Origin of the sequence: Frateuria sp. GZRe14, from assembly GCF_051900395.1 — a bacterium.
Lineage (GTDB): Bacteria > Pseudomonadota > Gammaproteobacteria > Xanthomonadales > Rhodanobacteraceae > Frateuria_A > Frateuria_A edaphi.
Genome location: NZ_JBHZGJ010000001.1, coordinates 1178698 through 1404225, shown reverse-complemented (window position 1 = coordinate 1404225; position 225528 = coordinate 1178698). Strand labels below are relative to the sequence as shown.

General features: G+C 67.2%; 205 protein-coding genes, 2 tRNA genes and 2 pseudogenes (2 of these 209 cut by a window edge). 76 read left to right on the top strand and 133 right to left on the bottom strand.

Annotated features, from left to right (window positions below; translation table 11 throughout):
- The 11 genes and pseudogenes from ACFWZ1_RS06435 to ACFWZ1_RS06385 all read right to left on the bottom strand — a co-directional run.
- Window positions 1-3254 carry the 5' portion of a protein kinase domain-containing protein gene (locus ACFWZ1_RS06435; RefSeq protein WP_439665816.1) on the bottom strand. It extends 451 nt beyond the left edge of the window, so 3254 of the gene's 3705 nt are visible here — the first part of the coding sequence; it begins with the start codon at window positions 3252-3254; its stop codon lies beyond the left edge, outside the window.
- Between the two features lie 60 nt (window positions 3255-3314).
- Window positions 3315-4001 carry a hypothetical protein gene (locus ACFWZ1_RS06430; RefSeq protein ID WP_439665815.1) on the bottom strand — a complete coding sequence of 229 codons (687 nt, stop codon included), beginning with the start codon at window positions 3999-4001 and terminating at the stop codon, window positions 3315-3317.
- Between the two features lie 385 nt (window positions 4002-4386).
- Window positions 4387-6084, bottom strand: a pseudogene (locus tag ACFWZ1_RS06425) (serine/threonine-protein kinase); the annotation flags it as partial.
- Window positions 6085-6094: 10 nt separating this feature from the next.
- Entirely contained in the window at window positions 6095-6820 is a 726-nt protein-coding gene (locus ACFWZ1_RS06420; protein ID WP_231324771.1) for a PP2C family protein-serine/threonine phosphatase, read from the bottom strand.
- A complete protein-coding gene (gene tagF, locus ACFWZ1_RS06415) occupies window positions 6817-8334 on the bottom strand; it encodes a type VI secretion system-associated protein TagF (protein ID WP_439665814.1) in 1518 nt (505 codons plus the stop codon). Before tagF ends, ACFWZ1_RS06420 begins: the two co-directional genes overlap by 4 nt.
- Window positions 8335-8369: 35 nt before the next feature.
- Entirely contained in the window at window positions 8370-11882 is a 3513-nt protein-coding gene (gene tssM, locus ACFWZ1_RS06410; protein ID WP_439665813.1) for a type VI secretion system membrane subunit TssM, read from the bottom strand.
- 4 nt (window positions 11883-11886) lie between these two features.
- Window positions 11887-13194 (bottom strand): type IVB secretion system protein IcmH/DotU, encoded by a 1308-nt coding sequence (icmH, locus tag ACFWZ1_RS06405; protein ID WP_439666878.1) that lies wholly within the window; start codon window positions 13192-13194, stop codon window positions 11887-11889.
- Between the two features lie 28 nt (window positions 13195-13222).
- Entirely contained in the window at window positions 13223-14560 is a 1338-nt protein-coding gene (gene tssK, locus ACFWZ1_RS06400; protein ID WP_439665812.1) for a type VI secretion system baseplate subunit TssK, read from the bottom strand.
- A gap of 203 nt (window positions 14561-14763) precedes the next feature.
- Window positions 14764-16092 (bottom strand): type VI secretion system-associated FHA domain protein TagH, encoded by a 1329-nt coding sequence (gene tagH, locus ACFWZ1_RS06395; RefSeq protein WP_439666877.1) that lies wholly within the window; start codon window positions 16090-16092, stop codon window positions 14764-14766.
- Between the two features lie 17 nt (window positions 16093-16109).
- The gene (locus ACFWZ1_RS06390; protein ID WP_439665811.1) at window positions 16110-16652 is read right to left on the bottom strand and encodes a DUF6931 family protein; all 543 of its coding nucleotides are present in this window, start codon (window positions 16650-16652) and stop codon (window positions 16110-16112) included.
- 13 nt (window positions 16653-16665) lie between these two features.
- Window positions 16666-18690, bottom strand: coding sequence for a type VI secretion system Vgr family protein (locus ACFWZ1_RS06385; protein ID WP_439665810.1), 2025 nt, complete (start codon window positions 18688-18690; stop codon window positions 16666-16668).
- A gap of 489 nt (window positions 18691-19179) precedes the next feature.
- Between ACFWZ1_RS06385 and ACFWZ1_RS06380 the strand changes: the two genes are divergently transcribed.
- From ACFWZ1_RS06380 to ACFWZ1_RS06370, 3 genes are all read left to right on the top strand, one after another.
- Window positions 19180-20211 (top strand): hypothetical protein, encoded by a 1032-nt coding sequence (locus tag ACFWZ1_RS06380; protein ID WP_439665809.1) that lies wholly within the window; start codon window positions 19180-19182, stop codon window positions 20209-20211.
- Between the two features lie 14 nt (window positions 20212-20225).
- A complete protein-coding gene (locus ACFWZ1_RS06375) occupies window positions 20226-21017 on the top strand; it encodes a lysozyme inhibitor LprI family protein (RefSeq protein WP_439665808.1) in 792 nt (263 codons plus the stop codon).
- Window positions 21018-21150: 133 nt separating this feature from the next.
- Window positions 21151-21645 (top strand): hypothetical protein, encoded by a 495-nt coding sequence (locus ACFWZ1_RS06370; RefSeq protein ID WP_439665807.1) that lies wholly within the window; start codon window positions 21151-21153, stop codon window positions 21643-21645.
- A 51-nt stretch (window positions 21646-21696) separates the two neighbouring features.
- On the opposite strand, the gene ACFWZ1_RS06365 is transcribed toward ACFWZ1_RS06370, so the two are convergent.
- From ACFWZ1_RS06365 to ACFWZ1_RS06275, 19 genes are all read right to left on the bottom strand, one after another.
- A complete protein-coding gene (locus ACFWZ1_RS06365) occupies window positions 21697-23064 on the bottom strand; it encodes a tetratricopeptide repeat protein (protein WP_439665806.1) in 1368 nt (455 codons plus the stop codon).
- A 127-nt stretch (window positions 23065-23191) separates the two neighbouring features.
- Window positions 23192-23701 carry a DUF6795 domain-containing protein gene (locus ACFWZ1_RS06360; protein ID WP_439665805.1) on the bottom strand — a complete coding sequence of 170 codons (510 nt, stop codon included), beginning with the start codon at window positions 23699-23701 and terminating at the stop codon, window positions 23192-23194.
- The gene (locus tag ACFWZ1_RS06355) at window positions 23701-23988 is read right to left on the bottom strand and encodes a PAAR domain-containing protein (protein WP_439665804.1); all 288 of its coding nucleotides are present in this window, start codon (window positions 23986-23988) and stop codon (window positions 23701-23703) included. Before ACFWZ1_RS06355 ends, ACFWZ1_RS06360 begins: the two co-directional genes overlap by 1 nt.
- A gap of 301 nt (window positions 23989-24289) precedes the next feature.
- Window positions 24290-25303 (bottom strand): hypothetical protein, encoded by a 1014-nt coding sequence (locus ACFWZ1_RS06350; RefSeq protein ID WP_439665803.1) that lies wholly within the window; start codon window positions 25301-25303, stop codon window positions 24290-24292.
- 339 nt (window positions 25304-25642) lie between these two features.
- Window positions 25643-26185: a hypothetical protein gene (locus tag ACFWZ1_RS06345; RefSeq protein WP_439665802.1), complete on the bottom strand. Its 543-nt coding sequence runs from the start codon at window positions 26183-26185 to the stop codon at window positions 25643-25645.
- 70 nt (window positions 26186-26255) lie between these two features.
- Window positions 26256-26687 (bottom strand): hypothetical protein, encoded by a 432-nt coding sequence (locus ACFWZ1_RS06340; protein WP_439665801.1) that lies wholly within the window; start codon window positions 26685-26687, stop codon window positions 26256-26258.
- Window positions 26688-26747: 60 nt separating this feature from the next.
- A complete protein-coding gene (locus ACFWZ1_RS06335) occupies window positions 26748-27092 on the bottom strand; it encodes a hypothetical protein (RefSeq protein ID WP_439665800.1) in 345 nt (114 codons plus the stop codon).
- Complete coding sequence (locus ACFWZ1_RS06330; RefSeq protein ID WP_439665799.1) at window positions 27089-27505, bottom strand: hypothetical protein; 417 nt, start codon at window positions 27503-27505, stop codon at window positions 27089-27091. The genes ACFWZ1_RS06335 and ACFWZ1_RS06330 overlap by 4 nt, the downstream gene beginning before the upstream one ends.
- Before the next feature lie 150 nt (window positions 27506-27655).
- Window positions 27656-28000, bottom strand: a complete 345-nt coding sequence (locus tag ACFWZ1_RS06325; protein ID WP_439665798.1) for a hypothetical protein — start codon at window positions 27998-28000, stop codon at window positions 27656-27658.
- A 122-nt stretch (window positions 28001-28122) separates the two neighbouring features.
- Window positions 28123-29202 (bottom strand): M35 family metallo-endopeptidase, encoded by a 1080-nt coding sequence (locus tag ACFWZ1_RS06320; protein WP_231324738.1) that lies wholly within the window; start codon window positions 29200-29202, stop codon window positions 28123-28125.
- A 39-nt stretch (window positions 29203-29241) separates the two neighbouring features.
- Window positions 29242-31977, bottom strand: a complete 2736-nt coding sequence (tssH, locus tag ACFWZ1_RS06315; RefSeq protein ID WP_439665797.1) for a type VI secretion system ATPase TssH — start codon at window positions 31975-31977, stop codon at window positions 29242-29244.
- A gap of 69 nt (window positions 31978-32046) precedes the next feature.
- The gene (gene tssG / locus ACFWZ1_RS06310) at window positions 32047-33069 is read right to left on the bottom strand and encodes a type VI secretion system baseplate subunit TssG (protein ID WP_439665796.1); all 1023 of its coding nucleotides are present in this window, start codon (window positions 33067-33069) and stop codon (window positions 32047-32049) included.
- On the bottom strand, window positions 33033-34916 hold the full coding sequence (gene tssF, locus ACFWZ1_RS06305; RefSeq protein ID WP_439665795.1) for a type VI secretion system baseplate subunit TssF: 1884 nt from the start codon (window positions 34914-34916) through the stop codon (window positions 33033-33035). Before tssF ends, tssG begins: the two co-directional genes overlap by 37 nt.
- 4 nt (window positions 34917-34920) lie before the next feature.
- Complete coding sequence (gene tssE, locus ACFWZ1_RS06300) at window positions 34921-35424, bottom strand: type VI secretion system baseplate subunit TssE (RefSeq protein WP_231324730.1); 504 nt, start codon at window positions 35422-35424, stop codon at window positions 34921-34923.
- Window positions 35424-36224, bottom strand: a complete 801-nt coding sequence (locus ACFWZ1_RS06295; RefSeq protein WP_425600825.1) for a type VI secretion system accessory protein TagJ — start codon at window positions 36222-36224, stop codon at window positions 35424-35426. The genes tssE and ACFWZ1_RS06295 overlap by 1 nt, the downstream gene beginning before the upstream one ends.
- A gap of 53 nt (window positions 36225-36277) precedes the next feature.
- A complete protein-coding gene (locus tag ACFWZ1_RS06290; RefSeq protein WP_231324726.1) occupies window positions 36278-36781 on the bottom strand; it encodes an Hcp family type VI secretion system effector in 504 nt (167 codons plus the stop codon).
- A 159-nt stretch (window positions 36782-36940) separates the two neighbouring features.
- Window positions 36941-38434 carry a type VI secretion system contractile sheath large subunit gene (tssC, locus tag ACFWZ1_RS06285; protein ID WP_231324724.1) on the bottom strand — a complete coding sequence of 498 codons (1494 nt, stop codon included), beginning with the start codon at window positions 38432-38434 and terminating at the stop codon, window positions 36941-36943.
- A gap of 4 nt (window positions 38435-38438) precedes the next feature.
- Complete coding sequence (gene tssB / locus ACFWZ1_RS06280) at window positions 38439-38945, bottom strand: type VI secretion system contractile sheath small subunit (RefSeq protein ID WP_231324722.1); 507 nt, start codon at window positions 38943-38945, stop codon at window positions 38439-38441.
- A gap of 384 nt (window positions 38946-39329) precedes the next feature.
- Complete coding sequence (locus ACFWZ1_RS06275) at window positions 39330-39890, bottom strand: ECF-type sigma factor (RefSeq protein ID WP_439665794.1); 561 nt, start codon at window positions 39888-39890, stop codon at window positions 39330-39332.
- Between the two features lie 172 nt (window positions 39891-40062).
- Between ACFWZ1_RS06275 and ACFWZ1_RS06270 the strand changes: the two genes are divergently transcribed.
- The 5 genes from ACFWZ1_RS06270 (at window position 40063) to ACFWZ1_RS06250 (ending at window position 44076) form a co-directional block, all read left to right on the top strand.
- On the top strand, window positions 40063-41097 hold the full coding sequence (locus tag ACFWZ1_RS06270; protein ID WP_231324718.1) for an amidohydrolase family protein: 1035 nt from the start codon (window positions 40063-40065) through the stop codon (window positions 41095-41097).
- Window positions 41094-41606, top strand: a complete 513-nt coding sequence (locus ACFWZ1_RS06265) for a hypothetical protein (RefSeq protein WP_439665793.1) — start codon at window positions 41094-41096, stop codon at window positions 41604-41606. Before ACFWZ1_RS06270 ends, ACFWZ1_RS06265 begins: the two co-directional genes overlap by 4 nt.
- Before the next feature lie 10 nt (window positions 41607-41616).
- A complete protein-coding gene (kynU, locus tag ACFWZ1_RS06260) occupies window positions 41617-42891 on the top strand; it encodes a kynureninase (protein ID WP_439665792.1) in 1275 nt (424 codons plus the stop codon).
- A gap of 1 nt (window position 42892) precedes the next feature.
- Window positions 42893-43510, top strand: a complete 618-nt coding sequence (locus ACFWZ1_RS06255; RefSeq protein WP_439665791.1) for a class I SAM-dependent methyltransferase — start codon at window positions 42893-42895, stop codon at window positions 43508-43510.
- Window positions 43511-43575: 65 nt separating this feature from the next.
- Window positions 43576-44076: a pyridoxamine 5'-phosphate oxidase family protein gene (locus ACFWZ1_RS06250; RefSeq protein ID WP_439665790.1), complete on the top strand. Its 501-nt coding sequence runs from the start codon at window positions 43576-43578 to the stop codon at window positions 44074-44076.
- 12 nt (window positions 44077-44088) lie between these two features.
- On the opposite strand, the gene ACFWZ1_RS06245 is transcribed toward ACFWZ1_RS06250, so the two are convergent.
- The 9 genes from ACFWZ1_RS06245 to ACFWZ1_RS06205 all read right to left on the bottom strand — a co-directional run bounded on the left by ACFWZ1_RS06245 (window position 44089) and on the right by ACFWZ1_RS06205 (window position 56142).
- Window positions 44089-46608 (bottom strand): PAS domain S-box protein, encoded by a 2520-nt coding sequence (locus tag ACFWZ1_RS06245; protein ID WP_439665789.1) that lies wholly within the window; start codon window positions 46606-46608, stop codon window positions 44089-44091.
- Window positions 46609-46762: 154 nt separating this feature from the next.
- Window positions 46763-48058 carry an argininosuccinate lyase gene (argH, locus tag ACFWZ1_RS06240; protein WP_439665788.1) on the bottom strand — a complete coding sequence of 432 codons (1296 nt, stop codon included), beginning with the start codon at window positions 48056-48058 and terminating at the stop codon, window positions 46763-46765.
- Window positions 48055-49407 carry a proline--tRNA ligase gene (proS, locus tag ACFWZ1_RS06235; protein ID WP_439665787.1) on the bottom strand — a complete coding sequence of 451 codons (1353 nt, stop codon included), beginning with the start codon at window positions 49405-49407 and terminating at the stop codon, window positions 48055-48057. The genes argH and proS overlap by 4 nt, the downstream gene beginning before the upstream one ends.
- 49 nt (window positions 49408-49456) lie before the next feature.
- Window positions 49457-50422, bottom strand: a complete 966-nt coding sequence (gene argC / locus ACFWZ1_RS06230; RefSeq protein ID WP_439665786.1) for an N-acetyl-gamma-glutamyl-phosphate reductase — start codon at window positions 50420-50422, stop codon at window positions 49457-49459.
- 11 nt (window positions 50423-50433) lie between these two features.
- Window positions 50434-51726, bottom strand: coding sequence for an acetylglutamate kinase (locus tag ACFWZ1_RS06225; RefSeq protein WP_231325925.1), 1293 nt, complete (start codon window positions 51724-51726; stop codon window positions 50434-50436).
- 37 nt (window positions 51727-51763) lie between these two features.
- On the bottom strand, window positions 51764-52882 hold the full coding sequence (locus ACFWZ1_RS06220; protein WP_439665785.1) for an acetylornithine deacetylase: 1119 nt from the start codon (window positions 52880-52882) through the stop codon (window positions 51764-51766).
- 64 nt (window positions 52883-52946) lie between these two features.
- Complete coding sequence (locus tag ACFWZ1_RS06215; RefSeq protein ID WP_439665784.1) at window positions 52947-54152, bottom strand: argininosuccinate synthase; 1206 nt, start codon at window positions 54150-54152, stop codon at window positions 52947-52949.
- A 25-nt stretch (window positions 54153-54177) separates the two neighbouring features.
- Window positions 54178-55182, bottom strand: coding sequence for an N-acetylornithine carbamoyltransferase (locus ACFWZ1_RS06210; RefSeq protein ID WP_231324699.1), 1005 nt, complete (start codon window positions 55180-55182; stop codon window positions 54178-54180).
- Between the two features lie 423 nt (window positions 55183-55605).
- Window positions 55606-56142 carry a glycine zipper 2TM domain-containing protein gene (locus ACFWZ1_RS06205; RefSeq protein WP_231324697.1) on the bottom strand — a complete coding sequence of 179 codons (537 nt, stop codon included), beginning with the start codon at window positions 56140-56142 and terminating at the stop codon, window positions 55606-55608.
- Window positions 56143-56385: 243 nt separating this feature from the next.
- Between ACFWZ1_RS06205 and cysS the strand changes: the two genes are divergently transcribed.
- Together cysS and ACFWZ1_RS06195 are read left to right on the top strand one after the other, a co-directional pair.
- A complete protein-coding gene (gene cysS / locus ACFWZ1_RS06200) occupies window positions 56386-57753 on the top strand; it encodes a cysteine--tRNA ligase (RefSeq protein WP_439665783.1) in 1368 nt (455 codons plus the stop codon).
- A 128-nt stretch (window positions 57754-57881) separates the two neighbouring features.
- Window positions 57882-58310, top strand: coding sequence for a SufE family protein (locus ACFWZ1_RS06195; RefSeq protein WP_439665782.1), 429 nt, complete (start codon window positions 57882-57884; stop codon window positions 58308-58310).
- A gap of 133 nt (window positions 58311-58443) precedes the next feature.
- Here the strand turns inward: ACFWZ1_RS06195 and dksA are convergent, their stop codons facing one another.
- A complete protein-coding gene (gene dksA, locus ACFWZ1_RS06190) occupies window positions 58444-59682 on the bottom strand; it encodes an RNA polymerase-binding protein DksA (protein ID WP_439665781.1) in 1239 nt (412 codons plus the stop codon).
- A 123-nt stretch (window positions 59683-59805) separates the two neighbouring features.
- Between dksA and yidD the strand changes: the two genes are divergently transcribed.
- The gene (gene yidD, locus ACFWZ1_RS06185) at window positions 59806-60057 is read left to right on the top strand and encodes a membrane protein insertion efficiency factor YidD (RefSeq protein WP_439666876.1); all 252 of its coding nucleotides are present in this window, start codon (window positions 59806-59808) and stop codon (window positions 60055-60057) included.
- A 119-nt stretch (window positions 60058-60176) separates the two neighbouring features.
- Here the strand turns inward: yidD and folE2 are convergent, their stop codons facing one another.
- From folE2 to efp, 7 genes are all read right to left on the bottom strand, one after another.
- Complete coding sequence (folE2, locus tag ACFWZ1_RS06180; protein ID WP_231324689.1) at window positions 60177-61124, bottom strand: GTP cyclohydrolase FolE2; 948 nt, start codon at window positions 61122-61124, stop codon at window positions 60177-60179.
- Between the two features lie 121 nt (window positions 61125-61245).
- On the bottom strand, window positions 61246-62094 hold the full coding sequence (locus ACFWZ1_RS06175; protein WP_439666875.1) for a squalene/phytoene synthase family protein: 849 nt from the start codon (window positions 62092-62094) through the stop codon (window positions 61246-61248).
- Complete coding sequence (gene gph / locus ACFWZ1_RS06170) at window positions 62094-62774, bottom strand: phosphoglycolate phosphatase (protein WP_231324685.1); 681 nt, start codon at window positions 62772-62774, stop codon at window positions 62094-62096. Before gph ends, ACFWZ1_RS06175 begins: the two co-directional genes overlap by 1 nt.
- Window positions 62771-63481 (bottom strand): bifunctional 2-polyprenyl-6-hydroxyphenol methylase/3-demethylubiquinol 3-O-methyltransferase UbiG, encoded by a 711-nt coding sequence (gene ubiG, locus ACFWZ1_RS06165; protein ID WP_439665780.1) that lies wholly within the window; start codon window positions 63479-63481, stop codon window positions 62771-62773. Before ubiG ends, gph begins: the two co-directional genes overlap by 4 nt.
- A 45-nt stretch (window positions 63482-63526) precedes the next feature.
- Window positions 63527-63781: a YciI family protein gene (locus tag ACFWZ1_RS06160; protein ID WP_439665779.1), complete on the bottom strand. Its 255-nt coding sequence runs from the start codon at window positions 63779-63781 to the stop codon at window positions 63527-63529.
- An 8-nt stretch (window positions 63782-63789) separates the two neighbouring features.
- Entirely contained in the window at window positions 63790-65121 is a 1332-nt protein-coding gene (locus ACFWZ1_RS06155; RefSeq protein WP_439665778.1) for a TRZ/ATZ family hydrolase, read from the bottom strand.
- 77 nt (window positions 65122-65198) lie between these two features.
- Entirely contained in the window at window positions 65199-65768 is a 570-nt protein-coding gene (gene efp, locus ACFWZ1_RS06150) for an elongation factor P (protein ID WP_231324677.1), read from the bottom strand.
- Window positions 65769-65855: 87 nt separating this feature from the next.
- On the opposite strand from efp, the gene epmB reads away from it, so the two are divergent.
- A complete protein-coding gene (gene epmB / locus ACFWZ1_RS06145) occupies window positions 65856-66866 on the top strand; it encodes an EF-P beta-lysylation protein EpmB (RefSeq protein WP_439665777.1) in 1011 nt (336 codons plus the stop codon).
- Between the two features lie 176 nt (window positions 66867-67042).
- Window positions 67043-69082 carry an EAL domain-containing response regulator gene (locus ACFWZ1_RS06140; protein WP_231324673.1) on the top strand — a complete coding sequence of 680 codons (2040 nt, stop codon included), beginning with the start codon at window positions 67043-67045 and terminating at the stop codon, window positions 69080-69082.
- 202 nt (window positions 69083-69284) lie between these two features.
- On the opposite strand, the gene rplS is transcribed toward ACFWZ1_RS06140, so the two are convergent.
- The 5 genes from rplS to ffh all read right to left on the bottom strand — a co-directional run bounded on the left by rplS (window position 69285) and on the right by ffh (window position 72817).
- Window positions 69285-69680, bottom strand: a complete 396-nt coding sequence (gene rplS / locus ACFWZ1_RS06135; protein WP_209621135.1) for a 50S ribosomal protein L19 — start codon at window positions 69678-69680, stop codon at window positions 69285-69287.
- A 25-nt stretch (window positions 69681-69705) separates the two neighbouring features.
- On the bottom strand, window positions 69706-70488 hold the full coding sequence (gene trmD / locus ACFWZ1_RS06130; RefSeq protein ID WP_439665776.1) for a tRNA (guanosine(37)-N1)-methyltransferase TrmD: 783 nt from the start codon (window positions 70486-70488) through the stop codon (window positions 69706-69708).
- Window positions 70489-70503: 15 nt separating this feature from the next.
- A complete protein-coding gene (gene rimM / locus ACFWZ1_RS06125; RefSeq protein WP_439665775.1) occupies window positions 70504-71019 on the bottom strand; it encodes a ribosome maturation factor RimM in 516 nt (171 codons plus the stop codon).
- Window positions 71020-71021: 2 nt separating this feature from the next.
- Window positions 71022-71279, bottom strand: coding sequence for a 30S ribosomal protein S16 (gene rpsP / locus ACFWZ1_RS06120; protein ID WP_231324668.1), 258 nt, complete (start codon window positions 71277-71279; stop codon window positions 71022-71024).
- A gap of 155 nt (window positions 71280-71434) precedes the next feature.
- Complete coding sequence (gene ffh / locus ACFWZ1_RS06115; protein ID WP_231324666.1) at window positions 71435-72817, bottom strand: signal recognition particle protein; 1383 nt, start codon at window positions 72815-72817, stop codon at window positions 71435-71437.
- A gap of 189 nt (window positions 72818-73006) precedes the next feature.
- On the opposite strand from ffh, the gene ACFWZ1_RS06110 reads away from it, so the two are divergent.
- The gene (locus ACFWZ1_RS06110) at window positions 73007-73825 is read left to right on the top strand and encodes a cytochrome C assembly family protein (protein WP_439665774.1); all 819 of its coding nucleotides are present in this window, start codon (window positions 73007-73009) and stop codon (window positions 73823-73825) included.
- Window positions 73826-73888: 63 nt separating this feature from the next.
- Here ACFWZ1_RS06110 and radA read toward each other — a convergent pair whose 3' ends face one another.
- The 5 genes from radA to ACFWZ1_RS06085 form a co-directional block, all read right to left on the bottom strand.
- A complete protein-coding gene (gene radA, locus ACFWZ1_RS06105; protein WP_439665773.1) occupies window positions 73889-75280 on the bottom strand; it encodes a DNA repair protein RadA in 1392 nt (463 codons plus the stop codon).
- Between the two features lie 168 nt (window positions 75281-75448).
- Window positions 75449-76537: an alanine racemase gene (gene alr / locus ACFWZ1_RS06100; protein ID WP_439665772.1), complete on the bottom strand. Its 1089-nt coding sequence runs from the start codon at window positions 76535-76537 to the stop codon at window positions 75449-75451.
- Window positions 76538-76655: 118 nt separating this feature from the next.
- A complete protein-coding gene (locus ACFWZ1_RS06095; protein WP_231324659.1) occupies window positions 76656-78050 on the bottom strand; it encodes a replicative DNA helicase in 1395 nt (464 codons plus the stop codon).
- 221 nt (window positions 78051-78271) lie between these two features.
- Window positions 78272-79132: an aldo/keto reductase gene (locus ACFWZ1_RS06090; protein ID WP_439665771.1), complete on the bottom strand. Its 861-nt coding sequence runs from the start codon at window positions 79130-79132 to the stop codon at window positions 78272-78274.
- Window positions 79133-79246: 114 nt separating this feature from the next.
- Window positions 79247-79513: a DksA/TraR family C4-type zinc finger protein gene (locus tag ACFWZ1_RS06085; protein ID WP_439665770.1), complete on the bottom strand. Its 267-nt coding sequence runs from the start codon at window positions 79511-79513 to the stop codon at window positions 79247-79249.
- An 86-nt stretch (window positions 79514-79599) separates the two neighbouring features.
- On the opposite strand from ACFWZ1_RS06085, the gene ACFWZ1_RS06080 reads away from it, so the two are divergent.
- The gene (locus ACFWZ1_RS06080; RefSeq protein WP_439665769.1) at window positions 79600-80067 is read left to right on the top strand and encodes an NUDIX domain-containing protein; all 468 of its coding nucleotides are present in this window, start codon (window positions 79600-79602) and stop codon (window positions 80065-80067) included.
- A gap of 64 nt (window positions 80068-80131) precedes the next feature.
- Window positions 80132-80623, top strand: coding sequence for a Mut7-C RNAse domain-containing protein (locus ACFWZ1_RS06075; RefSeq protein ID WP_439665768.1), 492 nt, complete (start codon window positions 80132-80134; stop codon window positions 80621-80623).
- Window positions 80624-80637: 14 nt separating this feature from the next.
- Here the strand turns inward: ACFWZ1_RS06075 and ACFWZ1_RS06070 are convergent, their stop codons facing one another.
- Window positions 80638-82380 carry a diguanylate cyclase gene (locus tag ACFWZ1_RS06070; RefSeq protein ID WP_439665767.1) on the bottom strand — a complete coding sequence of 581 codons (1743 nt, stop codon included), beginning with the start codon at window positions 82378-82380 and terminating at the stop codon, window positions 80638-80640.
- Between the two features lie 69 nt (window positions 82381-82449).
- Window positions 82450-82704 carry a hypothetical protein gene (locus ACFWZ1_RS06065; RefSeq protein ID WP_231324648.1) on the bottom strand — a complete coding sequence of 85 codons (255 nt, stop codon included), beginning with the start codon at window positions 82702-82704 and terminating at the stop codon, window positions 82450-82452.
- Window positions 82705-83024: 320 nt separating this feature from the next.
- On the opposite strand from ACFWZ1_RS06065, the gene ACFWZ1_RS06060 reads away from it, so the two are divergent.
- On the top strand, window positions 83025-83549 hold the full coding sequence (locus ACFWZ1_RS06060) for a hemerythrin domain-containing protein (protein WP_439665766.1): 525 nt from the start codon (window positions 83025-83027) through the stop codon (window positions 83547-83549).
- Between the two features lie 157 nt (window positions 83550-83706).
- Window positions 83707-83958 carry a hypothetical protein gene (locus ACFWZ1_RS06055; protein ID WP_439665765.1) on the top strand — a complete coding sequence of 84 codons (252 nt, stop codon included), beginning with the start codon at window positions 83707-83709 and terminating at the stop codon, window positions 83956-83958.
- Between the two features lie 73 nt (window positions 83959-84031).
- Here ACFWZ1_RS06055 and ACFWZ1_RS06050 read toward each other — a convergent pair whose 3' ends face one another.
- Window positions 84032-84454, bottom strand: coding sequence for a hypothetical protein (locus ACFWZ1_RS06050; RefSeq protein ID WP_231324642.1), 423 nt, complete (start codon window positions 84452-84454; stop codon window positions 84032-84034).
- A 10-nt stretch (window positions 84455-84464) separates the two neighbouring features.
- Window positions 84465-85661, bottom strand: a complete 1197-nt coding sequence (locus ACFWZ1_RS06045) for a zinc-dependent alcohol dehydrogenase (protein ID WP_439665764.1) — start codon at window positions 85659-85661, stop codon at window positions 84465-84467.
- A gap of 229 nt (window positions 85662-85890) precedes the next feature.
- On the opposite strand from ACFWZ1_RS06045, the gene ACFWZ1_RS06040 reads away from it, so the two are divergent.
- On the top strand, window positions 85891-86070 hold the full coding sequence (locus tag ACFWZ1_RS06040) for a CsbD family protein (RefSeq protein WP_231324637.1): 180 nt from the start codon (window positions 85891-85893) through the stop codon (window positions 86068-86070).
- A gap of 127 nt (window positions 86071-86197) precedes the next feature.
- A complete protein-coding gene (locus tag ACFWZ1_RS06035) occupies window positions 86198-86707 on the top strand; it encodes a hypothetical protein (RefSeq protein ID WP_231324636.1) in 510 nt (169 codons plus the stop codon).
- A 9-nt stretch (window positions 86708-86716) separates the two neighbouring features.
- Here ACFWZ1_RS06035 and rlmH read toward each other — a convergent pair whose 3' ends face one another.
- The 6 genes from rlmH to ACFWZ1_RS06005 form a co-directional block, all read right to left on the bottom strand.
- Window positions 86717-87187: a 23S rRNA (pseudouridine(1915)-N(3))-methyltransferase RlmH gene (gene rlmH / locus ACFWZ1_RS06030; protein WP_231324634.1), complete on the bottom strand. Its 471-nt coding sequence runs from the start codon at window positions 87185-87187 to the stop codon at window positions 86717-86719.
- Window positions 87188-87460: 273 nt separating this feature from the next.
- On the bottom strand, window positions 87461-87805 hold the full coding sequence (gene rsfS, locus ACFWZ1_RS06025; RefSeq protein ID WP_231325915.1) for a ribosome silencing factor: 345 nt from the start codon (window positions 87803-87805) through the stop codon (window positions 87461-87463).
- Window positions 87806-87943: 138 nt separating this feature from the next.
- Window positions 87944-89008 carry an NAD(P)H-dependent flavin oxidoreductase gene (locus tag ACFWZ1_RS06020; RefSeq protein ID WP_439665763.1) on the bottom strand — a complete coding sequence of 355 codons (1065 nt, stop codon included), beginning with the start codon at window positions 89006-89008 and terminating at the stop codon, window positions 87944-87946.
- A gap of 40 nt (window positions 89009-89048) precedes the next feature.
- Complete coding sequence (locus ACFWZ1_RS06015) at window positions 89049-89660, bottom strand: HD domain-containing protein (protein WP_439665762.1); 612 nt, start codon at window positions 89658-89660, stop codon at window positions 89049-89051.
- 42 nt (window positions 89661-89702) lie between these two features.
- Window positions 89703-90371 carry an NrsF family protein gene (locus ACFWZ1_RS06010; RefSeq protein WP_231324629.1) on the bottom strand — a complete coding sequence of 223 codons (669 nt, stop codon included), beginning with the start codon at window positions 90369-90371 and terminating at the stop codon, window positions 89703-89705.
- Window positions 90372-90375: 4 nt separating this feature from the next.
- The gene (locus ACFWZ1_RS06005) at window positions 90376-90900 is read right to left on the bottom strand and encodes an RNA polymerase sigma factor (protein ID WP_439666874.1); all 525 of its coding nucleotides are present in this window, start codon (window positions 90898-90900) and stop codon (window positions 90376-90378) included.
- A 323-nt stretch (window positions 90901-91223) separates the two neighbouring features.
- On the opposite strand from ACFWZ1_RS06005, the gene ACFWZ1_RS06000 reads away from it, so the two are divergent.
- Together ACFWZ1_RS06000 and msrB are read left to right on the top strand one after the other, a co-directional pair.
- Entirely contained in the window at window positions 91224-92942 is a 1719-nt protein-coding gene (locus tag ACFWZ1_RS06000; RefSeq protein WP_439665761.1) for a cytochrome c biogenesis protein DipZ, read from the top strand.
- Window positions 92943-92960: 18 nt separating this feature from the next.
- Window positions 92961-93569 carry a peptide-methionine (R)-S-oxide reductase MsrB gene (msrB, locus tag ACFWZ1_RS05995; protein ID WP_439665760.1) on the top strand — a complete coding sequence of 203 codons (609 nt, stop codon included), beginning with the start codon at window positions 92961-92963 and terminating at the stop codon, window positions 93567-93569.
- A 7-nt stretch (window positions 93570-93576) separates the two neighbouring features.
- Here the strand turns inward: msrB and ACFWZ1_RS05990 are convergent, their stop codons facing one another.
- From ACFWZ1_RS05990 to ACFWZ1_RS05950, 9 genes are all read right to left on the bottom strand, one after another.
- Window positions 93577-94032 carry a GNAT family N-acetyltransferase gene (locus ACFWZ1_RS05990; protein ID WP_231324623.1) on the bottom strand — a complete coding sequence of 152 codons (456 nt, stop codon included), beginning with the start codon at window positions 94030-94032 and terminating at the stop codon, window positions 93577-93579.
- Window positions 94029-94685, bottom strand: coding sequence for a nicotinate-nucleotide adenylyltransferase (gene nadD, locus ACFWZ1_RS05985; RefSeq protein WP_439665759.1), 657 nt, complete (start codon window positions 94683-94685; stop codon window positions 94029-94031). Before nadD ends, ACFWZ1_RS05990 begins: the two co-directional genes overlap by 4 nt.
- A gap of 49 nt (window positions 94686-94734) precedes the next feature.
- The gene (gene holA / locus ACFWZ1_RS05980) at window positions 94735-95745 is read right to left on the bottom strand and encodes a DNA polymerase III subunit delta (RefSeq protein ID WP_439665758.1); all 1011 of its coding nucleotides are present in this window, start codon (window positions 95743-95745) and stop codon (window positions 94735-94737) included.
- A 1-nt stretch (window position 95746) separates the two neighbouring features.
- The gene (locus tag ACFWZ1_RS05975) at window positions 95747-96277 is read right to left on the bottom strand and encodes an LPS-assembly lipoprotein LptE (RefSeq protein ID WP_231324617.1); all 531 of its coding nucleotides are present in this window, start codon (window positions 96275-96277) and stop codon (window positions 95747-95749) included.
- A 4-nt stretch (window positions 96278-96281) separates the two neighbouring features.
- A complete protein-coding gene (leuS, locus tag ACFWZ1_RS05970) occupies window positions 96282-99044 on the bottom strand; it encodes a leucine--tRNA ligase (protein ID WP_439665757.1) in 2763 nt (920 codons plus the stop codon).
- A gap of 181 nt (window positions 99045-99225) precedes the next feature.
- Window positions 99226-99828, bottom strand: a complete 603-nt coding sequence (locus ACFWZ1_RS05965; RefSeq protein WP_439665756.1) for a PqiC family protein — start codon at window positions 99826-99828, stop codon at window positions 99226-99228.
- The gene (locus ACFWZ1_RS05960; protein ID WP_439665755.1) at window positions 99825-101492 is read right to left on the bottom strand and encodes an intermembrane transport protein PqiB; all 1668 of its coding nucleotides are present in this window, start codon (window positions 101490-101492) and stop codon (window positions 99825-99827) included. Before ACFWZ1_RS05960 ends, ACFWZ1_RS05965 begins: the two co-directional genes overlap by 4 nt.
- The gene (locus tag ACFWZ1_RS05955; RefSeq protein WP_231324610.1) at window positions 101485-102105 is read right to left on the bottom strand and encodes a paraquat-inducible protein A; all 621 of its coding nucleotides are present in this window, start codon (window positions 102103-102105) and stop codon (window positions 101485-101487) included. Before ACFWZ1_RS05955 ends, ACFWZ1_RS05960 begins: the two co-directional genes overlap by 8 nt.
- A complete protein-coding gene (locus tag ACFWZ1_RS05950; RefSeq protein WP_439665754.1) occupies window positions 102102-102773 on the bottom strand; it encodes a paraquat-inducible protein A in 672 nt (223 codons plus the stop codon). Before ACFWZ1_RS05950 ends, ACFWZ1_RS05955 begins: the two co-directional genes overlap by 4 nt.
- 266 nt (window positions 102774-103039) lie before the next feature.
- On the opposite strand from ACFWZ1_RS05950, the gene trxA reads away from it, so the two are divergent.
- On the top strand, window positions 103040-103903 hold the full coding sequence (trxA, locus tag ACFWZ1_RS05945; protein ID WP_439665753.1) for a thioredoxin: 864 nt from the start codon (window positions 103040-103042) through the stop codon (window positions 103901-103903).
- Window positions 103904-104079: 176 nt separating this feature from the next.
- A complete protein-coding gene (locus tag ACFWZ1_RS05940; protein ID WP_231324606.1) occupies window positions 104080-104538 on the top strand; it encodes a DUF4442 domain-containing protein in 459 nt (152 codons plus the stop codon).
- A 62-nt stretch (window positions 104539-104600) separates the two neighbouring features.
- On the opposite strand, the gene ACFWZ1_RS05935 is transcribed toward ACFWZ1_RS05940, so the two are convergent.
- A complete protein-coding gene (locus tag ACFWZ1_RS05935) occupies window positions 104601-105263 on the bottom strand; it encodes a hypothetical protein (RefSeq protein ID WP_439665752.1) in 663 nt (220 codons plus the stop codon).
- Window positions 105260-105772: an RNA polymerase sigma factor gene (locus ACFWZ1_RS05930; protein ID WP_231324604.1), complete on the bottom strand. Its 513-nt coding sequence runs from the start codon at window positions 105770-105772 to the stop codon at window positions 105260-105262. The genes ACFWZ1_RS05935 and ACFWZ1_RS05930 overlap by 4 nt, the downstream gene beginning before the upstream one ends.
- A gap of 103 nt (window positions 105773-105875) precedes the next feature.
- On the opposite strand from ACFWZ1_RS05930, the gene ACFWZ1_RS05925 reads away from it, so the two are divergent.
- The 7 genes from ACFWZ1_RS05925 (at window position 105876) to ACFWZ1_RS05895 (ending at window position 117759) form a co-directional block, all read left to right on the top strand.
- On the top strand, window positions 105876-106529 hold the full coding sequence (locus ACFWZ1_RS05925) for a DUF502 domain-containing protein (protein WP_231324603.1): 654 nt from the start codon (window positions 105876-105878) through the stop codon (window positions 106527-106529).
- Between the two features lie 71 nt (window positions 106530-106600).
- Window positions 106601-108376 (top strand): M14 family metallopeptidase, encoded by a 1776-nt coding sequence (locus ACFWZ1_RS05920; protein ID WP_439665751.1) that lies wholly within the window; start codon window positions 106601-106603, stop codon window positions 108374-108376.
- Window positions 108377-108569: 193 nt separating this feature from the next.
- Complete coding sequence (locus ACFWZ1_RS05915; RefSeq protein ID WP_439665750.1) at window positions 108570-110690, top strand: M13 family metallopeptidase; 2121 nt, start codon at window positions 108570-108572, stop codon at window positions 110688-110690.
- A 233-nt stretch (window positions 110691-110923) separates the two neighbouring features.
- Window positions 110924-113242 (top strand): catecholate siderophore receptor Fiu, encoded by a 2319-nt coding sequence (locus tag ACFWZ1_RS05910; protein ID WP_439665749.1) that lies wholly within the window; start codon window positions 110924-110926, stop codon window positions 113240-113242.
- A gap of 16 nt (window positions 113243-113258) precedes the next feature.
- Complete coding sequence (locus ACFWZ1_RS05905) at window positions 113259-113936, top strand: Fe2+-dependent dioxygenase (protein ID WP_231324599.1); 678 nt, start codon at window positions 113259-113261, stop codon at window positions 113934-113936.
- Between the two features lie 157 nt (window positions 113937-114093).
- The gene (gene rapA / locus ACFWZ1_RS05900; protein WP_439665748.1) at window positions 114094-116934 is read left to right on the top strand and encodes an RNA polymerase-associated protein RapA; all 2841 of its coding nucleotides are present in this window, start codon (window positions 114094-114096) and stop codon (window positions 116932-116934) included.
- Between the two features lie 132 nt (window positions 116935-117066).
- Complete coding sequence (locus tag ACFWZ1_RS05895) at window positions 117067-117759, top strand: aspartate/glutamate racemase family protein (RefSeq protein WP_439665747.1); 693 nt, start codon at window positions 117067-117069, stop codon at window positions 117757-117759.
- An 83-nt stretch (window positions 117760-117842) separates the two neighbouring features.
- Here the strand turns inward: ACFWZ1_RS05895 and ACFWZ1_RS05890 are convergent, their stop codons facing one another.
- The 5 genes from ACFWZ1_RS05890 to ACFWZ1_RS05870 form a co-directional block, all read right to left on the bottom strand.
- Window positions 117843-119204 carry an amino acid permease gene (locus ACFWZ1_RS05890; protein ID WP_439665746.1) on the bottom strand — a complete coding sequence of 454 codons (1362 nt, stop codon included), beginning with the start codon at window positions 119202-119204 and terminating at the stop codon, window positions 117843-117845.
- A gap of 25 nt (window positions 119205-119229) precedes the next feature.
- On the bottom strand, window positions 119230-119880 hold the full coding sequence (locus ACFWZ1_RS05885; RefSeq protein ID WP_439665745.1) for a rhomboid family intramembrane serine protease: 651 nt from the start codon (window positions 119878-119880) through the stop codon (window positions 119230-119232).
- Window positions 119881-120146: 266 nt separating this feature from the next.
- Entirely contained in the window at window positions 120147-120773 is a 627-nt protein-coding gene (locus ACFWZ1_RS05880) for a C40 family peptidase (RefSeq protein WP_439665744.1), read from the bottom strand.
- A gap of 194 nt (window positions 120774-120967) precedes the next feature.
- On the bottom strand, window positions 120968-121660 hold the full coding sequence (locus ACFWZ1_RS05875; protein ID WP_439665743.1) for a YggS family pyridoxal phosphate-dependent enzyme: 693 nt from the start codon (window positions 121658-121660) through the stop codon (window positions 120968-120970).
- Window positions 121661-121664: 4 nt separating this feature from the next.
- On the bottom strand, window positions 121665-123098 hold the full coding sequence (locus tag ACFWZ1_RS05870; protein WP_439665742.1) for a M20 family metallopeptidase: 1434 nt from the start codon (window positions 123096-123098) through the stop codon (window positions 121665-121667).
- Window positions 123099-123316: 218 nt separating this feature from the next.
- On the opposite strand from ACFWZ1_RS05870, the gene ACFWZ1_RS05865 reads away from it, so the two are divergent.
- From ACFWZ1_RS05865 to ACFWZ1_RS05855, 3 genes are all read left to right on the top strand, one after another.
- Window positions 123317-123664, top strand: coding sequence for a ComEA family DNA-binding protein (locus ACFWZ1_RS05865; protein WP_439665741.1), 348 nt, complete (start codon window positions 123317-123319; stop codon window positions 123662-123664).
- 252 nt (window positions 123665-123916) lie between these two features.
- Window positions 123917-124369: an SET domain-containing protein-lysine N-methyltransferase gene (locus ACFWZ1_RS05860; RefSeq protein WP_231324587.1), complete on the top strand. Its 453-nt coding sequence runs from the start codon at window positions 123917-123919 to the stop codon at window positions 124367-124369.
- A gap of 20 nt (window positions 124370-124389) precedes the next feature.
- A complete protein-coding gene (locus ACFWZ1_RS05855; protein ID WP_439665740.1) occupies window positions 124390-124929 on the top strand; it encodes a GNAT family N-acetyltransferase in 540 nt (179 codons plus the stop codon).
- A gap of 178 nt (window positions 124930-125107) precedes the next feature.
- Here the strand turns inward: ACFWZ1_RS05855 and motB are convergent, their stop codons facing one another.
- The 7 genes from motB to queA all read right to left on the bottom strand — a co-directional run bounded on the left by motB (window position 125108) and on the right by queA (window position 133084).
- Window positions 125108-126175: a flagellar motor protein MotB gene (gene motB / locus ACFWZ1_RS05850; protein WP_439665739.1), complete on the bottom strand. Its 1068-nt coding sequence runs from the start codon at window positions 126173-126175 to the stop codon at window positions 125108-125110.
- The gene (gene motA, locus ACFWZ1_RS05845; RefSeq protein ID WP_231324581.1) at window positions 126172-127041 is read right to left on the bottom strand and encodes a flagellar motor stator protein MotA; all 870 of its coding nucleotides are present in this window, start codon (window positions 127039-127041) and stop codon (window positions 126172-126174) included. The genes motB and motA overlap by 4 nt, the downstream gene beginning before the upstream one ends.
- Window positions 127042-127293: 252 nt before the next feature.
- A complete protein-coding gene (gene secF, locus ACFWZ1_RS05840; protein ID WP_231324579.1) occupies window positions 127294-128268 on the bottom strand; it encodes a protein translocase subunit SecF in 975 nt (324 codons plus the stop codon).
- 8 nt (window positions 128269-128276) lie between these two features.
- On the bottom strand, window positions 128277-130157 hold the full coding sequence (gene secD, locus ACFWZ1_RS05835; RefSeq protein ID WP_439665738.1) for a protein translocase subunit SecD: 1881 nt from the start codon (window positions 130155-130157) through the stop codon (window positions 128277-128279).
- A gap of 75 nt (window positions 130158-130232) precedes the next feature.
- Window positions 130233-130565 (bottom strand): preprotein translocase subunit YajC, encoded by a 333-nt coding sequence (yajC, locus tag ACFWZ1_RS05830; protein ID WP_231324575.1) that lies wholly within the window; start codon window positions 130563-130565, stop codon window positions 130233-130235.
- Between the two features lie 296 nt (window positions 130566-130861).
- Window positions 130862-132001 carry a tRNA guanosine(34) transglycosylase Tgt gene (gene tgt, locus ACFWZ1_RS05825; RefSeq protein WP_439665737.1) on the bottom strand — a complete coding sequence of 380 codons (1140 nt, stop codon included), beginning with the start codon at window positions 131999-132001 and terminating at the stop codon, window positions 130862-130864.
- A 54-nt stretch (window positions 132002-132055) separates the two neighbouring features.
- The gene (gene queA, locus ACFWZ1_RS05820) at window positions 132056-133084 is read right to left on the bottom strand and encodes a tRNA preQ1(34) S-adenosylmethionine ribosyltransferase-isomerase QueA (protein WP_439665736.1); all 1029 of its coding nucleotides are present in this window, start codon (window positions 133082-133084) and stop codon (window positions 132056-132058) included.
- 209 nt (window positions 133085-133293) lie between these two features.
- Between queA and ACFWZ1_RS05815 the strand changes: the two genes are divergently transcribed.
- Entirely contained in the window at window positions 133294-135282 is a 1989-nt protein-coding gene (locus ACFWZ1_RS05815) for an acetyl-CoA carboxylase biotin carboxylase subunit (RefSeq protein WP_439665735.1), read from the top strand.
- A gap of 88 nt (window positions 135283-135370) precedes the next feature.
- Here ACFWZ1_RS05815 and infC read toward each other — a convergent pair whose 3' ends face one another.
- Complete coding sequence (infC, locus tag ACFWZ1_RS05810; RefSeq protein WP_425600838.1) at window positions 135371-135898, bottom strand: translation initiation factor IF-3; 528 nt, start codon at window positions 135896-135898, stop codon at window positions 135371-135373.
- Between the two features lie 45 nt (window positions 135899-135943).
- The gene (thrS, locus tag ACFWZ1_RS05805; RefSeq protein WP_439665734.1) at window positions 135944-137845 is read right to left on the bottom strand and encodes a threonine--tRNA ligase; all 1902 of its coding nucleotides are present in this window, start codon (window positions 137843-137845) and stop codon (window positions 135944-135946) included.
- A 340-nt stretch (window positions 137846-138185) separates the two neighbouring features.
- Between thrS and ACFWZ1_RS05800 the strand changes: the two genes are divergently transcribed.
- A complete protein-coding gene (locus tag ACFWZ1_RS05800; RefSeq protein WP_231324565.1) occupies window positions 138186-139193 on the top strand; it encodes an NAD-dependent epimerase in 1008 nt (335 codons plus the stop codon).
- Between the two features lie 26 nt (window positions 139194-139219).
- Here ACFWZ1_RS05800 and ACFWZ1_RS05795 read toward each other — a convergent pair whose 3' ends face one another.
- Together ACFWZ1_RS05795 and ACFWZ1_RS05790 are read right to left on the bottom strand one after the other, a co-directional pair.
- On the bottom strand, window positions 139220-139924 hold the full coding sequence (locus tag ACFWZ1_RS05795; protein WP_231324563.1) for a hypothetical protein: 705 nt from the start codon (window positions 139922-139924) through the stop codon (window positions 139220-139222).
- 479 nt (window positions 139925-140403) lie between these two features.
- Window positions 140404-140853 (bottom strand): CopD family protein, encoded by a 450-nt coding sequence (locus ACFWZ1_RS05790; RefSeq protein ID WP_439665733.1) that lies wholly within the window; start codon window positions 140851-140853, stop codon window positions 140404-140406.
- A 199-nt stretch (window positions 140854-141052) separates the two neighbouring features.
- On the opposite strand from ACFWZ1_RS05790, the gene ACFWZ1_RS05785 reads away from it, so the two are divergent.
- Window positions 141053-141430: a YajD family HNH nuclease gene (locus ACFWZ1_RS05785; protein WP_231324558.1), complete on the top strand. Its 378-nt coding sequence runs from the start codon at window positions 141053-141055 to the stop codon at window positions 141428-141430.
- 45 nt (window positions 141431-141475) lie between these two features.
- Here the strand turns inward: ACFWZ1_RS05785 and ACFWZ1_RS05780 are convergent, their stop codons facing one another.
- Complete coding sequence (locus ACFWZ1_RS05780; RefSeq protein ID WP_439665732.1) at window positions 141476-142681, bottom strand: S41 family peptidase; 1206 nt, start codon at window positions 142679-142681, stop codon at window positions 141476-141478.
- Between the two features lie 336 nt (window positions 142682-143017).
- Window positions 143018-143437, bottom strand: a complete 420-nt coding sequence (locus tag ACFWZ1_RS05775) for a hypothetical protein (RefSeq protein ID WP_231324555.1) — start codon at window positions 143435-143437, stop codon at window positions 143018-143020.
- Between the two features lie 205 nt (window positions 143438-143642).
- On the opposite strand from ACFWZ1_RS05775, the gene ACFWZ1_RS05770 reads away from it, so the two are divergent.
- A complete protein-coding gene (locus tag ACFWZ1_RS05770) occupies window positions 143643-143819 on the top strand; it encodes a DUF3606 domain-containing protein (RefSeq protein ID WP_231324553.1) in 177 nt (58 codons plus the stop codon).
- Window positions 143820-143872: 53 nt separating this feature from the next.
- Here ACFWZ1_RS05770 and ACFWZ1_RS05765 read toward each other — a convergent pair whose 3' ends face one another.
- Entirely contained in the window at window positions 143873-144727 is an 855-nt protein-coding gene (locus ACFWZ1_RS05765) for a class I SAM-dependent methyltransferase (protein WP_439665731.1), read from the bottom strand.
- Window positions 144728-145092: 365 nt separating this feature from the next.
- Entirely contained in the window at window positions 145093-146094 is a 1002-nt protein-coding gene (locus ACFWZ1_RS05760) for a zinc-dependent alcohol dehydrogenase family protein (protein ID WP_439665730.1), read from the bottom strand.
- 131 nt (window positions 146095-146225) lie between these two features.
- Between ACFWZ1_RS05760 and ACFWZ1_RS05755 the strand changes: the two genes are divergently transcribed.
- On the top strand, window positions 146226-147077 hold the full coding sequence (locus tag ACFWZ1_RS05755; protein WP_439665729.1) for a LysR family transcriptional regulator: 852 nt from the start codon (window positions 146226-146228) through the stop codon (window positions 147075-147077).
- A 38-nt stretch (window positions 147078-147115) separates the two neighbouring features.
- Here the strand turns inward: ACFWZ1_RS05755 and ACFWZ1_RS05750 are convergent, their stop codons facing one another.
- The 3 genes from ACFWZ1_RS05750 to ACFWZ1_RS05740 all read right to left on the bottom strand — a co-directional run bounded on the left by ACFWZ1_RS05750 (window position 147116) and on the right by ACFWZ1_RS05740 (window position 149105).
- Window positions 147116-147736, bottom strand: a complete 621-nt coding sequence (locus ACFWZ1_RS05750; RefSeq protein WP_439665728.1) for a DUF1579 family protein — start codon at window positions 147734-147736, stop codon at window positions 147116-147118.
- A 69-nt stretch (window positions 147737-147805) separates the two neighbouring features.
- On the bottom strand, window positions 147806-148636 hold the full coding sequence (locus ACFWZ1_RS05745) for a helix-turn-helix domain-containing protein (protein ID WP_439665727.1): 831 nt from the start codon (window positions 148634-148636) through the stop codon (window positions 147806-147808).
- A gap of 139 nt (window positions 148637-148775) precedes the next feature.
- Window positions 148776-149105: a hypothetical protein gene (locus ACFWZ1_RS05740; RefSeq protein ID WP_439665726.1), complete on the bottom strand. Its 330-nt coding sequence runs from the start codon at window positions 149103-149105 to the stop codon at window positions 148776-148778.
- A 134-nt stretch (window positions 149106-149239) separates the two neighbouring features.
- Here ACFWZ1_RS05740 and ACFWZ1_RS05735 point away from each other — a divergent pair, with 134 nt between their 5' ends.
- The gene (locus tag ACFWZ1_RS05735; RefSeq protein WP_439665725.1) at window positions 149240-149779 is read left to right on the top strand and encodes a DUF2058 domain-containing protein; all 540 of its coding nucleotides are present in this window, start codon (window positions 149240-149242) and stop codon (window positions 149777-149779) included.
- A gap of 90 nt (window positions 149780-149869) precedes the next feature.
- On the opposite strand, the gene ACFWZ1_RS05730 is transcribed toward ACFWZ1_RS05735, so the two are convergent.
- Window positions 149870-150460 carry a hypothetical protein gene (locus tag ACFWZ1_RS05730; protein WP_439665724.1) on the bottom strand — a complete coding sequence of 197 codons (591 nt, stop codon included), beginning with the start codon at window positions 150458-150460 and terminating at the stop codon, window positions 149870-149872.
- Window positions 150461-150779: 319 nt separating this feature from the next.
- Between ACFWZ1_RS05730 and ACFWZ1_RS05725 the strand changes: the two genes are divergently transcribed.
- Together ACFWZ1_RS05725 and ACFWZ1_RS05720 are read left to right on the top strand one after the other, a co-directional pair.
- Window positions 150780-152570, top strand: a complete 1791-nt coding sequence (locus ACFWZ1_RS05725; RefSeq protein WP_439665723.1) for a hypothetical protein — start codon at window positions 150780-150782, stop codon at window positions 152568-152570.
- Window positions 152571-152680: 110 nt separating this feature from the next.
- On the top strand, window positions 152681-153835 hold the full coding sequence (locus ACFWZ1_RS05720) for a flavin-containing monooxygenase (protein ID WP_439665722.1): 1155 nt from the start codon (window positions 152681-152683) through the stop codon (window positions 153833-153835).
- Window positions 153836-153915: 80 nt separating this feature from the next.
- Here ACFWZ1_RS05720 and ACFWZ1_RS05715 read toward each other — a convergent pair whose 3' ends face one another.
- The 3 genes and pseudogenes from ACFWZ1_RS05715 to ACFWZ1_RS05705 all read right to left on the bottom strand — a co-directional run bounded on the left by ACFWZ1_RS05715 (window position 153916) and on the right by ACFWZ1_RS05705 (window position 156205).
- Window positions 153916-154689, bottom strand: a complete 774-nt coding sequence (locus tag ACFWZ1_RS05715) for an ABC transporter substrate-binding protein (RefSeq protein ID WP_439666908.1) — start codon at window positions 154687-154689, stop codon at window positions 153916-153918.
- A gap of 116 nt (window positions 154690-154805) precedes the next feature.
- Window positions 154806-155000 (bottom strand): annotated as a pseudogene (locus ACFWZ1_RS05710) (ABC transporter substrate-binding protein); the annotation flags it as partial.
- On the bottom strand, window positions 154997-156205 hold the full coding sequence (locus ACFWZ1_RS05705; protein ID WP_439665721.1) for a serine hydrolase domain-containing protein: 1209 nt from the start codon (window positions 156203-156205) through the stop codon (window positions 154997-154999). The gene ACFWZ1_RS05705 and the pseudogene ACFWZ1_RS05710, both read right to left, overlap by 4 nt.
- 170 nt (window positions 156206-156375) lie before the next feature.
- On the opposite strand from ACFWZ1_RS05705, the gene ACFWZ1_RS05700 reads away from it, so the two are divergent.
- Complete coding sequence (locus ACFWZ1_RS05700; RefSeq protein ID WP_439665720.1) at window positions 156376-157017, top strand: dihydrofolate reductase family protein; 642 nt, start codon at window positions 156376-156378, stop codon at window positions 157015-157017.
- Window positions 157018-157068: 51 nt separating this feature from the next.
- Here the strand turns inward: ACFWZ1_RS05700 and ACFWZ1_RS05695 are convergent, their stop codons facing one another.
- A complete protein-coding gene (locus ACFWZ1_RS05695; RefSeq protein ID WP_439665719.1) occupies window positions 157069-157335 on the bottom strand; it encodes a hypothetical protein in 267 nt (88 codons plus the stop codon).
- A 275-nt stretch (window positions 157336-157610) separates the two neighbouring features.
- Here ACFWZ1_RS05695 and ACFWZ1_RS05690 point away from each other — a divergent pair, with 275 nt between their 5' ends.
- Window positions 157611-158834 carry an HD-GYP domain-containing protein gene (locus ACFWZ1_RS05690; protein ID WP_439665718.1) on the top strand — a complete coding sequence of 408 codons (1224 nt, stop codon included), beginning with the start codon at window positions 157611-157613 and terminating at the stop codon, window positions 158832-158834.
- A gap of 12 nt (window positions 158835-158846) precedes the next feature.
- Window positions 158847-160115, top strand: a complete 1269-nt coding sequence (locus tag ACFWZ1_RS05685) for a putative bifunctional diguanylate cyclase/phosphodiesterase (RefSeq protein ID WP_439665717.1) — start codon at window positions 158847-158849, stop codon at window positions 160113-160115.
- Between the two features lie 66 nt (window positions 160116-160181).
- Here the strand turns inward: ACFWZ1_RS05685 and ACFWZ1_RS05680 are convergent, their stop codons facing one another.
- Window positions 160182-160595: an MAPEG family protein gene (locus ACFWZ1_RS05680; protein WP_439665716.1), complete on the bottom strand. Its 414-nt coding sequence runs from the start codon at window positions 160593-160595 to the stop codon at window positions 160182-160184.
- 155 nt (window positions 160596-160750) lie between these two features.
- Here ACFWZ1_RS05680 and ACFWZ1_RS05675 point away from each other — a divergent pair, with 155 nt between their 5' ends.
- Entirely contained in the window at window positions 160751-162064 is a 1314-nt protein-coding gene (locus ACFWZ1_RS05675) for an MFS transporter (protein WP_439665715.1), read from the top strand.
- 127 nt (window positions 162065-162191) lie between these two features.
- Here the strand turns inward: ACFWZ1_RS05675 and ACFWZ1_RS05670 are convergent, their stop codons facing one another.
- Window positions 162192-162575: a VOC family protein gene (locus tag ACFWZ1_RS05670; RefSeq protein WP_439665714.1), complete on the bottom strand. Its 384-nt coding sequence runs from the start codon at window positions 162573-162575 to the stop codon at window positions 162192-162194.
- Window positions 162576-162769: 194 nt separating this feature from the next.
- The gene (locus ACFWZ1_RS05665; RefSeq protein WP_439665713.1) at window positions 162770-163375 is read right to left on the bottom strand and encodes a hypothetical protein; all 606 of its coding nucleotides are present in this window, start codon (window positions 163373-163375) and stop codon (window positions 162770-162772) included.
- Between the two features lie 286 nt (window positions 163376-163661).
- Here ACFWZ1_RS05665 and ACFWZ1_RS05660 point away from each other — a divergent pair, with 286 nt between their 5' ends.
- From ACFWZ1_RS05660 to ACFWZ1_RS05650, 3 genes are all read left to right on the top strand, one after another.
- Window positions 163662-165023, top strand: coding sequence for an alpha/beta hydrolase family protein (locus ACFWZ1_RS05660; RefSeq protein WP_439665712.1), 1362 nt, complete (start codon window positions 163662-163664; stop codon window positions 165021-165023).
- A 204-nt stretch (window positions 165024-165227) separates the two neighbouring features.
- The gene (locus tag ACFWZ1_RS05655) at window positions 165228-165671 is read left to right on the top strand and encodes a YybH family protein (protein ID WP_439665711.1); all 444 of its coding nucleotides are present in this window, start codon (window positions 165228-165230) and stop codon (window positions 165669-165671) included.
- Window positions 165672-165815: 144 nt separating this feature from the next.
- Window positions 165816-168008, top strand: coding sequence for an EAL domain-containing protein (locus ACFWZ1_RS05650; protein ID WP_439665710.1), 2193 nt, complete (start codon window positions 165816-165818; stop codon window positions 168006-168008).
- Window positions 168009-168395: 387 nt separating this feature from the next.
- On the opposite strand, the gene ACFWZ1_RS05645 is transcribed toward ACFWZ1_RS05650, so the two are convergent.
- Window positions 168396-169130 carry an SDR family NAD(P)-dependent oxidoreductase gene (locus ACFWZ1_RS05645; protein WP_439666873.1) on the bottom strand — a complete coding sequence of 245 codons (735 nt, stop codon included), beginning with the start codon at window positions 169128-169130 and terminating at the stop codon, window positions 168396-168398.
- A 92-nt stretch (window positions 169131-169222) separates the two neighbouring features.
- Window positions 169223-169822: an NADPH-dependent F420 reductase gene (locus ACFWZ1_RS05640; protein ID WP_439665709.1), complete on the bottom strand. Its 600-nt coding sequence runs from the start codon at window positions 169820-169822 to the stop codon at window positions 169223-169225.
- Window positions 169823-169949: 127 nt separating this feature from the next.
- Here ACFWZ1_RS05640 and ACFWZ1_RS05635 point away from each other — a divergent pair, with 127 nt between their 5' ends.
- Window positions 169950-170840 carry a LysR family transcriptional regulator gene (locus ACFWZ1_RS05635; protein ID WP_439665708.1) on the top strand — a complete coding sequence of 297 codons (891 nt, stop codon included), beginning with the start codon at window positions 169950-169952 and terminating at the stop codon, window positions 170838-170840.
- Between the two features lie 145 nt (window positions 170841-170985).
- Here ACFWZ1_RS05635 and ACFWZ1_RS05630 read toward each other — a convergent pair whose 3' ends face one another.
- From ACFWZ1_RS05630 to uvrB, 4 genes are all read right to left on the bottom strand, one after another.
- Window positions 170986-171633 (bottom strand): RloB family protein, encoded by a 648-nt coding sequence (locus ACFWZ1_RS05630; protein ID WP_439665707.1) that lies wholly within the window; start codon window positions 171631-171633, stop codon window positions 170986-170988.
- On the bottom strand, window positions 171593-172996 hold the full coding sequence (locus tag ACFWZ1_RS05625) for an AAA family ATPase (RefSeq protein ID WP_439665706.1): 1404 nt from the start codon (window positions 172994-172996) through the stop codon (window positions 171593-171595). Before ACFWZ1_RS05625 ends, ACFWZ1_RS05630 begins: the two co-directional genes overlap by 41 nt.
- Before the next feature lie 219 nt (window positions 172997-173215).
- Window positions 173216-173290: transfer RNA gene (locus ACFWZ1_RS05620), tRNA-Val, on the bottom strand.
- Window positions 173291-173410: 120 nt separating this feature from the next.
- On the bottom strand, window positions 173411-175441 hold the full coding sequence (gene uvrB / locus ACFWZ1_RS05615; RefSeq protein ID WP_439665705.1) for an excinuclease ABC subunit UvrB: 2031 nt from the start codon (window positions 175439-175441) through the stop codon (window positions 173411-173413).
- Between the two features lie 152 nt (window positions 175442-175593).
- Between uvrB and ACFWZ1_RS05610 the strand changes: the two genes are divergently transcribed.
- From ACFWZ1_RS05610 to ACFWZ1_RS05600, 3 genes are all read left to right on the top strand, one after another.
- On the top strand, window positions 175594-176139 hold the full coding sequence (locus tag ACFWZ1_RS05610) for a GspH/FimT family pseudopilin (RefSeq protein ID WP_439665704.1): 546 nt from the start codon (window positions 175594-175596) through the stop codon (window positions 176137-176139).
- A 129-nt stretch (window positions 176140-176268) separates the two neighbouring features.
- Entirely contained in the window at window positions 176269-176499 is a 231-nt protein-coding gene (locus ACFWZ1_RS05605) for a hypothetical protein (RefSeq protein WP_231324478.1), read from the top strand.
- A 75-nt stretch (window positions 176500-176574) separates the two neighbouring features.
- Window positions 176575-176651, top strand: a tRNA-Asn gene (locus ACFWZ1_RS05600).
- A gap of 237 nt (window positions 176652-176888) precedes the next feature.
- Here the strand turns inward: ACFWZ1_RS05600 and ppnN are convergent.
- The 6 genes from ppnN to grxD form a co-directional block, all read right to left on the bottom strand.
- Window positions 176889-178313: a nucleotide 5'-monophosphate nucleosidase PpnN gene (gene ppnN, locus ACFWZ1_RS05595; protein WP_439665703.1), complete on the bottom strand. Its 1425-nt coding sequence runs from the start codon at window positions 178311-178313 to the stop codon at window positions 176889-176891.
- A gap of 255 nt (window positions 178314-178568) precedes the next feature.
- Window positions 178569-181808, bottom strand: coding sequence for a TonB-dependent receptor (locus tag ACFWZ1_RS05590; RefSeq protein WP_439665702.1), 3240 nt, complete (start codon window positions 181806-181808; stop codon window positions 178569-178571).
- Between the two features lie 232 nt (window positions 181809-182040).
- Window positions 182041-183759: a lysophospholipid acyltransferase family protein gene (locus ACFWZ1_RS05585; RefSeq protein ID WP_439665701.1), complete on the bottom strand. Its 1719-nt coding sequence runs from the start codon at window positions 183757-183759 to the stop codon at window positions 182041-182043.
- A 114-nt stretch (window positions 183760-183873) separates the two neighbouring features.
- Window positions 183874-184470, bottom strand: a complete 597-nt coding sequence (locus ACFWZ1_RS05580) for a YhgN family NAAT transporter (RefSeq protein WP_231325902.1) — start codon at window positions 184468-184470, stop codon at window positions 183874-183876.
- A gap of 125 nt (window positions 184471-184595) precedes the next feature.
- The gene (locus tag ACFWZ1_RS05575) at window positions 184596-185363 is read right to left on the bottom strand and encodes an SDR family NAD(P)-dependent oxidoreductase (protein WP_439665700.1); all 768 of its coding nucleotides are present in this window, start codon (window positions 185361-185363) and stop codon (window positions 184596-184598) included.
- Complete coding sequence (grxD, locus tag ACFWZ1_RS05570; RefSeq protein WP_231324456.1) at window positions 185360-185686, bottom strand: Grx4 family monothiol glutaredoxin; 327 nt, start codon at window positions 185684-185686, stop codon at window positions 185360-185362. Before grxD ends, ACFWZ1_RS05575 begins: the two co-directional genes overlap by 4 nt.
- A 111-nt stretch (window positions 185687-185797) precedes the next feature.
- Here grxD and ACFWZ1_RS05565 point away from each other — a divergent pair, with 111 nt between their 5' ends.
- Entirely contained in the window at window positions 185798-186376 is a 579-nt protein-coding gene (locus ACFWZ1_RS05565) for a superoxide dismutase (RefSeq protein ID WP_231324455.1), read from the top strand.
- A gap of 110 nt (window positions 186377-186486) precedes the next feature.
- On the opposite strand, the gene ACFWZ1_RS05560 is transcribed toward ACFWZ1_RS05565, so the two are convergent.
- Together ACFWZ1_RS05560 and purE are read right to left on the bottom strand one after the other, a co-directional pair.
- A complete protein-coding gene (locus tag ACFWZ1_RS05560; protein ID WP_439665699.1) occupies window positions 186487-187641 on the bottom strand; it encodes a 5-(carboxyamino)imidazole ribonucleotide synthase in 1155 nt (384 codons plus the stop codon).
- Window positions 187638-188141, bottom strand: a complete 504-nt coding sequence (gene purE / locus ACFWZ1_RS05555) for a 5-(carboxyamino)imidazole ribonucleotide mutase (protein WP_439665698.1) — start codon at window positions 188139-188141, stop codon at window positions 187638-187640. The genes ACFWZ1_RS05560 and purE overlap by 4 nt, the downstream gene beginning before the upstream one ends.
- Before the next feature lie 57 nt (window positions 188142-188198).
- Between purE and ACFWZ1_RS05550 the strand changes: the two genes are divergently transcribed.
- The 4 genes from ACFWZ1_RS05550 (at window position 188199) to ACFWZ1_RS05535 (ending at window position 192508) form a co-directional block, all read left to right on the top strand.
- A complete protein-coding gene (locus ACFWZ1_RS05550; protein ID WP_231324449.1) occupies window positions 188199-188471 on the top strand; it encodes a Trm112 family protein in 273 nt (90 codons plus the stop codon).
- A 161-nt stretch (window positions 188472-188632) separates the two neighbouring features.
- The gene (locus ACFWZ1_RS05545) at window positions 188633-190906 is read left to right on the top strand and encodes a DUF1631 domain-containing protein (protein WP_439665697.1); all 2274 of its coding nucleotides are present in this window, start codon (window positions 188633-188635) and stop codon (window positions 190904-190906) included.
- A gap of 196 nt (window positions 190907-191102) precedes the next feature.
- On the top strand, window positions 191103-191963 hold the full coding sequence (gene nadC, locus ACFWZ1_RS05540; protein ID WP_439665696.1) for a carboxylating nicotinate-nucleotide diphosphorylase: 861 nt from the start codon (window positions 191103-191105) through the stop codon (window positions 191961-191963).
- A 146-nt stretch (window positions 191964-192109) separates the two neighbouring features.
- The gene (locus ACFWZ1_RS05535) at window positions 192110-192508 is read left to right on the top strand and encodes a DUF3301 domain-containing protein (protein ID WP_439665695.1); all 399 of its coding nucleotides are present in this window, start codon (window positions 192110-192112) and stop codon (window positions 192506-192508) included.
- A gap of 72 nt (window positions 192509-192580) precedes the next feature.
- Here ACFWZ1_RS05535 and ACFWZ1_RS05530 read toward each other — a convergent pair whose 3' ends face one another.
- From ACFWZ1_RS05530 to petA, 5 genes are all read right to left on the bottom strand, one after another.
- Window positions 192581-192997: a ClpXP protease specificity-enhancing factor gene (locus tag ACFWZ1_RS05530; RefSeq protein ID WP_439666872.1), complete on the bottom strand. Its 417-nt coding sequence runs from the start codon at window positions 192995-192997 to the stop codon at window positions 192581-192583.
- Window positions 192998-193031: 34 nt separating this feature from the next.
- Window positions 193032-193655 (bottom strand): glutathione S-transferase N-terminal domain-containing protein, encoded by a 624-nt coding sequence (locus tag ACFWZ1_RS05525; protein WP_231324441.1) that lies wholly within the window; start codon window positions 193653-193655, stop codon window positions 193032-193034.
- Between the two features lie 75 nt (window positions 193656-193730).
- Window positions 193731-194462: a cytochrome c1 gene (locus ACFWZ1_RS05520; RefSeq protein ID WP_231324439.1), complete on the bottom strand. Its 732-nt coding sequence runs from the start codon at window positions 194460-194462 to the stop codon at window positions 193731-193733.
- A gap of 13 nt (window positions 194463-194475) precedes the next feature.
- Complete coding sequence (locus ACFWZ1_RS05515; protein ID WP_231324437.1) at window positions 194476-195777, bottom strand: cytochrome b; 1302 nt, start codon at window positions 195775-195777, stop codon at window positions 194476-194478.
- Window positions 195777-196373: a ubiquinol-cytochrome c reductase iron-sulfur subunit gene (petA, locus tag ACFWZ1_RS05510; RefSeq protein WP_231324436.1), complete on the bottom strand. Its 597-nt coding sequence runs from the start codon at window positions 196371-196373 to the stop codon at window positions 195777-195779. The genes ACFWZ1_RS05515 and petA overlap by 1 nt, the downstream gene beginning before the upstream one ends.
- A 166-nt stretch (window positions 196374-196539) precedes the next feature.
- Between petA and ACFWZ1_RS05505 the strand changes: the two genes are divergently transcribed.
- Window positions 196540-197748, top strand: coding sequence for a S1C family serine protease (locus ACFWZ1_RS05505; RefSeq protein WP_231324434.1), 1209 nt, complete (start codon window positions 196540-196542; stop codon window positions 197746-197748).
- A gap of 24 nt (window positions 197749-197772) precedes the next feature.
- Here ACFWZ1_RS05505 and ACFWZ1_RS05500 read toward each other — a convergent pair whose 3' ends face one another.
- A complete protein-coding gene (locus tag ACFWZ1_RS05500) occupies window positions 197773-198822 on the bottom strand; it encodes a lytic transglycosylase domain-containing protein (RefSeq protein ID WP_439665694.1) in 1050 nt (349 codons plus the stop codon).
- Window positions 198823-199157: 335 nt separating this feature from the next.
- On the opposite strand from ACFWZ1_RS05500, the gene miaB reads away from it, so the two are divergent.
- From miaB to ACFWZ1_RS05470, 6 genes are all read left to right on the top strand, one after another.
- A complete protein-coding gene (gene miaB / locus ACFWZ1_RS05495) occupies window positions 199158-200504 on the top strand; it encodes a tRNA (N6-isopentenyl adenosine(37)-C2)-methylthiotransferase MiaB (protein ID WP_439665693.1) in 1347 nt (448 codons plus the stop codon).
- A gap of 135 nt (window positions 200505-200639) precedes the next feature.
- Window positions 200640-201647, top strand: coding sequence for a PhoH family protein (locus ACFWZ1_RS05490; protein ID WP_231324428.1), 1008 nt, complete (start codon window positions 200640-200642; stop codon window positions 201645-201647).
- 5 nt (window positions 201648-201652) lie between these two features.
- Window positions 201653-202144, top strand: coding sequence for an rRNA maturation RNase YbeY (gene ybeY, locus ACFWZ1_RS05485; RefSeq protein WP_439666871.1), 492 nt, complete (start codon window positions 201653-201655; stop codon window positions 202142-202144).
- Between the two features lie 264 nt (window positions 202145-202408).
- Window positions 202409-203263, top strand: coding sequence for an HlyC/CorC family transporter (locus ACFWZ1_RS05480; RefSeq protein WP_231324427.1), 855 nt, complete (start codon window positions 202409-202411; stop codon window positions 203261-203263).
- Between the two features lie 151 nt (window positions 203264-203414).
- On the top strand, window positions 203415-204638 hold the full coding sequence (locus tag ACFWZ1_RS05475; protein WP_439666870.1) for a lipoprotein N-acyltransferase Lnb domain-containing protein: 1224 nt from the start codon (window positions 203415-203417) through the stop codon (window positions 204636-204638).
- Window positions 204639-204757: 119 nt separating this feature from the next.
- On the top strand, window positions 204758-205777 hold the full coding sequence (locus ACFWZ1_RS05470) for a magnesium and cobalt transport protein CorA (RefSeq protein WP_231324425.1): 1020 nt from the start codon (window positions 204758-204760) through the stop codon (window positions 205775-205777).
- A 120-nt stretch (window positions 205778-205897) separates the two neighbouring features.
- Here the strand turns inward: ACFWZ1_RS05470 and ACFWZ1_RS05465 are convergent, their stop codons facing one another.
- A complete protein-coding gene (locus ACFWZ1_RS05465) occupies window positions 205898-208006 on the bottom strand; it encodes a prolyl oligopeptidase family serine peptidase (RefSeq protein WP_439665692.1) in 2109 nt (702 codons plus the stop codon).
- A 467-nt stretch (window positions 208007-208473) separates the two neighbouring features.
- Here ACFWZ1_RS05465 and ACFWZ1_RS05460 point away from each other — a divergent pair, with 467 nt between their 5' ends.
- The 10 genes from ACFWZ1_RS05460 to ACFWZ1_RS05415 all read left to right on the top strand — a co-directional run bounded on the left by ACFWZ1_RS05460 (window position 208474) and on the right by ACFWZ1_RS05415 (window position 221897).
- On the top strand, window positions 208474-208941 hold the full coding sequence (locus ACFWZ1_RS05460) for a pilin (protein ID WP_439665691.1): 468 nt from the start codon (window positions 208474-208476) through the stop codon (window positions 208939-208941).
- Window positions 208942-209050: 109 nt separating this feature from the next.
- Entirely contained in the window at window positions 209051-211009 is a 1959-nt protein-coding gene (locus tag ACFWZ1_RS05455) for a hypothetical protein (protein WP_439665690.1), read from the top strand.
- Window positions 211010-211048: 39 nt separating this feature from the next.
- The gene (locus ACFWZ1_RS05450) at window positions 211049-213019 is read left to right on the top strand and encodes a tetratricopeptide repeat protein (RefSeq protein WP_439665689.1); all 1971 of its coding nucleotides are present in this window, start codon (window positions 211049-211051) and stop codon (window positions 213017-213019) included.
- Window positions 213020-213088: 69 nt separating this feature from the next.
- Window positions 213089-214264, top strand: a complete 1176-nt coding sequence (locus ACFWZ1_RS05445; RefSeq protein ID WP_439665688.1) for a DegT/DnrJ/EryC1/StrS family aminotransferase — start codon at window positions 213089-213091, stop codon at window positions 214262-214264.
- 2 nt (window positions 214265-214266) lie between these two features.
- Entirely contained in the window at window positions 214267-215442 is a 1176-nt protein-coding gene (locus tag ACFWZ1_RS05440; RefSeq protein WP_439665687.1) for a hypothetical protein, read from the top strand.
- On the top strand, window positions 215423-216244 hold the full coding sequence (locus ACFWZ1_RS05435; protein ID WP_439665686.1) for a hypothetical protein: 822 nt from the start codon (window positions 215423-215425) through the stop codon (window positions 216242-216244). The genes ACFWZ1_RS05440 and ACFWZ1_RS05435 overlap by 20 nt, the downstream gene beginning before the upstream one ends.
- 351 nt (window positions 216245-216595) lie before the next feature.
- Window positions 216596-218221 carry a lipopolysaccharide biosynthesis protein gene (locus ACFWZ1_RS05430; RefSeq protein ID WP_439665685.1) on the top strand — a complete coding sequence of 542 codons (1626 nt, stop codon included), beginning with the start codon at window positions 216596-216598 and terminating at the stop codon, window positions 218219-218221.
- Window positions 218218-219246 carry a glycosyltransferase family 2 protein gene (locus ACFWZ1_RS05425; RefSeq protein WP_439665684.1) on the top strand — a complete coding sequence of 343 codons (1029 nt, stop codon included), beginning with the start codon at window positions 218218-218220 and terminating at the stop codon, window positions 219244-219246. The genes ACFWZ1_RS05430 and ACFWZ1_RS05425 overlap by 4 nt, the downstream gene beginning before the upstream one ends.
- Window positions 219247-219280: 34 nt before the next feature.
- Window positions 219281-220627, top strand: a complete 1347-nt coding sequence (ispD, locus tag ACFWZ1_RS05420; protein WP_439665683.1) for a 2-C-methyl-D-erythritol 4-phosphate cytidylyltransferase — start codon at window positions 219281-219283, stop codon at window positions 220625-220627.
- A complete protein-coding gene (locus ACFWZ1_RS05415; protein ID WP_439665682.1) occupies window positions 220614-221897 on the top strand; it encodes a CDP-glycerol glycerophosphotransferase family protein in 1284 nt (427 codons plus the stop codon). Before ispD ends, ACFWZ1_RS05415 begins: the two co-directional genes overlap by 14 nt.
- A gap of 17 nt (window positions 221898-221914) precedes the next feature.
- Here the strand turns inward: ACFWZ1_RS05415 and ACFWZ1_RS05410 are convergent, their stop codons facing one another.
- The 3 genes from ACFWZ1_RS05410 to ACFWZ1_RS05400 are packed head-to-tail and all read right to left on the bottom strand — an operon-like array spanning window position 221915 to window position 224960.
- Window positions 221915-222946 (bottom strand): glycosyltransferase family 4 protein, encoded by a 1032-nt coding sequence (locus ACFWZ1_RS05410; protein WP_439665681.1) that lies wholly within the window; start codon window positions 222944-222946, stop codon window positions 221915-221917.
- Window positions 222947-222952: 6 nt separating this feature from the next.
- Window positions 222953-224113 carry a glycosyltransferase family 4 protein gene (locus ACFWZ1_RS05405; RefSeq protein ID WP_439665680.1) on the bottom strand — a complete coding sequence of 387 codons (1161 nt, stop codon included), beginning with the start codon at window positions 224111-224113 and terminating at the stop codon, window positions 222953-222955.
- Window positions 224106-224960, bottom strand: a complete 855-nt coding sequence (locus ACFWZ1_RS05400; RefSeq protein ID WP_439665679.1) for a glycosyltransferase family 2 protein — start codon at window positions 224958-224960, stop codon at window positions 224106-224108. The genes ACFWZ1_RS05405 and ACFWZ1_RS05400 overlap by 8 nt, the downstream gene beginning before the upstream one ends.
- Before the next feature lie 268 nt (window positions 224961-225228).
- Between ACFWZ1_RS05400 and pilB the strand changes: the two genes are divergently transcribed.
- Window positions 225229-225528, top strand: partial view of a type IV-A pilus assembly ATPase PilB gene (pilB, locus tag ACFWZ1_RS05395; protein WP_439665678.1) — the 5' end (the start) only. The gene runs 1425 nt beyond the window's last position; 300 of the gene's 1725 nt are visible here — the first part of the coding sequence; it begins with the start codon at window positions 225229-225231; its stop codon lies beyond the right edge, outside the window.

Genomic DNA, 225528 nt, shown 5'->3' with positions numbered 1-225528 from the left:
GCCGCGCAGTAGCGGTTGTACTCGTTGATGGTGATTTCCGAACGGGTCATGGCCAGCGTCCTGCCGCCGGCGCGCACCACCACCAGCGCGGGGCCACGCTTGCCGTCGATGGTGTCGAAGCAGGCGCGGCCGGCGCCGACCAGGTCGGGAGCGGCGCACGGATCGGATGAGGGTCCGGCGGTGGCGGTCGCCGGGGCCGGACGGATGACCGCGGGACTGCCCTTCCCCGCCGCGGCCATAGGCTGGCCAGCTGCCGGCGCGTGGTCCGTGGCCGGTGTCGTGGTGTTGCCGCTGGCCGGCGTCGGTGCGGCGGTCGGCAAGACTGGGGTGGCGGACGGACCCGTGGCGGGCTTGAGCGAATCCAGCAGGGCCGCCAGCGAACCTTCACCCAACTGGCCGCGCAGCTTCATGTCCGCCTCGAGCGCGGCAAGCGCGTCGGCATCGGCATGCTTCACCTGCGCCAACTGCCTGCGCATGCGATCGAGATCGGTCGAGGCAACGGCCTGGCCACGCGCCTTCACCAGATCGGCCGCCAGACCATAGCGGGCGCTGGCCTTGGCGAGATCGGCGCGCTGGCCGAGCAGGCCGGTGGCGCGCGTAAGCACATCGGCGGCGGCCTGGTAGCGACCCTTGCGGAAGGCCTCGCGGGCCTGGCCGAGGTAGGCGTCGGCCAGCAGCTGCGGGCCTTCGCTGGCGAGGAACGGATGCTGTGGCGCCAGCGTGCGGATGCGCACCAGCGATTCCTGCGCCTTGCCGGTATCGCCCGCCGCGGCGGCCCGCTTGACCGACTCGATGCGTGCGGTGACCTCGGCTGCCGCGCTTTCCTGCGCCAGGCGGTCCTGCTGTTGCTTGTCCAGCGCGGCCAGGCGATCGTGCTCGCTCTTGAGCGCGGTCGACTGCGGCGCCACGGTAAGGCCGAAATCGACCAGCGCCTGGTCCTGCGGCAGGTGCAGTGCATCGGTCTGCTGGTCGGCAACCTGGGCGATGGCGGTGGCCAGCTGGTCGACCAGCGCACGGGTCTGCGGCGAAGCATCGCCCTTGAGCGGCGCCACCGCGGTGGCGACCTGGCGCTGCCAGTCGGCGCTCGCTTCCGGGTGGGCGATCAGCGCGGCCAGGGCGGTGCGCGCCTCGGGCAGGCTGGTCGCCGCGGCGGCCGTCGGGGTGGTCGCCACGGCAGCGCCCGTGCCCATCGCATCGAGCTGGGCCTTCCGGCGCTGCAGGCGGGCCGAGTCGGGGAACAGCGCCAGCGCCTGCTTCAGGTGCGCGGCGGCTTGATCGCCGTGGTGCTGCGCCATCGCATCGCCGATGGCGATGTCGTACTTGAGTTCCAGCTCGGCGTTCTTGAGCAGGCTGCTGGTCGGGTCGATGGCGCGGATCTTCTCCAGCGTCTCGATGGCGTTGTCCGGCTGGCCGGCGAAGATCGCGCCTGCCTCGATGCGCTGGGCGAGCTGGGTGTCGAGGCTGTTGAGCAGCTCGTTCTTCTGCTGGTCCATCGCGCTGCGGCGGATGTCCAGCTCGGGCGAGTACAGCTTGAGCTGGTCGCGCAGTGCGAACAGCTGCTGCGCGTGGGTGTAGTCGTAACGGCCCTGCGCGGGATTCCAGTAGGCATCCAGGCGGGTCAGCAGGAAGCGCTGGATGAGATCGCTCTGGTCGAGCACGAGGCGCTTGCGCTCCTCCTCGCCGAGGGTGTCCAGCGCGGCCACGGCCTGGGCTTCGTCGGCGTAGCGGTGTGCGTCGCCCGGTGCGAAACGGGCGATCACCTGCGCCACCTTGCGCTGGTGCAGGTACTGCGTTCCGCCCCAGCCGCCGGCGACCAGGACCACCAGCGCGCCGGCGCCCCAGGCCAGGTACGGGCCGATGCGCTCGCGCAGGCCGACCTCGCGCAGGCCCTCGACGAAGTCCTGCGCCGTGCGCAGCCGATCCTGCCCGCGGAACGCCACCGCATCGCACAGCGCCTTGTACTGGCGACGGGTCAGCCCCGGCACGAGCGGCGGCTTGCGTCCTTCGCGCATCGCCACCTCGGCGCTCACCTTGTCGAACGGGTGCTTGCCGGTGAGCAGCTCGAACGCCACGCAACCCAGCGCGTACAGGTCGTCGCTCGGCGTCGGCTCGTCGCCCTGGATCATCTCAAGGCTGGCGTAGGCGGGCGTGAGCGCGCCCAGCGTGCCGGCGTCGAACACGGTCTGTTCGCCGACCGCCTCGCCCATATGCTTGCCGGCGCGCGCGATACCGAAGTCGAAGACCTTCGGCACGCCGTCGCGCGTGACCATCACGTTGCCGGGCTTGAAGTCCGAGTGCACCACGCCGGCAGCGTGCGCCCGCTTGAGCGCCCAGGCCATGCCCTCGATCAGCGGGCGGGCCTTGGCCAGCGGCATGCCGTTGTAGGCGCGCTCGCGGATCAGCGCCTTCATGTCCGAACCGTCGACGTATTCCATCGTCATGAAGACGATGGTTCCGTCCTTGTCGAAGTCGTAGACGCGCACGATGTTGTCGTGCGCCAGCGACTGCGAGCGTCGGGATTCGCGCTGCAGCGCGATCAGCGAATCGGGATGGCGGCGGAATTCGTCGTTCAGCACTTTAACCGCGACGTAGGGATCGCGGTCGCGCGCCTCGACCTTGCGCTCGTCGCGGGCGAGGAACACCACGCCCATGCCACCGCGGCCAATCTCGCGCTCGAGCAGGAAGCGGCCCTTGAGCAGCATGCCGACGTGCGCGTGGTCGCCGCCCTCGGCACCGGCCAGGCGCTCCCAGCTGGCGCTGTTGCCCGAGTGCGTGCCGGAATGGGTGCCTGTGGACTGGGTGCCTGTGGACTGCGCGTCGTCGATCGCCTGGCCGCGCGAGGCGGGCATCACCAAGGTCGCTTCGTCGACTGACGGCGGCGGCGCGGGGGGACGCGAGGCTGGCATCACCACGGTCGCGTCGCCGATCGCTTCGGACGCAACGCGGGCGACGGGGGCCGGGACCACCATCGTGGCATCGCCCTCCATGACCGCCCCGGCCGGTGCCACCACCGTGGCATCGTCGGTCACCGGGATGTCCTCGGCCACGACCTGCGCCGCCATCAGCCGGTCCAGCAACACGCGGCCGATCTCCGCATCCAGTTCGCCCTCGTCGTGCAGGCGGCGCACCAGCGCGAGTTCGTCGTGGTGGCGATCCTCCGGCACCGAGCCGCGGCGGCCCAGTGCATCGAGCAGCACGGGGAGCGGCAGGTGGCCGTTGCGGAAGGCGGCGATCAGTTCGGCAAGCGTGTTCATGCAAAGCTCTTCGTCGGTGCGACAGGCGCGCGGTTACGGCGGCGTGCGCGGGTGATCCGGTCAGCTGACCACCAGCATGGGGACTTCGTTGGTGCGCACCTGCTGGCCATCCATGTAGAGCGCCGAACGCATCGTGTAGCGACCGTCCTGGATGCCCTTGGGCAGGTTGAAATCGAAATTGGTCTCGTACTCGCCGGTGCCGTCGATGGCGGTAGCGTCCTTGGTCACGGTGGTCAGCTGGCGGCCGTCGGGCGCGAACAGGGTCAACTGTTCCTTCAGTTGCGGCGCCACGTCATGCGTGCCTCGCACCAGCGTGACGCGCGACTGCATCGCCGCCTTGCTGCCGGAGCGGACCGTCTCGCCAGGCAGCAGCGCGGTCTGGTAGGCGCTGATGGTGTTGCTGGCCGGCAGGGCGCCGCGGTCGTGGCGGTACTGGTCTTCGACCGAACGCGCGTCCCTGACCTTGCGCGCGTGGTAGTTGTAGGCGACGCAGGCGAACGCGCCAATGCCGGCGCCGATCGCGGCGCCGGCCAGGTGGCCCTTGCCCTTGCCGAACATCGAGCCGGCCAGCGCGCCGATGGCACCGCCCACCGCCGGGTTGCATTCGGGCGACGCCGGTTCGCTGGCGTTCGTGCGGGCGGTGTCGGCGGCGGGCATCCCCAGCCCGCCCATCTGCGCGCAACCGCTCACCAGGGCGAGCACGCAAGCTGCACCCAGAAGGCTGATACCGCGGATTCCGTCATGCATGGCGAGTCCCTCCTCAGTTGATCGAGATGCTGTTCATGGCCTTCTGCTGCGCCTGCTGGGCGCGGCGCAACAGGCGTCTGGCGTCCGCATCGCCCGGATTCACCTGCAGCGCGGCCTTGGCGTTGGCGATGGCGGCGGAGTAGTTCTGCTGCGAGAAGTTGCGCTCGCCCTCGCGCAGCAGGCCCGCGGCGACTTCCTGCATGCGCGTGGAAGCGACGGGAGGCTGCGCAGAGACCGGCGGCTTTTCGGTGGGCGTCGTCTTCGCTGGGATCGAGGCCTGCGCGGTCACCGGCGGCCTGGCTTCCGGCTGCGGGACCGGCGACGGCGGCGTGCGCACCTGCGGCGGCGGCGCTGGCGCGGCCTTCACCGCGGCAGGCCGGTCCAGCTCCTGCTTCTCCTTCTCCACGGCGGCGCGCCTGAGATCCAGCCGCGGCAGGAACAGGTGCAGCCGCGCGGGCACTGCGAAAACCCGCTCGGCCGCCGCGTAATCGCGTCGCCCCTGCGCGGGGTTCCAGTAGGCATCGACGCGTCCGAGCAGGAATCGCTGGACCTGGTCGCCCTGGTCGAGCATCAGTCGTTTGCGTCCGTCCTCGCCCAGTTGATCGAGGGCGGCGGTGGCCTCGGCTTCGTCGCTGAAGTGTTGCGGGTCGGCCGGCTGGAATCGCGCCGCAACCTCGGCGACCTGGCGCGCGCGCCACTGGCCGATCGCGACCCAGCCACCGACCGCCAGCAGCAGGACACCGACCGCCGTCCACGCCAGCGGCCGTCCCAGACGCTCGCCCAGGGCGATGTCGCGCAAGCCCTCGACGAGCAGGTCGGCGCTTTTGAGGCGCTTGTCGGCAGTGAAGGCCACGGCATCGCACAACGCCTTGTACTGGCGACGGGTCAGCCCGGGCACGACCGGCGGTTTGCGCCCTTCGCGCATCGCCACCTCGGCGCTCACCTTGTCGAACGGGTGCTTGCCGGTGAGCAGTTCGAAGGCGACGCAACCCAGCGCGTAGATGTCGTCGGTGGGCTGCGGCGGCCGGCCCTGGATCATTTCCAGGCTGGCATAGGCCGGCGTGAGCGCGCCGAGCCGGCCGGCGTCGAACACCGTCTGGTCCTCGGCGACCTCGCCCGGCTGCTTGCCGGCGCGCGCGATGCCGAAGTCGAACACCTTCGGCATGCCCTCGCGCGTGACCATCACGTTGCCCGGCTTGAAGTCCGAGTGCACCACGCCGGCGTCGTGCGCGCGCTTGAGCGCCCGCGCCATGCCCTCGATGAACGGTCTTGCCCTGGCCAGCGGCAAGCCGCGGAAAGCGCTCTCGCGGATCAGCGTCTTGAGGTCCGAGCCATCGACGTACTCCATCGTCATGAAGACGATGGTGCCGTCCTTGTCGAAGTCGTAGACGCGCACGATGTTGTCGTGCGCCAGTTGCTGCGAGCGGCGCGATTCGCGCTGAAGCGCGATCAGCGAATCGGGATGACGGCGGAACTCGTCGTTCAGCACTTTCACCGCGACGTAGGGATCGCGGTCGCGGGCCTCCACCTTGCGCTCGTCGCGCGCCAGGAACACCACCCCCATGCCGCCGCGGCCGATCTCCCGCTCGATCAGGAATCGGCCCTTGAGCAACATGCCGATCGTCGCCTGCTCGCCATCGGCCACACCGGCCAGCTGCTGCCAGCCGGCAGCGTCGACGCTGCCGGTACCGCCGGCAGTGCGCGAGCCGGTAGCACCGGTGCGGGTGGATTCTGGCCGGGTAGCCGGCTTGACCACGGTCGCCTGGTCGGCAGCCGCGCCGGTCGATGTCGGCCGGGTCGACGGCATGACGCAGGTCGCCTCGTCGGCATCGGCCATGGCCAGGACCGACGCGACTTCGTCGCCGGCACGCTGCAACGCCTCCAGGCGCTCGCTCACCCGTTGCACCACGCCCGCATCGAGGCTGCCCTCCTCGCGCATGCGAGCGAGCCAGCGCAGCTCGTCCACGTGCTGGTCCGCGGGAACCGCGCCGCGCTCGGCCAATGCGTCGACCAGCAACACCGGCAACGACAGCTCGCCCGACTGGTAGGCATCGATGAGCGTGCTTAGCGAGGGGGTGGCCATGATCGTCGCGTCAGCCCTGCAACCGCACGACCACGGCCGATACGTTGTCGCGCGCGGCACGGCCCATGGCGAGGGCGAACAACCCCTGCAGCAAATCGCCGGGCGGCTGCGGGCGCGCGCACTGCGCGTCGATCTCCTCGTCGGACATTTCCTTGTTGATGCCATCGGAACACAGCACGAACTGCATGCCCGAGCGGTTGCCGGCCACAACCCAGTCGACGAACAGCCGGTCCTCGGCGCCGATCGCACGGGTCAGCACGCCGGCGCCCGGTTGCGGCCTCGCGGGCACGGGCCCACCGGCGAACTGGGTCACTTCCTCCTTGAGCCCATGCACGTGGTCGCGGGTGATCTGCCGCAGGCGCCCATCCTCGAAACAATAGGCGCGGCTGTCGCCGACCCAGCCGCACAGCATGAAGTCGGGATCGTAGACCAGCACCACCACGGTCGAGCCAATCAGGTCGACGCCACGCGTCGCGGCGACCTGGCGCAGTTCGCTGTTGACCTGCGCCAGCGTGTCTTCGATCGACTCGACGAAGTCGAACACGTCGCCGTTGCGCGGGAGCGCACCGAGTCGCTCGACGATCAACCCGCTGGCGTAGTCGCCGGCCGAATGGCCGCCCAGGCCGTCGGCGACCACCCACAGGCCGACGTCCTCGCGCACCAGGATCGCGTCTTCGTTGTGTTTGCGGACCTTGCCGGTGTCGGTATGCCCCGCGGACAGGTAACGCACGGTCATGGCTGCACCTCGATCACGGCCAGCGGCCAGGGCCGCGAATGAGTCGGGCCCAACGCCTGGGCCAGGCGCGTTTGCGCGTCCTGCGGCGTGGCGGCGGCAAGCGCCTGCGCCAGCGTGGCCTGCGAGAGCTGCGTATGCGCCACGCCGGCCAGCAGCACCAGGCGGTCGCCGGGCATCAGTTCGCAGGCGATCTGCTCGCAGCCAGGCATGCCTTCGGCACCCAGGCCGGGCGCGGTCGGCGCGTCATTGCCGCCGAACAGAAGGTCGTCCAGCTCGCCGCCACCGGGCAGCGATGGCTGCGCCAGCGTGGTGGCGAACAGCGGACGCACGCGGCCACCACGCCAGTGCCATGCTCCCGCGGCACCCACCCGCAGCAGCCCGGCCTGCGGCCCGGCGACACGCGCGGCCACCACCGCGCCGTCTTCGCTGACGCGGCCATGGCGCAGCAGCGGATGCAGCGCCATCAGGCGGGCACGCAACGCATGCGTGCCCGGCGCGGCCTCGTCCGAGGCACTCATTTCGGCGCCGACGCTGGCGACCGCGGATGCGGCGCGACGGCGCGGATCGGCCTGGCCCACATCGGCCGCCACCAGGGTGAGCGCGCAGGCCGGATGGCGCACGACGGCCGCGCCGGGCGCGGTCTGCACCGAGAGTTCGGTGTTGAATGCCGGTGCTGCCACCGGCGTCGCCGTTGCGCCTGCCTGGCGCACGAAACCGGGCACGGTCACGTCGTCATCGGCATCGCGCACCACCGGAGCCGGAGCAGGCGGTTCGGTGATAGCGGAGGCCACCGGCACGGCACGCGGCGCGGGGCCGCCCATGGGGGCCTGCCACGCACCGGCGCGGGCCGCATCGAGGAAGCCTGCGTAGGCGTCGGCCGCCGGCAGGCCCCGGGTGGCCAGGACTCCGGCCGGGACGCGGCCGGCGCCCTCGGTCCACCACAGGCACCAGGGGCCACCGTGGCCCACCAGTCGTCGCCACAGCGCGACCAACGCATCGGTATCGATGGCACGTTCCGGCAACGGCAGGCGCCAGTGCGTCGCGCGGCTGAAGTCGACCCCTTCGGACGGGTCGGCCGGCACGGGCGCGTCGGCCGAGGGGCCGGGCAGCGCCGCCACCAGGGCGTCGAAGCCTTCGGCATCCACCGGCGCGCCGCGCTGGCCCTGCGCATGGACGCGCGCCAGCGCATCGAACCAGCCGGTACCGTCGCGCAGCAGCGGCTCGATCTGCGCGGGCGCGACCGGCGCGGCCAGCACCATCGGAAAGCTGCGGCCGACGCGGTCGTCGGCGGGGCCGAACACGCCGGCCCACGCACCTTCGCCGCATGCCTGCGGCGAAAGCACGTATCGCCAGGTCGGACTGGCGCGATAGGCCGCCGTCCAATCCTGGCCCAGTGCTTCGCGGCTGGCGAAGACGGCCTGTTCGAAGTGGTGATCCCAGCGTTCGACGAATGCCAACGGCAGCCGCCGCTGCACGAAGTCCCCCGCCCCCGGCAACTTGCCGAAGAAACCCACGCTTGCCGTCCCGCCCCCTGTCGGCCCGGACATGGCTAGCCCCCGCACCGGAAGCGTTGCACCTGCGTGTTGAGGAACGGGTTCTTCAGGTTGCTGGCCTGCACCACCAGCTGCACGGCCTGGCCGCCGAAGTCGAAGTGCGCCTGGTAGCGCAGGTCCGACTGACGCGAGAGCTGCGCCGCCTGCAACGCATGGAAGAACGCCCAGTCGCCCTGGTAGTCGTAGCTGCTGAGCAGGTTGCCGGCAGTGTCCCACGCGGAGACCTTGACCTGTCCCGGGGTCGGTCCGGGCCACTTCATCGCCATGCTGGTGGTGCCGCCGGGCTTGTAGTCGAAGGTCTGCCCGTCGATGGCGATGGCGAAGTGGCCGATGCCCGGCGCCAGCACGGGCGCGAGCAGGGTGAAACCGACTTCGGGCGTGGGGCTGCCGTTGCGGAAGTACATCTGCTTGATGCTGTCGGCCAGTTGCATCTGCGCCAGCATCGATGCCGAGCCGCTGACCGCGCCCGGCCCGCTCTTCCACTGCCAGTTGCGGCCACTGGTGTCGACCAGCTTGGCCAGGGTCTGCTTGAAGAAGCCGTCGTAGCGCCCGCCGTAGCCAAACATCTCGCCGAAGTTCTGCACCGGGATGTCGTTGCGGCTGCTCGGGGAGAACGGGTAGCGGCCCTGGGTGAAGGCCGCGCAATCCTGTGCCGCGGCCTGCTGGAACTGCTCGTCGAGCGCGCCCTTGGTACCGCTGGCGACCAGCGCCTGGCTCTTGCCGGTGAGCGAGGCGACCCAGCCCGATACCGGCGGCGGCAGCTGCGCGGCCGCCTGCTGCGCCATCAGCAGCTGCGGGTTGGGCTGACCGGCCGCGTCGCTGAAGTCGGTCATGGTGAGCAGCGTCTTGCTCAGCTGGTCGAGCGCGGCCAGCGTCTGGTCGATCGGCGCGGCGCCGGGCGCGCCCTCGCTCAGCTTGTTGAGCGTGTCGAAGTGCGCGCTGATGGCGCTGCCGGGCGGCGCTTCGTCCGCGCTCCCGGCACCACCGCCGACCTTCGCCAACGCCCGGCCGAGCGCGTTCTGGGTGGCCTTCTTGGCGGCTGCATCCTTGGCTGCATCCAGCGCCTTGTCGCCGGCGTCGGGCGCCGGCGCGCGCAGCATGTCGCTGGTGTTGTCGCGCACCAGCTTGAGCAGCGACTTGAGCGGCGAGCTCGGGCCCGACAGCTTGGCGGCGATGGTGCTGGCATCCTGGATGCTGGCCGCCGGTTGCAGCTGCAGGTCGGCCAGCAGGGCATCCCAGGCCTTGATGTAGTCGGCCTCGTAGAGCGCCAGCACCTGGCGCGAAAGGCGTGCCTGCGCCAGCGCATCGATCGGTTCGGCGCCGAACACCCAGTCATCCGAGGCGAACTGCCTGACCGCCTCCTCCACGCCCTTGTCTGCCTCGATGGCGAACACCGGTTGCGTGTAGAGCGCGGGTAGCGGATCGGACAGCGGCTTGCCGCTCTGGCGGCGGAACACGTTGCCCAGCAGGCCCAATTCCTTGTCCAGTTGCAGCGGCTTGCCGGCGCTTTCGGCCGACAGCTTCATGCTGCCGTAGACCAGCGTCGACAGGTCCGCCGTGCGCAGCGTCGTGCGCGCCTGCTCCACCAGCGCCGCGTCCAGCGGCAGGGCGCGCAACTGGCCGGGTTCCTCGACCAGCGCCTGGAAGTGCTTGGCCAGCGCTTGCTGCAGCACGGGTTCGTCGGGGAACACCTTGCGCCATTCCAGGTTGGCCAGGGCTACCAGTTCGTCGGCATCCAGATGCTTGGGCTCGCCCAGCATCAGGTAGCCCTTGAGGTAGTAGTACAGCGCCTGGGGATCGGACGCGCTGGCGGCCAGGCCGCCGCGGAACTGCGCGCCCACGCCGGGGAGCAACAGTGCATTGAGCTCGCGCAGGTAGGCCGCGTGCAGGTCCTCGCCGACCGCCTTGCCCTGGTACAGGCCCAGCCGCATCGACATCGGCACGCCGCCTTCCGGGGTAGCCGTCTGCTGCACGGCCGACAACGCCTCCAGCCGGTCGAGCACCTTGGCGAAGTATTCCTTCGGCGTGGCGCTGGCCGGCAGGTCCACGCCGGCGGGGTAATCCTTCAACACATCCTCCACCTGCCCCAGATAGGCGCGGTTGCGCGCATAGCTGGTGGCGAAGCCGAAGCACAACAGCACCGTCAGCAGCGCCATGCCGGCGTAGGACGCCAGTTGCACGGCGACCTTGCGCCGCTCGATGGCGGGGTTGGTGCCGGCCAGACCGGATTCGCGGAACAGCACTTCCTTGAGCAGCCGCTCGACGAAGAACGTACGCCGCTGCGCGCCCTGCGGGTTCACCCGTGCGGCGTCCAGCCCGAAAGTGCGCGCGACCGCGCCCATCATGCGGTCGATCGGCGTGCCTTCCTGCGTACCGGAGGTGAGGTAGACGCCACGCAGCAGCGGCGGCGTGCCATAGGCATGGCCGGCGAACACACCCTCGACGAACTGCCGCGCGGTCTCGCCCAGCGCTGCCAGCTGCTGCGGGAACGACAGCACCGCGGCACGGCGACCGCGGTCGCGCTCGGCGTGCAGGCGATCCAGCGTGCGCGTGTTGAGCCGGTCCAGCAGCAGCCGGTATTCGTCGGCGAAGGCCTTGGCGGCACTTCCCTCCATGGTCTTGCCCAAGGGGAAGGACACCCCCCAGACCTGGCTGCGCAGCTCCGGGTTCATGTCGTCGAAGAATTCGCCGAAGCCGGCCACCAGGTCGCACTTGGTCAGCACCAGGTACACCGGCACGCCGATCCTCAGGTGCTCGGAGAGTTCATCCAGGCGGCGGCGGATCGCGCCCGCGTGTTCCTGTCGTCCTGCGTCATCCAGCACCATCAGGTCGGACAGGCTCATCGCCACGATCACGCCGTTGATCGGTCGGCGCTTGCGGTAGCGACGCAGCAGCTTGAGGAATTCGCCCCAGGCGGTGGCGTCGGCCGAGCGGTCCGAATCCTGCGTGGTGTAGCGGCCGGCGGTGTCGAGGAAGACCGCCTCGTCGGTGAACCACCAGTCGCAGTTGCGGGTGCCGCCGACACCGCGCAGCGCTTCCTTGCCGAAGCGTTCGGACAGCGGGAAATTGAGCCCGGAGTTCTGCAGCAACGTGCTCTTGCCCGAGCCCGGCGGGCCGATCACCACATACCAGGGCAGCGCATACAGGTTGCCGCGACGGCGCTTGCGCAGCATTTCCACCGCTTCCTGGAAACGGCCCTGCAGCTGCGCGCCTTCACCCGCGCCGCGGTTGTCGCCGCCACCAGCGGGCGTCGCGCCGCCCTGCCCGGCCAGCTCGCCGGACATCTTGTTGGCCTTGCCGCGCGCGCGCAGCGCCTGCACCTGCAGCCAGGCACCCCAGGCAAGCACGATCACCATGATCAGCAGCAGCCGCGCGACCGGGCTGGCCAGCGGCTGCGAATCGCCGATTCCGAGGTACGGACCGCCCAGCCACACCAGCACCGAGAGCAGCAGCACGCCGATCAGCGTGACGAACCAGGCGGACTTCAAAAGGCTCAGCAACTTCGCCACGGCGTCAGGCCTCCGGGATGAACTTGATTTCGACGCGGCGGTTGCGCGTGCGGTTGTCCGGCAGGTCCGGTGGCAGCGCGATCGGCTGCGAGGCGCCGGCGCCGGTCGATTCGATGCGGCCCGGGTTGTCCAGCCCCTGCGTCAGGATCTGCCTGACCGACTGCGCGCGCGCCGCCGACAACGCGAAGTTGTCCTTGAACTTCAGCGAGTGGATCGGCTGGTCGTCCGTGTGGCCGATGACGATCACCCGGCCGGACACCTGGTTGAGCGCGGCGGTGATCTTGTGCAGCAGCGGCAACTGGCGATCGTTCACGTCGACGCCGCCAGAGGCGAACATCGCATTGCCGGAGAGACGCAGCATCGCCTGCCCGTCCGGCTGTTCGTCGATGCTCAGCAGCCCGGCCTGTTCTTCCGGTGCGAGGAGCTGTTTCAGGCGCTTGCGCTCGGGCGCGGGACGGTGCGCGGTGTCCGGCGGCGTCGCGCCTTCCAACCCGATCCGCGCGAGCTGCGCGTTGACCGGTGACGCGGCATCGTTGAGCCGGGTGTAGAAGAACAGGAAGGCCGCCAGCAGCACACAGGCGGCAGCGGTGGCGATCACCCACAGCGGTACATAGCGCACCAGCGGGTTGCGACGGTCTTCCACGCCGCGCCAGTGCGGCGCCAGCTCCTGCGCGGCCGGCGCCCGCTGTTCCTTGAGGCGCCGGTACAGGTCTTCCTGGATGTCCGCCAGCTTGGCGCGCCCGCCCGCCTCGATCTGGTAGCGCCCGCCGAAGCCCAGCGCCAGGCAGATGTACATCAGCTCGATCAGGTCGATGTGCTTGGAGAAATCCGCGCACAGCCGCTCGAGGATCTGGAAGAACTTGGCGCCGCCGTAGGACTCGCTGTGGAACGCCACCAGCAGGGTCTGCTGCGCCCAGCCGCTGTGCTCGCCCCAGGGCGCGTTGAGCACCGACTCGTCGAGCATGGTGCACAGCACGTAACGCGCCGCCAGCACGGTCTGCTGCGGCAGGTTGGACGCCTGCGCGCGACTTTCGAAACGGCGTACCTGCGTGGTGGCCTGCTCGCGCAGGCGCGCGGCGTCCGGCGCGGTGGCGCTGTGGCGCAACTGCACCGCCAGCAGCAGCAGCGGGCTGGCCGCCTGCACCAGCGGGTTCATGCCACCGCCGAGGAAACCGCTGATGTCCTCCTCGCGCGTCGGCTGGGCCGCAGCAGCGTAGGCGGCCGGCGGTGGCACATGGGCGGCCGGCGGGGGGGCAACGGCCGCGGCCGGGGCCGGTGCGCCGCGCGGGCGCACCACGGTGGCGTCGCGCATGTCCTCGTCGAAGGGACCGCTCATGGCATCAGCTCCGGATGGCCCAAAGTTGCAGGTCGAGCCCGGCGAACTCGCTGCCGAAATGGAACGCGATGCCGCCGGAGGTCTTCAGCTCGCGCCACATCGGCGAGTGCTTGTCGAATTCGAAGTAGAGGTAGCCCGCGTTGTAGGGAATCTGCCGCGGCGCCACCGGCATCGGCTGCACCGCGATGCCGGGCAATTGCAGGTTGACCAGGTCGCGGATCTTCTCGGTCGGGCCGATCTTGGCGTGCGCGGGCAGTTGCCGGCGCAGGTCCTCGGACTTCATGTCGGCCTTGGCCGAAAGCACGAAGGCCGCGGTGTCGATCAGGGTCAGGTCGGGCACCACCGCCACCCACACGCCGTACTTGCGCTGCTGCAGCGGGATCGGCATGGCGGTCTGCTCCATCACCGCGCTGAGTGCGTTGCGCAGCGAGACGATCACCGGTTCGAAGCTTTCGCGCAGCAGCTCGTGGCGGTACGGCGGGAACATCGGCGGACGCTTGCCCGGCGCGGTAAAGGTGGTGAGCTCGCCAGCCATCGCGACCAGCGTGCGGTAGAAGGCTTCCGGGTGTTCCAGCGGCGCCTCTGCCAGGTGCGCGATGAGCGGCTGGTAGCGGTTGACCACCTGCAGCATCAGGAAGTCGGCGATCTCCGCCGCGCCGCCACGATCGGTCAACGCCACGCGGCTGGCCAGCGCCTCGCCACGCTGGTGCAGCAGGCCGAGCAGCTCGGTGAGGAAGGTCACCAGCCGCGGCACCGCCTGGCAGCTCAACCCGGTGGCCATGAAGGCGTCGTCCAGCATCACGCGACGGTCGGCGCGGCACTCGACGATGCGCGCGACCGGGATCTGCGCCAGCCCTTCCATCGGTTGCGACTGCGGCAGCAGGCGCGTGCTCATACCGCCGACTTCCAGCGGCGTGAGCCCCTCGACGCTGCCGGAGCTGTCGCGCACCTCGGTCTCGCGCACGCGGTAGCGGAACAGCCGCTCGGCCGGGGCTTCCGGGCGCCCGCTTTCGGGCTGCGTTGGCGTGCGCAACGGCAGGGTCAGGTAGACGGTCTGGTCGCGCCAGTTGGCATCGACCTCCAGCGCCGGTGGCAGCGGGTCGTCGCCGGGCATGGAGAACGGCGTGCCATCGGGAAAAATGCCGCTCGCGCGGCGGATACCGAGCTTGCCGATCGCCAGCAGGTCAGGTTCCAGCTCCAGCTCCTGGAAACCCCAGGCGTAGGGCCGCAGTGCGCCGGCGCGCAGCTCGACGAAGCGCTCGAAGTAGCGCTCCTGCTGCTGCAGGTGCTGCGGGCGCAGGAACAGGCCCTCGCTCCATACCACTTTGTTGTTTTGCGTCATGACCGACCTGTCTGCTGGTGGTTGCTTCCTGGGCGCCCTGCATCCCTGGACGCGCCCCACGGCCCGCGAGCTGCCTGTAGGAGCGCCCTTGGGCGCGACCCCAGGTTCCGCGGTCGCGCCCAAGGCGCTCCTACAGGGGATGCCCTGGCGTGGGAGGCCCTTCTTCTAGTGCGTGTTTTTCACGTGAAAAGCGCCATGCGCTCTTACCGCTGCCGCACCCGTGCCGACTTCAGGCGCGCCAGCTGCTCTTCGTAGGCGCGTGCGAACTCGTCCCCGAACAAACGGCGGAAGCATTCGTCCGGGTCCTTGGCCAGCCCCTCGAAGTTCTCGCGATAGCGCTCCCAGTAGCGGCCCTTGCCGCCGAAGGTCGAGCGCTTGCTGCCGTCCACTTCCTGCTCCAGCCGGTCCGGGTTGAAGTGCGCCAGCACGGCCTCGAAACCCGCGCGCACGCCCGCCAGCATCGCCATCTGGTGGCAACGGATGTCGTCGAAGGCGTCCTGGAAGGCATCGGTGCCGGAGAGGAAGGCACCGGTGGCCGGGGCAAGCAGCTTCTGCAGCGCTTCGTCGGCGGTCGGCGCGAACTTCAGCGGATTGTTTTCCGAGCGCTGGATCAGCGTGACCGGCAGGCGGAAGGTGTTCTTGATCTCCGCGCGGGCGCGCAGCACGTCCATCACGCCATCGACGACGATGCGGAAGATCGTGTCCAGCTCGGGCGGGACACCGGCCGGAGCGCCGTGCGGGGCGGCGACGGGCGCCAGCGACACGACCGGCTGCGGCGCCACCGGCGCGATCGGCGCCGCCGGTGCCGGGGCTGGCGGGGGTGCGGGCGTGGCTACCGGTGCCGACTTAGGCGCGAAGTCGCCCATGGTCAGGTCCCAGTTCTCAGGCAGCGCCGGGCGCTGGCCGGCAACGCCCGGGGGATGGAAATGATCGGCCATGCCGCTGGAATGGTTCCAGCTTGCGGCCGGTGCAGGCGCGGGCGCCGGCGGCGCACCGAAGGGCTCGTCCAGGAACGCCAGCGGATCGAGCGTGGCGGCCGGACCGCCGGGCGCCGGAATCAGCGGCTCGTCAGGGATACCGCGCGCCGGGGCTGGCGGCGCGCCGAACGGGCCGCCCAGCATCTCGTCGAGGAAGTCGCCTCCCGGCAGCGGCGCCGCAGCCGCCATCGCGGGTGCCGGGACGGGTGCCGGGCCAGGCTGCACCAGAGTGGCACTGTCGGCCTGCATCCGCACGGACACCTCGAAGGTGTCGATCTGCAGGCGGTCGCCCTCCTTCAGCGAGGCCGGGTCGCCCTTTACCAACGGACGGCCGTTGAGCAGCATCCCGTTGGTGCTGCGGTCCTCGATGAAGTACATGCCGTTGAGGCAGCGCACCATGGCGTGCACGCGCGACACGCCGGCCGCGGCCAGCACCCAGTCGCAGTCCTCCGCGCGGCCGATGCTGCCGTCGCGGCCCTCGAAGGCCTTCTGGCTGCGTGCGCCGAACTGCGCGGCGTGCGGGCCGAGCACGGCGAGCACGAGTGTCTGTGGGATAGGCACGCGTCGCTCCTTCAGCAGGTCTGGGTTTCGCCGGCGCCGAGCAGGCTCATGGCGCGCGCCATGAAGCCGGCGCGGCGCTGCTCGAAGCGTTCCGGATCGAGGCCGGCCATCAGGTTGATGGCCGCCACCACGGCGCAGGCGGTCAGGTGTTCGGCCGGCGGCACCGGAGTTTGCTGGGTCGCCGGCGCCAGGCTGCCCCCCGACCAGCCCGCACAGGCCGCCAGCCAGGCGCCGATGCTTCGATAACCGCCAGCGTTGGCGAACTCGAACGCAGCGCGCCGATTGGGTTCCTCCGGCTCGCGTACCCATTGCTCGGCGAGCGCGGCGCCGGCCCTGTCCTCCAGCGGCAGCGCCACGTCTCGCGCGCACTGGCAGGCCCAGGCTACGGCGTATCGCTTGGGCAGGAGGCGTGCGAGCAACTTCAGCGCGTCCTGCGTTTCGCCGCCTTCGAGCAACGCCTGCACGGCCTCGCGCGGCCCCATGCCGGGCTCGAGCCGGGCGCGCGCGGGCTCACCCAGCTCCATCTGCTCGGCAGCTTGCATGACGATCGACATGACGCTCTCCCCCTTACCCGATCATCACCACGCCGCCGGACACCTGGTTCATGCCGTCGCCCTTGAGCGTGAGCATGGGTGCCTTGACGGTGGCCATCGCGCCGCCAGCCACTTCGAGCATGGCGTCCGAATGCATCTTGAGCGTGGCCCCGGCGCCCAGGTCCATCGTGGCGCCGGCCTTGACGCCAACTTCGACCTGGCCCTCGACCTTCACCCCCACGCTGCCGGTGATCTTGATGTTGACGCCCTTGATCTCGATGTCGCCCGAGCTCTTCATGACGATGCTGGACGCGCCGGTCACCAGCTCGATCTCGGTGCCGGCCGTCAGCTTGAACTTCTGGCCGATGCCGGTGGTGCCGTTGTTGGTGACGTCGAGCTTGTCGTCGTTCTGCACGGTGACCTTGCGATCATGCTTGATCGTCTCGGTCTGGTCGTTCTCGACGGTAAGCGTCTGGTCGTGCTTGACCGTCACCGTTTCGTCGTGGTCGATGGTCACGACGTGGTCGTTCTCGACTTCCTCGTGCATGTCCTTCTGGGCGTGGATGAAGAAGTCCTCCTCGCCCTTCTTGTCCTCGAAGCGCAACTCGTTGAAGTCGGCGGTGCCACCGAGCAGGCTGCGGCTCTTGATGCCGCTCTGGGTCTTGTTGTCGGGCAGCGTGTAGGGCGGCATGTTGTCGGCGTTGTAGACGCTGCCGATCACCAACGGGCGGTCAGGATCCCCTTCCAGGAAGCTGACCACCACTTCCTGGCCGATGCGCGGAATGCTCACCGCGCCCCAGTTCTTGCCGGCCCAGGCCGACGCCACCCGCACGGGGCACGAACTTTGTGCGTTCTTCTTGTCGGGCTTGTTCCAGTGGAACGTGACCTGGATGCGGCCGTACTTGTCCACGGCGATGTCTTCGGCCGTGTCGCTTCCCGTGACGACCGCCGTCTGCAGCCCGACGACCATCGGCTTGACCGCCATCGGCATGGCGCGGAACGGCTGCTTGCTCTGGATGGCGGTGAAACTGCAATGGACCTGCTCGCCCTCCCCACCCTGCATCGGATTGGCGATGTGCAGGGTCGAGCCGGCCACCAGGTATTCCTGGTTCAGCTTGGCCTGCGGAAACCCTTCCAGCTTGAACAGCGCGCCGGTAAGCAGGCCGCCGGCATTGGTCGCGCCGGAGAACTGCGACTGCATGGCATTGATCGCTTCGACGCGAACCTGCGCGTAGTGCTTGCCCACGTCGGCAGAGTCGTGCTCGCCGGGATAGTCGAACGACTCCAGGTCCGACATCGCATGGTTGCCGTCAGCATTGCTGGCCGAATTGACGCCCAGCAACGATGCCTTCGGCTTCAGCGGATCGTAGTCGGTCAGCGAATACTTGATCGTCTGCACCGAGCGCGCCGGCGAGAATTCGGTGACCGCGATCTCGTGCGACGCGCCGCTGTCTCCGGCCTGCGGCAGATACGGCAGCGTGGCGAATCCGTCGGATGCGGAGTGCGCCCCCAGCGAGTCGGCCAGCACCATGGTGTGCACGCCGTCGGCGTGCCGGAAGAAGTAGTAGATGCCTTCCTGCTCCATCAACCGGCTGATGAAGTTGAAATAATCCTCGCGGTACTGCACGCAGTACTCGCGCGCCGGGTAGCTCGCGGTGAGCTCGAGCTTGATGTCGCTGTAGCCGATTTCCGCCAGTACCGCCTTGACGATGTCGGGCACGGACTGGTTCAGGTAAATCCGGCAGTCCACCTTGTTCAGCAACAGCCAGGCCTTGGGAACGAGCGTCACCGAATAGGCGGCGTATTCCTTGCCCTGGAAGCTCTCGAAACCGCTTTGGGATGCCTCGGCGACGATGCCGTTGACATGGCGCGTGTAGGTCCCTTCCTCGTACGTCACCGTGATGGCGCTGCCGAGCAGCGCGAGCAGGTCGATGCCGTTGTCCTCGCTCCACATTTTCAGCTGGTAGGAATAGAGCCGCCCCAACTGTTCGCTGCCCGTAAGGCTTGCCGCCGTGAGCTTGTCGCCGAGAGACGACGTCATCGTCATACGGTAGGTCATGTCCAGTCCCTCAAAAACCTGCGATCGCGAGCAAATGGAGCCGTGCGCGACGCGCAGGCCGGACACAAGCGGGTGCCCGAGCACCGCGCCACTGCCACGGGCAGACGTGTCCGCCGCCGCAAGCACCGTCGATACGCATCCCAAGCCCCCTTAAGCCAACCGATGCACGCAAACCCCGTTGCCAGCGGTTTGCGCCCACAACATCACGAGGTCCTGCGGCACCTGCAGGCAGTCCCCATGGTTCTTAGTGCGTAAATCGGGGGCATTTCAGGTCACCCACATTCAGCGCCGGCAGCGCTAGCGACAACTGGTTGATCGAAAAGCCATTGTTCGGCTTGAACCGGCTTTTCCCACGCTCGCCCGCAGGACAAAGACCGCTGGCTCCCCCAAGCCGATCGCAGGCACGCGCGCGGGGTGCAACGCGTCTAGAATCGGTTCGCGCGCCACCGGGTCCGGATCGGTGCGAACCGCCACCGGATGGAACCTCCCATGCGCCACCACCGCAACGCTCACCCAACGGCCCCCGGCGCCCTCTCGCAGCAGGCCTTGCCGGGCCACCATCCCGCAGGGAGCGTCGCGCATCTTCCGCATGCCATGGGCGCCAAGCCACGATTGCGCCCGCCGGGCAAATCGGCGGCAGCGCAAGCGGCGGCCGACAACGCCGCCAACGCGATCTATGCGTGGCAGGGGACATTCGACCGCATCAAGCTGCGTGAGGGCTTCATCCGCGAGTTCGGCAAATCCGCGCACTACGATGCAGCCGCGATTCCGCAGATGGAGCTCCTGGTCGGCTTCATCGAAGCCGACACGCGCATCACCGACGTACGCTGGACCGCTTACATGCTCGCCACCGCGTACTGGGAAACCACGTCGCTCAAGAAAGAATCCGTGCCGGTCCTGGACAAGCATCACAAACCGGTGGTCGGCAAAAACGGCAAGCCGCTGGTGCGGTCGCGGAAGCGCTGGGCGATCACGCTGTCGCCGGTCGAGGAGGTCGGCCATGGCGCACATCGCAATTACTTCCTTCCGGTAAAGGTGAAATCCATTCCCAAAGGAGGCGCGCGCGTCACCGAGCAGGACGGCGACCAGTTCACGGTAACGGCCGAAGGCACGTACAAGGCGATCACCCACGGCGCGAAGCAGGGCGCGGCCCCAACCCAGAAGGCCGTTACGGCTTACAAAGACGATGATGGTGACGAGTACGCCTACTACGGCCGCGGCTACGTGCAACTGACCTGGTGGTCGAACTACGCCAAGGCCAGCACCGAGTTGAACCTCGGCCTCCAGCTCCTGCTGAACCCCGACGACGTGCTGCAGCCGCAGATCGCGTACAAGGTCATGGCGCACGGCATGCTGACGGGCAAGGGTTTTGCCAACGGCAGGAAGTTCGCGACCTACTTCCACGGCGCCAAGACCGATTACGTCGGTGCACGCCACATGGTCAACGGCAGCGACCATGCGGGGGACATCGCCGGCATCGCACAGCAGTTCGAATCCATCCTGATAGCTGCAAAGTCCTGAGGCGAGTCCCATCCATGCGCCACCCATACCGTCGTCGCCCATCGCTGCGCCTGCTCGCATTGAGCATTGGCTGCTTCGCCCTCATGCAGGCAGTCGCCGCCACTGCGCCGACCACGGTGCAGGGGCGCTGGGAGGTCGTCCAGGTGGCCGTCGATCATCGGGACCAGGCCCACTGGCAGTACTTCCCTGACGACCCCCGGCTGCTCGGCCGCCAGCTCGTCGTCGATGATGCGGGGATCCGGCTCGACGACGGTTCGCGCACCTGCGACGCCCCTGCCTTCACCGCTTTGCCGGTCGACAAACTGCAGCACTTCATCGGCGATCGCTTTGCGCGTCCCGAATCCTTCGACACGCCCGCGCAACCGACCCTTGCGGATTTCGGCATCCAGCTTGCCGACGCGGCGGTATCGCCTGTGGAAGTCCGCTGCACGCCCGACGGATCGCCCTGGAACAATGCATGGATGGTGACGCCTTCCGCCGACCGCCTGCTGACGAACTACGACGGCAGCGGTTATGTGCTGGTGTTGCGCAAAGTGGAGAGCCAGGAACCGATACGCGCGTCGTTCCCCTGCGCGAAGGCGCACAGTGCCGTCGAACGAACCATCTGTGCATCGGCGACGCTCGCCGGCTACGACCGCAGCGTGGCCGCAGCCTATCGATTCGCCTTGCCGCGGGCGGGCGACGATGCCACGACCTTGCGCCAATCCCAACGGCAGTGGATCGGCTCGCGTGACGCCTGTGGCACGGATGTCCACTGCCTCGGCGAAAGCATGCGCGACCGCATCGACGAGTTGATGCAGCAATGAGGATCGCCGTGGACCACCTCCGCCAGGACCTGTAACGGCCACCGCCAGATCGATGGCAACATCAAGCCGGCCGGAGCTATCACGCGCAGGTCTACCACCGTAGGCCGCATCATCCGGCCGGGAGGCCTTCGCCATGAGACGCCGACTTGAAACGGTACTGGCTTGCCTGTTGGCCGGTTCTTGCACGAGTCCGGCCACGTCGCTTGCCGAGGATCTTTGTCATGCAGGCGAAACCACCTACTTCAGCTGCCGGACTGCACCGGGCAAGACCATCAGCCTGTGCGGCAGCGTGCCGTCCGCCTTGCAGTACCGCTACGGCAGGGCGCCCAAGGTGGAACTGGCATTTCCGCCGGACGCCAACGACGGCCTGCGCCAGCTGGGTTACGCGCACTACACCCGCTACCAGGCCGAACGTACCGAGGTTGGCTTCAGCCGCGCGGGCGTCGACTACGCGGTGTTCGACTACACCGAAGTCGGTCAGCGCACGGCCGGCGTGCACGTGACCACCGCCGACGGCAGCGGGCACGAAGTCGCGTGCGCCGGTGCCATCCGCGGCCAGCTGGATACGCTCGGCACGAGCCTTCGCTGCGATCCTGACAATGCGCTCAACGGCGGCGCCTGCCGCTGAGTCTCGGCGCTTGGTGCACGACGGAGTACCGGCCCGTCATGATGCCAATCCTCAGGGCTGGCGTTGTGCCAGCACGACCCAGCCGGCGACCGCCTGGCCGGCTTCGCGGCGCAGCGTGTCGGCCTGGATGCGCACGTTCCCGAAGCCACTGGAAGCCAGCACGCGCTCGACGTAGCCGCGGCCGTGGCGATAACGCCCGCTCGGCGTGATTTCCAGGTCTCCGGACTCGTCGGCCTTGGCCTCGAGGGTGAATCCGAGCCAGCCGTTGGGCCGGAGGGCCGCGTACGCGGCGACCAGCACTTCTTCCAGCCGGCCGAAGTACACCAGCGTGTCGGCCGACAGCACGAGGTCATAGGCGTCCGGATGCGCCTGCAGGTAGCTGGTCAGTTCGGCCACCTCCAGCGCGTCGTAACCGCCACGCAGGCGCGCCTTCTCGACCATGCCGCCGGACAGGTCCACGCCGACCAGGTGCCGCGCGTGAGGACGCACCAGCGGCGCGCATAGTCCCGTGCCGCAACCGGCATCGAGCACGTCCAGGCTTCCGTGCGCAGCAGGCAATACGCCGTCCAGCGCGGCGGCCAGTACCTGCGGCGCGCGGTAATCCAGGTTCTTCAGCAGTTGCTCGTCGAAACTGTCGGCGAAGCCGTCGAACAGCTCGCGCACGTAATCATCGTCGGCGCGCGGCGGCGCATCGGCGCCACCGCAAGCGGCCAGCATGTGGCGCGGCACCGGATTGTCCGGCTCGCGCGCGAGCCAGTCGCGATAGACCTGGCGGGCTTCGTCGTGGCGCTTGAGCGCGTACAGCGTGACGCCCAGCGCCTCCAGCGCGCGCAGGCTGCGTGGATCGATCTCGAACGCGCGGCGGAAGCACTCGGCCGACTGCTCCAGGTGCTCCATGCTCTGCGCGTGGTTGCGCAGGAACAGGCCCAGCAGATAGTGGCCGCGCGCGTCGTCCGGCGCCTGCTGAAGCAGCGTGCCGTATGCCTCGAAAGCCTCGTCCAGGCGATCCTGCACCTCCAGCACCACCGCCAGGTTGCCCTGCGCGTTGTGATGCTCCGAAGCGCATTCGAGCGCGCGCCGGTAGCAGGCTTCCGCCTCGGCGGGCCGACCGCACTCCTTGTGGATGTTGCCCAGGTTGTTGTGCGCGTCCGGGTGGCGCGGGGTGATCTTCAACGCAGTGCGGATGAGCTCCACGCCCTCGTCGCTGCGCCCCTGCTGGTGGCACAGCACGCCCAGGTAATGCAGCGCGTCGGGCTGTGCGGCGTGCAGCTCCAGCACCTCGCGGTAGAGCCGCGCGGCCGTGTCCAGATCGTCCGCCTGGTGGGCGTTCATGGCCTGGCGCAGGACGCCGCGATGGTCGCGCACCGCCGCGGCGGGAGCGGGCCGGCGAAGGTAGGCATGTGCAGGTTCGCGTTTCACGGTGCGTCCTCCGTCTAACAGGCTCGTCAGGTACGTGCTGCTGGCGATTTCGGCCGCCTGCGCTGGTGAGAGTTGCGTTGCCATCCGCTCGTCATCCTTTGAAGACGTCGCCCAGGCCGCGTGGGTGTCACACGGCCTTGCAGATTCCGTAATGCTTGCCCTCGTGTTCGGGCGCGCGCGTCAATTCGCAGACCAGGTTCAGCGGCCGCCCGCCAAGTTCCGACCGGTTGTCGTAGGAATCCTTTCCGTAGCGCCAGGCGAGGTAATGCTGGCCTTCGACATGGATGGTGATGGTCTGCAGCATCATCGGCTGGGCAGGGATCATCCGGCGCAGGCCGGCGCCCCGTTCGATGGCCGGGAAGCGAAAAGCGCCGGTCGCGTCGGGGGTCGCGCGCTGCGGCGGAATCTCTCCCGGGTCGTCCGACCAGATCACCTTCTGGACGAGCTCCGCGCCGGCGACGGGTTGGCCGTCCCGCAACACCGTCCCATGCACTTCGGAAAACAGGACCAGCCGATCGAACGACCCCATGGCGCGCACCCCAGGCAACCCAAGCGACCAAAATACGGCCAGCGCGACCAGGACCGCCGCCAGCCTGCGCGGTGAACTCCGGCGCCCGCGCCTGGCGACGCCTCGCATCAAGCGATCAACACCGTGAAGCAGCCCAGCACGATGGTGCCGCCATGGGCGCAGCTGTCGCCCATGCGTGCAGCGGGCTGGCCACCGATCAGGACCTTCGGCGATCCCAGGATGATGCTGTCGGGCGGGCCCACGCAGGTCGCCATGTCGCCCAGGCGGGCGGCCGGCAGGCCGCCGATCAGCACCTTCGGGGCGCCCGGCGCCGTGATCGGGCCGCCCACGTGGGGCACTACGCCGGTGACCATCGGGCAGACGTGCATGTCGGTGAGGCGGGCGGCAGGTTGCATGCGGTTCCTCGACTGGAAAGTTGCCCGCCCCGGCAAGGCGAGCGGAAATCGCCGTATCCGGCCCGCCAATGGCGACCATCGGCAGCACCGGTTCTACCGCGAAAGGCAGCCATCCTGGATTTCAGCCACCGATCGACCGGTAGCTCCCCTGGCGGTGGCCCGCCGGCCGGGCTGGCCAACGACGCCTATTACGTGAATTCGTAAAACGCGAGCAAATCCGGTCACGCCTCCTTGGGCTGGCCTGCGGAGCCAAGTGGGGCAAACGCCTGCACGCGCCAGGGGTGTCGGCAGGCACCGCGAGTCAGGCCAGCCCGACTTGTTTGAGCGCCTTGCTCTTGACCCCGGCGAAGAAGCCCTTCTTGGTATGCGTGCCCTTGTTGCTGGCAAGCCCCTCCAGCTGCAGGCGCGATCCCTGGATGTCCTTGCTGGCTATCTTGAGCATCGGGTCCATCTGTTTCTTCTTCATCTGCTCCACGCGATCCATCCAGCCCGGCAGGCCGATGTCCGCGACGAACATGTTCGCCACCGACGAGGTGTCGGCGCAGGTCAGCAGGTAACAACCCAGCACGGGGCACTCGTTGAAAACGGTCAGGTCCAGCGTGTTCGGCGTGGCCAGGCGCTTGTTGCCCGCACGCATGTCCTTGATGTCCAGGCCCAGCGAGAACAGCTGCAGTCCCAGGCTGGCCAGCGCATTGGCCGCGCCGATGCCGGCGGTGGTGGCGGTGCCGAAGTCGGCGAACAGGCCGGCGATCTTGGCACCCGTGGCCACGCTCTGCTGCCCCAGCTTCACCGAGTGTCGCGCCAGGTCGCGCTTGATGATCGCCTGGATCGCCTCCGCCGCGGCCAGGGGGTCGCCCGGCCGGAAGCCCTGCTTGTAGTCCGAACTCTTGTAGAGGTTGTAGCCGTCCTGGGCTACGGCCTTGCCGGCCTTGACGAGCTTCACGCCACTGGTAACGACACCCAGGTACGGGGTGATCTCGGCCACCAGCTCTGACAGGACCTCGCCGGACACCGCCTCGATGACGTCTTCGATGCCGGCGACGTCGGCGCACTCGACGATGAAGTCGCTGACCGCTTCCCTCATGCCCGGCAGGCTGGCCAGTTTGCCGACCGTCTTGCCGCCCTTGGCCAGCTTCTGGGTCGAGGACACGACCTTCTTGCCGCTGGAGAGAAGTTCCTTGGCGGTGGACAGCCGGCTCGTCAGGCCGAATTTCAGCTGGGTCCCGGCGAACATGTTGACCAGCAGTTGCCGGCGCGCCTTGGCGAGCTCGCCCAGCGCCAGAAATTCTTCGCGACTCAGTTTGGCAGTCGGCATACCGTTTCCCCCGAATTGATGTTTGTCTGTCCCATCCTGCGCGGCGCCGCGATCCCCGAGGGCGCCGGGCCTGGCGCGATGAAGCTTCCGTTCAATCGTTCCCGGTACGCCAGTATTGGGTCCGTTTCCAGTGGCCGGGGAACGCATCCATGGCCGCGCCTGGCTGTCCCGGTGTCGCACCTCGTGTTCGATCCTGATTACCGCGTCCGCCGCCGAGCCGCATAGAAGTCGCCAATCCTTCGCTGCAGCCCGTTTTCCCGGCCTCAACCCTCACGTGCGTCACCGTCAGGCCAGCCGCCAGGTGGTCGGCCGCCTCGAGCAGCAATCGCGTTTCCGCTCTCAGTAGTTGATCGAGCCATTGAGCCATGTCGCATTGATGGACGAGGATTGCGTGGGCAACGCGCTATTGGGGACGGTGCGTCCGCCCAGTGGATGACGCCATCCGCTCAGCGGCTTCTTGCCCAGCGCATCATTGCCACGGACGATGCCCAACTGGCCCATCAGTGCATGACAGCACCAGCAGGCCGGCTGTGACGCGTAAATGGCCCTTCCCTGCAATGCAGCTGTCGCCTGCGGGATGGACAACCCCTGGTTGATCACCCCCATGGCAATCCACGCACGGATAATCAGCACCTCGGCATGGATGCCACTTGCCTCACTCTTCTTCCATTTGGACAACCCGGTGATGTCGCGGAAGGCCCAGTCGCGCGCATCGTCGACGGTGCCATTGCTCCCGAACTGGGTGCTCAGCTGCACCACGGCATTGAGCACGGGGTCCCAATTGCCGTTCTGCGTCGCCGCCACGCGCGGGGACCATCCGTAGGCAGACGTCTTCTGGTTGTCGTCGTAGAGGTCTTCGAATACTTCGGATGGAACGCCCATGTCGTCTCCCGGCTCTGGCGAACGATGCGCGCGCAGCTTCCCAGCGCGAAAGGCTCAGGCTGCATGCGGTCTACGCATGAATCCTGTGGTCGTCGCGCGTACCGTTGTAGGAAGCGTGGCCGGCCTGATACAGGATGGTCACGGGCACCTCTTCGACGGTCAGGCCACTTATCCTGTGGCAGCGGTTGTATTCCCCCTTGTTGGCCGTCACCTCGATGCTTATCGTGCAGCTTGCGGACAGCTCCAGCAGAGCCGCGTGGCATTTCTCACAGGGAAAGGCGTTCTGATCCAGTCTCACGTTCCCCAGTTGGGTGGCGGTGACACAGGACAATGCCCTCATCTCCGCGTGGTCCGTGCAACCGTGCTTGGCCGCGGCGCTGATCGCCGTCTTCGCACTGCCGGAGATGATCTTGAAGCAGCTCGCCGACCCCTTTTCGGTCCATCCGCCACCACCCTCGCGCGGAATGCTTACCGCGCTTACGATCTCGCCTTCTTTTGGCATGCCACGCTCCCTTGATCGGACACCGACGGCACGTGTCGCGCCGGCACTGGTTCTCCAACATCAGCACACCCGGGCGTCGGCAAGGCCGACACGATGGATGCGCCCCCTCTCGTCCTCCACCACGAGCAGGCCGCGCATGGCATCGATGCTCATGTTCCTGAAGAACGTCCATTCCACGCCCGTTTCGATGCCCGGACCGACGGGCGACGCATACAGGCGCTTGACCCACAGCCGCTTCCCGGACCCGATGTCGGTCGCCACCACGTAGCCTCCTGGCAAAAGGCCTTCAGCCGCCAGGTTCTTCAACTGTTCGTAGCGGACGCCATCGTGGACGACCGGCGGCAGCTCCGGCGGACGGCCACGACCGCGCGCTGCGACCGGTGTTGGGTCCGGTGGAAAATTCATTGGCCTTCGCGCGACTTATGGACGGAATCGGGGCCGCTTTTCCACGTAGAGGGGCGCTCGCGCAGATCCATCCCGTATTTTCCGCCGACTTCGCCCTGGATCTCGATCCGCTGACCGTCCGGCAGCAGTTGCGTGCTCTTGAAGCAGCGTCCAGGCGTGCTCACGCCGACGGCCTCCTGGCCTGGCACCCCGTACACCTCGAGCATCCATCGGCGCTCCCCCATCGCCTGGTCGATAGCGACCAGGTAGCCGCCCGACTGGACGCCACCGTGGCGGTAACTCTGCATGTCCTGTTCGTAGCGCACGCCGTCCCGGGCGATGGACGCAACGGCGCCAGAAGACGGGCGGCTGGAAACAGGCATGTGATCGTTCACGGTGTGCGCCTCGTCGGTGGACAGTGAGTCGGGCGGCATGGGTGTTTGGTCGATGCACGCGCCCGGAGGGCCAGCAGAAGTCCCCACATGCAAACCAGCATGGCGACCGCGCGGGCTGGCCACGTACCGGGCACGCGTGCACTCATACGACGTCCCGCCCCACGCACATGGCGGCGACTTGTTACGCCATCAGTGCACGCGGCCGTCGGCGAGGTCGACCTGGTAGCTGCGCCCTTTCTCATCCTCGACGATCAGCGCACCCCGACTGGCGTCCAGACGCATGCTCTTGAAAAACGACCACTGCACGTCAGCTTCGATGTTCGGATCGACTTTCGATTCATACAGCCGGCTGATCCACAACCGCTTGCCGGAGTCCACCTCCGTGGCCACCACATAGCCGCCCGGGGCCAGCCCTTCGGCGGTCAAATTCTTCACCTGTTCATAGCGCACGCCGTCGTGGACGACGGGGGCCACCGCCGGTGGACGGCCGCGGCTGCCCGAAACCATCGGGGGTTGATCGAAGGGGGAACTCATGGGGATCTCCTTAGTGTTGGATTCCTGGGCGCCGGAAAGGCCGCCCGCACACGACGCGATCGGCAACGCACCGGCCAGTACCAGCGCAACGAGACGCAGGCGTCCTCGCGACCGCTGGCCGTTCACGGCAGCCTCAGTGCTTCGGCGCGCTCGGACGGGGTAAGGCCGCCGGCGGCGTCCACCACGAAATAGGCCCAATTTTCCGCATTGAGCACGGCCTTGTTGCCCTTGAACTTGCTGTCCTTGGGGTTGATACCCTGCCACCCGTAGGAATTGTTCTGCGGGTAGTCTTCCGTGTCGAGCTCCGAATGGGTCAGCTCGTGGATGATGACCCGAGCCCAGTTGGCGCGGCCGGAAAGCACGTTGCCGCCTTTGGCGAAGAAGCCCTTCTCTATGTAGACCACCTTTTGCTTGTCCTTCCAGCCGCCCGAGAACACGAACGCCTCGGATTGCTCCATGTCGTCGCCACGGAAGAACGGGCAATCGGTAAAGATGAGGCGGTTGGAGAGCAGCGTGTTCTGGACCTTCTTCAGCCCCGCGGCAAGATCCGAGGTGATCTTGGCCAGGTCGGTGGCGGAGGTATCCTCCGTTTCGAACCAGCGTTTGACCAGTTCCTCGCCTTTGCCCTTGCCGGACAGTGCCATCAACGCCTTCTGCACCTGCGCGCGTGCGAGCTGGGCGCCGTCGGCCATGTATTTTTTCTGCGAGGAGGAGAAATACTCGCGCTTGTCCGCCACTCGGGACAGCAAGGCGCGTTCGTCGCTCCCAAGGGTCGCCAGTTCCACGCTCGGCCAGTTCTTGTACTTCGCGGGCGTGTTGACGACCCAAAAGCCGCTCGCCCCCTTCTTGGCCAGGAAATCGGTGTGCAGCAGCAACTTCAGCGCGGCCGAAGCGGCGGCTACATCCGCGCCGCCGGTGTAGCTGCGCGTCTTGCCTTTGGTCGCGTAGGCGTTGGCCATGGCCAGGACCCGCTGGGCCGGTTCCATGTTCTCCCCGCCACCGAACAGGCTCTTGAGGCTCCAATCGCCGAGGTTGATGGCCTTGTGGAAACTGGAAAGCGCGGCGCTCTGGGTGTCGTCGAAGCCATCCTCGCCCATGAGCGATTTGAGCTTCTTCAGCATGGCATCGGCGTCACTGCTGAACTTGCCGCCCAGCACCGACTGTCGGGCGCGTTTGTATTCTTCGGAAAAGTTGTGGCTCATATGTCCTCGATGGCGTCCTGCAGGTAGCCCGCGCCGAACTCAGGCAAAGGCGTAGTCGAAGTCCCCTTCCTTCACACTCACCTGGACGCCGGCTACCGGCCGTCCTTCGATCATCCGGGTGAGGAATTCGCGACTGATATCCGGAAGCATCGTATTGGTCAGGATCGCGTCGATCATGCGGCCGCCCGATTCGCTCTCGGTGCAGCGGCTGACCACCAGCTTGACCACGGCTTCGTCGTACTCGAACGGAATCTTGTAGCGCGCCTCGATGCGCTTCTTGATACGACCCAATTGCAGCTCGACGATCTTGCCCAGCATCTCCGGGCTCAACGGGTAGTACGGAATCGTCACCAGACGGCCCAGCAGCGCCGGAGGGAACACCTTCAGCAGCGGCTCGCGCAACGCCTTGGCGATGCCCTCAGGCTCGGGCATCAGGTCCGGGTCCTGGCACAGGCCGGCGATCAGGTCGGTGCCGGCATTGGTGGTGAGCAGGATCAGCGTGTTCTTGAAATCGATCTGGCGGCCTTCGCCGTCCTCCATGACACCCTTGTCGAACACCTGGAAGAAGATCTCGTGCACGTCCGGATGGGCCTTCTCGACCTCGTCCAGCAACACCACGGAGTACGGCTTGCGGCGCACCGCCTCGGTCAGCACACCGCCCTCGCCGTAACCTACGTAGCCCGGGGGGGCGCCCTTGAGCGTGGAGACCGTGTGCGCCTCCTGGAACTCGCTCATGTTGATGGTGATGATGTTCTGCTCGCCGCCGTAGAGCGCTTCGGCCAGCGCCAGCGCGGTTTCGGTCTTGCCCACGCCCGAGGTGCCGGCCAGCATGAACACGCCGATCGGCTTGTTGGGGTTGTCCAGGCCCGCGCGCGAGGTCTGGATGCGCTTGGCGATCATCTCCATCGCGTGGTCCTGGCCGATCACGCGCTTGCCCATCAGGCTGGGCAGGTTCATGACGGTCTCGAGCTCGCTCTTGACCATGCGGCCGACCGGGATGCCGGTCCAGTCCGACACCACCGAACCGACCGCCACGTAGTCGACGGTGGGCAGGATCAGCGGGCTCTCACCCTGCAATTCGGCCAGTTGCGCCTGCAGGCCCTTCAATTCCTCCAGTGCGGTCGCGCGTTCGGCGTCGGTCAGCGCGGCGCTTGCCACGGCAACCTCGCCAGCCTCGGCGTTGGCCGCCTGCTCCAGCGCGCTGCCGGTGCCCTCGACCGGCGCCGCGTCGCCGCGCAGGCGGGCGCGAATGGCCAGGATTTTCTCGACCAGGCCCTTCTCGACCTGCCAGTTGATCTCCAGTGTTTCGAGCCGCGCCTTGGCGATGGCGAGCTTCTCGCCGGCCGACGCCTCGCGTTCGGCCACGTCCACGCCGACGGTCTTCTCGCGGGCGATGATGGCCAGCTCGGTTTCCAGCGCCTGGATGCGCTTGCGGGTGTCGTCCACTTCCGGCGGCACGGCGTGCTGGCTGATCGCCACGCGCGCGCACGCGGTGTCGAGCAGGCTCACCGCCTTGTCCGGCAGCTGGCGCGCCGGGATGTAGCGGTGCGAGAGCTTGACCGCCGCTTCCAATGCCTCGTCCAGGATCTGCACGCGGTGGTGCTTTTCCATCACGCTGGCGACGCCACGCATCATCAGGATGCCCTTCTCCTCGCTCGGCTCGTCGACCTGCACGGTCTGGAAGCGGCGCGTCAGCGCGGGGTCCTTTTCGATGTGCTTCTTGTACTCGGCCCAGGTGGTGGCGCCGACCGTGCGCAGGTTGCCGCGCGCGAGCGCCGGCTTGAGCAGGTTGGCCGCGTCACCGGTGCCGGCCGCGCCGCCGGCGCCGACCAGCGTGTGGGCTTCGTCGATGAACAGGATGATCGGCTTCGGGCTCGACTGCACTTCCTCGATGACCTGGCGCAGGCGGTTCTCGAACTCGCCCTTCATGCTGGCGCCCGCCTGCAGCAGGCCCACGTCCAGCGTGCGCAGCTCGACGTCCTTGAGCTGCGGCGGCACGTCGCCCTGGGCGATGCGCAGGGCGAAACCTTCGACCACCGCGGTCTTGCCCACGCCCGCCTCGCCGACCAGCATCGGGTTGTTCTGGCGGCGGCGCATCAGGATGTCGACGACCTGGCGGATTTCCTCGTCGCGCCCGACGATCGGGTCGATCTTGCCGTTGCGGGCCTGCTCGGTGAGGTCGACGGTGAACTGCTTGAGCGCCTCCTGCTTGCCCATCTGCGCCGGGCCCATCGCGCCGCTGGCCTCGCCAGGCACCGCACCGCCCATCTGGAAGCCGTCGCTCGCGCTCTGGCCGTCCTCGGGCGAGCCGGCAACGACTTCGGCGAACTTCTCCACCAGCGTCTCGGGCTTGATCTTGTCGAATTCGGGCGAGATGGCGATCAGCGCGTTGCGCAGATGGCGCGTGCGGACCACGCCGACCAACAGGTAACCGGTGCGCACCTGCGCCTCGCCGAACATGAGCGTGGCGAACACCCAGCCGCGCTCGACCGCTTCCTCGACATTGGAGGACAGGTCGGTAATCGTGGTCGAGCCGCGCGGCAGCTTGTCCAGCGCGTCGGTGACGTCGCGCGCGAGGTTCGACGGGTTGATGTTGAACTGCTTGACGATGCGGTGCAGGTCCGAGTCCTGCAGCTGCAGGATCTGGTGAATCCAGTGCACCAGCTCCACATAGGGATTGCCGCGCAGCTTGCAGAAAACGGTGGCGCTTTCGATGCCCCGGTACGCGAGCTTGTTGAGTTTCCCGAACAGGGCGCTGCGACTGATCTCGGCCATGATGTTTCTTCCCTTCGCGTTTGCTGCGGCCCGCATGGCGGCCCGGTCTGATGTTCGCTATGGCGGGCGTCAGCCCACCGGTTTCAGTACGACGTCGTCTGCGTCCGTGCGCGCGGCGCGCTGGCCCAGCCAGGAGGTGAGCCCCAACCGACCACCCTGCCCCAGCCGCATCGCCGGCACCTGGTCGTGCGCGAGCACCAGCTGCACGTCCCAGGCCTTCTCGTCGCCGATGTAGCTGCGTACGGCCGCCACCAATTGCGCCAGCGCAGCGCCACCGGGGAGGAAATGCTCGAACTGGTTGCGCTTGAGCGGTCCCAGGCGCAGGCGGAAGCGCTGCTGCGCGCCCCAGACGTTCCCGCCAATGACCGCCGTGCGGCCCAGGCAAGCCACTTCGGTCGAGCGGCCCAGACGCAGGTACGCCTCGCGCGGCAGGCGCATCCATTCGGCGACGAACTCGACCACGCGCACTGGAATAGCGAAGAAGTGCTGCAGCAGGCTGCGCAGGCCTTCGGCGTTGCGCGTGTGCGCCAGCATGTGGCCGGCGAAAAAGCGCTTGAAGTCATCCGGCAGGGCGTCGCGGCCGTCCAGACCCGGCGTCGCCAGCCCCACCAGCGCGCCGGTGTAGAGACGGAAGCGGTCCTGCGAGGGTCGGTCGGCCTGCACCGTCGGCTGGGCGTTGGCCCAGGCGCGGTAGAACAGGCTCGCCATGCGGTGGTGGAAGACGTCGGCGAAGGCGATCAGCGTGGTGTCGCGCGCGTTCCGCTCGCGGTCGATCGCATATTCGGTCAGGTGCAGCGGCAGCGGCGCATTGGGTCCGAACAGGCCGAAAAACAACGCACGCATACGGGCCGGCCGGCCTTCCGCGGCCGGCCGGTAATCGCCGATGGTGTTCGGCGCGAAGGCCAGTGACGGCGTTTGGCAAAGCCGCACGAAATCTTCCGACGGCTTGGTCGATTCGCCCAGCCGCGGCCGCGTCGGATGCGCGCACTCAAGTTGCCGGATCGCTTCGAAGAAATCGAAGTCCCCCGGCCGCTCCTCGAGCGCGCGCTCGAGCGCTACAGCGTCTGGCGCGAGCCCAGCCGTGCCGGCCATCGGGCGACCTCGTTGCGTTCCAGGGTGCGCAGCACCGTCTCGGTGAAGGAGTTGATCGAGACGTAGCGTGCGAAGAAATGTTGCATGACCGAACCGAGCAGGAAGGCGCCCGTACCTTCGAAGGCGCCTTCGTCGCAGGTCAGTGTGATTTCCAGGCCGCGGCCGAAGCTGATGGGGCCCGGCACAGGAATGCGCCGCACGATCGATTGCGAGCCAACCGCCTTGATGCCGTCGATCTGCCGGCGCGCGGCCGAGTCGAACTCGTCGCAGTAGAGCGTGAGCATCTCGCGCAGCGCAGCGGCGCCATCGGCGTTGCCTTCGCCCAGCAGCGAAACGTAATTCAGCTGCAGGTGGCTGAGCAGCCGCCAGGCGGTCTCGCCGCCAGCGACCGCGGCTCGCGGCTTGGTCGGTCCGGCGACACAACGCACCGATTCGACCGGTGCGCCGATGTCCAGCGTGAAGTCGGTATGCGATTTGCCCACCGGCATCTGCAGCGGCAGGTCGCGGTTGGTGCACATCAGCTGCATGCCGACCTGGCGCAGGCGGCTGGAATACGGCGCCTCGCTGCCATCGACCAGCGCGATGAACAGTTCGCTGCCGACGTAGCTGGAGCGCGCGCCCTGCAGCTTCTGCCGCGACGACAGTTGGCGGGGCTCGCGCCGCACCGTGTAGAACGCGCCGTGCCCGCCCTGCCAGGTGCGCTCATCGCAGCCATAGAAGGCCTGGAAGCGCTGCTCGGGCTCCTGGCTGTCGCCGAAGCCTTCGACGTTGCCGATCGAATGGATCTCGAAATCCATCGGTCGCGTGCGGTCGGCCAGCACGTGGTATTCGGTGCGACCCTGTTGCAGGTGGATGCGATCGGCGCGGCGCGGGAACAGGTTTACCGCCGGCGTGCAGAACAGCCGGAAGTTGCCTGCGTCCACCGCGTTGTGCAGGCGGCTGACGCTGCGGTCGAACAGCACCACGATCTCGAACTCGTTGCCCTGCGCCCGGGCCAGCGCCTGGCGCAGGCCGGTGAACACGGCGAACAGGAAGCGCTCGGGACAGGCGAAGTACTCCTGCAGCAGCCGGTAGCCGCTGAAGGAGCGGCCGCTGTAGGGAATCATCGCCTCGGCGTCGTCGAAGCCCTTGGGCTTGATGCTGCCCGGTTCGAGCCAGGTGCTGGAGATGCCACCCTCGCCCTTGGCGCGCACCGCCACGCCCGCGACATTGCCGAGCAACTGTTCGTACAGACGCTTGGGCAACTCGTCGGCACCGGCCAGGAAGATCGGCAGTTCGTCCATCGCCAGCAGGTTGGCCTGCGCGCCGGCGGTGACCGCGAACTTAAGGCGCAGGCCGGCCCGTACGGTGCGGTCCGCAGGAATGGACACGCCCGCAGCGGCGATGGCCGCTGGCGTATCGAAATACTTTGCCTCGGTGAGCTTGAGCGGCCAGAGCGTGACATCGTGCGCCGTGCGGTATTCGCAGGCAGTGCGGTCATCACGGCCAGTCAGGCTGCGCAGGGCGGTGTGGCGCGGCACCACGTGGCCGCCGACCAGCGCGCTTTCCTTCAGGTCCGCCGCCATCTCCACCACCGCCATCGACGGCACGGGGGCGAGATAATGCGGGTACACCATCTCCATCAGGTGCTGGGTGAACACCGGCTGCTGCGCATCGAGCTTCAGCTGCACGCGTGCGGCGAGGAAGGCAAAGCCCTCAAGCAGGCGCTCGACGTAGGGGTCGGCGCATTCGAAGCCTTCCAGGCCCAGGCGGCCGGCGATCTTCGGGTACTCGCGCGCGAACTCCCCGCCCATCTCGCGCACGTGCTGCAGTTCGCGGTTGTAGTAGCGGAGCAGGCGCGGATCCATGGCTTCAGCCCAGGCTCTCGGAAACGCTGAAGCGACCGGTTTCCAGGTCGATCTCGGTCTTGAGATAGAGGTTCAGCGGAATCGGCTGGGCCCACATTTCCGATTCGATGTTGAAGACCAGCGACTGCTGGTCCATGCGCTTGCCGTCGGTGTTGACGGCCACGCGCAGCGTGCTCCCGGTCAGGCGTGGTTCGAACGCGATCAGCGCCTCGCGCAGCTGGCGCTGCAGGACGCTCGCATCGACGCCCGAGAGCGCCATGCCGGTCAGGTCCGGGATGCCGAAATTGAGTACCGAGCGGGCCACTTCCGGATAATCGTCCAGCTCCACGCCGCTGCCGAGGTTCACGCAGTTGAGCAGCCAGGAAATGTCTCGCGCCACGCAATCGCGCAGGCGCGTGGCGGAGATCACCCGCTTCTCGCGGCTCTCGTCGGCCTTGCCCGGCTCCTCGTCGGTCAGCCGGTCGAGCAACGAGGGCTGCAAGCGCTCCTGGGTGGTCAGCTCGGCCATCAGGCGGCTGGATCGGTATTGAAAACGATGGAGCGCACGTCCAGCAGCGAGTATTCGCCCGCGTCGGTCGCGAGCATGCGCTGGCCCAGCCCGACGACCAGGCCGGAATCGCGTTCCTCCCAATCGGTACGACGCGCGAGCACCAGTTCGGCATCGGCCGAACGCTCCGAGGCCGGGTAGCGGCACGGCACGAAGCCGACCGCCTGGCCGCCGTTGCTCCAGGTCACCTGTACCGGCGCCCAGATCTTGTCGCGCAGGTCGGTGGGCGCTTCGAAAACCAGTTGCTTCAAGCGGTCGAACGGCACCCAGGCATAACCGCCGTTGACCACCATTTCCAGGCATGGACCGAAACGCGGGTCCGCGTCGGCGATCCATTCGAATGCCTCGCCGTCGATCTCGCCCGACACGGTCGGCGCCAGTTCGAAGGCCTGTTCACGCAGCGGCGCCGCTTGCGTGTGCTGCCCCTGTGCATCGAGCCTGAGCGCCTGCAGCAGCAGCGCCATCCACTGGGACGGCTCGCCCACCACCGAAGGCATGCGCTCGCCGGCGAGCACGCCGACGCGCATCATTTCGCCCCGCAGGGCCTGCGCATAGGCGCCGGCCATCAGGGTGTTGTTCACGTCCAGCTCGCCGCTGACCTTCAGCTGCGCCTGTGCGCGGTCCCACTGGCCGAGCAGGGCCAGCAGCTGGAACAGGAACACCCGGCAGCGCGCGTCCGCCGGGTTGTTCCGCACCTGCGAGGTGAGGCCCTGCAACGCCTCGTCCAGGCGACCTTCCTTCAGCATGTTCTCGGGTGTCATGGTCACGCCCCTGGAGGTTTCCGGTACGCCTGGGAAGGCGTTGCAGGTCAGGATCAGGCCTTGGCCACGCCCTGGATGTCGTAGGTGAATTCCTTGGCGCCGCCCTGCTTGGCACCCTTGTCGTCCTGCGGCTGGAACGAGTACTTGAACTTGCCAAAGTGCAGGGTGATGTTCTCGGTCAGGCGATCTTCGCCGCCGCTGCCGCCGGTCGACACGGAGGTCACCAGCACGCCCTCGGAGAGCTCGATGGTGAGGAAGTCGGTCTGCTCACCGGTGGCGTTGGTGACGTACAGCCAGGCCTGGTCCATGCGACCGCCCGTGCAGACCGCGTCCAGCAGCGCGTTGGAGCAGCCGTCGACGTACTTGGTGATCGAGATGTCCTGCACGTGGGCCTTGCCGCCGCTGGCCGAGCCACCGCCGGTATGCAGGTCGCCGGTGTTGCTCACGCCCCACGACCAGGCAAGGATCGGCACCTCGCCCTTGTGCTTCTTGTGGTTGGACGCGCCTTCGATCTTGACCTTGCCGGCGCCGAACTTGATGTGCATGTCGAATGCCATGAAACCTTCTCCCTACGTTTCGTGATGGATGTTCGATACCGCCGGCGGGACGCGTCCCTGCCCTTCGGATCGTCTTGCTGCGGTGCGGGTGGAACTTCGCCGGTTGGCGCATGCGACACGGCGATGGCGGCATGCGCCGCCATCGCCGGTCGTTGAGCGTCAGGCCTTGGCAGCCGACGGCAGGCGCGAGACCAGCCGCAGCGACACGGTGAGACCCTCGAGCTGGTAATGCGGCTTGAGGAAGAACTTGGAGGTGTAGTAGCCCGGTGCGCCCTCGACCTCTTCCACCACCACTTCGGCGGCCGACAGCGGCTTGCGCGCCTTGGTCTCCTCGCTGGAGTTGGCCGGGTCGCCGTCGACGTACTGCATGACCCAGTTGGTCAGCCAGTTCTGCATCTGCTCGCGGTCGCTGAAGGAGCCGATCTTGTCGCGCACGATGCACTTCAGGTAATGCGCGAAGCGGCAGCAGGCGAACATGTACGGCAGGCGGCAGCTCAGCGCGGCGTTGGCGGTGGCGTCCGGATCGTCGTACTCCTCCGGCTTGGCCAGCGACTGGGCGCTGATGAAGGCGGCCATGTCCGAGTTCTTGCGATGCACCAGCGGCATCAGGCCCATCTTGTCCAGCTCCGCCGAACGGCGGTCGGTGATGGCGATCTCGGTCGGGCACTTCATGTCCACGCCGCCGTCGTCGGTCGGGAAGGCGTGCACCGGCAGGCCTTCGACCGCGCCGCCGGACTCGATGCCGCGGATGCGCGAGCACCAGCCGTAGGCCTTGAACGAGCGGTTGATGTTCACCGCCATCGCGTAGGCGGCGTTCTGCCACGTGTACTTGGAGGAATCGGCACCGGCGGTGTCTTCCTCGAAGTCGAACTCCTCCACCGGGTTGGTGGCGGCACCGTAGGGCAGGCGCGAGAGCGTGCGCGGCATCGCCAGGCCCAAGTACTTGGCGTCGTCCGACTCACGCAGCGAACGCCAGGAGGCGTAGTCGGGCGTGGAGAAGATCTTGGCCAGGTCGCGCGGGTTGGACAGCTCGTTCCAGCTCTCCATGCCCATCAGGCTGGAGTTGGCCGCGGCCAGGAACGGCGCGTGCGCGGCGGCCGCCACCTGGGCGATGCCGCCCAGCAGCTCGACGTCCTGCGGGCTGTGGTCGAAGTAGTAGTCGCCGACCAGGCAGCCGTACGGCTCGCCGCCGAGCTGGCCATATTCCTCTTCGTACATCTTCTTGAAGATCGGGCTCTGGTCCCAGGCGGTGCCCTTGTAGCGCTTGAGCGTCTTGCCCAGCTCCTTCTTGGAGATGTTCATGACGCGGATCTTCAGGAGCTGGTCGGTCTCGGTGTTGTTGACCAGGTAGTGCAGGCCGCGCCAGGCGCTTTCCAGCTTCTGGAAATCGGCGTGGTGCATGATCTGGTTGATCTGCTCGCTGAGCTTGCGGTCGATCTCGGCGATGTAGGCGTTGATCGTCTGGGCGACGTCGTCGGACACCACATCGGACTTGCTCAGCACCTGCTCGGCGAGCGTGCGCACGGCCGACTCGACCTCTTCCTTCGCGCGCTCGCTCTTGGGCTTGAATTCCTTGCTCAGCAGCGCGGCGAAGTCGCCGGCTTCGAGGGTTTCGGTGGCTTGGCCGCGTTCGGCCAGGGTCTCGGTGGACATGTGCTTACTCCCCGTCGCTCGGCTTGGCGGCCGAGACCAGCGACTGCAGCAGGGCCGGATCGTTGATCGCCTGGGCGATCAGCTTCTCCGCGCCGGCCTTGCCGTCCATGTAGGTATTGAGGTTGGCCAGTTGCGTGCGGGCCTCGAGCAGCTTGGCGACCGGGGCGACCCGGCGCGCCACGGCGGCGGGCGAGAAGTCGTCCATGCTCTCGAAGGTGATGTCGACGCTGAGGTTGCCCTCGCCGGTCAGCGTGTTGGGCACCGCGAAGGACACGCGCGGCTTCATCGACTGCAGGCGGCTGTCGAAGTTGTCGACGTCGATCTCCAGCGCCTTGCGGTCCTCGATCGGCGGCAGTTCGGCGTTGTTGGCGCCGGACAGGTCGGACATGACGCCCATCACGAACGGCACCTGCACCTTCTTCTGTGCGCCGTAGACCTCGACGTCATACTCGATCTGCACCCGCGGTGCGCGGTTGCGCGCGATGAACTTCTGACTGCTTTGCTTGGCCATTGCGGCTGTCTCCTGGGACTTGAGGTCTTCCGGTTGGAACGCGACGCCTGAGGGCACGCCCGCGGACACGCGGCGCAGCGCGCACACGTCCCTGCAGCGCGTCGACGGCACGGGCGTCGCGGAACGGGACCGTTCCGCTTGCGGCTCTTTCCGACTGGCGTGGCAAAGGGCGGGCTAACGCCTTCCCACTGTTCTAGTGCGTGGGGCCCTTCACGGATCGGCCACGGAGATGAACGATCCGTTCAGTTGGCGTTCACATAGAAAACACGGTCGGGACGGCTCCCGCAAGAACTCGATTGTGGGCAAGCTCTCCCCTGCCACTCGGGAGGGCATCGTCTACGAGAGGGTTCCTGCAAAGAAGGCCGATAGGCCTGCGCGTCGGCCTCAGGCCTGCAGTTCGCGCTGCAGCCAGGCACGCGCCAGGCGCCACTCGCGTTGCACGGTAGTGGCGGAGATACCCAAGGCGGCGGCGATCTGCTCGGCGCTCAGGCCGACGAAGAACCGCATGGAGACGATGCTGGCCTGGCGCGGGTCGATCTGCTCCAGCGTGTCCAGCGCGTCGAGCAGGCCCACGTAGTCGACGTCGGGCATCAGCGAACCGGAGATTTCGGACAGCTCGATGCGGTCGCAGTCCTGCGGGCGCTTGGCCGCCTGGCGGCGTCGGGCCGAATCGACCAGCACCTCGCGCATCGCCCTTGCGGCCACGCCGAGCAGGTGGCCGCGGCTTTCCCATTGCGGCGGGCTGTTGCCGCCGAACACCTTCAGGTAGGCCTCGTTGACCAGGGCGGTGGCGCTAAGGGTGCGCTCGCTGGTGTTGCGGCGCAGCTGCGCGCCGGCCAGCCGGTGCAGCGCCGCGTACATCTGGCGCAGCGCTTCCTCCAGCGCGGCGGTATCGCCCGCCTGCGCCGAATGCAGCAGTCGCGTCACATCGACACTGGTGTTCACGGCTGTGGTGGTCCCTTCCCGCCCCGATGGCCGCGGACCGGCTGGGGCCGATCCCGGACGCGGCCAGACTCGGCCGCTGGGAAAAGTATAGGCCAAAGGCCCGTCAACGACGGGAAGTGGGCCGGGTTTTCGCACTACGGGATCGCCGCGACCGCCCTGCTAGACTCGCCCGATGCTCAAGATCGACACCCACGCGCACATCCTGCCACGCGACTGGCCCAACCTGGCCGCCAAATACGGCAATGACCGCTTCCCGGTCATGACCCACACCGACGGTCGCCACCGCATCTACAAGGACGGCAAGTTTTTCCGCGAAGTGTGGGATTCGGCGTTCGATCCGCAGACCCGCATCGACGACTACGCCCGCTTCGGCGTGGACGTGCAGGTCATTTCCACCGTGCCGGTGCTGTTTTCCTACTGGGCGCCCGGCTACCAGGCGCTGGAGCTGCATCGGCACCTGAACGACCACATGGCGCAGATGTGCCAGGACTACCCGCGCCACTACGCGGGGATCGGCACCGTGCCGCTGCAGGCGCCGGAGCTGGCCATCCGCGAGCTGGAACGCTGCATCGACGAACTGGGCCTGCAGGGCGTGCAGATCGGGTCGCATTGCAACGACTGGAACCTGGACGCGCCGGAGCTGTTCCCGTTCTTCGAGGCGGCCGCGGACCTTGGCGCGGCGATCCTGGTCCATCCATGGGACATGATGGGCACCGACACGATGCCCAAGTACTGGATGCCCTGGCTGGTCGGCATGCCCGCCGAGCAGTCGCGCGCCGGCTGCTGCCTGGCCTTCGGCGGGGTGCTGGAGCGGTTGCCGAAGCTGCGCATCATGCTGGCCCACGGCGGCGGCAGCTTTCCCTGGTCGATCGGCCGCATCGAGCATGGCTTCCGCATGCGCCCGGACCTGGTCGCTACCGACAACCCGCGCAACCCGCGCGAGTACTTGAAACGTCTGTATTTCGACTCCTGCGTGCACGACGAGCGGGCGCTGCGGTATCTCCTGGATGTGACCGGCGTCGATCGCGTGATGCTGGGCACCGACTATCCTTTCCCGCTGGGCGAACAGGAGCCCGGCAGCGGCATCGAGGCCTTGAGGCTGGATGAAGCGGACCGTGCTCGGTTGTTCCACGGCACCGCACTGGAATGGCTGGGCCTGCCCTTGCAGCGATTTGTCCCCCAGGCATCTATCCCGGAGCGTTCATGAACCTCTACCGCAGCTTCTTCCTGGCCGGCGCCCTGCTGCTGGCCGGTCCCGCCTGCGCCACCAATGTGAGCATGGCCGGTGGCGATGTCGCCTTCAGCACGCCGGACAACTGGGTCACGATCATGGAAACCCAGGGCGTGCCCGAAATGCGCGTGTTCCAGGTGCCAGACCCCTCGCCCACCGCCCGCGACAACCTCGCCTCGGTCACGGTGGAAGTGGAGCCGGTCGGCGACCTGGCCGCTTTCAACCGGTACGTGGGCAACGCCACCCGCAAGGCAAAGGGGCTGGACGGTTACAAGGCTATCGGCAACCCAGAGGGCCCCAACAGCCAGGCCTATACCGCGCAGGAACACGGTACGGCCTACCGCTACGACGAGCGGTTCTGGTTCAAGAACAACCACGCGGTCCGCCTGCGTTGCGCCCGACCGGCCCGCAGCGAGGCCGGCGCCGCCTGGGCGACCGCATTTGACAAGGGCTGCGACGCGGTCGCCGCCGACCTGGCCCGATGAGGTTCCAAGGATGACGCACTACCAGGCCTCCGCCACGTGGGCGGCCGCCGCCGATGAAGCCGACCCGCTGCGCGCGTTCCGCGACGAGTTCCTGATTCCTCCGCACGAAGGCCGCGATTCGAACTACTTCTGCGGCAACTCGCTGGGTCTGCAGCCGCGCGCGGTGCGCGACTCGGTTGCAGCGGAGCTGGACTACTGGGGCGAGTTGGGCGTGGAAGGCCATTTCAAGGGCCGCTTGCCCTGGATGGACTACCACGAGTTCGTGCGCGACGACCTGGCGCAGGTGGTCGGCGCGCTACCGTCCGAAGTCGTTGCGATGAACACGCTGGGCGTGAACCTGCACCTGATGATGGTGAGCTTCTACCGCCCCTCGCCCGAGCGCTACGCGATCCTGATCGAAGCCGGCGCCTTCCCCACCGATCGCTATGCGGTCGAATCGCAGATCCGCTTCCACGGCTACGACCCGGCCACCTCGCTGATCGAGCTGGAGCCGGACGAGCCCAACGGCACGATCTCGGATGCGGCCTTCGAGCGCGCCCTGGCCGAACACGGCGCGCGTACCGCGCTGGTGATGCTCCCGGGTGTGCAGTACCGCACCGGCCAGGCGTTCGACCTGAAGGCGATCGCCCGCCTAGCCCACGCACAGGGTTGCCAGGTCGGGTTCGACCTCGCCCATGCCGTCGGCAACCTGCCGCTGCAGCTGCACGACAGCGACGCGGATTTCGCGATCTGGTGCAGCTACAAGTATTTGAATTCCGGCCCCGGCGCCGTTGGTGGCGCGTTCGTGCACGAGCGCCATGCGCGCGCAGCGTTGCCGCGCTTCGCCGGCTGGTGGGGGCATGACAAGACCACGCGCTTCCAGATGGGTCCGCAGTTCGAGCCCACGCCCGGCGCGGACGGGTGGCAGCTGTCCAACCCGCCGATCCTGGCGCTGGCGCCGCTGCGTGTGTCGCTGGAGCTCTTCCGCCGCGCCGGCATGGCGCGGCTGCGCGAAAAGTCGCTCGAGCTGACCGGCTATCTCGAATGGCTGGTGCGTACGCAGTTGCCCGACGTGCTGGACATCGTCACGCCTGCCGACCCGGCGCGCCGTGGCGCCCAATTGTCGATCCGCGTGCTCGGCGGCCGCGCCCGTGGGCGCGCGCTCTTCGAGTACCTGATGGCCAATGGCGTTATTGGCGACTGGCGCGAGCCGGACGTCATCCGCATTTCCCCCGCCCCGCTCTACAACCGCCACGCCGATTGCCTGGCCTTTGCGGAGGCGGTGCGGCGCTGGGCTGCCGGCTGACATGTCCGGCGAGCAGGCGCACTGGGAAGGGGTCTACCGCACCCGCTCCGCCCAGGCGGTGAGCTGGTATCGCCCGCACCTGGACGTGTCGCTGGCCTTGCTGCGCCAGGTCGGCCTGGGTGCTTCCACGCGGGTGGTCGACGTGGGCGGCGGCGCCTCCACGCTGGTCGATGACCTGCTCGCGCAGGGGCTAGGCGACATCACCGTGCTGGATCTTTCGCAAGCGGCCCTAGACGTCGCGCGCGAACGCCTGGGTCCGCGCGGCGAGGCGGTGCGCTGGCTCGCCACCGATCTTCTTGACGCCGACCTCGCGCCTGCCGCGTTCGATCTCTGGCACGACCGCGCCGTGCTGCATTTCCTCACCTCGCCGACGCAAACCGCACGCTATGCCGCACAGGCGGCGCGCGCCGTGCGGCCGGGCGGCCATGCCGTGATCGGGGGTTTCGCCCTGGACGGTCCGGAGCGCTGCAGCGGGCTGCCGGTCGCGCGGCGCTCCGCCGGCGACATTGCCGCCCTGCTCGGCCCCGCATTCCGCCTGCTCGACCAACGGTCCGAGCAGCACACCACGCCCGCCGGCACCTGCCAGGCGTTCGCCTACGCGTTGCTCGAACGGCGCTGACGCGTTTCATCGTGGCTTGATCGCGGATCGGCGAGGGTTGGACCTTCCGCCGCCCGGAGACCGCCATGAAAAACGACGCACCGCACGACGATACCGACCTCAACAAGCTCGGTGAACTGATCGACGACATCGAGGTGGCGATGCTCACCACGCTGGCCCCGGACGGCTCCCTGGTCAGCCGCCCGCTGCAGACGCTCAAGCTCACCGCCGACGGCGAACTGGTGTTCTTCACCGCGGCCGACAGTGCCAAGGTCGACCAGCTCACCGACGACCTGGACGTCAATCTCTCCTACGCCAACCAGGACGACAAATGCTATGTCTCCGTGCGCGGCCGGGCGCGCATCGACCGCGACCAGGCCTTGATCGAGGAGCTGTGGTCGCCGGCGCAGAAGGTGTTTTTCTCCGGCAAGGACGATCCCAACCTCGCGGTCCTTCGCGTGCGCGTGCGCGATGCGATGTACTGGGAGTCGTCGGGCAACTTCGTGGAGCGTGCGCTGGATTTCGCCCGCGGGATGTGGAGCGAGCAGCCGCGCGACCTCGGCCACCAGGGCCACCTCCACGGTTGACGCGGCTTTACGTCAGCCGTCTCGCAGCACCTGCCGCAATTTGCGTCCGAGTTCGGTGAGCGTATAGGGCTTGCCGAGCAGCGGAGACTGCGGATCCGTCGCGCCGTTGCGTTGCGCCGCAGCGGCCGAGTAGCCGGTGGTGAACAGCACTTTCAGGCCCGGCCGGCGAAGGCGGGCTTCCTCCGCCAGCCGGCGTCCGTCGATCTCTGGCATGACCACGTCGGTCAGCAGCAGCGCAACGTCCGCGTGCGTGGCGAGTTCGTCGAGCGCAGCCTGCGCGCCGTCCGCCTCCAGCACACGGTAGCCCAGCTCCCGCAGGGCCTCGGCGGTGACCTTGCGCACCGCCGGCTCATCGTCCACAAGCAGGATCAGTTCCTGTTGTCCGGTCGGCAACGCGGCCGCAGCCGTGGATGCCTTCTGTCCGTCCGCCTCGCCGATCAGCCGCGGCAGATAGACCTTGACGCCGGTGCCGCGACCGGGCTCCGAATAGATCGCGACGTGTCCACCCGATTGCTTGACGAATCCATAGACCTGGCTGAGGCCCAGGCCGGTGCCCTGCCCCGCCTGCTTGGTGGTGAAGAACGGATCGAAGGCGCGCGCGGCCACCTCCGGCGGCATGCCGGTGCCACTGTCGCTGACCGTGATCGACACATAGTCACCCGCTTCCATGTCCGGATGCCCGGCAACGTAGCGCCGATCGAGGCTGGCGTTGGCTGTTTCGATGGTCAGGCGGCCGCCGCCGGGCATGGCGTCACGGGCATTCACGGCGAGATTGAGGATGACGTTCTCAAGCTGGTTCGCATCGACCAGCGTCGGCCACAAACCGGCGCCCGTCAGCACTTCCAGGCGGATGTCCGGCCCGATCGCGTGGCGAAGCAGCTCGGACATGCCCTCCACCAGCACATTGGCGTCCACCGGCCGTGGCTCGAGCGGCTGCTGGCGGGCGAACGCGAGCAGGCGCTGGGTCAGCGTGGCGGCGCGGCTGGCTGCCTCCATGGCGTTCCCGGCGTACCGTTGCTCGGGGGCGTCGTCGGCCAACCGGTGTTGCAGCAGGTCGAGGGAGCCGATCACTACGGCAAGCATGTTGTTGAAGTCGTGCGCGATGCCGCCGGTAAGGTGGCCGACCGCCTCCATCTTCTGGCTTTGCCGCAACGTCGCCTCGGCCTGTGCCAGTGCGCTCGCCTGTTCCTTCTGTTCGGTGACGTCGCGTCCGCTGGCGTAGATCGTGCCTTCGTCCTGGCTGGCGAGCCAGGAAATGCAGCGGTAACTGCCATCCTTGTGCCGCATGCGGTTCTCGAACGCCGGCCCCTTGATCAAGCTCGAAAAGAAGGGACGCTCGCCGACCTCGCGATCGTCGGGGTGGATGAACTCGTAGGCGCGATGCCCGACCACCTCCGTCGCCCGCCAGCCGAGCATCGTGTGCCAGGCGTCGCTGACCTGCAGGAAGTAGCCGCGCTCATCGACCACCGCCTGCAGGTCGCGCGAATGCTTCCATGCGCGGTCGCGTTCGCGGGTGCGGGCCTCGACCCGTTGCTCGAGCGTTTCGTTGATCTCGCGCAGCCGTTCCTCGGCGGCACGGCGCTCGTCGATCTCGCCTTGCGCCACGGCGTACAGGTTCGCATTGTCGATCGCGATCGCCGCGTGCGCGGCGATGCCGGCCATAAGGCGTTCGTGCCGCGCGGAAAAACGCCCCGGCTCGGGATGGCCGAAAAACAACCCGCCCGACACGCGGCCCGAGCGGGAGACCACCGGCACGGCCAGATAGCTGCGCACCGGCGGATGCCCGGGTGGCAGGCCATGGTAGGGCGGACCCTTGCCGTAACGCGGATCGAGCAGGACATCGTCGCAGCGGACGACGCTCTCGCCCGACAGCGTGGGACGGAACAGGAAGCTGGCCCGCGGCATCGGGTACCGATCGAACACGTGCCGGTCCACGCCGGAGAGGGTGTAGAGCATCATGCTCTCGCCCGCCTCGTTGGTGGTGTTGTAGAAGAACGCGCCCATGCTGGCGCCGATCAGCGCGACGCCGGCATCGGTGACCGTCTGCACGATGCGCTCCAGTTCCAGTTCGCTGGCCACCGTCGCACCCACGCGATTGAGTGTCTCCAGCGCCTGGCTTTCGTCACGCAATGCCCGCTCGGTCTGCACGCGCACCGTGTCGTCGTGCATGGTGAGGACCGCGCCGAGCGGCCTGCCATCGACATCGTGGATCGGGCGCGCGGAGCCCTGCGCGATGATCTCGGAACCGTCCGGACGCCGGATGCGCCAGCAGGCGCCGGTGACGATTTCACCATCGAGCACCGCCCGCGACAGCGGCAGCTCACGCGACGGATAGGGCCGTCCATCCTCGGTCAGCAACCGGTAGGCGCCGGCGTAGTCGTCCGGGCCTACGTCGAGCCGGGCAACTCCATGCAACCGTGCCGCGGCTTCGTTGACATAGGTGATCTGGCCCGTGGTGTCGACCAGGATCACGCCTTCGGCCAGCTGTCCCAGGACCGCCGCCTGCTCTGCCGCGAGCAGCTCGCGTGGCATGCCCCGCCGACTTTCACCCCCGCTCATGGCAATAGCCCCTGCGCCGACGGGCCGCACGCCGGGCCTTGCGAGATGTCGCTGGCAGGATCGGAGGCATGGCGCGAAGTATCGGCCGGACGCCGTGAACCGCCCCTCAAACGGACTGAACGGTTGTTCAGTCCGGCAGTGCCGCCAGGCGTGCGGCCAGTATTTCCAGCCCCACGTCCCCACCGCCACCGGGCGACACGCGTTCGGCAAGGCTGCGCTCCGGCGTGCGCCCCTCGCCCGCGGCCGCGGCGGCGGCGGCCGCGGCACGATAGGCGTCACGGAACGGTACGCCGGCCGCTGCCTGCTCGATGGCCACATCGGTGGCATACATCGCCGGTTCGATCGCCGCGCGCATGGCCGGCTCGTTCCAGCGCATACGCTCGATCAGGTCGGGCACCAGTTCCACCGCGGCCAGCCCGTGGGTCATGCCGTGGAAGATCGAGCCCTTGGAAAACTGCAGGTCGCGCTGGTACCCGGTCGGCAGCGACAGCAGCTGCTCGATCTCGCAACGCGCCGCTGCCACGGTGGCGTAGCTGGCACGCAGCAGTTCGACGACGTCCGGGTTGCGCTTGTTGGGCATGATCGAGCTGCCGGTGGTGTACTCCGGCGGCAGGCTGACGAAGCCGAATTCGGCGGTCGTGAACAGCGACAGGTCCCAGGCCAGGCGGCGCAAGTCCAGCAGCGCGCTGGCCATCGCTTCGAGCGCGGCCAGCTCGAATTTGCCGCGCGAAAGCTGCGCGTAGATCGGCGATACCTGCATGCGCGAGAAGCCCAGCGCCGCGGTGGTGTGTTCGCGATCGAGCGGCAGGTTCACGCCGTAGCCGGCGGCCGTACCCAGCGGGTTGGCGTCGATCCAGGCGAGTGTCTGGCGGGCGCGATGCGTGTTGTCGATGAAGGCTTCGGCGAAGCCGGCGAACCACATGGCGGTGGAAGACACCACGGCGCGCTGAAGGTGCGTGTAGCCCGGCAGCGGCAGCGCCGGTTGCGCGGCGCGCGCCAGGCACACGCCCGCGATCGCGCGGCAGTGCCTGGCGAGCGCGTCGAGCTTTTCCTTCAACCACAATCGCGTGGCGACCAGGATCTGGTCGTTGCGGCTGCGCCCGGTGTGCACGCGCCGGCCGGCATCGCCCAGCCGCTCGGTAAGCCGCGCCTCGATCGCCGAATGGCCGTCCTCGTAACGCTCGTCCAGGACGAAGGCGCCCGAGCGGAAATCCCCGGCCAGCGCGTCGAGCTCGTGCGCGAGCGCCGTAGCTTCCTGCCCACTGACTACGCCGATGCGGGCGAGGCCTTCGACATGCGCCTTGCTGGCGGTGACGTCGTGCAGGAAGAACTCCCGGTCCAGCAGCACGTCGTTGCCGGCGAGGAACCGCATGATCCTGGCGTCGGTCTCGACGCCGGCTTTCTGCCACAGGAGATCGCTCATGACTGGTCGTCCGGATGCAAGGGTGAAAGGGATTGGCGAAGGAAGGCGATCGCGGAGTCGGGCGCCAGTTCGCGCCGCTCGCCGCTCCCCCGGTGCTTGAGTTCCACTGTGCCGCTGTCCAGTCCGCGCGGTCCGACGAGCACTTGCCAGGGCAAGCCGATCAGGTCCATGCGGGCGAACTTCGCGCCGGGCCGTTCGTCGGTGTCGTCGAGCAACACGCTCAGTCCGGCGGACTGCAGGCCGGCGTAGAGCGATGCGCATGCTGCGTCGACGCGGGCGTCGCCGTGCTTCAGATGCAACAGTCCCACCTGGAACGGCGCGACACCGTCCGGCCAGACGATGCCCTGGTCGTCATGGCTGGCCTCGATGATCGCACCCAGCAGCCGTGACACGCCCACGCCGTAGCAGCCGCCGTGGATCGGCCGTTCGATGCCGTCGGTTCCGCGCACCATGGCCTTCATCGGCACCGAGTATTTGGTGCCGAAGTAGAAGATCTGGCCGACCTCGATGCCGCGTGCGAGCACCTGCCGTTCCGCCGGCACCTCGCGCTCGAAACGCCCGGCGTCGTGCACGTCCTCGGTGGCGGCGTACGGCGCCGTCCATGCGCCGACCAGCGATGTCAGGTCGCCGTCGTAGTCCACGTCCGCGCCAGGCACGGGCAGATCCAGCACGGCGCGATCGCAGAACACGGCCGATTCGCCGGTCTGCGCCAGCACCAGGAACTCGTGCGAGAGGTCGCCGCCGATCGGGCCGGTTTCCGCACGCATGGGTATCGCCTTGACGCCTATCCGGTCGAACATGCGCAGATAGGCCACGAACATGCGCTGGTAGGAACGGCGTGCGGCGGCTTCGTCCAGGTCGAACGAATAGGCGTCCTTCATGAGGAACTCCCGCCCGCGCATCACGCCGAAGCGCGGCCGTTGCTCGTCGCGGAACTTCCACTGGAACTGGTAGAGGTTGAGCGGCAGGCTGCGCCAGGAGCTGACGTAGCTGCGGAAGATCTCCGTGATCATTTCCTCGTTGGTCGGCCCGTAAAGCAGCTCGCGTTCGTGGCGATCGCGGATGCGCAGCATCTCCGGGCCGTACGCGTCGTAGCGGCCACTCTCGCGCCACAGGTCGGCCAGTTGCAGCGTGGGCATCAGCAGTTCGACCGCGCCGGCGCGGTCCATTTCCTCGCGCACGATGCGCTCGATGTTTTTCAGCACGCGCAGGCCCAGAGGCAGCCAGGCGTAGATGCCGGCTGCCTCCTGCCGGATCAGGCCGGCGCGAAGCATCAGCCGGTGCGAGGCGATCTGCGCCTCGGCGGGATTTTCCTTGAGGGTGGGTAGCAGGTAGCGGGTCAGGCGCATGGTGGTTTCTCGGCAGCGGGCAAAAGGACGAAGGCGACGCGGGTCCGCCCTACGGTCGTTCCGCCTGCGCCACCGGGATGCCCGTCAGTTCGCCCTGCCCCAGCGCGCGGTTGATGTTCTGCATGGCCTGGGTGGCGGCGCCCTTGAGCAGGTTGTCGAGCGTGGCGACGACGACCACGCGGCGTCCATCCGGGCCCATCGCAAAGCCGCCGATCTCCGCGTGGTGCCTGCCGGCGATGCGGCTGACCCACGGCGCCTCATCCAGCACGCGCACCAGCGGCTCGTCCCCGTAGGCGTGGCGGAAACGCGCCATCACGTCCTCGCGCTTCATCGCGCGGGCGAGGTAGAGATTGCAGGTGACGGTCAGGCCGCGGAAGTGCGGCGCGACGTGCGGCATGAACTCCACCGGCACGCCAAGGTGGGCCGAGGTCTCGCGCTCGTGCATGTGGCCGGTGAGCGAGTACGGCATCAGGTTGTCGCGCAGCTTCTCGGGGTCATTCTTGTCCGAGGGCGTGGTGCCCGCGCCCGAGTAGCCCGACACGCCGAAGCACACCGGCGGCGCGGCCAGCAAGTCCTTCAGCGGGGCGACCGCCAGCTGGATCGCGGTGGCGTAGCAGCCGGGGTTGCTGATGCGTCGCTGGCCGCGCCAGCGGTCGCGCGTCAGTTCCGGCAGGCCGTAGTACCAGCGTTCGTCGAAGCGGAAGTCGGCCGAGAGGTCCACGATCAGCGGATCCGCGCCCGCCTTGTCGAAGGCTTCCACGCAGGCGCCCGCCTTGCCATTGGGCAGGGCCAGGATCACCACGTCGGCGCCCAGCGCGGACAGGTCCTCGTGCGCGGGGGCGCTGTAGCGCAGCTCGCCGGCGTACTCGGGCACGTGGGCGTCCACGCGCTGGCCGTCCAGCTCGCGCGAGGAGACGTAGGCCAGCTCCAGCGCGGGATGGCGGGCGATCAGGCGGATCAGCTCCGCGCCGGTGTGGCCGCGCGCACCGACGATACCTACGGTTTTCCGTTCCATCCCGGCCGGCCTCATGCTGCGTTGTCCTTCAAGGGGGCCGGATCGACCAGCGTCGGCTGCCGCTGCGCGCAATGCGCCACGCAGCGCTCGATCAGGCGGAAATCGTCGATGCCGTACCAGTACACCTTCCAGCGCGGCTGCTTGAGCGAGCCGTCGCATTCGGCGTCGTAGAACGGATTGACGTTGTTGCCATGGCGGGAGCGCCAGAACAGACGCGGGTTGGCCTCGCGCATGACGAGCCAGACGGCGCGCCCCAGGCCCTCGCCCTGCGCCTCGTCCAGCACCGCGAACTTGTCGAGGTAGGCCATGCCCTCTTCCCGGGTCAGGATCATCGCCGCGCGGTAGTTCTCGCTGACGTAGACGCGCCAGGGCCGGGTGCGCTCGAAGTAGTCGGGCACCAGCGCGCGACCGAAGCTCGATTCGATCAACTTACGCAGGCGTGCCTGGTCCACACCCTCCCACGAATCGAAGGTCAGCACCTTCTCGCCGCGGCGCACCAGCGTGCCCGAGCCCTTGTGGGTGAACAGCTCCTTGGCCAGCTCCGCCGGCCGCGTGATCGACACCGACGAGGTGAGCGGCAGGTCGGCCAGCAGGTCGGCGATCTGTTCGAGCTTGAGCCGCATGCCGCCGTCGATCCACGGCTGTGCCATCAGGTGGTCGTACTCGGTGGAGAGGTTGATCGAGTCGATCACCTGCCCCTGCGCGTCGAGCAGCCCGCCGGTGCCGGTGAGGAACACGATCTTGTAGGGCTGCAGCACGCGCACCAGCTCGTTGGCGGCGATGTCCGCATTGATGTTGAGAAGCTGGCCCTCGGCCGTCTCGCCCAGGCTGGCGATCACCGGGATCGCGTTGGCGCGCAACGCCCCCTCGATCGGCGCGAGTTCGACGCCGGTGGTCCTGCCGACCATGCCCAGCGCCTCGCGGTCCAGGTAGTCGGACATGAAGACGCCCGAGGCCACCGACACGGCGCGCGTGTCCATCGCATGCAGCGCGTCGACCAGCCGCAGGTTCTGCTGCTGGAACACGCGTCGCACCACGCCCATCGCCTGCGGCGTGGTCACGCGCAGGCCGCCCACGGTCTGCTTGGTGATGCCGGCGGCGGCCAGTTCCTGGTCCAGCTGCGGGCCGGCGCCGTGCAGCACGATAGGCGTGAGGCCCACCTGCTGCAGGAAGGTCAGCGACGAGGCCAGCGCCGGCAGGTCGTCGCGCAACACGGCGCCGCCGACCTTGACCACGGCGAAACGCTTGGCATCCATCTGCGAGAAGCGCTTCAGGTACTGCTGGATTTCCTTCGCGCTGCCCATGCTCTCGAGCAGGCGTACGATGGTCTTGCGCGTGTGCTTATGCGTTTCCACGGCTCACGATCCGGTAGAGGTTGTCTGCGTATTGCCGCAGTTGGTCGAGCGCGACCCATTCGTCCGCGCTGTGCGCCTGGGCGATGTCGCCCGGGCCGTAGACGAAGGCGGTATAGCCGGCTGCGGAGAACAGCGCCGCTTCGGTCCAGAAATCCACCGCGTTGCCGACCGGGATCTCCAGCTCGTCCGCCAGGTCGCGCGCCACCAGTCGCCTTGCCTCGGCGCTGGCGGTATCGCCGGCCGGCAGCGAGCTGCCGCGGAAGGTTTCCTCGAAGTGCACCGGCGGCACTTGCCCGAGGTGGCGGAAACGATCGAGCAGCGCGTCCGGATCCATGGTCGGCAACGACCGGAAGCCGAAACGCACCTCGGCGGCCGGGGCGATCACGTTCGCCTTGATGCCGCCTTCCACGCGACCGATGTTGAAGCGCAGGCCGGTCAGGCCGCCGAAGCGCTCATGCGATTGCGCGGCCACGAAGTCCAGCGCCGCCGCGCCCCAGCGCATGGCCTGGTGCAAGGCGCTGTCGGCAGGTTTCTGCTCGCCCGAGGCGTGCCCCGCGTGGCCGGCGAAGCGCATCAGCACGGACTGGATACCCCGGTGTGCCAGCACCGCCTCGCCCTGGGTGGGCTCGGCCACGATCACGGCTTCGTAGGGAGTTCCCTCCGCGACCGGGGCAAAGGCGTGCAGGAAGCCGGCGATGCAGCGCGCGTCATTGGCTTCCTCGTCGGTGGAGAACAGCAACGCCAGCGGGCCGTCGGTGGCCTGCGCCACCGCCAGCAGCGCGGCCGCGGCGCCCTTGATGTCGCAGGCGCCCAGGCCGATGGCACGGTCGTCCTCGACACGCAGCACGTGCGGGTCGGCGCTCCACGCGGGCGAGTCGGGCACCGTGTCCAGATGCACGTTGAACAGCAGCCGCGGCTGGCCGCGCACGGCATGCAAGGTCACGGCGCCGGCACCGTGATCGGTCACCGTCACGTCGAAGCCGGGCAGCTGCGCGCGCAGGTAATCGAACATCCCGCCCGTTCCGATGGCCCGCGGCGGATTGCGCGTGTCGAAGGTGACCAGCGCGCGCAGGTGCTCCAGCGTGGCATCCATCAAGCCGCCCATCACACGCCCCACGGAGGCAAAGTTCGTATCCCTGCGGGAGGGCGGAGAGAGATGAGCGTGATCCTCATACCTTGGCGCTCCGGTTCACTTCCGCCCACAGCGTCGAACTCATGCCGAACAGCTTGATGAAGCCTTCCGCCTCCTCCACGCCCCAGTCGGCCGACTGCGCGTAGGTGGCACCCTTGGCGTTGAGGATGTGCGGCGATTCCACCGCTACCGCCTCGACCGTGCCGCCATGGGTCTGCAGCGTCACGACGCCATTGACGGTGGTCTGGCTGGAAGCCAGGAAGGCTTCCAGGTCGGTCTTCAACGGATCGTGGAAAAAGCCCTCGTACACGACTTCCACCCACTTGCGCGCCACTTCGGGCTTGAACCGGTTCTGCTGTTTTGAGAGCACGGCCTCCTCCAGCGCGCGATGGGCTGCCAGCAGCGCGAACAGGCCGGGCGCCTCGAACACGATGCGGCCCTTCAGGCCGATGGTCGTGTCGCCGGTATACATGCCACGGCCGACGCCGTAACGCGCGAACAACGCGTTGAGCTTTGCCAGAAGCCGGTGCCCCGGCAGGCGTTCGCCGTCCAGGCTCACTGCTTCGCCGCGCTCGAAACCCACCTTTACCGCAAGCGGTTCGGACGGCCACTCGGCGCGCGGCTTGCACCACCCACGCGCGCCCTCGCCCGGCGTCTGCCATTTGTCGATCTCGCCGCCTGACATGGTCACGCCCAGCAGGTTCTCGTTGATGGTGTAGGCCTGCTGCTTGGCGCGCACGCCGAAGCCGCGCTCCTCCAGGTACTTCTGTTCGTAGGCGCGGGTCTGGGTGTGCTGCTTCTGGATCTCGCGGATCGGCGCCACGATGCGGTAGTCGCCCAGCGCCTTCACCGCCAGGTCGAAGCGCACCTGGTCGTTACCCATGCCGGTGCAGCCGTGCGCGATCGCGTTGGTGCCCAGCTCGGCGCACCGCGCGAGGGCGGCTTCCACGATCAGGTAGCGGTCGGAGACCAGCAGCGGGTACTGGCCCTGGTAGCCCTCGCCTGCCCACACGAACGGCTTGACGAAGCCGTTCCAGATCGCGGGGCCGCCGTCGACGGTGAGATGGCTGGCCACGCCCAGTTCCCTGGCGCGGTGTTCGATGAAGGCGCGCTCCTCGTCATCCACGCCGCCGGTGTCGGCGAACACGGTATGCACGTTGAAGCCCTGTTCCTTGAGGTAGGGCACGCAGAAGCTGGTGTCGAGGCCGCCGGAAAAGGCGAGGACGATGTCTTGCTGGCTCATGGGTTGTCTCGTTCGGATCGGGCGGTCAGGAAGCAAGCAGCGAGGCCATTACGGCCTTCTGCACGTGCAGGCGGTTTTCGGCTTCGTCGATGGCGATGCAGTAGGGCGCATCCATCACCCCATCGGTCGCCTTGACGTTGCGGCGAAGCGGCAGGCAATGGCTGAACAGGCCGTTGTCGGTCAATGCCATCTTGGCCTCGTCCACCATGAAGTGCCGGTGTGCCTCGCGGATCGGTTTTTCCTGCTCCCAGCGGCCGAAGTACGGCAGCGCGCCCCAGCTCTTGGCGTAGACCACGTGGGCGCCGCGATAGGCTTCTTCGATGTCGTGGCTGACCTTCAGCGAGCCGCCGTTCTGCGCGGCGTTCTGGCGACCGGCCTCCATGTAGCGCTCGTCGAGCACGTACTCGGGCGTGGGGCACAGCAGGGTCACGTCCATGCCGAGCTTGGTCGCGATCAGCAGCGCCGAGTTCGCCACGGCGGTGTTGAGCGGCTTGGGGTGATAGGTCCAGGTCAGCACGTACTTGCGGTTCTGCAGGTCACCCAGGTGTTCTTTCAGCGCCAGCGCATGCGCCAGTTCCTGGCAGGGGTGGGTGATCGTTTCCATGTTGATCACCGGCACGGTGGCATAGCGGGCGAACGCCTTGATGACGCGGTCCTCGCGGTCCACCGACCAATCCTGGAACTTCGGGAAGGCGCGCACGGCGATCAGGTCGACGTAACGGCTGAGCACGCGCGCGACTTCGGCGATGTGTTCCTCCGCCTCGCCGTCCATCACGGTGCCCACCTCGAACTCGATCGGCCAGGCGTCCTTGCCCGGCGCAAGCACGATCGCGTGGCCGCCGAGATGGAACGCGCCCAGCTCGAAGCTGGTGCGCGTGCGCATCGAGGGATTGAAGAACAGGAGCGCGATGGACTTGCCGGCCAGCTGCTGGCCACGCGGCGATCGCTTGAAAGCGGCAGCCTGCTCCAGCAGGGCGTCGATCTCGGCGCGGCTGTAGTCCTGGGTCGTGAGGAAATGTCGAAGGGCCATCGGCGGGTGCCTCTTGTGAAGAGAGCGGCCATGGATGGCCGCTTTTTGCTTCTGCGCAGATGGACCTGCGCACAAGCAACTCGGGTCGGGGGCGACCGCGGCGGGCTTCCTGAAAACAAAAAACCCGGCGCGGTGGCCGGGTTTGTTCGTCGTTGCGCCAGTTGCGCGTGCAGCGACAGCCTACCCGGCCGGATGTCGGACCAGCGGTCGGCGCGCACGCGAGGTCATGCCAGCGGCCATACGGGCGCTGGTAAGCACGGTAGCGGTGTAGACGGCTGCGGACATGGTGGTTCCGGACAGGGGAGCCGGCATCATGCCGGCATTCGTGTGGCGGCGCAACAACTTTTTTTGGACGTCCATACAAACGGACGGCCAAAACGAAAACCGCCGCCCGGAGGCGGCGGCTTCGTGGCGCAGGGCCTGTTATTCGGCCGGGGCGACGCTCACGCGCACCCGCAGCCGCTCGCCCGGATCGTAGTTCAGTCGCGAGACGTAGACGTCGCCGTGGTAGCGGTATTCGACGTCGTAACCCATCAGGCGGCGCTGCTCGCTGACCGAGCTGACCTGGCGACAGCGGGTCACCGTGTCGTCGTACTCGCGCTCGCCGCGGCCGGCCACGCCGTGGCCAACGGCGCCACCGGCCACCGCGCCGGCGACCGTGGCCGCCTTGCGGCCGTCGCCCTTGCCGACGGTGTTGCCGAGCACGCCGCCGATCACCGCGCCAAGCACGGTGCCCGCGGTGGTGTTGCCGCCGCCTTCGCGACGCACCACGGGCTCGTCATAACACTCCTGCCGCGGCACTTCGCTACGGGCGACGCCGTACACCGGATCGACGCGCAATACGTCGGCCCAGCCGTAGTGGGTGTTTGCGTCGTCGCCTTCGGCATACCGCCCGTCCTGCGCTTGAACGGCGCCAGTGGCGAGAACGAGCGCGAGAACGGGGAGAAACATCTTGGTCATGGGACCTCCAGCATGGTCCGTAATGCGCTTCTGCGCGATTGTCATTGCAACAAATTCACGCTGAATCAACGCTTAGAGCACTCGGCGGATGACCGGCCGCACCGGGTCCGTTCAGGATCTGTCGGTTTCCTGAGCCCCCGGGTTCCCGGCTAGCCCGCCCTTCGCCCCTAGCCCCCCGGAGCGCGAGGAAGCTGAAAGCTGCCTGCTAAGATGCGCGGCTTGGCCGCGCCCCCGACACCTCCGATGCCGATCACGCTCTACAACAGCCTAACCCGCCGCACCGATCCCTTCGTGCCGCTCGATCCGCAGCGCGTGACGATGTATCTGTGCGGACCGACGGTTTACAACTACGTGCACATCGGCAACGCGCGCGGGCCGGTGGTGTTCGACGTGCTGGTGCGGCTGCTGCGGCGGCACTACCCGCGCGTGGTCTACGCCCGCAACATCACCGACGTGGACGACAAGATCAACGCCGCGGCGCTGGCCCAGGGCACGCCCATCGGCACGATCACCGACCGCTTCACCGCCGCCTACCGCGAGGACATGGCGGCGCTGGGCATCGCTCCGCCGGACCTCGAACCCCATGCGACAGCGCACATCGGCGAGATCATCGCGATGATCGAAGCCTTGATCGCCGGCGGCCATGCCTACGCAGCCGACGGCCACGTGCTGTTCGACGTCGGCACCTATGCGGCCTACGGGCAGCTCTCCGGCCGCGACACCGACGAGTTGATTGCCGGCGCACGCGTGGAAGTGGCGCCATACAAGAAGAATCCCGCGGATTTCGTGCTGTGGAAGCCCTCCACTCCCGAGCTTCCCGGCTGGGACAGCCCCTGGAGCCGCGGCCGCCCGGGCTGGCACATCGAGTGCTCGGCCATGAGCGCGGCGCACCTGGGCACGACGATCGACATCCATGCCGGCGGCGTGGATCTCACGTTCCCGCACCACGAGAACGAGATCGCCCAATCCACCTGCGCGCACGGTGGCGAAGTGTTCTCGCGCTGGTGGCTGCACAACGGCATGCTTACTTTCGACGGGCGCAAGATGTCCAAGTCGCTGGGCAACGTGCTGCTGGTGCACGAGCTGCTCAAGCGTCATCCGCCAGAGGCATTGCGCCTGCTGCTGCTGCGCGGTCACTACCGGCAGCCCCTGGACTGGTCAGATGCCGCGCTGGCGCAGGCGGTAAGCACGCTGGATGGCTGGTACCGCGTGCTGCGCGACCTGGCGCACGTGCCGGTGGCGGGCGAGTTGCCCGTCCCCGCGCGGGTGGAGGCAGCCCTTTGCGACGACCTCAACACCCCGCAGGCGCTCGCCGAGTTGGCGTTGCTTGCCGATGCCGCACGCCAGTCCGCGAGTGCCGGGGCCAAGGCCGCGCTGCTGGGTGGCGGCGCCCTGCTCGGCCTGCTGCAGGAGGACCCGGAGGCCTGGTTCAGGCGCGGGGACGAGGCGGTCGATGCGTCCCGTATCGAAGCCCTGCTCGAAGATCGCCGCACTGCCCGCGCGGCGCGCGACTTTGCCCGAGCCGACGCCATCCGCGACGAACTGACCGCCATGGGCGTGGTGATCGAGGACGGCGCGCAGGGCACGCGTTGGAGCATTTCAAAAAGCTAGCGGCTCTCCTCACGAGTCCGGCTGCGCGGCGATGCTTTTTTTGCGTCCATCCGGAACAAGGCATCGCGCTCAAGCGGACTCCTGCACGCGACCCTGCCCGTCGCGTCGCGCTGCGCGATAATGTCCGCATGAACACCACTACCCCCAGCGCCGCGCAGGCGCAGCTCGACATTGCCGAGGAATTCGCCTTCTTCAGCGACTGGTCCGAGCGCTACCAGTATCTGATCGACCTGGGCAAACAGCTGCCGCCCTTCCCGGAGGAGTGCAAGACCGAGGAGCACCGGGTGCACGGCTGCCAGTCGATGGTGTGGCTGGTCCCCGATGGCGACTCGGAGAAAATGCATTTCACCGCAACCAGCGATTCGGCCATCGTGTCCGGTCTGATCGCACTGGTGCTGCGCGTGTACTCGGATCGGCCGGCCGCAGAGATCCTCGCGACCGAGCCCGAGTTCGTTCAGTCGATCGGCCTGGCCAAGCATCTCTCTCCGACGCGTTCCAATGGCCTGACGGCGATGCTGGCCAAGCTCAAGGGTTACGCGGCGCAAGCGCAGGCCTGAACTTCCTGGAAGGCGCACCTGCGCGACAGGATGCGTGGCTGTCGCGCAGATGCGCTCCTACAAGGGAATGCTGCCTGCCTGAAACTCGAAGCCCCGCATTGCGCGGGGCTTCGTCTCGATCGGATCGATGACGTCAGTCGCCCATCTGCTTCTGCAGATGCTCGCGACGCTCCTGCGCGTCGAGCGACAGCGTGGCGATCGGGCGGGCGTCCAGGCGCTCCAGGCCGATTTCCTCGTCGGTCTCCTCGCAATAGCCGTAACGACCTTCCTCGATCCGGCGCAGGGCCTTGTCGATCTTGGAGATCAGCTTGCGATAGCGGTCGCGGGTGCGCAGCTCGAGCGAGTTTTCCGTTTCGCGGGTGGCACGCTCGGCCTCGTCACCGACGTCGCGCACTTCGTCGCGCAGGTTTTCCATCGTCTGGCGCGATTCCTCGACCAGCTGGTCGCGCCAGTCCCGCAACTTGTTGCGGAAGTAGGCGAGGTGCTTGGGGCTCATGTACTCCTCGTCGTTCGAGGGACGGTAACCCTTGGGCAGGTCGATGTTGATGGTGGAAGGCAGGGCGTAACGGCCATCCTCGCGGGTCACGCCATTGTCGAGAGTTGTAGCGGAATTATTCATTGAGGACTGCGGGGTCTTCTGTTTCTTGGGTGGGGTATGGCGGGCGGTGGCCGTGGCCACGCGTGGGGTCACCATGGCGACGGCACTCGCCACTTTGCCCTTCATGGGCGCAACGGCGGGTGATGGAGATGTTTGCCTGGTCGCGACCGCCGGTGTCGCCGGTCGCGCCGATGATGGCTTGCCCGGTTTTGCGGCGGGCTTGCTCACGATCTTGTACGGCTGCGGCGCAGCCGGTTTCGCGACTGCCTTCTTCGCAGGCGTTGCCACCGGCTTGGCAGGTGCCGCTTTCTTCGGGGCCACCTTGGCTGCCGGCTTCGCCATCTTCTTCGGCGCGGCCTTCGGCTGGGGCTTGACCGGCTTCCTGGCCGCGACCTTCGGTGCCGGCTTGGCCTTGGCGGCAGGCGTGGCCTTCTTCACCGCCGGAGCCGGCTTGCGCGCGGCGCTCTTGGCAGGTGTCTTGGCGGCAGGCGCCTTTTTGGCCGGAGCCTTCTTTGCCACGGCCTTGCTGGCCGGCTTGGCCGACGGCTTCGCGGCGGCCTTGCCGGCGACCGGCTTGCGCGCAACGGGCTTCTTCGCCGACGCCGCTTTGGCGGCCGGCTTGCGGGCGGGCGCGGCCTTCTTGGCGGTGGCAGCGCTCTTGCCGGCCCGGGCTGCGGCGACCTTGGGCTTGGTCGTCCTGGCTTCTTTCGCCTTTCCCGCAGTCTTCCCTTTCTGCGCCTTGGCGGCGGTCGAACTACGCGTCGTTTTCGCCATTTCCCTTCACCGTTTTGGCCGTGGCGGCCGGGTGTTATAGCCCATGCGTCTTACACCATCAACAGGCATCTGGAATACTTCAAGGCACTACATGCCGCGAGCCGTTCTGGCTGCGTGAACGAAGTGACCCGATTCCTGCTCCTCCTGCTTGGCGCTTACAAACGCTTGTTGAGCCCCCTGCTGGGTCAGCGTTGCCGCTTCCATCCCAGTTGTTCCGATTATGCACGGATTGCCATCGTGCGCTTCGGTCCTCTGCGCGGCAGCGTGCTGGCGCTGTGGCGCATCCTTCGCTGCCAGCCGCTGTGCGACGGTGGCGAAGACCCTGTTCCCGCGCATTTCCATTTGACCCGCTGCCGTCCCCCCGGGGAGCGCTGATGTAACGGATGGCCAGGGCGGCGGAGGAGCGTCGTCCGGATGCGGCGGATTGCCATTCGGGCATCCGGACCGCAAAAGGGGCCGCTGTCAATTTCCCCGAATGCGGGAAAAGGATCCGATTACGCGGCGGAGCCGTAGCCGCCCGGCACGCCTTTGCTGGCGTAGGCCACCGCGTCATGCGGGTGCAGGCTTTCCTGGTGTTCCAGCCGCACGTGGAAGTCGGCGATGCGCGGGTCGGCATCCAGCGCTTTCTGGATCCGCCGTGCGGCGTCCTCGCAGAACATCAGGTTGCCGCCGTTGGCCAGCGCGAAGGCCTGTTCATCCTCGCGCTTGACTGCCGTCTGCACCGGCGTGCCCAGCGCCCGTTCGACGCGATCGAGTGTGGAGATCAGGTCGAAGCCGACGCCGTCGGCCAGGCGCACCAGCAGCCGCGCGACGCTGCGTTGCGCATGCGGCGTGGCGACGATGCCCTGCTCGCTGCCCAGCCAGGCCATGACGGCCGCATGGTCGACCGGCCTGGAGGCATCGAAATCCCGCGAGAACTGCTCCTGGATGAGCTGCCGCGACAGCGCAGCCGATGCCGGACAGGTGGAGGAATAGACCACCTCGGTGCCGAGTTCGAGCTGGAAACCGTCGGCGCCCAGACTCGCCTCGATCGACACCGGGTAGGCACGCCAGCCGCTGTTGCCGCTGCGCAAGGCCTCCCGACGCACCAGATGGTCGAAGCGGATACTGATGCGGGCGCGGTCGGAAAGATCCCTGTGGGATTCGAGGAACGCCTGCAGCAGCGCCTCGATCATCGCCGCATCCAGGGGCTTGGCGCTGAGGTGCCTGTCGACCAGCAGATAGAGCCGCGACATGTGGATGCCACGCTTGTCCGGCCGGGTCAGGTTGACGAACGCGCCCACCTGCGCACTGGCGCGCTCCACATTGCCGTCGCCGGCATCGAAGCGCACCGGTACCTCGATGCCGTCCATGCCCACCCAGTCCAGCGCCCCGGCCAGGTGCGGCTGCGCCTGGCCAGCGACGTCGGGCAACAGGCGGGCGGTGTTTTCGTGGCTGTGCATGGGATGTCCTTGCGGCAGGCGGGGGCCGTGCGGCTTTCTATTTTGGGGCAGCGCGCGCGGGGGCAACAGGCATGCTGCGGAAACACTGTGTTGAGTGCCTGGCCACTTGCCCGCGGTTTGGTCAGGCGGCATTCCCGCGGCGCCAGCGCCGCGCGGCCTGCCAGGCCGCCAGGGTCGTCGCCAGGCCACCGGACGGACGCGCGTGCTGCAGGACCTGCAGCGGCTCGGCGGCGCCGGCCGCGCGCCGCGCCAGGCGCTCGCCCGCATGCGATTCGACGGCGCGGAATACGCTGAGCGGCCCCGCCAGCCGCGACGCCTCGCGCCAGGCGGCCGTGAGCTCCTCCAGCTGGCCGCGCACGGCCGCGTTGCGCGCGGCGCCGGCACGTCGCAGCTCGTCGCGTCGCAGGCCATGGCGGGCCAGCGACGTCATCGGCAGCGGCAGGCGGTCGCGTTCGGCATCGTCATCCAGCCGGCGCAGCGCGTGCAGCAGGTGAGCGATCGCGGCCACCCGCGCGGCGCGCTCGGGCGAGGCCGATTCGCCGAACCACCAGGCGGTCTCGAGCGCGGCCAACGCACCGTGCAGCTGCGAAGCGGCCGCCAGTTGGGCGCCGAAGTCGGCCGCGGTGCCCTCTTCCAACTGGGCCATGGCCGCGACCACCGGCGCCAGCCAGCGCTCGCTGTCGATGCGGCCGCTGCGTTCATCGTCGAACAGCACCTGGGTCAGCGGATGACGGCCGCCGTTTTGCGCGGCGCCAGCCAGCTCCTCCGCCCACCAGTTGAGTTTGGTGGCGGCCACGTGCGGCTCGCGGATGCCGTAGGCGGCGGCAAGCAGTTCCTGCTCCAGCGCGGCAAGCGCGATGTGGCCGGCGTGGCGCGCGGGATCGACGAACGCGAGCGCCACACGCTGGGCCGGCTGGGCCGCGAGCCATTTGTTGACGTAGCTCTGCAGGGCATCGTGGCCGACCTCCATCACGCCACCGCCTGCCCGCGGCGCAACCAGAGGGCGAACTGGGCGGGCGTGTCGAGCACGGCGTCGGCATGCCATTCGCGCGGATCGCCGCCGTCGAGGTAGCCCCAGGCCACGGCCACGGTGTACAGGCCGGCGGCGGCGCCGGCCATGACGTCGCGGCGGTCGTCGCCCACGAACAGGCTGCGGGCTGGGTCGATGCCGGCGCGCTCGCAGGCCAGGCGCACGGGCGCCGGGTCGGGTTTTTTTACCGGCAAGGTGTCACCGCTGACCACCGCCGCGGCGCGGCCGTCCCAGCCGATCCGCTTGAGCAACTCTTCGGTGAGGAAGCCAGCCTTGTTGGTCACGATGCCCCAACGCACGCCGGCCGCCTCCAGTTGGGCGAGCATCGGTTCGATGCCCTCGAACGGGTGCGTCGCCGTGCCCATGACTTGTTCGTACAGCGCCAGGTAGCGCTCCACGCGCGCCTCCACCGCGGGCTCGCCCAGATGGCCGAAGGCGCAACGCAACACCGCCTTCGCGCCCCGCGAAACTACCTCGCGCACCGGCGCGTAGGGCGGCACAGGAACGCCTTCTTCCTTGCACTGTCGCTCCAGCGCGGCGTACAGGTCCGGTGCGCTGTCCAGCAGCGTGCCGTCGAGATCGAACAGCACGCCTTCGAGCGTTGGCGGAAACGACTTCATGCCGGCTTGCGCGCGCACAGCAGATAGTTGACCGCGGTAATGCGGCTCAACGAAGCCTTGCGCGTGATCGGGTTGTAGGCCAGGCCGGAAACGTCTTCCAGCTCAAGCCCGGCATGACGGACCAGGCGGCCGAGCTCGGAGGGTTTGAGGAACTGCGCATAGTGATGGGTGCCGCGAGGCAGCAGGCGCATCACGTACTCGGCCCCGAGGATCGCCGCGCCGAAGGCGGCCGGCGTGCGATTGAGCGTGGACATGAACAGGCGTGCGCCCGGCTTCAGCAGCGCGGCCAGATCGTTCACCAGCGCTTCGGGATCGGGCACGTGCTCGATCAGCTCCATGCAGCAGACCGCATCGAAGCTGGACGGTTCGCTGGCAGCCAGGGCCGCGGAAGACTGAACCCGATAGTCGACTTGCAGCTCCGACTCGAACAAGTGCAGCTTCGCCACCTCGATCACCTTCTCGCCGAGGTCGATGCCGGTCACCTTCGCGCCCTCGCGCGCCAGCGCCTCGCTGAGCAGGCCACCGCCGCAGCCGACGTCGGCCACCTTCGCGCTGCGCAGGTCCGCGCGGGCGGCAACGTAGGCGGCACGCACGGGGTTGAGGTCATGCAGCGGGCGCGATTCGCCGTCGGGGTCCCACCAACGGGCGGCCAGCTTGTCGAAGCGGGCGATTTCGTCGGGGCTGACGTTGACGGTGGTTTCGGTCATGGAAGCAGTCCTTTCAAAACGCAGGCTTCTTGAAGGAGCGGATGGCTAGCGGGCCTGCCATTCGTACACTGTGACGTCCCAACCGCCGCTGACGTGGGTCGGGTCCCGATGGGCGATCGCACGTGCCTCCTCCAGGCCTGCCGCGCGCAGCAGGTAGGCGCCGCCGGACTTGTCGCCGAACGGGCCCGAGCGTTCCACGCGTCCCTCCGCGCGCAGTTCGTCGAGGAAACACTGGTGCGCGGGCACTACCGCGGGGTCGAACTGCGGGCGGCGCATGACCAGGACGAGATAAAGATTCATGGACGTCCTTACGAGAACGCGGCGATGCGCTCGCGCCAGGCGTGCGCCTTGGCCAGGATCGCCCCCGGATCGAGGTCGACCAGTTCACGCGCGGCCAGCTTGCGGCGGCCGGCGATCCACACGTCGGTCACCTGGTGCCGGCCGGCCGCGTAGGCCAGTTGCGAGGCGACGTGGAACAGCGGCTGTGTTTCGATGTCGCTCAGCCGCACCGCCGCAAGGTCGGCCTGCTTGCCCGGCTCGATCGAGCCGATGCGGCTGTCCAAGCCCATCGCCCTGGCGCCATTGAGCGTGGCCGCGCGCAGCGCGAAGGCGGCGTCGAACGCAGCGGCATCCGAAGCGACCGCCTTGGCCAGGATCGCCGCGGTGCGCAGTTCGCCGATCATGTCCAGGTCGTTGTTCGAGGCGCAACCGTCGGTGCCGATCGCCACGTTGACGCCGGCCCGGCGCAGCTTTTCCGCGGGACAGAAGCCGGAGGCGAGCTTGAGGTTGGACTCGGGGCAATGCACCACCGATACGCCGGCCTCGGCGCAGGCGGTGATTTCGCCGTCCGTCAGCTGGGTCATGTGCACCGCGATCAGGCGGTCGTTGACCAGGCCGAGCTTCTGCAGGCGCTGGAACGGGCGCAGGCCGGACTTCTTCTTCTCTTCCTCGACCTCGTGGGCCGTCTCGTGCAGGTGCAGGTGGACCGGAATGTCGAGCTGGTCGGCAAGCACGCGGATGCGCGCGAAGCTCTCGTCGGACACGGTGTAGGGCGCATGCGGCGCGAACGCCGTGCCGACCAGGCCGTCGCCGCGGAAGCTGTCGTGCACTTCACCCGCGCGCTCGAAGTATTCGTCCTGGCTCTTGGCCCAGGCGGTCGGGAACTCGATCACCGGCAGACCAACCACGGCGCGGAAGCCGAGCCGCCGGTAGGTCGCGCCGATCACGTCGGGGAAGAAGTAGTTCTCGTTGGCGCAGGTGGTGCCGCCGCGCAGCATCTCGGCCACCGCCAGCTCCACGCCGTCGCGCACGAACTCCGGCCCGATCACCTTCGCTTCTGCCGGCCAGATGTGCTGCTGCAGCCAGGTCATCAGCGGCAGGTCGTCGGCCAGGCCGCGCAGCAGCGTCATCGGATTGTGCGTGTGGGTGTTGACCAGGCCGGGGATCAGCGCGTGCTCGGACAGCTCCATCCGCTCGCGCGGCGCGTAGAGCCCGCGCGCCTGGGCGATCGGCAGAATCGCCTTGATCTGCCCACCGTCAATTGCCACCGCATGGTTGTCCAGCACCACGGCGTGCGGCTCCACGGGAACCACCCAGCGCGCTTCGATGAGGAGGTCGATCTCGGTGGTGGCTTCGGTCATCGCGGTCTCGTGTAACGGTGGAACGAAAACGGCACGGCGCCTGCGCTGCCGTGCCGTCGGTTTGCTGCTGCCGGCGCTTACTTGCCGACGCGGCTGACGTATTCGCCGGTGCGGGTGTCGACCTTGATCACCTCGTCGGTGCCCACGAACAGCGGCACGCGCACCACGGCGCCGGTCTCGAGCGTGGCCGGCTTGCCGCCGCCGCCGGAGGTGTCGCCACGGACGCCCGGATCGGTCTCGGTGATCTTCAGCTCGACGAAATTCGGCGGCTGCACGGTGATGATCTCGCCGTTGAACAGCGTGACCACGCACTCTTCCTCGCCCTTGAGCCACTTCGCCGCATCGCCCACGCCCGCCTTGGTGGCCTGGTGCTGCTCGAAGGTTTCCTGCTGCATGAAGTGCCAGAACTCGCCGTCGGAGTACAGGTACTGCATGTCGGTATCGTTGACGTCGGCGACTTCGAACGAATCGGACGACTTCATCGTCTGCTCGGTGGTGCGGCCGGTCTTCAGATTGCGGATGAAGATGCGGGTGAACGCCTGGCCCTTGCCGGGCTTGATGAAGTCGGCGTCGGTGATGACCCACGGATCATTGTTGTGAAGGATCTTCATACCCTTCTTGACGTCGTTGAGACCGGCGGTCGCCATGCGCTTTCTGCTCCAGAGGTAAACACCGCCGTTCCGGCGGCTAAAATAGGTATTTGCACGGGCCGCAGGCCCGCTTCAAGGCCCGCCATGATAACCGCAAGCCCCGCTCCCCGCCTATCGCCGACCGCGCCCGACTGGCGCGAGCTGTGGCGGGATGCCATCACCGACGCAGGCGAACTGCTTGCCGCCGTGGGGCTCGCGCACCTGGCCGATCGGCTGCCTCCGGCCGATGCCGGCTTCGCATTGCGGGTGCCGCGCGGCTTCGTGGCGCGCATGCGCCGGGGCGATCCCGGCGACCCCCTGCTGCTGCAGGTATTGCCGCAGCTGGCCGAACTCGAGCAGGTGCCGGGTTTCGTGATCGACGCGGTGGGGGATCTGGCCGCCCGGGAAGCGCAGGGCGTGCTGCACAAGTACCACGGCCGCGCGTTGCTGATCGCCAGCGGCAGCTGCGCGGTGAACTGCCGCTACTGCTTCCGCCGGCATTTTCCCTATGGCGAGGAAATCGCCGCTGCCGGGCAGTGGCGGCAGGCGCTGGCGCACCTCCAGGCCGATCCGTCGATCAGCGAACTGATCCTGTCCGGTGGCGACCCGCTCGCCTTGTCCACCTCCAAGCTGGAGGAACTCGGGCGCGGCCTGGCCGACCTGCCCCAGGTCACCCGCCTGCGCATCCACACGCGCCTGCCGGTGGTACTGCCCGAGCGCATCGACGCCTCCTTCCTGGCATGGCTGGACGCCTTGCCGTTGCAGAAGGTCATCGTGCTGCACGCCAACCACGCCAACGAATTCGACCCGACCGTGGATGCCGCCTCCGCCGCCCTGCGCCAGGCCGGCGCCACTCTGCTCAACCAGTCGGTACTGCTGCGCGGGATCAACGACGACGCGGACACCCTGGCGCTGCTGTCGGAGCGCCTGTTCGCCGCGGGCGTGCTTCCCTATTACCTGCACCAGCTCGATCGCGTGCAGGGCGCCGCCCACTTCGAGGTGGATGACGCGCGGGCCTTGGGCCTGGTCGAGACGCTGCGCCAGCGCCTGCCCGGCTATCTCGTGCCGCGGCTGGTGCGCGAAGTCGCCGGGGACGCGTCCAAACGCCCGCTGTAACCGGATACGCCATCAGGTGAGGCGGGCGTTGCCTTTGTGCGACTTGCCGCTGGCGCTATGTGAGCGAATCCGTTACAAACCCGGGATGAAGGTGAGCGGCTGGAACCGCTCGCCCTTCCGGTCGCGGCGAGGGGCGCCTGCGACCCAGCCGATCCAGGGGCAGCCGCCAGGGCTCAATGAAAAAAGACTCCGTCATCAAGATCCTCTTCGTCGAGAAATCGGTCGAGGACGCCGAACAGATCATCAGCCTGTTGCGCAACGCCGGCATCGCGGTGCGTCCGGCACGGGCAACCCAGACCGACCAGGTACAGGCGGCGCTGGACGAGCTGGAGCCCGATATCGTGCTGTTCGACCCGGCCGCGGGCATGGAGCTGCGCGAGGTGGCCCATCTGCTCGACGTGCACGGCCGCGACGTCGCGCTGCTGGCCCTGGTCAACCAGCTCGACACCCAGAGCGTGGCCGAGATGTTCGCCGGCGGCGTGCGCGGGACCGCGCTGCGCACCCAGCCCAAGCAGCTGATCGCGGTATTGCAGCGCGAGTTCGAGGCGTTGCACACGCGCCGCCAGGTGCGCCTGCTGGAGGCCGCGCTGCGCGAATCCGAGCGGCGCTGCGACGCCCTGCTCGACTCTTCCACCGACCCCATCGCCTATGTGCACGAAGGCATGCACGTGCGCGCCAACCGTGCCTATCTGGAAACCTTCGGCTACGAGGACTTCGACGACCTGCTCGGCCTGCCCGTGCTGGACATGATCGGCACCGCCGACGCCGAGGCCTTTAAGAACCTCCTGCGCGCCCACTCGCGCAAGGAGAAGGCATCCAACCAGGTCGAGCTGCAGGCCCGTCGCGCCGACGCCAGCACCTTCAAGGCCACGGTCGAATTCGCCGGCGCCACGTTCGAGGGCGAACCCTGCCTGCAGATCGTGTTCCGCCGCCAGCAGGTCGACCCTGCGCTGATCGAGCAATTGCAGCGCGATGCGGTGACCGGCCTGTTCAATCGCGCCCGCACGCTCGAGTACATCGACGAGTCGGTTGCCGCCGCGGCCAAGGGCAAGAAGGGCCAGACGCTGCTCCTGATCGAACCGGACAACTGGCAGACCATCGTGGCCGGCATCGGCCTGGGCCAGGCCGATGAGCTGCTCGCCGCGTTCGCGGGCCGTATCAGCGCATTGCTGGGCGAGACCGACATGGCCGGCCTGCTGGCCGAGCACACCATCGGCGTGATGCTGGACTCGCGCAGCGACGAGGCGATCAAGCAATGGATCGACGGCGTGCTGCAGGCCGTTGCCAGCGACATCTTCGACGCGGGCACCCGTTCGATCACGGTTACCGCGAGCATCGGCGGCAGCCTGCTGGGCGAGAAGAACGCCAATGCCGAGCTGCTGCTCAACCAGGCCAGCCAGGCGCTGCGCAACGCGCACAGCCAGGGCGGCGGCCGCAGCGAACTGCACGACCCGGCCGCCCGCGAGAAGGCCGAGGAGGAGCGCGAGCGCTACTGGCTGCAGCTGCTCAAGCAGGCGCTGGAGCAGGACAACTTCGTGCTCTACCACCAGCACACGATCAGCTTGCAGGACGCCGAGGGCGAGTACTCCGAGGTGCTGCTACGCATGAACGGGCCGCAGGGCGAGGTCCTGCCCGGCTTCTTCATGCCGATCGCCGAAAAGCACGCCCTGACGCCGGCGATCGATCGCTGGGTGCTCAACCGCGCCATCGAGATGCTCAAGTCTCGCGACGGTCAGGGCGTACAGACGACCTTCTTCGTCAAGCTCACGGCGCAATCGATGCAAGACCCCACGTTCCTGCCCTGGCTGGAAGACCGGCTCAAACGGGCCGCGCTACGCCAGGGCCAGATCGTGCTGGAGATGACCGAGAGCAAGGTGGTGACCCTGCTGCGTCCCGCGCAGGAGTTCATCACCCGCTGGAAGAAGATGGGCGGACGGTTCGCGCTCGAACAGTTCGGCTCGGGCCTGAACTCGTTCCAGCTGCTGACCCACATCGATGCGGACTACCTGAAGATCGACCGCACCTACATGAACCAGTTGCCGCAGCATCCCGAGAACCAGAAGAAGATCGGGGAGATCTGCGTGCAGGCCCACGAAGCGAAGCGCCTGACCGTGGCCGAGTGGGTCGAGGACGCAACCAGCACCTCGCTGCTGTTCGCCTGCGGCGTGGATTTCGTGCAGGGCAATTTCCTGCAGGAGCCGCAGCGGCTGATGTAGCCGGCCACAGATTCGGCCACGGTAGAGCGCCCTCGGCGCGACCGCGATGCAGGCGGGAGAAACACTCCCGTCATGCCGCGCCCAGGGCGCTCCTACAGCGGCGCATTACGGGCCCGCACGCATGGCAATCGATGGCGTTGAACGCAAAAAGCCCCGCGGATCGCTCCGCGGGGCTTTCGTCGCCAGACAAATCCGGCTGCGCTTACTCGGCGGCAGCAGCGGCCTTGGCGGCAGCCTTGGCGGCCGACACGGCGGCGATGTCTTCCTTGATGCGGGCAGCCTTGCCTTCCAGGCCACGCAGGAAGTACAGCTTGGCGCCACGCACCTTGCCCTTGCGCTTGACCTGCACCGAATCGATCGCCGGGCTGTGCGCCTGAAACACGCGCTCCACACCGGTGCCGTGCGAGATCTTGCGCACGGTGAAGGCCGAATGCAGGCCGCGGCTGCGCTTGGCGATGACGATACCCTCGAAGGCCTGCACGCGTTCGCGGTTGCCTTCCTTCACCTTGACGTTGACCACCACGGTGTCGCCGGGGCCGAATTCCGGCAGCTGGCGGGTGATCTGCTCGGCTTCGAACTGTTCGATGATCTTGTTCATGGCAACACCTGATTGAAATTTGCAATTACTGCGGCTTGACGGCCGCTTCGTCGTGCCGCTGCTGCTCCTGTCGAGCATGCTCGCGGCGGAATTCTTCGAGCAATGCGCGGGACGTCTTGTCCAGCGCGCATTGCGCCAAAAGGTCGGGCCTTCGCAGCCAGGTCCGTCCCAGCGACTGCTTCAGGCGCCAACGGCGGATCGCCGCGTGGTCGCCGGAGAGCAATACCTCCGGGACGTCACCGAGTGCGTCATGCACCGGCTTCGCGTAGTGGGGACAGTCGAGCAACCCGTTCGAGAACGAATCCTGCTCGGCGGACTGCGCGTCATTCAACGCACCCTCCTGCAACCGGCCTACCGCGTCGATGATCACCGCGGCGCCCAGCTCGCCCCCGGACAGCACATAATCGCCGATGGAAAGCTCCTCGTCGACCTCGCGCGCCAGCAGGCGTTCGTCCACACCCTCGTAACGCCCGCAGAGCAAGGCGATGCGCGGCAATTTCGCCAGCGCTTCCACCCTGCCCTGCGTCAGCCGCGCTCCCTGCGGACTGAGGTAAATCACGTGCGCCGGCTCCGGCGCCGCCTCGCGCATGGCCTTCATGGCCGCCCGCAAGGGCTCGATCAACATCACCATCCCGGGTCCGCCGCCGCAGGTGCGGCCGTCCACGGTTCGGTAATTGTCGGTGGCGTAGTCGCGCGGGTTCCAGGTTTCCACCTGCAGCAACTGGCGCTGCTGCGCGCGTCCCACGACGCCGACGGCGGCGCACTGGCGCATGAAGTCGGGAAACAACGTGACGACATCGATGCGCATCGGATCCCTCGCTTGCTAGAACTCCGGATCCCAGTCCACCACCATGCGCCCGCCGGACAAGTCCACCGAACGCACGTAACTCCCCTGGATGAAAGGCACCAGCCGCTCGCGCGTGCCGTCCCTCACCACCACCACGTCGTTGGCGCCAGTGGCGAACAGGTGGCTGACCCGTCCGAGCACGACGCCCTCGGTGGTGACGACCTCCAGACCTTCGAGGTCGACCCAGTAGTACTCGTCCTTGCCGGGCGGTGGCAGCAGCTCTCGGGCGACGTAGATGTCCTGCCCGACCAGCGCGGCCGCCGCATCGCGGTCATCCACTCCCGGCAACTGGCAAACCAGCCCCTTGCCCTGCGGATGTCCCTTGATCCCGGCGATTTCCCTGACCTCGCCCGGCGCCTTTTCGAGCAGCCAGGGCTGGTACTTGAAGATCTGCGTGCGCGGTTCGGTCCAGGATTCGATCTTGAGCCCACCCTGCACGCCGTGCAGCCCGACGATGCGTCCGACCAGGACGCGCCGACCGGCTGCGGCCATGCTTAGGCAGCAGCCTGCTGCTTGCCGGCTTCCTTGAGCAGAGCGGCGACCTTGTCGGTCAGCTGGGCACCCTTGCCCATCCACTCGTTGACGCGCTCGACGTTGAGCTCCAGGCGCTTGTCCTTGCCGGACGCGACCGGGTTGTAGAAGCCCACGTTCTCGATGCTGCGACCGTCACGCTTGTTGCGCTGGTCGGTGACAACGACGTGGTAGAAGGGACGGCCCTTGGCGCCGCCGCGCGAAAGACGAATCTTGACCATAAGTAAAAGCTCCAGAGGTGCCGGCTGTGCCGGCAGCACGCACGGGATCCGCGCGCGGTAAACGCGGCATTTTAGTGGATTTTCGGTAAAAGGGAAGACCTTGGCGATGCCGCAACCGTCGGGCGCTGCGCCCTTCGCCCAGGTTAGGACAAGGCTCAGCGCATCGGCGGGAAGCCGCCGCCCATCCCGCCCATGCCCTTCATGGCCCCGCGCATCTGCCGCAGCAGGCCCTTGGTGCCGCCCTTGGAGAGCTTGGACATCATCTTTTCCATCTGCATGTACTGCTTGAGCAGGCGGTTGACGTCGGCCGGCTGGGTGCCCGAACCGCGCGCCACGCGGGCACGGCGCGAACCGTTGAGCAGGTCGGGGTGGCGACGTTCCTTCTTGGTCATCGAACCGATGATCGCGACCATGCGCTTGATCTCGTTGTCGTTGACCTTCGACTTCACGTTGTCCGGCAGGTTGGCCACGCCCGGCAGCTTGTCCATCAGGCCGGCCAAGCCGCCCATGTTGTTCATCTGCTCGAGCTGGTCGCGCATGTCGTTGAGGTCGAAGCGCTTGCCCTTCATCACCTTCTGGGCGAGCTGCTGCGCCTTCTCCTGGTCGACCTTGCGCTCGACTTCCTCGACCAGCGAAAGCACGTCACCCATGCCGAGGATGCGCTGCGCCACGCGATCGGGGTGGAAGGGCTCCAGCGCATCGGTCTTCTCGCCGGCGCCCAGGAACTTGATCGGACGTCCGGTGATGTAGCGCACCGACAGCGCGGCGCCGCCACGGGCGTCGCCGTCGGTCTTGGTCAGTACCACGCCGGTCAGCGGCAGCGCCTCGCTGAACGCTTTCGCAGTGGTGGCCGCGTCCTGGCCGGTCATCGAATCGACCACGAACAGCGTTTCGACCGGCGTGATCGCGGCATGCAGCGCCTTGATCTCGCCCATCATCGCTTCGTCGATGTGCAGGCGGCCGGCAGTGTCGACCAGCAGCACGTCGACTACCTCGCGGCGGGCCGCGGCGATCGCGGCCTTGGCGATGTCGACCGGGTTCTGTCCCGCCTCGGACGGGAAGAACTTCACGCCGACCTGCTCGGCCAGCGTGCGCAGCTGCTCGATGGCGGCCGGACGATAGACGTCGCAGCTGACCACCATCACCTTCTTTTTCTTGCGTTCGGTGAGGAAGCGGGCGAGCTTGGCCACCGTGGTGGTCTTGCCCGCGCCCTGCAGGCCGGCCATCAGCACTACCGCGGGCGGCTGCTGTGCAAGGCTGAGTTCGGCGTTGGCCGTGCCCATCAGCTTGGTCAGCTCGTCGCTGACCACCTTTACCAACGCCTGGCCCGGCGACAGGCTCTTGAGCACTTCCTGGCCGACCGCGCGCACCTTCACCCGCTCGATCAGCGCCTGCACCACCGGCAGCGCGACGTCCGCCTCCAGCAGCGCGATGCGCACCTCGCGCAGGGACTCGCGGATGTTTTCCTCGGTCAGCCGACCGCGACCGCGCAGGCGGTTGACGGTCGTGGAGAGGCGTTGGCTCAGCGACTCGAACATGGCGGGCTACGGCATCGGCAGGAACAAGCGGGCCAATATATCAGAGCGCTCCGTCGGCGGCCCTTAACACGCCTCCATCCAGGGGGCGATGTCCCGGGCACCGTGGCACCGGGGCGGCCCGGACGCGTGAAATCGGCGATGCCAGGCGGGCGTTCACCGCACCAAAGCCCTATGCGACACTTGCCGCCCATGCTGCCCGCCCTTTCGCTCACCGCCGTCGCCTTCTACCTGCTTGCGTCCGGCCTGCTCGCCTGGCCACTGTTCGGGCGCGGAGCGACCAAGCCGTCGTCGGCCTGGCAGCGCCCTGCCCTGGCGGTGGCGATGCTCGCGGTGCTGGCACATGCCGGCGTGCTGCTGGGCATGCATCGCGGGGCACTGGATCTGCATTTCTTCGCCGCGTTGTCGCTCGTCGCCTGCGTCGTCTCCGCGCTCACCCTGTTCGTCAACCTGAGCAGGCCGGTCGCCGCGCTGGGCGTGGTGGTCTTTCCTCTGGCCGCGGTGCTGCTGGCGGTCGACAGCTTCCTGGCGCCGCCGACCATGCCGGTGGCGATGGACTGGCAGATCAAGCTGCATGTGACCGTCGCGCTGGTGGCCTTCAGCCTGCTGTCCATAGCAGCGGTGCTGGCGTTGGGCCTGGCTGTGCAGGAACGCGGCCTGCGCCATCGGCAGTTCGGTCCGTGGCTGCGCGCGCTGCCGCCGCTGACGTTGACCGAAACGCTGCTGTTCCGTGTAATCGCCGCCGGTTTCGCCCTGCTGACCCTCACGCTGGTCACTGGCGCGCTGTTCGTGGGCAACCTGTTCGGCCAGCACCTTGTGCACAAGACCGTATTGTCGATTGTCGCCTGGCTGGTTTTCGGCGTGCTGCTCTACGGCCGCTGGCGCTCCGGCTGGCGCGGGCGCCGCGCCGTCAACCTCACGCTGATCGGCATGGCGGTGCTGGTGCTGGCGTTCTTCGGCTCGAAGTTCGTGCTGGAGCTGATCCTGCACCGTCCGATGCCGAGCCTGTAGCCAGGCAAGTCTCGACCCGTTCGTGCTATCTGCACCGGCGTCGATGGGCTGGCCCTTGCGCCCCTACGCGTCACGGCAGGCGTCGATCGCCTGGGACAGGCGCTCCACGCCAATGACCTCCATCTCGCCGACCTTGCCCTTCTTGGGCGCGTTGGCCTTGGGCACGATGGCGCGGCGGAACCCATGGGTAGCCGCTTCCTTCAGGCGTTCCTCGCCATTGGGGACCGGGCGGATCTCGCCGGAGAGACCCACTTCGCCAAATGCGATGGTCTTGTCCGGCAATGGGCGGTCGCGCAGCGAGGAAAGCACCGCCAGCAGGACCGGCAGGTCCGCTGCGGTTTCCTGCACGCGGATGCCGCCGACCACGTTGACGAACACGTCCTGGTCATACGCCGCCACGCCGCCGTGGCGATGCAGCACCGCCAGCAGCATGGCCAGGCGGTTCTGCTCCAGGCCCAGCGCCACGCGGCGCGGGTTGCCCAGCGAGGATTGGTCGACCAGCGCCTGTACCTCGACCAGCAACGGGCGGGTGCCCTCGCGAGTGACCATCACGGCGCTGCCGGAGGTCGGTCCCGAATGCGCGGAAAGGAAGATCGCCGAGGGGTTGGGCACCTCGCGCAGGCCCTTGTCGGACATCGCGAACACGCCCAGCTCGTTGACCGCGCCAAAGCGGTTCTTGAACGCGCGCAGCACGCGGAAGCGGCTGCCCGACTCGCCTTCGAAATACAGCACCGCGTCGACCATGTGTTCCAGCACTCGCGGACCGGCAATGCCGCCTTCCTTGGTGACATGGCCGACGAGGAACACGGACGTGCCGGTTTCCTTGGCGAAGCGCGTCAGCTTCGCGGCCGATTCGCGCACCTGGCTGACCGAGCCCGGCGCGGCGGTGAGCAGTTCGGTCCAGATCGTCTGGATAGAGTCGATCACCAGCACGTGCGGGCGCGTGGCGATCGCCTGTTCGAGAATGCGCTCGATGCACGTCTCGGCCAATGCCTGCAGCGGCTCCAGCGGCAGCCCCAGGCGCTGCGCTCGCGCGGCCACCTGCGAGAGCGACTCCTCGCCGGTGACGTACACGCTGGCCAGGTGCGCGCCCAGCGTGCCGAGCATCTGCAGCAGCAGCGTGGACTTGCCGATGCCAGGATCGCCGCCGATCAACACCACCGAACCCTGCACCAGACCCCCACCCAGCACGCGGTCGAGCTCACCGATGCCCGTGTGGGTGCGCGCCTCGGTGGTCAGCGCCACCGCCGTGAGCGGGGTGACCCTGGCCGCCCCGGCCGCATTGCCGGCGTAGCTGGAGCGTTGCGCGCCTACCGAGGCCTTCGCCGTGGACGCGGGCGCCAGCACGACTTCGCTCAGCGTGTTCCACACGCCGCACTCGATGCACTGGCCCTGCCACTTGGAGTGCTCGGCGCCGCAATCGGTGCAGACGTAGGCGGTCTTGGCTTTGGCCATGGGGAGTTCCGGTAGTCGAAGACGGGAGCTTAGCCCGCTGCCCTCGCACGGAGCGAGACAGCGGGCGCCGGATCCGCCTGTAGGAGCGCACCTGGGCGCGACCGCGCGGGATGCACCCTACATGGCGGTCTCGCACGGTTGCGCTCTACATGGGATGCCACGCGCGGATCAGTTCTCGTCCTCGACGAACAGCACGCGGCGGGTCATGCCGCAGGTGAGGTCGTAGCTGATCGTGCCGGCGTGGCGGGCGACGGTTTCCACGGGCAGGTCGTCGCCCCACAGGGTGACGCGATCGCCGACCTTCGCCTGCGGCGCGTCACGCAGGTCGAGCGTGATGAGGTCCATCGAGACGCGACCGATCAATGGCACGCGGGTGTCGCCAACCCGCACCGGCGTGCCACTGCCGGCGCTGCGCGGATAACCGTCGCCATAACCGACAGCGGCGACGCCGACCGGCATGTCTTCGGGGCAGGTCCAGGTGCCGTTGTAGCCGATCGATTCGCCCTTGCCGATGCGGTTGATGGCGATCAGGCGAGTGGCCAGCGTCATCGCCGGGCGGAAACCGAAGTCCGCGCCCCTCCTGCCCTCGACCACCGACAGGCCATACAGCAGGCCGCCAGTGCGCACCCAATCGACACGCGCCTCGGGCCAGCCGAGCACGGCGGCGGAGTTGGACAGCGAACGCGGCCCGTCCAGGCCTCGGGTCGCCCCGGCGAAGCGCGTGATCTGCGTGCGGGTCTGCTCGCCCTCGAAGACTTCCGAATCGGAGAAATGGCTGAGCAGGCCGATCTCCGGATCCAGTCCGGGCATCGCGGCCAGGCGCGCGTGCACGCCGGCCACGTGCTCCGGGGCGAAGCCCAGGCGGTGCATGCCGCTGTCGATCTTCAGCCACACGCGCAGGCGGCCGCGGCCAGGGCGGGCCTCGGCCAGCCAGTGCAGCTGGCTTTCATGGTGGATGGCCGCATCCAGTTGCAGGCGCTGCATCTCGGCGATGTCGCCGCCCTGGTCGGGGCCGGACAGCACCACGATGCGCTGGCGATGGCCCGCCGCGCGCAGGCGCAGACCATCGCCCAATGCGGCTACGGCGAAGCATTCGGCCTGGGCATCCAGCGCGCGGGCGACACGCTCCAGGCCGTGGCCGTAGGCATCCGCCTTGACTACCGCCATGACACGCGCAGGGCTGGCCATCGCCTTGATGCGGGCGAGGTTGTGGCGCAGGGCGCCCAAGTGGATCGTTGCGGTGGTCGTGCGGCTCATGGGTCGTGCCGGGCGTGGCGTGATGGGTAGAAGCCGACCAAAAGCGGAGTCCTCCGCGTTTCGCCGGCTGTTTCCGCCAGACCGACCTCGGGGAAGAGAGGCTTGGCGCCGCTACGCATCAATCGAACGAGCCTACGAACGAATCGGCCGCGTAGTTCTCGAACTTGGTGTAGTGGCCCAGGAAGGTCAGCTTCACCGTGTCGGTCGGGCCGTTTCGCTGTTTGCCAATGATGATCTCGGCCAGGCCTTTGTCCGCCGATTCCTTGTTGTAGTACTCGTCGCGGTAGATGAACATGATCACGTCCGCGTCCTGCTCGATGGCGCCCGACTCGCGCAGGTCGGACATCATCGGGCGCTTGTCGGCGCGCTGTTCCAGCGAACGGTTCAACTGCGACAGGGCGATCACCGGCACGTTCAACTCCTTGGCGAGGCCCTTGAGTGAACGGGAGATTTCTGAAATCTCCGTGGCGCGGTTCTCCTTGTTCCCGGGCACCTGCATCAGCTGCAGGTAATCGATCACGATCAGGCCCAGGCCGCCGTGCTCGCGGTGCAGGCGGCGGGCGCGCGAGCGCAGCTCCACCGGCGAGAGGCCGGGCGTATCGTCAATGAAGATCTTCGCCTCGGACAGGATCGCGATGGCGTTGGTCACGCGCGGCCAGTCTTCCTCGGACAGGTCGCCGTTGCGCAGATGCTGGGCGTGGATGCGGCCGATCGAGGAGATCAGTCGCAACGCCAGCTGCGAAGCGGACATTTCCATCGAGAAGATCACTACCGCCTTCTTGCCGCGCAGCGCGGCGGCCTCGGCGATGTTCACCGAGAACGCGGTCTTGCCCATCGAGGGACGGGCCGCGACGATGATCAGGTCCGACGGCTGCAGGCCGGAGGTGAGCTCGTCCAGGTCATTGAAGCCGGTGGAGATGCCGGTCAGCTGCCCACGGTTCTCGTAGCGCTCGGTGAGCAGGCGGAAGGCGTCCTTGACCGCGTCGCGCATCGACACCGAATCCTTCTTGCCGCGCGCGCCCGACTCGGCGATCTTGAAAACCGCCTGCTCGGCGCTCTCCAGCACCTCCTGCACGCTCTTGCCTTCGGGCCGGTAGCCGTCCTCGGTGATGCCCGTGCCGGCGTCGATCAGCTGCCGCAGCACCGACTTCTCGCGCACGATGTCCGCGTAGGCGCCGATGTTGGCCGCGCTGGGCGTGGCGTTGGCCAGTTCGATCAGGTAGCTCGCGCCGCCGACCATCTCGGCCAGTTCGTTGGCCTCGAACCAGTCGCCCAGCGTCACCGCATCGCAGGGCATGCCCTTGTTGGCCAGTTCGTTGATCGCGCGCCAGATCAGGCGGTGGTCCTTGCGGTAGAAATCACCCTCGCCCAGCCGGTCGGCGACCTTGTCCAGCGCGTCTGGCGCGAGCATCAGGCCGCCCAGCACCGCCTGCTCGGCGTCGATGGAGTGCGGTGGCACGCGCAGCGCCTCGACGGCGGAATGGCCGCTCTTGCGCTCGGGGACAAAGGACATGGGCTCGGGTTCCTCGCAGGCTGCCGCACCGCCGGCGGTGGCGACGGACACGGGGGGAGAGGATACGCGGCAGGCTCTCAGCCGACGAGACAATAAGTCTGTGGATAAGCTGTGGGAGGCGGTGGATAACGAGGGCGGCAGGGTGCGGGGAACACCCCATCCCGCCCGCTCCTCCCTTCAGGGCGGGTATGGGTGGAAATGGGCTTCGCTCAAAAGGAGCATCAACGCGCGGCAGCTTCCAGCGCCCGGTAATCCTCATCCGACAGCTCCAACTGCGCGGCTCCCACGTTCTCCCTCAGGTGCTCCACCTTCGAGGTGCCGGGGATCGGCAGCATCACCGGCGAGCGCTTGAGCAGCCAGGCCAGCGCGACCTGGCCGTTGCTGGCGTCCAGGCGCTGCGCGATGCGGCTCAGCACCGAGTCGTGCGCGGCAAGGTCGCCGGCGGCCAGCGGGTACCAGGGGATGAAGCCAATGCCCTGCGCCTGGCAATGCTCCAGCACCGCCTCGCTCTTGCGGTTGGCCAGGTTGTAGAGGTTCTGCACGGTGGCGACGGGGAAATGGCGGCGCGCCGCCTCGATCTCCTCCACGCCGACCTCGCTCAGGCCCACGTGCCGGATTAGCCCCTCCTTGCGCATCTGGGCGATCACCTCGAACTGCTCCTCGCGCGGCACCTTGGCGTCGATGCGATGCAGTTGCCACAGGTCGAGGCGCTCGACGCCCAACCGTCGCAGGCTCATCAGCACGCATTGGCGCAGGTACTCCGGCCGCCCCAGCGGCGCCCAGATATCCGGCCCGTGACGGGTCAGGCCGCCCTTGGTGGCGATCAGCATGCCCCGGTATGGATGCAGCACCTCGCGGATCAGATCCTCGCTGACCTCGGGTCCATAGCTGTCCGCGGTATCGATGAGGTTGACGCCCAGCTCCGGCAAGGCCCGCAGGGTGGCGCGAGCGCCCTCGGGATCCGCGGGCTCGCCCCAGATGCCCTTGCCGGTGACGCGCATGGCACCGAAGCCGAGGCGGTTGACCGGAATGTCGCCGCCGATCCGGAACTGGCCGGCGGCCGCTGCGTCGGGATGGTGCATAAGAGGCTCCTTCGGACGTGGACACCTTTCATGGCGTCATGCGAGGACGAGGCAAGCACCCGCCCCGGCATGCTCGACGCGAGCTCATCCGGCCCTTGGGGACAGCCGGACGTTCTAGCGCAGCTGGCTGTCCTTGCTGCCGCGGCGGTTGTAGCCGCTGGTCGCGCGCTGCGCCTTGTCCTGCGCCTCCTGGCAGGCCACGCACAATCGCACCCCGGGGACGGCCTTGCGCCGCGCCTCGGGAATCGGCGCATCGCACTCTTCGCAGTGCTCCAGGCTCGGGCCCTGCGGCAGCTTGCTGCGCGCTCGTTTGATCGCGTCCTTCACGGTCGCGTCGATCTGATCCTGCACGGCGCCGTCGCCGGCCCAACCGATCGCCATGGCGGTCTCCGGGAATCGTCGGGGAATCCGGATGTTACCGTGACCGGCGTGAACGCGGCCGTTGCACCACCGCTACAGGAGGACGCATGCCCATCACCAGCGCCGGCATCCTGATGTACCGCCTGCACGAGGACGGCCCGCAGGTATTGCTTGCGCACCCCGGCGGTCCGTTCTGGCGCCGGCGCGACGAGGGCGCCTGGATGCTGCCCAAGGGCGAGCTGCAGCCTGGCGAGGAAGCCGAGGCGGCCGCTCGCCGCGAGTTCGAGGAAGAGCTCGGCGTGTCCGCGGTGGGCCCCTTGCATCCGCTGGGACGCCTGCGCCAGCGCGGCGGCAAATGGGTCGAGGCCTTCGCGCTCGAGGGTGAGTTCGACCCGGTCACGCTGCGCAGCAACGTGTTCGAGCTGGAATGGCCGCCGCGCAGCGGCCAGCGTGCCAGTTTTCCCGAAATCGACCGGGTCGCCTGGTTCACGCTGGCCCAGGCGCGCGCCAGGATCCTGCCCAGCCAGGAAACGTTGCTCGATCGCCTGGAGGCGTATCTGGCGAACGGCGGCTAGACGCCGTCGAAGCAGACCGGCGACGCTCACGCCGCTTGATCCGGCGCATCGGTTGAATACACCGATGGCCGCCCCCGGTGACATCCCCGCGCTGTTCTGCGACGCCATGCTGGCCAACCTGGCCCACTGGTTGCGGGCGGCCGGCTACGACACGGGACTGGCGTCGGTCAGTGCCATGGACCGCGCGGTCCTGGATGCCTGCCACGCGCAATCACGCCTCCTCGTCACTCGCGACCGGCACCTGGCCGCGCATGCCGGCAGAGGCATCCGCGTGGCGCTCCTCACGGTCGACGGACTGGATGCGCAGGCGAGGGAGCTGACCATGGCGCTCGGCATCGACTGGGGCCGCGCGCCGTTCACCCGCTGCCTGCTCGACAACACGCCACTGCATGAGGCCACGCCGGACGAACGCGCACAGATACCGCCGCTGGCGCGCAGCCTTTCCGGTCCGTTCCAGGCCTGTCCTGCATGCGGCCGGGTGTATTGGCCAGGCAGCCACATGCGGCGCATGCGGGCGCGGCTGGAGCGGTGGCGCGCCGGATCCTGGGCGGAATGACGGGGTGGCCGCACTCAGGCGACCACGACCCCCTCGCCCTGCTTGCCCGCCACCACGCAATTGCGCCCGGCCCGCTTGGCGCGATAGAGCGCCTGGTCGGCATCCACGAGCAACTGGCGCAGGTCGTAGCCGGACTCGCCCGTGAACGCCACGCCGAAGCTGGCCGATACCGGGATGCCAGGATCCGGCTGGTCGCTCAGCATGGCGACACTGCGGCGGATCGCTTCCGCGCGCTCGATGCCGCTGTCCATCGAACACTCCGGCAGCAGCACGCCAAACTCTTCGCCTCCGAGGCGGCCGAACACGTCGGTCGAACGCATGTGTTCCTGGCAAGCGGCCACCGCGCGCCGCAGCACCTGGTCGCCGGTGGCATGGCCATAGGTGTCGTTGATCAGCTTGAAGTGGTCCAGGTCGATCAGCACCAGGCAGGCGCCCCGGGCGGAACGCTGGGCGTAGCGCAGCGAGTACTCGGCCTCGCTCATGAAGTGCTTGCGGTTGTAGATGCCGGTGAGGCTGTCGCACTGCGCCATGCGCATGAACTCCAGTTGCGAGCGCTTCAGGCGCAGCAGCCACAGGCCGATCGCCAGCAGCCCCAGCGCCAGCACCGCGATGTACAACCGGCTGGCCTCCACCGCCTTGCGATCCAGCGCCTGCTGCAGTTCGAGGATCTGGTTCTTGCGCGCCAGGGCGTCGACCTCGGTCTTCTTCGCCTGCACCTTCTGCCTGACCATCTGGTAGGCAAGCGCCCTGGCGCTGACGTCGTCCAGATAGGCCTTGTCGGCGGCCATGTACTTCTCGTGGAACGACAGGGCGCCGCGGTAGCGCCCGGCTTCGCGGTCGATCCGGTACAACAGCCGGTAAGCGTCGATCAGCGGCTTGGTGTACTCGCCGCTGATGCTCGAGCGGATCGCCGCAAGAGCGTGTTGCCTGGCGCTGGCCGAGTCCCCACGCAGGTCATAGGCCCGCGCCAGTTGGGCGTCGAACTGGGAAATCAGGTTGCGATAGCCGGTACGTCGCAGGTCCGCATAGTTGGCTTCCAGCAGATCGATCGCGTCCGCGATACGGCCCCGGTCCATGTAGTAGTCGGCCAGAAAGCCACGCGCGCCGTCGGCGAACAGCGTTTCCCCCGCGTCGGTGCAAAGCTTGATGCCGGCCAGCAGATCGCGTTCAGGCGATGCGAGCGCGCCCATGTGGTATTCCGCGTTGAGCGCGTAAACGGTCGCCTTGCACTGCGCGTCCGGGGTGGCCAGTTCGCGCTTCATGCGGTTGGCGAAGGCGATGGCGAGATCGTACTGCTCCACGCCGGTGTAGAGCTGCTGCGCCTCGCCCTCGACCTGGAACCGCGCCAGCGGATCGGTCACCCGCGGCAGCAGCTCGAGCATCCGGTCCAGCCGCGTGAACGCTTCCGCGTAGCGGTGCCCCAGCCCCAGCATGTTGACCGAGGTGGCGCCCGCCCTGGCGCGCAGCGTGATGTCGCCGGCGCCGTCGGCAACCGCGATCGCCAGTTCCGTCGCCCTGGGATAGTCACCCACCCATGCCGCTTCCCATGCCTGCAGGTAGCGCAGGTACCAGCGCTGTTCGTCAGGCAGCTGGGACGCTTCGCGGTCCAGCTCGTCGAGCAGCCGCGCGAAGCGGGCGTTGTCGGTGGTCTTGATGCTGTCGGCCAGCTTCAGCGAGGCGGCTCGATCCACCGCCCCGGCCCCGGGCCGGGCGCGTGCGAAGTCCGCGTGGCCGGCGAGCAGCAGCACGCCAACCATGGCAAGGAGGCAAGTCCGCGCATGCATGGATGCAGAGGCCATCGGCCGTGGCCGGAAGCAGGCAGGCGGTCAGGATTCGGGCAGACGCTCTTCAGCGTCGTCCTCGTCCTCATCGGGCGCCTCTTCTTCCTCGGCCGGAATCTGCAACCCGATCAGGATGCTCTGCCCCAGCAAGCGATAAAGCGCCTCGGCATCGCTTGCAAGCAGGGCTGCCGCCAGATCGGTGTCCAGCTCCGTGCCGATGATGGCCTGCAGGGCCTCCTTGCCTCCCCGGAAAACGCTGGCGTCCGATCCTGCCCGCTCCAGAATATCGATCGCATCCATGACTTCCCCCAAGGAACCGACCGCTCGGCCCCGTAGATGTGATAGCGCTGCTCCGGTGGCCGTCCCCCGTGCCCCCGCGAAGCTTTTCCAATAATGACCAATGCCGGGACCGAAAGCCACCGTATTCCGTTACCCCGGCACCCAGCGGCATCCCCTGCGCGTCTCTGGCCGGGTTGCACGGGTCGGGCGAGCCCACCGCGTGGGCGGTTGCGCAGGCGTGCGCATAGCCATCGGCGGGGCGGACCGCGTTCTTACATGCGCTTCACCGCCACCCGACGCCCTTCGTACTGCAATGGCCGGAAGCCAACGGAGCACCCCCAATGTCCAGCATCCTCGACACCCTCAAGAGCGAACACGAACAGCTGCGCGAACTCTTCGCCAGGATCACCAAGACCGCCGACTCGGAAGCGGACGCGCGCCACGACCTGCTCAAACAGATCGAGACCCTGCTGATCCCCCACGCCAAATGGGAGGAAACCGTGTTCTACCCGGCTTTCGAGGATCGCGCCGACCACGAACAGAAGCTGATCTACGCCGAGGCAATCCAGGAACACCGCGCGGTGGAGCTTGCCGTGTTGCCGGACATCCACGCCGCCGACGTGGATTCGCGCCAGTTCGCCGGTTCCGTGCAGGTATGCGGCGAGCTCATCAAGCACCACGCGCACGAGGAAGAAACCAAGATGTTCGACGCGGTGCGCCAGCTTTTCAGCGCCGACGAGCTGGCCGAGTTCGATCGCAAGTACGCCAGCTGGAAGAAATCCTCGGGGGCCGACGCCATCACCAGCTACGCCAAGATGAAGACCGCCGCGATGGCTTTCATGCGCAACCCGGATTCGCCGGCCTGAGCGCCTTCCGAGCCCGGACCGCGATCGGCGGAAGGAGGTGCGCGGACGCCGTGCCCTCCACCGGCGTCAACTCCGAAGCAAGCTCCATGCACGCCGCGCAACCCGCGATGGTGTACCTGTCGAGCGCCGCGCCGCGGTACGGAACGCGCCGGCGCTCATGAGCGACCTGATCGATGCCCTGCAATGGCCCGCCATGGCGGTCACCCTGGTGGCCGCGTGGCTGGTCGGCTCGCTGTCGCGGCGCAAGCGCACCTGGGGTTTCTGGTGCTTCGTGCTCAGCAACGCACTGTGGGTGGCCTGGGGCTGGCATGACCACGCCTGGGCGCTGATAGGGCTGCAGGTCGGCCTGTTCCTGTTCAACCTGCGTGGCGTGATGAAGAACGACGACGCGGTGGAAGAGGCCGGCTGAGCGCGCGATTGCGACGCGGCGCCCAGACCCACCCGCCGAGAACATCGCCGCCGGGCCCCGAAGGAAGCGAGGATCAGGCCCGCCGACTGCGTCGCAGAACCCATAACGCGAGGGCCGCGCCGACCATCCCGAAGGCGGCGGCGCGCGCGCGCGGCGATCGACGCACATCATCCAGCAGGCCTTCGGCCACGTTCACGCGGTCGGCCAGCAGCAGGAGCATCCAGTGGCGCAGGTCGCTCTCGCTGCGGCCGAACGCGCGGCGGCGGATCCAGCCGCTCACGCCGCTGGGCGGCACGCTGGTACCGAACACCGGCGTGATGCCCGGCCGTTCGATCGAATGGAACACCTCCACCGTGCGCCGCTGCTGCGCCGGGTGGTCGCGGGACACGCCTTCCAGCCGCGGCGGCGTGTGCTCCATCGGTACCGCCGGCCGCCTGGCCGGATCGAGGTCCACGCCCCAGTCGGGGACGTGCGAGTGGTCGGTCGCCTGGTGCATGTCTTGGCCCTCAGTGCAGATGTGCCGTGCCGGCAACCGGCGTGGGCGTGTCGATGTGGCCGGCGCGCGGCGGCACCAGCACGGTCTTGATGCAGCCATCTTCCTTGGCCGAGAAGCGGTGGTAGGCCTCGTCGACTTCTTCCAGAGGTACGCGGTGGGTGATCAGCTCGCGCGGCTTGAGCCGACCGACGCGGATGTGCTCGATCAGGTGCGGCAGGTGGCGTTTCACGCTGGCCTGGTTCATGCGCAAGGTCAGGCCCTTGTTCATGGCGCTGCCGATCGGCACGAGGTTGAAGGTCGGCCCGTATACGCCCACGATCGAAATGTTGCCGCCGCGCCGCGCCGAATTGATCGCCCAGTGCAGCGCCGTGGCGGCGCCGGCCTGCAGCTTCATCTTCACGCCGGTCAGGGTCTGCATGAGGCTGCCGTCGGCCTCGCAGCCGACCGCATCGATGCAGACGTCGGCGCCCTGCCAGTCGGTCATCTTCTTGATGTGCACGGCCATGTCCTCCACTTCGAGGAAGTTGACCGTCTCGGCCTGGGCAAAGCGGCGGGCGAAGTCCAGGCGGTAGTCATACTGGTCGACCACGATCACCCTGCCCGCCCCCATCAACCAGGCGCAGCGCGCGGCCATCAGGCCGATGGGGCCGGCGCCGAACACCACTACGGTGTCGTTCTCGTGGATGTCGCCCATCTCGGCGGCCTGGTAGCCGGTGGGCACCACATCGGTGAGTAGTACCGCGTCCTCGATATGGATGTCCGGAGGAATCACGGTCGGGCCGACGTCGGCGAAGGGTACGCGCACGTACTCGGCCTGCCCGCCGTTGTAGCCGCCGGCGCTGTGCGAGTAACCGTAAGCGCCGCCGATCGCGGTCGCCTCCGGATTGACGTTTTCGCAGTTGCCGTAGAGCTCGCGCGAGCATGAAGCGCAGGTGCCGCAGAACACATTGAACGGCACCAGCACGTGGTCGCCCACCTTCAGGTTGCGTACGTTCGGGCCGACGTCCTCGACGATGCCGGTGAACTCGTGCCCGAAGATCGAACCCACGCGCGTGTCCGGCACCAGGCCGTGGTAGAGGTGCAGGTCCGACCCGCATATGCAGGCGCACGTCACCCGCACGATGGCGTCGTCCGGATGCTCGATCGTCGGCTCGGGTACGTAGGCGGCCCGCACCCGGTAGGGCCGGCGATAGGTGGTGGCGAGCATGGGATTCCTCCGCGGGGCGAGTGCTCTGGATGCGCGGCAAGCTAACGGTCCGCATGTCATCGGGGCGGGAAGAGCCCGCATGGATTTCTCGTCCGGATCAAGCGCTTGCCTGTCTGCCTGACAGGCACACAACGGCTGCGAAATGCTTGCGTCACTGTCACCAGCGCTGAACACGCGCCGCCCTATAAACAAGCTGAGCCTGCACCCTGCAGGCCCGGAGGAGACACGCATGAACGACAACCGCATCGAAGGCACCGAGCACCAGGTCAAGGGCGCCGTGAAGGAAGGCGTCGGCAAGCTGACCGGCAATACTTCGAAGGAGGTGGCCGGCAATCTCGAAAAGAACGCCGGCAAGGTGCAGAAGAACATTGGCCAGGCGCAGGACGAAATCGAGGATACGGACGACTGAGGTAGCGCCCGGTCGCGGGTCGCAGGTGGTCGGCCATAACGACTGACACGCAACCATCACCCGCGCCCGCGAAACATACCGGCATGGCCGCCGGCCATGCCGGTCGGGGCCTTACCGGGAGGCGCCCATGAAAACCCGCTGCGTATTCAGCACCCCCGACATCTCGACCGCGCGTGCCGTGATGGCCGCGGCCCGCCAGGCCGGCATTCCAGACAACGACCTCTCGCTGATCGCACGCGAGGACATCGAGCTGCAACAGATTCCCGACCACCTGATGGTTGGGCGCACCGACTTCTATCCCGCCGCCGCGCGTGGCGCGGCCTGCGGTGGTGGCGCGGGCGTCCTGCTTGGGTTGATCGCCGTCGCGGTACCGCCACTGGGTGTCACGTTGGCCGGCGGTGCCGCCATCGCACTGGCGGGCGCGGCAGTCGGTTGCTGGACCGGCGCACTGGTCGGCACCGACGTACCCGATGCGGTGCACCGCAAGTTCAAGGACGAGATCGACGCCGGGCGCATCCTGGTGATCATCGACGCCACCCGCGACAACCTCACCGCCGCCTGCCCGGGCGTGCTTGCCACGGGAGCGAAGCACCTGCCTCTGCACGCGCACCCGGAGGTGCCGCAGCTGGCCGCCTGAACCCGATCGTCAGGCGCGGTGGTAAGGGTGGCCGGCCAGCAGCGTGCTGGCGCGATAGAGCTGCTCTGCCACCACGAGTCGAACCAGCATGTGCGGCAGCGTTAGCGGGCCGAGCGACCAGCCCTGGTTGGCGCGCGCCAGCACTTCGGGCGCGTGGCCGTCGGGCCCGCCGATGAGGAAGGCCAGGTCGCGACCGGCCATGCGCCAGGTTGCCAGTTGGGCGGCCAGATCCTCGCTCGACCAGGTCTTGCCCCGGCCGTCCAGCGCGATCACATGGGTATCGCGCGGAAGCGCGGCAAGGATCGCCACGCCTTCGTCGTGCATGGCACGTGCGTCGTCGCGGCCCTTGCCGCGGGCACCGGGCTTGAGTTCCACCAGTTCCAGCGGCAGGTCGTGCGAAAGGCGCTTGCGGTACTCGGCGAGCCCTTCGGCCACCCAGGCGGGCATGCGTTCGCCGATGGCGATCATGCGCGCGCGCATGATCAGACGACGAAAGTCGCGCGCAGCGCCACGTTCGTCTGCTTTCCCCTCCAGGGAGAGGATTGAGGTGCCGGGCTGGGGCGTGCGGGGATTGTCATCGGGGGGTGTCTTGAAAAGCTGCGCGCGCTACGCGGCAAGTAAGTCGCAAGAGCGGCCCTTCACCCCAGCCCTCTCCCCGGCGGGGAGAGGGGGCCAGGCGTGCGCTTCGCTGATAGTGGATCGCAAGAGCGATCCCACTCCGGCTCCCTCCAAAAGGGAGGGGGAACAACAGCGTCAGCCCGCGTTCGCCGCGTCCATCCCCGACTCGCGGTCGCCGACGGTCCACAACCGCTCCAGGCCGTAGAACTCGCGGATGCGCGGCAGCATGACGTGCACGATCACGTCGCCCAGGTCGACCAGCACCCACTCCGCTTCCTGCTCGCCCTCGACGCCCAGCGGCATCACACCCGCCTTCTTGGCGAACTTGACCACTTCGTCGGCGATGGATTTGACGTGGCGGGCCGAGGTGCCCGAGGCGATGACCAGCAGGTCGGCGATGGAGGTTTTGCCGCGGACGTCGATTTCGCGGATGTCCTTGGCCTTGAGTTCTTCCAGCGCGTCGATCACGTGCTTGCGCAGGTTGGTGGTATCGACCGCCTTCTTGGCGGCGACGGACGGCTGGCTACGGGAAGACGTACTCAAGCGGGGGTGCCTCGGGGCGTACTCAGGGCGCGGAATGGCGCTGGGGCAGTATACCCGGGGGAACTCTATGGCACGTCAAGCGGGCGTGCAGCCGGCCGCGGCGTACTCGTCCATCAGCACGCGGACCAGCGCGGCGGCGGGCATCGGGCGTACCAGCGCCGCGGCCTGGCCGCACCATTCGGACAGCAGGTCGCCTCCCCCGGCGGCCGCGGCCGCACGGCGCAGCGGGGCGGTGAGCGCGTTGAGGATCGGGTACGGCGGCAGCTCGCCGGCAAACGGCTGCATGGCTTCCACGAAACGGTTGTTGAGGCCCCGCGCGGCGCGGCCGGAGAAGCTGTAGATCGTGCCGACGCGATGGTCCTGCGCCTGCGGCAGGTCGCGCTTCCACGCCTCCGCCGCGGCCGATTCCGGGCAGGCCAGAAAGGCAGTGCCGAGCTGGCTTGCGTCGGCGCCGAGCAGCTCCGCCGCGCGCATGGCGCGACCGCCCATGATCCCGCCGGCGGCGATCACCGGAATGTCCACCGCCGCGGCCGCAAGCGGCAAAAGCGCGAACAGTCCGACCATCGCCTCCTCCGCCGCATGCAGAAACGTGCCGCGATGCCCGCCCGCCTCGGCACCCTGCACGCACACGGCATCGGCACCACGGTCGGCCCACGCACGCGCTTCCGCCACGCTGGTGGCGGTACCGACCACGCGGATGCCCGATGCCTGCAGTTCCCGCACCTGCGCCGTGGCGAGCACGTCGAAGGCGAAGCTCGCCACCGCGGGGCGCGCCTCGCGCAGCGCGGCGAGCTGGTCGGAGAAGCGCGGCGCCCATCGGGCGGGAACCTCGGTGCGCACGTCCAGCCCCTCGCAGGCCACCAACGCGTCGAGCCGCCGGCGCGTCATCGCCAGCTGTGCTTCGTCCACGACGAAGTCGTCGGGCAGCACGAAGAGGTTGATGGCGAAGGGCCTGTCCGTGGCGGCGCGGATCTGCGCGGCCTGGTCGAGCAACGCCTGCGGCTCCAGGTAACCCGCGCCCAGCGAACCCAGGGCACCGGCACCGCTGACCGCGGCCACCAGAGCCGGCGTGTTGGAACCGGACATCGGCGCCTGGATCAGCGGGTGCGCGACGCCCAGGGAACGAAGGAAGACGGACATGGCGGACTCCTCGACGGCAAGGCGCCATTGTCGCGCCGGATCAGGCGGCGCGGTGTTGCTCGCCGGCCAGCGCGTACATCCGCTCGACTTCCCGCTCCAGCGCGCCCGCCATCGGCGCACCGCGCTGGGTGAACAGGTCGGCAAGCAGGCGGTAGTAGGTCAACGTGCCGTCGCGGCCGCCGGTAAAGCGGTCGAACACGCCCTGGCCGACCTCCGGTCGCTCCAGGTCGCCGACGATCGCGCGGGCGTTGTGCAGCTTGTCGCAGCCAGACACCAGCAGCATGTCGTCCGAGGCGTGCGCCAGGTGGTTGAGGTAGGCCTGCTTGCGTCGCAGCCAGTCGCGGCGGCGAGCGCTCTCATCGTCGAGGCCGGCCTTCGCTTCGGCGGTGCCGTCGGTGCAGCCGAGCACCATGGCCAGCACCCGTTCGCCGAAGCGCTCGCCGACGGCCCCGGCGTGCGACTCGCCACAATCCTCCACCACGTCGTGCAGCAGGCCGGCGATCGCCTGGTCCTCGTCGCCGCCGTGCTCGAGCACCAGGCTGGCCACGGCCAGCAGATGCTGGATGTACGGGATGGCGGTGCCCTTGCGGCTCTGGCCGGCGTGGGCGATGCGCGCGTAGTCGACGGCGGCGGTGAAGCGTTCGCTGAGCATGGCTGTCCTCCCTGAAAGACGACAGCCTGGACCGGGCTTGTCTCAGGGAGCGCGACGGACCTCGGGCGCAAGCAGGCGTCCGCCCAGCGCGGCGTTCACCCCGACCACCACGGCCACCGCCAGCACGTGCATCGCCAGGTCGGTCGCCGCCGCGTCGAATGCATGGCAGATCTCCAGCAGGCTGGCCGAGGCGGCGGCGCTGGCCAGGCCGACCATCACCGCGGTCAATACCGGCCGCAGCGGACAGGCGCGACGCAGCAGCACGACCAGCAACGCCGACAGCGGCACCGAGAAACCGATGATGAAGAACAGGCAATCGCCCGCCTCCGGTGCGCTGGCGATATGCGTGGCCGGCGCGATCCAGCCGCGCAGGCAACCCAGTCCGCTGGCGCCGATCCACAGCAGTGCGGGCGCCAGTGGCAGCCAGGCCCAGGCGGTCCGGCGACCCGGCACGCCCAGCGCGAAGGCGGCCCAGGCGGCGGTGATGGCGGTGAGTACCGCGCCTAGCCCGGCCCAGCCAAGGTCCGGCGCCCCGGCCCAGCGCGTCAGCATCGGCGTGGCCCCGTAGCGGGCGAACAGCGCGAGCGCGAAGACCGCGACCACCGCCAGCCAACCCAGCGTGCGCAGCCACGGCGGGCGCAGCCGGCGCACCGGCGCCAGCTCGGCGCCGAGCGAGGCGATCAGCTGATCGTGGGCGTGCGGGTCGGCCATCGCTTCAATCGTCTCCGTGGATGCGGCCGCGCAGCGCTCTGAGCGCGCGATGCAGGTTGACCTTGAGTGCGCCGGTGGTGCGGCCGGTGCGCGCGGAGGCTTCCTCCAGCGAAAGCTCCTTCAGGCCCAGCTGTTTGACCGCCTCGCGCTGGCCCGGCGGCAGGTCGGCGATCGCCGCGCGCAGGCGGTCCGCCTGTTGCGCGCGGTCGCTCTCGCTGCTTGCATCACCTTCGTCCGGATGCAGGGCAACGGCCACCTCGTCGCCGATCTCGCGGCGCGCCTGCCGGCCACTGCGCCGCAGGCCGTCGATCGCGCGGCGGGCCGCCAGGGCGGACAGCCAGGCGTCGTAGGAGCGGGAAGGATCGTAGGTATGGCGTACGCGGTGGACGGTCAGCAGGGTCTCCTGGACGACGTCGTCCAGGTGGTCGTGGGCCACGCCCTGCCGACGCGCGACCGCGCGGACCAGCGCCACCGAATCGGCCAGCACGCGCTCGTAGGCACGCCGGTCGCCCGCCTGCGCGGCGGCCATCCACGCGGCGCGGCGGCGTTCGGGACTGTCGCTGGCAGGATCGGCTGGCACGGCCGGTTCGACGCTCGCCCAGGGAAAGGAGCGATCATCTAGGACCATGGTGCCGGTGGCGGTCAAGCCCGGCATGGCGCAAACGTGTGGGGCATGCCCGGGATTCGCTGCATCCGGCCGCACGGTTACCCCGTAGGAAACGAGGCGGCGCAAGGTGGCGCTCAGTCCGCCGCTCCTTACGGACGTCGGGCTGGCGGGGTGAAGCCCACCCTACGTAACCGGCAGCGACTCACGGTCGAATACCCAGCCACACTCCCGTGGAACCTCATCCCATGCTGTTGCTGATCCTCGCCTACCTCGGCGGCGTGCTGACCATCCTGAGCCCCTGCATCCTGCCCGTGCTGCCGTTCGTGTTCGCGCGCGCCGACCGGCCTTTCGCGCGCAACGGCCTGCCGATGCTGCTCGGCATGGCGCTTACCTTCGCGCTGGTCGCCACCCTGGCGGCGGTGGGCGGCAGCTGGGCGATCCGCGCCAACCAGTACGGCCGCATCATCGCGCTGGTGGTGCTGGCCTTGCTCGGGCTCACCCTGCTTTCCACGCGGCTGGCCGAATGGATGACGCGGCCGTTCGTGGCGCTGGGCAACCGGCTGTCGCAGCGTTCGGATGGCGAGGGCTCGGCATGGTCGGCCGCCGGCCTGGGCATTGCCACTGGCCTGTTGTGGGCGCCCTGCGCCGGTCCGATCCTGGGTCTGCTGTTGACCGGCGCGGCGCTGAACGGCGCCAGCGTCCAGACCACGCTGCTGCTGCTCACCTACGCCGCCGGCGCGGCCACTTCGCTGGCGCTGGCGCTGCTGATCGGCGGCCAGGTGTTCGCCCTGATGAAGCGCTCGCTCGGCGCCGGCGAATGGGTGCGCCGCGCGCTCGGCGTGCTGGTGCTGGCCGGCGTGGCGGCGATCGCGCTGGGACTGGATACCGGCCTGCTCACCCGCGTCGCGCTCGCCAATACCGGCGGCCTGGAACAGAAGCTGCTGCAGGCCACGCGCCCGCCCGCTGCGCCCGAGCCCGTGCACCTGGCCGGGGCGCCGCTACCGTTGGAGGGGCAGATGCCCTCGCTGGCCGGCGCCACCGGCTGGCTTAACACGCCGCCGCTCACGCGCGAATCGCTGCGCGGCAAGGTGGTGGTGGTCGATTTCTGGACCTATTCCTGCATCAACTGCCTGCGCTCGCTGCCTTACGTGCGCGGTTGGTACGACAAGTACAAGGACCACGGCCTGGTGGTGATCGGCGTACATGCGCCGGAGTTCGCCTTCGAGAAGGAACCGGCCAACGTGGCGCGCGCGGTGAAGGAACTGGGCGTGAATTATCCCGTGGCGCTCGACAACGACTACGCCATCTGGAAGGGCTTCGACAACCAGTACTGGCCGGCGCACTACTTCATCGACGCGAAGGGCAACATCCGCGCACATCACTTCGGCGAGGGCGACTACGCACAGAGCGAGGACACCATCCGCCAGCTGCTCACCGAAGCCGGCTACCACGACCTGCCCGGCGGCCATGTACGACCGGGCAGCCAGGGCGCGCAGGCGGCCGGATCGGGCGACCCGATGCGCTCGCCGGAAACCTACGTCGGCTATGCCCGCAGCGCACACTTCGCCGGTGGCCAGGTCGCCCACGACGACGCCTGGACCTACCACGCACCGGCCACGCTGATGTCCGGCCAGTGGTCGCTGGATGGGCGTTGGTCCGTGCATGCGGAAAATGCCGGTCTCGAACGAGCGGGCGGCCGCATTGTGTACCGCTTCCGCGGCCGCGACCTGCACCTAGTCCTGGGCCCTGGCGCCAACGGCAAAGCAGTGCGCTTCCGCATCACCCTCGACGGCAAGCCGCCTGGACAGGACCACGGCATGGACGTCGACGCGGACGGTTACGGCACCGTTACCGAGCAGCGCCTGTACCAGCTGGTCCGCCAGAAGCACGGCAACGGCGAGCGGCTGTTCGAAATCACCTTCCTCGACCCGGGCGTGCGCGCGTACGCCTTCACCTTCGGCTGATCCTTTTCGGAGGTTGCCATGTCCCGAACCAACGACATCGTCACCATGGAACGGCGCCGCTTCCTGGGCGCAGCCCTGGCCGGCGGCGCGCTCGCTGCGGTAGGCGGCGGCGTGCTGATTCCGCGGTTGTCCGCACGTCCCGTGCCAGCGGCTCCGGCCGCGGCGAACGGCCGGGACTTGTTGCTCGAATGTTTCGCCGACGACGGTCATCGCCTGGGCCCCTGCCACGTTCGCAAACTGGTACTCACCGACGCGCAGTGGCGAGAGCGCCTGCCCGAGGCGTCCTACGTCGTCATGCGCCGCAACGGTACCGAGCGCCCCTTCAGCGGACCGCACGAGCGACCGCCGGTGCCGGGCCTGTTCCGCTGCCTGGCCTGCGACACCGCGCTCTACGACGCCGCCACCGAGTTCGATTCGGGCACCGGCTGGCCAAGCTTCTGGCAGCCGATCGCGAAGCAGAACGTCATCGAGAGTACCGACCGCATGTTCGGCTGGGCCCGTACCGCGATCAGCTGCGCCGGCTGCGACAGCCACCTGGGCCACGTTTTCACCGATGGCCCCGAGCCGACCGGGCTGCGTTACTGCATGAACTCGGTGGCGTTGCGCTTCGTGCCGCGGGTCGGCTGAGCGCGCACTACATGTCCCGGCGGTAGACGACGAAGCCCGAGCGCTCGGCCAACGTGTCGTACAGGGCCATGGCCGTGGCATTGCTCTCGTGCGTCTGCCAGTAAACCCGCGAGCAACCGGCCGCCCGCGCACGGTCATAGACCGCTTCGATCAATGCGCGCCCGACCCCGCGGCCACGGGCGGCGGGCACAGTGAACAGATCCTGCAGGTAGCAGCTGGGCTCGATGCGGATGGTGCTGCGGTGGAGCAGGTAGTGCGCCAAGCCCAGCAACTCGCCGTCGGCCTCGGCGACCAGCGCATGCACGGGCTCGTAGGCGTCGAAGAAGCGCGACCAGGTCATTGCGGTGACCTCGGCCGGCAACGCGGTCGCATCGGCACGCCCGTAGAAGGCGTTGTAGCCGTCCCACAGGGAAAGCCACGCGTCGTGGTCGGCACGCGCCACGTTTCGCACGGCAACCGTCACGGCAGCCTCTCCCGGAAATCATGTTCGCGGTACGGCGCCAGCAACGCCGGATCGTCGAACAGGGCCTCGGGCAGCAGGTAGCGCGGATCGCGGCCGGCCGCGAGCAGGTCGCGGATGCGGGTGGCCGAGATGTCCAGCGGCGTGACGTCCAGTTCGACGATTTTTCCGGCAGGCCGTCCGCACAGCTGGCGCGGATCGGCGACCTGGCGCGCAACCATCTGTTCGGCCAGCTCCGCCGGCCAGTCGCGCGCGACACCGGGGCGCGAAAGCACGCCGATGTGCGCGGCCTCGAAGAGCGCGTGCCACCGATGCCAGCCCGGCAGGCCAGCGAAGGCGTCGGCGCCCAGCAGCAGCACGATCGGCCGGTCGCCCTCCTCCGCACGCAACTCGGCCAGGGTGTCGACCGTGTACGACGGGCCACCGCGGGCCAGTTCGCGGGTATCCAGGCCAAGCCGGTCCTGCCCGCGCAACGCCGCGCGAAGCATGGCCACGCGAGTGGTGGCGTCGGCGATCGGTGGCGGCCGGTGCGGCGGTACGGCAGCCGGCATGAGGCGCACGTCGGCGTCCAGCAATTCGGCCGCCTCCCACGCCACCGCCAGGTGGGCGATATGGATGGGGTCGAACGTGCCGCCGAGGATGGCTAGGGGGCGCATGATGCCCTGGCTTCCTCTGCGCTAACCGGAGAGGGCGCAGAACGCGCGCTCATGCCAGTGCCGCGGCCGCGCGCGGCTCGGCGATGGTGGCGATCAGGCGCTCCGCCTCCAGCCACGGTTCACCCCACTCGCGGCCCTTCGCCATCCGGTCGATACGGGAAGCCCTGGCCAGGCAGGCCAGCCAGTGCTCGCGCGGGGCGCGTCGCAGGGCCTTGCGGAAGAGTTGCTCGCGCGCTGGCCACAGCCGCTCGGCGCGCGCCTGCGCGGCAAAATCGCGCGCGTTGGCCAGGCGCAATGCGAGCTGCAACTGGTTGACCAGCCAGCCCATCAGCGGGATCAGGTCCTCGCCCTCGCCGCGCAGGCCGGCCAGGATGCGCAGCGCGCGGCCGCCGTCGCCGGCGAACGCGGCATCGGTGAGCTTGAACGCGTCGTAGCGGGCGCTGTCGGCGACCAGGTTTTCCATCTCGGCCGCATCGATGCGACCGCTGCCGTGCAGCACGACCAGCTTGTCGATCTCCTGCGCTGCGGCGAGCAGGTTGCCCTCGACCCGTTCGGCCAGCAGCGCGGCGGCGTCGGGCGTCGCGGCAAGCCCGCGCGAGGCGAGTCGCGCGCCGATCCACGACGACCATTCCTGCGGCTTGGGGGCATTGAACACCGCCAGCACGCCGGCGGCATCGACCTGTTTGGTCCAGGCGCCCTCGTGCTTGTTGCTCCACTCCACCGTGCTTATCAGCAGGGTCACGTCCGGCGGCGGATCGGCGCAGAACGCGGTGATGGCCTTCGCACCCTCCACGCCCGGCCGTCCGGTCGGCAGGCGCAGGTCGAGCAGGCGACGGCTGGCGAACAGCGACATGCCCGCGGCGGAGCGGGCGAGATCGTCCCAGTCGAAATGCTGACCGGCCTCGAGCACCTCGCGTTCGGCGTAGCCCAGCTCGCGGGCACGCGCGCGCAGCGCGTCGGCAGCTTCCAGTACCAGCAGTTCCTCGCCCGCCAGCAGATAGACCGGCGCCAGGCGATCGGACGCCAGCACCTTCTTCCACTGGGCGGGCGAGAGCGGCATGTCAGCCTGCGCTGGACGCCGCGGCCGGTTCGGCCAGCTGGTGGCGACCGGCCGCCTGCAGGCGGAACAGGATCGCCTGCACCATGTCGTCGTTGAGACTGCGGCGGATTTCCTCCACTTGGGCATCGGTGCCGACGGTGTTGAGCGCGTCGTAGCTGAAGTCTCGCGACATGTCGACGCGCTGCTGCGGCACCAGCGCCTGCCCGTTGCTGTCGTCGACCTCGAAGCGCACCTGATAGCGGACCGTGTATTCGGTGACGCGGGCGCCACCGCTGACGCTCAGCGTATCGGTGTCGAACGCGGCGACGGGAATCTTCAGCTCGGCGATGCCCGGACCGCCCTCGTCCTCGAGGGTAACGCCGGAATCCTCCAGCGCGCGGGCCAGGTCGCGCTGCAGGCTGCCGCCGCCGTTGACGGTCAGATGCATGCGCTGCATCGAGGTCGGCAGCGCGGCGCTCTGGCGCAGGTGGAAGCCGCACGCCGACAGCGCGAGGGTGCAGACCAGCAGCGAGGCTCGGAACAGATGGTTCATGGGCTCATCCCGCGACGATGTTGACGATCTTGCCTGGCACGACGATCACCTTGCGCACGGCCAGCCCTTCCAGATGCGCCTGCACCTGCGGCTGAGCGCGCGCCATGGCTTCGGCCTCTTCCTTCGACACGTTGGCCGGCACCTCGATGGTAGCGCGCAGCTTGCCGTTGACCTGCACGGCGAGGGTGACCGTGTCGCGCACGAGCGCGGCCGGATCCGGCTGCGGCCAGGGCACGTTTTCAAGCACCGTTTCGGGGTGGCCCAAGACCTGCCACAGCGCGTGGCTGATATGCGGCACCACCGGGTTGAGCAGCAGCACCATCGCCTCCAGCGCCTCGTGGCGCACGGCGCGGCCCTGGCCGCTCATGTCGGAGAACTTGCCCAGCGCGTTGAGCAGCTCCATCAGCGCCGCGATGGCGGTGTTGAAGGAGTGCCGGCGACCCAGGTCGTCGCCCACCTTCTGGATGGCCTCATGCAACTGCCGGCGCATCGCCTTCTGGCCGGCGTCGAGCGCGGCCGGGTCGACGACCGGATGATCCGGCTGCGACGCGTGCGTGGTCACCTCGCGCCAGAAGCGGCGCAGGAAACGGGCCATGCCTTCCACGCCCGCCTCGCTCCATTCCAGCGACTGCTCGGGCGGCGCGGCGAACATCGAGAACAGGCGCACCGTGTCGGCGCCGAACTTCTCGACCATCGCCTGCGGGTCGACGCCGTTGTTCTTGGACTTGGACATCTTCTCGATGCCGCCGATCTGCACCGGACGGCCGTCCGACTTGAGGCGCGCACCCACGACGCGTGCACGCTCGTCGCGCTCGATCTCGACGTCGGCGGGATTGATCCAGTCCTTCGAACCGTCCCCGTTCTCGCGGTAGAAGGTTTCGGCGATCACCATGCCCTGGCACAGCAGATTGGTGGCCGGCTCGTCGGAGTGCACGAGGCCCGCGTCGCGCAAGAGCTTGTGATAGAAGCGGAAATACAGAAGGTGCAGGATCGCGTGCTCGATACCGCCGATGTACTGGTCCACCGGCAGCCAATAGTTGGCGCGCGCGTCCACCTGGCCGTCGGCGCCCGGGCTGGTGTAGCGGGCGTAATACCAGCTCGACTCCATGAAGGTGTCGAACGTGTCCGTCTCGCGCTCGGCCGGGGCGCCGCACTGGGGGCAGGCGCACTTGCGCCACTCGGGGTCGGCCTTGATCGGCGACTGCACGACGCCGCTCGTGGCGAACGCGTTCTCCACGTCCTCGGGCAGCACCACCGGCAACTGGTCTTCCGGCACCGGAACGGCGCCGCATTTGCCGCAGTAGATCACCGGGATCGGGCAGCCCCAATAGCGCTGCCGGCTGACACCCCAGTCGCGCAGGCGCCAGTTCACGCGACGCTGCCCCTTGCCCTCGCGCTCCAGCCGATCGGCGATGCCGTCGAACGCCTGGGCGAAGTCGAGCCCGTCGTAATCACCGGAGTTCACCAGGATACCGCGCTCGGTCCAGGCGGCGTCCTCTTGGATGCGGCGCTCGAATTCCTGCACCGTGTGCAGCGCGGCCGAGGTTTCGTAGGCGTCGGTGTCGCCTCCGTGCAACGCCGCACGCATGGGATTGGCGCCCACGCCCTGGCGCAGGTCGTGGCCGATCTCGGCCAGCGCGTCGACGACGCCCCGGTCGACGATCACCATCCTGATCGGCAGCGAATACTTCTGCGCGAACTCCCAGTCGCGCTGGTCGTGCCCGGGCACCGCCATCACGGCGCCGGTGCCGTAGCCCATCAGCACGAAGTTGGCCACCCACACGGGAATCGGCTCGCCGGTGATCGGGTGGATCGCGCGCAGGCCCGTATCCATGCCGCGCTTGTCCTGGGTTTCCAGTTCGGCTTCGGAGACGCCGCCGTGCTTGAGCTCCTCCAGGAACGCGGACAGCCGCTCATTGCCCTGCGCCGCCTTGAGCGCAAGCGGATGCTCGCCGGCGATCGAGACGAAGGAGACGCCCATCAAGGTGTCGGGGCGCGTCGTGAACACGGTCAGCGGTTCGCTCTCGCCCTCCACGGCAAAGTGGATTTCCAGGCCCTCGGAACGGCCGATCCAGTTGCGCTGCATGGTCTTGACCGCGTCGGGCCAGCCCGGCAGCGTGTCCAGCCCGGCGAGCAGTTCCTGCGCGTAGTCGGTGATCTTCAGGAACCACTGCGGGATCTCGCGCTTTTCCACCAGCGCGCCCGAACGCCAGCCGCGACCGTCGATCACCTGCTCGTTGGCCAGCACGGTCTGGTCGACCGGGTCCCAGTTCACCACGGCGTTCTTGCGGTAGGCCATGCCCTTCTTCATCAACCGCGTGAACATCAGCTGTTCCCAGCGGTAGTACTCGGGGCGGCAGGTGGCGAACTCGCGCGTCCAGTCGTAGGCGAAGCCCATGCGCTTCAGCTGCTCGCGCATGTGCTCGATGTTCTTGTAGGTCCACTTGGCCGGCGCGGTCCGGTTCTTGATCGCGGCGTTCTCGGCGGGCAGGCCGAACGCATCCCAGCCCATTGGCTGCAGAACGTTCTTGCCGTTCATGCGCTGGTAGCGGCTGATCACGTCACCGATGGTGTAGTTGCGCACATGGCCCATGTGCAGCGCGCCGGACGGATACGGCAGCATCGAAAGACAATAGAACTTCGGCCGGGAGGCGTCTTCGACGACCTCGTAGGCGTGGTTTGCGCTCCAGTACTGCTGCGCGGCGGTTTCCACCGCCTGCGGCTGGTAGCCCTGTTCGTTCGAAGCCTGTTCGTGGGAGTCCTGCATGTGTCCGGTGCCGTTGCTGTGGGGCTCGCGCGACCGTTCGGAAGGCCGCGGCGGGAACCCGTCAGCCTAGCCCAGCGCCCGCTTGGAGCCAAGAAGGAAGCCGTGGTTTGACAGCCTGGCGTAGGGTGCGCTTCAGCCCACCGCTCCTTCCCGCGCTTGCGGCGGTGGGCTGAAGCCGATCCTACGGGTTGGGGCAGGCAGTCGGCTTGCCCGCCGCGACCGGTCCGGCGACCCGGGCGATCTCTCCGGCGAGCCTGGCCAGTGCCTGCTGGTGGCCTTCGACCAGCGCGCCGTAACCGGCCCCGACAGGCTCGCGGATCTGGCTGGTGCAGGCGAGCGTGGCGTCGCCCTGCAACTGGCGCACGGTCCAGGCGGCATCCACCAGCGCGTAGTCGCCGGGTGCCGAATCGAACCGCCGCAGATCGACCTTGATGCGCAGCCGCGGCTTGCCACCGGAGGGCATGCCGGTGGCGTCCCGGGCGTGCAGCGACTGGGACAGGTCGGCCGACAACGCGGCCCGCACCTCGTCGGCCAGCGGTGCGATCCAGCGTTCGCCCGAAAGCGGAGCCACGCCCTGCCCGCCCTGGCGGATCACCAGCTGGGGCTGGTCGACCTGGGCGGGAATGCCGACCGGCATCAATTCGAAGTCGAAGGGCGCAGGGCTCGCCGTGCCGGCATCCACTGGCGCCGGCGCAAGCAACGTGTAGTAGTGCGCCGGCTCGGAGGCGCAGCCGGCCAGCCCCAGCGCCAGCGCGGCGGCAACCAGGTTTCGCATGCGGATCATGGCTTGCTCCCTTGCCGGGCGGGCGGCTGGATGCGTTCGGGTTGCGCCGGGGGCGGATCGTCCGGCCGGCCGCGGATCAATGCCTCCGGATGCACGCCCAGGTAATCGGTCAGCGCGCGCAGCGAACGGGCCATGCGGCGCAACTCCTCCAGCGTGCCACCCAGGTTCTGCTGCAACGGCGAATCGGCCGACAGCGCATTGTCGGCGCTGCCCAACGTCCGCTGCGCTCCCTTGAGCGTGCCCTTGAGCTCGGGCAACACGTCGCCGTTGACCTGCTTGAGCGTGCGGTCCAGATCCGCCAGCGTCTGGTTCAGGTTGTGCCCGATGCTGTCGAATGGAATCTTCTGCACCTTGGTGACGATGTCTGCCAGCTGCTCCTGCAGCTTGTCGAAGCTGCCGGGCGCGGTGGGCAGTTCGATCGGCGTCGCGGCCAGGTCGAAGCTCGCCTTGGGCGCCTTGGGCACGAAGTCCAGCGCGATGTACAGCTGCCCGGTCAGCAGGTTGCCGGTGCGCGCCTGCGCACGCAGGCCGTGCGCGACCAGCGGGCCGAACATGCGCGCCAGGTCGACGCGTCCGTCCTTCATCCCCGCCTGCGCAGCGAGCTTGTCGTAGGCATTGCCGAGTCGCTGCGGGTAGACCACCGCGCCGACGGTGAGCGGGAAGCGCGTGTGTTTCGCGTCGTAGTCCATGGTGAGGGACACGACCTTGCCGATGTTCACACCCAGGAACTCCACCGGCGCGTCGACCGCCAGCCCGCGCAGCGACTGGTTGAAGCGCATGCGGATGTAGCGCGGCGGGCCGTCCGGCGGCGCCATGGCGGTGGCCTCGTCGTTGAACAGTGCGAAGTCGGCGTCCTCGGGCGCCGGGGTCGCGTCGTGCGGGCCGCGCGGCTCCTCGAACGCCACGCCGCCGGCGATCACCGTCGCCAGCGACTGCGTGTTGAGCTTCAGCCCGTTGGCGCCGAGCGACACGTCGACGCCGCTGGCATTCCAGAAGCGCGTCCCACGCGTGACGAAGCGGTCGTTCGGCCCGTCGATGAAGATGCGCAGCGATACGCCCTTGCCGTCCTTGTCCAGCGTATAGGACGACACGCGGCCGACCTGGATGCGCCGGTAGTACACCGGGGAGCCGGTGTCGAGCGACCCCAGGTCGTCGGTGTGCAGCACGAAGCTCTTGCCGGGCGCGCCATGCAGCACCGCCGGCGGTGTTTCCAGGCCGGCGAACTCGTACTGCTCTTCCTTCGAATCGCCCACGTCGGTGCCGATGAAGGCGCCCGAGAGCAGCGTATCCACGCCCGACACACCGCCCAGGCCGATGCGCGGACGCACCACCCAGTAACGCGTGCCCTTGGTGGCGAAGCTCTCGGCGCTCTTGTTCAGCGCGACCGTGACGCGCACCCGCTCGCGGTCCTCGGTCAGGTCCAGGCCGGTGACCTTGCCGATCACCACGTTCTTGTACTTGACCGGCGTCTTGCCGGACTCCAGGCCCTCGGCGGTCTGGAAAGTGATGGTGATCTCCGGCCCCGCCTGCAGCCAGGCGTGCACCACCAGCGACAGGCCGACCAGCGCGGCCAGTGCCGGCACCAGCCAAATCAGCGAAAGGCTGAAGCGGTGCTTGCGCACCACCGGCTCGGGCAAGTCCTCGCGCGGGTTCTGCTCAGTCATCGTCGGGTCCATCCCACATCAATCGGGGGTCGAAGCTCATCGAGGAAAACATCGTAAGTATCACGGTCAGGCCGAAGAACACCACGCCCGGCAGCGGCTCGACCTCGCTGAAGAAGCCGAAACGCACCAGCGCGGTAAGCAGTGCGACGACGAACACGTCCAGCATCGACCAGTAGCCGATGAACTCCACCGCGCGGTAGAGCTTGGCACGCTGGCGCAGCGCCCATCGGCTGCGGCGCTGCGTGCTCGCCAGCAGCGTGCCCAGCACCAGGAACTTGGTCATCGGCACGACGATCGAGGCGGTGAACACGATCACCGCGAGGCTCGGCGAACCCTTGACCCACAGTTCCACCACGCCGCTGATGATGGTGTTGTCGTCGATGTCGCCCAGGCTCACCGTGCGCATGATCGGCAGCACGTTGGCCGGGATGTACAGGATGAACGCGGCCGCCAGCAACGCCCACGTGCGGCCGATACTGTCGCGCTTGCGCCGGTGCAGCGCCGCGCCGCAGCGCGGGCAGGCCGCGTCGTCCCCTGTGGGCGCGCGGCAGACCAGGCCGCACACGTGGCAGCCGATGATGCCCAGTTGCGCGGCGCGCGGCGCGCGGCTCATTCGTCCGGCTCCGTGATGCCCCAGAGCGAGCGCAGGTCGATCCCCGAGAACACCGTGATCAACAACATGAGTACGCCGTAAGCCCAGATGCCGGGATCCGGCTGTACGTCGAAATACGCGTGCGCCTTGACGATGGACACGATCGCGCCCAACACGAAGACCTCGCTCATCGTCCACGGCTGCAGGTAGTAAAGGGTCTTCATGATGGACGCGAAGCCGGGCGCCCGCCGGCCTTCACGGGCGAAGAAGAGCACCCAGCCCAGCATCAGCATCTTGTTCAGCGGGAAGAAGAACAGCGTAGCCGCGGCGATCACCGCCACGATCGGCGCGCCCTGCCCCCACATCTTCAGGATAATGCCCCACAGCGTGGCGCTGCTCTGCTGCGAACCCAGGCCCAGGGTGACCACCGGCCACACGTTGGCGATCAGGAACACGATCAGCGCCGTGAGCACCAGCGCGAGCATGCCGCCGGCGTTGAGCACGTGGTAACGGGCGAGCAACGCGCCGCAACGCACGCAGCGCATGGTCTCGCCCCGCGCCAGCGCGCGGCTGCGGTGCACCGTGTCGCAATGCTCGCAGATCAGCAGCGGGCCGGATGACGCGTGCGGTCGTGCCGCCGCGGCGTCCGTCGCGTCGGTGCGGGCCAGGCCGTGCTCGGGCGTGCTCATCGGCCCATTCTCGCAAATCGGGCCCTCGGCGGGGGGCGAAAGGCAGCGGCGCTTCGCAAGGGCGACTGCTTGCCTCGATGCTCTCCCGGGCGGAGAAAGGAGGCGGCCGTTCCTCGCAAAAAAGCGCCCCGTCACCTCAATCTTTTTCCCGCAGGAGAGAGGAAGCGAACGTGTGCGCTTCGCGCGCGGCGTATCTGAAGCGTGGACTCCTCTTGATATGCTGGCCGGCGCCCCGATGTGGGACCTTCCTTCTCTGGAGATCTCAAGTGACCGCCGCTGCCCAAGCCCACGTCTTCGACATCGATACGGCCAACTTCGAGACCGAGGTGCTGCGCGCTTCGATGACCACGCCGGTACTGGTGGATTTCTGGGCGACCTGGTGCGGCCCGTGCAAGACACTGGGCCCGATGCTCGAGAAGCTCGCCGCCGAGTACAACGGCGCCTTCCGCCTGGGCAAGGTCGACGTGGACAAGAACCAGGAGCTGGCCGGGATGTTCGGCATCCGCTCCATCCCCACCGTCATGCTGGTCAAGGACGGGCAATTGCTCGACGGCTTCGCCGGCGCATTGCCCGAGGGTGAGCTGCGCGAGTTCCTCTCGCGCCACGTGCAGCCGCTGGAGGGCGACGTCCCGGCCGAGCCCGAAGCGGCGGAGGAAGAGGACCCCGCGCAGGCGATCAACCGCCTGCAGCAGGACATCGCCGCCGCGCCCGATCGCGCCGAACTCAAGCTTGACCTGGCACTCGCACTGATGCGCAACGGCCAGGCCGACGCCGCCGAAGCCGAGCTCAACGCGCTGCCGGCGAACCTCGCCACCGATGCGCGCGCCGTGCGCCTGCGCAGCCAACTGGATCTGGCCCGCGCACTGCAGGGCGCACCCTCGCTTACCGAATTGCGCCAGCGTGTGCAGGCCGATCCGGCCGACTGGACCGCACGCGACCTGCTTGGCGTGCGGCTGCTGCTCGAAGACGATCCGGCCGCCGGCCTGGACCAGTTCCTGGCGATCCTCGAAAAGGCGCGCGACTGGAACGAAGGCGGCGCGAAGAAGCGCCTGCTGGCCGCCTTCGCCACGCTGGACGATGCGGAGCTGGTGGGCCGCTATCGCCGGCGCATGGCCTCGCTGCTGTTCTGATCCCCGCGGCAGGAACCCTGTAGGAGCACACCTGTGCGCGACCGGGAAGCCCGCGGTCTTGCACAGGTGCGCTCTTGCAACGAGCGCCTGAGCGGCCCTGCACTAGAGCGCGCGCTCCTTCAAAGCGAAACCCATACGCAAGCGTACGTTAGACTCGCCTTTTTGCCGGCTCCCCAATGCGCGCTTCCACCTTCCGCCGCCTGCTCAATCTCTGGCCACCCTTCCTGTTCAACAGCATCCGCGTGCTGGAACTGGGCAGGGACTGGACCCATGCGCGCGTGGTGCTGCGCCTTCGCCCCTGGAACCGCAACTACGTACGCAGCCAGTTCGGCGGCAACCTGTTCGCCATGACCGACCCGTTCTGGATGCTGCTGGCGATGCATCGCCTGGGCAGCGACTACTACGTATGGGACAAGGCGGGCGCGATCGACTTCGTGACGCCCGGCCGCGAGGACGTGTACGCCACCTTTTACCTCTCCGACGCCATGGTCGATGAACTGCGCACGGCCGCCGCCACTGGCGACAAGGTCCTGCGCTGGTTCGAGACCGAAGTGGCAACCGCCTCCGGCGAGGTCGTCGCGCGCGTGCGCAAGCAGCTTTACGTGAGACTCAAGCCCAAGGCGCGCGCCGCGTAGGGCTTGGGCCCACCAGGCCGCCTGCCGGAAAGGCTGGTGGGCTGGCCCCACCTTGCGCCCTCCTACGTCGCTTGTTCGAAGCGGGCGATCTCCTCCAGCGCTGCTTCGGCCCTGCGCACCGCCTTGCCGGCGGCATTGTCGGTGATCCAGTGCATGCGTCCGGTCCCGTGCGCAAGCAGCACGACCAGTAGCACCAGCGCCAGCGAAACCCCGCCGCAGATCACCAGCCAGCCCACGAAGCCGGGCCAGCGACCCCATACGTCCACGCCGATCTCCCAGTGGATCTCCATCAGGAACAGGGGAATCCACACGAAGCTGCCGACCACCGCGAACACCGGCGCCTCGACGCGCACGCGCCATGCGCGCAACTGCACCAGGCGACGCTGGATGTCCAGCACCGGCGCGGTGTAGTCGATCTCCAGCACCAGGTGGAGGATGCGCGCGGCGAAAGCCACCATGGCGATGCCGAACACCTGCACCATCACGCCGAGAGCGATCTGATGGAGAACGTCCAGATGGCTGGTCCAATAGGCCGTGCCGAGCAGCATGAAGAACACGCCGAAGACCAGCTGGATCGACTGCCCCCAGACCAGCGGCCGCAAGCCATGACGCAACTTGTCCAGCCGTCCTTCCCGGTACAGCTGCACATTGAGCGCCTGTTGCTGGTCCATGCGCCGGTTGAGCTGCTGCCACGCCAGCTTCATCTCGTCCAGTTCCATGTTCATGCTCCGGTGGTGGCGGCGGGCGCCATCTGGCCGCGCAGCCGTTGCTTGATGCGGCCGATCTTGGTGGCCACGTTGGTTTCGCTGATGCCCAGCACCTGGGCGATCTCGGCGTGGCTTCTGTCTTCCAGGTAAAGCAGGATCAGCGCGCGGTTGAGTGGATCGAGCTGGCCGATGAAGGCGTAGAGCGCCGACAGCCGTTCGTCCGGTTGCGCCACGTCCGCGTCGCCGGGCAACTCCAGGTGCCCCGCATCGAGCGGCTCCAGGTACCCGTCGCGCGCAACCTGCCGGGCATGGGAGATCGCGACGTTGAGCGCCACGCGATACATCCAGGTGGAGAACTTCGCGCGTGCCGCATCGAAGCCGGCGAAGGAACGCCACAGCTGTACGGCGATCTCCTGCGCCAGGTCGTTGCGGTCCTCGCGACCGTGCGCGTAGACGCTGGCCACCTTGAACACGATGCCGCGGTGCTCCTGCAACAGCGCTTCGAACTGACGTTGGTGGTCGGTCATGGCACGCTTGGGCTCCCTGTCCCCTGCATGATTCGCCCAGCCCGCGAAAAAATCACACCGCGTCGCGGCCTACAATGCGGACTCCCCTCGCCCGCGAACCGCCATGCCGCGACTGCGCTTCAAACGCTACCTGCTCACCGGCCTGCTTACCTTCATCCCGCTGTGGGTGACCTGGACGGTGTTCAAGGTCGTGCTGGGTTTCCTGGCCGGCATCGGTGCGCCGATGGTGGCCGCGGCGCTCGGCGCGCTGGCGCTGGTGGCGCCGGAAACCGCCAGGGCGCTGGGCAGCGCGTGGTTCATCTCGATCGTGGCGTTGCTGATCACCCTGCTGGCCCTGTACCTGCTGGGCTTCCTGGCCAGCCGCGTGATCGGGCAGCGGCTGCTCGATACGTTCGATGCGCTGCTGCAGCGCATCCCGCTGGTGCAGACCATCTACGGCGGAACCAAGAAGCTGATGGCGGTGCTGCAGCAGAAGCCGTCCGGCGTGCAACGGGTAGTGCTGGTCGACTTCCCGCATGCCGGCACTAAGGCGATCGGCTTCGTCACGCGGATCATGATCGAGGAAGGCAGCGGTCGCGAGATGGCCGCGGTGTTCGTGCCGACCACGCCGAACCCCACCGGCGGCTTTCTGCTGACCCTGCCGGTGGAAGCGCTGACGCCGACCGAGTGGACGATGGATCAGGGCATGGCTTTCATCATTTCCGGTGGCGCGGTGGCGCCCGACACGTTGCCTGCCGCGACGCGGAAGCCGCTGTAGTCCCGCTGGCAGACCGCGGCGTTACCGTTCGTTGGCTTGTCGCGCACACGTGCGCTCCCACAGGGGTTTTCATGTATCGCTGGATCTTCGTTCTTTCGCTGCTCATCGCAGGCGCAACCCACGCCACCGACTGGACCACGCCGGCGGAGGCCGCGCAGTTCCGCACCACGCCGGGCTACGCCGACACGCTCGCCTACCTTGAGCGCCTGCATCAGGCCGCGCCTGGCAAGATCAGGCTGGAAACCTTCGGCACCACGCCCGAAGGCAGGCCGATGACGGTGGTGATCGCCAGCAATGACGGCAGCTTTTCGCCGCAGGCGGCGCGTGCAGCGCACAAGCCGGTGGTGCTGCTGCAGGCCGGCATCCACCCTGGCGAGATCGAGGGCAAGGACGCCGGCCTGATGCTGCTGCGCGATTTCGCCGTCACGGGCAAGCTGCCGCATCTGCTGGACCACGCGGTGCTGGTCTACATCCCGGTGTTCAGCGTGGATGGCCACGAGAATTCGAGCCCTTACCACCGCATCAACCAGAACGGCCCCGAGGCGCAGGGCTTCCGTGGCCAGTCGCAATACCTCAACCTCAACCGCGACTACGTCAAGGCGGATGCGCCGGAAATGCGCGCCTGGCTGCAACTCTGGCAGCGCTGGCTGCCGGATTTCCTGATCGACGTGCACACCACCGACGGCGCCGACTACCAGTACGACCTGACCTGGTACACCGAGGACCCGCACAAGCTCGACCCGGGCGTCACCGCCTGGCAAAAGGCGCTGACGGACGCGGCAATTCCCGCCTACGAGGCGCGCGGCCACCTCGCCTCGATCTACCTGGAGTTCAAGGACGGCGCCGATCCGCGCAAGGGCATCACCAACTTCGGCTCCGGCCCGCGCTTCTCCACCGGCTACGCCGCGTTGCAGGACCGCCCCGCACTGCTGATCGAAACGCACATGCTCAAGCCCTACGCGGTGCGCGTGCATGCGGTATATGACCTGGTCGACGTGCTGCTCGAGCGGATCGGCGACCATCCAGACGCCCTGCTGAAGACCACGGCCGCGGCGGACGCCCGAACCATTGCGCGCGCCGGCGATCCCTCGGCGAGGGTGGCGCTCACCTTCAAGCCGGACCCGGCCTCCACCCCGTATGACCTCAGGGGCTACGCCTACACGGTCACCCACAGCGACATCTCCGGCAGCAACTGGATCCGCTACGACCCGTCGCACCCGCGCAACTACACCATCCCCAACTGGAACGGCTTGCTGCCGGACGTATCGGTCGACCCGCCGGCCGCCTATGCGATCCCGGCCCAGTGGACCGTGCTGATCGACCGCCTCGACGCGCACGGCATCGCCTACCGCCGCCTGGCACGCCCCATGAAAGTCACCGCCCAGGGCTACCGGCTCGACCAGCCGCGATGGGCGGAAAAACCTTTCGAGGGCCACCTGATGCTGCGCGACTTCCAGCTCCATGCGGAGCCGCGCGAGCTCACCCTGCCCGCCGGGTCGGTGATCGTCCCGCTGGACCAGCGTGGCGCCAACGTGGTGATCGAGCTGCTCGAGCCCCGGGCACCCGACTCGATGCTGCGCTGGGGCTACCTGGACGCCATCTTCGAACCCAAGGAATACGGCGAGCCGCGCGTGCTGGAGAAGCTCGCACGCGACATGCTTGCCGCCGATCCTGCGCTCCGGGCCACCTTCGGGCGCAAGCTCCACGACGATCCCGCCTTCGCCGCCGATCCGCGCGCGCGGCTGATGTTCTTCTTCGAACGCTCTCCCTGGTATGCCGCGCAGAACGTGGGCGTCTATCCAGTGCTGCGGCTGAACCGGTCACAGTGGAAGGCGCTTGGGAAGTAGCAGCGCGAGGGCGCCGTCGCGGGGGCGCGGGTTCCGGGATTTTCCTTCTCATCTTCCCTTTCCCGACCCCTGACCTTTGACACTGTCTGGCCCATGACCAATGGCCTAGCGTGGCCGGTCATGGCCGCGTCGTGGGGGACGCGGCCGGCAACAACGCAACCGCCGAACGGCGCAAACACACAGAGGGAAATCCATGTCCAAGCAGTATCTGAAGCCGCTGGCGCTCGCGGTGAGCCTGGCGCTGTCGCTGACCGCGTGCGGCAAGCACGAGGCCGACCAGAACCCTGCCGCCAGCAGCAGCGCACCCGCCGCCGCCGGCACCACCGCGATGGCCGGCGCGCCCAAGAGCGTGTTCGACGTCAGCGAGCTGGGCGCGATGAACGAGGCCTGCACGGACTTCGACCAGTTCGTCAACGCCAAGTGGGTCGCCGCCAACCCGATCCCGTCCGACCGCACCCGCTGGGGCGCGTTCGACAAGCTGGCCGAGGACAGCCTCAACACCCAGCACGACATCGTCGACGCCGCGGCCAAGAACGCCGCCAGCGCACAGGCCGGCTCGATCCAGCAGAAGATCGGCTACCTGTATGCCTCGGGCATGGACGAAGCGGCCATCGAGAAGGCCGGCTTCGATCCGATCAAGCCCAAGCTGGACGCCATCGCGGCGCTGAAGAACGGCAACGACGTGGCCGACTACCTCAACAAGAGCTTCAGCAACGGCGACATGCAGGTGTTCGCGTTCGGCTCGGGCGCCGATTTCAAGAACGCCTCCATGCAGATCGGCTACACCTTCCAGAGCGGCCTGGGCCTGCCGACCAAGGACTACTACACCGACGCCAAGTACGCCGAGCAGCGCAGCGCGTACCTGGACTACATCGCCAAGTCGCTCGAACTGACCGGCGTGCCCTCGGCCGACGCCAAGAAGCAGGCCGGCCAGGTAATGGCATTCGAAACCAAGCTGGCGGCCGCCTCGTTCGCCCCGGTCGAACTGCGCACGCCCGAGCACCAGTACCACTTCGTCAGCGTCAAGGAAGCGGACAAGCTCACCCCGCACTTCAGCTGGGAGAAATTCTTCGACGCCCAGGGCGTGAAGGTGGACAAGGGCTTCTCGCTGTCGCAGCCGAAGTTCTTCGTCGAGTTCGACAAGCTGCTCGCCAGCGCGCCGATCGACCAGTGGCAGTCCTACCTGCGCTTCCACGTCATCGACGACGCTTCGCCGCTGCTGTCGAAGTCCTTCCAGGACAACAAGTTCGACTTCTACGGCAAGACCCTGTCGGGCCAGCCCGAACAGAAGGCGCGCTGGAAGCGCGTGCTCGGCGCGGTCAATGGCTCGATGGGCATGGCGCTGGGCCAGCTCTACGTCGACAAGATGTTCAAGCCCGAAGCGAAGGAGCGCGCGCAGGTGCTGGTCGACAACGTGCGCAACGCCCTGAAGGCGCGCATCGAGAACCTCGACTGGATGAGCCCGGAAACCAAGGCCAAGGCGATCGCCAAGTGGAGCACCTTCCTGCCGAAGATCGGCTACCCCGAGAAGTGGCGTGACTGGTCCGGCCTGGACATCAAGCAGGGCGACTACTACGGCAACGTGATGGCTGCCGCCAAGTTCAACTACCAGTACGACACCAACAAGATCGGCAAGCCGACCGACCGCAAGGAATGGGGCATGACCCCGCAGACGGTCAACGCGTACTACAACCCGACCGACAACACGATCAACTTCCCGGCCGCGATCCTGCAGCCGCCGTTCTTCTATGCCAACGGCGACGACGCGATCAACTACGGCGGCATCGGCGCGGTGATCGGCCACGAGGCCAGTCACGGCTTCGACGACGAGGGCAGCCAGTTCGATGGCGAAGGCAACAACGTCAACTGGTGGAGCAAGGCCGACCGTGCCAAGTTCGATGAGCGCGCGGACAAGCTGGTGCAGCAGTTCAACGCCTACACCCCGATCAAGGACAAGCCGGACGCACACGTCAACGGCCAGCTGACGCTGGGCGAGAACATCGGCGATCTGGGCGGCCTGAACGCGGCCTATGACGCGCTGCAGATGGCGCTGAAGAAGAACACCGAGGAAGCCGGGTCGAAGATCGACGGCTACACCCAGGACCAGCGTTTCTTCCTCAACTGGGCCCGCGTGTGGCGCGGCAATATCCGCGAGAAGGAAGCGCTGCTGCGCCTCAATACCGACCCGCATGCCCCCGCCTCGCTGCGCGCGATCGGTGCGCCGTCCAACATGGACGCGTTCGCCACTGCGTTCCAGTGCAAGCCGGGCGACGCGATGGTCCGCTCCGGCGACAAGCAGGTGAAGATCTGGTAACGCGTCATTCTCCGTTGGGAGGATGAAAAGGCCCCGCTCCGGCGGGGCCTTTTTTTTGTTGCCGCACCGCCCCACTCCCGGACGCCCCGTAGCTGGGCTCAGGCCACCTGGTACAGCGCACCGCGACCCACCGGTGGACTAAAGCCCATTCCCGCCTCTGGCTTTCGTCTTGTTATTGCAAATCGTTCTCATTAAGCTTCGCGACTTGACGCATCCGCCAGACAAGGACCCCCATGGCAGGCATCACCAGTCGCAAGCATCCCGCCCGTCCCTCCGCGCTGACCCGCGGCATGGCCGCGGGCCTGCTCACCGGCCTAGCCTTCGCCGCGCCCGCTCACGCCGGCGGTAGTGACACCAGCGATCCGCAGGTGCGCGACGCCAAGCGCCTCCCCGGCATCGAGGTCAACGCGACGCGTGGCGCGGACTACCGGGCCGACATGGTGGACTCGCCCAAGTTCACCCAGCCGCTGCTGGACACCCCGCAGACCATCGGCATCATCACCCGCGACCTGTTCGAGCAGCAGGGCGCGACGACCCTGACCGAAGCGCTGCGCAACAGCCCGGGCGTGGGCACCTTTTACGTCGGCGAGAACGGCAGCACCACCACCGGCGACGGCATCTACATGCGCGGCTTCGATACCTCGGGAAGCATCTTCGTCGACGGCGTTCGTGACCTGGGCTCGATCTCGCGCGACCTGTTCAACATCGAACAGGTCGAAGTGACCAAGGGCCCGGACGGCACCGAATACGGCCGCACCGCGCCGACCGGCGCAATCAACATGGTCACCCGACAGCCGATCCTCACCGATCGCGCCAGCGGCTCGCTGGCCTACGGCAGCGGCCAGCAGCAGCGCGCCACCGTCGACCTCAACCGGCAAATCGGCGACCACAGTGCGTTCCGTCTGGACGTCGTCGGCCAGGACAGCGGCGTGCCCGGCCGCGACCACGTGCGCAATCGCCGCTGGGGCTTGGCACCCTCGCTGGCGTTCGGCCTGGGCACGCCCACGCGCGTCTTGCTCGATGCGTTGCACATAAAGCAGGACAACGTGCCCGACGGCGGCATACCGACGCTCGGCCTGCCCGGCTACACCAGCCCCGATCCCGCCCGGCCGCACATCGGCCAGGCACCGCGCGTCGACAGCGAGAACTTCTACGGCACGGCGCAGGACCACGACCGCGTCACCGCGGACATGCTGACGCTGATCGTCGAACATGAGTTCAGCCCCGATGTCGCCCTGCGCAACACCACGCGCTGGGGCCGCACGCACCAGGACTACCTGCTGACGTCCTTCCGCGCCGACGCGGACAACCTGCTCACGCCGGACCTGGCCGATCCGTCGACCTGGGCCATCGCACGCAGCCTGCCGACCTTCAAGCGCCAAACCAACCGCATCCTGACCGATCAGGCCAACCTCATCGCGAACTTCGCCACGGGCGCAGTGATCCACAACCTCAGCGCGGGCGTGGAAGTCAGTGAAGAGAAAGCCTCCGACATCGACGTCGCGCCGCTGGACGGAAGCACCTGGCCGGCCGCGAACCTCTATCGCCCCGATCCTCGCGTGGGCGGTTTGCGCTACGGCGAAACCGGCGCCTGGAGCACCGGCACCACCGACACCGCCGCGGTCTACGTGTTCGACACGCTGAAGTTCGGCCAGCGCTGGCAGGTCACCGCCGGCGCGCGCCTTGACCGCTACACCACCCGCTTCGACAGCGTCGCCCTTTGCGGTGAGCGCAACAGCCCCGAATGCGGCACGTTGCCGGCCGGCACGCCGGTCCCGGGCCTCGCCGCGCGCATCGTCGACACCCTGCCCAACGGCAAGCTGGGCGTGCTGTACAAGCCCGCACCCAACGGCAGCATCTACGCCAACTTCGCCGTCTCGCAGGAGCCACCCGGCGGCAACACGCTTTTGTTCAGCAGTTCGGCGCGCAGCGCCGACAACCCGACGCTCGATCCGCAGCGGGCCAGCACCACGGAGTTGGGCACCAAGTGGGATCTGCTCGACCAGCGCCTGCTGCTCACCGCTGCCATCTACCGCACGGTGGTGCGCAACGAGCTGACCCAGGATCCCGTCGACGAGCAGTACTACCAGACCGGCCGCAAGCGGGTGCAGGGCATCGAACTGGGCATCGTCGGCCGGATCACCGACGACTGGGGCGTGAGCGCCGGCTTCACCACCATGGACGCCAAGGTCACCGACGGTGCGGCAGTCAGCAACGACGGCTCCAGCGACCTGGCCTACACACCGCGCAGCGCGTTCACCGCGTGGTCCACCTATCACCTGCCCTTCGGCCTCACCGTCGGCGGCGGCGCGCGCTATGCGGGCGCGATGAAGCGCGGCACCGATGGCGCCATCGGCACGCCCGAGACCACGGGCTCCTATTGGGTGTTCGACGCCATGGCGAGCCTGCCGGTCAACCGCCACGTCGACCTGCAATTGAACCTCTACAACTTGTTCGATCGCCATTACGTCGCGGCCATCAACAAGAGCGGCTACCGTTACACGCCGGGCACGCCGCGCGCCGCGATGCTGACCGCGAACATCCGGTTCTAGGACCAGGGGCACCGCCATGCTGCTGCACATTCCCAACGTGCTGGATCGCGGGCAGGTCGCGCGCATGCGTGCGGCACTGGACGGCGCCACCTGGACGGACGGCCGCGAAACCGTCGGGCCGCAGGGCGCGAAGGTCAAGCGCAACCAGCAGCTGCCGGAAACCTCGCCGCTGCGGCGGGAGCTCGGTCGCGAGGTACTGGACGCGCTGGCGCGCCATCCGCTCTTCCACGCCGCGGTATTGCCGCAACGCGTGCTGCCGCCACGCTTCAACCGCTACGAGGGCGGCGGGCACTACGGCTCCCACGTGGACGGTGCGGTGATGGCCCTGCCCGACGGCGGCCAGCTGCGTTCGGACGTCTCGTGCACGCTTTTCCTCAGCGAGCCTGGGGAATACGACGGTGGCGAGCTCGTCATCAACGACCTCTACGGCGAGCACGAGGTCAAGCTTCCCGCGGGCGATGCCATCGTCTATCCGTCCAGCAGTCTGCATCGCGTGCAGCCGGTGACACGCGGCGCGCGCGTGGCGGCGTTCCTGTGGGCGCAAAGCCTGGTGCGCGACGATGCCCAGCGCCAGTTGCTGCTCGAACTGGACAGCTCGATCCAGCGCCTGACACAAAGCGGCGCCGACGCCGATGCGCTGCTGCAGCTCACCGGCGTCTATCACAACCTGCTGCGCCGCTGGTCCGAGACATGATCCCTTGCAGGAGCGCCCTTGGGCGCGACCGCGGGCATCCCTGCTGGCCATAACGTGGTCGCGCCGAAGGGTGCTCCTGCAAGAGCAATTGCGTGGCGGTTCCCTCTACACGGCGGGGAGCGGATAATCGGCGCCCCTTCTGCAACCCGGCAGCACGATGTTCGTACCTGGTCAACGCTGGATCTCCACCGCCGAACCCGAACTGGGCCTGGGCACCGTCCTGCGGGTGGAGGGCCGCGGCGTGCAGGTGCTCTTCGCCAAGGCCGGCGTGCTGCGCCCCTACGCGGCCGACTCCGCGCCACTGGTACGCGCCGAATTCCGCCCCGGCCAGCGCGTGGCTGGCAAGGGCCTGGCCTTCCTGGTCGAGCGGGTGGAGATCAAGGAAGACCTCCTGATCTACCGCGGCGAGGGCCGCGAGCTGCACGAAGGCCAGCTCGATGACGAGCAGAGCGTGAGCCAGGCCGACGATCGCCTGGTCGGCGGACGCACGGATACCGTGGCGCAATTCGACCTGCGCCTCGAGGGCCTGCGCCGCCGCGCCCAAGCGCGCCGCTCGCCGACCTGGGGCCTGGAAGCATCACGCATCGGCCTGGTGCCTCACCAGCTGCGCGTTGCCGGCATCGCCGCTTCGCGCCGCCCGCCTCGCGTGCTGCTGGCCGATGAAGTGGGTCTGGGAAAAACCATCGAGGCGGGCATGATCCTCGCCCGCCAGCTCGCCACCGGCCGCGCCTCGCGCGTGCTGGTGTTGCTGCCGGACACGCTCGTGTACCAGTGGTTCGTCGAGCTGTTGCGCCGCTTCAACCTGAGCTTCGCGATCTATGACGAGGAACGCTGCGAGGCGCTGGAGCAGTCCGGCGACGGGCGCAATCCGTTCGAGGACGAGCAACTGGTCATCGCCGACTTCCGCTTCCTGGAGGAAAACCCCAAGCGCGCTAGAGAGCTGGTGGAAGCGGAGTGGGACCTGCTGATCGTCGACGAAGCGCACCACCTGGCCTGGACGCCCGATGCGGCCAGCCCGCGCTACACGCTGGTCGAACAGCTGGCGGCAAAGACGCCTGGCGTGATTCTGCTTACCGCCACGCCCGAGCAGCTCGGCCGCAGTGGCCACTTCGCCCGCCTGCGCCTGCTCGATCCGCAGCGCTACCACGATCTGGACGTCTATCTGGCCGAAGCCGAGCGCTTCCAGGCGCTCTCGCCGATTGCAGACCGACTGCAATCCGGCGAGCCGCTCGACGACGCCCAGCGCGACGCACTGCGCGAGATCTTCGCCGGCGACGCGGGCCTGCTCGCGCAGCTCGATGGCACCGGCACGCCGGCTTCCGCGCGCGACCTGCTCGACGCATTGATCGACCGCCATGGCACCGGCCGCGCGATGTTTCGCAATCGCCGCGCCGGCATCGGCGGCTTCCCGCGCCGCCTGCCCGAATGGCAACTGATCGATGCCGACGCGCTGGACGAGAACGCCCGCCAGGTGCTGCTGGCCGAATTCCACGCCGACATCCAGCAGCCGGCGCCGGCGCTCGAACTGGACTACGCGAACGACCCCCGCCTGGAGGCCCTGGTAACCCTCCTCGACGCACACCCGCAGGACAAGTTCCTGCTGATCTGCCGCAGCCAGGCCAAGGTCCTGGCGCTGGAGGAAGCGCTGCGTACCCGCACCGGCGCGGGCATCGCGCGCTTCCATGAAGGCCTGGGCATCGTGCAGCGCGACCGCAACGCCGCCTACTTCGCGCAGCCCGATGGCGCGCGCCTGCTGCTCTGTTCGGAGATCGGTTCGGAAGGGCGCAACTTCCAGTTCGCGCACCGGTTGATCCTGTGGGACCTGCCGCTGGATCCGGACCTGCTCGAACAGCGCATCGGCCGCCTGGACCGCATCGGCCAGGTCCACGACATCGCCATCCACATCCTCGCCGTCCAGGACAGTGCGCAACACGTACTCGCGCGCTGGTACGACGAGGGCATCGATGCGTTCCGTTCCAGCCCCGCCGACGGGCGCGAGCTGCTGCGCCGCTACGGCGAGCCGCTGGTGCAACTGGCCGCCGAACATGCGCGCAACGCCGACAGCCGCGACCAGGAACTGGATGCGCTGATCGCCGACACCCGCGCCACGCACGAGGAACTGGCCGCGCTGATCCGCGCCGGCCGCGACCATCTGCTGGAACTGGCCGCCAGCCGCGACCCGCATGCCGACGAACTGGGCCAGGCCTTCCGCCGCGAGGATGTCGACCCCTCGCGCGACGCCTACGTGCAACGCCTGCTGGAGGCCTTCGGCATCCACGCCGAGGAATTGGGCGGCAACGTGCTGCTGCTCGACCCGCAATACCTTTCCACCGACGCCCTGCCCGGCTTTGCCGAAGGTCCGGTGTCGGCGACCTTCGCCCGCGACGTGGCGCTGGCGCGCGAGGAGCTTCCGCTGCTGCGGTTCGACCATCCGCTGGTGCAGGGCGCGCTGGACCTCGCGCTTTCGGGCGAACAGGGCAACGCCGCGTTCATGGTCGACGACGCGCTGCCACCGCGCAGCGCGCTGCTCCAGGCCGTGTTCCTGCTCGAATGCGTGGCCGACCGGGCGCTGGACGCCGAGCGCTTCCTGCCCGCGTTGCCGCTGGTGGTCACGATCGACACGCGACTGGCCGAGCGCGCCGGCTTCGAACCCAGCGAAGCGGCCGTGCGCAAGGCGGCCGACCGCAACATCGAGGTGCCGCGCTACCGCAAGTTCCTCGCCAAGCTCGTGCCGCCGATGCTCGAGAAAGCCGAGGCCATCGCCGGCCAGCGGGCGCAGGAGCACATCGCCGAAGCCGTCGCCCAGGCAACCGCCGAACTGGATGCCGAGCTGGCCCGCCTGCGCGCACTGCGGGAGGTCAACCCGTCGATCAATCCGGCGGAAATCGCCACCCTTGCCGCCGAACGCCAGGCCCTGCTCGGCGCGCTGCCACAATCGCGCCTGCGCCTGGACGCCGTCCGCTTCGTCGCCAGCCCGGACTTCCTCGCCCTGCGCTGATCCGTTCGGCGGGACATCCTGTAGGAGCGCACCCGTGCGTGACCGCCATCCATCCCGGTGCGCTCCTGCAGGTAGGCGGCGTCGTTGGGCGCCGCGCACGTACACTGCCCGCTCCATCCGGAGGAAGACCGCATGCGCACCATCGGCCTGATCGGCGGCATGAGCTGGGAATCGACCGTCGAGTACTACCGCCTGATCAACCGCGGCGTACGCGACCGCCTGGGTGCGCTTCATTCCGCGCGCCTGCTGCTGGACAGCCTGGACTTTTCCGTCATCGCCGCCTGCCAGCGCGCCGGCGACTGGGACGGCGCCGGCGCGCTGCTGGCCGAGTCCGCGCGCCGCCTGCAAGCCGGTGGCGCCGATTGCCTCCTGATCGGAGCCAACACCATGCATATCGTGGCCGACGTGGTGGCGGCGGCCACGCCGCTGCCGCTGCTGCACATCGTGGACGCCACCGGCCGCGCGATCCGCGCACAGGGGCTGGATACCGTGCTGCTGCTCGGCACCGCCTTCACCATGGAACAGCCGTTCTTCCGCGAACGCATGCAGCGCGACCACGGCGTGCGTTGCCTGGTGCCCGGACCCGAGGAACGGGCCGAGCTACACCGGGTGATCTACGAGGAACTCTGCGCCGGCCAGTTCCGCCCGCAGGCACGGGCATACCTGCTGCAACTCGTTGCGGACGGCGTCCGCGCCGGCGCGCAGGGCGCGATCCTCGGATGCACCGAGCTGGGTCTGCTGCTGGGCAACGCCGACGCGGGCGTTCCGGTGTTCGACACCGCGGCGCTGCATGCGGCCGCGGCGGTGGAGTTCGCGCTCGGCTGACCCGCAGGTGGGCTCAGCCCACCTCCATTTCGCAAGCTTGCTGGTGGGCTGAAGCCCACCCTGCCCTGGATCACGGGTTTGTGTCAGACCGTCACGAGCGCCGAGCGCATGCGCCGGCCTATGCCGAAACCCCAGTACGCCAGGGTCAGCAAGGCCACCCAGCCCGCGCCGACGTAGAGCGCCACGCGCGTATCGGGGCTGTAGCCGAGCATCACCAGCACGAACGCCAGGAAGGCCAGCGCCAACAGGCTGGAGAACGGCCACAGGCGAAGCCGGAACGGCAACGGTTCGGGCTGGCGGCGATGGAAGACCCAGTGCGCCACCAGCACGGTGCCCCAGGTCCACACGGTGTTGAACGCCAGGATCGACATGATCATGCCGAAGATGCGCTCGGGCACCAGGTAGTTCATCAGCACGCCAAGCAACAGGAAGAAGATCGTCACCAGCACGCCGCGAACCGGCACGCCGCTCGCGCTCAGGTTCCCCATCGCGGCCGGCGCCTGGCCCTTGGTTGCCAGGCTGTGCAACATGCGGCTGCCGCTGAAGGTGGTCGAGTTGAAGCTCGACAGCGCGGCGGTAATCACCACGAAGTTGATCAGCCCCGCCGCCTGCGGAATACCCAGCTTGGCGAAGGTGGTAACGAACGGGCTGCCCTGCGTGCCGAGCTCGTTCCAGGGGTAGATCGCCATGATCACGAACAGCGAGCCGATGTAGAAAATCAGGATGCGCCAGATCACGGAATTAACCGCCCGGGGGATCGTGCGCTCCGGATGCGCGGCCTCGGCGGCAGCCATGCCGATCGTCTCGATGCCGCCGAAGGAGAACACCAGCACCGGCAGCGCAAGCACCATGCCGGTGAAGCCGTTGGGGAACCAGCCGCCGTGGGTCCAGAGGTTGGAAATGCCCACCGGCTGCCCGCCGTTGCCCCAACCCAGCCAGATGATCCCGAAGCCGCCCAGGATCATCAGCACCACGGTGAGCACCTTGATCAGCGCGAACCAGAATTCCATCTCGCCATAGACCTTTACCGCCATCAGGTTCAGGCCGCCGATCATCACCACGGAAGCGAACGCCCAGATCCATTGCGGCAGCTCGGGGAACCAGTCCTTCATGTAGATGCCCACCGCCGTGCTCTCGGCGATGCCCACGCCCATCATCAGCACCCAGTAGTTCCAGCCGGTCAGGTACCCGGCGTAAGGTCCCAGATACTTGTGCGCGTAGGCGCTGAAGGAACCGGCGATCGGCTCGTGCGCGGCCATCTCGCCCAGCGCTCGCATGATCACGAAGATCATCGCGCCGCCGAACAGATAGGCGATCAGCACCGACGGCCCGGCCAGCTTGATGGTGCTGGCCGAGCCCAGGAACAGGCCCGCGCCGATGCACATGCCAAGGGCCATGAAGGTGATGTGGCGCGGCGTGAGCTGCCGCTGCAGATGTTCGCTCATGTGGGGCCCGTCAGGAAAAGGAAGGTCAACGCATCAACCGGCGCCGGGGTTTGATCGGCAGCCGCCCGCGCCAGTACTCGATCAGTATGTAGCCGCCTAGCATGCCACCGAGATGGGCGAAATGGGCCACGCCTGCCTGCGTGCCGGTCACGCCCAGGAACAGCTCGATCACGGCGTAGCCGGTCACGAACAGCCAGGCCGGCATCGGCACGGGCAGGAAGATCAACATCATCTTCTCGTGCGGATACATCATGCCGAACGCCAGCAGCAGGCCGAAGATGGCGCCCGATGCACCCAGCGTCGGATAAAAGCCATGGGTGAACCATTGGACGACGATCAGCTGCGCCAGCGCCGCGACGATCAGGCACACGAAGTAGTAGAGCAGGAACTCGCGACCGCCGAACAGCCGCTCGATGGGCCCGCCGAACATGTACAGCGCGAGCATGTTGAAGGCGATGTGCTCCAGGCCACCGTGCATGAACGCGTAGCTCACCAGCTGCCACGGCCGGAAACCGATCGCGACCATGCCCTCGGGCGTGGGCAGGAAATGATCCGGACCCCACGGCCACAGCGCGAAGTGCATGACGAGCACGTCCCCCAGCAGCATTTGCAGCAGGTAGACGGCGACGTTGGCGATGAGCAGATTGCGGGTGACGGGCGGGAGTTGGAAAGGCATGGTCGATCCGGTGAGAACCTCGCGAGGGTAGCGCAAACACGATTGCGCAAGGCAAGACCGTCGGGCACCTGGGGCGCTTCGATGCCGCCCTGCGGCCTGCGCTCACCCAGGAACTGGAATGAAAGGATCGGTGCGCCACCAAACCCGGACGCTCGCGCTGCAGGCCGCAGGCCGGAATGGAAGGATGCGCCGGGATCGGGGCCTAGCCATGAAAAAAGGCCGCCTGTTGGCGGCCCGACTGCGGAAACCCCCGTGGTGTTTCCCCTTCAACCGTTCTGCGCGATGCCTTCGGGACGGCGCGCGCCGGCGAACCGCTTGGACCAGTAAGCCTCATCGAGGCTGGAAACCTCCACCGACTTGCCCGCCGAGGGCGAGTGGATGAAACGTCCGTTGTCCAGGTAGATGCCCACGTGCGAGATGCGCTTCTTGCCGCGGGTGTGGAAGAAGACCAAGTCGCCGGGCTGCATGTCGCCGCGCTTGACCTTGGCGCCGGCCAGGAACTGCCGGGCCGAATTGGCCGGCAGGCGCAGGCCGATCGCGTGCGCGAACACGTAGCGGACGAAGCCGCTGCAATCGAACCCGGTGCTCGGCGAGTGACCGCCACGGACGTAGCGGATGTCGCGAAGCTGCATCGCCAGCGCGACCAGCGCCTGGCGCAGGCGGGAAGCCTCGTCGGCCGGACCCTCATCCGTCGTCGACGCCGCCACCAGCGCGGCCGGATCGGCTGGCAGCGTAGCGTTGGCCAGCGCCGGCGCCAGGTTGGCAAGCGGCAACGGAGCCAGCAGCGGCGCGACAGCGGGCGTCGGGACGGTGCGTTCGACGGCATGGGCAGGCGCGATCGCAAGCAACGCGGCAAACAAGGCGGCGGTTGCGATCAGGCGCTGGAAGGGCATGCGGGAAAATCCCTTTGCAGGTCGGGGCTTGGCCATGGCCGCCGCGGCGGTATGGCGAGGGATCCGACGTTAGCAAAGGGCCCTGGCCTGGATGTTCGATTGACGTTAAGTAGACCCCGGCGTTTCGAAACGTTCACGCAGCGGTGTGATTGGGAGCACAGGAGGCAGGCAGGCGCCTGATCCCCTGGCGGGCTTCACCGGCGACCGAAGATCGCGGTACCGATCCGCACTTCGGTAGCGCCCTCGGCGATCGCCAGCGGGAAGTCCCCGCTCATGCCCATGGACAGGCGCGGCAGTGCATGTCCATGCCCCACCGCGGCATCGCGCAGTTCGCGCAACTGTCGGAAACAGGCACGCACCGCCTCGGCATCGTCCGATTGCACGGCCATGGTCATCAGCCCGCGCACGCGCAGCGTGGAGTAGTGGCTCAGGCGATCGAGGAACGCCGGCAGTTCCTCCGGCGGCAGGCCGTGCTTGCTTTCCTCCGGCGAGGTCTTGACCTGCACGAGCACGTCGAGGGTGCGGCCTTCGGTCTCCAGGCGCCGATGCAACGCCTCCGCCAGCTCGAGCCGGTCCAGCGATTGCACCTCGCTCGCCAGCCGCGCCACGTCTTTGGCCTTGTTGGTCTGAAGGTGGCCGATCAGCACCCATTCCAGCGGGAGGTCGGCCAGCGCGGCGCTCTTCTCGCGCAGCTCCTGCACCTTGTTCTCGCCAAAGCGATTGAGGCCGAGCGCTGCCCCCTCGCGCACCACTTCCGGCCCGAAGGTCTTGCTGACCGGAAGCACGGTGACCTCCGCCGGATCGCGGCCCGCCGCGCGACAGGCCGCGTCCACGCGCGCGCGGACCTCGGCCCAGCGGGCGGCGAGCGTGTCGGCCGGCCCGCTCATGGGCTCAGCCCTTGCGGGCCTGCTCGCCGTGGCGGGCGACGACCTCGGCCACCACCATGCTCACCTTCTTGCCGGTGGGGATGTGCAGGAACTCGTTCGGGCCGTGCGCATTGGAATGCGGGCCCAGCACGCCGGTGATCAGGAACTGCGCCTGCGGGAACTTCTCGCCCAGCATGCCCATGAACGGAATGGAGCCGCCCTCGCCCATGTATGCGGCGGGGGCGCCGAAATAGTGCTCGGAAGCCTCGGCCACCGCCTTTTCGAGCCACGCCGACAGCTGCGGCGCGTTCCAGCCGCTGCCGTCCTTCTCCAGCTTGAAAGTGACCTTGGCGCCGTAGGGCGGATCCTTCTCCAGCAGCTCCTTGAGGAACTTGCCGGCCTTGGCGCCGTTGAGCGTCGGCGGCACGCGCAGGCTGAGCTTGACCGCGGTGAACGGGCGCAACACGTTGCCCGCGCTCTCCAGCGCGGGCATGCCGCCCACGCCGGTCACCGCCAGCTGCGGACGCCAGGTGCGGTTGAGCACCAGCTCGACCAGATCCTTGGTCACCGGCTGCATGCCCTCGACGAACGGGAACTTGTCGTACACCGCCTCGCCCAGAACCTCGGTGGATCGGCGTGCCTGCTCGATGCGCTGCGGCGGGACCTCCACGTAGAGCTCTTCCGGCTTGATCCTGCCGGTGGCCGGATCTTCCAGCCGCGAGAGGATCTCGCGCAGGATGCGGAAGCTCGAGGGCACCACGCCCGAAGCGTCGCCCGAGTGCACGCCCTCCTCCAGCACCTGCACGGTCAGCTCGCCGCCGGTCATGCCGCGCAGCGAGGTGGTCAGCCATAGCTGGTCGTAGTTGCCGCAGCCCGAATCCAGGCAGACCACCAGCGAAGGATTGCCGATGCGCGCGGAAAGGTGGTCCACGTAATGGGGCAGGTCGTAGCTGCCCGATTCCTCGCACGCCTCGATCATGATCACGCAGCGCGCGTGCGGCACGCCCTGCTCGGCCAGCGCCAGCAGCGCCGACAGCGAACCGAACATCGCATAGCCGTCGTCGGCACCGCCGCGGCCGTAGAGCTTGTCGCCCTTGATCACCGGCGTCCACGGGCCCAGGCCCTCGGCCCACCCGGTCATTTCCGGTTGCTTGTCGAGGTGGCCGTAGAGCACCACGGTGTCCTGGCAATCGGCCAGCGTGGCTGGTACGTCGATGTAGATCAGCGGCGTGCGCCCCGGCAACCGCACCACTTCGAGCGTGGCGCCCTTGAGCGAGGCCAGCTTGCCGCGCGCCCAGCGCTCCAGCAGGGCCACCGCCTGGTCCATGTAGCCGTGCTCGACCCATTTGGCGTCGAACATGGGCGACTTGTTGGGGATGCGGATGTACTCGACAAGCTGCGGCACGATCTCGTCGTCCCACAAACCACCGATGAAGCCGGACAGGCGTGCGGTATCCATGGGCGAGACTCCTTAAATGCATGCGGGAAGCCCTCTAGTGTACCAGCGGCACCGGAACCGCCCGTCAGGGCCCACACGGCGTCGGCTACCGCCCACAGGGGCCGGCGACCGAGCCTGCCCGGCCGCGTGGCCCCCGGCCGACTGTGGCCGCTCCCGCCCGCGGCCACACTTGCCGGACGGCAACGGTGCCGTCCAACGCATCCCAGGGAGGGAAAACCATGCAGTCGAAGTTCCGCCAGCTGCTCGTCGCACTCGCCGTCGCGGCCTCGTTCGCGCTGCCGGCGTTCGCCGCCACGCCGGTAAACGTCAACAAGGCCGATGCCACAACCATCGCCAAGTCGCTGGATGGCATCGGCCAGTCCAAGGCGCAGGCGATCGTCGCCTGGCGCCAGGCGCACGGTCCGTTCAAGCGCGTGGAAGACCTGGCCCAGGTCAAGGGCATCGGCAAGGGCACACTCGAGCGCAACCACGACGCCATCCGCTTCAGTGGCGACCTGCCGCCGCCGAAGTCGGCCCCGGCGAAGAAGAGCGTGCACCACAAGGCCAAGGCCGTCGCCAAGGGCTGATTGCCGGCGCGGTCTTCCACCGACTCCCCGGGGAACCGTCCCGGGGAAAGGCTGGGCAAAGCGGGCTCACGCTCCCCGCCGTCGCCCCATTCCCGACCCTTTCGGGAGCGCGGAGCGCTCCTCCAGCCATGGCAGTGGCAGGTCACCGCCCAAGGATGGGCACCTGGTGGCCGCTGCCAGGTGGCCGGCTCGCAGGCAGCGCAACGTAGCCTGTGCGCTACACTCGCGCGCTTTCCACGTCGCCGGACCACCATGATCCTTCCGCGCTATCGCATTGCCGCTTCCACCATCGGCGGCGCCGGCAAGGGCCTGTTCCTTGAAGAGGACGTGGCCGCGGGGCGCATCGTCACCGCACCGGATGCGATCGACCGCACATGGAGTGCCGCCGACCTGGCCGCTCGGCCGGAGATGGCCTACGCCAGCGCGCGCTGGTTCGAGGACCGCTATACGTTGTCGCCCGATTGGCCGGACGAGTGCTACATCAACCACAGTTTCGAGCCCACCGGCCTGTGGCACCTGGGCTTCGTGTTCGCATGGGCCGACCTGCCCGCCGGCACCGAGCTCACCGTGGACTACCGCCATTTGCTGCCACCAGGCCAGGCGGAGGACTTTATCGACACGGCCACCGGTGAGAAGATCGTCGGGTACGACTGGGCCGAGAGCCTGGCCTCAAGTACACGTGCGCTGAGCCGATTGCTCAAGTAACGGCCGCTGCTCCAACGACGATGTCCGATATTCCCACCCTCGAAACGCCGCGCCTGCGCCTGACCGCGCTGGCTGCGCGCCACTTCGACGACTACGCCCTCATGCTCGCCGACCCGGACAGCACCCGCTGGATCGGCGATGGCCAGCCGCTGGACCGTACCAGCGCCTGGCGCTCGCTCGCCATGCTGCTGGGACATTGGGAATTGCGCGGCTGCGGCATGTGGGCGCTGGAGCTCAAGGACACGGGCCAGTTCATCGGCCGCGCCGGCCTGATGTATCCGGAAGGCTGGCCCGACCTGGAACTGGGCTGGATGCTCAAGCCCGAATTCCGCCACCGGGGCTATGCCACCGAGGCCAGCCAGGCCATCCTCGAGTTCGCCTGGAACCAGTTGCACGCGGTCCGCGTGATCAGCCTGGTGCGCATCGGCAACGAGGCCTCCGACCGGGTGGCCGAGCGGCTGGGCGGCGAGCACATCGAGGACATGGACTTCTACGGCAGCCCGAACCACGTGTTCGCGTATTACCCGCCCTATCGCGAGTCGCGGCGGGCCTGGGCCTAGGCATCACTCGCCGGACGCGGGCGGCCTTGTCGGTGCGACCCCTGAATGTCTTGGAGCCTCTCGGTCAAGGAGAGGGTTGACCGGGGATGGGGTCCGTTCCCGCTGTCGCCGCGCGATTTTTGTCCTGGCGGAACGTCGCTCACAAGTGCGCTCCCAAGAGGTGGCGCCAGGGCGACGCCTAGCGGCCAGCAGGACGCAGCGTGGGCGGCACCGGCAACGCCGTGGCGGCGACCGGCGCAGCCGGCAGGGAGGCGCCGCCGGGCATGGTGACCTCGGGATGCGCGGAAACACGTATCGCATCGGTCGCCGGCGCGGGCGGCGCCTGCACCGAAGCGGTTGGTGGGTCCTGCGTGGGGCGGGTGTCGACCACATCCTGCGACAAGGCCGCCGCTTCGGCTTCCTTGGTCATCACGATGATGCTGATCCGCCGGTTGATCGGGTTGTCCGGGTGCGCCTTGTCCAGCGGCACCGAAGCCGCCAGACCGACCACACGCGCGGTCTTGCCCTTGGTCATGCCGCCTGCGAGCAACGCGCGCCTGGCGGCGTTGGCGCGGTCGGTGGAAAGCTCCCAATTGCTGTAGTCGCGCTCGTTGGCGTACGGCGCGTCATCGGTGTGTCCGGTGATGCTGATGCGGTTGGGCACGCGATTGATGAAGGTGCCGAGTTCACCCAGGATGGCGCGGGTGTAATCCTTCAACTGCGCGCTGCCCAGGTCGAACATCGGCCGGTTGAGCTTGTCCACGATCTGGATGCGCAGCCCTTCGGAGGTGATGTCCAGCAGCAGCTGGTCCTTGAATGGCGCCAGCGCCTGGCTGTTCTGGATCGCGGCATGCAACTGCTGCATCAGCTCCTGCAGCCGCGCTTTTTCCTGTTCGCGCGCGCGCTTTTCGAGCGCCTCCTTGGATACCGGCGCGGACGGACCATTGTGGCGATCCTTGCCGGGCCCGTGCGAGAGATCCATCGCGCCGCCCAGTTGTACCGCCGCGTCGCTGGCGCCGCCGGGGCCCATGCGCCCTGGCGGCGCAACGGTGGCGTTGCCCGGCGTCATGCTGGGATTGCGGAAGTATTCGGAGATCGCCGCCTTCTGCTCGCGCGTGCCGGCGCCCAGGATCCACATCACCAGGAAGAACGCCATCATCGCCGTGACGAAGTCGGCGTAGGCCACCTTCCAGGCGCCACCATGGTGGCCGTGCGCCTGTTTCCTCACCCGTTTGATGATGATGGGCGGGCCGCCTCCTTCGCTCATGCGCCGGCTCCGGCGCGGGCGCCCTTGAGGTGGTCCTCGAGATCCTGGAAATTGGGGCGCGAGTGCGCCGACAGCGCCTTGCGCGCGAACTCCACCGATACTTTCGGGTTGTAGCCGCGCAGATTGGCCATCAGCGCCACCTTGACGCACTCGAAAGCCTTGCCGTCCTCGCGCACGCGGCTTTCCATCGCCGCCGCGACCGGCCCGATGAAGCCGTAGCAGAGCAGGATGCCCAGGAAGGTACCGACCAGCGCGCCGGCAATGTGTTCGCCGATACGCGAGGTGTCCCCGCCCAGGTTGGACATGGTGGTGACGATACCCAGCACCGCCGCGACGATGCCAAAGCCCGGCAACGCGTCCGCCATCTTGGCCACTGCCTGCGCCGGCGCCTCCGCCTCGTGATGGTGGTTCTCGACCTCGGCGTCCAGCAAGGCTTCCAGCTCGTGCGGCTCCATGCTGCCGCCCACGATCAGGCGCAGGCAGTCGGTGATGAACTCGACCAGGTGGTGCTCGCGAAGCAGCCGCGGGTAGGCCGAGAACACCGCGCTCGACTGCGGGTCCTCGATGTGCGACTCCATCCCGAGCACGCCTTCCTTGCGCATGACGCCGAAGATGTCATACAGCAACGCCAGCAGGTCGACGTAGTCCTGCTTCTTGTAGTTGGGACCCTTCACCAGGGCCGCCGCCTCGCTCAGAGCCGCCTTGACGACCTTGCTGGAATTGGCCGTCAGGAAAGCGCCGATCGCGCCCCCGAAGATGATCAGCAGCTCGTAGGGTTGCCACAGCGCCAGCAGCTGTCCATGCGACATGACATAGCCGCCGAGCACGCAGCCGATGACGACCAACGTTCCAACCAGAACCAGCATTTCCCACTCCGGGCGCGCGACGCCTTCCAATCACTCCGGGTTATCGGTCGACCGAGGGAAAAATTGAACGGGCGAAGGTGCGGATGGGATCACCGTTGCCGCGTGCCCCAGGAGGAGCCTGCCATCCGCCCTCGGGCGCCTTCCCCCGCGCCGGCAGGGAAGTTGCCCGGATGGCGTTTTGGAGGCCAACCTCGCGACAAACCAACAAAAAGCCCGGCGCTGGCCGGGCTTTATTCGCGGGATGCGGGCAATTCAAGGCCGCCGGGCAAGCTCCGGGTTGTCCTTGGTCTGCGGCATCAGGTCCTTCTTGGACACGCCCAGCCACAGCAGGATCGGGCTGGCCACGAAGATCGAGGACAGCGTACCGACCACGATGCCGATCAGCATGGTGATGGCGAAGCCGTGCACCTGGGGACCGCCGATGAAGTAAAGCGCGGCCATCGTGATGCCGGTGAACAACGAGGTGATGATGGTTCGCGACAGCGTGGTGTTGATCGACCGGTTGAGGATCTCCTCCGGTTCGGCCTTGCGCGAGAGCCGGAACAGCTCGCGAATGCGGTCGAACACCACCACCTTGTCGTTGATCGAGTAGCCGATCACCGCCAGCACCGAGGCCAGCACGGTCAGGTCGAACTCGCGCTGCACCAGCGAGATCACGCCTAGGGTCACCAGCGTGTCGTGCACTTCGGTCAGTAGCGCGGCGATCGCGAAGCGGCGCTCGAAGCGGATCCACAGGTACACGCCGATGCCGATGATCACGAAGATCGCCGCGATCGAGCCGTCGCTCTTGAGCTCGTCGCCGACCTGCGGGCTGACGAAGCTGTGGCTGCTTTCCACCGCGTCGGGGCGCTCCTTCTTGAGCGCGGCCATCACGCTGGCGGCGACCTTGTCCGCACGCGCCGAGGCGCTCTCGCCAGGGCCCGCCGCGCCGTCCTTGCCGTCAGCCTTGGGCTGCAGACGGATCAGCACCTGGCGCGAACCACCCAGGCTCTGCACGACCGGGTTTTCGATGCCGGCCTCATCCAGCGCCGTGCGCACATCGCCGATGTCGATCGTGCGGTCGTACTTGACCTCGACCGAGATGCCGCCGGTGAAATCCAGGCCGTAGTTGAGGCCGCGGGTGAGCAGCAGGCCCACCGAGGCGATCATCAGCAGCGCCGCGATGACGATGCTGATCTTGCGCCAGTGCAGGAACGGGACGTTGCTGTTGTGGTTGAAGATTTCCATTGAGGTTCCTACACCGACAGCGTCTTGAGCTTGCGGTTGCCGTGGATCAGCGCGGTGATCGCGTGGGTCACGGTGACCGAGGTGAACATCGAGGTCAGGATGCCGATCAGCAGCGTCACGCCGAAGCCCTTGATCGGGCCCGAGCCCATGGTGGTGAGCGCCAGCGCCGCGATCAGGTGGGTGACGTTGGCGTCCAGGATGGTCGACCAGGCCTTGTCGTAGCCGGCGCGGATGGCCGCGTGCGGGCTGGAGCCATTGCGCAGTTCCTCGCGCACGCGTTCGCAGATCAGCACGTTGGCGTCGATCGCCATGCCGAGCGTCAGCACGATGCCGGCGATGCCCGGCATGGTCAGGGTCACGCCGATCATCGACATCACGGCGACCAGGATCACCAGGTTGAAGAACAGCGCGATATCGGCGACCAGGCCGAACAGGTGGTAGTAGATCGCCGCGGCCAGCAGCACCAGGCCCAGGCCCAGCAGCACCGCGCGCAGGCCCTTCTCGATGTTGTCCTGGCCCATGCTCGGGCCGATCACCGACTGCGAGGCGATGTTCATCGGCGCGGCCAGCGAGCCGCCCTTGAGCAGCAACGCCAGCTCGGAGGCTTCCTTCGGACTGTTCAGACCCGTGGTCTGGAACTGCTTGCCGAACACGCCCTGGATCGTCGCGTCGCTGATGACTTCCTGGGTAGTGTGCGGAATGTGCACTTCCTTGCCGTCGACGATCTTGGTGTCGTAGACGGTCTCCACGTACACCACCGCCATCGGCTTGCCGACGCTGGAGCTGGTGAAGTCGAGCATCTTCTTGGCGCCCGAGGCGCTCAGGGTCACGTCCACCTTTGGCGTGCCGCTTTGCTGGTCGACGCCGGAGGATGCGTCCACCAGTTCGTCGCCGGTGGCGATGATGCGCTTGCTGACCAGCACCGGCTGGTTGGTGCCACGCTGGTAGTAGAGATTGGCATCCGGCGGGACGTTGCCGGTGCGCGCGGCCTCGACGGCACGCGGGTCACCGGGGTAGCCGATGCCGGCACGGTATTCAAGCGTGGCGATCGCGCCGATCACCTTCTTTGCCTCGGCCGGATTCTGCACGCCGGCCAGCTCGACCACGATCTGGTCCTCGCCCTGCTGCTGGATCAGCGGCTCGGACACGCCCAGCGCGTTGATGCGGTTGCGCAGCGTGGCGGTGTTCTGGCGGATGGTGGCCAGCGCCAACTCGCGCAGCTTCTCGGGCTTGACCGAGGCGGTCAGCAGGAAGCGGTCGCCGGTGCTGGCGCCATCCTGCACCAGCAGGTCGGGATATTCGGTGGTGATCGCATCGGTGGCGGCGCTGCGGTCGGCGGCCGAGCGCAGCACCACGCCGATGCCCTGGCCGCGCTGGGCGTTGCGGGCGACCGACTCGTAGCGGATGTTCTTCTCGCGCAGCAGGCTGCGGATGTCGTCGGCATAGCGCTCTTCCTGCTTGTCGACGACGGCGTTCTGGTCCACCGCCATCAGGAAGTGCACGCCGCCCTGCAGGTCCAGGCCCAGCGGCATCGAGTTGGCGTGGATCGCGCGCAGCCAGCCGGGCACGGTCGAGGCGAGGTTGAGCGCCACGGTGTAGTTGTCGCCCAGCGCGCCCTTGACCACGTCGGCCGCCTTGGCCTGTACGTCGGCGTTGGGGAAGTCGGCCACCAGGTGGTCGCCCTCGATCGCCAGCCCGCTGTAGGACACCTTCTGCGCGGTCAGCGCGTCGGCGACCTTCTGCTTGACCGAGGCATCGAGCGGCGCGCCATGGGTGGCGAGCACCTGCACCGAGGGTACCGGCGGGAAGGCGTTGGGTAGCGCGTAGACGATGCCGAACAGCAATACCAACGCGACCAGCGCGTATTTCCAGCGTGGAAAGTCACTCATGCCTGGGAAGCCCGTTTCTTGTTACTTCGAAGGCCGCGACCCCCTCGGCCGCGGCGGATGGCCTGGCTGGCCTTGTCAGGACGACTTCAGCGTGCCCTTGGGCAGCACCTGCGAGATGGCGCCCTTCTGCAGCTTGATCTTGACGTTCGGCGCGATCTCGACGGTCAGGAAGCTTTCGCCCACCTCTTCCACGCGTCCGGCGATGCCGCCGTTGCTGACGACTTCGTCGCCCTTGGCCAGCGCCGTGACCATGTTGCGGTGCTCCTTCTGGCGCTTCATCTGCGGCCGGATCATCAGGAAATAGAAGATGACGAAGAGTGCGATCAGCGGCAGGAAGCTGAAAAGCGGGTTGCCCGGTGCAGCGGCGGGAGCAGCCTGGGCGATCACCAGGGACATCGGAAGGCTCATCGTTTCATCCTGCAAGTAGCGGCGTGGACAGGAAATTCCCGTCCGCGCCAGAAAAAGGTCTTGGATTATGCCATGCACCCCAAGGGCATGCACGGCGGCTTCACGCGTTCCTGCATGGCGGCGCGGACCGGCGTTTGCAAGCTCCGCGCCTTGGTAAGCAGGCCTGAAGGGAAGTTCCGGCCGGCGCGCGTCGACCTTGCAGGAGCGCCCTTGGACGCGACCGCACATCCATCCACCGAGGGTCGGAGGCTCGGCCGACATGGCGGTCGCGCACAAGGGCGCTCCTGCAAGGGATCCTATGCCGCGGCGCCCTGGCGGCGGGCGTAGAACGCGGCAACGAAGCTTTCCAGTGCCCCGGTGGCGATCGCCTCGCGCAGCTCGGCCATCAGCCGCTGGTAGTGGCGCAGGTTGTGGTGCGTGGCCAATTGGCTGGCCAGTATCTCGTTGCACCGGTCGAGATGGCGCAGGTAGGCGCGACTGAAGCCGTTGGCACAGGCATAGCAGTCGCAGCCATCCTCGATCACGCGGGTGTCGTCGGCGTACTTGGCGTTGCGGATGCGCAGGGTGCCCTCGGGCACGAACAGGAAGCCGTTTCGTGCGTTGCGGGTGGGCATCACGCAGTCGAACATGTCGATGCCGCGGCGTACCGCCTCGACGATGTCCTCGGGCCGGCCCACGCCCATGAGGTAGCGCGGCTTGTCCTGGGGCAACAGGCCTACGGTGAAGTCCAGCGTGTGATTGCGCTCGGCCTCCGGCTCGCCCACGGCCAGGCCGCCGACCGCGTAGCCGTCGAAGCCGATGCCGACCAGGCCCTCCGCCGAACGGCGGCGCAGCGGTTCGTACACGCCGCCCTGCACGATGCCGAACAGGGCATTGGGCGGCTTTGAACGGGCACGTTGCAGCTCGTCGAACGCGCGGCGCGAGCGTTCCGCCCAGCGCAGCGACATCTCCATCGAGTCCGCGGCCTGCTTCTCCGTGGCCGGATAAGGCGTGCACTCGTCGAAGATCATGGCGATGTCCGAATCCAGCACCGTCTGGATCTTCATCGACACCTCGGGCGACAGGAACACCTTCGAGCCGTCCACCGGCGAGGCGAAAGTCACCCCGTCCTCGGCGAGCTTGCGCTTGTGCGCCAGGGAGAAGACCTGGAAGCCGCCCGAGTCGGTGAGCATCGGCTTGTCCCAGCCGATGAAGCGATGCAGGCCGCCGAACTTTTCCACGATCTCCAGGCCCGGGCGCAGGTAGAGATGAAAGGTGTTCCCCAGGATGATCTCGGTGCCAAGTTCCGTGAGGTCGCGCGGGGTCATCGCCTTGACCGAGCCGTAGGTGCCCACGGGCATGAAGGCGGGCGTCTCGACGGTGCCACGGCCGAAGGCCAGGCGGCCGCGGCGGGCCGCGCCGTCGCGGGCCAGCAGTTCGAAAGTCATGGAAGTCATCGCGGCATTATCGCATTGCCACGCGCCTGCTCCCTCTTCCCTCGGGGAGAGGGCCTAGGCGCGCGGCAGGATCAGCATCGCATCGCCATAGGAGAAGAACCGGTACCGCTCCCGCACCGCATGCCGGTACGCCTCCAGCACGAACTCCCGTCCGGCCAGCGCCGACACCAGCATCAGCAGCGTCGACTGCGGCAGGTGGAAATTGGTGATCAGGCCGTCGATGCTGGTGATGCGGTAGCCCGGGAAAATGAAGATCTGGGTTTCGCCGGCGAACGGATGCACCTGCCCGTCGATCGTGGCGCTTTCCAGGGCCCGCACCACGGTGGTGCCCACCGCGATCACCCGCCCGCCGGCCGCGCGCGTTCGACGCATCTTCTCCACCAGCGCGGCGCCCACGTTGAGCCATTCGCGGTGCATCGTGTGCTGGTGGATGTCCTCCACGCGCACGGGCTGGAAGGTACCGGCGCCCACGTGCAACGTGACGTAGCCGGTGTCCACGCCCAGCTCGCGCAGGCGCTCGAGCAGCGGTTCGTCGAAGTGCAGGCCGGCGGTGGGCGCGGCCACGGCGCCTGGCTCGCGGGCATAGACGGTCTGGTAGCGCTCCATGTCGGCGGCATCGGCATGGCGCTGGATGTAGGGCGGCAGCGGCATCTCGCCCAATTTCGAGAGCAGCTTTTCCAGCGGCTCGGACGATTCGAAGCGCAGCTTGAAGAACGCACCGTCGCGACCCAGCACCGTGGCATGGCTACCGTCGCCAAGCTCGATCCGGCCGCCTTCCTTCGGTTTCTTGCTCACGCCGAGCTGCACGGTGGCCTCGTGCGCGCCGGTGACGCGTTCGATCAGGATCTCCACCGCGCCACCGGATTCCTTGCGCCCGTAAAGCCGCGCCGGCAGCACGCGGGTGTCGTTGAACACCAGCAAATCACCGGGGCGCAGGAAGGACGGCAGTTCGCGGAACCGTCTGTCTTCCAGCGTGCCGGCGGCCGGGTCCATCCACAGAAGCCGACTGGCCGATCGCTCCGGCAGCGGTGCCTGGGCGATCAGTTCGGGCGGCAGGTCGAAATCGAAATCGGACTTCTTCAAAGCGTGTCTCGCAGGGCCTTTTGCAGGAGCGCCCTCGGGCGCGACCGCCGAGCCCCCGGTCGCGCCCAAGGGCGCTCCTGCAGGGAAAGCCTGGCGGCGACCGACAATGATAGCCCTCCCCGGCCAGCCTCGTGCTGCGCTGCGCATCGGCTACACACGTCTTATCTGTTAATTTCGCGGGCTTTGCATCGACTCGGGACCGACCCTGCATGTTCGAGCGCGTACTGATTGCCAACCGCGGCGAGATCGCCTGCCGCGTGATCCGCACCTGCCGGCGCCTTGGCATCCACACCATCGCGGTGTATTCGGAGGCCGACAAGGACGCCCAGCACGTGCGGCTGGCCGACGAGGCCTGGCCGATCGGCGGCCCGCGCCCGGCTGACTCCTACCTGCGTGGCGATGCCATTCTGGAAGTAGCGAAGAGCACCGGCGCGCAGGCGATCCATCCTGGCTACGGCTTCCTGTCGGAGAACACCGGTTTCGCCCGCGCCTGTGTCGAGGCGGGCATCGTGTTCATCGGCCCCAAGCCCGAAAGCATCGACGCGATGGGTTCCAAGGCGGCGGCCAAGGCGCTGATGGAAAAGCACGCCGTGCCGCTGGTCCCGGGCTACCACGGCGAGAACCAGGAACCCCCGCACCTCGCCGAGCAGGCGCGCAAGACCGGCTTCCCGCTGATGATCAAGGCCGCGGCCGGCGGTGGCGGCAAGGGCATGCGCATCGTGCGCGGCGAGGACGAGTTCGCCGACGCGCTGGCCTCGGCCCAGCGCGAGGCGGCCAATGCCTTCGGCGACACGCGGGTGATCCTGGAACGCTACGTCGAGCACCCGCGGCACATCGAGTTCCAGGTATTCGGCGACTCGCACGGCAACGTGATCCATCTGAACGAGCGCGAGTGTTCCTCCCAGCGCCGCTACCAGAAGGTCCTGGAAGAAACGCCCTCGCCTTTCCTCACCCCGGAGCGCCGTCGCGCCATGGGCGAGGCCGCGGTGGCCTCCGCAAAGGCGGTCGATTACGTCGGCGCCGGCACGGTGGAGTTCATCGTCGGCGCGGATGGCGAGTTCTTTTTCATGGAGATGAACACGCGCCTGCAGGTCGAGCATCCGGTCACCGAGGAGACGCTGGGCCTGGACCTGGTCGAGTGGCAGCTGCGGGTCGCCGCCGGCCAGCCGCTGCCGCTGAGGCAGGAGCAGGTCAAGGCGCACGGCCACGCGATCGAGGTGCGCCTTTACGCCGAGGATCCGGAGCAGAACTTCCTGCCAGGTTCCGGCAAGCTGCTGCGGCTACGCCTGCCTTCGCCGTCGAAGCACGTGCGCATCGATGGCGGCGTGGTCGAGGGCGACACCGTCACCATCTTCTACGACCCCATGATCGCCAAGCTGATCGTCTGGGACGCCGACCGTCCGCAGGCGCTGGAACGCCTGCGCCAGGCGCTGGCCCAATGCGAGATCGTGGGTCCGAAATCCAATATCGCCTTCCTCGAGCGGCTGGCGCGACACCCGTCGGTGGTCGAGGGACGCATCGACACCGGCTACCTCGACCGCCATCTGGACGAGTTCCTCCAGGGCGAAGCGCCGCCGGCCGGCCGAGTGCTGTTCGCCGCCGCGACCGCGGCGCTGCTGCAGGAAGAACGCAGCGTATCGTCCAACGCAGCCGACCCTCATTCCCCTTGGGCCAGCGCCGATGCCTGGCGCATCGGCCACGCCGGCAAGCGCGTGGTAGCGCTGTCGCTCCATGAGCAGCGTTACGAAATCGCGGCCCACGGTCATGGCGGCGACTACCGGCTGGAACACGGCGAGGCCGCCTGCGACGTCCACGGCGCACGCCTGGAAGCGGATGCACTGAGCGCCCGTTTCGACGGCGAGGCCCAGCGCCTGGGTGCGCTGGTCGACGACAGCCGCGTCCTGCTGCACGACGCCGCCGGCCGCCGCTACCGCTTCGTGCGCGCCCCCGCCTTCGCCTGGGCGTCGACCGAAAGCGCCGGCGGCAACCAGATCGTCGCCCCGATGCCCGGCCGCATCGTGCTGGTCAAGGCCAAGCCCGGCGACAGCGTCGAGGAGGGCCAGGAGCTGCTGGTGATGGAAGCGATGAAGATGGAGCTGGCGCTCAAGGCGCCGCGCGCCGGCACCATCGAGAGCGTCAGTGCGACGCAGGGCGAGTTCGTCGAAGCGGACGCGGTGCTTGTGCGCTTCGAAAGCTGAGGCGCGCGCGGTCTGCTCCCTCTCCCCACCCTGGAGAGGGTTCAAAAGGGAGGCAAAGAAAAGGCGGCCATCGAGGCCGCCTTTTTCGTTACTGCTTTTTCTTCGGTCCGATCATCATGACCATCTGGCGTCCTTCCAGCCTGGGGAAGGATTCCACCTGACCGTTGTCGCCGACGTCCTCCTGGATCTTCCGGGCCAGGTTCTGGCCGAGGTCCTGGTGGGACATCTCGCGGCCGCGGAAGCGGATCGTGACCTTGACCTTGTCGCCCTCTTCCAGGAAGCGAAGCATGTTGCGCAGCTTGATCTGGTAGTCGCCCACGTCCGTCACCGGGCGGAACTTCACTTCCTTGATCTCGACCTGCTTCTGCTTCTTCTTGGCGGCCTGGGCCTTCTTCTGGGCTTCGAACTTGAACTTGCCGTAATCCATGATGCGGCAGACCGGGGGGTCGCCGTTGGGCTGGATCTCGACCAGATCCATGCCCGCTTCCTGCGCCATGGCCAGCGCCTCGTCGCGGGTCAGGATGCCCAGCTGTTCCGAGTCGGCGCCGATCACGCGCACGCGCGGCACGCGGATTTCGAGGTTACGGCGGTTGCCCTTGTTGTCGGTGGTAGCGATACCACTATCCTCCAGAAGAGTTATTGAATTAGGCCACGGCGAACATCAACGCCGCGTTTCGGCCTGAAGTCGTTCGACGAAGTCGGCCAGCGGCATGCTGCCCAGATCCTCGCCCGAACGGGTACGCACGGAAACGGCCCCCGCTTCCTTCTCGCGGTCACCGACCACGAGGAGATAAGGGACCTTCTGCAACGTATGCTCGCGGATTTTATAGCCGACCTTTTCATTGCGCAAATCGGCCTGGGCGCGGAAGCCTTTGTCGACAAGGGCTTGCGTCACCTCGCGGACATAACCGGCCTGGGCGTCGGTGATGGAAAACACCGCCGCCTGCACCGGCGCCAACCAGGCCGGCAGGTTGCCGGCGTGGTGTTCGATCAGGATGCCGATGAAACGCTCCATCGAACCCACGATGGCGCGATGCAGCATGACCGGGTGGCGCTTCTGCGAGGCCTCGTCCACGTACTCGGCGCCCAGGCGCTCGGGCATCATGAAGTCGACCTGCATGGTGCCGACCTGCCAGGCGCGGCCGATCGAATCCTTCATGTGGTACTCGATCTTGGGGCCGTAGAAAGCGCCCTCGCCGGGCAGCTCCTCCCACTGCACGCCGGCGGCCGAAAGCGCCTTGCGCAGCGCGTCCTCGGCGCGATCCCACACTTCGTCCGAACCGATGCGCTTGTCCGGGCGCAGCGCGATCTTCAGTGCGATGTCCTGGAAACCGAAGTCGCCATACACCTGCATGGCCTGCTGGTGGAAGGCGGTGACCTCAGGCTCGATCTGCTCAGGCGTGCAGAAGATATGGCCGTCGTCCTGGGTGAAGGCGCGCACGCGCATGATCCCGTGCAGCGCGCCCGAGGGCTCGTTGCGGTGGCAGCCACCGAACTCGCCGTAGCGGATCGGCAGCTCGCGGTAGCTGTGCAGGCCGGTGTTGAAGATCTGCACGTGGCCGGGGCAGTTCATCGGCTTGAGCGCGTAGGTGTGCTTCTCCGACTCGGTGAAGAACATGTTCTCCGCGTAGTTGTCCCAGTGGCCGGACTTCTTCCACAGCGACACGTCCAGCACCTGCGGGCAGCGCACTTCCTGGTACCCGCTCTTGCGGTACACGCGGCGCATGTACTGCTCGACCTGCTGCCAGATCGCCCACCCGTTGGGGTGCCAGAACACCATGCCGGGGCTTTCTTCCTGCTGGTGGAACAGGTCCAGGGCCTTGCCGATCTTGCGGTGGTCGCGCTTCTCGGCCTCCTCCAGCTGGTGCAGGTAGGCCTTGAGGTCCTTGTCGTTGAGCCAGGCGGTGCCGTAGACGCGGGTCAGCATCGCGTTGTTGCTGTCGCCGCGCCAATAGGCGCCGGCGACCTTCATCAGTTTGAAGGACCGAAGCTTGGCCGTATTGGGCACGTGCGGGCCGCGGCACAGGTCGGTGAAGTCGCCCTGGGTATAGAGCGAGAGCTCTTCGTTGGCCGGGATCGACTCGATGATCTCGGCCTTGTAGACCTCGCCCAGATCACGGAAGAACGTCACCGCCTCATCGCGCGACTTCACCGAGCGCGAAACCGGCAGTGCCTCCTTGACGATCTTCTCCATCTCCGCCTCGATCTTCGCCAGATCGTCGGGCGTGAAGGGGCGCTCGTAGGCGAAGTCGTAGTAGAAGCCGTTCTCGATCACCGGCCCGATGGTGACCTGCGCGCCGGGGTAAAGGCGCTGCACCGCCTGCGCCAGCAGGTGCGCGGTGGAATGGCGCAGGATCTCCAGCGCCTCGGGACTCTTCTCGGTGACGATCTCCACGCGGGCGTCATGGTCGATCGGGAAGCTGGCGTCCACCAGCTTGCCGTCCACCTTGCCGGCGAGCGTCGCCTTGGCCAGGCCGGCGCCGATGGAGGCGGCCACGTCCTGGACGGTCACGGAATGGTCGAACGGCTTCTTGCTGCCGTCCGGGAGAGTCACTTCGATCATGGATGGAACCCCGGAAAATCAAAAAAGGGCGAAACGCCCTTTTGTGCAACGGAACAAAGGCGTCGGGAGGTCAGCGATGGAAAGCGGTAGTTGCCATGTCGCACGCTCGACCGGCGCTTACGCGCGGGCCACCTCGAACCAATCAGGCCCTTAGTCTAGCCGAGAATCCCCCGCAGGAGCGCCCTTGGGCGCGATCGCCATGTCCGCGCCAGTCGGCGACTTGCCGACGACGGTCCCGCCCGGGGCCGCTCTTACAAAATGGTAGGAGCTCATGCACCTGCGCCCGCCCCTCACGCCCCAGCCCGCTAGAATGCCCCGTCCTAAACAGGAACCGTAACGGATGCGTATCCTCGTCACCGGCACCGCCGGCTTCATCGGCGCCGCACTCGCCCAGCGCCTGCTCGCGCGCGGCGACGAAGTCTTCGGCATCGACAACCACAACGACTACTACGACCCGTCGTTGAAGGAAGCGCGCCTGGCGCAGTTCGCCGACCACCGTGCGTACACGCACCTGCGCGCGGACCTGGCCGATGCCGAAGCGGTCGACCGCGCCTTCGCGACGTTCCAGCCGCAGCGCGTGGTGAACCTGGCCGCACAAGCCGGCGTGCGTTACTCCCTGAAGAATCCGCGCGCCTACGTACGCAGCAACCTGGATGGTTTCCTCAACATCCTGGAGGGCTGCCGCCACGGCAAGGTCGAGCACCTGGTCTACGCCTCCTCCAGCTCCGTCTACGGTGCCAATCGCAAGATGCCTTTCGCGGTGGAAGATGCCGTCGACCATCCCGTCAGCCTGTACGCCGCCAGCAAGAAGGCCAACGAATTGATGGCGCACAGTTACAGCCATCTTTACGGCCTGCCCACCACCGGGTTGCGCTTCTTCACCGTGTACGGACCCTGGGGCCGGCCCGACATGTCACCGATGCTGTTCGCCGACCGCATCAGCCGCGGCGAGCCGATCGACGTCTTCAACTTCGGCAACCACAGCCGCGACTTCACCTACATCGACGACATCGTCGAGGGCGTCATCCGCACGCTCGATCACCCGGCCCAGCCCGACCCGTCCTACGATCCGGAACAACCCAATCCCGGCACGTCCAGCGCGCCCTACCGCGTGTACAACATCGGCAACGACCAGCCCGTGCAGCTGCTGCGCTTCATCGAGCTCCTGGAACAGAACCTCGGCGCCACCGTCGGGAAGAACCTGCTGCCCATGCAGCCGGGCGACGTCCCCGACACCTGGGCCGATGTCTCCGCCCTGCGCCGCGACGTCGGTTATGCGCCGGGCACTTCGATCGAGGATGGCGTCGCACGCTTCGTGAAGTGGTATCGCGAGTACCACGGGCGCTGACCCGCTACGTCGCGAACGCAACCTGGCTACCGGGGCCCGTTCCTGCCCATGCCCGGAAGCCCCCACTGCTCCAGCGTCATGTGGGGCCGCGCCCAGTGCAGCCAGGCGATGGCCACCGCCATGCCGCCGAAGGTCAGCGGCCCGCCCGGCCAGGAGTGACCGGGAAACACGTACATCACGCAACCGGACAGCGCCAGCAGAAGTGCCGGCTGCCAGGCGCGGCCGGCCCGGTACAGCGACAGCGCGGCCGACGCGGCGCCAACGGACAATGAAAGCCGTCCGATCAGCGCCAACAGTGGATGGTTGGTTCCACCGAATACCGGATGCATCCAGACGACATCGATCGGCGCCTGCCACGCACCCGGCTTCCCGGAGGCGTGTGCCGCCTCCACCAGACTGCCCACCACCAGTCCGGCGGCAGTATCGAAAACCACGAAGCACAGGGCGAACACAAACAGCGCCGCCCGGCAGAGCTTCGCCGCAACACCGGCCTGTGCGTTCACCAGCGTTGCCACCGAAAACGCGGCCAGAGCGAATAGCGGCAACTGGATGTAGTGCACGATCAGCCATGTTCGGACGTCCATGGCAAGCAGGTGGTGGCCTGGATGCGGATGGAAGACTTCCAGGATCGCCAACGCGGCGGGTGCCGCGGCAGCGAGCAATGCATGGCGCGCGCGCACGCGGCGTGCCTGGTCCAAATCTTCGAACGTGGCAGGCTGGTAGATGTTCATGGGGGTCGATCCGGGGAGAACCGGCTGCCGCAACGGCAAGGCCAGCATGCGGCGTTAGCGCCGCGGATTAGGCCCCGCCGCCGCCCCAGTCATGCCCTGGCATTCTTCGACACCAAGGCCCGGCCGCCCGATGGTACGGCCGCGACACCAACGGCAAAGCCGCCGGGAGGCGCCGTGGCCGCGTCTCCAGTTTTTTTTGCGACAAAGGAACGCGCTCCGCGATGAACGCGGAATGGAACCGCCGAGCAAGCTTGGAAAATCTGCAATACCTGAAACGCTCGTGCTGCCACAACGCGCCAGCGCTCGCTGGTATGTCAGGACCTACGTCGGTCTAGCGGACCGAAAAGTGCACCCGGACACCAATGCACCGGTTGACGATTAGACACCCGCGAACGTAAACCGGCGGTCGAGAAAAGTCATGGACGCGCGTGATCACCGCACGGGGCAGCGAATGCGTTGCAATGGGTTATCGGTTCGAATCAGAAAGGCTTGGCCAGCACCAGGAAAATCACCCCCAGCAACAGCAGGACCGGCAGTTCGTTGAGCCAGCGCAAGACCAACGGCGAAGGCAACGCGCCGCCTTTCCCGCAGTGCTTCAACATCCGCCCCACGACCACGAAATAGGCCAGCAACAAGGCCACCAGTCCAAGCTTGGCATCGATCCAGTGCATGCCCGACGCCACGTTAGGCAAGGTCGCGGGAAACAGCCGCCAGCCCTGCCACAGCACCAGGCCGAACAGGAACGCGACGCCGAACATGTTGTGGCCGAACTTGTACAACCGCCGCCCCATCAGCAGCAGCCGCTCCCGCACGGCCGCATCGTCGCCGGCCTCGGCGAGGTTGACGAGAATGCGCGGCAGGTAGAAAACCGTCGCCATCCAGGCGATGACGAAGAGCAGGTGGAAGGACTTGATCCAGAGGTAAATCATGCTGTGGTCCTTGTGACGGAACGCGCCATTGTGGCTCAGCCGGCAGGCGCCCCTCCAGCAAGCACCCGGACACGACCTCTCCGGTTGTCGCCCGGGCCGCAGGCTCACGCTGACGCAGTCCCCGAACCGGTCGACGATGACGCGGCAGCCAGCACCCGCACACGCGATAATGCCGACCGAACCGCCACGGGATCCCGCCATGAGCCAACGCACGCCTGACTCCGCCAAACTCGACCGCATCGTGGCCGAGGCCCGGCGCGCCGCCGAACAGCGCGAACTCGGCTACCGCGAACGTGCGCTGAAGATGTATCCGTGGGTGTGTGGCCGCTGCGGGCGCGAGTTCACCCGCACCAATCTGCGCGAGCTGACGGTGCACCACCGCAACCACGACCACGATTTCAATCCGCCCGATGGCAGCAACTGGGAACTCCTGTGCGTGTACTGCCACGACAACGAGCACTCCCGCTACATCGATCACGTACGCGGTGCCGGCTACGAACCTGTCGAGCAGGCCCCCGCCACCGGCAACCCGTTCGCCGACCTCAAGGCTATGCTCGAGGCCAAGGGCAAGCGCTGAGTCCGGCCGCTCACGGCCACCCCGTCGTACTTCGGCGTTCCCGCCTCATCGTGATATCGCAGCAACCAGCGCGCGCGCCTGGTCGGTGGCGTCCCCTTCCATCGGCAGCACTACATCCGGCGCAATGCCCTCGATCTCGTTCGTGCCGTTGTCCAGGAAGCGCGCGCAGTTCGGCATGCGCACGTCGAAAGGACTGGCTCGCAGCCGCGTGCGGCCACCGCCGTTGACGTAGCCGCAACCCGCGCCGGCGGTGGTCTGGCCAAGCACGCGTGCGACCTTGTTCTGCTGCAGCCAGGCGACGAAGTCCTCCGATGCCGATGCGGTATGGTGATCGGCGAGGATCCACACCGGCCCGGTCCATACACCCCTGCCCTGCAGGGTGAGTCGCTCGCCCTCGGGCTCCAGTACCGGGCACGGCGCGGCGGCGCCTCGCCACACGATCGAGCGGTCGCACGCAGGCGCGACACGCCGCGGCTGCGCGCGCGACAACGACCGGTCGGTCAACAGCGCGACCACCTCGGTCACCCACTCGCTGCCACCCCCATTGCCCGAGACGTCCACCAGCAGTCGGCGTGCACCGCGCGCCCGCAGTTCGCCGATGGCCTCCACCAGTCGGCGCCCCTCCAGCTCGCGTACCGCCAGCTGCAGTTCCCGCCCGCCAATGCCCGGACGAAATACCTGCCGGCAGGCCGTGGCGTAGGCGTCCTCGCCGAACTGCGCGATGCGCAACACGCCGAGATCGCCCAGCATGCCGGTCGGGAAATCGCCCGTGCGCATGGGAGTCCAGCCCGCCAGACCGGCGAAGGGAAAGTGGAACGCATGGTCGCCCTCCTCGTATCCGGCGGCGGCGCAGTCCTTGCCCGCTGGCGGATCGGCCTCGACCGCCGCAGCGGCGGAGGCAGGAGCGGCATCGGCCACCGCCGCTGCGGGCATGACGGGTCGCTCCCCCGGCACGAGTCGCAGATGCGGATCGTTGAAGGCCCGGGCGAACCGGCGCAGCGCCAGGAACGCGCGCACGTGCGAATGCGCGCCATCGAGCGCAGCCGTGGTCCGCCGGTCGAGCGCGGCCAGGTCCAGGCTGCGGTGCGCAGCGATCCAGTCCAGGTTCGCGTAGCCCTGTGCCATGTCCTGCTTGAGGCGAGCGTAATCGGCCTGCCAGGCGCGCGCGTCGTAGGTGGCCGCGTCGAACCCGGCAGTGACGAGGACCAGCCCGGCGAGCACCAGCAGAGCGCGGCGGAGAAAGCGTGGCATGGCGGCATTCCGGTAAGGGCTGGCGCCCGATTCTAGGCGCGGACCCGGCCGCGCAAGCGGGCCAATAGTCACGCAGGAGCGCCAACGACCGGTCGCGCAGATCGTCGGGCCTCCCCGACAAACAACGCCAGGCCCATGACCGATGGGATCCGCGAAAGCTGGTGCGTGGTTCCAGCCGTAAAGACGTCCGTCGGGAGCCTGATGGACGCCGGCACCGTTCCTTCCCTACCAAAAACGCAGCCACTGCGTTTTGCAGTGGCTGCGTGGGACGCGACACTTGCGAGGACAACGCCGGCGCGCCCGAATCACGGCCGACTCGCGCCCGTTGCCTGAGCGTCAGCTCGCGGGCCCCTGGTCCGCCTGAAGGCTGGACATGACCTTTTGCGCGCTCGCGTGGGCTTCGTCCACCGAGCTTGCATTCGTTCCTTCCTTCGCCTGCATCGCCGCCGCCTGCAATCGCGACACTCGTGCGGCATCGTCCTTGGCATCGACGATGGCGCCCTGCCCCATGCCCTTGCACGGGTTTTCGGCCTGCGCGTCGTAGCCGTCGCCGGAGGGCCCGACCAGGCAATTGACGACGTGCTGCAGATGGGCCTTGGCCATCTTCAGGTCTGCCGCGCCCATCGCCATGCCCGCGTGTGCGGCGGCCGTCTTGACCTCTTTCGTAGCGGCCATGCCCGGGTGCGAATGAGCCGCCAGTGGCAAGGCGAGCGCAAACACGAACGCCGTTGCCCAACGAATGGATTGCTTTGCCATGACACGCCTCCGGTAAGCGGTGTACGCCGCGGTTCCGGCAGCTTAGTCCTGCGTGTTCAGCAACGGGTGAAGCCGCGAGCCCGCCATCCCGGACGCTATCGCTGCATCCGCATGAACGCGAGGAACAGGCGACCACTCCGGTTCCACCGCCCTTTCACCGCGCGGGTGCCACAACCCGCGCAGGACAGCCCATCGGGAGCAAGCCATGAGCGACAACCTGAACAACCGCGGGCCCGCCGACCGCACCCGGGTCAACGTGAACGAGGACTACGAAGCCCGCTACTGGGCCGACAAGTGGGGCGTCAGCGAAGATGAGCTGCGCGCCGCCGTGGCTCGCGTGGGGGTCATGGCCGACGACGTCGAGCGGGCCTTGAAGCATTGAATGAAGCGCTAGTCGCCTGCTCCCCGGGCGACGCGCGCCCCTGCCGCTGCGCGTCAGCGGGACTCCAGCAACGCGATCCCGGACATGCGCCGGCCCGCCTCCACCTGCGCGGCCGGTTGCAGCCTGGACAGCAGCTTGAAAAACCATGCTCCGCGCATGGTGCGCTTTAGCCGGAACGACTCGTCCCAGGTCGATCGGAACCCGATCTCGCGCCAGCCGTAGGGCGCGAAGAACGTCGTGCCTTCCTCGGGAAAGAAGTGCATCGGCGCATGCTGCAGCCGGCTGGTCCAGCGACTGCGCTCGATGAACTTGCGCAGGCGCGGAGATCCAATGTCCATCAGCCACCACCGCGCACGCGCCACTTCGTGCAGATCGCGCGCCAGCGCGCCGACCTCGGCGGGCGTGAGATACACCAGCAAACCTTCGCTGATCACCAACACGGGGCCGTGCGCGGCGGCGCCCTCGAACAATGCGCGGCGGGCCTCGGCCTCGCGCAGATCGGCAGCCACGAACTCGACCTTGCAACGCGGTACCGCGCTCGTCATCTGCTCGCGGAAGTAGCGGACCATGTCGGGCATGTCCACGTGCAGCCAGCGCAGCGACGCCGGCAGGTCGAGGCGCCAGGGCCGTGCATCCAGCCCGGCGGCAAGGTTGAGCACGGTCGTTGCACCGTCGGCCACGCAACGCAGCACGATCTCGTCCATCACTGCGGTGCGCACGATCATTGGCCATGCGGTCGCCGCGCCCCTGGGCATCGCACGCACGATCGCCTCGCCGCGCTCGCCGCCGAGTTTGCGTGCATAGGGGTCGTTGAAGATCCGGTCCGGCCGCTCGCTCTCCATCGCGCGGTAGATCGTGACCCAGAGCGCCGTGTCGGAAACGTTGCGGATAGGGGAGGGTTCGTTCATGGCCATGTCCTTGGAATGTGTATCTGCGGGAGCACCGCGCAGCCGCCCGTCCTGTCTCCCAACGTACACGCCGGGTAGCTGCCCGGGCGACGCGATGGTACAGGTCGGGCTAACCCGCGCTGTGCTCGCTCACCGCATCCATGACGCGCGGAGTACACCAAACGCCGGACCGGTGTTGAGCTCGACGGCGACGCCGAGCGCTTCGGCATCTCCCCGCGCGAGTCGCCGCGCTTCAAGGCTTCGCCGGTATGCACCGTGATGCAGCCGTCGCAACGCGTCGCCACGGCGACCTCAACCCGTCTTCTGACCTGCGTGCGGGAGGGGAATGCGTCGCCAAGCGGTGCCAAAAGCCTCGCGACCGCGCCTCACCCGTCGATATCTACCACGACCTTGCCCAGCGCCTGCCGTTGCTCGATCAGCGCATAGGCATCGTCCAATGTCGCCAGGTCGAACGTCCGGGCATCCAGCCGCGGCCTGACCCGCCCGGCCTCGGCGAGGCAGGTCGCTTCGCGCAGGATGTCGCCGTGGTGCGCCCTGCCTTCGCCTGTCAGCAGCGGCAACAGGGTGAACACGCCCGAATAGGTCGCCGCCCGGAACGAGAGGGGCGCCAGCGCGTGGGTGCCCCATCCCAGCGAACTGACCACGTGGCCGAACCGTGCGACCGCCTTGAAGGAGGCGTCCAGGCTCGCGCCGCCGGCGGTATCGAACACCACGTCGAAACCGCGCCCCGCAGTATGGGCGGCCACATAGTCCTCGACCTGCATCTGCGTGTAGTCGATCGGCGTGGCGCCAAGCTGGCGAACGATGTCGGCATGCGCGGGCCCCTCGGTGGCGAAGACCTGCGCGTCGAAGGCACGCGCGATCTGGACGGCCATGCTTCCCACGCCGCCAGCCCCGCCCTGTACCAGTACGGTCTGGCCTGCCCTGACGCGGGCGCGATCGACCAGCCCTTCCCAGGCGGTGATGAACACCAGCGGCAGCGACGCCGCCTCGCGCATGCTGAAATGCGCCGGCTTCAACGCGAGCAGGTCCGCGTCCACCGCGGCATATTCGGCCAGCGAACCCTGCACGCCACCCACGCCGCCGGTCATGCCGTACACCTCGTCGCCGACGCGGAAGCCGGTGACGCCCGGCCCGGTGGCGGCCACGATGCCCGCCAGATCGATACCCAGGATCGCAGGCAGCGGGTGACGTGCATGCTCGGCGGCTCCGGCGCGGATCTTCAAATCCAGGGGATTGATGCCGCTGGCCATGATTCGCACCAGCACCTGTCCCGCCTGGGGCACGGGACGGGCGATGGAGGCCAGCCGGAATGGAGCGCCATGGCTTTCCAGCACGGCGGCTTGCATGGTGGGAGAAGTGGTCATGGGAGGCTCGGCGTTCGATGAGGTGGCGCCAAGCTACGCCCGACAAATTCGTTTGGAAATCCAGATAAGCGCATACGCGTCATGCATAATTGCATGGCAACCGGTCCTGCCTGCGACCGGAGAGAACCGGGATGGAATGGAGCGACCTGCGCGTTTTCCTGGCCATCGCGCGCGAAGGCACGCTCGGTGCTGCCGCGCGCAAGCTGGGACAAACCCAGCCGACCATGGGACGTCGGCTGCAGGCCCTGGAGCACGCGGTCGGGCACCGCTTGTTCCAGCGGACCAGGAGCGGCTTCGTGCTGACCGACGAAGGCGCCGCCGTTCTTCCCCATGCCGAGCGCATGGAGGAGGAGGCGCTCGCCCTGCAGCGACAACTCACCGGGCAGGAAAAGCAGCTGGACGGCATGCTGCGGATCACCGCTTCGGACTGGTTCGCCGAGTACCTGCTGGCACCCGTCCTCGCCGAATTTTCCCAGCGCCACCCGCGCGTGGTGATCGAGTTGCTCACTGACTCGCGCTTCTTCAGCCTCTCGCGCCGCGAGGCCGACCTGGCTTTCCGCATCCAGCCCTTCGACGAACCGGACATCGTCTCGCGCAAATTGCTGCGCATGCCCTACGGCGTCTACGCGGCCGCGAGCCATCCGGTGGCCCATGCCGGCGACGGCGCAGGCGTGGGCCTGATCACGATGGATACCGCCTTCAGCGACATGCCGGACGTCGCCTGGCTGCAGCGGATGCTCCCCAACGCGAGCGTTTTCTTCCGCAGCAATGCGCGCGCCGTGCAGGCGCGCATGTGCCTGCGCGGCGCTGGCCTCGCGGTGCTGCCCTGCCCGCTCGGCGATGCGCTCGACGGCTTGCGGCGCATCGATCTCGGCGAGGAGCCGCCCACCCGCGACACCTGGATCGGCTACCACCGTGACATGCGGCGGCTGGCCCGGCTGCGGGCGCTGCTCGACATCGTGATTGCGCGCCTCGCGGATTGACCATCCCTCTAACGAAGAACGTTACGCGCGGGGCCTCCTCACCTTCGCGTGTACTCCAGCCGCACGGCCAGCATTTCCCGTCCGTCGTGGTGCTCGTAGTACTCGTAGGTGAAGTGGTCGGCGTCCGGCACGCGCATGACTTCGCGCAGCGGGAGGGTCGCGCCGGCGTGGTGCGGATCGGGCATGGCGCCGGTCAGCTCGTAAGTGCGCCGCGACGGATCGTAGGACCCATGCGCCAGGATCATCCCGGTGAAATTGACGTCCATCCAGAGGCTGTCGTAACGGCGCGTGGCGAGGTCGTAGCCCAGGTAGCCCAGGCCCCGGAAAGCACCGGTCGGCGAGTCGATGCGCAAGTCCTGGCGCAGGTGCCGTCCGCCCAGCACCGGCGTGAGCGTGGCCTCGCCCACGTCAATCGCCGGCGCATTGGCCGGGTCGGTCCACATCGATTGCCTGACCGTCCAATGCCCCGCCAGCGCGTTCAGCCTCTGCAGTTCGGGACCGGAGTCTGCCCGCGCGGTCGATGCGACGGCCGGCGACGGTTCGCGCGCACGCGTCGATGCGTCGGGCGAAGCCTGTCCATGGGCGGGACCGCAGGCCAGCAGGATTGCGGCCGCGACGGCGGGAGCAATGGAAAGCGGAAACCGGGAGCGCTCGCGCATGATGCCGTTCCAGAATGGGAGTGGCATCAGCGTGCGATGCCACTTCGGGCGCGGCAATGACCTGCGAGGTCATGAAGCCGGTCGAGGCGCCTCGCTCGCCGCCAGCTGACGGCATACCCGGGCAGTGAACTCGTCGGCGGGGAACGCGCACTCGACCCGCAGTTCCTCCAGCGTCACGTCGCGCGGCATCGAAAACGTGGTGATCGTTTCGAAGAAGCGCAGCTCGCCTTCGCGATGGCGAAAGACGAGCGTGAGTACCGGATCGAGCGGCCTGCCCGCATGCACCCGGCCGAGCTTGGGCACGTCCGGATAAGCCGACACGCTGTCGAGCATCCGGCGCGGCAGCGGATCGGTGGGGGCCGCGGCGATCTGCGCATGCAGATGGTGCAGGAACTTCTCCGCCACTTCCGACCAGTTGACGATCACGCCGCGGAAATCCTCCGGGTCGAACACTTGATGCAACAGGTTGGCGTGGCGGCTTTCCCGCCCGTCCATGAGCCATCGGTTGACCCGCATGGCAGCGCCATTCGCCATCAACACGTTCCACTCCCGGTCCAGCACGAAAGCCGGGTACGGTTCCTGCTGCGCCAGGATCAGCTCCACCGCCTGGCGCATGCGCTCCAGCGCGGGCGTCGCCAACGCGTGCTCGGGACACTCGGGCGCATAGCCGGCCGCGAGCCACAGCGCGTTGCGCTCGCGCAGCGGCATGTCCAGCACGGCCGCCATGCGCGCCAGCGCCTCCCGACCGGCCCGTGCCTTGCCGGTCTCGATGCAGCTCAGGTGCCGCGTCGACACCTCCGCCGCCAGCGCCAGATCGAGCTGACTGAGCCTGCGCGCCGCGCGCCACTCGCGCAGCAGCACGCCAAGCGGGGGATGCGCGACCGTGCGGTTGGCGGGCATGCGGCGTTCCTGGACGGAGTCGGAGCTGCATCATGCAGGCAAATGGCCGGAGCCACTCCTGACACCGGCTCAACGACGCGTTGCGCGCAACGCCGAGAAGATGCCGGCGTCACGACGCATGGCTCCCGCACCCGTCAGTTCATAGGCCGGACTCCCCATCGCCGCGCTCGAACCAGGCGGCGTAGGGACTGTTCTTCACCAGATGGCGATTGAGGTCGGGCGCACCGTCTTCCCACCAAACGGGGCCTCGCTCGCCGAGGGCCACCTTGGCTTCGTCGACCGCCTTCCCGGCCCGCGCAAGCGCTTCGTGGTTCCCCGACCGGCGTGCTTGCCCGACCGCGCGGCGCGCCGCCATGAGGCGACGAACCCACGCCTCCCGCACCTCGGGCGCCAATCCTGGATTGGCCGCACGCCACAGCCGGCCACGAACCACCAGGTAGCGACCATCGGGGGTCAGCGAATACGTCATGGGCAGTTAGCTAGCACAGCTCGCGCAAGCGCAAGGTCGCGCCATGCGGACCGTTCACCGCCACCGGACTCGGCGCCTCCGAGCCGATGACGCGCGGGCTACAATCCGCCACTCCGAACGCCGCACCGCCTCCCATGCGCAATCCCCTGCAAGAACAACTGCTGAAGGCCGGCCTGGTCAACAAGGCCAAGGTCAACCAGGTAGCGCGCGAACAGTCGAAACAGCGCCAAGGCAAGGCACCGGCGGCCCCCACCGCCGAGCAGGTCGAGGCGCAACGGCTGCAGGCCGAGCGTGCCGAGCGCGACCGTGCTCTGGCGGCCGAGCGGAATGCCCAGTCGCGCGCCGCCGAGCAGAAGGCCCAGGCGCGCCAGATGATCGACACGCACAAGGTCGAACGCGGCGGCGACATCACCTATCGCTTCACCGACGGCGACCACATCGCCAGCGTGCTGGTCGACCAGCGGCTGCGCGCGCAGCTGGCCAGCGGCGCGCTCGTGATCGTGCGCTACGGCGAAGGCTACGAGCTGGTCCCGCGCGCTGCAGCCGACCGGATCCGCGACCGTGACCCGCAGCTGATCGCGCTCGACCACGGTCGCGCGGAACCCGCGGCTCCCGCGGGCGAGGACGACGCCTACTACCAGCAGTTCCCGGTGCCTGACGACCTCATCTGGTGAGCCGCGAGGCGAGCGATTCGTAGCGCGACATGTCCGGAGGCGCCCGCAAGGGCGCCTCCATGGCATGGCCATCGACCGCGGCCGGGCCTCTCAGACGCCCGTGAATGCCGTGCACGAGACGCGCGGGTTCCACATCGAGAAGACCCCGAGCGGGTTGTACTTCCATGCCCACACGTGGAGGCTGTAATGCGCCGGCAGGCGGAAGCGGTTCGGCGCGTCGGTGTGGTCGAACAACTGGCCCATCAGCAACGGCGGTGACCCATCCGCATGCGCGCCGTCCCACACATCGGCGAGCGCCAGGTATTCGACCGCCACCAACCGTGCGCCACCGCCGTGTGTCGGCTCGTAAACCAGCAGTTCCGGATGGGCCACGTCCACCATGCCGTCGCCGAGCAGGCTGGCCTTGAGGTAATGCATGCCCATCGCGCCCATGTCCGGGCCGCTGACGCAGCCCAGCACCGGCATGTAGCCGTCCGCTTCGGCCTGGGATACGTCCCGGTATCTCGCCGTGGCGTCACGGACCGCCTGCACCAGTGGACCTGCGCGGTGGTGCATGAAATTCCAGGCTGCGTCCTGTTCCGCCTGCGTGACGGTCTCCGCGGCCGCCGCGGCCGCCGGCGCCGTGGCCAGCAGTGCCGTGCCGATGAGGCCGATCAGTATCGGGTCGATTCGACGTTTCATGAGCGTTCTCCAGAGCAAATGCGATCGGCCCCCGCCTTTGCGCTGGCATCTGCGATCGAGCAAAGCGCACGGACCAGAAACGGTGAACACCGGACCTCAAGAAATTGCGACATGCACGACACGGTACGGCGACCGCCCGGATGCAGTGCCGGGCCTTGCACGCCACCGCGAATCGCCGTCGGGAACGCGGTGATCGTGCAGAAGTCGCCGTGCCAAGGCCCGCAGGAACTTTCGCAAAGCGAGCAGGGCGCTGTTATGCGCACCCGTGACAAACGCCCGCATAACATCCCGCGCCTCAGGGGGTCAGGGAGCATTCATCATGAAATTCCTGCCCGTCTCTCGTGGCCTGGTCGCCGCCGCGCTGCTGGTTCCCTTGACCGCCGCGCTCGCCTCCCAGGCAAGCTCGACCCTCACCCCCCAGCAGGTCGGTTCGACAGGTCCGGTCACCGTCGCCCCTCGCGTGCCCGTTCCGGCGGGCCAACCGTGTGTCGTGAACCTGATCCAGGACGAGACCACCTCTTCCCACTACACCTACATGCCACCCCCGGGCTGCAGCGGGCCGTGGGCGAAGGTGGTGCTGAAAGTGAACGTCACGGAAAAAGGCGCCTGGGGTTCGACCAAGACGGACTTGCGCCTCGGCGGTTTCACGATCTACGAAGCAACGCTGCCCAAGTCGGCCGCGACCTCCACCTGGGAAGTCGAGCGTGATTTGACGGACTTCACCGCGCTGCTGGAGGAGGCGCACAACGGCCAGATGATCGTCGCGCCGGACCAGGACATCTGGTCCAGCGAGGCGTATATCCCGGACGAGGTCAGCCTGGGCGCGCAACTGCTCTTCTATCGAGCCTCCTCCTCGCATCCCGCGCCGAAAACGCCCGATGCGCTGTATCGCATCCTGCCGCCGCCGGCTGCGCTTCCCCCGCTTCCGCGCAACATCGACCGCGCCTATCTGGACGTCTACAACCAGCAGCCGTGGTGGTTCACCTGCGCCACCGACCAGGAGGTGCAGAACTCGGGCCTCCCGTTCATCTCCGCGCTGGCGATGGGCGCCGAGCTGAAGTACGGCATTGCCTCGCCGGCACACAATGGTTGTGGTGGCGGCAGTTTCGCGGAAATGCTGGTCCGGCTGGATGGCACGCCCGCCGGAGTCGTCCCGGTGTTTCCCATGCTGACCGGAGCTTTCAGCATCTACTTCCCGCATACCGTCAACGCACCGGCGCAGCCGCCGCAGATGCTCAACCACATCCCCTATCGCCTGGACCTGACCCCGTTCTCGCCGCGGCTCGACGAGGCAGGCACGCACCGCATCGAACTGAGCCGAACGGCCGACGCCACCCTGTTCGTCTACCTCGACAAGGGCACCACGCTGGTCAGCGGCTTCGTGACGCGCAACACCCTCGATACCCAGCAGCACCCGCTGATCGACGACACGATCAGCACGACCGACGACACCGGGACGGCCACCGTCTCGACGAGCCTGGACCGCGACTACACGATCGAGGGCTACATGAACACCTCGCGCGGCCGGGTCGACCTGAGCGTCCACCAGACGAGCCATTTCCTCAACCGGCAGGCGTTCTACTTCGACGGGCTGCAGTATCCGGACTACCGTCATTACCGGCAGCACCTGTGGCTGGAAAGCCAGACGCAGCAGCACAGCACGCGCACGCGCGCCGGAACGGTGCTGGACGACAACACGCTGACCGCGTCCTACCCGCTCGAGGTGCTGTGGAACGCCGACGGCCACGTCGTGGATAACGACGCGCCCGAAACCATACCGACGAACGAAAGCGCCAGCGTCGAGCAGCACTGGAACCTCGACACGACCCACCTCCGCAACGGTTTCGCTCCCTACACCAGCCGTGTGCGTGAAAGCTTCATCTCCAGCCGCACCCGCGACCTTCAGACGCAGCAGGACAGCAACTGGCAGAGCCAGGCGCAGTACCTCTTCAACGACAGCCCGGGTAGTTGCTATCAGTCGGCCCTGACCACGCTCGACGGGGCGGTGGCGACCGAAGACAGGGGCGTCGGCTGCCCCAACGGGCAGAACCACGTACGCTGGCGAGCCCATCCCGATGGCTCGCCCGACAGTCTGGGCTGGACGCACTGATCGTTTGCGAGGCACCCGGAAAGGGCGCCTCGCGTTTCTCCGGCCTGCCACGGCGTTCGTCCCGGTAACGTTCGGGCGTACGCTTCAGCGCGTCATCGCTGGAGAGTTCGATGAGCGACGCGGACGTCATCGTCATCGGCGCCGGCCCGGCCGGGCTCGCCTGTGCCGCGCAACTGGGCGAGCGAGGCTTGCGCGCCTCGTTGCTGGAGAAGTCGGACACGGTGGGACCGGTCTGGCGGCGGCACTACGACCGCCTGCACCTGCACACCGATCGCGGGCACTCGTCCTTGCCCGGCCTGCCGATGCCGCGCGGGTATCCCCGCTACCCGTCGCGGGACCAGGTGATCGCCTACCTGGAAAACTACGCGGCGCACTTCCGGCTGGCGCCCACGTTCGGTTGCGAAGTGCGGATGCTTCGTCGCGAGGCCGGGCTGTGGCATGCCGACACCACGCGCGGCCGTTGCGCCGCGCCCCAGGTGGTCGTCGCCACCGGCTGGGCCGACGCTCCGCATCGGCCGACCTGGCCTGGCCAGGACGACTACCGCGGCAGCGTGATCCACAGCAGCGAGTACCGCCGCCCGGAACCGTATCGCGGCCAGCGCGTGCTGGTGGTCGGCTTCGGCAATTCCGGCGGCGAGATCGCACTGGATCTCGCCGATGCCGGCATCGACGTCACGCTCGCGGTGCGCGGTCCCGTGCGTATCCTGCCGCGCGACCTGCTCGGTCTGCCGATCCTCACCTGGGCGATCGGCCAGGCATGGCTGCCGCCGCGACTGGCCGACGCGATCAACGCGCCGGCGATCCGCCTGGCCATCGGCCCGACACGCGGCCTGGGCCTGACCATCGCGCGCAAGGGGCCACGCCGGATGATCGCCGAAGACCATCGCGTACCGTTGCTGGATGTCGGCACGCTCGACAGGATCCGCCAGGGCGCCATCCATGTGCGCGGCGGCATCGGGCATTTCACCCGCGAAGGCGTGGCCTTCGTGGACCCGCACGGCGAGGGTCGCACCGTGCCGTTCGAGGCCGTGATCCTCGCGACGGGCTTCCGCGCCGACCTGAGTCGCCTTCTGCCGCAGGCGACGGACACGCTCGATAACCAGGGCAGCCCGCGCATCACCGGCATGCCGACCGGCGTTCCCGGACTTTTCTACTGCGGGCAGATTCCCTCCCCCACCGGCCAGTTGCGCGAGATCGGGATCGAAGCCCGGCGCATCGCCACATTCGCCAGCCGGATGCTCCACGAGCGCGCCGACCCGGCCTGACTTGTGCAACCCGGTCGGCCGCGCCGGTTTCCGGTGGAAGAACTGGTTGACATCGGTACCGACGAACGCGTGTGCCTGCGTCAAGGGCCCGACATGCCGGCATGGAGGACCCGGAAGCGATCCGGCGCGGACGGATCCCGCTCGACCACCTGGATGGGTGCTTCCGCCCATTGCCAGACGCTGATGCCCGGCGTGCGCGAAAACCGGATCGGGCCGCGGGTACCTTCGACGGCGACGCGTGGCCAGGACTCGACGATCCGGCGTTTGCCGGCGCCGCGAGCACCCAGCACGGCGGCCAGGACGACGATGGTGTCATAGCCTTCGAACGCAACGAACGAAGGCGTTTCGCCCAACCGCTCGCGAAGAAGACGCCCGACGCGCGCACCCAGCGGGCCGAGCCGCTCGGGCAGATAGCGCAGGAACGGGATCGCGCTGCCCTCGTCTCCCAGCCACTGCGCCCATGAGGAGAATTCCGGTTGCCCGGCCGGCGCGCCCAGCATGACGCCGGCGAGGCGCGGATCGCCTCGAACGGCCCTGACGATCGACACGGCCGGCTCGGGGATCCCGGTCAAGAGCAGCACGGCTGTCGCACGCTGTTCCACCACGGCATCGGCGACGGCAGCTGGCGCGAGCGTGCGCGCATCCAGATCGATCACCGTCGCGCCATGCGGCGCAAGATGGTCACGCAGGATGCGGGAGCCCGCGGCCCAGTAGACACTCGGCTCGGCAGCCACGGCGATGCGGCGATGTCCCGCCGCCAGCAGGAAATCGGCGTAGACCTGCCAGCCGCGCGACTGCGGCGGAGCGAGGCGTGCGACCCAGTCGGTCGCCTGGTCGGTGAGCGCATCGAGCACCGCCGACGAGCAGACGAACGGCAGGCCGAGGGCATCGGCCCGGGCAGCGGCGGCCCGCGCGGCGACGCTGTGGTACTCCCCTGCCAGCGCATCACGCCCAAGCCGGCCAGCTCATCCACGGCCGCGGCGGCGCGCTGTGGATCGGCAGCCGTATCCCGCACGAGCAGTTCGAGCGGCCGGCCGCCGATCCCGCCAGCGGCATTGACCTCATGGACGGCCAATTCGAGCCCGGCCAGCACATGGCGCCCCGCCTCGATCCAGCCGGGTCGGCTCAGCGGCACCAGGGCGCCGATGCGGACTGCGGCATTCACGGTACGGCGCGTGCCTGCTCGCCATCCACGGCGTGCTTGATCGCGGCGACAAACGCGCGACGCGCAGCCACCAGGGCCTTGCTGGTGGCTTGCGGCCACGCGCCGACCTGGGCGATCACCAGCTTGCGCGCGGGGTCGACATAGACCATCTGGCCGAAGATGCCGATCGCCGCATAGCTGCCGTCGGCGTCCGTCCACCAGAGATAGCCGTAACCGCGATCCGGTTCGTCGACGCCGGCCTGCTGGCGCACGGCGCCCTCCAGCCATGCGCTGGCGATCACCGGTTTGCCCTCGATGCGGCCGCCGCCGAGCATGAACTGTCCCAGCCGCGCGTAATCGGCCAACGTAGCCGACAGGCCGCTGCCGCCGGTATCGCTGCCATCGCACTCGTCCTTGATCCAGTACGCATCGTCGGCCATGCCGTAGGGCTGCCAGATCGTCTGCGCAAGATAGGCGGCCAGCGACCGGTGCGTGGCCCGCTGCACCAGGATGCCGAGCAGGTCGGTTTCGGCGGTGTTGTAGTTCCAGTGCGTGCCGGCCGGCCATTGCCGCGGCAGCTTCGCCAGGTACGAGAGCACGTGCGCCTGTCCGTCGACGCAGGCGCCGAGGTACATCTGCGCCACGTCCGACCCGGCGTCGGCGTAATCCTCGTTCCAGCGCACGCCGGAGGTCATGGTCAGCAGCTGCTGCACCGTCACGTCGGCATAGGCGGTGCGGCGCAGCTCCGGGATGTAGGTGCCCAGCGTGTCGTCCATGCTGTGGATGTCACCTTGCTGCAGGGCGATGCCGAGCAGGGTCGAGGTGACCGACTTCGCCACCGAGAACGAGGTCCAGCGTTGCTGCGGCCCGAAGCCTTTCGCATACCGTTGCAGGCGCACCTGCCCGTCCTGCAGCACCATCACGCCGGCGATGTGGTAGCGCTCCATGTAATCGGCAAGCCACGCGGCCGTCTTCTTCCCGGCCGCGGACAGCGGCCGCCCTTGCGGCAAGGCGTGGACGTGTGAGCCGTGCGCGGCGCGGTCGCTCGGAAACATCTCGTACATCCGCGGGAAACGCGCCTCGCGCTGCGCCTGGCTCCAGAACAGCACCCCCTCGCGCTGCTGCCCGATGGTCGGGCCGGCGTGTTCGCGCGCCGCCGAAGGCAACGCGACGGCAAGGCAAAGCACGGTTGCAGCGAACAGGCGGGCGGCGGGATTAAGGCGCATGGGAAAGACCGTAGGTGCGAGGCTCGCCATGTTACCGGGCCACAACCCGCGCGATGGGCGGTATCCGCCGTCGCAGGTCGAATGGAGCGCCGCTTCGCCGATACGTCGACAGACCCCGGCTGTCGCGGCGTTCGCCGGGGTAAGCTGGGGCTTCATCACGGAGGCATGCCATGGGCAAGGTGCGCGTCGCGGGCTTTTCCATTTCGATCGACGGCTTCGGTGCAGGCATCGAGCAGAGCCTGCAGAACCCATTGGGCAAACGTGGCCCGGACATGTTCGAGTGGTTTTTCGGCACCCGCACCTTCCGGGCCATGCAAGGCGCATCCGGCGGATCGGAGGGCACGGACGAAGCTTACGCCGGGCGGTCGATGGCGGGCTTCGGCGCCTTCATCCTCGGCCGCAACATGTTCGGCCCCATTCGCGGTCCGTGGCCCGACGAGGCGTGGAAGGGCTGGTGGGGCGACAACCCGCCCTACCACGCTCCCACCTACGTGCTCACCCACCATCCACGCGACCCGATCACCATGGAAGGCGGCACCACCTTCCACTTCGTCACCGGCGGCATCCGGGACGCGCTCGACCAGGCGAAAGCGGCCGCGGGCGACAAGGACATAAAGATCGGCGGAGGCGTGAGCACCGTCCGCCAGTACCTCGAGGCCGGTCTCATCGACCAGATGCATTTCGCGATCGCGCCGGTCGTGCTCGGACAAGGCGAGGCCATCTTCGCCGGTCTCGATCTGCCTGCCCTCGGCTTCAAGGTGACCGAGCACGTCGCCACCGAACTGGCCACCCACGTGGTGCTTGCGCGATAAGCCGCCCGCAGGCGCGTTGCCGAGCGAAAAGTGCAGCCCGGATTCCGGCGATCAGCGCGCGCGGTACAGGAGGCGGCGCAAAAGGATGGGCAACAGGCCGAGCGCGGTAAACGCCGCCGGCCCAGCGATGACAAAACCGGTCGCGGCCACCCGGACGTTGTGCCAGAACACCCAGACCCGATCCTCGTCCAGCACGCCGCCGTGGAACTGGGCCTCCAGTTCAGGCTGCAACGCGAGACAGGCCGCAACCGCGCCCACGAGGCATGCCGTCAGGCCAGTCACTGCGATCCATAGCTTCTCCCGGCGCGACAGCGGCATGGGAATCCGGGTTCGGAGGTGGGAAAGGAACTCTATCCGGCGACCGGGGCCGTCTCTGCATCTTTTGTGAGGCGGGTGAGTGGCGATCAGCTCGATGCTTCCCGCCGTCTCGTCGCATCCCCTATGAGATCAGGCACTTCCGCTCCGGCCAGACCCTAAAGAAACGGGTGACAGCGCCGATCCAGAAATTACGACCCGGCCCTCGATCCGGCCGATCACGATGCTTGCCGCAGTTCTTGAATCATGCCCAACGCCAGCCACGCACGGTGTGCCCCATGACCTATGAGCTGGAGGAACGCTGCATGGACGTGGCCGACCTGCAGGTCGGCATGTACGTGTGCCGTCTCGACCGGCCATGGGAGGAAACCCCGTTTCCGCTGCAAGGGCTCGCCCTGACCAGCACGGAGAGCATCCAGGCGTTGAGCGCGTACTGCGAGCACGTCTACATCGACGCCCGGCGACTGGTGGCCGATCCGCCACCGCAAGCGTCGGTGATCACCCGCGCGCAGGTATCGACCCAGCGCTTCGACGCGTCGACCCGTTATGCCAGCGCCGTGCCGATGGACACCGAGCTGCCGCACGCGCACGGGGCATGGGACAACGCCACGGCGATGCTCGACCGGATTTTCGAGGACGTGACGTCCGGCCGCGAGCTGTCCGCCGAGCATGTGGAAAAGGCCGTGCGGCCGCTCGTCGCCAGCGTGCTGCGCAACGTCGATGCATTCTTCTGGGTCGAAGGCCTCCGCGGCCACGACAGCTACAGCTACCGCCACGCCATCAGCTGCAGCGCACTGGCTGCCGCGTTCGGCAGGCACATGGGCTTCGCCGAGGAGACCATCATCAGCATGGCCGCCGGCGGCCTGTTGATGGACGTCGGCAAGACCCGCCTGCCGCGCGAGCTGCTGGAACATCCCGGGCCGCTGGCGCCGGGCGAGATGGACACGGTGCGCTCGCACGTGCACGAAGGTACGGCCATCCTGGCCAACTCGCGCATCGTCGACCCGGACGTGCTCGACATCGTGCGCCACCACCACGAACGCTACGACGGCAGCGGCTACCCGGAACGCCTGATGGGTTCGCAGATCCCGCTGCCCGGCCGCATGCTGGGCATCGTGGATACTTATGACGCGATGGTCAGCCCGCGCCCCTTCCGCGCGGCCGTCTCGCGCCACGCTGCGCTGCGCCGCATCTATGCCGAGCGCGACCAGCTGTTCCAGGACGAATTGGTCGAGCAGTTCCAGGTCTGCATGGGCGTCTATCCCACCGGGTCGCTGGTGGAACTGAGCACCGGCGAAATTGCCGTGGTCATGGCGCAGAACCAGGCGCGCCGGCTTCGTCCGCGCGTGGTGCTGCTGAGCACGCCCCTCAAGCAGCGCGTCAACGATTTCCAGGTGATCGACCTGATGAACCACGAGGCCTCCGGCGCGATCAGCATCGTGCGCAGCCTGGCGCCCGGCGATTGCCCGATCGACACCTCCGACCTGTTCCTGGCCGCATGAGTCCGGTGCGCGATGCTCAACCGCGCTGACATCTTCGAGGCCATCGAAGGACAGTTGACGCGGTCGGCCGCCAGCGCAGGCCACCTGGCGGTCATGATGCTGCGCGTGGAAGGCCTGCGCGAGGCAAGCCTGCGTTTCGGCTACGCGATCGGCGAGCAAGCGCACTTGCGGGCGCGGGAACGGATCTGCGCCGCGCTGCGCCCGATCGACCGCGTGTTCTCCGCCGGTGACGACCGCTTCGCCGTCGTGCTCCCCGGGCTGCACAGCCACAACCACGTGCTGCTGGCCGCCATGCGATTGCTGCAGGCCTTCGAACGGCCGCTGCACGATCTGCCCTGCCCGTTGCAGGGCCGTCCGGAAATGGGCGTGGCGCTCCACCCCGACCACGCCGACACGCCGGACCTGTTGTGCCGCCGCGCGGACATGGCGTTGGCCGCTGCGCATGCGCGCGGCGAGTCGTGCCTGCTGCACGAACCCTGCGAAACGCACGACGAAATCGTCTACGAGGAGTTGCGCGAGGCGATCGAAGCCAATCGGCTGAGCGCCTATTTCCAACCGGTGTGGAACCTGCAGCGGAACACCATCGCCGGCGTGGAATCGCTGGCGCGCTGGACCAGCCCGCGGCAAGGCCTGGTTTCGCCGGCCAGTTTCGTCGGATTCGCCGAGAGGAGCGACCTGATCCAGGCGCTGACCCGCTGGAGCATCGGCACCACGCTGCGCCACGCCGCCATGCTGCGGGATGCGCCAGGGCTCACCTTCGCCATCAATTTCTCGCCGCGGGTGTTCGCCAGGCCCGGCCTGGTGGAACAGTTGATGGACCTGCTGGAAATCTGGGGCCTGCCGCCCAGCGTGGTCGTGGCGGAGATCACCGAGACGGCGCTGGTGAACGACCTGGACGCGATCGCGCACGCGATGCGGCGCATGCGCGATCGCGGCGCGCGCATCGCCATCGACGACTTCGGCACCGGCTACGCATCCATCGCGTACCTGCGTCGCTTCCCGGCCTCCGAGCTGAAAATCGACCGCTCGCTGGTGTGCGACCTCACCTGCGATCCGCGCACCGCCAAGCTCGTGCAATCGATCATCCAGATGGCACACCACATGGACATGGCCACGGTCGCCGAAGGCGTGGAAGACCAGGCCACGCAGGATCTACTGACCGCGATGGGCTGTGACTACGCGCAGGGCTACCACTTGGGCCGCCCCGAGCCGGCCGGCGACTTCGTCGCGCGCTACGCTGGCCCGACGGGTGGCGAGAGCCGGGTTTCCGGATCGTCCTGAGCCGGCGTTCGCCATCAGCCACCCAGGCTTGGCCACGCGTGGCTCCCCGAATTTCCATATTCCGCGTCACCTCGCAACCAGCAGCTCCAGCGACCAATACGCCGCAATCGCCATCTGTACGGCAAACGCACCGAAGCGGACGGTCACCGCCCTGGAGCTCACCGAGGCCAGATGCACGCTCGACTGGAACAGTCGCGCGCCCAGCAGCACATAGGCGAGCGGGTCCGTGACGGACGCGCGGTCGGTGGCGATGGCGACGATCAGCAGGCCGCCAAAGACCGGCAGGCTTTCGATGCAGTTGGCATGCGCCCTGGCCAGGCGTTGCATGAAGGGCGACAAGCCCGCGTTGTCCGGCGTGAAGCCGTTGGCGGGCACCTTGCCGCGCAGGACCAGTTGCGTGCGGACGATCTCCATGAGCACGAGCAGCAACAGGGTCCAAGTGATGAAGCCGGTCAAGGCGATCGTGCTGGGTGACAACATGGCTACACCTCCGTGAGGGTCGGGCAGGGCGCAGGCTGCGGGATGGGAAAGCGGCATCCCGCCGGGCTTCCAATTTGGCACATTCGTCGTAACCGGTATCCGCGGCGGAGCGCAGCTACCATCGGAACACCGCAAGCTTCCGGTCCCCAGCCCGCATGACCCCCACCTACAAGCCCGGCGTCCACCAGGTCTCGCGCGCCTCCATGGTGATCGCAGCGCTGTCGACGGTCGTGGAGTGGTACGACTTCACGCTCTACCTGTACTTCGCCACCGTGCTGTCGCGGGTGTTCTTCGGTGGTGGCGAATCCTCGCTGCTCGCAACACTCGGTGGCTTCGCGGTGGCCTACGCGATGCGGCCCCTGGGCGCGATGGTGTTCGGGCACGTCGGCGACCGGCTTGGCCGGCAACGCACGCTTCTGCTGTCGATGATGCTGATGACGCTTGCGATGCTCGCCACGGCACTGTTGCCCGGCTACACGGCAATCGGCCCGGCTGCGGGCGCAGTGCTGATGCTGTTGCGCTGTTTCATGGCGTTCTCGGTCGGCGGCGAGTACACCGGCGTGGTCGCCTACCTGCTGGAGGGCGCGCGGACGGACCGTCGAGGTTTGATCACCTCGCTGGCGTCCGCCGCCAGCGAGATCGGTGCGCTACTGGCGGTGGCCGTCTCCGCGGCGACGGTCGGCCTGCTGAGTCCCGCGCAACTGGACGCCTGGGGCTGGCGCATTCCCTTCTTCGTGGGCGCGGCGCTGGCCGGTTGCGTGTGGTTCGCCCGCTCCACGATGGAGGAGTCGCCCGACTTCCTCCGACAGATGCGTCAGCAGAGCCTGCCCGAAGCACCGCTGCGCCACACGCTCGCCCATCATCGACCCGCCCTGCTGCGGACGTTCGCCATCTCGGCGCTGGGCTCGATCACCTATTACGTGGGCATCACCTACGTACCGACGTTCCTGATTTCGTCGGGCATCCTGGCCGAGAGCCGCTCGCTGTGGATGTCGACCCTCGCCGCCGTCGCGGTCATCGTGGTCACCCCGTTCGCCGGGGCGCTTTCCGACCACATCGGGCGCAAGCCCGTGCTGACGGGGTTCGCCGTGGCGAGCATGCTGCTTCCGCTGGCCCTGTTCGGGCTCATGCACGGCGGCGGCGAACTGGCCATTGCCGGTGGCGCCATCACCCTGGCCTGCCTGGCAGGCGGCGTGAGCGCCGTGGGCGCCCCTGCCACCGCCGAGCAGTTCCCCGGCGAAGGGCGCCTGAGCGGCCTGGCGCTCGGCGTCACGGTCGCGACCGCGCTGTTCGGCGGCCTCACGCCCTTCCTGGCCGAGCTGCTGGTCCGCAGGACCGGCTGGCACGCCGCGCCCGGCGCGATGATCGCCGCCGTCGCGCTGGCCGTACTGCCCGTGCTGCTGACCATGCCGGAAACTCGACCGCAGCGGGCCAGGAAACACACCGGACGGAAACGGCCGCTCGCTTGACGCGCTGGGCGGCCGGGACGCGGGGCAGATGACGCATCGCATCCCGCGTAAAACCTGCAGCCCTGACAGGACCTGCCGCGCTTCGAAGTACACACACCCGCGCACGAGCAGCTTGCCCCGGTACCCCTCAGATCAGCGCGCTGACCATCACGTAGTAGCCATCCAGATCGCGCAGGGCAAATTCCATGGTTCCGGTGGCGGGGTTGAGTCGTGGCTCCCCAGCGATCTGATCGACAAGCGTCCTGGCGTTGGAGAGCACTCGGTCGAAATCATCCACGCGCAAGAACAGCAGGAGTCCATTCCCGGGTTCGGCCAGTTCCGCGCTGCGCAGCGTCGGATGGTCGTGGGATCCCCACTTGTGCAGGCACAGGAGGACGGTGCCGTCTTCGTCGCATATCTGCCCGAAGTAGTCATGCGCCGGGTCACCCGGAGGCTGCCCCAGCAGCGCCCGATACCAACGGAAACTCCGCGCCACGTCGGCCACACCGATGATCGTCCAGGTTCGCTTCATTGCCGTCTCCGAAGCCTCTCGACCCGCATCATGCGGTGACGCTCCCATCAAAGGTTGCATGGCGGCGAAAGTGCGCCCTGGCTTTCGGACCCGTGTCGCAAGGCTGGGCGCCCGGTGTGGCGCCGGGCCCCCAAGCGCCCTTGTGCCGGGGTCTCCATGGCAAGGACGTTCCATCCACGTCCCGCAGGCCGCCATCAAAGATTCTGGGCATTCACCAGAATGGCCATGTTGTCCTCGCGCAGTTTGCCGAGTTCGGCTTCACGCGACTTCAGCGCCGCAGCGACATCCGCATTCAAACCGGCATAAGGATCGCCGAGTTTCTGCTGCATCTGCGCCCCGCCCTCCATCTTGGCCATGGCGCTGCTCATCGAGACCGCGCTGAGCACCTTGTCGACGGCGTGCTTGATGAAGTCGTAGCGAGCCGCGTCCAGGCCCGCCGCCCGGGCGCCGGCGTTGTCGACTTCGGCGCTGGTAAGGTCCGCCAGCGCGGCCACCTCGGCTTCCTGGTCATGGTCGGCCTTGGCCTTGGCTGCCTTGTCACTCGACGCCTGGCGCAATTCGATTTCCTTTTGCATGCCCTTGGCATAGGCGTCCAGATCACTCACCTGCAGCGGGCGCGTCATACGGGCCTGGGCTACCGATGACGGGTCGGCCGCGGCAGCCTTCGCCGGAGCCGGAGCCGATCCGGATTGCGCTTCCGCTTGTGGGCTCGCGGCATCGTCGGCTGGCGCATTGCCATGGCCGCAGGCAGCCAGCACGAACGCCAGGACAACGATCGGGCAGTAACGGTTGGGACGCATGGCAGTTCCTCCTTGGACGATGATCGTTCGGCGAGTCTAAACCGTGGATTGCGCCGCGTAGCTACCCGCCCCGTTGTCTCCACGAGGCGTTCGAACGTCCCGTAGGCGTCGCCCCACGTCCTTGATAACGCGCGGCGGCGCGAACTCCGGGAGCGCGCTGGCCATGTTCCGGGCAGGACGTGGACTCTGGCTGTCTCGGTTTCCTGGTGCTCCCCGATCACGCGCAACCATGAAGCGCCAGGCGGTCTCCCTGAGGAGACCCACACGACCGCCGAACCCCCACGCCATGATCCTCGACCCGACGCGACGCGGCTTCCCGCGGCCCCTGATCGTCCTCGCCCTGTTCCTCGTCATCGTCGCCTCGCCGCTGGCCGCCCGCGCCGGCGAGCGCTGCGAAGTGGGCGTGTACCGCCTCGCCGACGGCCAGGTGGTCGACGTCGCGCCATCCGATGGCGACACGCTTCGCTGGTGCAAGCTGGACGGCAGCACCGGCGAGCTCAGGCAGGTCGCCCCCGGACGCTGGCAGAGCAGCTACGGCTGGACGGGCCGTGCCGACGGCATCACCGTGGAGTTCGACGCCTGCCCTTCCCAGGGCCTGCGCTTTGCGGACCAGACGGGACACCGCATCCCGCTGCGCGTCACCGACACCCGCTTCGTCTCGCACGGCACCCGGCTGGTTGGCCGGCTGCTGCTGCCGCCCGGCCGCGCACGTGTGCCCGTGGTCGTGCTGGTGCATGGCGCCGAGCGTGCCTCGGCGCGCCGCATCTACGCACTGCAACGCCTGCTGCCGGCACAGGGCGTGGGCGCGTTCGTCTACGACAAGCGCGGGACCGGCGACTCGGGCGGCGCCTACACGCAGGACTTCGGCCTGCTTGCCGACGACGCCGTCGCCGCGATGCACGAAGCGCGCCGTCTCGCCGGCGCCCGCCTGGGCCGCATCGGCTACCAGGGCGGCAGCCAGGGCGGCTGGGTCGTACCGATCGCGGCGCGGCGCGAGCATGTCGATTTCGCCATCGTCAGCTTCGGCCTGGCGGTGTCCGTCATCGACGAGGACCAGCAGGAAATCGCCCTGGAGATGCGACTCAAGGGCTACAGCCCGGACATCATCGCCAAGGCCCAGGCCATCGGCGCGGCGGCGGAGCGGGTGATCGCGAGCGGCTTCAGCGAAGGCTTCGACGCGCTCGACGCGATCCGCGCCAGGTACCTTCACGAGCCCTGGTACAAGGATGTGCATGGCAACTACACCTGGATGATCCTGTCGATGGACCGCCAGGACGTGGCCACCAAGGGTGCCGCGCTGCGCTTCGGCACGCCCTTCCACTACGACCCCATGCCGACCCTGGCCGCCGTGACCGTGCCCCAGCTATGGGTGCTCGGCGGCAAGGATCTCGAAGCCCCCAGCGCGGAAACCTCACGGCGGCTGCGCGGCCTCATCGCCCGCGGCCATCCGGTCACCCTGGCGCTCTACCCGGATGCCGAACACGGGATGACACTCTTCGAGACCGGCAAGAACGGCGAACGCGTCTCTACGCGCTTCCCCAACGGCTACTTCCGCATGCTCGCGGATTTCGCCCGCACCGGACGGCTGCAGGGCGACTATGGCGCGGCGCAGATCGAACAAGGCAGCGCAGGCGGCACACATCCGTAGAAGGAGCGACGCGCCGCGAAGTGCGGGGCCGGTTATCCATACCCGTCAGTCGCAGCGAGCGAGGTGGAACCGCAACGCCGCGTTCGCCTGCTTCTCTCGGGCGAACTGCCAAGAACGATCGGTCTTGGGCCGCTCCTTCCTTAGACCCCCGATACACGCGCCGCCAGGAAAACTCGCCAGTCATACGACAAGGGCGCACACGCCATGCCCGACGAGGACCGGACCATCGCCGAAGCTCGCATCCGCGAACTGATCCATGACTTCGCCGCGGCGTTCCGCGCGAAAGATATCGACGGCGTCATGTCGCTGTTCGCGCCGACGGTCATATCGTTCGACCTCGCACCACCGTTGCGATGCGTGGGAGCCGACGCGCTCAGGAGGCACTGGGACGCGACGTTCGCCTCCTTGCAGGGACCGGTCGCCTATGAGATCCATGAGCTCGCCATCGAGGTAAGCGATGGGCTGGCCTCCAGCCATAGCCTCAACTGGATGCGTGGGACGCTGGCGGACGGCCGCACCACCGAGCGCCGGCTTCGCTGGACTGCCTGCTTCCGCGAAATCGACGGTCGGTGGCAGGTGTCGCACGAGCATGTTTCGGTGCCGATCGAGATGGCGAGCGGAAAGGCCTTGTTCGGCCTTGCACCTTGATCCACGCGTGCGCGCCCAGGGTTGATTCCGTCATCCCTTCATTGCCCGCGTTTCGATCCCTGACCACGCCACCCTGAAAGCGTCTTGTTGACCGGCGGCCATTCGTGGGTTAACTGTTCCCGGGATCAAGGACGAGGGGAAAGCGTGACGAAACTGTCCACGTTTGCAGCCTGCCTGCTGGCGCTCTGCCTGCCGCTCGCCGCCGCTGCCGCCAGCAGGACGCTACGGGTCGTCGGCGACAACAACTACCCGCCCTATCTGTTCATTGGTCCCGATGGCAAGCCGCAGGGCTACGCCGTCGACGAGTGGAAGCTCTGGGAGAGCAAGACCGGCATCAAGGTCGAGCTGACGGCCACCAACTGGGCCGACGCCCAGCAGCGCCTGCGGTCCGGCCAGGCCGACGTCATCGACATGATCTTCCGCACTCCCGAGCGCGCCGCGACGCTGGACTTCACTCGTCCCTTCGCCACGGTGACGACCGGCATCTATGCCGATCGCAACCTGACCGGCATCGCCGACGCCTCCGGCCTGAGGGGCTTCGTGGTCGGCGTCCAGCGCGGCGATGCGTGCGTCGAACGGCTGCACCGCGCGGGCGTGTCGAGCCTGCGGGAGTACACCGGCTACAGCGCCATCATCGACGCCGCGCGCCGCGGCGACATCCGCATCTTCTGCATGGATCGCTCGCCGGCCGAGTACTACCTCTACCGGCTGCACGCGCAGGAGGATTTCGTGAAGGCGTTCGACTTTTACAGCGACCGCTTCCGCCGGGGCGTGCGCAAGGGCGATGCCGCCACCCTCGCACTGGTCGAGCAGGGCATGGCGCGGATCACCCCGCAGGAGCGCGAACGGCTGCACGACAAATGGATGGGCCAAGGCGTCGACCTCACCGGTTACGCGCAACGTTTCAAGGCTGCGGCATCGGCGCTGGCGCTGGTCGGTGTCCTGCTGCTGGCGTGGGTGTACTCGTTGCGGCGGGCGATCGGGAAACGCACGCGCGATCTCCGGTTCCTCGCCCAGTACGACCCGCTCACCAGCCTTCCGAACCGGCACCTGCTGCTGGACCGGATCAACCACGCCCTGGGCCAACCGGGCATCGCGCTGTCCGTGCTCCTCATCGATCTGGACAACTTCAAGCGGATCAACGACCGCTTCGGCCACCCGGTCGCGGACGAACTGCTGAAGCAGGTGGCCGACCGGCTCAGGGCGCTTGCCGATCCCGGGGATACCGTGGCCCGGCTCGGCGGCGACGACTTCGTATTGACCTTGCGCTCGGTCGACGTCGTCCAGGTCACCGCCCTGGCCGAGCTGGCGCGACAGGCGATTGCCCGCGGCCTGGTCATCGGTGGCGAGGAGGTGTTCCTCAGCGCAAGCGTGGGCGTGAGCCTGTACCCGGATGACGGGGAAACCGGCGTGGCCCTGCTGAAGAACGCGGACACGGCGATGTCGCGCGCCAAGCAGAACGGGCGCAACGCCATCAGCTTCTACCGCGCCAGCCAGAGTGCGCAGGCAAGCCACTTCGTCACGATGGGCACCGCCATCCGCCACGCCTTGCAGCGCGGCGAGTTCGAACTGCATTACCAGCCGCAGCACTGCCTGCGCTCCGGCAGGGTCATGGGCGTCGAGGCCTTGCTGCGATGGCGTCGCGGCGGCGAGCTGGTATCGCCGTGCGAGTTCATCCCATGCGCGGAAGAGCTCGGCCTTATCGAAGCACTGGGCGAATGGGTGTTGGGGACCGCGTGCCAGCAGTTGGCCCTCTGGCGCGCCGCGGGCGCATCGACGCTGCGCATGGCCGTCAACCTTTCCGCCCGGCAACTGGCCAGCCCGGGACTCGTCGCGGCGGTGCAATCCGCACTCGCACGCGCGCAGTTGCCCGGCGACCTGCTCGAACTGGAAATCACCGAGAGCGCCCTGGTGGGTACCGAAGCCGAGGTCGTCACCACGCTGGAGGCCATCCGGGCCCTCGGCGTGCACATCGCCATCGACGACTTCGGTACCGGCTATTCCTCGCTCGCCTACCTGCGCCGCCTGCCCGTCACGGTGGTCAAGATCGACAAGAGCTTCCTGGAAGGCGCGCCCGAAGACCCGGCCGCCGTCGAAGTCATCGGCGCCATCGTCGCCATGGCCCACGCCCTGAACCTGACCGTCGTGGCCGAAGGCGTGGAAACCGAACGCCAGGCCGCCCTGCTTGGAGAAATCGGCTGCGACCTTGCACAGGGATGGTTCTACGCGCCCGCGATGCCGCCTGCGCAAATCGCGGATGCCCTGATTCCAAGCCCGCCGGAAAATAAAAGCGCTGCGGCGCGACCCAGGCCGCACGAAGGAACAACGGATACCTGATCGCCCCACGCTTTCTGCCCGTTGGCCAGAAAGACCATGGCTGCGCTTTCATCGAAGGCCAACGGATGGCCACGGCCCACAAGGATGGGCGCCCGGTGTGGCGCCGGGCGCCCAGGGGCCCGATGCGGGAGTGAGGTGAGAAACATCGGGCCACGCTGGTATACGCCCGCCCGCACGCTTGCGTCTGTGACGCAGACCACATCACGGCCGGGTACCGACTGACTGCGGCGTGGCAAAGGATTGACCGCCTGGCAAGCCGTGCCGCCGTTAAGGCCGCGCTCGTCTGCGCACCGTGACTTGATGCCCGCCTTCCCCCTTGTGGCCGGATTGGCCGCCTGCCGCACTACGGGTGCCGCGAATGAATGGCGCAGCCGGCCGGCGTGGGCGTCAGATTTGCGCAAGGCCGCCGTCAACGGCGAGCTCGCTGGCGGTCATGAAACTGCTGTCCTGCGACGCGAGAAAGGCCGCCGCCGCACCGATCTCCGCCGGTTCGGCCATGCGTTGCAGGGGATTCATCGAGGCGAACACCTTCATGCCTTCCTCGCCTATCGCGGCCTTCGCCAGTTCGGTCGCGGTCGGTCCGGGCGACAACACGTTGACTCGGATGCCAGTGCCTTTCAGGTCCTCGGCCCAGGTCCGCGCGAGGTTGCGCACGGCGGCTTTGCTGGCGCTGTAGACGCCGAAGGCCGGGGCGCCGGTGGTGCCCGCGCTCGATCCGGTGAGGATGATCGAACCGCCCGGGCCCATCAGCGGCAGCGCCTTCTGGACCGTGAAGATCGTGCCCTTCACATTGGTGTCGAAGGTTTCGTCGATGTGCTCGCCGGTGATCTCGCCCAGCGGAAGCAGGCTGCCCGTCCCGGCGTTGGCGAACACGATGTCGAGGGTGCCGCGCTCCGCCTTTACCGCCGCGTAAAGCCGATCGAGATCGGCCAGGTCGGAGACCGAGCCTTGCACCGCGCGCGCGTTGGGACCGAGCTCGGCCACGGCGGCGTCGAGCGCTTCCTGCCGGCGGCCGTAGAGGAAGACGAAGGCGCCTTCCTCGATGAAGCGCTTTGCCGCCGCGCGGCCGATGCCGGTGGCGCCGCCGGTGATCACGGCGGTCTTTCCTTTCAACTTGCTCATGTCATGAATCCTTGGGTGGGGGGTTACTGCCGCCGAAACCGTTGATGGGCGTTGCGAGCTAATCGCGATCCTGTCGTGATGGCCGTAGGCGCTCACGGCTGCTGCTTGAACAGATCCTGGAAAATCAGCGGGCCCCAGACGCGGCCACGCGCCTGCACCAACGTGCCGCCTTCGTCGAACTTGCCGAGGTTGACGGGGGCGAAGCCGAGTCGCTTGGCAAAGTCCGCCACGTCCGCGGTGGCCGCTTCGTCGTTGCTCGACAGGAACACCACCCGGTGGCCGCCCTGGACGTGGGGGTCCGTGGCCAGGGTGCGCGCCAACAGGTGATTGAAGCCCTTGACGAACCTGGCGCCGGGGAACGCCTTGGCGGCGAAGGCGGAGGACGGGAGACCGTCGAGGGTTTCGACGGGGTCGTTCGTATTCATCGCGTCGATGATCGTTTTGCCACGCCAATCCGGAAGCGCCTTGGCGACCTCGCGATGCCCCTCGAACAGCACCGCCAGGAAGATCACGTCCGCCTTGACGGCTTCCTGCAGTGTCCTGGGGATGACCGTGGGTCCTATCGCCTGCGCCTGCGGCAACAGTGCTTCGGGCGGCCGTCGACTGGCGACCGTGACTTCGATGTTGTTGCGGGCGAAAGCGCGGGCGAGGGCCTGGCCTATCGCGCCGAAACCGATGATGGCGTAGCTCATGGAGATGGTCCTTTTCGGTTGAGAGATCCGGCCCATGCGGACCGGTTGCCCAACCAATCTGGGTCGCTTGACGCATCAACACAATTGACGAAACATCGCTCAATACGATCTATTTTCTGGATAGCTCATGCTCGACAACGTCACCATCAACCAGTTGCGTGCGTTCGTCGCGGTGTGCGACCAGGGCAGCTTCTCGGGCGCGGCGCGCAAGCTCGCGCGGGCGCAGTCGGCCATCAGCCACGCGATCAAGGCGCTCGAAAGTGCATTCGATGTCGAGCTGTTCGAGCGCAACACGCGCAAGGCGCAGCTCACCGCGGCAGGGCGCAGCCTTCTGCAGGACGCACGGGCGGTGATCTCGCGCACGGAGGAAATGAAGAACCGCGCCGGCGCGATCGCCAGGGCCGGTGTGCCTCAGGTGTCGGTGGCAGTCGATGCCTACTTCCCGCGCACCCACCTGATCGGCTGCCTGCGCACGCTGCAGGAGGAATTCCCGACCGCCGCCATCAATCTGCGCATCACGACCATGCAGGGCGGCGAGAACCTGGTACTGGAAAAAGTGTGCGCCCTGGCCGTCACCATCGAGAACGTGCCGGAGGTGAACCCGCAAGCCATCGAACGCCACTGGCTGCGCGAAGCGGAGATGGTGACGGTATGCGCGCCGTCCTATCCGCTCGCCTCGACACCCAGCCCCATCCCCGTGGACGAGTTTGGCCGGCACATCCAGATCATCGTCACGGACAACCAGCCCGGCGCCGAAAAGACCCAGCAGGGCGTTGCCGGCAAACGCCAGTGGCTGGTCAACGACCTCGGCGCCAAACGCGACCTGCTCAAGGCCGGCCTCGGCTGGGGACACCTGCCACGCCACCTCGTCGCCGAGGATATGGCCAGCGGAGCGCTCGTCGAACTCGAGCGCCGCGCCTGGCACATCCGTTCGCTCACGTTTGTGGTTTCACAGCGCAGGGGCCACGAGCTCTCGCCGTGCGAGTCGCGGTTGGTGGAGCTTCTTGGCGAGGCTTAGCTCCCTGCGAATCGAAGCAGCTTGGCTGCTTTCCGCCAGTTCACTGCGCGCCCGACCTCGTTCCACCCAGGGAAAAGTGCACTCTTACCCCGGTTTCGCTCCGTCCCCTTTTGTGGTCCCGTCCCCTTTGGCGGTCGGAAGCTAGCTAACCGGCGAACCCAATTGGCAGCTGTGAAGGGAGCGCATTTTCAAAAATTGATTGCCACAATTGGTAAACCCGGCTGGAGGGTCCGGCGGGAATTTCTCCACCGCCAGTCGATTCATCCAGAAGTCTCGCCCGTCGGCAAGCTTCTGCCACGGAGCTAAAAGGAAAGTCCGTCGAACACAGGCGAGTCTTGTTGTACCCACCTAAAATCCTCCTTAATTCTTGTTCGACCGCCTCGGCATCGGTTAGGTCGACAACCAACTCCGAATCTAGATGATGGAGAAGCAACCATAGCTCAAAGCAAGGTCGACTTAACGCCACTCTCACCCCTTCTTCTCTAGCTTCTTTCAACGCGTTAGTGAAGGATCCGACGTGGTTATCCTGCACACAGTGATCGGTATCTAGTATAAGCCACCTCTCGTCGCCCTCCTCATAGGGCTCATTTTTTAGACGATCAAGGACATGTCGCGCTGCAGAGGTACCGTCCTCAGTGGGAACGACGTGGATTTGTATCCTTGGAATACTAAAAAAACCAAAATACTGTTGAGGGGCGTAGGTATCGTCGCATGCAAGTATGTAAAGACGATCATCCCGAAAAGTTTGAATCTCACGGCGCAGGGGCCGACGCTTTCGACTCACAATTGCCATTTTGGAGCGCCCCCTCCCCTAACATGCGATCCACGTTACCTAAAAACGGAACTCCCCCAAAACGTCCTTGAAGGTAATGCTTCCTTATACCTAGATCCTTCCGGACCTTAAAGTCAGCAAGCGAATACAGTTGCGTGGCGAGGGATTTGTCCTTTTCAGCAAACCACACCTCATCTCTTCGTACCAAATCCAGGTCTAAAAGATTAGACTCGTGTGTTGTTACAATGATCTGATGCCCTCCCGCCCCGGAGGAAGATTTTAGGAAGAAATCTAAGAACTTCCAAATCAACATCGGGTGCATGCTTCTATCGATTTCGTCGATGAAGAATACCGCAGCCTTCTCTTTGTTATGAAGAGCCGGCAGCAGGTTCAGCAGTCGGCGCGTACCATCCGACTCTTCAGATAGCGACAATGTCGCCTTTTTTTTGTTGCAGAAGTGCTCCGCTTGGATTGTAAAACTATAAAAATGGTTTGAGTCGGATTTTTCTACGAGTATCTCCTCCTCGTTATCCAACCCAATAATAGTGCGCCCGGTCTCACTTTCGTCAAGTTCATTTAAAAGATCGTCGACGAATTTCGACGGGAGTAGAGCACGCAAGTCCCGCTCTGTTATTTCTCTCTTTTTTATCTGCAGTCCATCAACACCCGTGGACGAATTTTTCAAAAAGTCGCTAGCAAAAGCCAGAGATGACGGGTCCGCCTCAAGATAATGGGCAATCGGAGCAACGGGCTCATCAGGCCCTATCAACTTGAGCGCGTGCGTAAACCAATTCATAACAGCGAAAATATCGTCACCAACATCGGCAGGCTGAAGGTTCGCGCCAATGGTCGCCAAGAAAGACTGATTATCAGGCCCGCCAACCGTTATCAAGGCATCGAGCTTATCGCTCACCTTGCGGAGCGCGCGCGCCTCTATAAGCACGGCGCCTGATTTGTCGGTGGCACGCTCATACAAAACAATTTCACGCCCCCCAATTTCCTTTACTAGCCATTCCTCAAGTACTCGATGATCGTCCACTTTGCAGCCGAACCGGTAGCGGCTTCCGCTAGCCACAAAACGGATATCAAAATCGGATGGGCCTGAGGGGCTTTCGTCTAGACGAAAAGGCTCACGACCAGTTCTCGACTTGGCTTTTTTTACGTCTATCGCAATTGATTTGGCATATTGCAACGCCCTGAAGATATTGGATTTACCAGCACCGTTCGCGCCATAAATTATCGCAGTCTTTAAAACTCCCTCTTTTGAAGAAGGAATCCTTACGATGTGGCTCGAGTGGCCGGTCGTTGCCTTGTCCGCAACGAGAGAAAGGGTGACCTCGCCTCGGATGGATCTGAAGTTGGCAACGGAAAACGAGATGAGCATAGAAATAACGTGATAAATTCACGCCTCTGGCACGTGGTTGGCTCATCCTAACAAGAAGATCGCCGCTCCGTGTGATTTTTTCGCACAGAAGCTCGGGTCAGCGCTACTTCGCATCGTCGGGGCGCAGCGCTAGAGCCCGCGATCACAGAATCGCAGGGAAGCAAATGACACGCAAAAAAAAGGCCGGCGCAATGCGCCGGCCTTTTTCGTTTCAACTCTTGGTGGGCGGTACAAGGATCGAACTTGTGACCCCTACCATGTCAAGGTAGTGCTCTACCGCTGAGCTAACCGCCCAAGAGCCGCGAAGTTTAGCAAGGGTGGGTGGGGATGCCAAGCCTTTCGGGCAGGTGGGTTCGAGGCTGGGGCTGCCCCTCATCCGGCCCTCTTCCCGGAGGGGAGAGGGAGCAGAGCGTGTCAGCTCTGCAGCGCCTGCTCGCGCAGCTTGTGGATCTGGTCGCGCAGCTTCGCGGCTTCCTCGAATTCCAGGTTCTGCGCGTGCTTGTACATCTGCGCCTCGAGCTTCTTCATCGTGGCGGCGGCCTGGGCGGGCGTCAGGCCGGCGTATTCGCCGGCGCCTTCGGCGACTGCCCTGCCCCGCGCGCCCTTGGCAGCCTTGCCGCGGCCCCGGGCGGACGGCTCGGCGCGGGCGCCTTCCATGATGTCGGCGATGCGCCGCACGACGGTCTGCGGGGTGATGCCGTTGGCTTCGTTGTAGGCGATCTGCTTCTCGCGGCGGCGGCTGGTTTCGTCCATCGCCGCCTGCATGGATCGCGTGACCTGGTCGGCGTAGAGGATGGCCTTGCCACGCACGTTGCGGGCGGCGCGGCCGATGGTCTGGATCAGCGAGCCCGTGGAGCGCAGGAAGCCCTCCTTGTCGGCATCGAGGATCGCCACCAGCGAGACCTCGGGCATGTCCAGGCCCTCGCGCAGCAGGTTGATGCCGACCAGCACGTCGAACTCGCCCAAGCGCAGGTCGCGGATGATCTCGGTGCGCTCGACCGTCTCGATGTCCGAGTGCAGGTAGCGCACCTTCACGTCGTGCTCGGAGAGGTATTCGGTGAGGTTCTCCGCCATGCGCTTGGTCAGCGTGGTGACCAGCACGCGGTCGCCCATGGCGATGCGCTTCTTGGCTTCGCCGAGCAGGTCGTCGACCTGGGTGCGCACCGGGCGCACTTCCACTTCCGGGTCGACCAGGCCGGTGGGGCGCACCACCAGTTCGGTGACGGCGTCGCCGGATTTTTCCAGTTCGTAATTGCGCGGGGTGGCCGAAACGTAGATGGTGCGCGGCGCGCGACCTTCCCATTCCTCGAAGCGCAGCGGGCGGTTGTCCATCGCCGAGGGCAGGCGGAAGCCGAATTCGACCAGCGTCTCCTTGCGCGAGCGGTCTCCCTTGTACATGGCGCCGAGCTGCGGGACGGTGACGTGCGATTCGTCGACCACCAGCAGCGCGTCGGGCGGCAGGTAGTCGAACAGGGTCGGCGGCGGCTCGCCAGGGCCGCGGCGCGTGAGGTGGCGCGAGTAGTTCTCGATGCCCTGGCAGAAGCCGACCTCGGCCATCATCTCGATGTCGAAACGGGTGCGGTGGTCCAGCCGCTGCGCCTCGACCAGCTTGTTCTCCTTGTACAGGTAGTCCAGCCGCTCCTTGAGCTCGACCTTGATCGTCTCGATGGCGTTGAGCACGCTCTCGCGGGTGCTGGCGTAGTGCGTACGCGGGTAGACGGTGTAGCGCGGAATCTTGCGGATGGTTTCGCCGGTGAGCGGATCGAACAGCGAGAGGCTTTCCACGTCGCCGTCGAACAGCTCGATGCGTAGCGCTTCGGTCTCCGATTCGGCGGGGAACACGTCGATGTTCTCGCCGCGCACGCGGTAGGTGCCGCGGCGCAGTTCCATCTCGTTGCGGGTGTACTGCAGCTCGGTGAGCTGGTGGATCAGCTTGCGCTGGTCCATGTGTTCGCCGACCGAGAGGATCAGGCGCAGCGAGAGGTAGTCCTCCGGATCGCCCAGGCCGTAGATGGCCGAAACGGTGGCGACGATGATCGAGTCCTTGCGCGAGAGCAGCGCCTTGGTCGCGGCCAGGCGCATCTGCTCGATGTGGTCGTTGATCGAGGCGTCCTTCTCGATGAAGGTGTCCGAGGCGACGACGTAGGCTTCGGGCTGGTAGTAGTCGTAGTAGCTGACGAAGTACTCGACCGCGTTGTGCGGGAAGAACTCCTTGAACTCGCCGTAGAGCTGCGCGGCCAGCGTCTTGTTCGGCGCCAGCACCACGGTCGGGCGCTGCACCTGCTGGATCACGTTGGCGATGGTGTAGGTCTTGCCCGAGCCGGTGACGCCGAGCAGCGTCTGCGCGGCCAGGCCGGCCTCGAAGCCCTCGCTCAGTTTGGCGATGGCTTGCGGCTGGTCGCCGGAGGGCTGGTACGGGGAGACGAGCTGGAAACGGTCGGTCATGGCTGACGGATATGCGGGCGGATGGGTCGATCTTAAAGGCGCCCTGCTGACAGGCTCTGTCAGCACGAACCCACGAAATGGCGGCGTTCAGGCTGCTTCCGGCGTCCCAGTGCTGCCCCGGATGATGCGCGTTCCTCGCAGGGAGCGACGGCATGGCAGGGATGCAGGAAAGCGGACGCCGCCGTATGCGCGGCGTCACGCTGGTCGAGCAGGTGATGGTGGTGGCGATCCTGGCGATCCTGGCCGGCATCGCCAGTCCGTCGCTGGCGGGACTGGTGCGTCGCGGGCGGGCGCAATCGGCGCAAATGGATTTCATCGAGGCGCTCGGCTACGCGCGAGGCGAGGCGGTGCTGCGGCGTGCGCGGATACTGTTCTGCCCGACCCGCGATCGCGTGCATTGCAGCGAGGAAAGCCGTTGGGACGGTGGCTGGCTGGTCGGCGTCGACCGCAATCGCGACAACCAGCCCGATGCCGCACCGCTGCGGGTCGGCGACAGTCATACGCGCCTGGTGATCCAGGGCAGCGAGTCGCGGCGGCATGTGACGTTCCTGTCTGATGGCAGCGCCCCTGGCAGCAATCTGACCCTGCTCTTCTGCAGCCCTGGCAGCGACGGAGAGCCACTTGGCGTGGTCGTGTCGAACTCGGGACGGGTGCGCGGGAGCCGGCCGCGGGGCAAGCGGGCCGAGAGCTGTTCGTAGTTCGCGCAGGGGCCTCAGCCCGCCGTAATGACATATCAAAGCCGGTGGGATTGAGCCCATCTACGGTTACACCGGCTGTTCACGGGTCGGGTGCCACAACCGCTGCGGACTTCCATCCCGAGGTGCACCATGGCTTACGGAGATCCGTCGAACCGCCGACCGTCACCGCCGCAGCCGCCGCCGGACGCAACTCCATTGCTCGCCGCCGCGCAGCGGCATCTGGAAAGTGCAGGTGTTTCGGCGTGCGTGGTGCGCAGCCCGGATGGCGATCTGATGGTGGCCGTGGGTGCACCCTCGGACCGGCTGTTTGTCATGTTGGCGCGGCAGGCGTCCTCGGCGCGCGACGCAGAGGGCAGCTGAGCGGCAAGGGGCGGGAAAGGTGCTCCGCCCGCTTGACAGCCCACCTGACGCTATTCAAACTACGCAGCTCACCCCGCCCGAATAGCTCAGCTGGTTAGAGCACTTGACTGTTAATCAGGGGGTCGTTGGTTCGAGTCCAACTTCGGGCGCCAAATTTGAAGGCCTTGCAGCGATGCAAGGCCTTTTTCTTTGTCTTTTTCAGATGATCCGAACTGGAAGCCGCGGATGGCAGCCTCTCGGGTGAGCGACGGGGACGGGCGGCCGAGATCGCCGTCGGACCGTTTGCGGGCGCCTCAAAAATCGGCGGTCCCTTGCAGGCGCGCCTTGGGCGCCCCAGCAGTTGCGCTGCCCTCGCCCCAATTCACCGGGGGCGGGGGCAGCGCGCGCTGTCAAGCGGCCGGAGCCGTCTCCGTGCCCTCTGCGCGCACGCGGTAGCAGGGTACGTAAGCCGAGCCGCCGGGGAGCTTCATGCGGTGCTGGCTGACGAAGGCCTGCAGCAGTGCGTCGAGCGCCCGCATGATGTCCGCCTCGCCGTCGATGTCGAACGGGCCGTGTTCCTCGATCGCACGCACACCCTCTTCCTTGACGTTGCCGGCGACGATGCCGGAGAACGCGCGGCGGAGGTCCGCCGCCAGCTCGTGGCGAGGCCGCCCGCGGTGCAGGGCCAGCGCGCGCATCGCGTCGTGGGTCGGGCGGAACGGCAACTGGAAGGCGAACGGGATGTCCAGCGCCCAGTTGAAGAAGAACGCGTCCTTGGTGTCCAGGCGATGGTTGCGCACCTTGTCCACGCCCTTGACCATCGCGCGCGCCACCGCGGCCGGATCGTCCACGATGATCTGGTAATGCTGCGCTACCTCTTCACCCAACGAGAGCTTGAGGAAGCGGTCGATCTGCTCGAAGTACGCGGCCGACTGCTTGGGACCGGTGAAGATGAGCGGGAACGGGACGCCGGCGTTCGAGGGATGCAGCAGGATGCCGAGCAGATAAAGGATTTCCTCGGCCGTGCCCACGCCACCGGGGAACACCACGATGCCGTGCGCCATGCGGACGAAGGCCTCCAGGCGCTTCTCGATGTCCGGCATGATCACCAGCTGGTTGACGATCGGGTTGGGCGACTCGGCCGCGATGATGCCCGGCTCGGTGATGCCGATGTAGCGGTTGTTGCGCCGGCGCTGCTTGGCGTGGGCGATGGTGGCGCCCTTCATCGGGCCCTTCATGGCCCCCGGGCCGCAACCCGTGCAGATGTCCATTCCGCGCAGGCCGAACTGGTAGCCGACCGACTTGGTGTATTCGTATTCGTCGCGCGAGATCGAATGGCCGCCCCAGCACACCACCAGGTTCGGGTCGATGTGCGGCTTGAGGATGCGCGCGTTGCGCAGGATCTCGAACACCGCGTGGGTGATGCCCACGGTGTCGTCGAGGTCGAAACCGCCCTGCTCCAGCTGCGTGGAGACGTACACGATGTCGCGCACCACCGCGACCAGCAGCTCGTTGATGCCGCGGATGATCTGGCCGTCGACGAAGGCCTGCGCAGGCGCGTGGGACAGCTCGATCTTGATGCCGCGATCCTGCTGCAGCACCTGGACGTCGAAATCGGGGTACTGCTCGAACATCGAGCGCGGGTCGTCGCTGATGTTGCCGGAGGTGAGCACGGCCAGGGCGCAGCGGCGCAACAGGGCATGCAGGCCCGAGCCGCTGGCGTCGCGCAGGCGGGCGACTTCGTTGCGCGAGAGGATGTCCAGTCCGCCCGCCGGCGAGATGCGCGCGCTGACGGTGGCGGGCTTGCCGGCGCGGCCGGCGTGGGTGTCGTTCATTCTTGCCTTCTCCTGCCGCTGACGTCGTCCGGCCTGATGCCGGCGCCGTGGCGGACCGTGTAGCTTCCCGCGCACGGCGGGCCAGGGTCAAGCCGGCGCGTCCGTCGCCATCCTGTAGGAACCCGCTTGCGGGCGATGGTTTCGGGATGGTCAGCAGCATCGCTTGCAGGCGAACTCCCGCAAAAGCGTGAGGGGAGCGCAAAAAAAACCGGCGCCCTTGTGGGCGCCGGCCTGACTTGCCGAGGTCTGTGCCTCTTAGAACGTGTAACGCAGGGTCAGCATGGCCGACCAGCGCGACACGACGCGGGTCGGGTTGCTGCCCGCGTCGTAGCGCACCAACTGCTGCGGCTGGTAGTTGCCGTTCTCGTCGGTGGGCAGGTAGTACAGGTACTGGCCCTGCGCATTGACGCCGTTGTAACCGGCCAGCGTGCGGGTGTTGAACTGCGTGTTGACCGTCTGACCCCAATCGTTGTTGAGCAGGTTGAGGAAGTTGTAGATGTCCAGACGGAGGACGCCCTTGTTGCCCTTGAAGATGCCGGGCACTTCCTGAGCGAAGCTCATGTCGAGCTCGTTCACCCAGCTGTAGTGCGCACCGTTGCGCGAGGCGATCTGGCCGCGGTGGCTGTTGAGGTAATCGTCACTCGAGATGAAGTCCTGGAACTGCTGGATCACCTGCGCCGACGCGCCGTCGAAGGCCACCTTCGAATCGTTCAGGGTCGGGATGTAGGCCGGATCCTCGTAGGTGATGCCATCGCCATTGGCGTCGCCCGAGAAGATCCAGCTGTACGGCAGGCCGTCATGGCCGTTGTAGAACGCCGACACCGAGGTCTTGTAGTCACCGAAGAAGGCGTGCTGCCAGGTGAGCGAGGCCTTGATCGTCTTGGCGATGTTGCGGTCGGCGGTGGCGGCCACTTCGTCGTTGACGTTCTCGCGCACCACGTAGGCGTAGCCGGAGGAAGCCTGCGAGCTGTTGCCCGGGTTCACCTCGGTGGCGTGGCTCATGGTGAAGGCCAGGCTGCCGGCCCAGTCGTTGGAGAACGGCTTGGACAGGGCCAGGGTCAGGGCGTCGGACTTGCCCTTGTCGGTGTTGGTCAGCAGCGTCGACGCGCGATCGAAGTCGAAGTTGCGGTTGGCGGCCGCATCGCGGCTGTTCGGGAACTCACCCGGGTTCGCCCAGTACTGGAAGCGGCCGTCCGGCAGCACGCCGGTCGGCGCACCGATGTTGATCGCCTGGTAGTAGATGCCGTTGCGGGTCTTGAAGTGCTGCAGCTCGACCGACCCGATCATGCCCAACCACGGCAGCTCGCGATCGAACGCCAAGGTGGTCTTCCACACGCTCGGCAGCTTGAAGTTCGGGTCGATGGTGTCGACGTCGCCGCTGACGCTGCCGGCGCCGGCCGGACGGTTCTGCGCGTACGGGTCGGGGCTGAACGCCGCGTCGGCCGGATCGAACGAGGAGTAGCTTGCCACGGTCAGGCCGTTGTTCTGGTACGGGTTGGTCATCCACACCGTCGGCGGACTGGTCTGGAACAGGCCGAAACCGCCACGCAGCTGGGTCATGCGCTCGGTATCGAACGCATAGTTGAAGGCCAGGCGGGGCTCGACGACCTTGTTCTTGGCTCCCAGCTTGGTGTTGTTCGGGTAGCCGAACGCCTGCTCGAAGGCCGGGTTGTACAGCGGGGCCTTGTTGGCCTGCGGGATGTCAACGCGCACGCCGTAGGTCAGCGACAGGTTGTCGTTGACCTGCCAGGTGTCCTGCAGGAACGGGCTGTACTGGGTGTAGGTCCAGTTGGCCGCGACGTCGTTGAGCGTGTAGCCGTCCGCCGGCTGGTACAGGAAGTACGAGTCGTAGTTGCCGGCGGCGAAGTTGTCCAGGCCGTAGAAGGTGTAGTTGCCGTGCTCGGTGCGGCCGAACAGGTTGTAGATCTTCGAGCGCTGGTAGTCGATACCGGCCTTCAGGGTGTGGTCGCCCAGGTACAGCGTGCCGGCCAGGAACGCCGACCACTTCTTGGTGCTGATCGCATTCTCGTGGCGGTACTGATCTTCACCCAGGTTGATCGACGGACCGAAGCCCGACGGATCGAGGTACACCTTCACCTGCGGCTGGTTGATGGCGTTGCCGGCCAGCTGCTCGAACGACTGGTAGCTGACCTTCGCCTCGGTCGAGAAGTTCTCGGTCCAGTCGTCGAAGAACTGCAGCGCGGCGTTCTTGGTCAGGCTGTCCTTGGTGTACCAGTAGCTGCTCAGACCGATCTGGTTCGAGCTGTTGCCCTGAATGATCGGCTGGGTTTCCTTGGTGTACTGGTAGGTCAGGCTGGCGCGATGGTTGTTGGTGATGTTCCAGTCGATCTTCGCCAGGTAGCGCTTGTCTTCCAGCGTCACGCCGCCCGCACCGAACGAGCCCGGCTGCAGGCCGAGGGCGTTGGCGGTGTCGATCACGCGCTGCAGGTCGCCCGGCGAAACCTTGTTGGAGGTCGACGGGCCATTGCCCAGCGACGTGTCGAGGCCGTTGGCCGAATCGGCGCCGATGCCGGTGGTCTTTTCCTGCTCGGCCGAGACGAAGAAGAACAGCTTGTCCTTGACGATCGGGCCGCCCAGCGTGATGCCACCGGTCCAGTCACGGGCATAGCCGGTGTACTCGTAGCCCGGCTCGTCGTGATCCAGCCAGCCGGCGTTGCCGACCATCTTGTTGGCGTTGCGGTAGGCGTAGTAGACCGAGCCGTGGAACTCGTTGGTGCCCGACTTGGTGACCGCGTTGACGTCGGCACCGACGGTGTCGGACACGACGTCGAAGTTGGCGGTCGAGATGTTGTACTCGGCGATCGTGTCGACCGAGATCGGCGAGCCCTGGTACGGCAGGCCGTTGGCGTTCAGGCCAAACGGGTCGCCCTGCGAGATGCCGTCGACGCTGATGTTGTTGTAGCGGTTCGGCAGGCCGGCAACCGAGATCGAGCCGTCGCCCTGATCGGTGACGTTGATGCGCGGGTCAAGACGCGCGATGTCGTCGATCGAACGGTTGCCCTGCGGGGTGCTTTCGAGCTGGCGGCCGGACACGTTGGTCGACAGGCCCTTGTTGTCCGGCGTGAAGGTCTGCATCAGCGCCGAGGCGGTGACGGTCACGCCGCCGAGGTTCTGCGCTTCGACGGCGGCCATCTTCAGGTTGACCGCGGAGGTCTGGCCCAGCTGCAGATAGACGTTGTCCTGCTCGCCCTGGTTCAGGCCGGACTTGGCGGCGGTGATGTCGAACGGACCACCCACGCGCAGGCCCTGCGCGACGTAGCGGCCCGAGGCATCGGTGGAGACCACCTTGGTGGTGCCCGACGGCTCATGCACGATCGTGACGGTGGCGTTGGCGACCGGCTGACCCGACGCGTCGACCACCTGGCCGGCTACCGCCGACGAAGTAACGTTCTGCGCGATGGCAGGCGCTGCACCGACCGCCAGCAGCGTGGCGATGGCAAACGGCAGGGCCTTGGCACGAATTGGACTATTCATCGTTATATCGACCTGTATTGGCTTGCAACGGAAAATTCGATGTCGGAACAAAAACACGCCGATGCCGGGCCTTGGGCCAGGCATGCGTCACGTGTGTGTTTCCCCTAACTTCTTGGCGCAGCTATCGTCCAGCAGCGATGGGGCCACCCCATCTACCGACCAGTTGTTAAGCAAACTTAACGATAGTTTATGACAAGACGAAGTCCGAATCACCCCTTTCGTGGGTCGGATTTCATGCGCCAGCCCTGCCGAGGTAGCGCGCGCGCTTGGCGGGCTTGAGATTGGCAAGGTCCAGCATCACCAGGCCGTCGACGCAGCCGGAGAAACCCGGATCCTCACCGAAGTCCAGGAACTGCACGCCTTCGGGCTCGACCAGATCGACGTACTGCCGGTACAGCACTGGCAGGCTCACGCCCAGCGCGTCCAGGTGGTGCTTGAGCTTGCCCAGCCCGGCCTGCGCGTCCAGCCCCTCCAGCGCGCGGCGGACCAGCCCGACCACGCCAGGGGAGATCACGAACGGCTGGCGGGCGGAGGCCAGTCCCGGCGTGCCGAAATAGTGCTGGTGCGCGGCGGCGATCCACTCGCGCGCCTCGCGCGGCAGGCTGACCGACATGCTCACCGGACCGAACAGGTAGCGCAGCTCCGGATGCCGCTGCAGGTACAGGCCGATGCCCTGCCACAGCTGGTCCAGCGCGCGCGAGCGCCAGTAGGCGGGCGCAATGAAGCTGCGGCCCAGTTCCAGCCCCTGCGCCAGGCGCGATTCCAGCGCAGGCGAATAGTTGAAGAGGCTTGCGGTGTAGAGCCCGGCCAGGCCGCGCTCGGCGATCAGCCGGCCGCCGTGGCCGAAGCGGTAGGAGCCGACGATCCGCAGCGCCGCCGGATCCCACAACAACAGATGTTCGTAATGCGGGTCGAACGCGTCCAGGTCGCGCCGCGCGTTGGTGCCCTCGCCCACCTTGCGGAAGGTCAGTTCGCGCAGGCGCCCGATCTCGCGCAGCACCGTGCTGTCGGCCGCGCCCTTGAACAGCCACGCCTGCTTGCCGTCATTGAGCTCGGCCAGCTTTTCGCCCTGCACCTGCAGCTCCGTGGCCACCCGTTCGGCCGGCTCCGGATGCGCCAGCGGCACCTGGCCGCCGAAGATCAGTCCGCGCCGGCGGCCGACCCGGTAGACGTGCCGGCGCATGAGCTTGGCCGCCCGCTCGGGCGAGTCGCCGCTGCGCTCGAACAGTTCCGCGGCACTGACCAGCGCGCCGACGCTGAAACCGATCCGGCGCTTAATGGGCGCCACCGCCTCGCGCGGCAGCATGGCGGTGCTGAGCGGCTTGGCCAGCATGGACAAGCCGTAGAACATCGCGGAGTTGCGCGCCGCCACATGCACCGGGAGCACCGGCGCGCCGCTGCGCCGGGCCAGTCGCGCGAATCCGTCAGACCACTGCCCGTCGCGCACCCCGTGCGGCCCCATGCGCGAGACCTCGCCGGCGGGAAAGACGATCAGCGCCTCGCCCTGCTCCAGCGCGCGATAGATGCCGCGAAGCTTCGACGCCGCGCCTTTGCCGAACACGTCCACCGGCAACAGCAGCCGACGCAGCGGCTCGATCGAACCGAGCCAGTCATTCCCCAGGATGCGCACGTCCGGCCGCACCGATCCGACCAGCTGCATCAAGCCGAGCGCATCGACCATCCCCAGCGGATGGTTGGCGACCACCAGCACAGGCCCATCCACCGGAATGTTCTCGCGCTCGCGCGGACTGACGTGATAACTCGCGCCGAGCACGTCCAGCGCACGCTCGACGAAATCGAAACCCTCGGCACCGCCGACGGCGTCGAGCACGCGATTGAAGCCCACTTCGTCCGCGAGGCGGCCCAGCAGCCCGGCCACCGGGCGACGGAGCCGCGGATGCTGGGCCAGCCATGGCAGGCGTTCGACAAGGGTCCGTTCGACGCTGAGCACGACCGCCTCCTGGGGTTTTCTCCCATGCTGGGCGCGAAGTATGACAGCAGCACGACGGCACCTGAGCACCGCCGACGCACAAACATGCGCGCACGCACGGTTCGAGCGAGCGGGTCAGACCTGCATGTGCAGGAAGGCTGCAACGCCACCCATGAACATCTGCACCGACAGCGCGATCAGCAGCATGCCCATCACGCGTTCCAGCGCAGTCAGCACGCTCTCGCCCAGCCAGCGGAACAGGTAGGTGGAAGACAGCAGGATTGCCGAGGTCGCCAGCCATGCCAGCAACAGCGCGATGGCCCAGTCGGCGGTGCGCCCGGGCGACGTGTTGGTCAGCAGAAGCAACGCGGCCATTGCCGAGGGGCCGGCGACGCCGGGAATCGCCATCGGCACGATGAAGGGCTCGCCCTCGCCCGGCTTGCCGAAAATGCCGCCCTCCGGCGGCGGGAAGACCATGCGGATGCCGATGAGGAACAGCACGATGCCGCCGGCGATGCTGATCGACTCCTGGCGCAACTGCAGCAGCTTGAGGATGTGCTGGCCGCCGATCAGGAAACCCAGCAGCACGCCCAGCGCGATCAGCAACTCGCGGATCATCACCCAGCGCCGGCGCTTGGGCGGCACGTGCTTGAGCAGGCTCAGGAAGAACGGCACGTTGCCGAGCGGATCCATGATCAGGAACAGCAGGATGCCCGCCGACAGGGTGGTCATCTGCGTTTCCATGGAGGAACTCCTTCGGCTCGGTATCTGGGGTCAGGATGCCATGCCAGGCAGCCTGGGGCATGGCGGTCGCGCACCGGTGCGCTCCTACGGGTAGACGGCGCGAGGGCTGCCGGTCAGGCCAGGCGCAGGTCCAGCATCGCGCCACGGGCGGAGGCGGCCTGCGGGCCGAGCAGCCACACCGCCGCCGCGGCCGCGGCATCGGGCAGCGGCTGGGTGTTCGGGTCTTCGCCGAAATACGCCAGGTGCCGAAGCGCCGTGCGCATCGGTGCTGGCAGCAGCGCGTGCGTGCGGATGGCGGTGGTGTCGGTCTCCTGGTGAAGGATCTCGACGAAACGCTCCAGCGCGGCCTTGGACACGCCGTAGGCGCCCCAGTGCGCGCGGTTGACCAGGTCGGGGTTGTCCAGCACGAACACCACCGACGCATCGGGCGCCTTGCCCAGCATCGGCAGGCAGGCCTGGGTCAGCGCGAACGGTGCGGATACGTTGATGTGCATCGTGCGCAACCACTCGTCCGGCTTGTGCATGCCGAGTGGCGTGAGGCCGCCGAAGCTGGCGGCGCAGTGCACGATGCCGTCCAGGCGCCCGAGGTCGCGCTCGAGTCCGTCGGCCAGCGCCTCGTAATCGCGCGGCGTCGCCGCTTCCATGTCCAGCGGATGGATCACTGGCTCGGGCAGTTGCTCGGCAACGATCAGGTCATAGAGCTGTTCGAGCTGGCGCTTGCGCTTGCCGGTGATCACGACGGTCGCGCCCGCACGGGCAGCAGCGAGCGTCACTGCGCGACCCAGCCCGCCGTACGCGCCGGTCACCAGCACTACGCGACCGGCGAGGCTGTCCGCTGCTGGCGTGATGTGCTGCGGCAGGCGTGCGATCGGGAGCGTCATGCGCGCACCGCGCCACTGACGTCCGTGGCCATGCGAGCCAGTTCGCCCGAGGACTTGAGGTCCTCCACGATGTCGCAACCGCCGATCAACTCGCCCTGGATGAACAGTTGCGGGAAGGTCGGCCAGTTGGCGAAGTGCGGCAGCGCGGCGCGCACTTCCGGATCGGCCAATACGTTGACGGCGTGGAAGGCGGCGCCGGATTCCTTCAGCGCCTGAGCGGCGCGGGCGGAAAAACCGCACATCGGGAACTGCGGCGTGCCTTTCATGAAAAGCACCATGGGGTGCTCGGCGAGCACCGCCTTGATTCGCTCGTTAACGTCCATAACTCGGGGGTTCTACAATGCGTGCAGGACCACAAGTGTATCAGTCGCGCACGGCCTGCCGCCCGGCAAGCCTGCCCGGCTCCCCTTAGCCGCAAGCCCAAGGAGTCCCTCATGGCGATCGAACTTCCCCCCCTGCCTTATGAAAAGAACGCGCTGGAGCCGCACATCTCCGCCGAGACGCTGGAGTTCCATCACGACAAGCACCACGCCGCTTACGTGACCAACCTCAACAAGCTGATCGCGGGCACCGAGTTCGAGGGGATGGAGCTCGAGGAGATCGTCCGCAAGTCCTCCGGCGGCGTGTTCAACAATGCCGCGCAGACCTGGAACCACACCTTCTACTGGAACTCGATGAAGCCCAACGGCGGTGGCGAGCCGAGCGGCAAGCTGGCCGACGCGATCAACAAGGCGTTCGGCTCGGTCGAGAAGTTCAAGGAAGAGTTCGCCAAGATGGGCGCGGGCAACTTCGGTTCGGGCTGGACCTGGCTGGTGCAGCGTCCGGACGGCTCGCTGGGCATCGTCAACACCTCCAACGCCGGCACGCCGATCACCGGCAGCGACAAGCCGCTTTTCACCTGCGACGTGTGGGAACACGCCTATTACATCGACTACCGCAACGCCCGCCCGAAGTACTTGGAAAACTTCTGGAACGTGGTGAACTGGGAATTCGCGGCCAGCAACATGGCCTGATCGGCGTATACCTGGTCTTAAAAAAAGCGGAGCTCCGGCTCCGCTTTTTCTTTGCCCTGGAACGTGGGCTCCAGCCTGCCTTACCGAGGCGTGGGCTGAAGTCCTATTGATCAGCCAAGCAGCTGCAGGACAGGCCCAGCCTGATCGTCTCGCCCCAGGGTCCGGGCGATGCCACCGACCCGCTCGACCAGCGTTGCCGCATCCGGCGCGCACACCGTGGCATGCCCCACCTTGCGGCCCGGACGCGCCTGCTTGCCGTAGTCATGCCAGTGCCCATCGATCGCAGTCAGCACCGGCGCGGGATCGGGCAGATCGCCGATCCAGTTGAACATGCACGACAACCGGCGCGCCCCGGTATCGCCCAGCGGCATGCCGAGCACGGCGCGCACGTGATTCTCGAACTGGCTGGTGTACGCACCTTCGATGGTCCAGTGCCCGGAGTTGTGAACGCGCGGGGCCATCTCGTTGCCCAGCAGCTGGCCGTCCTTGACGAACAGCTCCAGTGCGAACACGCCCACGTAATCCAGCCGCTCGGCCAGCGTGCGGGCCAGCGCGGTGGCGCGCTGCTGCAGTTCGTCGATGTCCGGCGCCGGCGCCAGGCTGAGGCTGAGCACGCCATCGGTGTGCCAGTTGCGCGTCAGCGGCCAGGTGCGGAAATCACCTTCGCGGCTGCGCACGGCGATGACCGAGAGCTCTCGCTCGAACGGCACGAAGGCCTCCAGGATCAACCCGTGCGCGGCGCCCTGCGCGCCCAGGGCGGCCCAGGCGGCGGCGGCATCGGCCGGGGTCTTCAGGCGGAACTGTCCCTTGCCGTCGTAGCCAAGACGACGGGTCTTGAGGATGGCCGGCGCGCCGATCTCGGCGATCGCGCGGTCGAGATCGTCGCGGGTATCCACGGCTACGAACGCAGGCGTGTCCAATCCGCATTCGCGAAAGAGCGTCTTCTCGGCCAGCCTGTCCTGCGCGACGGCCAGCGCACTAGGCACTGGCGAAACAGCCACGCGTTCGGCGAGCCAGCGCGCCGTCTCGGCGGGCACGTTCTCGAAATCGAAGGTCACCACGTCGACCATGGAAGCAAACCGCTCCAGCGCGACGTAGTCGTTCCAGTCGGCCACCACCAGCGGCGCGACCTGGCCCGCGCAGGCATCCCCCGCGCTGTCGACCACCAGCGTCTTGACGCCCAGCGGGGCGCCGGCGAGCGCCAGCATGCGCGCCAGCTGGCCGCCTCCGAGGATGCCCAGTACGGGTTGGCGGCGCTCGCTCATGCGCGCGGGTCCGGCTGGTCGAGCACGCCCTGCGTCTGGTTCGCGCGATAGGTGTCCAGCGCCTGCGCGATGTCCGCATCGTGCAGCGCCAGGACCGAAGCGGCGAACAGGCCGGCGTTCACCGCGCCTGCACGACCGATCGCCAGGGTGCCGACCGGGATGCCGGCTGGCATTTGCGCGATGGAAAGCAGCGAATCCATGCCGTTGAGCGCCTTGGACTGCACCGGCACGCCCAACACCGGCAGCCGCGTCTTGGCCGCCAGCATGCCCGGCAGATGGGCGGCGCCGCCGGCGCCGGCGATGATCACCTCGATGCCGCGGCCGGTCGCTTCCTCGGCGTAGCGGAACAGCAGGTCCGGGGTGCGATGGGCGGACACCACGCGTACCTCGTGCGGCACGCCCAGCTGGTCAAGAACGGCGGCGGCGTGCTCCATGGTTTCCCAGTCCGAACGGGAACCCATCACCACGCCCACGCGGGCCGGCTTGGCGGTCGAAGTCATGGTTCTGCCATCCCAAAAGGGCTATTGTACGGGCTTTCCGCACGACACCCCACCGCCATGGACAAGCGCCTGCTCGACATCCTGTGCTGCCCTGTCAGCAAGACGCCCGTTCGCCAGCTTGCGCGCGGCGAGCTGGAGGCGATCAATACCGCGATCGAGCGTGGCGAAGTCGACACGGTCGCCGGCGCTCGCGTGCAGGAGCGTCTGGGCGAAGGTCTCATCACGGTCGACCGCAAGGTGGTCTACCGGGTCGACGATGGGATCCCGGTCATGCTGCCCGAAGAAGGCATCGGCACGGTCCAGTTGAAGGACTTTCCCGCGACTGCCTGAAGCGACCTTTCGAAAAAGTGAACGGCGCCATCCTTTTACACATGGCGTGGACTAATGTGTACGCCAGTGCATGACTCGTTCACGTTTCCTCGCTTAAGGTCGAATCTCACGTGGCCGAGGCGGCCGTGGTCGTCGGCAAGGGATGCTTCAGGGGTGTGGCGATGAAAGAAGCCAATGAGCCTAACAAGGTCGTCAGCCTGAGCCAGCGGCAGGAGTCGGCTGAGCGCGTGGGCGACCTGCTTGGCGCCGTGCGCAGCATCGCCGGCCGCCGCCTCCAGCTTCTTCTGGGCAACATGTTCGAGCAGGTCGACGACGCGCTGTTCGACCTGGCCGAGAAGGCCGAGAACAACGCCGCGCAGATGCATTACTTCGACGGCATGCGCGAGGTGCGCAAGCGTCGACCGATGGTCGAGCGCAGCTTCCTGGCCCAGGTGAGCCGCGAGCTGACCAGCATTACCACGCGTCCTGCACCCGCGCCGGCGGCCGGCCCGTCGTCCGCGCCGGTCGAGCTGTCCCTGGTGGCCGAGAACGAGCTGGAGGAATCGCTCGCCATCACCAGCATGACGGCAAAGAACGAGTCGCGCCTGGCGCGCGACCTGTTCGCGGTGAACCAGCGGCTGTCGGTGATCTGCGGCGGCATCAAGATCGAGGACAGCACCAATCCGGTGGCGCCCGCCGCGCTGGCGCAGGCGTTCCGCCAGGCGATGCGCGAGCTCGCCGCGGAGATGCGCGTCAAGCTGATCATCTACAAGCTGTTCGACCGCTACGTGCTCTCGGCACTGGAAGAGCTCTACCAGGAAATCAATACCGAACTGGTGCGCGCCGGCGTGCTGCCACAACTGCGCCACGAGGTGGTGCGTGGCGAAGGGCCGGCGGCCACGGCAGCGACAGCGGCCGCCGCTGCCGGCGATGCCGCGGGCGACACCGATACGGAAGCCGAACTGGCCAGCGAACTGCTGCATACGGTGCGCGCCCTGTTCAGCGCGCGCAGGGCCCAGGCCGGTGGCGTGACCATCAGCGGGGCCATCGGCGCAGGCGGCCCCGGCGCCGCGTCCTTCGCGGTTCCTACGGCGAACGAACTGCTCGGCGCGCTCAGCGTGCTGCAAAGCCAGCTTGCGTCCGGTCCCCTGCCGAGCCCGCAGGCGATGGACCCGGCTGCGCTCGGCCGCGAGGTCGCCCAGTTGAAGGAACAGCTGCTGGGGCAGATCGGCGCCCTGCGCGGCGAACGTCCCAGCCAGGTTTCGGCGATCGACGAGGACACCATCGATCTGGTCGGCATGCTGTTCGAGTTCATCCTTGCCGACAGCACGCTGCCGGCCGAGATGCAGGTGCTGCTGGCGCGGCTGCAGATCCCCTACCTCAAGGCGGCGATCCTCGACCGCAAGTTGTTCGCCCATCGCCATCATCCGGCGCGTCGCCTGCTCGACGGCCTGGCCGACCTGGCGAAGGGCTGGTCGGAGGAGTCCGACCGCGACCATCGCGTCTTCGACAAGATCAAATCCATCGTCGAACGGCTCCTGCACGACTTCGACGATGACATGGGCCTGTTCGAGCGCCTCGGTGACGAGTTGCAGGCGTTCCAGGAACAGGGCCGCAAGCGCGCGGAACTGGCCGAGCAGCGCGTGGCCGAATCGGCGCGCGGCCGCGAAAAGCTGGAACTGGCGCGTCGCCGCGCGGCCCGCGAGATCCTGGACCGCATCGGCAGCCAGACCCTGCCGCCGCTCATCCACGGCGTGCTGGCGCGCGCCTGGGCCAACCACCTGGTGCTCACCATCCTGCGCCAGGGCGAGGATTCGCCGAACTTCGCCGACGCGCTGCGCTTCGTCAACGAATTCATCGCCAGCGCCCGTCCCGTGCAAACCACCGAGGATCGCCGCACCCTGCTGCGCATGTTGCCGGGCATCGAGCGGGCGCTGCGCCGCGGCCTGGCCAATGTGGCGTTTCAGGAAAGCGACATCGAGCGCTTGCTCGGCCAGTTGCATGCCTACTACCGGCAGCAGTTGGGCGAGGTGGCTCCCGACAGCACCACCGAGGACGTGGTGCTGCCGATCCCCGACAGCATCCAGCCGCTGCTCGATACCGAGCCGGCCGAGCCCGAATCGGTCCAGGACCAGCCGACGGCGGTCGCCATGGACAACGGCGAGCTCATCGAGGTCGAGCGACTCAAGCCAGGCACCTGGCTGGAGTTCTGCCCGACCGGCGACGCGGTCACCCGCGCCAAGCTGTCGTGGATCAGCCCGATGAGCGGGCGCTACCTGTTCGTCAACCGACGCGGCCTGAAGGTGGGCGACTATGCCCCGCAGGAGCTTGCCGCGGCGCTGGCCGCCGGGAGCGCACGTATCCTGCCGTCCGAGCCGCTGTTCGACCGCGCGATGGGCGCGATCGTCGACCGCCTGAGCCAGGCTGCGGCCGCCGGCACGGACGACCTGGCCTGATAACCGAGGGCTCGTAGGTATCCGCTTGTGGGCGAGGTCTTGGCCTTCGCGGGCGCAAGGGCATCGCTCACAAATGAGTTCCTGCACAGGCGTGGCAGGCAAACGGCCCGTCCTGCTCGGTTATGCTTGCTGGCTGGCGGAGCTGTTGCAGGCCTCCATGCATGCCCGCCGCCCTCTCCCACCGAACGGATGCTGCATGCCCGCCGCGCTCCCCCTCGACCCGCCTGACGCCCGCCTGATCGACGACGACGTCGAACGCGCCTTTGCCGAAGACTTCGGCAAAGGCGACGCCACCGCCGACCTGCTCCCTGCCGATGCCCGCGCCAGCGCTTCGCTGACGTGCCGCGAGAACGCCGTCATGGCCGGCATCCCCTGGTTCAATGCCTGCTTTCGCAAGCTCGATCCGGATGTGACGATCGATTGGCTCGTGCGCGATGGCGAGCGCGCAACCGCGGGCAGCGTGATCTGCCATCTGCACGGGCGCGCGCGCGCCCTGGTCAGCGCCGAACGCTCGGCGCTCAACTTCCTGCAGCTGCTCTCCGGTACCGCCACCGTTACCGCCGGCTACGTGGCAGCGGTCGCCGGCACCGGCGTGCGCGTGCTGGACACCCGCAAGACCGTGCCCGGCCTCCGGCTGGCGCAGAAATACGCGGTACGTTGCGGCGGTGGCCACAACCACCGTATCGGGCTGTTCGACGCGATTCTCGTGAAGGAGAACCACATCGCGGCTGCCGGCGGGATCGAACCGGCCGTGGCCGGGGCGCGCCGCCTGCATCCCTCGCTGCTGCTGGAAATCGAGGTGGAAACACTGGACGAACTGCGCCGCGCGATCGACGCCGGCGTGGATCGCATCATGCTCGATAACTTCACGCCGGCGATGATGAGCGAGGCGGTGGCGATTGCCGCAGGTCGCGTGCCGCTGGAGATATCGGGCAACGTGGACGTGGAAACCATTGCTGGGTACGCGCGCACCGGCGTGGATTTCATCTCGGTGGGCGCATTGACCAAGCACGTGCGGGCGGTCGACCTGTCGCTGCGGCTGCAATTGGGACGCTGACCGCGTTCGCTGTTGGGGACGTTCACGACTGACTGCAGCAGCGCACCCTGGGCGCGAGCGCGCCATGGCCGCGGTCGCCGCGCAATTGCCTTCGCCGCCAACCGGACCACCTTGCCCTCGGCCTGCCGCACCCACACACTCCCTGCATGAGCCAAGTTTCCGATCTGATCGCCCTGTTGGCGCTCGCTGCCGTGGCCGGCACGTGGCTCAAGTTCACCCGCGCCCGCGAGCGGGCGGTGGACGAGGCACGCCGGCAATGCGCGCAGCACGGCCTGCAGTTGCTGGATGAGACCGTGGGTTTGCGCAACCTTCGCTGGCGGCGGGTTGGTGGCAGGCGACAACTCGAGCTTGGCTATGCTTTCGAGGTCAGCGCGCATGGCGATGACCGGCTGGACGGCCGCCTCTGGATGCATGGCGACCAGCTTGCCGGGGTCAGCCTGCCCAGCTTGGGAACGCCTTTGCACGAGGCAGGCGGGGCGGTCCCGGAGGCGGCGGCGGATAACGTCATTCCGCTCCGTCCGCGGCGCCCGCGGATCGAGCAGTAAGGGGATGGGCGGTGGGGCCATCGTCCCACGCTCCACCCATCCTCTACCCGAGCGAAGAGGCTCGGGCGGGAGTTATTTCACCACCCGCAGATGGGGTGAACGCTTGGGCTTTTCCGGGCCTTCACCGGACGGTCCAGGGCCGGTATCTTCCGGGCCAGGCGCCGGCGGCGGCGTGTCGCCGTCTTCGGTGGGAAACATCATGCCCTGCCCGTTCTCCTGCGCGTACAGAGCGAGCACCGCCTGCACCGGAATGCGGATCGCCTGGCTGACACCCGAAAAGCGTGCCTGGAATCCGATGTAGTCGTTCCCCAATTCCAGGTTCGCCACGGCGCGCATGGCGAGATTGAGCACCACCTGGCCGTTCTTGACGACCTGCGGCGGCACGCGCACGCCTTCGATGGTGGCGTCCACCAGCACGTAGGGCGTCAGCTGGTTGTCAGTGATCCAATCGTAAATCGCCCGCAGCAGGTACGGGCGATTGGAACTCATCGGCGGCGAGCGATCGGTCATCGGGCGGCGCCGGTCATGGCCTCATCGCCCGCTCTTCGTTGGTCAGGCTCCGCGCATAGCCCTGGCTGTGGAACAGCCGCTCGCCGTAGTCGACGATGGGCTTGCCCTCGCGGCCAAGGTCCACGCCCAGCCACGGCAAACGCCAGACCACCGGTGCGACCAGACAATCGACCAGGCTCATTTCCGGATTCAGGAAAAACTTGGAAGCCTTGAACAGCGGTAGCGACGCAAGCAGGTTCTCGCGCAGGCGCTTGCGCGCGGCCTCGGCGGGGCGGCCGCCGGCACGGATGGTGTCCACTTCCGGCAACCAGTCGCGCTCGATGCGCACGGTCGCAAGACGCAGACGCGCGCGCGACAGCGGATCGATCGGCATCAGCGGCGGATGCGGATAGCGTTCGTCCAGGTATTCGCAGACGACCGCGGTGTCGTAGAGGGTCAGGTCGCGATCGACCAGGGTCGGCGTCGTGCCGTAGGGATTGAGGTCGAGCAGGTCTTCCGGTGGCTTGGCCGGATCGACCAGCACACGCTCGTAGCTGACGCCCTTGGCCGCCAGCACCAGACGCGCGCGATGGCACTGGATGTCGTCGGCGGTGGTGTACAGGGTCAGTACGGTACGCGAACGAGCGCTTTGCACCATGCGCTTTTTCTCCCCTTGAATAAGCGATGCGGCGGCGCTTGAGGCCGCCGCATCCGAGGCTGGCTGGCGTCCGGTTTAGTGGACGTCCTTCCAGTATTCCTTCTTCAGTGCGTAGGCAAGCAAGGTGAAGAACGCCAGGAACAGGATCACCCAGATGCCGTAGGCGTGACGCTGCAGTGCGGCCGGCTCGGCGACGTAGGCCAGGAAGTTGGTCAGGTCGCGGGCCGCCTGCTTGTACTGCTCGGGCGTCATGCGGCCGGGCTGCGACAGCTCCAGCTTCTCCACGTCCTCGCTGCCGGGCTTCTTCACCGCGGTCTGCACTCCCTGCAGCTCCCACAGCGGGAACGGCATGGAGGCGTTCGGGAACACGGTGTTGTTCCAGCCCACCGGGCGGCTCGGGTCGACATAGAAGCCGTTGAGGTAGCCATACACCCAGTCGGCCGTCTTGGCACGGACTTCCAGCGACAGGTCCGGCGGAGCCTTGCCGAACCAGGTCTTGGCCTGCTCCTCGGGCATGTGCGAGACCACCGTTTCGCCGAACTTGGCGCCGGTGAAGTTGAGGTTTTCCATCACCTCTTTCTCGCTCAGGCCCAAGTCTTCGGCGATGCGCGAGTAACGCTGGTACTTGAGCGAGTGGCAACCCACGCAATAGTTGAAGAACAGGCGCGCGCCTCGCTGCAGCGAGGCCTGGTCACGCAGGTTCACGCCGGCGGACGGCAGCTCCGCGCCGCCTTCTTCGGCGTTGGCCTGGGTGCTGCCCACGAGCAGGCTCAGGGCGAGCGTCATCGAAAGGAGAATGTGCTTCATCAGTAGCTGCCGCTTAGTCATGCGTGGTCACCCGTTCCGGAACCGGCTTGGTGCTCTCCCAGCCGAGGCGCGTGTACAGCCACAGGAACACGAAATAGCCGAAGTAGACCAGCGTCCAGAAGCGACCGAACAGGTTCTCCCAGAAGGTCACGTCGACGTCGCCGAACCACTCGGGGATCACTTCGGCGGTGACGCCGGCGCCGACCGCGCCGAGCAGGATGAACGACAGCACGAACAGACCCAGGGCGACCTTGTAGCCGGTACCGCGATAGCGAATCGACTTGACCTTGCCCACGTCGATCCACGGCAGCGCGAACAGCAGCGCGATCGCGCCGAACATCGCCAGCACGCCCCAGAAGGCCTGCCCCAGGAACGACGGGATCATGCGCAGGATCGCGTAGAACGGGGTGAAGTACCACACCGGCTTGATGTGCGCGGGCGTGGCCAGGTTGTTCGCCGGAATAAAGTTGTCGTGCTCCAGGAACCAGCCACCCATCGTCGGCGCGAAGAAGATGATGAACGCCGCGATCAGGAGGAAGAAGCCCACGCCGACCAGGTCCTTCACCGTGTAGTACGGGTGGAACGGAATGCCGTCGGCGGGCTTGAGCGCATCCCAGCGGTTGCCCTTGGGACCCTTCTTGATCTCGACACCGTCGGGGTTGTTGGAACCCACCTCGTGCAACGCAGCGATGTGCAGCACGACCAGCAGCAGCAGCACCAGCGGCAGCGCGATCACGTGCAGCGCGAAGAAGCGGTTGAGCGTGGCGTCGGCGGGCAGGTAGTCGCCCATGATCCATTCCACCAGCGTGCCGCCGATGACCGGGATGGTGCCGAACAACGAGATGATCACCTTGGCGCCCCAGAAGGACATGTTGCCCCACGGCAGCACGTAGCCCATGAAGGCTTCGGCCATCAGCACCAGGAAGATCAGCATGCCCAGCAGCCACACCAGCTCGCGCGGCTTCTTGTACGAGCCATACATCAGGCCGCGGAACATGTGCAGGAACACCACCACGAAGAACAGCGACGCGCCGGTGGAATGCATGTAGCGAATTAGCCAGCCCCACTCCACGTCGCGCATGATGTACTCGACCGACGCGAAGGCTTCCGCCGCGCTGGTCTTGTAGTTCATGGTGAGGAAGATGCCGGTGACGATCTGGTTGACCAGCACCAGCAGCGCCAGCGAACCGAAGTAGTACCAGAGGTTGAAGTTCTTCGGCGCGTAGTACTCGGTCATGTGCTTGCGGTAGGCAGGCATCATGTTGGGCGCGCGCTCGTTGACCCAGTCGCCCATGCGCGTGAATACGTTAGCCATCAGCCGGCCTCCTTGGGATCGACGCCGATCTGGATGTGCGTGTCGTCCACGAAGTGGTACGGCGGCACCTGCAGGTTCTTCGGTGCGGGCACGCCGGCGAAGACGCGGCCGGAAAGGTCATAGCGCGACTTGTGGCAGGGGCAGAAGAAGCCACCCTTCCAGTTCGGATCGAACGGTTCGGGCTTGATCTGGGGGAAGAACTCCGGCACGCAGCCCAGGTGGGTGCAGATGCCGATCACCACCAGCCATTCGGGCTTGATCGCACGGTCCGGGCCTTTGATGTAGGCCGGCTGCTGCTCGACCTCGGAGTTCGGGTCGACCAGGCGTGGCGCGAGCGTCGGCAACACCGCGAGCTGATCCTTGGTACGGCGGACCACGAACACGGGCAGACCGCGCCACGCGTAGTCGACCTTCTGACCCAGCTCGATCTTGCTGATGTCGGCCTCGACCGGCGCACCAGCGGCCTTGGCGCGGGCGCTCGGCTCCCAGGACTTGATGAAGGGCACGGCTGCCGCGACGACTCCCAGTCCACCGACCACCGAGGTGGTCGCTGTCAGGAAGCGGCGGCGACCATGATCGACGACTTCGTTCGCCATCAGGCTCTCCGGTACATGCAATGCCATTGAGATGCGCGCTCCCGTTTGGGGGCCCGCAAAAATCGCGTTAGTGTAGCGTCAGGGCCTGGCCCGTACAATCAATCACACGAGGGAGGCGACCTCCCCGCGCGCCTCCACGTCCGGCCCCATCCAAACCATTGAAGCCATGAAGAACGCCGCCGGCGCGCTCGCCTTTATCACCCGCTTCGTCGTCCTGGGACTCGCGCTCGCCTTCGTGGTCGGGCTCTTCTGGCCCGGCAGCGGGGACCGCCTGCGTGCCCGCTTCGGCCTGGGGCATGCCCCGCAGGCCTCCGCCACCACGCAGCAAGCCGCGGCCACGCAGGTTTCCGCGCCCGGGCTGGGCGTCGGCCCCGTGTCCTACGCCGACGCCGTGGCGAAAGCCGCACCCTCGGTGGTGAACATCTACGCCAACAAGATGGTCACCGCCCGTGCCGTGCAGATGTATGACGACCCGGTGCTGCAACGGCTTTTCGGTGGTTTGCCCACCGGCCCGGCCTACAAGCGCCCGCAGCAAGTGCTCGGTTCCGGAGTGATCGTCAGCGACAAGGGCTACGTGCTGACCAACAACCACGTGATCGCCAACGCCGACGACATCCAGGTGCTGCTCTATGACGGCCGCATCGCCAAGGCCACCCTGGTCGGTGCCGACGAGGAAACCGACCTGGCGGTGCTCAAGGTCGATGCCGGCAACCTGCCCGTGGTCAAGATCGCCGATAGCCACTCGCTGCGTGCCGGCGACGTGGTACTTGCGATCGGCAATCCGCTGGGGCTCAACCAGACGGTGACCATGGGCATCGTCAGTGCGGTCGGGCGGCAGTTGTCCAGCTCCAGCGCGGAAGACTTCATCCAGACGGACGCCGCGATCAACCTGGGCAACTCCGGTGGCGCGCTGGTCAACGCCCGGGGCGAGCTGGTCGGCATCAATACACTGCTGATCGGGCGGCAGGCCAACGCCGAGGGCATCGGCTTCGCGATCCCGGTGAGTAACGCCAAGAGCGTGCTGGACCAGATCATCGCCACCGGTCACGTGGTGCGCGGCTGGCTCGGCGCCGACTACGCCTTCGTGCCCGTGGCTGCCGACAGCGGCCTGCCCGCCGCGGCCCGCGGGGCGCAGGTGACCGATGTCTATCCGGGCGGCCCGGCAGCGTTGGCAGGCATCCAGCCGCACGACATCCTTTTGCGCATCGGCACCGACAACATCCTGGACCCGGCCGACCTGCGCCGGCACGAGGCGGCGCTCAAACCCGGTGCCAAGGTGGAGGTTTCGGGACTGCGCAACGGCGTGCCGTTCCACGCCGAGGTCACTCTGGCCCGCCGTCCGCCGCTGCAGACGCGCGCCACCCTGGATGGCTGACCGCTTCGCGTAGAAAGCCTGGTGTCAGGGTGCGCCGCTGCTTCGCATCGCGGTCATCGCCCCGTGCACGGCCGCGCCATAGCGCCGGCGCAGCTCGCCGACGCGCTTGACGTAGACCTGCGTTTCGGCGAACGGTGGCACGCCGTTGTAGCGCAGCACGGCGCCTGGCCCGGCGTTGTAGGCCGCCGCCGCCAGCCGCTCGTCGCCATCGAAGGTCTTCAGCAGTTGCGCCAGGTAGCGCGCGCCACCGCGGATGTTCTGGGCCGCATCGAAAGCATCGAGCACGCCCATGTCGCTGGCGGTACCGGGCATCAGCTGCATCAGGCCCTGCGCTCCTTTCAGTGAAAGCGCATTGGGGTTGAATGCGCTCTCGGCGTGGATCACCGCGCGCAGGAAAGCCTCGTCCACGCCCGATGCCGCGCTGGCTGCACGTACCGCATCGGCATAGGCGGTGAGATTCAGCCGGACCCGGTTCCAGTCGATGGTCGAGTGCAGGTTGCAGGCCGCGCAGGTGGCGATATAGGTGAACAGCGTGGTGACCGCACGACCCTTGCCGCCGCCTGGCGCGAGATTGGTGTACTCGACCGAGCCATCCGCCTTCTCGACGCGATAGACCGCGCCGCGCAGCACCCGGTTGCCAGGTGCTGCCGCGACCGCGGCATCGGCCGGATCCTCGCGGTAGTTCCATCTGCCGGCGTCGACGGCGCGCGCGGTGGTGTCCACCGAACCCTCGATATCCGCGAACGACACCAGCCGCGCCGTGGTCTGCACCCAGCCGTGCACGCCCGCCAGCGAGGCGGCCGGCTTTCTGGCCCGCGCCGGGGTCGTCGGGCGGGACGAGTCGGCAAAGGACGCTACCTTGTGACACCCGCTGTAGCCGGTGGTAGTACTGCTGTAGACCGTTTCCCCGCCCGATCCGGTGCACTGGTAGAGCGCCCCGGCATGCGCCCCCGGCAGCCATAGCAAACCTGCCAGCAGCGCACAGGCCAGCGCGACCCTGTACAGGATCGATCGACCCGGGAAAGCAGCGCAAGCCGCGCCGGCGCTCTCCCCTTGGCGTGCGGCGGCAAACATGCGCGGAGTGTGCCCCCACGACCGGATGGAAGCCAGCACTACCGCGCGGTTCCGTGCGGAACGGCAAGCTTTGAAGCTCCTTTTCTGTCGGGAGGTGGCGAGCCTGAGAACGCCGCGGTGCGAAGAACCTGCAGGCACCCCATTTGTGGGCGATGAGCGAGCCCAGGGGCATCGCCTGCGAGCAGGCGGCCCACGAGGAGCGGACGGGTGCTCGACCGGCGACGCGCCATCCGCAAGTGCTTGATGCAGCCCACAAACTGGCAGTCGCAGAACCACGCGCGTAAACTGCGCGGTTCGGCGGACTTCGCGCCGCACCAGCAACGGTATCCACGCCCATGAGCGGCAAGCTTTTCATCAAGACCCACGGCTGCCAGATGAACGAGTACGACTCGGCCAAGATGGCCGACGTGCTCAAGGCTTCGCATGGCCTGGAGCTGACCCAGGACGAGTCCGAGGCGGATGTGATCCTGATCAACACCTGTTCGATCCGCGAGAAGGCGCAGGAGAAGGTGTTCAGCCAGCTGGGCCGCTGGAAGGAACACAAGCAGGGCGGCAAGCAGGTACTGATCGGCGTCGGCGGCTGCGTGGCCTCGCAGGAAGGCGAGGCGATCATCAAGCGCGCGCCGTTCGTGGACCTTGTGTTCGGCCCGCAGACGCTGCATCGCTTGCCCGAGCTGATCGAGGCCAAGCGCGAGACCGGCAAGGCGCAGGTGGACATCTCCTTCCCCGAGATCGAGAAGTTCGACCGCCTGCCCGAGCCGCGCGCCGAAGGCCCCACCGCCTTCGTCTCGATCATGGAAGGCTGCTCCAAATACTGCAGCTACTGCGTGGTGCCCTACACCCGCGGCACCGAAATCAGCCGCCCGTTCGACGACGTGCTGGTGGAAGTGGCACAGCTGGCCGGACAGGGCGTGCGTGAAGTCACCCTGCTCGGCCAGAACGTCAATGCCTACCAAGGCCCGATGCACGACGGCGGCATCGCCGACCTGGCCGTGCTGATCCACGCCATCGCGCAGATCGAGTCCATCGGCCGCATCCGCTTCACGACCTCGCATCCGCTGGAATTCTCCGATTCGCTGATCGAGGCCTACGCGAGCGTGCCCAAGCTGGCGAATTTCCTGCATCTGCCGGTGCAGGCCGGTTCCGACCGCATCCTCGCGGCCATGAAGCGCGGCTACACCACGCTCGAGTTCAAGCAGAAGATCCGCAAGCTGCGCGCGGTGCGGCCGGACATCTGCATCAGCTCCGACTTCATCGTCGGCTTCCCCGGCGAGACCGACGAGGATTTCGAGAAGACCATGAAGCTGATCGAGGACGTCGGCTTCGACCAGAGCTTTTCCTTCATCTTTTCCGCCCGCCCCGGCACGCCGGCGGCGAACCTGGCGGATGACACGCCCTCGGAGGTCAAGCACGCGCGCCTGTCGCGCCTGCAGGCGAAGATCAACGATCACGCGCGCCTGATCAACGAAGCCATGGTCGGCACCGTGCAGCGCGTGCTGGTGGAAAAGCCCAGCCGCAAGGACCCGAACGAGCTCACCGGCCGCACCGAGAACATGCGCTTCGTGAACTTCCCCGGGAATGCGCGCTTGATCGGCCAGTTCGTCGACGTCCGGATCACCGAAGCCATGACCAACTCGCTGCGCGGGCGCGTGCACCTGGCCGAGGAAGCCGTCATCGCCTGATGCAAAGCTTCTCTCCTTCGGGGAGAGGGTCGGCCCCTTGCTGCTAGCTCCAGGCGAAGCGCTCCGGACGAACCCTTCATCCGCCTGTCGGCACCTTCTCCCCGAGGGAGGAGGCTCACTCCCAGATCCTTTCTCATGACCAACGGCCTGAACGAACGCGACTTCGCCCTCGACCCGGAAGACAACGCCCGGCTGGCCAACCTGTGCGGGCCGTTCGACGAGCACCTGCGCCAGATCGAACTGCGACTGGGCGTGGAGATCGACCATCGCGGGAACCTGTTCAAGGTGATCGGCGAAGAGGCCCCCGCCCGCGCCGCCGAGAAGGTGCTTCGCGCGCTCTACGCCGCCACCGAGAAGGAGACGCTCACCGGCGCGCAGATCAACCTGCAGCTGGCCGAGTCAGGCATCGACGCGATGGTCGAGGAAGCCGCCGAGGCTGCGCAGGAGGTGGCAATCAAGGTCAAGCGCGGCGTGATCAAGGGCCGCGGCCCGAGCCAGGCGCGCTACCTGCACGCGATCGCTACCCATGACATCAACTTCGGCGTGGGACCGGCCGGCACTGGCAAGACCTACCTGGCGGTGGCCAGCGCGGTCGAGGCGCTGGAGGCTAACCGCGCGCAACGCCTGCTGCTGGTGCGTCCGGCGGTGGAAGCCGGCGAGAAGCTGGGCTTCCTCCCGGGCGACCTCAGCCAGAAAGTCGATCCGTACCTGCGTCCGCTCTACGACGCGCTGTACGAGATGCTCGGCTTCGAGAAGGTCGCCAAGCTGATGGAGCGCAACGTCATCGAGATCGCGCCGCTCGCCTACATGCGCGGCCGCACGCTCAACGATTCGTACGTGATTCTCGACGAAGCACAGAACACCACGGTCGAGCAGATGAAGATGTTCCTCACCCGCATCGGCTTCGGCTCGGTCGCGGTGATCACCGGGGACGTCAGCCAGATCGACCTGCCGCGCCACGTCCGCTCGGGCCTGCGCCACGCGATCGAAGTGCTGCGCGGCGTCGACGGCATCAGCTTCACCTTTTTCACCTCGCGCGACGTGGTTCGCCATCCGCTGGTAGCCAAGATCGTGCGGGCCTACGAGGCGTTCGAGGCAGCCAGCGAAGAGCAGGCCGCGGGGAAAAAGGGCGGCGCGGCGTGAGTGCCATGGTCACGCGCGCAAAAACCGATACTCCGGCCGTTCACCAGATCTCGGTCGGCTATGCCGTTCCACGCGCGGGCCTGCCCTCGCCGGCCAGTTTCCGCCAGTGGGTGGCGGCGGCACTTCGCGGCGCCAGGCGGCGCAAGCCAGCGGAGGTCGCCATCCGCGTTGTCGATACCGACGAGGGCCAGGCGCTCAATCGCGACTACCGCGGCAAGGACTACGCCACCAATGTGCTCTCCTTCCGCGCAGAACTGCCGCCCGGCGTGGACCTGCCGCTGATCGGCGACCTGGCCATCTGCGCGCCGGTGGTCGCCCGCGAGGCGAATGAACAAGGCAAGAAGCCGCGCGACCACTGGGCCCACCTGACCGTCCACGGCACGCTGCACCTGCTCGGCTACGACCACATCGAGAACGCCCAGGCCGAGGCGATGGAGGCGCTGGAAACGCGCATCCTGGCGGGCCTGGGAATTGCCGACCCTTACGCACCGCAGTAGCCACTCCTGCCTGCCCCCCCCCCCGGGTGGGGGCGCCCTTGGGCGCGACCGTCGTCCCACCGGCCGCCGCGGCATGAGCAAGCCGCGCGGTCGCGCCCAAGGGTGCTCCTGCAAGACCGGCCCCAGGCTCCCGGGCCAGCTCACGCTTGGCGTCGGCGCACACACAAGGGGATTGCCACCCGCCCGCTTGTGCCCTGAATCCCCACGTTTTTTCCGCTAGACTCCGGCTTTCCGCCCTTCCACGGGGCGCTCCCACCCGAGTTGATGAACGACGACCCTGGCAGTACCAACGGCCCGGCCCCCCACCGCTCCTGGTGGGACCGCCTGGGCCACCTGTTTTCCGGCGAACCGCGCAACCGCGATGAACTGATCGAGGAGCTGCGCGCCGCCCAGGCCAACGGCCTGCTCTCCAACGACACCCTCACCATGGTCGAGGGTGCGCTCAAGGTCACCGAGCTGAGCGTGGACGACGTCATGGTCCCCCGCGCGCAGATCGTGATGATCGCGGCCGAAGCCTCGCTGCACGACATCCTGGCCAAGGTGGTCGAATCGGGCCATTCGCGCTTCCCGGTGCACGGCGAGGACAAGGACGAGATCATCGGCATCCTGCTGGCGAAGGACCTGCTCAAGTATTCCGGCGACGGCGAAGGCTTCGACCTCGGGCTGCTGCTGCGCCCCGCGGTGCTGATTCCCGAATCGATGCGCCTGAACGTGCTGCTGGCCGAATTCCGTCGCTCGCGCAACCACATGGCGCTGGTGGTGGACGAATACGGCGGTGTCGCCGGCCTCATCACCATCGAAGACGTGCTCGAGCAGATCGTCGGCGAGATCGACGACGAGCACGACGACGAGGACGAGCCCAGCCTGATGCACGAGCTGCCCGGCGGCGGCTGGATGGTCAGCGCGCTCACCCCCATCGCCGACTTCAACGAGGATACCGGCGCGAGCTTCTCGGACGAGGAATTCGACACCGTCGGCGGCATGGCGACCGCCGAGTTCGGCCATCTGCCCGAAGTGGGCGAGGAAGTGGTGTTCGGCGGCTACCTCTTCATCGTCACCGAGGCCGACGACCGGCGCGTGCAGCAGTTCCGCGTGAACCGGCAGCCACCCGATGCCTGAGGCGTCTCCTGCCACGACCCGCGGCGCCCGATTTCTGCGGAGCGCCCTCGGGCGCGACCGCCACCTGGCGGCAAACCACAGCGCAGTCCACCTCTGCAGGAGCGCATCCGCGCGCGACCGTGCTGGTCAGCGGTCGCTCGAAGGCGCACTCCTGCAGACACGCTCGTTCGTCCGGCACCCGTGGCTCTGGCTGCTCCTGCTCCTGTTCGCCTTACCCCTGCAGCCCGCCCACGCCGGTGTCGCCAACGCTCCGGGCGCGAACCTCGAGGTGTCGCTGGTCACCTACGGCCCCGGCGACACCTACTGGGAACGCTTCGGCCACGACGCCATCGAACTGCGCGACACGGTCAGCGGCGAGGCGTACAACTTCAACTACGGCGTGTTCGACTTCGACGAAAGCGGCTTCCTGCTCAACTTCGCGCGCGGCCGCATGCACTACCTGATGGACGCCGCGCCGACCACGCAGGACGAGGGCTGGTACGTCCAGGCAGGCCGTTCGGTCACCCGCCAACGCCTGGATTTCACACCGGAGCAGGCTTCCGCACTGCGCGATTTCCTGCTGTGGAACCTGCGCCCGGAAAACGCGCGCTACGACTACGACTACTACGTCGACAACTGCACCACCCGTGTGCGCGATGCGCTGGATCGCGCGCTCGGCGGCGTGCTGAAGGCCCAGCTCAGCACTCGTCCCGGCGACATGACCTACCGCCAGCAGACGGCCCGCCTTATGAGCGCCCAGCCCTGGCTGATGCTGCTGCTCGACCTCGGGCTGGGACCGTACGCCGACCAGCCGCTCAACGCCTGGCAGGAAAGCTTCCTGCCCGCCGTCCTTTCGAACCAGTTGGCCGCGGCGACGGTTGCCGGGCCGCAAGGCGCGCATCCGCTGGTGATCGCCGGCGAACTGGTGTCGCCCAACCGTCTGGACACCCCGCCAGCCACTGCCCCCGACCTGCGTCTGCCGCTGGCCTTGGCGGGCCTGGCCGTGGCCGCCATCCTGCTGCTCGCCCGCCGCTTCTGGCCGACCGGCTTTACCCTGCTCGCCACGCTCTACCTGCTCTTCGCGGGGCTGGCCGGCATCGGGCTGCTCGTCCTGTGGCTGCTGACCACCCACCACGCCGCATGGGCCAACGCGAACCTGCTGCTGTTCAACCCGCTCGCGCTGGCCCTGCTGCCATCCGCGTGGCGCGCGAGGCGCGGCCTGCCCGCCTCGCGCCTGGCCGATGCCGTGCTCCTGCTGCAGTTGTTCGCCCTGTTGGCCGCCGTGTTGTTGCACCTCCTCCCCGGCACCGTCCAGCAGAACCAGCCCTGGCTGCTGTTCGCGATGCCGTTGTGGCTGGCCTTGGCGTGGGCCCTGCGCGCGAAGCGTCACTTGTAGGAGCGCACCGGTGCGCGATCGCCACCCGCACGTTGCTGCATGTCGGTCGCGCACAAGTGCGCTCCTCCCGATCAGCGCGATCGATTGCCTCGCGATCTACCGCCGCGCATGATGCCGAGATGACCTCGCCCAGCTCGCCCACACCAGCGTCGCCTCCGGCCCAGAACGGCATGGTCGTCAACTGCATCGCCTACCGTGGCGATGGCACCCGCATCGGCGACGTCACGCTCGACGCGATCAGCGACGTGCTGCAGGAGCCTGGCACGTTCGTCTGGGTCGGCCTGCACGAACCGGACGCGCCCCTGTTGCTCAAGCTGCAGGAAGAATTCGACCTGCACGATCTCGCGGTCGAGGACGCGCACAAGGCGCACCAGCGCACCAAGCTGGAAGCCTATGGGGATTCCCTGTTCCTGGTGGTGCAGACGGCGCAGGTTGTCGATGGCCACCTGTCGTTCGGCGAGACGCAGATCTTCTTCGGCGAGCGCTACCTGGTGACCGTCCGCCACGGCGCCTCGCTGTCCTACGCGCCGGCCCGCCGCAGCTGCGAGCAGGCGCGCGAGCTGATGCAGAACGGGCCGAGTTATGGCCTGTACGGCGTGCTCGACTTCATCGTGGACAACATGCTGCCGATCGTGCGCGACTTCCGCGAAGAGCTGCACCGGCTCGAAGCGGATATCTTCGCCGAGGCGTTCAAGCGCAGCACGGTGCGCCGCCTGTACGACATGCAGCGCGACCTGACCACCCTGCGGCTGGCCGTCGCGCCGCTGCAGGACATCACCAACCAGCTGGTGCGCATGCACCCGCAGCTGATCCCGGACGATCTGCGCCCTTATTTCCGCGACGTCTACGACCACGTGACCCGCGTCAACGAGTCGATCAGCGCAATGCGCGAGATGCTGGCCGCCGCGATCAACGTGAACCTCTCGCTGGTCACCTTCGGCCAGAACGAAGTCATGAAGCGCCTGGCCGGCTACGCCGCCCTGCTTGCCGCGCCCACCCTGATCACAAGCTGGTACGGCATGAACTTCACGCACATGCCCGAACTGGACAAGCCATGGGCGTACCCGCTGGTGATCGTGGTGGTGGTCGGCGTGGTGGGCGGAATCTACACCTGGCTGAAGCGGGTGAAGTGGCTTTAGGCCCCCAGTAAGAGCGCGCCCTGCGCGCGACCCGCTACAGTCACGGAGGTCGACGCTCGGTCGCGCACAGGGTGCGCTCCCACGAAAAAGCGGCGGCCCTTCGGCCGCCGCTTCCAGGACTCAGTGGCTGGCGTTATCGCCGCCATCCCCCGACGTCCAACGCTTCAGCCACGCATTCACCGTCTCGTGCCACATCACGCTGTTCTGCGGCTTGAGCACCCAGTGATTCTCGTCCGGAAAGGTCAGGAACTCGCTCGGGATGCCCTGGCGCTGCAGCGCGGTGAAGGCGCCCAGCCCCTGGGTGATCGGAATGCGGAAATCGTTGCCGCTGTGGACCACCAGCATCGGCACGCGCCAGTCCTTGACGTGGTTGATCGGGTTGAAGCGCTCGTAGTTCTGCGGATGGTCGAACTGCGTGCCGCCGTTCTCCTTCTCCTCGAACCACAGCTCCTCGGTGGCGTAATACATCATGCGCGCGTCGAACACGCCGTCGTGGTCGACCAGGCACTTCCACGGCTGGTTCCACACGCCGGCCATCCAGTACACCATGTAGCCGCCGTAGCTGGCGCCCAGCGCGCAGGCGTTGTCGCCGTCAAGGAAGCTGTACTTGTCCAGCGCGGCCTTCCAGCCGGCCTTGAGATCTTCCAGCGGCTTGCCGCCCCAGTCGCCCGAGATCGAATCGGTGAACGCCTGGCCGTAGCCGGTCGAGCCGTGGAAGTTCACGGTCACCACCGCAAAGCCCTGCCCCGCGTAGGTCTGCGGGTTCCAGCGATAGCTCCAGTCGTTGGTCATCGCGCCCTGCGGGCCACCGTGGATGATGAAGGCGACCGGGTACTTCTGCCCGCGCTTGTAGCCCACCGGCTTGACGACGTAGCCCTGCACGGTTTCGTTGTTCCAGCCCTTGAAGGTGAAGAATTCGAAGTCGCCCGTCCTGGCATTCTTCAGCCGCTCGGCGTTGTAGTGCGTGACCTGCTTGAGGCCGCGGCCGTTGGCGTCGGCCAGGTACAGGTCGACCGGACGCTTGAGGTCGTCGCGCGCCAGCAGCAGCTTGCCGTTTTCCAGCGAATAGCCGCCCACCGAGCCTTCGCCCACCAGCTTGGTGACCTTGCCGCTGGCCGCATCGATGGCGAACAGCGGATGCTGGCCCTCGTCGTCGGCACTGGCATAGAGCGTCTTGCCATCGTCGGCGATCGTGAGCGCGCCGGCCGAGCGATCCCACTGCGGATCGACTTCGTGCGTCGTACCGCTCTGCAGGTCCATCGCCATGATCGCGAAGCGGTCAGCCTCGAAACCGGGCTCCTTCATCGCCAGGTAGTACAGCGTCTTGCCATCCGGCGCGGGCACCGGATTGGCGTCCCACGCCTTGTTCGCCTCAGTCAGGTTCTGCGGCCCGGCCGAACCGTCCGCTGGCACGCGGTAGAGATCGAAGTTGGTCGACCAGGGCTCGCTGGTCCCGGCGATGCGCACGTCGAAATACACCGTGCGACCGTCCGGCGAAAAGGCGAACTCGCTTTCATCGCCGAAGGGCTTGCTCGGGATGTCGCCGTCGATGCCGCGGCTGAGCAGCGTCGGCTCGGCCGGCAGCATGCCCTGGGCGTCGAAGCGGGCGATGAACAACTGGTTGCGGCGACCGTTGGCCCAGGTGTCCCAGTGGCGCACGAACAGCTTGTCGTAGACGGTGCCGGTGGCCTTGTTCTTCTCGCGGCCGTCGATGCGCTCCTTGGTGCACGCCAGGTCCGCGCAGTCGGTGTAGACCTCGTAGGAAAGCAGCACGCTCTTGCCGTCCGGCGAAAGCTTGTAGCCGCCCAGGTCCAGCGACCCGTGGCTGACCTGCACCGCGGCCTTGTGCCCGGCGAAGTCGAGCTTGTCGCCAGCACCGAAGTCCAGCCGCCACAACTGCGAGACGCCGTTGGCCGAGGCCATGTAATAGAGGCTGTGCCCGTCGGCCGCCCAACGCGCCGAACTGCCCTTGTCCGCCACCTTGACCGGCTCGCCCTTTTTCAGGTCCAGCACGTAGATCGCGTTGACGCCTTTGTTGGCGGCGTAATCGGTGCTGCGCACACCGAAGGCGGCGTATCGGCCGTCGGGCGACAGCTGCGGGTCGCTGACACGGTCCATCATCACCAGGTCGCGCACGTTGAACGGGTGCGGGGTGTGGGTTTCCAGATCCACGGCCAGCGCCGGAGTGGCGAGCAGGCCCAGCGCAAGCGCAGCGAACAGCGGCTTCATGAGGCATTCCCTTTCGGTTGGTCAGCGGATCACGGTAGGGGGAGCGGCGCGGGGACGCAAGGCAACTTCCCAAGGCTTTCCATGACCATACGGCCGCGTTTGGAAAGGTCGAGAACGGCATGCCCGGGCATGGCCCAAGGGACGCCCAAAGCAGCCCACTGACAAACTTCGGCAGTAGATGCCGCTTTTAGACACCCCTCTCCGATGTTGCACGCATCACGCTTCCGCAAGCGGGCGCAACCATGACCTCACAGCTTGTAGACATTCGTGACCGCGTGCACAATCGCCCGGCCTACAGCTATGCGGCAATAAAGGGGCAGTGCGCGTGGCACGCAATCTGCTTCGTTCACCGCGAGCTTCCTGGTCGTTCCTGACCGCGTACGTGGGGTCCGATTCCGCCTAGGGGGATCCGGGACCGGGGCTCAGGGGGCATCAAACGGTTAGCTAACCAGTTAAGAGGAACCACCATGAAAAAGAATCTGCAGAAAGGCTTCACCCTGATCGAACTGATGATCGTCGTCGCGATCATCGCCATCCTGGCCGCCATCGCGATCCCGGCCTACCAGAACTACATCGCCAAGTCGCAGTTCTCGGAGTCGCAGACGGTGTCCGACGGCATCAAGCTCGCGACGTCCGAGTACTATGCGCAGCATGGGGAGTGTCCGGTGCTTGGTACCGCCGCGGGCTTCCCGATGGCTGCCGCTAGCTACGCCGGCAAGTATGTCAAGGAAGCCGACATCGTTGCTGGCACCTACGCCACCAACCCGACTTGCGACATCAAGGTCACCTTCAAGGCCGCCGGTTCGGTGTCGAAGGGTCTGACGGACGCTGTTGCGCTGTTCCAGGGCTACACGGTCGGCGGCAACTTCAACTGGAAGTGCAGCGCCACCACGATCGACGACAAGTACCTGCCGTCGGTGTGCCAGTCGAAGTAAGCGCTATCCACCAGCGCAAAAAAGCCCCTCCCACGAGGGGCTTTTTTTTTGCCGGCATCGGGTACAACCCGATTCCAAGTGCTCCGCCCGCAACGCTCACGGATCATCCATGCAACCCTCGACAAGAACGTCGCTCCTGTTATTGCTCACGCTGGCAGGGTGCGCTGCGATGTACTGGGCAGGGCTGCATGGCCCGTTTCTTTTCGACGACTTTCCCAACCTCGCCGCGCTGGACAGCATCGACCACCTCGGCAGCTGGCGCGACCTGGGCATCTATCTGTCGCAGCCCCGATCGCTTCCGGGCCGCCCGTTGGCCATGCTCAGCTTCCTTCTTCAGAAGCCTTCCTGGCCAGCGGATCCGTTCGCCTTCAAGCTCGTCAATCTGTGTATCCACCTCGCCAACGGCGTTCTCGTCTTTTTCCTGGCGAAGCGCCTTGCTGGCGTTTCCCTGACCGATGCAGGCGATCGACATTCCGCCGCGTGGCCCGCTTTGCTGGCAGCCGCGGCATGGATGGTTTGCCCCATCCAGTTGTCAGCGATCCTGCTCGTCGTCCAGCGCATGACCTTGCTGATGGCGTTGTTCACGCTGCTTGGCCTGCTCGCCTATCTGCATGCTTTGCTGGATGACAAGGCCAGCGTCCGGCGCAGGACCGTGTTCATGGCGCTCGGACTGGGCGCCTGCACACTGCTGGCTTTCCTCAGCAAGGAGAACGGCATTCTCTTGCCGCTCTATGCACTTGCCCTGGACGCAACGCTCCTGCGCGAACGGGTGCGACGTCTGCCGCCGGCACTCACCTGGCTGCGGCGTGCCCTGATCTATCCGGCGGTCATTTTCGTGTTCGGGTATCTGCTGGTCGGCATACCCGGCTTTGCGCACGCCGAATCGTTCCGCGACTTCACGCTTTACCAGAGAGTCATCACGGAGCCGCGCATCCTGGCCGACTACCTGGCAAAGATCTTCGTGCCACGGTTCGGCGTCTACGGCCTCTACAACGACGACTTCGCCAAGTCGAACAACCTGTTCGATCCGCTGACGACTCCATTTTTCATCGCGCTCCTGCTGCTGGCGGTCGGCCTGGCATTCCATTGGCGCAAGCGCCGGCCGCTGTTCGCACTCGCGGTGTTCTGGTATCTCGGCGGCCAGGTCCTCGAAAGCAGCGTGGTGATGCTCGAACTGTACTTCGAGCACCGCAACTATCTGCCCGTCATGGGGCCCCTCATCGCCATCGCCATCGCGCTGGCGACGCTTCGCCCCGGCGGCTGGCGAAAGCTCGCCTACATGGGCGTCGCCATCTGGTTCGGCGCCAGCATGATTGCCACGTCCCTCAGCTCGCAGGTCTGGGCCAGCGAAGAGCGCCTGGCGTTTACCTGGGGCAATACCTATCCGGACTCGGCCCGGGCGCAGACGATGCTGGCAAGCCAACTGTATGAGCGCGGCCAATTGGGTGCGGCAACGCGCGTCATCGACCGTGCGCTGGACAGACACCCGGCAGACGCGGGCCTGGCCGAAAACAGGTTTTTCCTCCAATGCGTGACCGGCTCCCTCGCAACCGGGAACCTGGAGCAACTGACCCACAGGTTCAGCACGGCAGACTGGAACAGGGCCGCATTCGAAAACATGGAAACCTTGCGCCTTCTCGCACAGCAGCACCGCTGCCCGCCATTCGGCCCCGACCAATGGAAAAATCTCGCCGACACCCTGCTGGCCAACCCGGCATATGGACGAGGCATCGCGGCAGGCATGATCCACTACCAGATCAGCCAGTTCGCCGTGTACAGCGGTGACCTAGGCCTGGCCATCGAGGAATTGGACAAAGCCTACGCGGCCGATCCCGACGCCGACATCCCGCGACTCCAGGCCAAGTACCTGGCCAGCGCCGGCCTCTACGATCAGGCCCTGGCCGTGCTCGACCACACCGACTACAGGCGCCTGCCGCCATTACGGCGACTTCTGGTGGACGATCGCACGATCAACCGAGAACAGGCTGAAGCGATTCGCAAAGCGAAGGCTGACGCCGGGCACCGCACAGATTCCCCGGCGGACCAAGGGAAGACGACAGCGCACTAGACCGGTTACCGTTCGCACCAGGACACCGGAACAACATAGATGCCCGCTTCTCATCGACATCCGGCGCTGGCGCGCCTGGCAGAACGCCCCTGGTGGCTGTTGCTGGCCGCGATCGCGATTACCATCGCCGTTTACGCCCCCGGACTCAGTGGTGGCTGGCTCTTCGACGACTACCCGAACATCGTGGACAACCCCGGCGTCCAGCCACACGACGCCGACCTCGGGACGCTGGTACGCGCGGCGCTCTCTTCCCCATCGAGCGAATTCAAGCGGCCACTGGCCTCCTTAAGCTTTGCCGCCAACTACCTGGCGGCCGGGCTCGACCCTTACTGGATGAAACTCACCAACCTGGTGATCCACCTCCTCAACGGTGTCGCCGCGTGCGTGCTGGCGTACGCGCTGTTGCGCCGCTTCCGCGAACGCATGGCCGCGGGCTTCGCCGCGCTCATTGCCGGCGCCTGGTTGCTGCTTCCCATCAACCTTACCGGCGTGCTTTACGTCGTGCAGCGTATGGAAAGCATGGCCAACCTGTTCGTCCTGGTCGGCTTGATCGGTTACGTTCATGCCCGATGCCGGCTGCAGGGTGCGCCAGTCGATGGAAAAGGCGCTTGGCGATATCACCTGCTGTGCCTCGCGAGCCTAGTGATTCCCACCGGCATTGGCCTGTTGGCGAAGGAAACCGCCGTCATGCTTCCGCTGTATGCCGCGCTCATCGAGTGGATCGCGTTCGGCTTCCGCGACAGCGAGGGCCGCTTCGATCGGAAGATCGGCGCACTGTTCCTGCTCGTCTTGGTACTTCCGCTCATCGTAGGTGTTGCCTGGCTGCTGCCCGGCCTGCTCCGTCCGTCGACTTGGGCGACCCGTGACTTCACTCTGACGACGCGGCTGCTGAGCGAAGCGCGCATCGTCACCGAGTACATCGGCTGGACCATCGTGCCCTCGCCCGAAGCGCTCTCGTTCTATCACGACGACTTCGTGCCCTCGTCCGGGTGGTTGCACCCGTGGACCACGCTTGCTGGCCTGCTGGTGCTGGCGGCGCTGTTCGCGCTGGCACTGTGGTGGCGGCACCGGCGTCCGCTGGCAGCGCTTGGCATTCTGCTGTTCCTTGGGTGCCACCTGCTCACCGGCACGATCCTTCCGCTGGAATTGGTCTACGAGCATCGCAACTACTTTGCCAGCTTCGGGTTGTTGCTAGCCCTGGTCCCATTGCTTGCCGCACCACGCACCGACGACCAGGCACCTTTCGGGCGCAGTGGTCCCTTGCCCATGGCCCTGCCCCGCCACGTAGCACTTGGCATGCTCATGCTGTTCTGGATCGCGCAGACCGCAACCAGTGCTTACGCCTGGGGCGATCCACTACGACTTGCCGCCGAGCTGGCCGACCGCGCGCCGGCTTCGCCGCGTGCCCAATACGAGCTGGGCCGCACGTACATCATCTATTCCCGCTACAACCCTGATTCGCCGTTCACGGCGCTGGCTTACGAGCCGCTGGAACGCGCCATGAGGCTGCCCGAGTCATCGATCCTGCCGGAGCAGGCGCTGATCTTCATGAACGCGCGCATGGGCTTGCCGCTCAAGACCGCGTGGTGGGACAGCATGGTCGCCAAGCTCAGGGCGCAGAAACCGGGCGTGCAGGATGAAAGTTCGCTCGGCGCACTGACCTCGTGCCAGCGAGAGATGGCTTGCGACCTGCCCAAGGAACGCATGGTCGAGGTGTTCCAGGCCGCCCTGGCACACCCTTCACCCAACGCGCGTCTCCTGGCGACCTACAGCGACTATGCCTGGAACGTTCTCGGCGACCACGCCTTGGGCATGCGAATGATCGATGCAGCCGTGAAAGCGGCTCCCGAAGAACCGGCCTACCGGATAACCCAAACGCGCATGCTGGCGGCCTTGGGCCGCACTGAGGCTGCCAGGCAGGCGTACAGGCAACTGCAGCGACTCAATATCGGGGGCCGGTTGGACAAGGATCTGGCTGCATTGCATTACCTGGATGTCCAACCGCTTTAACGGCCTGGCCTGGCCAGGGAATCCTGTTTCCCTCGACTGCCGCAGCACTACAACCAACGGATTTTGACCGTGCCGTCCAAGACCATCCGCAGCAAAGCCGATCTTGCCATCAACGGTGCCGCACCAGCGTTTGACGAACTGCTGCACGTGGGGCGCCCCAACCTGGGCGATCGCGAGGCGTTCCTGGAGCGAGTCAATCGCATCCTCGACAACCAATGGTTGACCAACAACGGCCCCATGGTGCGGGAGTTCGAACAGCGCATCGCGGATTACCTTGGCGTCAAGCACTGCGTGGCAATGTGCAATGGCACCATCGCTCTTGAAATCGCGATTCGCGCACTGGGACTGGAAGGCGAAGTCATCGTACCCTCCTGGACGTTCGTCGCTACGGCGCACTCGCTGTATTGGCAGGGGATCACACCGGTGTTCGCGGACATCGACCCGGCCACGCACAACCTCGACCCTGAAGCCGTGCGGCGCATGATCACGCCGCGCACGACCGGCATCATCGGCGTACACCTGTGGGGCCGCGCTGCGCCGGTCGACGCGTTGCGGGAGATCGCCAGCGAGCATGGCCTCAAGCTGATGTTCGACGCCGCGCACGCCTTCGGGAGCACCTACAAGGGCCAGAGCATCGGCCGCTTCGGCGAGTGCGAAGTCTTCAGTTTCCACGCAACCAAGTCTTTCAACACCATGGAAGGCGGCGCCGTCACGACCGACGATGACGACCTAGCCGAAACCCTTCGCCTCATGAGGAACTTCGGCTTCATCGGCTACGACAATGTCATCCATCCCGGTACCAACGGCAAGATGATCGAAGTCTGTGCCGCGATGGGCCTGACCAACCTGGAACGGTTCGGAGACATCGTTGCGGTCAACCGGCGCAACCATGAAGCCTACCGACAGGCTCTGGCAGGCATTCCGGGCGTTACCCTGCTCGGTTACGACGCGCAGGAACGCAACAGCCATCATTACGTGGTCATCGAAGTGGATGAGGCTTGCGCTGCCACGCGTGACGCGATCGTAGCCGCGCTGCAAGCCGAAAACGTGCTGGCGCGCAAATATTTCTGGCCTGGCTCCCACCGCATGCAGCCATATCGGGACCTCTTCCCGCACGCCGGCCTGATGCTTCCCGAAACGGCACGCGTCGCCGAACGGGTCGTGGTGCTGCCTACCGGTGAAGCGATCGAGCCCCAACAGCTGGAAACTATCTGTGCGGTCATCCGCAACGTTTGCCTGGGGTAACCGTGGGTGCAGAGAAAGCCTTCCTGGTCTTCAGCGGCGGCAACGACCGGGCCGTGCTGGGTTTCCTGCGTGCGCTGCGTCAGTGCGGCAGAAGGGCTTACATCGTCGCGAGAACACGCAACGACCGCATTCTCTCGACGAGTTACCGCCGAGACGTGGTCTGCGTACGCAAGAGCCATGGACTGGACCTCGAGATCTTCGCCGCATGCCTGGAGAAGGCTCGCGAGGCTGCGTGCGGAAAAACGCTCGTAGTGCTTCCGTCCAGCGAATACTTCAACGCCTTCCTGCTCGAACACCGGTCCCGGATCGAAGCCATGGGATGCGAGATCCCCCTGGTAGATGCGTCGGTCTACAACCTGCTTACGAACAAGGGCAGCGCATCCGCGTACTTCGCAAAGGGGGGCATCGAGGTTCCGCGCGAGGTCACAGGTTCCGACTGCGACCCACCGGTCGTGGCCAAACCGCGGAACAACGTTTCCCACGCGGGCCTCTCGCTCTACCCTCAGCTGCTCATGGACGCGAACGAAGTCGCTGCATTCCATGCCCAACACGAAGCCAGCGCTTATTTCTACCAGGAGTATCTGCAGGGAGAGAGCCTCTATCTGCTCTTCTACGTACCGCGCCGCGGCGGGGAAGCATTTGCCTGGTCACAACGCAACCTGTTGCAACAGCCTGACGGGAAATCGATGCTGTGGGCCGAACCTGCCGACCTGCACCGATCGGCGCTGGCGGCCAGCCTCATCGAGCTTGTTCGCGACGCTGGGTTTTGGGGACTGGGGATGATCGAGGTCATCCGCACTGCGGATCGCGACGTGTTCATCGAAATGAACCCGCGCATATGGGGACCGATACAGCTTGTCGTTGACCGACGCCATCCTCTGCTCCGGGCGATGATCGGCGAGGCACTGCTGGGGGATCCAAACTGCTTTCTGGAGACGGCGCCCGCATCCGTGCCCAGGCGCAGCCGCCGGCAATACTTTTGGTGTGGCGGCCTCGCACACACACTCGCCTCGTTCCGCCGGCCGTCATGGCACGGTCCCAGGCGGCGCTTCATCGCTACCGCGTTCGCAGGGTTACGCAACGACGTGTATCTTCGCGCGGACTCCTGGCGCTGTTTCATCCTCGAGATGACTGACGCCCTCAATCTGGCTTGGCATCGTGAACGAACTAAAGACTGAACTGCAGATGCTCTATGCCGATGCGTCCAAGCATTCGGTTTACCAAAGCATCCCCGACTTCGTTTCCACCGAACTGGGATATACCGAATCGCTGGACGCAGGCTGGCGCGACGACCGGCCCCGGCTTGCCTATCTGCTCCGCACGCGCAAACCCATGCCGGACGAATGCTGGCTGGACTTCGGGGCGAACACGGGCTTCTTCACCTTGAGCCTGGCGCGAGCGTTCCCCACCTCCCGCTTCATTGCCGTCGAAGCAAATCCCAACCATGCCAGGTTCATCCGCCGGGTTGCCGAATGCTTCGACCTGGCCAACGTCGACGTGATCGCGCGTCCGGTTTGCATGGCCGATATCGGCTCGTTGCCGCACTCGCACTTCATGCTTCACCTGAACGTCCTGCATCACGCGGGGCATGACTTCGATACAGCCCTCGTACCCGAAAAGGCGGCATTCCCCTCGTACGCAAAACGTTATCTGGCGTTGTTGCGAGAGCGCGCCGAGGGCATGCTTTTCCAGATTGGAAGCAACTGGGGTGGGGACAAAGCCCAACCGCTCGTGCCGATGCGCAACGATCTGGAAAAGTTGGAAACGTTCACCGGATGGTTGCATGGCGCCAACTGGGCGCTTCGCGCCGTCGCCTACGCCCGCCACGCAGATGGACATGTCCGCTACGACAATATCGTGCTGCCTGCGAATGGCGCTGCTGCCGGGCAACTCCTGCAAGACGCGATCGATGCGCATGACCTGGACAGTTTTCCGGGGGAGTTCTATCGCCGCGCCTTGTTTCTCTGCAACCGGGACTGATGCCGGGAACGGGAAGTCGGCATTTGGCTGTTTGCTGCCAGATAACCATGCCCCATCCATTCCGGATTGTGAGCGGCTCTCCATGTCGAGCCCAGCTGGCTGGGCACGTTTGGCAACAAGGCGACAGCCCGAAACCGTCGGCACAAGGAAAGCGAATGAACGCAAGCATGCAAAGCCGGCAGGTCACCAGGGGTTCCGTTCCACTACCTGACCGCTATTGCGGACTCGACGGCGCGGACCAATCCGGCACTCGCCCCGGCGCCGCGTTACGACATCCCGACCGTCGGTCTCCGTACCTCGTTCGCCATGCCCGGTCGCGTCGAGGACGATTGGACGGCATCAGAGCAACGGATGCGCATCGAGTCGCTCGATCGCATTTCGATGAGCGATTTCTTCCCAAGCCTGGTCCGCTTCCCTATCCACTCGTCGGCGCTTCGGATCCTGGTCGCCCGCAACCGCACAAGGACGGCAGGCCGCCAGCTCCCCGGTTCATTGCCCATGCCCTCTAAGTTCGCCAGGCAAGCGGCTGGCGCCGCATGGTGGAGTGCCGTCGAAATCGCAGCGCGTTACGGCGTGCAATTCCTCGTTACGCTCGTACTGGCCCGGTTGCTCCTGCCCAGCGACTTCGGCTTGGCGGCGTTGCTGGTGATCTTCACCAGTCTCGGCGCCGTCCTCGTCGACTCCGGTTTCGGAACGGCCCTGATCCAGCGCCAGCACACTTCTGCGGACGACGAAACCACCGTATTCGTCTTTTCGATCCTGGCCGCGGCGATGCTCTGCGGACTGCTTGCGTTCGCTGCACCGTTCATCGCCGGGTTCTTCCGTGCGCCAGCGTTGTCGCCCCTGTTGAGGCTGGCCTCGCTGACGCTGGTCCTAAGCGCCGCCGGTGCTGTGCCCGATGCGCTCTTGACGATGCGTATGAACTTCCGCGCGCGGACCCAGGCCCAACTGGTGGCATCGCTAGTGTCGGGAACCGTCGCTGTCACGCTCGCACTCAACGGCGCGGGGGTGTGGAGCCTGGTCTGGCAGCTTGTGACTGCGGCGGCGATCCGGTCGCTTTGCCTCTGGGTCTGCTCCCGATGGCGGCCTGCGGGACGTTTCAACCGGGCGTCCCTGACCGGTCTGGCCAAGTTCGGCAGCTTCATGTTGCTTTCCTCACTGCTCAATTCGATCTACGTGCAGCTTCAACCACTATTGATCGGGAGGCTTTTCGATACCCGGTCGCTTGGCTTCTTCACGCTGGCCCAGAATTCACAACAAGCGCCGATGTCGTTGGTGGGCGGCGTGCTGACCCGCGTCGGGCTTCCGGTTTTCTCGGCGCTGGCGCATGCCCCCTCCCGGATGCTCGACGCGCTGCGTCCGATTCTGCGTCTGTCGATGTTCGTTTTCGTGCCGTGCATGGTCGGGATCGCCATTACCGCAGAGCCGCTCGTCACGCTGGTCTACGGACCTCGCTGGCTCCCGGCGGCCCCCATACTCAGCATCCTGGCGTTGGCGGGGACGCTGTGGCCGGTGCACGTGCTCAACCTTGAAGCAATTAAAGCGCAAGGGAGGTCCGACCTGTTTTTCCGTCTGGCCCTGGTCAAGGTCAGCCTGGCCATTGTGCTTGTCGTGCTCGGCAGCCCGTGGGGAGCTATCGGAGTGGCGTGGGCGACACTGGTGGCGAGCGTTCTCAACGCAGCGATCAACACGTATTACTCCTGGAAGTTGCTTGGCTTCGGTCCGCGCGCCCAGATGCGCGAACAGGCGCCGACTTTCGCGCTGGCAATTACGGCGGCACTGGTGGGATGGGCGGTCCTGCACTGGATGCCCGCGACATCCATCAGCATGGTGCTCTCGATCGCGTGCGCCAGCGTGGTGTATCTAGGCTTGGCATGGGCTTTCAGGGTACAGGCGCTGACGGACCTGCATTCGTTCATCCATACCTTGCGGGCCGACGCCACGCTCAAGCCAGATATCGGAAATGACCTGACATGAGCGTACGCGACCTGATCGATGTGTCCGACTGGTCGGCGCTGGCGTCGACCCCTCTGGTAAGCGTTTACATGCTGGCTTACCGCCACGAGAAATTCATCGGCCAAGCCATCGAAAGCGTCATCGGGCAGCAATGCGAGTTTCCGTTTGAACTGATCATTGGAGACGACTGCTCGCCGGACCGGACGCGCCAGATCGCACTCGACTACCAAAAACGCCTCCCGGGCCTGGTCCGCGTGCTCTATTCGGATAGCAACGTCGGAGCACACGCCAATGCAGCCCGTTGCCGCGCTGCATGCAGGGGGCGCTACATCGCGTTCTGCGAGGGCGATGACTACTGGCATCACCCGCTAAAACTCCGAATACAGGTGGAGGCCATGGCGGAGGAGGACGATGTCGTCTTGTGCCACACGGACTACGACCGGCTTGTTGGCCGGCGTCTGAAGCGCAACTGTCACCGCTCCAGTCCTACGCCTTATCTCGCTCAAGGACATGCGTACGATCGGCTGCTACACCATTGGACCGTCATGACCGCTACCGCGCTGTATCGCGCGGATGTCCTGCGGGAATTCGATGCATCCCCTTTCAATAATCCACAGTGGCCGTTCGGCGACTACAACAAGGCCTTGTTTGCCGCGACCCGGGGCCGGATACGCTACCTGCCCGTCTCGACCGCGACATGGCGGAAAGTCGCCGGATCGGCCACCAACAGCGACCCATCCAGGATGCTGACAATGCGCCTGGCCGGCCTTGCCTGCCGGGAAGCATTCATGCGCGCATATCCGGTGGACGAAAGCACCCGTCGGGACTGTCTGGGTTTCGCCAATCGGGGGGTTTTGAACGCTGCCTTCCATGCCTGCGATCTGCAGGCGTTCGATGCCGCGCGCGCCCGGCTCGTCGCGTTGGGAGCGTCGCCAGGATCGCCCAGCGATGCGCTGCGGCGTACCGCGCTGGTTTGGGGATGGCCGGCCCGGCTCTATGGAAGGTTCCGGAGCCTCATGTTGCGGCTTACTGCAGATGGGCTTTAATAGCTCCGTTCACTTTCGGACTCCTGGTGCGCCTGTGCGAACTATCGCCATCATCCTTGCCTCCGGTACGGGGGTCCGCTTTCGCTCGGAAACCCCAAAGCAGTTCCTCAAGCTCGCCGGCAAGACCGTGCTCGAGCACACGCTGGACGCGTTCGAGCGGCATCCCGGCATCGATGAGGTGGTCGTCGTGGTGTCGGCGGACACACGACTGCTGACGGAAGAAATCATCGGTAACGGCGGTTACGGCAAGGTGTCCAAGGTCGTCACCGGCGGCGCCACCAGACAGGCCAGTTCAGCCGCGGGCATTGGTGCGGTGGCCGGTGACGACCACAAGGTGCTTGTACACGATGCCGTGCGTCCCCTGCTGGACCATCCCACCATCGATCGTTGCCTTGCGGCGCTGGACGCACACGACGCGGTGGACACCGGCATCCCCTCTCCCGACACGATCATCCGTATCGGCGGGGACGATTGCATCGAGGCCATTCCCGACCGGGCGACGCTGAGGCTGGGACAGACGCCCCAGGGTTTCCGCGCGGGCCTGCTACGCCACGCCCATGCGCTGGCGTCGCAGGATCCCGCGCTGAAGGTGACAGACGACTGCGGACTCATCCTGCACTATGGCCTGGGGTCGGTCCATGTCGTCCCGGGCGACACCAACAACATAAAGATCACCTATCCCTCGGACATCTATCTCGCCGATCGGCTGTTCCAGTTGCGCACGCGCCCAGCCGGAGCGGATGGACTTTCTGCGCTCCGTGGGAAAGTGCTGGTGGTATTCGGGGCAAGCAGGGGCATCGGCCATCGGATTGCTTCCCTTGCCCGTGAATCGGGAGGCGAAGTGGTCGCTGCCTCACGCAAGGACGGCGTAAGCGTGGCTGATGCGGGATCGGTGCGCGACCTGCTGCGGAAAACACTTGATGTCCATGGACGGATAGATCTCGTTGCGAATACCGCTGGCGTGCTGCGGACCGGGCTCCTGGCCGGGCGAAACTATGCCGAGATCGACGAGCAGATCGATACCAATTTCCGCGGCTCCGTCGTGGTAGCGCGCGAGGCGTTCGACGCCATGCGGGATACGGGCGGCAGCATCGCCCTGTTCACGTCGAGCTCGTACACGCGTGGCCGGGCCCGCTCCGCCGTGTATTCGGCCACCAAGGCTGCCGTGGTCAACCTCACCCAGGGGCTCGCGCAGGAGTACCAGCCATTCGGCGTACGCATCAACGCGATCAACCCGGAAAGGACCGCCACGCCCATGCGTACCGAAAACTTCGGCTCGGAACCGGCCCAGGAGTTGCTGGACGTCGACTCCGTAGCCAGGGCCACGTTGGCGGCGCTGCTTTCCGATGCCACCGGCGAAGTCATAGATGTCCGCCGCTAGAAGTATCGGCGGGCCGGCAAGATCGCTTTTCACGCTCCTGGCCAGCGCGCTCGGATGGGCGCTCGTCGTCCCGGTTGCGTGGCTCGTCCCGAAACGGCGCAACTGGATCGCGGTGATCGGGCGCCAGGACGGGCAGTTTCTCGACAACGCCAAATACTTCTTTCTCCAGGCGCACGCGCTCGCGCCGGGGGCGCGCCTTGTCTTCGTCTCCGAAAGAGCCGGCGTGGTCGCGTTGATTACAGGTGCCGGCCGGGAGGCGCTGTGCTTCCCTGGTGTTCGGTCCGCGTGGTTCCTCATGCGGTGCGGCACGGTGGTCGTCGACGAAGCCAGCTGGTATCGCCGCATGCGGTACTTCCTGCTCATCCGGGCCAGAGTCGTGCAGCTGTGGCACGGTGTCGGATGCAAGTGGATCGAGATCCAGCAGTGGCGGAGGGAGGCTGGCGCGTTCGGATGGGCATCGCACCCGGTCGTCCTGGCCGCGCGGTTGCTTTTCTACAGACTCATCGGTCGTCGCGCGCGATACGCCATGGTGGCCACCACCTCGGCGTTCTACAGGGACGAAGTGTTCGAGCCTGCTTTCCTCGCGTCCCATTACCCGGTCACCGGCTATCCGCGGAACGATTTCGCGCTTTCGCTGGAAGGACCTGATCGCGAGCTTGCGTGGCGGAATGTAGATCGCTCGATTTCATCGAAGCTGGCGGGCTGGGCGCTTGAAGGGAAGAAGCTGGTCCTGGTCGCACCCACGTTCCGCGATTCCGGCACCTTGCCCATGCATCTGGATGCGCTCGCGCTAGAGTCCATCGATGCATTCGGCGAAACGCACGGGGTGGAATTCCTGTTCAAGTTCCATCCGTCCGAGAGGAACGCCGACCAGATCCGGGGTCGCCATTTTCACGTGTGTTCGCGCGACTCGGATGTCTACCCGCTGCTTCCCCACGCGTCAGCTCTGGTCACCGATTACTCGTCCATCAGCATGGATTTCCTGTGGGTGGACAAGCCTCTTCTGTTTCTTGTCCCGGAAAACGACGACTACGCCAGTAGCGATCGCGGGCTGCAGTTCGAGCCGCGCACGATGATGCCCGGGCCTATCGTTTCCAGTTGGCCGCTACTGCTGCCGGCACTCCTCGACGCGTGGTCAAACGACGGCCACGTGGCCGAACGCGCCGCGCTGCGAAGGCAGGCCTTCGACGATCTGCCACAGAGCCAGGCCACGTCCCGGATCATTGCCTTCGCGCGAGCGAAGCGATGGTTTTGCCCACGCTCCCAATAAGGCGTTGCGCCCGGAAACTACTTATCGGCGAGCGCCTGGTAGATTTCCAGATAGGCGCTCACCACCGCCTGCAGCGAGAAGCAGGTCGAAGCCTTTTGCCGCGCGTGATCCGCCATGGCGTACAGCCATTCCCGATTGCGAGCCAGTCGACGCGCGGCCTCGGCGAAAGCGCGGATATCGCCCGGTGGACACAGGAATCCGGTTTCGCCATCGTCGACCACTTCGTCCAGGGACGAGCCCCGGCTGGCGATGACGGGCAGGCCGCATGCCATCGCTTCGGCAGCGACCAATCCAAAACCCTCGCTCAGGGAGGGGAACAACAGCGCGTCGGCGGAGCGCATCGCGTCAACTACCGCATCGCGGCCTGCGAGCCGGCCGAGATCGTGCATGTTGTCGGGAAAGCCGGCTTTTTCCGACGCCGCGACCGCTCGGCCTCCGGTATAAAAAAGTTCGAAACCGTCGCCCAGCTCGCTCATGATGGCAGGCAGCATGTGCACGCCTTTGAGCTTCTTCCAGCCTCCGACATACAACAGACGAAACGTCGATTGCACCTTGCGCGCAGCCGGATGGAATTGCGCTGTATCGACGCCATTGGGAACCACGAGCATCGGCCGATCGACGATGTTCTTCCGGGCGCTTTCGGCGGCATAACGGCTCACCGCCACGACGGCATCTGCCCGTGTCATCGTGGCCCGCTCCACCGTGCGGATCCAGTACCGGTGGTAGAGGGCCCGCAACAGCCCCTTGCGGGCATCCAGCGAAGGCTGATGGATCGCATGGTGCAAGGTTGCAACCACGGGAAGATCCGCCGGGAGAAACCGCGGATGCAGCCATGTGTTCACGTGCGCGACATTGGCCCATCGAGGCGTATCGGGCAGCGGCACGGACCAAGGGGCGTACTCGGCCCGCAAGGGAAGCCATGTAATCTGCGCGCGCACACCGCGGGCATGCAGCCCCTCAACTAGCGTCTCGGTGAATACGTCCGAGCCTGTGCCCGTTCGAGGCGTCGGAAACCACACGCCCAACTCGGAATAAGTCAGGATGCCCACCTGACGCTAGCCTCCCGCTGCATCACGCGTGAGCTGCGTCATCAGCCGGTTGCCAAATTCCGGCCATGCAAAACCGCGGGCGAAGTCGCGGCAGGCTGCAGCCCACTGCCCTTCGCTGGCTAGGAGTTCGATGACGGCTTGCGCGAACAGATCATAATTATCGGGCGCGATCAAGCGACCGGACCGCCCTTCGGCAACTGCATCGACGACCCCTCCGGTGCCGAAGGCGACCGTCGGCAACCCGTGAGAAGCAGCCTCGATGGCGACCATGCCAAAGCCTTCAGGATCAGACGGTATCTGGCGAACGGGAAAGACATGGACCGCTGCCGACTGATAGGCGGCGCTCAACAGGCGGTAGTCTTCGACGACACCGAGGAACCGCAGGTTCGCTTCGACTCCGACGTCCCGGGCCGTATCCCGGATGCTCTCGGGCGTCTGCGCTTCGGCGTGCAGAGCATCGGCCGGCGTGCCGCCGATGATGAGCAGCACCACCTGCGGGCAAGCTTTCACGATGTCCGGTAACGCTTTGGCTACGAATTCGCGCAGCCCTTTTCGCGCACTCAACCTGCCAACGGATAGCAAAACCGGGCGGTTGCGGAGCTCGAGGTCGATCCAGGACTTTCGTATGTCGATCTGCTCGGAAGCCGCGGAGGGGAGCTCAACACCAGGATGGACGATGCCGATGCGATGGTCCGCGACGCCGATGGCTCTTGCCAGCGTAGCGGTGGCCTGGCTGTTGGCGATAACGCGGTCGGCACGGCGTAGCGCCGGAAGCCACAGGGCGCGGTAGACAGGATGTTTCACCGTCAGGTCCAGTCCGTGTACATAGACCGCCATCCTTGCCCCGACGAGTCGCGCCACCAGCAGTGCCGGTAACGAGGTTAGGCCACTTCCGGCGATCACGACCGCAGGCTTCCATCGGCGCGCAAGCGCAAGCGCGCGGAACGCGGCTGCCAGCAGGAATCGCCATAGGGGCCGAAGGGCGACTTCCGCCACATGCGCACCTTCGGGTGCGCAACTCCCGGAACCGGTTGGGCCCACTACCCGCACATCGGCACGAAGCGTGAGCTCGCGCACCATGAACCAGTTCAACCGCTCCATTCCGCCCACCAGAGGGGGTAGGTTGCGGGTAATCAGCAGGATCTTGATGCGCCGAGGCTCAATCATCGCGCCGGTACGTCAAGGCGGTGATCTGCTCGGAAATAAGGCCAATCAGGAACACGATCACTGCGGCGCTCCACAACATCGTGCTGCCGTTGGTGAGGCGCTCGGAGTGGTAGTACGTCCACAAGTAATTCAGGCACCCCAACAGGAAGAACAACACGCTCGCCGGCGCGAACAACTTCAACGGCGAATAAAGCGTGGCGATCTTGAAAATGATCAGCAGGAACCTGAGCCCGTCGCGCAGCGGCCGGATGTGGCTCTTCCCCACGCGCTGGGCGGCCTTGATCGGCACGTAGGCGACCGGGTAGGCGCTGCGGAAGAAGGCCATGGTGCTGGTGGTGGGGTAGGAAAACCCATTGGGCAACAGATACAGGAACTCTCGGAATTTTTCCGCACGCACGGCGCGGAAGCCGGAGGTGAGGTCCAGGACCGCATGACCGGTCATGCGCGTGGCCAGCCAGTTGTACAGCGTGTTGGCCAAACCGCGGCCAACGCCGGCCTGGCTGCCCCAGTCGCGCGCACCGATGGCCATGTCGTAGCCTTCCTGCAACCGGACCAGCAGCCGATCGATGTCGGCCGGGTCGTGCTGGCCGTCGCCGTCCATGAAGACCAGCCATTCGCCCCGCGCCGCGCGCGCGCCGCGCTTGATTGCCGCGCCGTTACCCATCGAATACGGGGAAGACAGGCAATCCACGGCGTTGGCAGCACAGATTTCGCGGGTGTCGTCGGTCGAACCGTCGTCCACAACGATGATCTCGGCGTCTGGCTGGGCCGTGCGCAGGGCCGGCAGCAGGCGGGCCAGTGCCGCCGCCTCGTTCTTCGCGGGCAGGATGATGCTCAGGCGTGTCAAGGAACGTTCCCCCGGGTATCGGGCGATGATAACGCGCCACGCAGCGGCTCAGGTCGCCGTGGCGCTGCCCCGACCGGCCGGATCTGCCGACTGCGGCACGGCCTGCACGGTTGCCGGCGGCAGGCGCGGCACGCTGCCGGCGATCACTTTCGTGACGGCTTTGGCGGCTTCCGGCGCGCGTCCTGCGGCCCCCGCGCCAGCAGATGACCGCGCGGCATTTCTAAGGTAAATTCCTTGTCAATTAGGGGGCTTAAGGCCGGAATCTACCATGTCATCCCAATTGCAACCGTCGCTCGCGGGCCTGACCGGCATGGCGCGTCGCCTGGTGTCCGAAGGCGTGCTGCCGGAGGCCGATGTCCGCAAGGCGGTCGCCGATTCGGCTGAGAAAAAAGCCTCTCTGGCGGCCTGGCTGCTGGACCACGGCCTGGTGGAAAGCGCCAAGCTCACGCAGGTCGCCTCGGCCGAGTTCGGCATGCCGATGATGGACGTCGGCGCGATGGCGCCGGCGTCCATGCCGGTGAACCTGATCAGCGAGGCGCTGATGACCAAGCACCAGGCGCTGCCGCTG

Excerpts from the sequence above, each read along its gene's own strand:
- ACFWZ1_RS06430 (WP_439665815.1), bottom strand. The coding sequence starts at position 4,001 with ATGCATGACGGAATCCGCGGTATCAGCCTTCTGGGTGCAGCTTGCGTG.
- ACFWZ1_RS06420 (WP_231324771.1), bottom strand. The coding sequence starts at position 6,820 with ATGACCGTGCGTTACCTGTCCGCGGGGCATACCGACACCGGCAAGGTC.
- icmH (WP_439666878.1), bottom strand. The coding sequence starts at position 13,194 with ATGCGCGACGCCACCGTGGTGCGCCCGCGCGGCGCACCGGCCCCGGCC.
- tssK (WP_439665812.1), bottom strand. The coding sequence starts at position 14,560 with ATGACGCAAAACAACAAAGTGGTATGGAGCGAGGGCCTGTTCCTGCGC.
- ACFWZ1_RS06390 (WP_439665811.1), bottom strand. The coding sequence starts at position 16,652 with ATGTCGATCGTCATGCAAGCTGCCGAGCAGATGGAGCTGGGTGAGCCC.
- ACFWZ1_RS06385 (WP_439665810.1), bottom strand. The coding sequence starts at position 18,690 with ATGACCTACCGTATGACGATGACGTCGTCTCTCGGCGACAAGCTCACG.
- ACFWZ1_RS06380 (WP_439665809.1), top strand. The coding sequence starts at position 19,180 with ATGCGCCACCACCGCAACGCTCACCCAACGGCCCCCGGCGCCCTCTCG.
- ACFWZ1_RS06375 (WP_439665808.1), top strand. The coding sequence starts at position 20,226 with ATGCGCCACCCATACCGTCGTCGCCCATCGCTGCGCCTGCTCGCATTG.
- ACFWZ1_RS06370 (WP_439665807.1), top strand. The coding sequence starts at position 21,151 with ATGAGACGCCGACTTGAAACGGTACTGGCTTGCCTGTTGGCCGGTTCT.
- ACFWZ1_RS06360 (WP_439665805.1), bottom strand. The coding sequence starts at position 23,701 with ATGCGAGGCGTCGCCAGGCGCGGGCGCCGGAGTTCACCGCGCAGGCTG.
- ACFWZ1_RS06355 (WP_439665804.1), bottom strand. The coding sequence starts at position 23,988 with ATGCAACCTGCCGCCCGCCTCACCGACATGCACGTCTGCCCGATGGTC.
- ACFWZ1_RS06350 (WP_439665803.1), bottom strand. The coding sequence starts at position 25,303 with ATGCCGACTGCCAAACTGAGTCGCGAAGAATTTCTGGCGCTGGGCGAG.
- ACFWZ1_RS06345 (WP_439665802.1), bottom strand. The coding sequence starts at position 26,185 with ATGGGCGTTCCATCCGAAGTATTCGAAGACCTCTACGACGACAACCAG.
- ACFWZ1_RS06340 (WP_439665801.1), bottom strand. The coding sequence starts at position 26,687 with ATGCCAAAAGAAGGCGAGATCGTAAGCGCGGTAAGCATTCCGCGCGAG.
- ACFWZ1_RS06335 (WP_439665800.1), bottom strand. The coding sequence starts at position 27,092 with ATGAATTTTCCACCGGACCCAACACCGGTCGCAGCGCGCGGTCGTGGC.
- ACFWZ1_RS06330 (WP_439665799.1), bottom strand. The coding sequence starts at position 27,505 with ATGCCGCCCGACTCACTGTCCACCGACGAGGCGCACACCGTGAACGAT.
- ACFWZ1_RS06325 (WP_439665798.1), bottom strand. The coding sequence starts at position 28,000 with ATGAGTTCCCCCTTCGATCAACCCCCGATGGTTTCGGGCAGCCGCGGC.
- ACFWZ1_RS06320 (WP_231324738.1), bottom strand. The coding sequence starts at position 29,202 with ATGAGCCACAACTTTTCCGAAGAATACAAACGCGCCCGACAGTCGGTG.
- tssH (WP_439665797.1), bottom strand. The coding sequence starts at position 31,977 with ATGGCCGAGATCAGTCGCAGCGCCCTGTTCGGGAAACTCAACAAGCTC.
- tssG (WP_439665796.1), bottom strand. The coding sequence starts at position 33,069 with ATGGCCGGCACGGCTGGGCTCGCGCCAGACGCTGTAGCGCTCGAGCGC.
- tssF (WP_439665795.1), bottom strand. The coding sequence starts at position 34,916 with ATGGATCCGCGCCTGCTCCGCTACTACAACCGCGAACTGCAGCACGTG.
- tssE (WP_231324730.1), bottom strand. The coding sequence starts at position 35,424 with ATGGCCGAGCTGACCACCCAGGAGCGCTTGCAGCCCTCGTTGCTCGAC.
- ACFWZ1_RS06295 (WP_425600825.1), bottom strand. The coding sequence starts at position 36,224 with ATGACACCCGAGAACATGCTGAAGGAAGGTCGCCTGGACGAGGCGTTG.
- ACFWZ1_RS06290 (WP_231324726.1), bottom strand. The coding sequence starts at position 36,781 with ATGGCATTCGACATGCACATCAAGTTCGGCGCCGGCAAGGTCAAGATC.
- tssC (WP_231324724.1), bottom strand. The coding sequence starts at position 38,434 with ATGTCCACCGAGACCCTGGCCGAACGCGGCCAAGCCACCGAAACCCTC.
- tssB (WP_231324722.1), bottom strand. The coding sequence starts at position 38,945 with ATGGCCAAGCAAAGCAGTCAGAAGTTCATCGCGCGCAACCGCGCACCG.
- ACFWZ1_RS06270 (WP_231324718.1), top strand. The coding sequence starts at position 40,063 with ATGCTCAAGATCGACACCCACGCGCACATCCTGCCACGCGACTGGCCC.
- ACFWZ1_RS06265 (WP_439665793.1), top strand. The coding sequence starts at position 41,094 with ATGAACCTCTACCGCAGCTTCTTCCTGGCCGGCGCCCTGCTGCTGGCC.
- kynU (WP_439665792.1), top strand. The coding sequence starts at position 41,617 with ATGACGCACTACCAGGCCTCCGCCACGTGGGCGGCCGCCGCCGATGAA.
- ACFWZ1_RS06255 (WP_439665791.1), top strand. The coding sequence starts at position 42,893 with ATGTCCGGCGAGCAGGCGCACTGGGAAGGGGTCTACCGCACCCGCTCC.
- ACFWZ1_RS06250 (WP_439665790.1), top strand. The coding sequence starts at position 43,576 with ATGAAAAACGACGCACCGCACGACGATACCGACCTCAACAAGCTCGGT.
- ACFWZ1_RS06245 (WP_439665789.1), bottom strand. The coding sequence starts at position 46,608 with ATGCCACGCGAGCTGCTCGCGGCAGAGCAGGCGGCGGTCCTGGGACAG.
- argH (WP_439665788.1), bottom strand. The coding sequence starts at position 48,058 with ATGAGCGATCTCCTGTGGCAGAAAGCCGGCGTCGAGACCGACGCCAGG.
- proS (WP_439665787.1), bottom strand. The coding sequence starts at position 49,407 with ATGCGCCTGACCCGCTACCTGCTACCCACCCTCAAGGAAAATCCCGCC.
- argC (WP_439665786.1), bottom strand. The coding sequence starts at position 50,422 with ATGGAACGGAAAACCGTAGGTATCGTCGGTGCGCGCGGCCACACCGGC.
- ACFWZ1_RS06225 (WP_231325925.1), bottom strand. The coding sequence starts at position 51,726 with ATGGGCAGCGCGAAGGAAATCCAGCAGTACCTGAAGCGCTTCTCGCAG.
- ACFWZ1_RS06220 (WP_439665785.1), bottom strand. The coding sequence starts at position 52,882 with ATGGGCGGCTTGATGGATGCCACGCTGGAGCACCTGCGCGCGCTGGTC.
- ACFWZ1_RS06215 (WP_439665784.1), bottom strand. The coding sequence starts at position 54,152 with ATGAGCCAGCAAGACATCGTCCTCGCCTTTTCCGGCGGCCTCGACACC.
- ACFWZ1_RS06210 (WP_231324699.1), bottom strand. The coding sequence starts at position 55,182 with ATGGCCCTTCGACATTTCCTCACGACCCAGGACTACAGCCGCGCCGAG.
- ACFWZ1_RS06205 (WP_231324697.1), bottom strand. The coding sequence starts at position 56,142 with ATGACCAAGATGTTTCTCCCCGTTCTCGCGCTCGTTCTCGCCACTGGC.
- cysS (WP_439665783.1), top strand. The coding sequence starts at position 56,386 with ATGCCGATCACGCTCTACAACAGCCTAACCCGCCGCACCGATCCCTTC.
- ACFWZ1_RS06195 (WP_439665782.1), top strand. The coding sequence starts at position 57,882 with ATGAACACCACTACCCCCAGCGCCGCGCAGGCGCAGCTCGACATTGCC.
- dksA (WP_439665781.1), bottom strand. The coding sequence starts at position 59,682 with ATGGCGAAAACGACGCGTAGTTCGACCGCCGCCAAGGCGCAGAAAGGG.
- folE2 (WP_231324689.1), bottom strand. The coding sequence starts at position 61,124 with ATGCACAGCCACGAAAACACCGCCCGCCTGTTGCCCGACGTCGCTGGC.
- ACFWZ1_RS06175 (WP_439666875.1), bottom strand. The coding sequence starts at position 62,094 with ATGGAGGTCGGCCACGATGCCCTGCAGAGCTACGTCAACAAATGGCTC.
- gph (WP_231324685.1), bottom strand. The coding sequence starts at position 62,774 with ATGAAGTCGTTTCCGCCAACGCTCGAAGGCGTGCTGTTCGATCTCGAC.
- ubiG (WP_439665780.1), bottom strand. The coding sequence starts at position 63,481 with ATGACCGAAACCACCGTCAACGTCAGCCCCGACGAAATCGCCCGCTTC.
- ACFWZ1_RS06160 (WP_439665779.1), bottom strand. The coding sequence starts at position 63,781 with ATGAATCTTTATCTCGTCCTGGTCATGCGCCGCCCGCAGTTCGACCCC.
- ACFWZ1_RS06155 (WP_439665778.1), bottom strand. The coding sequence starts at position 65,121 with ATGACCGAAGCCACCACCGAGATCGACCTCCTCATCGAAGCGCGCTGG.
- efp (WP_231324677.1), bottom strand. The coding sequence starts at position 65,768 with ATGGCGACCGCCGGTCTCAACGACGTCAAGAAGGGTATGAAGATCCTT.
- epmB (WP_439665777.1), top strand. The coding sequence starts at position 65,856 with ATGATAACCGCAAGCCCCGCTCCCCGCCTATCGCCGACCGCGCCCGAC.
- ACFWZ1_RS06140 (WP_231324673.1), top strand. The coding sequence starts at position 67,043 with ATGAAAAAAGACTCCGTCATCAAGATCCTCTTCGTCGAGAAATCGGTC.
- rplS (WP_209621135.1), bottom strand. The coding sequence starts at position 69,680 with ATGAACAAGATCATCGAACAGTTCGAAGCCGAGCAGATCACCCGCCAG.
- trmD (WP_439665776.1), bottom strand. The coding sequence starts at position 70,488 with ATGCGCATCGATGTCGTCACGTTGTTTCCCGACTTCATGCGCCAGTGC.
- rimM (WP_439665775.1), bottom strand. The coding sequence starts at position 71,019 with ATGGCCGCAGCCGGTCGGCGCGTCCTGGTCGGACGCATCGTCGGGCTG.
- rpsP (WP_231324668.1), bottom strand. The coding sequence starts at position 71,279 with ATGGTCAAGATTCGTCTTTCGCGCGGCGGCGCCAAGGGCCGTCCCTTC.
- ffh (WP_231324666.1), bottom strand. The coding sequence starts at position 72,817 with ATGTTCGAGTCGCTGAGCCAACGCCTCTCCACGACCGTCAACCGCCTG.
- ACFWZ1_RS06110 (WP_439665774.1), top strand. The coding sequence starts at position 73,007 with ATGCTGCCCGCCCTTTCGCTCACCGCCGTCGCCTTCTACCTGCTTGCG.
- radA (WP_439665773.1), bottom strand. The coding sequence starts at position 75,280 with ATGGCCAAAGCCAAGACCGCCTACGTCTGCACCGATTGCGGCGCCGAG.
- alr (WP_439665772.1), bottom strand. The coding sequence starts at position 76,537 with ATGAGCCGCACGACCACCGCAACGATCCACTTGGGCGCCCTGCGCCAC.
- ACFWZ1_RS06095 (WP_231324659.1), bottom strand. The coding sequence starts at position 78,050 with ATGTCCTTTGTCCCCGAGCGCAAGAGCGGCCATTCCGCCGTCGAGGCG.
- ACFWZ1_RS06090 (WP_439665771.1), bottom strand. The coding sequence starts at position 79,132 with ATGCACCATCCCGACGCAGCGGCCGCCGGCCAGTTCCGGATCGGCGGC.
- ACFWZ1_RS06085 (WP_439665770.1), bottom strand. The coding sequence starts at position 79,513 with ATGGCGATCGGTTGGGCCGGCGACGGCGCCGTGCAGGATCAGATCGAC.
- ACFWZ1_RS06080 (WP_439665769.1), top strand. The coding sequence starts at position 79,600 with ATGCCCATCACCAGCGCCGGCATCCTGATGTACCGCCTGCACGAGGAC.
- ACFWZ1_RS06075 (WP_439665768.1), top strand. The coding sequence starts at position 80,132 with ATGGCCGCCCCCGGTGACATCCCCGCGCTGTTCTGCGACGCCATGCTG.
- ACFWZ1_RS06070 (WP_439665767.1), bottom strand. The coding sequence starts at position 82,380 with ATGGTTGGCGTGCTGCTGCTCGCCGGCCACGCGGACTTCGCACGCGCC.
- ACFWZ1_RS06065 (WP_231324648.1), bottom strand. The coding sequence starts at position 82,704 with ATGGATGCGATCGATATTCTGGAGCGGGCAGGATCGGACGCCAGCGTT.
- ACFWZ1_RS06060 (WP_439665766.1), top strand. The coding sequence starts at position 83,025 with ATGTCCAGCATCCTCGACACCCTCAAGAGCGAACACGAACAGCTGCGC.
- ACFWZ1_RS06055 (WP_439665765.1), top strand. The coding sequence starts at position 83,707 with ATGAGCGACCTGATCGATGCCCTGCAATGGCCCGCCATGGCGGTCACC.
- ACFWZ1_RS06050 (WP_231324642.1), bottom strand. The coding sequence starts at position 84,454 with ATGCACCAGGCGACCGACCACTCGCACGTCCCCGACTGGGGCGTGGAC.
- ACFWZ1_RS06045 (WP_439665764.1), bottom strand. The coding sequence starts at position 85,661 with ATGCTCGCCACCACCTATCGCCGGCCCTACCGGGTGCGGGCCGCCTAC.
- ACFWZ1_RS06040 (WP_231324637.1), top strand. The coding sequence starts at position 85,891 with ATGAACGACAACCGCATCGAAGGCACCGAGCACCAGGTCAAGGGCGCC.
- ACFWZ1_RS06035 (WP_231324636.1), top strand. The coding sequence starts at position 86,198 with ATGAAAACCCGCTGCGTATTCAGCACCCCCGACATCTCGACCGCGCGT.
- rlmH (WP_231324634.1), bottom strand. The coding sequence starts at position 87,187 with ATGCGCGCGCGCATGATCGCCATCGGCGAACGCATGCCCGCCTGGGTG.
- ACFWZ1_RS06020 (WP_439665763.1), bottom strand. The coding sequence starts at position 89,008 with ATGTCCGTCTTCCTTCGTTCCCTGGGCGTCGCGCACCCGCTGATCCAG.
- ACFWZ1_RS06015 (WP_439665762.1), bottom strand. The coding sequence starts at position 89,660 with ATGCTCAGCGAACGCTTCACCGCCGCCGTCGACTACGCGCGCATCGCC.
- ACFWZ1_RS06010 (WP_231324629.1), bottom strand. The coding sequence starts at position 90,371 with ATGGCCGACCCGCACGCCCACGATCAGCTGATCGCCTCGCTCGGCGCC.
- ACFWZ1_RS06005 (WP_439666874.1), bottom strand. The coding sequence starts at position 90,900 with ATGGCCGCCGCGCAGGCGGGCGACCGGCGTGCCTACGAGCGCGTGCTG.
- ACFWZ1_RS06000 (WP_439665761.1), top strand. The coding sequence starts at position 91,224 with ATGCTGTTGCTGATCCTCGCCTACCTCGGCGGCGTGCTGACCATCCTG.
- msrB (WP_439665760.1), top strand. The coding sequence starts at position 92,961 with ATGTCCCGAACCAACGACATCGTCACCATGGAACGGCGCCGCTTCCTG.
- nadD (WP_439665759.1), bottom strand. The coding sequence starts at position 94,685 with ATGCGCCCCCTAGCCATCCTCGGCGGCACGTTCGACCCCATCCATATC.
- holA (WP_439665758.1), bottom strand. The coding sequence starts at position 95,745 with ATGCCGCTCTCGCCCGCCCAGTGGAAGAAGGTGCTGGCGTCCGATCGC.
- ACFWZ1_RS05975 (WP_231324617.1), bottom strand. The coding sequence starts at position 96,277 with ATGAACCATCTGTTCCGAGCCTCGCTGCTGGTCTGCACCCTCGCGCTG.
- leuS (WP_439665757.1), bottom strand. The coding sequence starts at position 99,044 with ATGCAGGACTCCCACGAACAGGCTTCGAACGAACAGGGCTACCAGCCG.
- ACFWZ1_RS05965 (WP_439665756.1), bottom strand. The coding sequence starts at position 99,828 with ATGATCCGCATGCGAAACCTGGTTGCCGCCGCGCTGGCGCTGGGGCTG.
- ACFWZ1_RS05960 (WP_439665755.1), bottom strand. The coding sequence starts at position 101,492 with ATGACTGAGCAGAACCCGCGCGAGGACTTGCCCGAGCCGGTGGTGCGC.
- ACFWZ1_RS05955 (WP_231324610.1), bottom strand. The coding sequence starts at position 102,105 with ATGAGCCGCGCGCCGCGCGCCGCGCAACTGGGCATCATCGGCTGCCAC.
- ACFWZ1_RS05950 (WP_439665754.1), bottom strand. The coding sequence starts at position 102,773 with ATGAGCACGCCCGAGCACGGCCTGGCCCGCACCGACGCGACGGACGCC.
- ACFWZ1_RS05940 (WP_231324606.1), top strand. The coding sequence starts at position 104,080 with ATGCGCGCTTCCACCTTCCGCCGCCTGCTCAATCTCTGGCCACCCTTC.
- ACFWZ1_RS05935 (WP_439665752.1), bottom strand. The coding sequence starts at position 105,263 with ATGAACATGGAACTGGACGAGATGAAGCTGGCGTGGCAGCAGCTCAAC.
- ACFWZ1_RS05930 (WP_231324604.1), bottom strand. The coding sequence starts at position 105,772 with ATGACCGACCACCAACGTCAGTTCGAAGCGCTGTTGCAGGAGCACCGC.
- ACFWZ1_RS05925 (WP_231324603.1), top strand. The coding sequence starts at position 105,876 with ATGCCGCGACTGCGCTTCAAACGCTACCTGCTCACCGGCCTGCTTACC.
- ACFWZ1_RS05920 (WP_439665751.1), top strand. The coding sequence starts at position 106,601 with ATGTATCGCTGGATCTTCGTTCTTTCGCTGCTCATCGCAGGCGCAACC.
- ACFWZ1_RS05915 (WP_439665750.1), top strand. The coding sequence starts at position 108,570 with ATGTCCAAGCAGTATCTGAAGCCGCTGGCGCTCGCGGTGAGCCTGGCG.
- ACFWZ1_RS05910 (WP_439665749.1), top strand. The coding sequence starts at position 110,924 with ATGGCAGGCATCACCAGTCGCAAGCATCCCGCCCGTCCCTCCGCGCTG.
- ACFWZ1_RS05905 (WP_231324599.1), top strand. The coding sequence starts at position 113,259 with ATGCTGCTGCACATTCCCAACGTGCTGGATCGCGGGCAGGTCGCGCGC.
- rapA (WP_439665748.1), top strand. The coding sequence starts at position 114,094 with ATGTTCGTACCTGGTCAACGCTGGATCTCCACCGCCGAACCCGAACTG.
- ACFWZ1_RS05895 (WP_439665747.1), top strand. The coding sequence starts at position 117,067 with ATGCGCACCATCGGCCTGATCGGCGGCATGAGCTGGGAATCGACCGTC.
- ACFWZ1_RS05890 (WP_439665746.1), bottom strand. The coding sequence starts at position 119,204 with ATGAGCGAACATCTGCAGCGGCAGCTCACGCCGCGCCACATCACCTTC.
- ACFWZ1_RS05885 (WP_439665745.1), bottom strand. The coding sequence starts at position 119,880 with ATGCCTTTCCAACTCCCGCCCGTCACCCGCAATCTGCTCATCGCCAAC.
- ACFWZ1_RS05880 (WP_439665744.1), bottom strand. The coding sequence starts at position 120,773 with ATGCCCTTCCAGCGCCTGATCGCAACCGCCGCCTTGTTTGCCGCGTTG.
- ACFWZ1_RS05875 (WP_439665743.1), bottom strand. The coding sequence starts at position 121,660 with ATGAGCGGGCCGGCCGACACGCTCGCCGCCCGCTGGGCCGAGGTCCGC.
- ACFWZ1_RS05870 (WP_439665742.1), bottom strand. The coding sequence starts at position 123,098 with ATGGATACCGCACGCCTGTCCGGCTTCATCGGTGGTTTGTGGGACGAC.
- ACFWZ1_RS05865 (WP_439665741.1), top strand. The coding sequence starts at position 123,317 with ATGCAGTCGAAGTTCCGCCAGCTGCTCGTCGCACTCGCCGTCGCGGCC.
- ACFWZ1_RS05860 (WP_231324587.1), top strand. The coding sequence starts at position 123,917 with ATGATCCTTCCGCGCTATCGCATTGCCGCTTCCACCATCGGCGGCGCC.
- ACFWZ1_RS05855 (WP_439665740.1), top strand. The coding sequence starts at position 124,390 with ATGTCCGATATTCCCACCCTCGAAACGCCGCGCCTGCGCCTGACCGCG.
- motB (WP_439665739.1), bottom strand. The coding sequence starts at position 126,175 with ATGAGCGAAGGAGGCGGCCCGCCCATCATCATCAAACGGGTGAGGAAA.
- motA (WP_231324581.1), bottom strand. The coding sequence starts at position 127,041 with ATGCTGGTTCTGGTTGGAACGTTGGTCGTCATCGGCTGCGTGCTCGGC.
- secF (WP_231324579.1), bottom strand. The coding sequence starts at position 128,268 with ATGGAAATCTTCAACCACAACAGCAACGTCCCGTTCCTGCACTGGCGC.
- secD (WP_439665738.1), bottom strand. The coding sequence starts at position 130,157 with ATGAGTGACTTTCCACGCTGGAAATACGCGCTGGTCGCGTTGGTATTG.
- yajC (WP_231324575.1), bottom strand. The coding sequence starts at position 130,565 with ATGAGCCTTCCGATGTCCCTGGTGATCGCCCAGGCTGCTCCCGCCGCT.
- tgt (WP_439665737.1), bottom strand. The coding sequence starts at position 132,001 with ATGACTTCCATGACTTTCGAACTGCTGGCCCGCGACGGCGCGGCCCGC.
- ACFWZ1_RS05815 (WP_439665735.1), top strand. The coding sequence starts at position 133,294 with ATGTTCGAGCGCGTACTGATTGCCAACCGCGGCGAGATCGCCTGCCGC.
- thrS (WP_439665734.1), bottom strand. The coding sequence starts at position 137,845 with ATGATCGAAGTGACTCTCCCGGACGGCAGCAAGAAGCCGTTCGACCAT.
- ACFWZ1_RS05800 (WP_231324565.1), top strand. The coding sequence starts at position 138,186 with ATGCGTATCCTCGTCACCGGCACCGCCGGCTTCATCGGCGCCGCACTC.
- ACFWZ1_RS05795 (WP_231324563.1), bottom strand. The coding sequence starts at position 139,924 with ATGAACATCTACCAGCCTGCCACGTTCGAAGATTTGGACCAGGCACGC.
- ACFWZ1_RS05790 (WP_439665733.1), bottom strand. The coding sequence starts at position 140,853 with ATGATTTACCTCTGGATCAAGTCCTTCCACCTGCTCTTCGTCATCGCC.
- ACFWZ1_RS05785 (WP_231324558.1), top strand. The coding sequence starts at position 141,053 with ATGAGCCAACGCACGCCTGACTCCGCCAAACTCGACCGCATCGTGGCC.
- ACFWZ1_RS05780 (WP_439665732.1), bottom strand. The coding sequence starts at position 142,681 with ATGCCACGCTTTCTCCGCCGCGCTCTGCTGGTGCTCGCCGGGCTGGTC.
- ACFWZ1_RS05775 (WP_231324555.1), bottom strand. The coding sequence starts at position 143,437 with ATGGCAAAGCAATCCATTCGTTGGGCAACGGCGTTCGTGTTTGCGCTC.
- ACFWZ1_RS05770 (WP_231324553.1), top strand. The coding sequence starts at position 143,643 with ATGAGCGACAACCTGAACAACCGCGGGCCCGCCGACCGCACCCGGGTC.
- ACFWZ1_RS05765 (WP_439665731.1), bottom strand. The coding sequence starts at position 144,727 with ATGAACGAACCCTCCCCTATCCGCAACGTTTCCGACACGGCGCTCTGG.
- ACFWZ1_RS05760 (WP_439665730.1), bottom strand. The coding sequence starts at position 146,094 with ATGACCACTTCTCCCACCATGCAAGCCGCCGTGCTGGAAAGCCATGGC.
- ACFWZ1_RS05755 (WP_439665729.1), top strand. The coding sequence starts at position 146,226 with ATGGAATGGAGCGACCTGCGCGTTTTCCTGGCCATCGCGCGCGAAGGC.
- ACFWZ1_RS05750 (WP_439665728.1), bottom strand. The coding sequence starts at position 147,736 with ATGCGCGAGCGCTCCCGGTTTCCGCTTTCCATTGCTCCCGCCGTCGCG.
- ACFWZ1_RS05745 (WP_439665727.1), bottom strand. The coding sequence starts at position 148,636 with ATGCCCGCCAACCGCACGGTCGCGCATCCCCCGCTTGGCGTGCTGCTG.
- ACFWZ1_RS05740 (WP_439665726.1), bottom strand. The coding sequence starts at position 149,105 with ATGACGTATTCGCTGACCCCCGATGGTCGCTACCTGGTGGTTCGTGGC.
- ACFWZ1_RS05735 (WP_439665725.1), top strand. The coding sequence starts at position 149,240 with ATGCGCAATCCCCTGCAAGAACAACTGCTGAAGGCCGGCCTGGTCAAC.
- ACFWZ1_RS05730 (WP_439665724.1), bottom strand. The coding sequence starts at position 150,460 with ATGAAACGTCGAATCGACCCGATACTGATCGGCCTCATCGGCACGGCA.
- ACFWZ1_RS05725 (WP_439665723.1), top strand. The coding sequence starts at position 150,780 with ATGAAATTCCTGCCCGTCTCTCGTGGCCTGGTCGCCGCCGCGCTGCTG.
- ACFWZ1_RS05720 (WP_439665722.1), top strand. The coding sequence starts at position 152,681 with ATGAGCGACGCGGACGTCATCGTCATCGGCGCCGGCCCGGCCGGGCTC.
- ACFWZ1_RS05705 (WP_439665721.1), bottom strand. The coding sequence starts at position 156,205 with ATGCGCCTTAATCCCGCCGCCCGCCTGTTCGCTGCAACCGTGCTTTGC.
- ACFWZ1_RS05700 (WP_439665720.1), top strand. The coding sequence starts at position 156,376 with ATGGGCAAGGTGCGCGTCGCGGGCTTTTCCATTTCGATCGACGGCTTC.
- ACFWZ1_RS05695 (WP_439665719.1), bottom strand. The coding sequence starts at position 157,335 with ATGCCGCTGTCGCGCCGGGAGAAGCTATGGATCGCAGTGACTGGCCTG.
- ACFWZ1_RS05690 (WP_439665718.1), top strand. The coding sequence starts at position 157,611 with ATGACCTATGAGCTGGAGGAACGCTGCATGGACGTGGCCGACCTGCAG.
- ACFWZ1_RS05685 (WP_439665717.1), top strand. The coding sequence starts at position 158,847 with ATGCTCAACCGCGCTGACATCTTCGAGGCCATCGAAGGACAGTTGACG.
- ACFWZ1_RS05680 (WP_439665716.1), bottom strand. The coding sequence starts at position 160,595 with ATGTTGTCACCCAGCACGATCGCCTTGACCGGCTTCATCACTTGGACC.
- ACFWZ1_RS05675 (WP_439665715.1), top strand. The coding sequence starts at position 160,751 with ATGACCCCCACCTACAAGCCCGGCGTCCACCAGGTCTCGCGCGCCTCC.
- ACFWZ1_RS05670 (WP_439665714.1), bottom strand. The coding sequence starts at position 162,575 with ATGAAGCGAACCTGGACGATCATCGGTGTGGCCGACGTGGCGCGGAGT.
- ACFWZ1_RS05665 (WP_439665713.1), bottom strand. The coding sequence starts at position 163,375 with ATGCGTCCCAACCGTTACTGCCCGATCGTTGTCCTGGCGTTCGTGCTG.
- ACFWZ1_RS05660 (WP_439665712.1), top strand. The coding sequence starts at position 163,662 with ATGATCCTCGACCCGACGCGACGCGGCTTCCCGCGGCCCCTGATCGTC.
- ACFWZ1_RS05655 (WP_439665711.1), top strand. The coding sequence starts at position 165,228 with ATGCCCGACGAGGACCGGACCATCGCCGAAGCTCGCATCCGCGAACTG.
- ACFWZ1_RS05645 (WP_439666873.1), bottom strand. The coding sequence starts at position 169,130 with ATGAGCAAGTTGAAAGGAAAGACCGCCGTGATCACCGGCGGCGCCACC.
- ACFWZ1_RS05640 (WP_439665709.1), bottom strand. The coding sequence starts at position 169,822 with ATGAGCTACGCCATCATCGGTTTCGGCGCGATAGGCCAGGCCCTCGCC.
- ACFWZ1_RS05635 (WP_439665708.1), top strand. The coding sequence starts at position 169,950 with ATGCTCGACAACGTCACCATCAACCAGTTGCGTGCGTTCGTCGCGGTG.
- ACFWZ1_RS05630 (WP_439665707.1), bottom strand. The coding sequence starts at position 171,633 with ATGGCAATTGTGAGTCGAAAGCGTCGGCCCCTGCGCCGTGAGATTCAA.
- ACFWZ1_RS05625 (WP_439665706.1), bottom strand. The coding sequence starts at position 172,996 with ATGCTCATCTCGTTTTCCGTTGCCAACTTCAGATCCATCCGAGGCGAG.
- uvrB (WP_439665705.1), bottom strand. The coding sequence starts at position 175,441 with ATGACCGACCGTTTCCAGCTCGTCTCCCCGTACCAGCCCTCCGGCGAC.
- ACFWZ1_RS05610 (WP_439665704.1), top strand. The coding sequence starts at position 175,594 with ATGGCAGGGATGCAGGAAAGCGGACGCCGCCGTATGCGCGGCGTCACG.
- ACFWZ1_RS05605 (WP_231324478.1), top strand. The coding sequence starts at position 176,269 with ATGGCTTACGGAGATCCGTCGAACCGCCGACCGTCACCGCCGCAGCCG.
- ppnN (WP_439665703.1), bottom strand. The coding sequence starts at position 178,313 with ATGAACGACACCCACGCCGGCCGCGCCGGCAAGCCCGCCACCGTCAGC.
- ACFWZ1_RS05590 (WP_439665702.1), bottom strand. The coding sequence starts at position 181,808 with ATGAATAGTCCAATTCGTGCCAAGGCCCTGCCGTTTGCCATCGCCACG.
- ACFWZ1_RS05580 (WP_231325902.1), bottom strand. The coding sequence starts at position 184,470 with ATGACCACCCTGTCGGCGGGCATCCTGCTGTTCCTGATCATGGATCCG.
- ACFWZ1_RS05575 (WP_439665700.1), bottom strand. The coding sequence starts at position 185,363 with ATGACGCTCCCGATCGCACGCCTGCCGCAGCACATCACGCCAGCAGCG.
- grxD (WP_231324456.1), bottom strand. The coding sequence starts at position 185,686 with ATGGACGTTAACGAGCGAATCAAGGCGGTGCTCGCCGAGCACCCCATG.
- ACFWZ1_RS05565 (WP_231324455.1), top strand. The coding sequence starts at position 185,798 with ATGGCGATCGAACTTCCCCCCCTGCCTTATGAAAAGAACGCGCTGGAG.
- ACFWZ1_RS05560 (WP_439665699.1), bottom strand. The coding sequence starts at position 187,641 with ATGAGCGAGCGCCGCCAACCCGTACTGGGCATCCTCGGAGGCGGCCAG.
- purE (WP_439665698.1), bottom strand. The coding sequence starts at position 188,141 with ATGACTTCGACCGCCAAGCCGGCCCGCGTGGGCGTGGTGATGGGTTCC.
- ACFWZ1_RS05550 (WP_231324449.1), top strand. The coding sequence starts at position 188,199 with ATGGACAAGCGCCTGCTCGACATCCTGTGCTGCCCTGTCAGCAAGACG.
- ACFWZ1_RS05545 (WP_439665697.1), top strand. The coding sequence starts at position 188,633 with ATGAAAGAAGCCAATGAGCCTAACAAGGTCGTCAGCCTGAGCCAGCGG.
- nadC (WP_439665696.1), top strand. The coding sequence starts at position 191,103 with ATGCCCGCCGCGCTCCCCCTCGACCCGCCTGACGCCCGCCTGATCGAC.
- ACFWZ1_RS05535 (WP_439665695.1), top strand. The coding sequence starts at position 192,110 with ATGAGCCAAGTTTCCGATCTGATCGCCCTGTTGGCGCTCGCTGCCGTG.
- ACFWZ1_RS05530 (WP_439666872.1), bottom strand. The coding sequence starts at position 192,997 with ATGAGTTCCAATCGCCCGTACCTGCTGCGGGCGATTTACGATTGGATC.
- ACFWZ1_RS05525 (WP_231324441.1), bottom strand. The coding sequence starts at position 193,655 with ATGGTGCAAAGCGCTCGTTCGCGTACCGTACTGACCCTGTACACCACC.
- ACFWZ1_RS05520 (WP_231324439.1), bottom strand. The coding sequence starts at position 194,462 with ATGAAGCACATTCTCCTTTCGATGACGCTCGCCCTGAGCCTGCTCGTG.
- ACFWZ1_RS05515 (WP_231324437.1), bottom strand. The coding sequence starts at position 195,777 with ATGGCTAACGTATTCACGCGCATGGGCGACTGGGTCAACGAGCGCGCG.
- petA (WP_231324436.1), bottom strand. The coding sequence starts at position 196,373 with ATGGCGAACGAAGTCGTCGATCATGGTCGCCGCCGCTTCCTGACAGCG.
- ACFWZ1_RS05505 (WP_231324434.1), top strand. The coding sequence starts at position 196,540 with ATGAAGAACGCCGCCGGCGCGCTCGCCTTTATCACCCGCTTCGTCGTC.
- ACFWZ1_RS05500 (WP_439665694.1), bottom strand. The coding sequence starts at position 198,822 with ATGTTTGCCGCCGCACGCCAAGGGGAGAGCGCCGGCGCGGCTTGCGCT.
- miaB (WP_439665693.1), top strand. The coding sequence starts at position 199,158 with ATGAGCGGCAAGCTTTTCATCAAGACCCACGGCTGCCAGATGAACGAG.
- ACFWZ1_RS05490 (WP_231324428.1), top strand. The coding sequence starts at position 200,640 with ATGACCAACGGCCTGAACGAACGCGACTTCGCCCTCGACCCGGAAGAC.
- ybeY (WP_439666871.1), top strand. The coding sequence starts at position 201,653 with ATGGTCACGCGCGCAAAAACCGATACTCCGGCCGTTCACCAGATCTCG.
- ACFWZ1_RS05480 (WP_231324427.1), top strand. The coding sequence starts at position 202,409 with ATGAACGACGACCCTGGCAGTACCAACGGCCCGGCCCCCCACCGCTCC.
- ACFWZ1_RS05470 (WP_231324425.1), top strand. The coding sequence starts at position 204,758 with ATGACCTCGCCCAGCTCGCCCACACCAGCGTCGCCTCCGGCCCAGAAC.
- ACFWZ1_RS05465 (WP_439665692.1), bottom strand. The coding sequence starts at position 208,006 with ATGAAGCCGCTGTTCGCTGCGCTTGCGCTGGGCCTGCTCGCCACTCCG.
- ACFWZ1_RS05460 (WP_439665691.1), top strand. The coding sequence starts at position 208,474 with ATGAAAAAGAATCTGCAGAAAGGCTTCACCCTGATCGAACTGATGATC.
- ACFWZ1_RS05455 (WP_439665690.1), top strand. The coding sequence starts at position 209,051 with ATGCAACCCTCGACAAGAACGTCGCTCCTGTTATTGCTCACGCTGGCA.
- ACFWZ1_RS05450 (WP_439665689.1), top strand. The coding sequence starts at position 211,049 with ATGCCCGCTTCTCATCGACATCCGGCGCTGGCGCGCCTGGCAGAACGC.
- ACFWZ1_RS05430 (WP_439665685.1), top strand. The coding sequence starts at position 216,596 with ATGCGCATCGAGTCGCTCGATCGCATTTCGATGAGCGATTTCTTCCCA.
- ACFWZ1_RS05425 (WP_439665684.1), top strand. The coding sequence starts at position 218,218 with ATGAGCGTACGCGACCTGATCGATGTGTCCGACTGGTCGGCGCTGGCG.
- ACFWZ1_RS05415 (WP_439665682.1), top strand. The coding sequence starts at position 220,614 with ATGTCCGCCGCTAGAAGTATCGGCGGGCCGGCAAGATCGCTTTTCACG.
- ACFWZ1_RS05405 (WP_439665680.1), bottom strand. The coding sequence starts at position 224,113 with ATGATTGAGCCTCGGCGCATCAAGATCCTGCTGATTACCCGCAACCTA.